This window comes from Spongiimicrobium sp. 3-5, from assembly GCF_046557915.1.
Lineage (GTDB): Bacteria > Bacteroidota > Bacteroidia > Flavobacteriales > Flavobacteriaceae > JBHEBG01.
In genome coordinates this window covers 1-230,686 of record NZ_JBHEBG010000004.1, presented here as the reverse complement: position 1 = coordinate 230,686, position 230,686 = coordinate 1, and the positions used below count along the sequence as shown (strand labels likewise).

Annotated in this window: 216 protein-coding genes and 2 tRNA genes (1 of these 218 cut by a window edge); 103 read left to right on the top strand and 115 right to left on the bottom strand. The window is 40.0% G+C overall.

Annotated features, from left to right (window positions below; all coding sequences use genetic code 11):
- Positions 1 to 70 carry the final stretch of a tRNA-(ms[2]io[6]A)-hydroxylase gene (locus ACEQ81_RS15360; protein ID WP_411031798.1) on the top strand. 512 nt of this gene lie to the left of the window's left edge, so only the last 70 of its 582 coding nucleotides appear in the window; its start codon lies beyond the left edge, outside the window; it ends in the stop codon at positions 68 to 70.
- A gap of 11 nt (positions 71 to 81) precedes the next feature.
- On the opposite strand, the gene ACEQ81_RS15355 is transcribed toward ACEQ81_RS15360, so the two are convergent.
- The 9 genes from ACEQ81_RS15355 to rpsA form a co-directional block, all read right to left on the bottom strand.
- A complete protein-coding gene (locus tag ACEQ81_RS15355; protein WP_411031797.1) occupies positions 82 to 990 on the bottom strand; it encodes a Ppx/GppA phosphatase family protein in 909 nt (302 codons plus the stop codon).
- Positions 983 to 3,058, bottom strand: coding sequence for a polyphosphate kinase 1 (gene ppk1 / locus ACEQ81_RS15350; protein WP_411031796.1), 2,076 nt, complete (start codon positions 3,056 to 3,058; stop codon positions 983 to 985). The genes ACEQ81_RS15355 and ppk1 overlap by 8 nt, the downstream gene beginning before the upstream one ends.
- Positions 3,058 to 3,543 (bottom strand): SixA phosphatase family protein, encoded by a 486-nt coding sequence (locus ACEQ81_RS15345; protein ID WP_411031795.1) that lies wholly within the window; start codon positions 3,541 to 3,543, stop codon positions 3,058 to 3,060. Before ACEQ81_RS15345 ends, ppk1 begins: the two co-directional genes overlap by 1 nt.
- A 10-nt stretch (positions 3,544 to 3,553) precedes the next feature.
- A complete protein-coding gene (gene pdxH, locus ACEQ81_RS15340; RefSeq protein ID WP_411031794.1) occupies positions 3,554 to 4,201 on the bottom strand; it encodes a pyridoxamine 5'-phosphate oxidase in 648 nt (215 codons plus the stop codon).
- A 123-nt stretch (positions 4,202 to 4,324) separates the two neighbouring features.
- A complete protein-coding gene (locus ACEQ81_RS15335) occupies positions 4,325 to 5,230 on the bottom strand; it encodes a ribonuclease Z (protein ID WP_411031793.1) in 906 nt (301 codons plus the stop codon).
- Between the two features lie 16 nt (positions 5,231 to 5,246).
- Positions 5,247 to 5,579, bottom strand: a complete 333-nt coding sequence (locus ACEQ81_RS15330) for a ribonuclease Z (protein WP_411031792.1) — start codon at positions 5,577 to 5,579, stop codon at positions 5,247 to 5,249.
- Positions 5,580 to 5,585: 6 nt separating this feature from the next.
- On the bottom strand, positions 5,586 to 6,512 hold the full coding sequence (locus tag ACEQ81_RS15325; protein WP_411031791.1) for an aspartate carbamoyltransferase catalytic subunit: 927 nt from the start codon (positions 6,510 to 6,512) through the stop codon (positions 5,586 to 5,588).
- 4 nt (positions 6,513 to 6,516) lie between these two features.
- Complete coding sequence (pyrR, locus tag ACEQ81_RS15320; protein ID WP_411031790.1) at positions 6,517 to 7,056, bottom strand: bifunctional pyr operon transcriptional regulator/uracil phosphoribosyltransferase PyrR; 540 nt, start codon at positions 7,054 to 7,056, stop codon at positions 6,517 to 6,519.
- A 194-nt stretch (positions 7,057 to 7,250) separates the two neighbouring features.
- Positions 7,251 to 9,089, bottom strand: a complete 1,839-nt coding sequence (rpsA, locus tag ACEQ81_RS15315) for a 30S ribosomal protein S1 (RefSeq protein WP_411031789.1) — start codon at positions 9,087 to 9,089, stop codon at positions 7,251 to 7,253.
- Positions 9,090 to 9,345: 256 nt separating this feature from the next.
- Here rpsA and ACEQ81_RS15310 point away from each other — a divergent pair, with 256 nt between their 5' ends.
- The gene (locus ACEQ81_RS15310; protein ID WP_411031788.1) at positions 9,346 to 9,726 is read left to right on the top strand and encodes a LysM peptidoglycan-binding domain-containing protein; all 381 of its coding nucleotides are present in this window, start codon (positions 9,346 to 9,348) and stop codon (positions 9,724 to 9,726) included.
- A gap of 89 nt (positions 9,727 to 9,815) precedes the next feature.
- Here ACEQ81_RS15310 and cmk read toward each other — a convergent pair whose 3' ends face one another.
- Together cmk and lon are read right to left on the bottom strand one after the other, a co-directional pair.
- Entirely contained in the window at positions 9,816 to 10,517 is a 702-nt protein-coding gene (gene cmk, locus ACEQ81_RS15305; protein ID WP_411032031.1) for a (d)CMP kinase, read from the bottom strand.
- Positions 10,518 to 10,629: 112 nt separating this feature from the next.
- A complete protein-coding gene (gene lon, locus ACEQ81_RS15300; RefSeq protein WP_411031787.1) occupies positions 10,630 to 13,080 on the bottom strand; it encodes an endopeptidase La in 2,451 nt (816 codons plus the stop codon).
- Between the two features lie 216 nt (positions 13,081 to 13,296).
- Between lon and ACEQ81_RS15295 the strand changes: the two genes are divergently transcribed.
- From ACEQ81_RS15295 to ACEQ81_RS15280, 4 genes are read left to right on the top strand one after another with little or no spacing between them, the layout of a single operon-like run.
- Positions 13,297 to 13,854: an RNA polymerase sigma factor gene (locus ACEQ81_RS15295; protein WP_411031786.1), complete on the top strand. Its 558-nt coding sequence runs from the start codon at positions 13,297 to 13,299 to the stop codon at positions 13,852 to 13,854.
- A complete protein-coding gene (locus ACEQ81_RS15290; RefSeq protein ID WP_411031785.1) occupies positions 13,851 to 14,411 on the top strand; it encodes a hypothetical protein in 561 nt (186 codons plus the stop codon). The genes ACEQ81_RS15295 and ACEQ81_RS15290 overlap by 4 nt, the downstream gene beginning before the upstream one ends.
- Entirely contained in the window at positions 14,392 to 15,483 is a 1,092-nt protein-coding gene (locus ACEQ81_RS15285; protein ID WP_411032030.1) for a hypothetical protein, read from the top strand. The genes ACEQ81_RS15290 and ACEQ81_RS15285 overlap by 20 nt, the downstream gene beginning before the upstream one ends.
- 21 nt (positions 15,484 to 15,504) lie before the next feature.
- The gene (locus ACEQ81_RS15280) at positions 15,505 to 16,236 is read left to right on the top strand and encodes a head GIN domain-containing protein (RefSeq protein WP_411031784.1); all 732 of its coding nucleotides are present in this window, start codon (positions 15,505 to 15,507) and stop codon (positions 16,234 to 16,236) included.
- Between the two features lie 52 nt (positions 16,237 to 16,288).
- Here ACEQ81_RS15280 and ACEQ81_RS15275 read toward each other — a convergent pair whose 3' ends face one another.
- The 6 genes from ACEQ81_RS15275 to ACEQ81_RS15250 all read right to left on the bottom strand — a co-directional run bounded on the left by ACEQ81_RS15275 (position 16,289) and on the right by ACEQ81_RS15250 (position 26,517).
- Positions 16,289 to 17,623 carry an MFS transporter gene (locus ACEQ81_RS15275; RefSeq protein ID WP_411031783.1) on the bottom strand — a complete coding sequence of 445 codons (1,335 nt, stop codon included), beginning with the start codon at positions 17,621 to 17,623 and terminating at the stop codon, positions 16,289 to 16,291.
- Positions 17,624 to 17,690: 67 nt separating this feature from the next.
- Complete coding sequence (locus ACEQ81_RS15270; RefSeq protein WP_411031782.1) at positions 17,691 to 18,500, bottom strand: M48 family metallopeptidase; 810 nt, start codon at positions 18,498 to 18,500, stop codon at positions 17,691 to 17,693.
- 36 nt (positions 18,501 to 18,536) lie between these two features.
- Positions 18,537 to 20,936, bottom strand: coding sequence for a glycoside hydrolase family 31 protein (locus ACEQ81_RS15265; RefSeq protein ID WP_411031781.1), 2,400 nt, complete (start codon positions 20,934 to 20,936; stop codon positions 18,537 to 18,539).
- A 98-nt stretch (positions 20,937 to 21,034) separates the two neighbouring features.
- Positions 21,035 to 22,930, bottom strand: coding sequence for a 1,4-alpha-glucan branching protein GlgB (gene glgB / locus ACEQ81_RS15260; protein ID WP_411031780.1), 1,896 nt, complete (start codon positions 22,928 to 22,930; stop codon positions 21,035 to 21,037).
- A 12-nt stretch (positions 22,931 to 22,942) separates the two neighbouring features.
- The gene (locus ACEQ81_RS15255; protein ID WP_411031779.1) at positions 22,943 to 24,577 is read right to left on the bottom strand and encodes a trehalose synthase; all 1,635 of its coding nucleotides are present in this window, start codon (positions 24,575 to 24,577) and stop codon (positions 22,943 to 22,945) included.
- Between the two features lie 2 nt (positions 24,578 to 24,579).
- On the bottom strand, positions 24,580 to 26,517 hold the full coding sequence (locus tag ACEQ81_RS15250; RefSeq protein ID WP_411031778.1) for an alpha-1,4-glucan--maltose-1-phosphate maltosyltransferase: 1,938 nt from the start codon (positions 26,515 to 26,517) through the stop codon (positions 24,580 to 24,582).
- Positions 26,518 to 26,726: 209 nt separating this feature from the next.
- Here ACEQ81_RS15250 and ACEQ81_RS15245 point away from each other — a divergent pair, with 209 nt between their 5' ends.
- From ACEQ81_RS15245 to ACEQ81_RS15225, 5 genes are all read left to right on the top strand, one after another.
- Complete coding sequence (locus tag ACEQ81_RS15245; protein ID WP_411031777.1) at positions 26,727 to 27,305, top strand: collagen-like protein; 579 nt, start codon at positions 26,727 to 26,729, stop codon at positions 27,303 to 27,305.
- A 151-nt stretch (positions 27,306 to 27,456) separates the two neighbouring features.
- Positions 27,457 to 27,963, top strand: coding sequence for a peptide-methionine (R)-S-oxide reductase MsrB (gene msrB, locus ACEQ81_RS15240; protein ID WP_411031776.1), 507 nt, complete (start codon positions 27,457 to 27,459; stop codon positions 27,961 to 27,963).
- Positions 27,950 to 28,363 (top strand): peptide-methionine (R)-S-oxide reductase MsrB, encoded by a 414-nt coding sequence (msrB, locus tag ACEQ81_RS15235; RefSeq protein ID WP_411031775.1) that lies wholly within the window; start codon positions 27,950 to 27,952, stop codon positions 28,361 to 28,363. Before msrB (ACEQ81_RS15240) ends, msrB (ACEQ81_RS15235) begins: the two co-directional genes overlap by 14 nt.
- Before the next feature lie 181 nt (positions 28,364 to 28,544).
- A complete protein-coding gene (gene lpdA / locus ACEQ81_RS15230; protein ID WP_411031774.1) occupies positions 28,545 to 29,936 on the top strand; it encodes a dihydrolipoyl dehydrogenase in 1,392 nt (463 codons plus the stop codon).
- A 67-nt stretch (positions 29,937 to 30,003) separates the two neighbouring features.
- Entirely contained in the window at positions 30,004 to 30,288 is a 285-nt protein-coding gene (locus ACEQ81_RS15225) for a DUF3817 domain-containing protein (RefSeq protein WP_411031773.1), read from the top strand.
- A 15-nt stretch (positions 30,289 to 30,303) separates the two neighbouring features.
- Here ACEQ81_RS15225 and ACEQ81_RS15220 read toward each other — a convergent pair whose 3' ends face one another.
- From ACEQ81_RS15220 to ACEQ81_RS15210, 3 genes are all read right to left on the bottom strand, one after another.
- Positions 30,304 to 31,479, bottom strand: coding sequence for a PQQ-dependent sugar dehydrogenase (locus ACEQ81_RS15220; RefSeq protein ID WP_411031772.1), 1,176 nt, complete (start codon positions 31,477 to 31,479; stop codon positions 30,304 to 30,306).
- 93 nt (positions 31,480 to 31,572) lie between these two features.
- Entirely contained in the window at positions 31,573 to 31,986 is a 414-nt protein-coding gene (gene aroQ, locus ACEQ81_RS15215; protein WP_411031771.1) for a type II 3-dehydroquinate dehydratase, read from the bottom strand.
- 78 nt (positions 31,987 to 32,064) lie between these two features.
- Positions 32,065 to 32,526: a hypothetical protein gene (locus ACEQ81_RS15210; protein WP_411031770.1), complete on the bottom strand. Its 462-nt coding sequence runs from the start codon at positions 32,524 to 32,526 to the stop codon at positions 32,065 to 32,067.
- A 188-nt stretch (positions 32,527 to 32,714) separates the two neighbouring features.
- Between ACEQ81_RS15210 and ACEQ81_RS15205 the strand changes: the two genes are divergently transcribed.
- Positions 32,715 to 33,611, top strand: coding sequence for a site-specific tyrosine recombinase (locus ACEQ81_RS15205; RefSeq protein WP_411031769.1), 897 nt, complete (start codon positions 32,715 to 32,717; stop codon positions 33,609 to 33,611).
- A 31-nt stretch (positions 33,612 to 33,642) separates the two neighbouring features.
- Here ACEQ81_RS15205 and ACEQ81_RS15200 read toward each other — a convergent pair whose 3' ends face one another.
- Positions 33,643 to 34,143 carry a hypothetical protein gene (locus tag ACEQ81_RS15200; protein WP_411031768.1) on the bottom strand — a complete coding sequence of 167 codons (501 nt, stop codon included), beginning with the start codon at positions 34,141 to 34,143 and terminating at the stop codon, positions 33,643 to 33,645.
- A 264-nt stretch (positions 34,144 to 34,407) separates the two neighbouring features.
- Here ACEQ81_RS15200 and ACEQ81_RS15195 point away from each other — a divergent pair, with 264 nt between their 5' ends.
- From ACEQ81_RS15195 to ACEQ81_RS15180, 4 genes are all read left to right on the top strand, one after another.
- Positions 34,408 to 36,108, top strand: coding sequence for a glycoside hydrolase family 13 protein (locus tag ACEQ81_RS15195; RefSeq protein WP_411031767.1), 1,701 nt, complete (start codon positions 34,408 to 34,410; stop codon positions 36,106 to 36,108).
- 45 nt (positions 36,109 to 36,153) lie between these two features.
- Positions 36,154 to 37,581: an amidohydrolase gene (locus ACEQ81_RS15190; protein ID WP_411031766.1), complete on the top strand. Its 1,428-nt coding sequence runs from the start codon at positions 36,154 to 36,156 to the stop codon at positions 37,579 to 37,581.
- Positions 37,582 to 37,785: 204 nt separating this feature from the next.
- Positions 37,786 to 38,280, top strand: coding sequence for an RNA polymerase sigma factor (locus tag ACEQ81_RS15185; RefSeq protein WP_411031765.1), 495 nt, complete (start codon positions 37,786 to 37,788; stop codon positions 38,278 to 38,280).
- 4 nt (positions 38,281 to 38,284) lie between these two features.
- Complete coding sequence (locus ACEQ81_RS15180) at positions 38,285 to 38,932, top strand: hypothetical protein (protein ID WP_411031764.1); 648 nt, start codon at positions 38,285 to 38,287, stop codon at positions 38,930 to 38,932.
- 31 nt (positions 38,933 to 38,963) lie between these two features.
- Here ACEQ81_RS15180 and ACEQ81_RS15175 read toward each other — a convergent pair whose 3' ends face one another.
- Complete coding sequence (locus tag ACEQ81_RS15175; RefSeq protein ID WP_411031763.1) at positions 38,964 to 39,767, bottom strand: lysophospholipid acyltransferase family protein; 804 nt, start codon at positions 39,765 to 39,767, stop codon at positions 38,964 to 38,966.
- A gap of 39 nt (positions 39,768 to 39,806) precedes the next feature.
- Positions 39,807 to 40,451, bottom strand: a complete 645-nt coding sequence (locus ACEQ81_RS15170; RefSeq protein ID WP_411031762.1) for an NUDIX hydrolase — start codon at positions 40,449 to 40,451, stop codon at positions 39,807 to 39,809.
- Positions 40,452 to 40,536: 85 nt separating this feature from the next.
- Between ACEQ81_RS15170 and ACEQ81_RS15165 the strand changes: the two genes are divergently transcribed.
- The gene (locus tag ACEQ81_RS15165) at positions 40,537 to 41,253 is read left to right on the top strand and encodes a peptidylprolyl isomerase (protein ID WP_411031761.1); all 717 of its coding nucleotides are present in this window, start codon (positions 40,537 to 40,539) and stop codon (positions 41,251 to 41,253) included.
- Positions 41,254 to 41,259: 6 nt separating this feature from the next.
- On the opposite strand, the gene ACEQ81_RS15160 is transcribed toward ACEQ81_RS15165, so the two are convergent.
- On the bottom strand, positions 41,260 to 41,871 hold the full coding sequence (locus ACEQ81_RS15160; protein WP_411031760.1) for a trimeric intracellular cation channel family protein: 612 nt from the start codon (positions 41,869 to 41,871) through the stop codon (positions 41,260 to 41,262).
- A gap of 3 nt (positions 41,872 to 41,874) precedes the next feature.
- A complete protein-coding gene (locus tag ACEQ81_RS15155) occupies positions 41,875 to 42,600 on the bottom strand; it encodes an RDD family protein (protein ID WP_411031759.1) in 726 nt (241 codons plus the stop codon).
- A gap of 36 nt (positions 42,601 to 42,636) precedes the next feature.
- Here ACEQ81_RS15155 and ACEQ81_RS15150 point away from each other — a divergent pair, with 36 nt between their 5' ends.
- The 7 genes from ACEQ81_RS15150 to ACEQ81_RS15120 all read left to right on the top strand — a co-directional run bounded on the left by ACEQ81_RS15150 (position 42,637) and on the right by ACEQ81_RS15120 (position 51,010).
- On the top strand, positions 42,637 to 43,608 hold the full coding sequence (locus ACEQ81_RS15150; RefSeq protein ID WP_411031758.1) for a stage II sporulation protein M: 972 nt from the start codon (positions 42,637 to 42,639) through the stop codon (positions 43,606 to 43,608).
- Complete coding sequence (locus tag ACEQ81_RS15145; RefSeq protein ID WP_411031757.1) at positions 43,586 to 44,539, top strand: hypothetical protein; 954 nt, start codon at positions 43,586 to 43,588, stop codon at positions 44,537 to 44,539. Before ACEQ81_RS15150 ends, ACEQ81_RS15145 begins: the two co-directional genes overlap by 23 nt.
- Complete coding sequence (locus tag ACEQ81_RS15140) at positions 44,532 to 45,254, top strand: hypothetical protein (RefSeq protein ID WP_411031756.1); 723 nt, start codon at positions 44,532 to 44,534, stop codon at positions 45,252 to 45,254. Before ACEQ81_RS15145 ends, ACEQ81_RS15140 begins: the two co-directional genes overlap by 8 nt.
- A gap of 1 nt (position 45,255) precedes the next feature.
- Positions 45,256 to 46,476 (top strand): DUF4350 domain-containing protein, encoded by a 1,221-nt coding sequence (locus ACEQ81_RS15135; protein ID WP_411031755.1) that lies wholly within the window; start codon positions 45,256 to 45,258, stop codon positions 46,474 to 46,476.
- Positions 46,477 to 46,478: 2 nt separating this feature from the next.
- Positions 46,479 to 47,483, top strand: a complete 1,005-nt coding sequence (locus ACEQ81_RS15130) for an AAA family ATPase (RefSeq protein ID WP_411031754.1) — start codon at positions 46,479 to 46,481, stop codon at positions 47,481 to 47,483.
- Positions 47,484 to 47,529: 46 nt separating this feature from the next.
- Positions 47,530 to 48,864: a DUF58 domain-containing protein gene (locus tag ACEQ81_RS15125; protein ID WP_411031753.1), complete on the top strand. Its 1,335-nt coding sequence runs from the start codon at positions 47,530 to 47,532 to the stop codon at positions 48,862 to 48,864.
- A 115-nt stretch (positions 48,865 to 48,979) separates the two neighbouring features.
- Positions 48,980 to 51,010 carry a six-hairpin glycosidase-like protein gene (locus ACEQ81_RS15120; RefSeq protein WP_411031752.1) on the top strand — a complete coding sequence of 677 codons (2,031 nt, stop codon included), beginning with the start codon at positions 48,980 to 48,982 and terminating at the stop codon, positions 51,008 to 51,010.
- Positions 51,011 to 51,023: 13 nt separating this feature from the next.
- On the opposite strand, the gene ACEQ81_RS15115 is transcribed toward ACEQ81_RS15120, so the two are convergent.
- Positions 51,024 to 51,377 (bottom strand): hypothetical protein, encoded by a 354-nt coding sequence (locus ACEQ81_RS15115; protein ID WP_411031751.1) that lies wholly within the window; start codon positions 51,375 to 51,377, stop codon positions 51,024 to 51,026.
- Positions 51,378 to 51,520: 143 nt separating this feature from the next.
- On the opposite strand from ACEQ81_RS15115, the gene ACEQ81_RS15110 reads away from it, so the two are divergent.
- The 5 genes from ACEQ81_RS15110 (at position 51,521) to ACEQ81_RS15090 (ending at position 54,454) form a co-directional block, all read left to right on the top strand.
- Positions 51,521 to 52,249, top strand: a complete 729-nt coding sequence (locus ACEQ81_RS15110) for a hypothetical protein (RefSeq protein WP_411031750.1) — start codon at positions 51,521 to 51,523, stop codon at positions 52,247 to 52,249.
- Positions 52,250 to 52,331: 82 nt separating this feature from the next.
- Positions 52,332 to 52,913: a DinB family protein gene (locus tag ACEQ81_RS15105; protein WP_411031749.1), complete on the top strand. Its 582-nt coding sequence runs from the start codon at positions 52,332 to 52,334 to the stop codon at positions 52,911 to 52,913.
- 16 nt (positions 52,914 to 52,929) lie between these two features.
- On the top strand, positions 52,930 to 53,343 hold the full coding sequence (locus tag ACEQ81_RS15100; protein WP_411031748.1) for a hypothetical protein: 414 nt from the start codon (positions 52,930 to 52,932) through the stop codon (positions 53,341 to 53,343).
- Positions 53,344 to 53,470: 127 nt separating this feature from the next.
- Positions 53,471 to 53,773 (top strand): ArsR/SmtB family transcription factor, encoded by a 303-nt coding sequence (locus tag ACEQ81_RS15095; protein ID WP_411031747.1) that lies wholly within the window; start codon positions 53,471 to 53,473, stop codon positions 53,771 to 53,773.
- 81 nt (positions 53,774 to 53,854) lie between these two features.
- Positions 53,855 to 54,454 carry a short chain dehydrogenase gene (locus ACEQ81_RS15090; protein ID WP_411031746.1) on the top strand — a complete coding sequence of 200 codons (600 nt, stop codon included), beginning with the start codon at positions 53,855 to 53,857 and terminating at the stop codon, positions 54,452 to 54,454.
- Positions 54,455 to 54,501: 47 nt separating this feature from the next.
- Here the strand turns inward: ACEQ81_RS15090 and ACEQ81_RS15085 are convergent, their stop codons facing one another.
- A complete protein-coding gene (locus ACEQ81_RS15085) occupies positions 54,502 to 54,921 on the bottom strand; it encodes a hypothetical protein (protein ID WP_411031745.1) in 420 nt (139 codons plus the stop codon).
- A gap of 296 nt (positions 54,922 to 55,217) precedes the next feature.
- Here ACEQ81_RS15085 and ACEQ81_RS15080 point away from each other — a divergent pair, with 296 nt between their 5' ends.
- Both ACEQ81_RS15080 and ACEQ81_RS15075 read left to right on the top strand, forming a co-directional pair.
- Positions 55,218 to 55,697, top strand: coding sequence for an RNA polymerase sigma factor (locus ACEQ81_RS15080; protein ID WP_411031744.1), 480 nt, complete (start codon positions 55,218 to 55,220; stop codon positions 55,695 to 55,697).
- A gap of 11 nt (positions 55,698 to 55,708) precedes the next feature.
- Entirely contained in the window at positions 55,709 to 56,365 is a 657-nt protein-coding gene (locus tag ACEQ81_RS15075) for a hypothetical protein (protein ID WP_411031743.1), read from the top strand.
- Between the two features lie 55 nt (positions 56,366 to 56,420).
- On the opposite strand, the gene ACEQ81_RS15070 is transcribed toward ACEQ81_RS15075, so the two are convergent.
- On the bottom strand, positions 56,421 to 57,326 hold the full coding sequence (locus tag ACEQ81_RS15070) for an AraC family transcriptional regulator (RefSeq protein WP_411031742.1): 906 nt from the start codon (positions 57,324 to 57,326) through the stop codon (positions 56,421 to 56,423).
- Positions 57,327 to 57,427: 101 nt separating this feature from the next.
- Here ACEQ81_RS15070 and ACEQ81_RS15065 point away from each other — a divergent pair, with 101 nt between their 5' ends.
- The 5 genes from ACEQ81_RS15065 (at position 57,428) to ACEQ81_RS15045 (ending at position 62,541) form a co-directional block, all read left to right on the top strand.
- Complete coding sequence (locus ACEQ81_RS15065) at positions 57,428 to 57,892, top strand: YHS domain-containing (seleno)protein (protein WP_411031741.1); 465 nt, start codon at positions 57,428 to 57,430, stop codon at positions 57,890 to 57,892.
- Between the two features lie 145 nt (positions 57,893 to 58,037).
- Positions 58,038 to 58,508, top strand: a complete 471-nt coding sequence (locus tag ACEQ81_RS15060; protein WP_411031740.1) for a nuclear transport factor 2 family protein — start codon at positions 58,038 to 58,040, stop codon at positions 58,506 to 58,508.
- A gap of 556 nt (positions 58,509 to 59,064) precedes the next feature.
- On the top strand, positions 59,065 to 60,795 hold the full coding sequence (locus ACEQ81_RS15055) for a hypothetical protein (RefSeq protein ID WP_411031739.1): 1,731 nt from the start codon (positions 59,065 to 59,067) through the stop codon (positions 60,793 to 60,795).
- Positions 60,796 to 60,817: 22 nt separating this feature from the next.
- Positions 60,818 to 61,477 carry an SCO family protein gene (locus tag ACEQ81_RS15050; protein WP_411031738.1) on the top strand — a complete coding sequence of 220 codons (660 nt, stop codon included), beginning with the start codon at positions 60,818 to 60,820 and terminating at the stop codon, positions 61,475 to 61,477.
- Positions 61,478 to 61,494: 17 nt separating this feature from the next.
- Positions 61,495 to 62,541 carry an SMP-30/gluconolactonase/LRE family protein gene (locus ACEQ81_RS15045; RefSeq protein ID WP_411031737.1) on the top strand — a complete coding sequence of 349 codons (1,047 nt, stop codon included), beginning with the start codon at positions 61,495 to 61,497 and terminating at the stop codon, positions 62,539 to 62,541.
- 80 nt (positions 62,542 to 62,621) lie between these two features.
- Here the strand turns inward: ACEQ81_RS15045 and ACEQ81_RS15040 are convergent, their stop codons facing one another.
- Entirely contained in the window at positions 62,622 to 63,563 is a 942-nt protein-coding gene (locus ACEQ81_RS15040; RefSeq protein ID WP_411031736.1) for an NAD(P)H-dependent flavin oxidoreductase, read from the bottom strand.
- Positions 63,564 to 63,686: 123 nt separating this feature from the next.
- A complete protein-coding gene (gene mnmA, locus ACEQ81_RS15035) occupies positions 63,687 to 64,877 on the bottom strand; it encodes a tRNA 2-thiouridine(34) synthase MnmA (protein WP_411032029.1) in 1,191 nt (396 codons plus the stop codon).
- A gap of 333 nt (positions 64,878 to 65,210) precedes the next feature.
- On the opposite strand from mnmA, the gene ACEQ81_RS15030 reads away from it, so the two are divergent.
- On the top strand, positions 65,211 to 66,608 hold the full coding sequence (locus ACEQ81_RS15030) for a fasciclin domain-containing protein (protein ID WP_411031735.1): 1,398 nt from the start codon (positions 65,211 to 65,213) through the stop codon (positions 66,606 to 66,608).
- A gap of 432 nt (positions 66,609 to 67,040) precedes the next feature.
- Here ACEQ81_RS15030 and ACEQ81_RS15025 read toward each other — a convergent pair whose 3' ends face one another.
- From ACEQ81_RS15025 to ACEQ81_RS15010, 4 genes are all read right to left on the bottom strand, one after another.
- On the bottom strand, positions 67,041 to 67,592 hold the full coding sequence (locus tag ACEQ81_RS15025) for a DUF6515 family protein (RefSeq protein ID WP_411031734.1): 552 nt from the start codon (positions 67,590 to 67,592) through the stop codon (positions 67,041 to 67,043).
- A gap of 126 nt (positions 67,593 to 67,718) precedes the next feature.
- Positions 67,719 to 69,578: a membrane protein insertase YidC gene (gene yidC / locus ACEQ81_RS15020; protein ID WP_411031733.1), complete on the bottom strand. Its 1,860-nt coding sequence runs from the start codon at positions 69,576 to 69,578 to the stop codon at positions 67,719 to 67,721.
- 74 nt (positions 69,579 to 69,652) lie between these two features.
- Positions 69,653 to 71,290, bottom strand: coding sequence for a CTP synthase (locus tag ACEQ81_RS15015; RefSeq protein WP_411031732.1), 1,638 nt, complete (start codon positions 71,288 to 71,290; stop codon positions 69,653 to 69,655).
- Positions 71,291 to 71,340: 50 nt separating this feature from the next.
- A complete protein-coding gene (locus tag ACEQ81_RS15010) occupies positions 71,341 to 71,583 on the bottom strand; it encodes a DUF3820 family protein (RefSeq protein ID WP_411031731.1) in 243 nt (80 codons plus the stop codon).
- Positions 71,584 to 71,632: 49 nt separating this feature from the next.
- Between ACEQ81_RS15010 and ACEQ81_RS15005 the strand changes: the two genes are divergently transcribed.
- Complete coding sequence (locus ACEQ81_RS15005) at positions 71,633 to 72,499, top strand: hydroxypyruvate isomerase family protein (protein WP_411031730.1); 867 nt, start codon at positions 71,633 to 71,635, stop codon at positions 72,497 to 72,499.
- Between the two features lie 24 nt (positions 72,500 to 72,523).
- Here ACEQ81_RS15005 and ACEQ81_RS15000 read toward each other — a convergent pair whose 3' ends face one another.
- Together ACEQ81_RS15000 and ACEQ81_RS14995 are read right to left on the bottom strand one after the other, a co-directional pair.
- Positions 72,524 to 73,270, bottom strand: coding sequence for a LytR/AlgR family response regulator transcription factor (locus ACEQ81_RS15000; RefSeq protein ID WP_411031729.1), 747 nt, complete (start codon positions 73,268 to 73,270; stop codon positions 72,524 to 72,526).
- A gap of 9 nt (positions 73,271 to 73,279) precedes the next feature.
- Positions 73,280 to 75,097 carry a tetratricopeptide repeat protein gene (locus ACEQ81_RS14995; RefSeq protein WP_411031728.1) on the bottom strand — a complete coding sequence of 606 codons (1,818 nt, stop codon included), beginning with the start codon at positions 75,095 to 75,097 and terminating at the stop codon, positions 73,280 to 73,282.
- A 216-nt stretch (positions 75,098 to 75,313) separates the two neighbouring features.
- On the opposite strand from ACEQ81_RS14995, the gene ACEQ81_RS14990 reads away from it, so the two are divergent.
- Genes ACEQ81_RS14990 through ACEQ81_RS14970 form a run of 5 tightly spaced genes read left to right on the top strand, consistent with a single transcriptional unit; the run spans position 75,314 to position 80,187 of the window.
- Complete coding sequence (locus tag ACEQ81_RS14990) at positions 75,314 to 75,838, top strand: hypothetical protein (RefSeq protein ID WP_411031727.1); 525 nt, start codon at positions 75,314 to 75,316, stop codon at positions 75,836 to 75,838.
- Positions 75,839 to 75,882: 44 nt separating this feature from the next.
- On the top strand, positions 75,883 to 76,935 hold the full coding sequence (locus ACEQ81_RS14985) for a hypothetical protein (RefSeq protein ID WP_411031726.1): 1,053 nt from the start codon (positions 75,883 to 75,885) through the stop codon (positions 76,933 to 76,935).
- Positions 76,936 to 76,948: 13 nt separating this feature from the next.
- Positions 76,949 to 78,049 carry a hypothetical protein gene (locus ACEQ81_RS14980; RefSeq protein WP_411031725.1) on the top strand — a complete coding sequence of 367 codons (1,101 nt, stop codon included), beginning with the start codon at positions 76,949 to 76,951 and terminating at the stop codon, positions 78,047 to 78,049.
- Between the two features lie 21 nt (positions 78,050 to 78,070).
- On the top strand, positions 78,071 to 79,060 hold the full coding sequence (locus ACEQ81_RS14975; protein ID WP_411031724.1) for a hypothetical protein: 990 nt from the start codon (positions 78,071 to 78,073) through the stop codon (positions 79,058 to 79,060).
- A 32-nt stretch (positions 79,061 to 79,092) separates the two neighbouring features.
- On the top strand, positions 79,093 to 80,187 hold the full coding sequence (locus ACEQ81_RS14970) for a hypothetical protein (protein WP_411031723.1): 1,095 nt from the start codon (positions 79,093 to 79,095) through the stop codon (positions 80,185 to 80,187).
- A gap of 74 nt (positions 80,188 to 80,261) precedes the next feature.
- On the opposite strand, the gene ACEQ81_RS14965 is transcribed toward ACEQ81_RS14970, so the two are convergent.
- From ACEQ81_RS14965 to guaA, 4 genes are read right to left on the bottom strand one after another with little or no spacing between them, the layout of a single operon-like run.
- Positions 80,262 to 80,789 carry a DUF922 domain-containing protein gene (locus ACEQ81_RS14965; RefSeq protein WP_411031722.1) on the bottom strand — a complete coding sequence of 176 codons (528 nt, stop codon included), beginning with the start codon at positions 80,787 to 80,789 and terminating at the stop codon, positions 80,262 to 80,264.
- Positions 80,777 to 81,181 carry an OsmC family protein gene (locus tag ACEQ81_RS14960; protein ID WP_411031721.1) on the bottom strand — a complete coding sequence of 135 codons (405 nt, stop codon included), beginning with the start codon at positions 81,179 to 81,181 and terminating at the stop codon, positions 80,777 to 80,779. The genes ACEQ81_RS14965 and ACEQ81_RS14960 overlap by 13 nt, the downstream gene beginning before the upstream one ends.
- Before the next feature lie 8 nt (positions 81,182 to 81,189).
- Positions 81,190 to 83,352, bottom strand: coding sequence for a LysM peptidoglycan-binding domain-containing protein (locus ACEQ81_RS14955; RefSeq protein WP_411031720.1), 2,163 nt, complete (start codon positions 83,350 to 83,352; stop codon positions 81,190 to 81,192).
- A 2-nt stretch (positions 83,353 to 83,354) separates the two neighbouring features.
- Positions 83,355 to 84,890 carry a glutamine-hydrolyzing GMP synthase gene (gene guaA / locus ACEQ81_RS14950; protein ID WP_411031719.1) on the bottom strand — a complete coding sequence of 512 codons (1,536 nt, stop codon included), beginning with the start codon at positions 84,888 to 84,890 and terminating at the stop codon, positions 83,355 to 83,357.
- A 368-nt stretch (positions 84,891 to 85,258) separates the two neighbouring features.
- Between guaA and ACEQ81_RS14945 the strand changes: the two genes are divergently transcribed.
- Positions 85,259 to 85,804 (top strand): pyridoxamine 5'-phosphate oxidase family protein, encoded by a 546-nt coding sequence (locus ACEQ81_RS14945; RefSeq protein WP_411031718.1) that lies wholly within the window; start codon positions 85,259 to 85,261, stop codon positions 85,802 to 85,804.
- On the opposite strand, the gene bshC is transcribed toward ACEQ81_RS14945, so the two are convergent.
- Complete coding sequence (bshC, locus tag ACEQ81_RS14940) at positions 85,793 to 87,394, bottom strand: bacillithiol biosynthesis cysteine-adding enzyme BshC (protein ID WP_411031717.1); 1,602 nt, start codon at positions 87,392 to 87,394, stop codon at positions 85,793 to 85,795. The genes ACEQ81_RS14945 and bshC overlap by 12 nt on opposite strands.
- A gap of 207 nt (positions 87,395 to 87,601) precedes the next feature.
- Here bshC and ACEQ81_RS14935 point away from each other — a divergent pair, with 207 nt between their 5' ends.
- From ACEQ81_RS14935 to ACEQ81_RS14895, 9 genes are all read left to right on the top strand, one after another.
- On the top strand, positions 87,602 to 90,049 hold the full coding sequence (locus ACEQ81_RS14935; protein WP_411031716.1) for a M14 family metallopeptidase: 2,448 nt from the start codon (positions 87,602 to 87,604) through the stop codon (positions 90,047 to 90,049).
- A gap of 37 nt (positions 90,050 to 90,086) precedes the next feature.
- Positions 90,087 to 91,031: a hypothetical protein gene (locus tag ACEQ81_RS14930; RefSeq protein WP_411031715.1), complete on the top strand. Its 945-nt coding sequence runs from the start codon at positions 90,087 to 90,089 to the stop codon at positions 91,029 to 91,031.
- A 67-nt stretch (positions 91,032 to 91,098) separates the two neighbouring features.
- Complete coding sequence (locus ACEQ81_RS14925; RefSeq protein WP_411031714.1) at positions 91,099 to 94,095, top strand: glycoside hydrolase family 2 TIM barrel-domain containing protein; 2,997 nt, start codon at positions 91,099 to 91,101, stop codon at positions 94,093 to 94,095.
- A 17-nt stretch (positions 94,096 to 94,112) separates the two neighbouring features.
- Positions 94,113 to 95,684 (top strand): sodium:solute symporter, encoded by a 1,572-nt coding sequence (locus ACEQ81_RS14920; RefSeq protein ID WP_411031713.1) that lies wholly within the window; start codon positions 94,113 to 94,115, stop codon positions 95,682 to 95,684.
- A gap of 58 nt (positions 95,685 to 95,742) precedes the next feature.
- Positions 95,743 to 96,474: a 23S rRNA pseudouridine(2604) synthase RluF gene (gene rluF / locus ACEQ81_RS14915; RefSeq protein WP_411031712.1), complete on the top strand. Its 732-nt coding sequence runs from the start codon at positions 95,743 to 95,745 to the stop codon at positions 96,472 to 96,474.
- Between the two features lie 126 nt (positions 96,475 to 96,600).
- Positions 96,601 to 97,932 carry a carboxypeptidase-like regulatory domain-containing protein gene (locus ACEQ81_RS14910; RefSeq protein WP_411031711.1) on the top strand — a complete coding sequence of 444 codons (1,332 nt, stop codon included), beginning with the start codon at positions 96,601 to 96,603 and terminating at the stop codon, positions 97,930 to 97,932.
- Between the two features lie 776 nt (positions 97,933 to 98,708).
- Complete coding sequence (locus tag ACEQ81_RS14905; RefSeq protein WP_411031710.1) at positions 98,709 to 100,928, top strand: NADP-dependent isocitrate dehydrogenase; 2,220 nt, start codon at positions 98,709 to 98,711, stop codon at positions 100,926 to 100,928.
- Between the two features lie 311 nt (positions 100,929 to 101,239).
- A complete protein-coding gene (locus ACEQ81_RS14900) occupies positions 101,240 to 103,639 on the top strand; it encodes a TonB-dependent receptor (protein WP_411031709.1) in 2,400 nt (799 codons plus the stop codon).
- A 4-nt stretch (positions 103,640 to 103,643) separates the two neighbouring features.
- Positions 103,644 to 104,507, top strand: coding sequence for a hypothetical protein (locus tag ACEQ81_RS14895; RefSeq protein WP_411031708.1), 864 nt, complete (start codon positions 103,644 to 103,646; stop codon positions 104,505 to 104,507).
- Positions 104,508 to 104,532: 25 nt separating this feature from the next.
- Here ACEQ81_RS14895 and ACEQ81_RS14890 read toward each other — a convergent pair whose 3' ends face one another.
- Positions 104,533 to 105,882, bottom strand: a complete 1,350-nt coding sequence (locus tag ACEQ81_RS14890) for a GntP family permease (protein ID WP_411031707.1) — start codon at positions 105,880 to 105,882, stop codon at positions 104,533 to 104,535.
- 178 nt (positions 105,883 to 106,060) lie between these two features.
- On the opposite strand from ACEQ81_RS14890, the gene ACEQ81_RS14885 reads away from it, so the two are divergent.
- From ACEQ81_RS14885 to rplT, 5 genes are all read left to right on the top strand, one after another.
- Positions 106,061 to 106,309, top strand: a complete 249-nt coding sequence (locus tag ACEQ81_RS14885) for a DUF6095 family protein (protein WP_411031706.1) — start codon at positions 106,061 to 106,063, stop codon at positions 106,307 to 106,309.
- Positions 106,310 to 106,394: 85 nt separating this feature from the next.
- On the top strand, positions 106,395 to 108,335 hold the full coding sequence (thrS, locus tag ACEQ81_RS14880; protein ID WP_411031705.1) for a threonine--tRNA ligase: 1,941 nt from the start codon (positions 106,395 to 106,397) through the stop codon (positions 108,333 to 108,335).
- Between the two features lie 29 nt (positions 108,336 to 108,364).
- Positions 108,365 to 108,919, top strand: a complete 555-nt coding sequence (gene infC / locus ACEQ81_RS14875) for a translation initiation factor IF-3 (protein WP_411032028.1) — start codon at positions 108,365 to 108,367, stop codon at positions 108,917 to 108,919.
- Positions 108,920 to 108,951: 32 nt separating this feature from the next.
- Entirely contained in the window at positions 108,952 to 109,149 is a 198-nt protein-coding gene (rpmI, locus tag ACEQ81_RS14870; RefSeq protein ID WP_411031704.1) for a 50S ribosomal protein L35, read from the top strand.
- A gap of 84 nt (positions 109,150 to 109,233) precedes the next feature.
- A complete protein-coding gene (gene rplT / locus ACEQ81_RS14865) occupies positions 109,234 to 109,578 on the top strand; it encodes a 50S ribosomal protein L20 (protein ID WP_411031703.1) in 345 nt (114 codons plus the stop codon).
- A 50-nt stretch (positions 109,579 to 109,628) separates the two neighbouring features.
- Here rplT and ACEQ81_RS14860 read toward each other — a convergent pair whose 3' ends face one another.
- Both ACEQ81_RS14860 and ACEQ81_RS14855 read right to left on the bottom strand, forming a co-directional pair.
- On the bottom strand, positions 109,629 to 110,705 hold the full coding sequence (locus ACEQ81_RS14860; protein ID WP_411031702.1) for an adenylate/guanylate cyclase domain-containing protein: 1,077 nt from the start codon (positions 110,703 to 110,705) through the stop codon (positions 109,629 to 109,631).
- 59 nt (positions 110,706 to 110,764) lie between these two features.
- Positions 110,765 to 111,187, bottom strand: a complete 423-nt coding sequence (locus ACEQ81_RS14855) for a secondary thiamine-phosphate synthase enzyme YjbQ (protein ID WP_411031701.1) — start codon at positions 111,185 to 111,187, stop codon at positions 110,765 to 110,767.
- 109 nt (positions 111,188 to 111,296) lie between these two features.
- On the opposite strand from ACEQ81_RS14855, the gene ACEQ81_RS14850 reads away from it, so the two are divergent.
- Positions 111,297 to 112,100 carry an HAD family hydrolase gene (locus ACEQ81_RS14850; RefSeq protein WP_411031700.1) on the top strand — a complete coding sequence of 268 codons (804 nt, stop codon included), beginning with the start codon at positions 111,297 to 111,299 and terminating at the stop codon, positions 112,098 to 112,100.
- Here ACEQ81_RS14850 and ACEQ81_RS14845 read toward each other — a convergent pair.
- From ACEQ81_RS14845 to tgt, 6 genes are all read right to left on the bottom strand, one after another.
- On the bottom strand, positions 112,097 to 113,311 hold the full coding sequence (locus ACEQ81_RS14845) for an asparagine synthetase B (protein ID WP_411031699.1): 1,215 nt from the start codon (positions 113,309 to 113,311) through the stop codon (positions 112,097 to 112,099). The genes ACEQ81_RS14850 and ACEQ81_RS14845 overlap by 4 nt on opposite strands.
- 91 nt (positions 113,312 to 113,402) lie before the next feature.
- Positions 113,403 to 114,953, bottom strand: coding sequence for a replicative DNA helicase (gene dnaB, locus ACEQ81_RS14840; RefSeq protein WP_411031698.1), 1,551 nt, complete (start codon positions 114,951 to 114,953; stop codon positions 113,403 to 113,405).
- Between the two features lie 168 nt (positions 114,954 to 115,121).
- The gene (locus ACEQ81_RS14835) at positions 115,122 to 116,075 is read right to left on the bottom strand and encodes an acetyl-CoA carboxylase carboxyltransferase subunit alpha (RefSeq protein ID WP_411031697.1); all 954 of its coding nucleotides are present in this window, start codon (positions 116,073 to 116,075) and stop codon (positions 115,122 to 115,124) included.
- A gap of 67 nt (positions 116,076 to 116,142) precedes the next feature.
- The gene (locus ACEQ81_RS14830; protein WP_411031696.1) at positions 116,143 to 117,027 is read right to left on the bottom strand and encodes a DMT family transporter; all 885 of its coding nucleotides are present in this window, start codon (positions 117,025 to 117,027) and stop codon (positions 116,143 to 116,145) included.
- On the bottom strand, positions 117,014 to 118,093 hold the full coding sequence (locus tag ACEQ81_RS14825; RefSeq protein ID WP_411031695.1) for an LptF/LptG family permease: 1,080 nt from the start codon (positions 118,091 to 118,093) through the stop codon (positions 117,014 to 117,016). The genes ACEQ81_RS14830 and ACEQ81_RS14825 overlap by 14 nt, the downstream gene beginning before the upstream one ends.
- A gap of 2 nt (positions 118,094 to 118,095) precedes the next feature.
- Positions 118,096 to 119,226: a tRNA guanosine(34) transglycosylase Tgt gene (tgt, locus tag ACEQ81_RS14820; RefSeq protein ID WP_411031694.1), complete on the bottom strand. Its 1,131-nt coding sequence runs from the start codon at positions 119,224 to 119,226 to the stop codon at positions 118,096 to 118,098.
- A gap of 163 nt (positions 119,227 to 119,389) precedes the next feature.
- Here tgt and ACEQ81_RS14815 point away from each other — a divergent pair, with 163 nt between their 5' ends.
- The 3 genes from ACEQ81_RS14815 to ACEQ81_RS14805 are packed head-to-tail and all read left to right on the top strand — an operon-like array spanning position 119,390 to position 121,855.
- Positions 119,390 to 120,226 carry a transketolase gene (locus ACEQ81_RS14815; RefSeq protein ID WP_411031693.1) on the top strand — a complete coding sequence of 279 codons (837 nt, stop codon included), beginning with the start codon at positions 119,390 to 119,392 and terminating at the stop codon, positions 120,224 to 120,226.
- 12 nt (positions 120,227 to 120,238) lie between these two features.
- Positions 120,239 to 121,192, top strand: a complete 954-nt coding sequence (locus ACEQ81_RS14810) for a transketolase family protein (protein ID WP_411031692.1) — start codon at positions 120,239 to 120,241, stop codon at positions 121,190 to 121,192.
- A 48-nt stretch (positions 121,193 to 121,240) separates the two neighbouring features.
- Positions 121,241 to 121,855, top strand: a complete 615-nt coding sequence (locus ACEQ81_RS14805) for an outer membrane beta-barrel protein (RefSeq protein WP_411031691.1) — start codon at positions 121,241 to 121,243, stop codon at positions 121,853 to 121,855.
- A 75-nt stretch (positions 121,856 to 121,930) separates the two neighbouring features.
- On the opposite strand, the gene ACEQ81_RS14800 is transcribed toward ACEQ81_RS14805, so the two are convergent.
- Positions 121,931 to 122,890: an FKBP-type peptidyl-prolyl cis-trans isomerase gene (locus ACEQ81_RS14800; RefSeq protein ID WP_411031690.1), complete on the bottom strand. Its 960-nt coding sequence runs from the start codon at positions 122,888 to 122,890 to the stop codon at positions 121,931 to 121,933.
- Between the two features lie 77 nt (positions 122,891 to 122,967).
- Here ACEQ81_RS14800 and ACEQ81_RS14795 point away from each other — a divergent pair, with 77 nt between their 5' ends.
- Together ACEQ81_RS14795 and ACEQ81_RS14790 are read left to right on the top strand one after the other, a co-directional pair.
- The gene (locus ACEQ81_RS14795) at positions 122,968 to 123,342 is read left to right on the top strand and encodes an RNA-binding S4 domain-containing protein (protein ID WP_411031689.1); all 375 of its coding nucleotides are present in this window, start codon (positions 122,968 to 122,970) and stop codon (positions 123,340 to 123,342) included.
- Positions 123,343 to 123,489: 147 nt separating this feature from the next.
- Positions 123,490 to 123,987 carry a phosphoribosyltransferase family protein gene (locus ACEQ81_RS14790; RefSeq protein WP_411031688.1) on the top strand — a complete coding sequence of 166 codons (498 nt, stop codon included), beginning with the start codon at positions 123,490 to 123,492 and terminating at the stop codon, positions 123,985 to 123,987.
- Here ACEQ81_RS14790 and ACEQ81_RS14785 read toward each other — a convergent pair.
- Entirely contained in the window at positions 123,979 to 124,494 is a 516-nt protein-coding gene (locus ACEQ81_RS14785) for a shikimate kinase (protein ID WP_411031687.1), read from the bottom strand. The genes ACEQ81_RS14790 and ACEQ81_RS14785 overlap by 9 nt on opposite strands.
- A gap of 163 nt (positions 124,495 to 124,657) precedes the next feature.
- Here ACEQ81_RS14785 and ACEQ81_RS14780 point away from each other — a divergent pair.
- Positions 124,658 to 124,730, top strand: a tRNA-Lys gene (locus ACEQ81_RS14780).
- 79 nt (positions 124,731 to 124,809) lie between these two features.
- Here ACEQ81_RS14780 and ACEQ81_RS14775 read toward each other — a convergent pair.
- Positions 124,810 to 125,811, bottom strand: coding sequence for a hypothetical protein (locus ACEQ81_RS14775; protein WP_411031686.1), 1,002 nt, complete (start codon positions 125,809 to 125,811; stop codon positions 124,810 to 124,812).
- Between the two features lie 246 nt (positions 125,812 to 126,057).
- Here ACEQ81_RS14775 and ACEQ81_RS14770 point away from each other — a divergent pair, with 246 nt between their 5' ends.
- From ACEQ81_RS14770 to ACEQ81_RS14755, 4 genes are all read left to right on the top strand, one after another.
- The gene (locus tag ACEQ81_RS14770) at positions 126,058 to 127,686 is read left to right on the top strand and encodes an aminotransferase class V-fold PLP-dependent enzyme (RefSeq protein ID WP_411031685.1); all 1,629 of its coding nucleotides are present in this window, start codon (positions 126,058 to 126,060) and stop codon (positions 127,684 to 127,686) included.
- A 30-nt stretch (positions 127,687 to 127,716) separates the two neighbouring features.
- A complete protein-coding gene (locus ACEQ81_RS14765; protein ID WP_411031684.1) occupies positions 127,717 to 128,973 on the top strand; it encodes an amidohydrolase/deacetylase family metallohydrolase in 1,257 nt (418 codons plus the stop codon).
- Between the two features lie 43 nt (positions 128,974 to 129,016).
- Positions 129,017 to 130,279: an amidohydrolase/deacetylase family metallohydrolase gene (locus ACEQ81_RS14760; RefSeq protein ID WP_411031683.1), complete on the top strand. Its 1,263-nt coding sequence runs from the start codon at positions 129,017 to 129,019 to the stop codon at positions 130,277 to 130,279.
- Between the two features lie 63 nt (positions 130,280 to 130,342).
- On the top strand, positions 130,343 to 132,118 hold the full coding sequence (locus ACEQ81_RS14755; protein ID WP_411031682.1) for a c-type cytochrome: 1,776 nt from the start codon (positions 130,343 to 130,345) through the stop codon (positions 132,116 to 132,118).
- A 70-nt stretch (positions 132,119 to 132,188) separates the two neighbouring features.
- Here the strand turns inward: ACEQ81_RS14755 and ACEQ81_RS14750 are convergent, their stop codons facing one another.
- From ACEQ81_RS14750 to ACEQ81_RS14690, 13 genes are all read right to left on the bottom strand, one after another.
- Positions 132,189 to 133,610 (bottom strand): MBL fold metallo-hydrolase, encoded by a 1,422-nt coding sequence (locus tag ACEQ81_RS14750; RefSeq protein WP_411031681.1) that lies wholly within the window; start codon positions 133,608 to 133,610, stop codon positions 132,189 to 132,191.
- A gap of 134 nt (positions 133,611 to 133,744) precedes the next feature.
- Positions 133,745 to 135,007, bottom strand: a complete 1,263-nt coding sequence (locus tag ACEQ81_RS14745) for an Nramp family divalent metal transporter (protein WP_411031680.1) — start codon at positions 135,005 to 135,007, stop codon at positions 133,745 to 133,747.
- Positions 135,004 to 135,672 carry a bifunctional 4-hydroxy-2-oxoglutarate aldolase/2-dehydro-3-deoxy-phosphogluconate aldolase gene (locus ACEQ81_RS14740; RefSeq protein WP_411031679.1) on the bottom strand — a complete coding sequence of 223 codons (669 nt, stop codon included), beginning with the start codon at positions 135,670 to 135,672 and terminating at the stop codon, positions 135,004 to 135,006. Before ACEQ81_RS14740 ends, ACEQ81_RS14745 begins: the two co-directional genes overlap by 4 nt.
- A gap of 11 nt (positions 135,673 to 135,683) precedes the next feature.
- Complete coding sequence (locus ACEQ81_RS14735) at positions 135,684 to 136,724, bottom strand: PfkB family carbohydrate kinase (protein WP_411031678.1); 1,041 nt, start codon at positions 136,722 to 136,724, stop codon at positions 135,684 to 135,686.
- Between the two features lie 94 nt (positions 136,725 to 136,818).
- Positions 136,819 to 137,580, bottom strand: a complete 762-nt coding sequence (locus ACEQ81_RS14730) for an SDR family NAD(P)-dependent oxidoreductase (protein ID WP_411031677.1) — start codon at positions 137,578 to 137,580, stop codon at positions 136,819 to 136,821.
- Positions 137,581 to 137,613: 33 nt separating this feature from the next.
- A complete protein-coding gene (locus tag ACEQ81_RS14725; protein ID WP_411031676.1) occupies positions 137,614 to 138,876 on the bottom strand; it encodes an MFS transporter in 1,263 nt (420 codons plus the stop codon).
- A gap of 237 nt (positions 138,877 to 139,113) precedes the next feature.
- On the bottom strand, positions 139,114 to 139,815 hold the full coding sequence (locus ACEQ81_RS14720; protein WP_411031675.1) for a FadR/GntR family transcriptional regulator: 702 nt from the start codon (positions 139,813 to 139,815) through the stop codon (positions 139,114 to 139,116).
- A gap of 319 nt (positions 139,816 to 140,134) precedes the next feature.
- Entirely contained in the window at positions 140,135 to 141,460 is a 1,326-nt protein-coding gene (locus ACEQ81_RS14715) for a RagB/SusD family nutrient uptake outer membrane protein (RefSeq protein WP_411031674.1), read from the bottom strand.
- 10 nt (positions 141,461 to 141,470) lie between these two features.
- Positions 141,471 to 144,647: a SusC/RagA family TonB-linked outer membrane protein gene (locus tag ACEQ81_RS14710; protein ID WP_411031673.1), complete on the bottom strand. Its 3,177-nt coding sequence runs from the start codon at positions 144,645 to 144,647 to the stop codon at positions 141,471 to 141,473.
- Between the two features lie 470 nt (positions 144,648 to 145,117).
- A complete protein-coding gene (locus tag ACEQ81_RS14705; RefSeq protein WP_411031672.1) occupies positions 145,118 to 145,870 on the bottom strand; it encodes an SDR family NAD(P)-dependent oxidoreductase in 753 nt (250 codons plus the stop codon).
- Between the two features lie 6 nt (positions 145,871 to 145,876).
- Positions 145,877 to 146,227, bottom strand: a complete 351-nt coding sequence (locus tag ACEQ81_RS14700) for a cupin domain-containing protein (protein ID WP_411031671.1) — start codon at positions 146,225 to 146,227, stop codon at positions 145,877 to 145,879.
- A 9-nt stretch (positions 146,228 to 146,236) separates the two neighbouring features.
- Positions 146,237 to 148,501 carry an alginate lyase family protein gene (locus tag ACEQ81_RS14695; protein WP_411031670.1) on the bottom strand — a complete coding sequence of 755 codons (2,265 nt, stop codon included), beginning with the start codon at positions 148,499 to 148,501 and terminating at the stop codon, positions 146,237 to 146,239.
- A 6-nt stretch (positions 148,502 to 148,507) separates the two neighbouring features.
- Complete coding sequence (locus tag ACEQ81_RS14690; RefSeq protein ID WP_411031669.1) at positions 148,508 to 150,838, bottom strand: chondroitinase-B domain-containing protein; 2,331 nt, start codon at positions 150,836 to 150,838, stop codon at positions 148,508 to 148,510.
- Positions 150,839 to 150,957: 119 nt separating this feature from the next.
- On the opposite strand from ACEQ81_RS14690, the gene ACEQ81_RS14685 reads away from it, so the two are divergent.
- From ACEQ81_RS14685 to ACEQ81_RS14665, 5 genes are all read left to right on the top strand, one after another.
- Positions 150,958 to 151,662 carry a ribonuclease activity regulator RraA gene (locus ACEQ81_RS14685; RefSeq protein ID WP_411031668.1) on the top strand — a complete coding sequence of 235 codons (705 nt, stop codon included), beginning with the start codon at positions 150,958 to 150,960 and terminating at the stop codon, positions 151,660 to 151,662.
- 120 nt (positions 151,663 to 151,782) lie between these two features.
- Positions 151,783 to 151,866: transfer RNA gene (locus tag ACEQ81_RS14680), tRNA-Leu, on the top strand.
- Between the two features lie 494 nt (positions 151,867 to 152,360).
- Positions 152,361 to 153,647 carry a hypothetical protein gene (locus ACEQ81_RS14675; RefSeq protein WP_411031667.1) on the top strand — a complete coding sequence of 429 codons (1,287 nt, stop codon included), beginning with the start codon at positions 152,361 to 152,363 and terminating at the stop codon, positions 153,645 to 153,647.
- Between the two features lie 4 nt (positions 153,648 to 153,651).
- On the top strand, positions 153,652 to 154,212 hold the full coding sequence (locus ACEQ81_RS14670) for a hypothetical protein (protein ID WP_411031666.1): 561 nt from the start codon (positions 153,652 to 153,654) through the stop codon (positions 154,210 to 154,212).
- Positions 154,213 to 154,421: 209 nt separating this feature from the next.
- On the top strand, positions 154,422 to 154,637 hold the full coding sequence (locus ACEQ81_RS14665; protein ID WP_411031665.1) for a hypothetical protein: 216 nt from the start codon (positions 154,422 to 154,424) through the stop codon (positions 154,635 to 154,637).
- A gap of 18 nt (positions 154,638 to 154,655) precedes the next feature.
- On the opposite strand, the gene ACEQ81_RS14660 is transcribed toward ACEQ81_RS14665, so the two are convergent.
- A complete protein-coding gene (locus ACEQ81_RS14660) occupies positions 154,656 to 154,883 on the bottom strand; it encodes a hypothetical protein (protein WP_411031664.1) in 228 nt (75 codons plus the stop codon).
- A 621-nt stretch (positions 154,884 to 155,504) separates the two neighbouring features.
- Between ACEQ81_RS14660 and ACEQ81_RS14655 the strand changes: the two genes are divergently transcribed.
- Positions 155,505 to 156,755 (top strand): NAD(P)/FAD-dependent oxidoreductase, encoded by a 1,251-nt coding sequence (locus ACEQ81_RS14655; protein ID WP_411031663.1) that lies wholly within the window; start codon positions 155,505 to 155,507, stop codon positions 156,753 to 156,755.
- 1 nt (position 156,756) lies between these two features.
- On the opposite strand, the gene ACEQ81_RS14650 is transcribed toward ACEQ81_RS14655, so the two are convergent.
- Complete coding sequence (locus tag ACEQ81_RS14650; RefSeq protein WP_411031662.1) at positions 156,757 to 157,470, bottom strand: DUF1080 domain-containing protein; 714 nt, start codon at positions 157,468 to 157,470, stop codon at positions 156,757 to 156,759.
- A 10-nt stretch (positions 157,471 to 157,480) separates the two neighbouring features.
- Positions 157,481 to 157,780, bottom strand: a complete 300-nt coding sequence (locus ACEQ81_RS14645) for a hypothetical protein (protein WP_411031661.1) — start codon at positions 157,778 to 157,780, stop codon at positions 157,481 to 157,483.
- 298 nt (positions 157,781 to 158,078) lie between these two features.
- Between ACEQ81_RS14645 and ACEQ81_RS14640 the strand changes: the two genes are divergently transcribed.
- From ACEQ81_RS14640 to ACEQ81_RS14625, 4 genes are read left to right on the top strand one after another with little or no spacing between them, the layout of a single operon-like run.
- The gene (locus ACEQ81_RS14640; protein ID WP_411031660.1) at positions 158,079 to 158,978 is read left to right on the top strand and encodes a MerR family transcriptional regulator; all 900 of its coding nucleotides are present in this window, start codon (positions 158,079 to 158,081) and stop codon (positions 158,976 to 158,978) included.
- A 29-nt stretch (positions 158,979 to 159,007) separates the two neighbouring features.
- Positions 159,008 to 160,471 (top strand): phytoene desaturase family protein, encoded by a 1,464-nt coding sequence (locus ACEQ81_RS14635; RefSeq protein ID WP_411031659.1) that lies wholly within the window; start codon positions 159,008 to 159,010, stop codon positions 160,469 to 160,471.
- Positions 160,472 to 160,474: 3 nt separating this feature from the next.
- Entirely contained in the window at positions 160,475 to 161,314 is an 840-nt protein-coding gene (locus ACEQ81_RS14630) for a phytoene/squalene synthase family protein (protein ID WP_411031658.1), read from the top strand.
- A gap of 1 nt (position 161,315) precedes the next feature.
- Positions 161,316 to 161,765, top strand: a complete 450-nt coding sequence (locus tag ACEQ81_RS14625; protein ID WP_411031657.1) for a beta-carotene hydroxylase — start codon at positions 161,316 to 161,318, stop codon at positions 161,763 to 161,765.
- A 5-nt stretch (positions 161,766 to 161,770) separates the two neighbouring features.
- Here the strand turns inward: ACEQ81_RS14625 and ACEQ81_RS14620 are convergent, their stop codons facing one another.
- From ACEQ81_RS14620 to ACEQ81_RS14595, 6 genes are all read right to left on the bottom strand, one after another.
- Positions 161,771 to 162,331, bottom strand: a complete 561-nt coding sequence (locus ACEQ81_RS14620) for a TlpA family protein disulfide reductase (RefSeq protein ID WP_411031656.1) — start codon at positions 162,329 to 162,331, stop codon at positions 161,771 to 161,773.
- Positions 162,332 to 162,334: 3 nt separating this feature from the next.
- Positions 162,335 to 162,898 carry a TlpA family protein disulfide reductase gene (locus tag ACEQ81_RS14615; protein WP_411031655.1) on the bottom strand — a complete coding sequence of 188 codons (564 nt, stop codon included), beginning with the start codon at positions 162,896 to 162,898 and terminating at the stop codon, positions 162,335 to 162,337.
- Positions 162,899 to 162,973: 75 nt separating this feature from the next.
- Positions 162,974 to 165,241, bottom strand: a complete 2,268-nt coding sequence (locus ACEQ81_RS14610) for an aconitate hydratase (RefSeq protein WP_411031654.1) — start codon at positions 165,239 to 165,241, stop codon at positions 162,974 to 162,976.
- A 189-nt stretch (positions 165,242 to 165,430) separates the two neighbouring features.
- Entirely contained in the window at positions 165,431 to 166,384 is a 954-nt protein-coding gene (locus ACEQ81_RS14605) for an AAA family ATPase (RefSeq protein WP_411031653.1), read from the bottom strand.
- A gap of 4 nt (positions 166,385 to 166,388) precedes the next feature.
- Positions 166,389 to 167,873, bottom strand: a complete 1,485-nt coding sequence (locus ACEQ81_RS14600) for a peptidylprolyl isomerase (RefSeq protein WP_411031652.1) — start codon at positions 167,871 to 167,873, stop codon at positions 166,389 to 166,391.
- On the bottom strand, positions 167,824 to 168,717 hold the full coding sequence (locus ACEQ81_RS14595) for a peptidyl-prolyl cis-trans isomerase (protein WP_411031651.1): 894 nt from the start codon (positions 168,715 to 168,717) through the stop codon (positions 167,824 to 167,826). Before ACEQ81_RS14595 ends, ACEQ81_RS14600 begins: the two co-directional genes overlap by 50 nt.
- A 117-nt stretch (positions 168,718 to 168,834) precedes the next feature.
- On the opposite strand from ACEQ81_RS14595, the gene ACEQ81_RS14590 reads away from it, so the two are divergent.
- From ACEQ81_RS14590 to ACEQ81_RS14560, 7 genes are all read left to right on the top strand, one after another.
- Positions 168,835 to 169,290, top strand: coding sequence for an SRPBCC family protein (locus ACEQ81_RS14590; RefSeq protein WP_411031650.1), 456 nt, complete (start codon positions 168,835 to 168,837; stop codon positions 169,288 to 169,290).
- Positions 169,291 to 169,337: 47 nt separating this feature from the next.
- Complete coding sequence (locus ACEQ81_RS14585; RefSeq protein WP_411031649.1) at positions 169,338 to 169,577, top strand: hypothetical protein; 240 nt, start codon at positions 169,338 to 169,340, stop codon at positions 169,575 to 169,577.
- Between the two features lie 45 nt (positions 169,578 to 169,622).
- Positions 169,623 to 170,762 (top strand): serine hydrolase, encoded by a 1,140-nt coding sequence (locus ACEQ81_RS14580; RefSeq protein ID WP_411031648.1) that lies wholly within the window; start codon positions 169,623 to 169,625, stop codon positions 170,760 to 170,762.
- A 3-nt stretch (positions 170,763 to 170,765) separates the two neighbouring features.
- Positions 170,766 to 171,281 carry an SRPBCC family protein gene (locus ACEQ81_RS14575; protein WP_411031647.1) on the top strand — a complete coding sequence of 172 codons (516 nt, stop codon included), beginning with the start codon at positions 170,766 to 170,768 and terminating at the stop codon, positions 171,279 to 171,281.
- A 36-nt stretch (positions 171,282 to 171,317) separates the two neighbouring features.
- Positions 171,318 to 172,598: an RNA polymerase sigma factor gene (locus tag ACEQ81_RS14570; protein WP_411031646.1), complete on the top strand. Its 1,281-nt coding sequence runs from the start codon at positions 171,318 to 171,320 to the stop codon at positions 172,596 to 172,598.
- Between the two features lie 135 nt (positions 172,599 to 172,733).
- Positions 172,734 to 173,090, top strand: a complete 357-nt coding sequence (locus ACEQ81_RS14565; protein WP_411031645.1) for a YciI family protein — start codon at positions 172,734 to 172,736, stop codon at positions 173,088 to 173,090.
- Positions 173,091 to 173,105: 15 nt separating this feature from the next.
- On the top strand, positions 173,106 to 173,309 hold the full coding sequence (locus ACEQ81_RS14560) for a hypothetical protein (protein WP_411031644.1): 204 nt from the start codon (positions 173,106 to 173,108) through the stop codon (positions 173,307 to 173,309).
- Between the two features lie 27 nt (positions 173,310 to 173,336).
- Here the strand turns inward: ACEQ81_RS14560 and rimO are convergent, their stop codons facing one another.
- From rimO to recR, 13 genes are all read right to left on the bottom strand, one after another.
- Complete coding sequence (gene rimO / locus ACEQ81_RS14555; RefSeq protein ID WP_411031643.1) at positions 173,337 to 174,638, bottom strand: 30S ribosomal protein S12 methylthiotransferase RimO; 1,302 nt, start codon at positions 174,636 to 174,638, stop codon at positions 173,337 to 173,339.
- A gap of 143 nt (positions 174,639 to 174,781) precedes the next feature.
- Complete coding sequence (locus tag ACEQ81_RS14550; protein WP_411031642.1) at positions 174,782 to 175,645, bottom strand: DUF2911 domain-containing protein; 864 nt, start codon at positions 175,643 to 175,645, stop codon at positions 174,782 to 174,784.
- Positions 175,642 to 176,604 (bottom strand): signal recognition particle-docking protein FtsY, encoded by a 963-nt coding sequence (ftsY, locus tag ACEQ81_RS14545; RefSeq protein WP_411031641.1) that lies wholly within the window; start codon positions 176,602 to 176,604, stop codon positions 175,642 to 175,644. The genes ACEQ81_RS14550 and ftsY overlap by 4 nt, the downstream gene beginning before the upstream one ends.
- A 166-nt stretch (positions 176,605 to 176,770) precedes the next feature.
- Entirely contained in the window at positions 176,771 to 176,923 is a 153-nt protein-coding gene (locus tag ACEQ81_RS14540; protein ID WP_411031640.1) for a DUF4295 domain-containing protein, read from the bottom strand.
- Between the two features lie 6 nt (positions 176,924 to 176,929).
- Positions 176,930 to 177,112 (bottom strand): 50S ribosomal protein L33, encoded by a 183-nt coding sequence (rpmG, locus tag ACEQ81_RS14535; protein WP_411031639.1) that lies wholly within the window; start codon positions 177,110 to 177,112, stop codon positions 176,930 to 176,932.
- Between the two features lie 20 nt (positions 177,113 to 177,132).
- Positions 177,133 to 177,369, bottom strand: coding sequence for a 50S ribosomal protein L28 (gene rpmB, locus ACEQ81_RS14530; protein ID WP_019670388.1), 237 nt, complete (start codon positions 177,367 to 177,369; stop codon positions 177,133 to 177,135).
- A gap of 73 nt (positions 177,370 to 177,442) precedes the next feature.
- Positions 177,443 to 178,690 carry a competence/damage-inducible protein A gene (locus tag ACEQ81_RS14525; RefSeq protein ID WP_411031638.1) on the bottom strand — a complete coding sequence of 416 codons (1,248 nt, stop codon included), beginning with the start codon at positions 178,688 to 178,690 and terminating at the stop codon, positions 177,443 to 177,445.
- Positions 178,690 to 179,028, bottom strand: coding sequence for an Hpt domain-containing protein (locus tag ACEQ81_RS14520; protein ID WP_411031637.1), 339 nt, complete (start codon positions 179,026 to 179,028; stop codon positions 178,690 to 178,692). The genes ACEQ81_RS14525 and ACEQ81_RS14520 overlap by 1 nt, the downstream gene beginning before the upstream one ends.
- Positions 179,028 to 179,639: a fumarylacetoacetate hydrolase family protein gene (locus ACEQ81_RS14515; RefSeq protein WP_411031636.1), complete on the bottom strand. Its 612-nt coding sequence runs from the start codon at positions 179,637 to 179,639 to the stop codon at positions 179,028 to 179,030. The genes ACEQ81_RS14520 and ACEQ81_RS14515 overlap by 1 nt, the downstream gene beginning before the upstream one ends.
- 61 nt (positions 179,640 to 179,700) lie before the next feature.
- Positions 179,701 to 180,477, bottom strand: a complete 777-nt coding sequence (locus ACEQ81_RS14510) for an exonuclease domain-containing protein (RefSeq protein WP_411031635.1) — start codon at positions 180,475 to 180,477, stop codon at positions 179,701 to 179,703.
- 61 nt (positions 180,478 to 180,538) lie between these two features.
- On the bottom strand, positions 180,539 to 181,321 hold the full coding sequence (locus ACEQ81_RS14505; protein WP_411031634.1) for an alpha/beta hydrolase-fold protein: 783 nt from the start codon (positions 181,319 to 181,321) through the stop codon (positions 180,539 to 180,541).
- A gap of 75 nt (positions 181,322 to 181,396) precedes the next feature.
- Positions 181,397 to 182,755: a dihydrolipoamide acetyltransferase family protein gene (locus ACEQ81_RS14500; protein WP_411031633.1), complete on the bottom strand. Its 1,359-nt coding sequence runs from the start codon at positions 182,753 to 182,755 to the stop codon at positions 181,397 to 181,399.
- Positions 182,756 to 182,851: 96 nt separating this feature from the next.
- Positions 182,852 to 183,472: a recombination mediator RecR gene (gene recR / locus ACEQ81_RS14495; RefSeq protein WP_411031632.1), complete on the bottom strand. Its 621-nt coding sequence runs from the start codon at positions 183,470 to 183,472 to the stop codon at positions 182,852 to 182,854.
- A 57-nt stretch (positions 183,473 to 183,529) separates the two neighbouring features.
- Between recR and ACEQ81_RS14490 the strand changes: the two genes are divergently transcribed.
- Positions 183,530 to 184,990: a sodium:solute symporter gene (locus ACEQ81_RS14490; RefSeq protein WP_411031631.1), complete on the top strand. Its 1,461-nt coding sequence runs from the start codon at positions 183,530 to 183,532 to the stop codon at positions 184,988 to 184,990.
- 2 nt (positions 184,991 to 184,992) lie between these two features.
- Here the strand turns inward: ACEQ81_RS14490 and ACEQ81_RS14485 are convergent, their stop codons facing one another.
- Both ACEQ81_RS14485 and ACEQ81_RS14480 read right to left on the bottom strand, forming a co-directional pair.
- Entirely contained in the window at positions 184,993 to 185,508 is a 516-nt protein-coding gene (locus ACEQ81_RS14485; RefSeq protein ID WP_411031630.1) for a hypothetical protein, read from the bottom strand.
- 7 nt (positions 185,509 to 185,515) lie between these two features.
- Complete coding sequence (locus ACEQ81_RS14480) at positions 185,516 to 185,875, bottom strand: CoA-binding protein (RefSeq protein WP_411031629.1); 360 nt, start codon at positions 185,873 to 185,875, stop codon at positions 185,516 to 185,518.
- Between the two features lie 380 nt (positions 185,876 to 186,255).
- Between ACEQ81_RS14480 and ACEQ81_RS14475 the strand changes: the two genes are divergently transcribed.
- Entirely contained in the window at positions 186,256 to 188,706 is a 2,451-nt protein-coding gene (locus tag ACEQ81_RS14475; protein ID WP_411031628.1) for a TonB-dependent receptor domain-containing protein, read from the top strand.
- A 111-nt stretch (positions 188,707 to 188,817) separates the two neighbouring features.
- On the opposite strand, the gene ACEQ81_RS14470 is transcribed toward ACEQ81_RS14475, so the two are convergent.
- On the bottom strand, positions 188,818 to 189,339 hold the full coding sequence (locus tag ACEQ81_RS14470) for a pyridoxamine 5'-phosphate oxidase family protein (RefSeq protein WP_411031627.1): 522 nt from the start codon (positions 189,337 to 189,339) through the stop codon (positions 188,818 to 188,820).
- 43 nt (positions 189,340 to 189,382) lie between these two features.
- Entirely contained in the window at positions 189,383 to 190,393 is a 1,011-nt protein-coding gene (locus ACEQ81_RS14465) for a 3-oxoacyl-ACP synthase III family protein (protein WP_411031626.1), read from the bottom strand.
- Between the two features lie 518 nt (positions 190,394 to 190,911).
- Here ACEQ81_RS14465 and htpG point away from each other — a divergent pair.
- On the top strand, positions 190,912 to 192,798 hold the full coding sequence (gene htpG, locus ACEQ81_RS14460) for a molecular chaperone HtpG (RefSeq protein ID WP_411031625.1): 1,887 nt from the start codon (positions 190,912 to 190,914) through the stop codon (positions 192,796 to 192,798).
- Between the two features lie 87 nt (positions 192,799 to 192,885).
- Here htpG and ACEQ81_RS14455 read toward each other — a convergent pair whose 3' ends face one another.
- Positions 192,886 to 193,911 carry a LacI family DNA-binding transcriptional regulator gene (locus tag ACEQ81_RS14455; protein ID WP_411031624.1) on the bottom strand — a complete coding sequence of 342 codons (1,026 nt, stop codon included), beginning with the start codon at positions 193,909 to 193,911 and terminating at the stop codon, positions 192,886 to 192,888.
- A gap of 189 nt (positions 193,912 to 194,100) precedes the next feature.
- Between ACEQ81_RS14455 and ACEQ81_RS14450 the strand changes: the two genes are divergently transcribed.
- The 5 genes from ACEQ81_RS14450 (at position 194,101) to ACEQ81_RS14430 (ending at position 201,540) form a co-directional block, all read left to right on the top strand.
- A complete protein-coding gene (locus ACEQ81_RS14450; RefSeq protein WP_411031623.1) occupies positions 194,101 to 196,695 on the top strand; it encodes a TonB-dependent receptor domain-containing protein in 2,595 nt (864 codons plus the stop codon).
- 102 nt (positions 196,696 to 196,797) lie between these two features.
- Positions 196,798 to 198,108, top strand: coding sequence for an MGH1-like glycoside hydrolase domain-containing protein (locus tag ACEQ81_RS14445; protein WP_411031622.1), 1,311 nt, complete (start codon positions 196,798 to 196,800; stop codon positions 198,106 to 198,108).
- Between the two features lie 22 nt (positions 198,109 to 198,130).
- Positions 198,131 to 198,778, top strand: coding sequence for a GNAT family N-acetyltransferase (locus ACEQ81_RS14440; protein WP_411031621.1), 648 nt, complete (start codon positions 198,131 to 198,133; stop codon positions 198,776 to 198,778).
- 5 nt (positions 198,779 to 198,783) lie between these two features.
- Positions 198,784 to 200,388 (top strand): sodium:solute symporter, encoded by a 1,605-nt coding sequence (locus ACEQ81_RS14435; protein ID WP_411031620.1) that lies wholly within the window; start codon positions 198,784 to 198,786, stop codon positions 200,386 to 200,388.
- A gap of 12 nt (positions 200,389 to 200,400) precedes the next feature.
- On the top strand, positions 200,401 to 201,540 hold the full coding sequence (locus tag ACEQ81_RS14430) for a glycerate kinase (RefSeq protein WP_411031619.1): 1,140 nt from the start codon (positions 200,401 to 200,403) through the stop codon (positions 201,538 to 201,540).
- Between the two features lie 25 nt (positions 201,541 to 201,565).
- Here the strand turns inward: ACEQ81_RS14430 and ACEQ81_RS14425 are convergent, their stop codons facing one another.
- Positions 201,566 to 201,988 carry a hypothetical protein gene (locus ACEQ81_RS14425; protein WP_411031618.1) on the bottom strand — a complete coding sequence of 141 codons (423 nt, stop codon included), beginning with the start codon at positions 201,986 to 201,988 and terminating at the stop codon, positions 201,566 to 201,568.
- Positions 201,975 to 202,559, bottom strand: a complete 585-nt coding sequence (locus tag ACEQ81_RS14420; protein ID WP_411031617.1) for an RNA polymerase sigma factor — start codon at positions 202,557 to 202,559, stop codon at positions 201,975 to 201,977. Before ACEQ81_RS14420 ends, ACEQ81_RS14425 begins: the two co-directional genes overlap by 14 nt.
- 132 nt (positions 202,560 to 202,691) lie before the next feature.
- Here ACEQ81_RS14420 and ACEQ81_RS14415 point away from each other — a divergent pair, with 132 nt between their 5' ends.
- A complete protein-coding gene (locus ACEQ81_RS14415; RefSeq protein WP_411031616.1) occupies positions 202,692 to 203,039 on the top strand; it encodes a DUF6249 domain-containing protein in 348 nt (115 codons plus the stop codon).
- A gap of 69 nt (positions 203,040 to 203,108) precedes the next feature.
- Here ACEQ81_RS14415 and ACEQ81_RS14410 read toward each other — a convergent pair whose 3' ends face one another.
- The 12 genes from ACEQ81_RS14410 to ACEQ81_RS14355 form a co-directional block, all read right to left on the bottom strand.
- The gene (locus ACEQ81_RS14410; RefSeq protein WP_411031615.1) at positions 203,109 to 204,002 is read right to left on the bottom strand and encodes a haloalkane dehalogenase; all 894 of its coding nucleotides are present in this window, start codon (positions 204,000 to 204,002) and stop codon (positions 203,109 to 203,111) included.
- Positions 204,003 to 204,019: 17 nt separating this feature from the next.
- Positions 204,020 to 204,484, bottom strand: coding sequence for a MaoC family dehydratase (locus ACEQ81_RS14405; protein ID WP_411031614.1), 465 nt, complete (start codon positions 204,482 to 204,484; stop codon positions 204,020 to 204,022).
- A 6-nt stretch (positions 204,485 to 204,490) separates the two neighbouring features.
- Positions 204,491 to 205,228: a 3-oxoacyl-ACP reductase FabG gene (fabG, locus tag ACEQ81_RS14400; RefSeq protein WP_411031613.1), complete on the bottom strand. Its 738-nt coding sequence runs from the start codon at positions 205,226 to 205,228 to the stop codon at positions 204,491 to 204,493.
- Position 205,229: 1 nt separating this feature from the next.
- Positions 205,230 to 206,213, bottom strand: a complete 984-nt coding sequence (locus ACEQ81_RS14395; protein ID WP_411031612.1) for an NADPH:quinone oxidoreductase family protein — start codon at positions 206,211 to 206,213, stop codon at positions 205,230 to 205,232.
- 16 nt (positions 206,214 to 206,229) lie between these two features.
- On the bottom strand, positions 206,230 to 207,234 hold the full coding sequence (locus ACEQ81_RS14390) for an NADP-dependent oxidoreductase (protein ID WP_411031611.1): 1,005 nt from the start codon (positions 207,232 to 207,234) through the stop codon (positions 206,230 to 206,232).
- 14 nt (positions 207,235 to 207,248) lie between these two features.
- Entirely contained in the window at positions 207,249 to 208,013 is a 765-nt protein-coding gene (locus ACEQ81_RS14385) for an enoyl-CoA hydratase/isomerase family protein (protein ID WP_411031610.1), read from the bottom strand.
- A gap of 4 nt (positions 208,014 to 208,017) precedes the next feature.
- On the bottom strand, positions 208,018 to 208,773 hold the full coding sequence (locus ACEQ81_RS14380; protein WP_411031609.1) for an SDR family NAD(P)-dependent oxidoreductase: 756 nt from the start codon (positions 208,771 to 208,773) through the stop codon (positions 208,018 to 208,020).
- 34 nt (positions 208,774 to 208,807) lie between these two features.
- A complete protein-coding gene (locus tag ACEQ81_RS14375; RefSeq protein ID WP_411031608.1) occupies positions 208,808 to 209,875 on the bottom strand; it encodes a phosphotransferase family protein in 1,068 nt (355 codons plus the stop codon).
- Between the two features lie 3 nt (positions 209,876 to 209,878).
- On the bottom strand, positions 209,879 to 211,102 hold the full coding sequence (locus tag ACEQ81_RS14370) for an acyl-CoA dehydrogenase family protein (protein WP_411031607.1): 1,224 nt from the start codon (positions 211,100 to 211,102) through the stop codon (positions 209,879 to 209,881).
- Positions 211,103 to 211,114: 12 nt separating this feature from the next.
- Positions 211,115 to 211,891, bottom strand: a complete 777-nt coding sequence (locus ACEQ81_RS14365; protein WP_411031606.1) for a glucose 1-dehydrogenase — start codon at positions 211,889 to 211,891, stop codon at positions 211,115 to 211,117.
- A gap of 27 nt (positions 211,892 to 211,918) precedes the next feature.
- Positions 211,919 to 213,733, bottom strand: coding sequence for an acyl-CoA dehydrogenase (locus tag ACEQ81_RS14360; protein ID WP_411031605.1), 1,815 nt, complete (start codon positions 213,731 to 213,733; stop codon positions 211,919 to 211,921).
- Between the two features lie 140 nt (positions 213,734 to 213,873).
- The gene (locus tag ACEQ81_RS14355; protein ID WP_411031604.1) at positions 213,874 to 214,446 is read right to left on the bottom strand and encodes a Crp/Fnr family transcriptional regulator; all 573 of its coding nucleotides are present in this window, start codon (positions 214,444 to 214,446) and stop codon (positions 213,874 to 213,876) included.
- Between the two features lie 233 nt (positions 214,447 to 214,679).
- Between ACEQ81_RS14355 and ACEQ81_RS14350 the strand changes: the two genes are divergently transcribed.
- Positions 214,680 to 215,093 (top strand): hypothetical protein, encoded by a 414-nt coding sequence (locus ACEQ81_RS14350; RefSeq protein WP_411031603.1) that lies wholly within the window; start codon positions 214,680 to 214,682, stop codon positions 215,091 to 215,093.
- 102 nt (positions 215,094 to 215,195) lie between these two features.
- Positions 215,196 to 215,834: an MOSC domain-containing protein gene (locus ACEQ81_RS14345; RefSeq protein ID WP_411031602.1), complete on the top strand. Its 639-nt coding sequence runs from the start codon at positions 215,196 to 215,198 to the stop codon at positions 215,832 to 215,834.
- Positions 215,835 to 215,969: 135 nt separating this feature from the next.
- Here ACEQ81_RS14345 and ACEQ81_RS14340 read toward each other — a convergent pair whose 3' ends face one another.
- On the bottom strand, positions 215,970 to 216,557 hold the full coding sequence (locus tag ACEQ81_RS14340) for a hypothetical protein (protein WP_411031601.1): 588 nt from the start codon (positions 216,555 to 216,557) through the stop codon (positions 215,970 to 215,972).
- A gap of 215 nt (positions 216,558 to 216,772) precedes the next feature.
- Between ACEQ81_RS14340 and ACEQ81_RS14335 the strand changes: the two genes are divergently transcribed.
- Positions 216,773 to 217,645 carry an AraC family transcriptional regulator gene (locus ACEQ81_RS14335; RefSeq protein ID WP_411031600.1) on the top strand — a complete coding sequence of 291 codons (873 nt, stop codon included), beginning with the start codon at positions 216,773 to 216,775 and terminating at the stop codon, positions 217,643 to 217,645.
- A gap of 34 nt (positions 217,646 to 217,679) precedes the next feature.
- On the opposite strand, the gene ACEQ81_RS14330 is transcribed toward ACEQ81_RS14335, so the two are convergent.
- On the bottom strand, positions 217,680 to 218,453 hold the full coding sequence (locus tag ACEQ81_RS14330) for a S1/P1 nuclease (protein ID WP_411031599.1): 774 nt from the start codon (positions 218,451 to 218,453) through the stop codon (positions 217,680 to 217,682).
- Between the two features lie 103 nt (positions 218,454 to 218,556).
- Here ACEQ81_RS14330 and ACEQ81_RS14325 point away from each other — a divergent pair, with 103 nt between their 5' ends.
- The 5 genes from ACEQ81_RS14325 to ACEQ81_RS14305 all read left to right on the top strand — a co-directional run bounded on the left by ACEQ81_RS14325 (position 218,557) and on the right by ACEQ81_RS14305 (position 225,937).
- On the top strand, positions 218,557 to 220,806 hold the full coding sequence (locus ACEQ81_RS14325; RefSeq protein WP_411031598.1) for a transglycosylase domain-containing protein: 2,250 nt from the start codon (positions 218,557 to 218,559) through the stop codon (positions 220,804 to 220,806).
- Between the two features lie 86 nt (positions 220,807 to 220,892).
- Positions 220,893 to 223,088 (top strand): DUF5916 domain-containing protein, encoded by a 2,196-nt coding sequence (locus tag ACEQ81_RS14320; protein WP_411031597.1) that lies wholly within the window; start codon positions 220,893 to 220,895, stop codon positions 223,086 to 223,088.
- Between the two features lies 1 nt (position 223,089).
- Positions 223,090 to 223,890: a Cof-type HAD-IIB family hydrolase gene (locus ACEQ81_RS14315; RefSeq protein WP_411031596.1), complete on the top strand. Its 801-nt coding sequence runs from the start codon at positions 223,090 to 223,092 to the stop codon at positions 223,888 to 223,890.
- Between the two features lie 31 nt (positions 223,891 to 223,921).
- Complete coding sequence (locus tag ACEQ81_RS14310) at positions 223,922 to 225,184, top strand: DUF819 domain-containing protein (RefSeq protein ID WP_411031595.1); 1,263 nt, start codon at positions 223,922 to 223,924, stop codon at positions 225,182 to 225,184.
- A gap of 45 nt (positions 225,185 to 225,229) precedes the next feature.
- The gene (locus ACEQ81_RS14305) at positions 225,230 to 225,937 is read left to right on the top strand and encodes a DUF4369 domain-containing protein (RefSeq protein ID WP_411031594.1); all 708 of its coding nucleotides are present in this window, start codon (positions 225,230 to 225,232) and stop codon (positions 225,935 to 225,937) included.
- A gap of 48 nt (positions 225,938 to 225,985) precedes the next feature.
- On the opposite strand, the gene ACEQ81_RS14300 is transcribed toward ACEQ81_RS14305, so the two are convergent.
- The 6 genes from ACEQ81_RS14300 to ACEQ81_RS14275 all read right to left on the bottom strand — a co-directional run.
- Complete coding sequence (locus ACEQ81_RS14300; protein WP_411031593.1) at positions 225,986 to 226,255, bottom strand: hypothetical protein; 270 nt, start codon at positions 226,253 to 226,255, stop codon at positions 225,986 to 225,988.
- A gap of 31 nt (positions 226,256 to 226,286) precedes the next feature.
- Complete coding sequence (locus ACEQ81_RS14295) at positions 226,287 to 227,255, bottom strand: type I phosphomannose isomerase catalytic subunit (RefSeq protein ID WP_411031592.1); 969 nt, start codon at positions 227,253 to 227,255, stop codon at positions 226,287 to 226,289.
- Positions 227,256 to 227,293: 38 nt separating this feature from the next.
- On the bottom strand, positions 227,294 to 227,704 hold the full coding sequence (locus tag ACEQ81_RS14290) for a 6-pyruvoyl trahydropterin synthase family protein (RefSeq protein WP_411031591.1): 411 nt from the start codon (positions 227,702 to 227,704) through the stop codon (positions 227,294 to 227,296).
- Positions 227,701 to 228,234 (bottom strand): isopentenyl-diphosphate Delta-isomerase, encoded by a 534-nt coding sequence (idi, locus tag ACEQ81_RS14285; RefSeq protein WP_411031590.1) that lies wholly within the window; start codon positions 228,232 to 228,234, stop codon positions 227,701 to 227,703. The genes ACEQ81_RS14290 and idi overlap by 4 nt, the downstream gene beginning before the upstream one ends.
- An 83-nt stretch (positions 228,235 to 228,317) precedes the next feature.
- Positions 228,318 to 229,286, bottom strand: a complete 969-nt coding sequence (locus tag ACEQ81_RS14280; RefSeq protein WP_411031589.1) for a type IX secretion system membrane protein PorP/SprF — start codon at positions 229,284 to 229,286, stop codon at positions 228,318 to 228,320.
- Positions 229,287 to 229,294: 8 nt separating this feature from the next.
- Positions 229,295 to 230,686: gliding motility-associated C-terminal domain-containing protein (locus tag ACEQ81_RS14275; RefSeq protein WP_411031588.1), on the bottom strand; the 1,392-nt coding region annotated here is incomplete at its 5' end.

Below are 230,686 nucleotides of genomic sequence, written 5' to 3'. Positions count from 1 at the left end.
GCAAGCTCTTTTAGATTACGAAGCCGCTATTATGAAAGAGTTGGGAAAGAAAGAAACCGTCCACGGTTAATCCTTAAAAGTTTACTTAGGGCTTTCCTTGTAATAAAGGGTTTTTATAATCCCATCGGAAAGACCAATTTTGGGAACATGTATTTTTTTTGCACCACTCCATTTGGCGGCAAAAAGATAAATTCTGGTAGCCGGAATAATAACATCTGCCCGATCTGGGTTAAGGCCAAGTTCTGAAAGCCTGTCCTCATAACTCATACTTTCCAAAAACCGGTACTGTGCATTTAACCAAATGTAAGACAATGCCTCACCTTCCTTTCTTCCCGAAAGCTTGTGCAATTTATTAATATTTCCGCCAGAACCTATAATGGATATTTTGGGCAGGTCTTTGGTATTTTCCTTTATCCAGACTTCAATTTGGTTCCATATACTCTTGTCTACCATGTCTTTTAGCAAACGTACCGTACCAATCTTAAAGGATTTGGATTTCTTTATTTTGCTATCGGAAAATATGGTAAACTCCGTACTGCCACCGCCCACGTCGATATACAAATAAGATTGATCTTTCTGAATGAGTAACTTTAAATCTGTGGACGCAATGATGGCCGCCTCTCTTTTGCCATCTATCAGTGTTATCTCTATACCGGACTTCTTGCGGATGTTTTCAATAATCTGGTTTCCGTTAGTGGCTTCTCGCATGGCCGATGTAGCACAGGCCATATATTGCTCTACCCCATGAACATCCATGAGTAATTTAAAAGCTTTCATGGTCTTAAGCATTCGAGAGGTATTGGTTTCTGATATTTTTCCCTGGGTAAAGGCATCTTCACCTAAACGCACAGGAATTCTGATAAGGGCACTTTTTTTAAACTTGGTTTCTTTTTCTTGTTCTTCTATTACGTTCTGTATTAAAAGTCGGATAGCATTGGAGCCAATATCGATGGCGGCAAACTTGCGAATCCTTAAAACCCCCTCACTCATTGTTCAGTTTATTCAAATAGTAATCGTAGGTAGCAAACTGTGATCTTGTTTTTACAATGCCACCTTTCCTATAGGCGTTATCTTGCTCACCGGAGAACACTCTGGCTTTCATGGAGTCGTTCCAACAGATATCAAAGGTATCCAGTAATTCTTGTTTAATGTCCTCATCATAGATAGGACAACCAACCTCTACCCTATAGTCTAAGTTTCTGGTCATCCAGTCCGCAGAGGAAATGTAGATTTTTGGCTCATTATCGTTGCAAAAAACAAACAATCGGGTATGTTCCAAAAATTTATCTACAACACTAATTGCCTCAATATTATCGCTCATACCTGGTACCCCCGGAATTAAACAGCACACACCCCTTATAATCAATTGTATCTTTACTCCTGCCCTACTGGCCTCATACAGTTTGTCTATCATTTTATATGAGGTAAAACTGTTCATCTTAATTTTTATGAATGCCTCTTTGCCTACTATGGCGTTGGCTATTTCGTTATCAATGAGCTTTAGAAAAGTACTTTTTGTGTAGTGCGGAGAGACGATGAGATGCTTGTACTTTTTTATTTTATAAGTGGTTACAAAGAAATCAAAAACCTTGTTCAGTTCCTTTAAAATTGGCTCATAGGCGGTAAAAAGGGTATAATCCGTATAAATTTTTGCCGTAGACTCGTTGAAATTTCCGGTACTAACAAAACCATAACGTTTTATGCCATTTTCTTCTTCCCTTTCTATAAGGCATATTTTGCTGTGTACTTTTAGCCCGGGAACCCCAAAAATAAGATTTACCCCTTCGGCCTGCAGCTGTTCTGCATATTCTATATTGGCCTGCTCATCAAACCGGGCCTGGAGTTCTATCTGCACGGTAACCTGTTTTCCATTCTTTACGGCATTAATCAGTGAAGCGGCCACCTGTGAGTTATTCGCCAACCTATATACGGTAATCTTAATGCTTCTTACTTTAGGATCCAAAGCTGCTTCCCTAAGAAATTTAATGATATAGGAAAATGTATGATAGGGTGTATATTGGAGGTAATCTTTCTTTGCTATCCTTTCCAAAAGACTGCCTTCCAAGGCAAACCCCTTTACAGGTAATGCCGTAATCTTATCATACAAGAGGTCCTGTCTTCCCAAACTAGGGAAACTGATATAATCTCGTCTATTATGATAGCGTCCACCGGGAATTACACTATCCGTATCTTCAATGGCCATTTTCTCCTTCAGAAATTGAAGCGTATCCTTTTCAATATTCTTATCGTATACAAAACGTACCGGATCGCTAATTTTACGATGTTCTACGCTTGATGATATTTTTTCGATAAAACTTTTACTAAGATCATTGTCCATATCCAATTCCGCGTCCCTGGTAATTTTAATCATATGGGCCGAAATAAAATCGTAGTCGAACATATTAAAAATAGAGTCCAAGCAGTATCTAATCAGGTCATCCAAAACAATGATATAGCTCTTGCCGTCTTGTTTTGGTAATTCTACAAACCTATCTATTCCTTTTGGGATTTCTATAAGGGCATATCTAATTTCTCTATTCTCCTCTCCTTGTTGTTCTTTTATTACAATTTTTACGGCCAAGTATGCGGCAGTATCCTTTAGGGTAGGGAAATCGGTAAGGTCGTTAAGGATAATGGTCATTAAGACGGGGCTTACTTTTTGTAAAAAGTAGTTCTTAACATATTCCGATTGTGCTTCGGTAATTTCTTTTTCATTGATCAAAAAAATACCTTCCTTTTCTAGCTCTTCCTCTATGTCCCTGAGTATTTCCAGACTTTTTGCCTGTTGATTTATTACCACTTCCGTAATTTCCTCGAGTAAATCCTTAGCCTTTTCTCCACCAAGCACACTTTTTCCTGTCTTACCCGCTTCTACAATACGCTTTACCGTAGCATAACGCACCTTAAAAAATTCGTCTAAATTGTTAGAAAATATGCCCAAAAACCGAAGGCGTTCAATTAAGGGAACGTTCATATCCTCGCTTTCCTGTAACACGCGCTCGTTAAAACGCAACCAACTGATTTCGCGGTTGATGTACTGGTTTTTGATCTTGGTCATTATCTTAGGGTTTTTGGGAACAGCATTTGTTTTGTGGTACCCTTGGCCAGTTTTTTCCAATCAGTTACATCAAAATATAACTGCACTAAACCGCTCGTGGGAACATTGTCAATATACTTATTTCCCAAAGAATTGGCAATATTGGTGAAGGCATAGTTGTGACCAAAAATCATGACAGTATTTAGCGAATTTGGAAGACTGCCCACAAAGTTAAGAACATCTTCCCCAGAAAAATCGTACAGTTCATTGGTTACCCTAAATTTGGTTAGCGGAAAATTGAGTTTTCTTAAGAATATCATACATGTATGAAGTGCCCTATTAGCAGGACTAGAAAAAACCGCGTCCAGTTCAACCTTCTGGGCACCAAAGGTAGAAGCTACCAAATGTCCATCGTTTATTCCGCGTTCTTTTAAGGGCCTATCCCTATCATTCACTTGATAATCCCAAGACGATTTTCCATGGCGAACCAATATAAGCTGTTTCAAACTGTATAATTTAGGGGGCTAATCGTTCAATTGCCCAGTTATAATCTGGTTGTAAAGTATATCTAATCCTATCGTGTAACCTATTTGGTCTACCTTGCCAAAATTCTATGGACGTGGGTTTAACCAAATAACCTCCCCAATCTGCAGGTCTAGGAATTTCTTTGTTCTGATAGTGGTCTTCCAGGGCTGCAAGTTTTTCTTCCAAAACCTCTCTGGAACTAATTACACTGCTTTGGTCAGACACAATAGCTCCAAGCTTGCTACCTTGTGGTCTGGATTCAAAGTATCCATCGGATAAATTTTCCGCGATCTTTTCCGCTTTTCCTTTAATAATTATTTGGCGCTCTAAATTAGCCCAAAAGAAAGAAAGACAAACGTTCGGGTCCTTTGCTATTGCCCTGCCTTTTTCACTTTTATAATTGGTATAGAAAATAAAGCCCTCGAAAGTATATTTTTTAAGTAGCACTACCCTGCTCTTGGGGAAACCATCCAATCCAATAGTAGCTAGTGTCATGGCATTGGGCTCGTCTGCTCCTCCAGAATTCTCTACTTCATAAAACCACTTCTGAAAAAGCTCCATAGGGTTGTCCGAAACAGTGGTTTCCATTAGCTCACTTTTCTGGTAAGATTTCCTATAATTGCTTAGGTCCTTTTGCATTTTAGCCTATTATATTGACAAGATATTCAAAGTTCCGCAAAAAGATATCAAAAAGAAAGGTAGCGGCCCTTTTTATATCATAATTATTACTTCTTGGGAAATAGATACTGTGAGAAAGTGGTGTTAAAGTTCGAACACCTTTCCGTCATCCGCCAAAGCTACCTGGGCAAAGATTTCTTGAGCCTCTTCCTTAAAAAGTTCTATGGACTTGTATCTTGTGGAATAATGCCCTAGAATAAGTTGCCCTACCGACGCATCCGCAGCAATGCGGGCAGCTTCCTTAGCTGTAGAATGCTTGGTTTTAGTAGACAAATGTGCTTCGCTTTCCAAGAAGGTAGACTCATGATACAAGGCATCAACTTCTTTAATTTGCGGTATAATATCGGGTTTATAACCTGTATCACTACAATAGGCATAACTTTTTGGTGAATTGGGATCGAAGGTAAGTTCAGCATTGGGCACTACGGTACCATGATCCAAAGTAACATCTTTTCCGTTTTTGATGTTCTGAAAATAGGCCCTGTCTATCCCCAAGGATTTTACCGCATCTACATTAAGTTTACGCGCTCCCAACTTCTCACGGAAGAGAAAGCCGTTGGTGTAAACCCTATGATCTAGGGGTATCGTTTCAACGGTTACCTTGTTGTCTTCAAAAATCTTCTCCGGATTTTTAGAGGTTAGTTCATGAAAAAGTAAGGGATAGTCCGTCCAAGAATCTCCAAGTTTTAAAAGTAAGGTAAGAGCTTCTTTAATTCCCTTTGGGCCATAGACGTTCAATTCTTTTTTTCGGCCAAGTAATCTAAAGGTGGAAATAAGGCCTGGAAGTCCAAAAAAATGATCGCCATGCAGATGGGAAATAAAAATGTGGTCTATTCGTGAAAATTTTACCTTGAGCTTTCTAAGTTGTACCTGTGTGCCTTCTCCACAGTCTATCAGAAAAAGGTGGTTTTTAATTTCCAATACCTGGGCTGTAGGATTCGTAAGTGTTCTCGGTGTGGCCGCATAGCAACCTAATATTTGTAACTTCACAGACGATTGTTGATTTTCACAGGTCCAAATCCCTTTCTATTTCTTCCATCATTATAATATCCTTTGCTTCCTGTACCGTGGGCACCACCGAAATTTCATCGGGGACCTCTTCATATGACACCTTATTGGTAACCAATACAAAAGACTTTTTTGCACTTCTATGTGTATTGGATATGTGTAAAAATTCGAGAATATCACCTGCCGATAGCTTGGTGAATGAAAAGAGATTCACTATTATATGGTCGTTCTTTAGTTTTGGGTAAGTTTTTTCTAAATTTTCCAAGAATTTTTTTAACGATATATTTTCTTGAAAAACAATAGTTGTATTGCCGTTTTTATCCAAAATCATAACGTATCATTTTATTTTTGAAGCCAATAGATATATTACCGCCATACGAATTGCCACTCCGTTCTCTACCTGATTTAGTATAATAGATTGTTTGGAGTCTGCGACATCGCTTGTAATTTCTACACCGCGGTTTATAGGGCCGGGGTGCATTATCACTATTTCCTTGTCCAAGCTATCGAGTAATTTTTTATTTACCCCGTATTGTTGGCTATATTCCCTGGTGGTAGGGAAATAGCTGATATCCATACGCTCGTTTTGTATTCTTAGCATATTGGCCACATCGCACCAGTTCAAGGCTTTTCGTAAGTTGGTCTCTACTTCTATCCCCAAAGATTCTATATGTTTAGGGATTAATGTTCTTGGGCCACATACCTTTACGTTGGCTCCCTGCAATTTAAGAGCAAAAATATTGGAGAGGGCCACTCTAGAGTGCAAGATATCACCAACGATTACCACATTTTTATTGCTTACGTCCCCCAGTTTTTCCCGAATCGAAAATGAATCGAGGAGGGCTTGGGTAGGATGTTCATGGGCACCATCACCTGCATTGATAATTGATGAGTTTACATGTTTGGACAAAAAAATACCTGCACCCGGATTTGGATGTCGCATTACCACCATATCTACCTTCATAGATAAGATGTTGTTTACCGTATCTATTAGGGTTTCTCCTTTCTTTACCGAGGATTGGGCTGCCGAAAAATTGATAACATCGGCGGATAATCGTTTTTCAGCGAGTTCAAAGGATAATTTGGTGCGTGTGCTGTTTTCAAAGAAAATATTGGCGATGGTAATGTCCCTTAAGGAGGGTACCTTTTTAATTGATCGGTTAATTACCTCCTTAAAATGGTCTGCCGTTTCAAAAATGAGCTGAATATCTTTCTCTTTCAGATATTTTATTCCCAACAAGTGGTTTACGCTCAATTCACCCATTGCACTAATTGTTTACTAAATAAATTACGTCCTTTCCTTCGTTTTCTTCCCACATCACCTTTACTTTTTCTTCATTTATAGCATCTACCTGTCGCCCTCTATAATTGGGCATTATTGGTAAATGACGACTAAAGCGCCTATCTATAAGGGTCAATAATTCTATTTCTTTGGGTCTGCCAAAAGATTGTATGGCCGTAAGTGCGGCCCTAATGCTCCTTCCTGTGTATAGCACATCATCTATAAAGACCACTTTTTTATCATCTACCAAAAAATCGATTTTTGTAGTGTTTGCTTCCAAGGTTTTTTCACCTCGTCTAAAATCGTCCCTATAAAAGGTAATATCCAAAAATCCGAGTTCTATGTTGGTTACCCCATAGTCTTCCTTAAGAATCTTGGTAAGCCTTTCAGCCAAAAAAATACCGCGTGGTTGAATACCTATTAAAACTGTTTCTTTGAAATCTAGATGGTTTTCCAAAAGTTGACAGGCCAATCGATGCAGTATAATGTGAATTTCTTTAGAGGAAAGAAGTACTTTTTGACTCATAGGTTAGGTGACCAACACTTTTGAAGTACAAAAATAGGGATTTCTAGCCAATATTCTCTCAACTGCGCAAATTAGTGATTATTGGTTGTTCGCCAGAAACATTTGGTGGTAAGCTGTCTCCATAAAAAAGCCCCGACATGCACATGTCGGGGCTTTTGATTCCTTCTTATTATGAAGGGAAGTTTTACGGAGGCTTACTTTTTCTTGGAGCCAGCTTCCATTTTATCCTTCAACGCTTGCAGTTGCTCATTGGCATCACCTAATGTAGGTTTGGCCTCATCGGAGCCTGCGGCCTTTTTCTTGGCGGCAGTCCTTACATTGCGTTGTTCCTCTTCTCTAAAGATAGCGGTATGACTTGCAACCACTCTTTTGAATTCTTTGTTGAACTCAATGATCTTAAATTCCGCTTCTTCTCCTTTACCTAGTTTTTTGCCGTCTTCTTTCTCTAGATGACGCTGTGGTACAAAAGCTGTAATATCCTCGTTAAAGTCTATTGTAGCTCCTTTGTCCACGATTTCGGTAATGGCAGATTTATGTACTGTACCCAAGGCAAATTCCTTTTCGTATTTATCCCATGGATTATCGGTTGTTTGTTTGTGCCCTAAACTTAGTTTACGACCTTCAACATCCAATTCCAATACTTCTACTTCCAAAGTATCGCCTACGGTAACAAATTCTGACGGGTGCTTCACCTTCTTGGTCCATGAAAGATCTGATATGTAGATCAATCCATCAATACCTTCCTCAAGTTCTACAAAAACACCGAAATTGGTAAAGTTTCTAACAATTCCTTTATGTCTGGAACCAACCGGGTATTTTGTAGTGATATCTGTCCAAGGATCTGGAGTCAATTGCTTAATGCCCAGAGACATTTTACGATCTTCCCTATCCAAAGTAAGTACAACGGCATCTACTTCGTCACCAACTTTAACAAAGTCTTGTGCGGAACGTAAATGGGTAGACCAGGACATTTCAGAAACGTGGATTAAACCTTCCACACCTTCGGCAACTTCTATGAACGCGCCGTAGTCTGCAATGACCACCACTTTACCTTTAACCTGATCGCCAATTTTTATTTCATCGCTCAAAGCATCCCAAGGATGTTTGGACAATTGTTTTAAACCTAATTGGATTCTAGATTTGTTATCATCAAAGTCCAGAATTACCACGTTAAGTTTTTGATCTAATTCTACTACTTCGTTGGGGTGATTGATCCTACTCCAAGAAAGATCGGTAATATGCACCAGTCCGTCTACTCCTCCAAGGTCTATGAACACACCATAAGAAGTAATGTTTTTCACAATACCTTCGAGTACTTGTCCTTTTTCTAATTGACCAATGATCTCTTTCTTCTGTTCTTCTATATCGGCCTCTATCAAGGCTTTATGTGATACTACCACGTTTTTGAATTCGTGGTTGATCTTAACAACCTTAAATTCCATGGTCTTCCCAACATACTGATCGTAATCGCGAATAGGTTTTACATCGATTTGTGAACCAGGTAAGAACGCTTCAATGCCAAATACATCTACGATCATACCACCTTTGGTCCTACATTTTACAAATCCAGTAACTACTTCTTCCTTATCATGGGCTGCATTTACCCTATCCCAGGCCATAATGGTTCTGGCCTTTCTGTGAGAAAGTACAAGCTGTCCGCTTTTATCTTCTCTAATATCTATTAAGACTTCTACTTTATCGCCAATTTTTAAATCGGGATTGTATCTAAATTCGTTTAGCGAAATTACACCTTCAGATTTAGCGTTGATATCTATGATAGCTTCGCGATCGGTAAGATATACCACGGTACCTTGTACCACTTCTTCATCCGCAGTGTCTACAAAATTTTCGGCTACCAATGTTTCGAACTCCTTTAATTTGGAATCGTCTACACGCTCAATACCTTGCTCATATTTTTCCCAATCAAATTCTTCTAAAAATGCTTTGGGATCCTGTACGGGAGCTTCTACTTTTGTTTCCTTTGTTGCTTCAGCAGTTTCTTCTACCGGAGCTGTTGTTTTTTCTTCAGCCATTTGCTGATTTAAATTTGTATTCCGCAGTGCTACAAGAGTTAAACAATTACTGCGAAAGTTGTTATTTAGTTTTTCATCCCTTTTCCTCTTGATTTTTGTTAAAAAGGAGTGCAAAAATACAATTAAAAAATGGTTTTACAAACGGTATGTATGAGAAGGTTGGGTATGCTGGTACAATTTTGGGGATTGCGGGCCTAAATTCTCGGATAATTTGTATATTCCACCCAATAAATATTAACCATTAAAAAATACATTTATGAGTGTTAAAGCAAAGTATCAAGGTGTTTTAAGTCTTGGCGAGCAATTGGGAATAAAGGATGGCAGCATAACAGAAGAAGGTGGCGTTCTAAAGATAAAAGGTGTGGCCAACACCCCTTATGAAAAAGACCTTTTGTGGGATAAGATTAAAGAACTTGGCGGGGAAAATGCTTCGGACATAAAAGCCAACATATCCGTTGCCGATGACTCTGTATATCATAGACATGTTGTTAAAAGTGGCGAATCACTGAGCAAAATAGCCAAGCATTACTATGGCGATATGATGAAATACAAGCAGATTTTTAGTGCCAACACCAATATACTGAGCAATCCCGATGTTATTCATCCGGATCAGGTTTTGGTAATCCCTAATCCATAGGTTTATCTACTGTACTCATTGTGCGGAGTGTTTTTTAGTGTTAAGTACGCTAAATTTCCTCACTGCGCACAATGAGACAGTTAGTAAAATTAGTTCTTCTTTGGCTTTTCTATTACTCGAAGCGCATAGCCATAAATTCTTTCGAATTGTTCTTTTAGGCCCATATCGCTATTATCGAACTCTATAGCATCTTCGGCCTTCATCAACGGGGAAAATTCTCTATGAGAATCTATGTAATCCCTATCTTGAACATTTTTAAGTACCTCTTTGTAGGTGACTTTTTCTCCCTTTTCCAAAAGTTCTTTATAACGCCTAGTTGCACGTGCCTCTGGGGAAGCTGTCATAAAAATCTTCAATTCCGCCTTGGGAAACACTACGGTACCAATATCCCTTCCGTCCATCACAATGCCGGCTCCTTTGCCTATAGTCTGTTGCATAGCTACCAGTTTTTGCCTAACGGCTTCAATGGCGGCAACTTTGCTCACATATTTTGATACCTCTAGCGTGCGTATTTCTTTTTCTACATTTTTTCCGTTAAGGTGCATTTCAGCATAACCAAGCTCGTCGTTATACACAAATTCCAATTGTACCTTGGCCAATGATTGCACCAAATCTTCATCATTTTCCACCTTGGGGCCTATAAAATTGTTTCGCATTGCAAAAAGGGTCACTGCCCTGTACATGGCCCCGGTATCTACGTAAATATATCCCAAGGCTTTTGCCAGTTGCTTGGCAATTGTGCTCTTCCCCGTGGAGGAATATCCATCTATGGCAATTGTGATTTCTTGCATCATCGTTTAAAAATAACTAGAATCCCTAGCATAAAAAAACAAGTTGAGGATTGTGCATTTGTATCAATCTATACATCCAAAAGGTGAAGGGTTTAATCTTAGGCAATACCGATTAAAGCTTTTTTGCATTTTTCACCTTCTGAGCCGTAACGGCTATATCAATGACCTCGCTCATATCACTCACATAATGAAAGGTTAACCCTTTAAGATAGGCTTCTTTAATTTCAAGGATATCCTTTCTGTTTTCTTCGCTAAGAATTATCTCTTTGATTCTGGCCCGTTTAGCGGCCAAAATCTTTTCCTTTATTCCGCCAACGGGTAACACTTTACCTCTAAGGGTAATCTCACCGGTCATGGCTAAACTCTTTTTCACCTTTCTTTGTGTAAATAAGGAAACAAGAGAGGTAAGCATAGTTATACCGGCACTTGGTCCGTCTTTGGGGGTGGCGCCTTCGGGCACATGTATATGTACGTTGTAGGTTTCAAAAACTTCTGGGTTTAAGCCAAAGGTATCCGCGTTAGATTTTATGTATTCCATGGCAATGGTAGCGGATTCCTTCATAACCTTGCCCAAATTTCCGGTAATACTCAAAGTGCCTTTTCCTTTGGACAGGATGGATTCTATGAACAGAATATCCCCACCAACCCTGGTCCAGGCCAGTCCGGTTACTACACCTGCCACATCGTTATTCTCGTATTTATCCCTTTCCAAGCGTGCAGGACCCAATACTTTTTCTACATCTTCGTTGGTAACTTTTACATTATAGGATTCCTCAATGGCGATGGACTTCGCTGCATTACGTACCATTTTTGCAACCTGTTTTTCTAGTGATCTCACCCCGGACTCCCTGGTATACCCTTCCACAATTTTCTCAAATTGAGGTTTTCCAATTTTAAGGTCCGTAGAAGACATTCCATGCTCCTTTAATTGTTTTGGAAGCAAATGTCTTTTGGCAATCTCTACTTTTTCCTCAATGGTATAACCCGTTACATGAATAATCTCCATTCTATCCAAAAGTGCCGGCTGAATGGTAGAAAGGTTGTTTGCTGTTGCAATGAACATTACTTTGGACAGGTCGTAGCCCATTTCCAAAAAATTATCATGAAACTCCGAATTTTGTTCCGGATCCAGTACCTCCAACATGGCCGATGACGGATCTCCTTGATGGCTATTGGAAAGTTTATCTATTTCGTCCAAAATAAAGACGGGATTGGATTTACCGGCTTTTTTAATACTTTGTACTATTCTTCCTGGCATGGCTCCAATATATGTTTTTCGGTGGCCCCTTATCTCGGCCTCATCGCGTAATCCGCCTAGGGACATACGCACATATTGCCTCCCTAAGGCCTCTGCCACGGATTTCCCTAAAGATGTTTTACCCACACCAGGAGGGCCATATAAACATAGAATGGGAGATTTCATATCATTTCTAAGCTTAAGTACTGCCAAATATTCCACAATTCTTCGCTTTACATCTTCCAGTCCATAATGATCCCTATCCAATATTTTTTGCGCTCTTTTTAGATCAAATTTGTCCTTGGAAAATTCGTTCCATGGAAGGTCCAAAAACAGGTCCAAATAGTTCCTTTGAATGGAATATTCCGCTACTTGGGGGTTCATCCGTTGCATTTTGGCCAATTCCTTATTGAAATGCTCAGCAACGTTTTTGTTCCATTTTTTCTTTTTCGCCTTTACACGCATATCGTCCAATTCTTCGTCGTACGATACCCCGCCCAACTCTTCTTGGATCGTTTTCATTTGTTGATGCAGGAAATACTCGCGTTGCTGTTGGTCCATATCGCTCCTTACCTTGGACTGAATATCGTTTTTCAATTCCAGTTTTTGGAGCTCAACATTCATGTATTTAAGTGTGGCCAAGGCTCTTTGTTGTAAATCACCAATTTCTAGGAGTTCTTGTTTCTCCTTTACATCCAAATTAAGGTTAGAAGACACAAAGTTTATTAAGAAAGAGTTGCTCTGTATATTTTTAATGGCAAAGCTAGCCTCGCTGGGGATGTTGGGATTGTCTTTAATAATTTGCAATGCCAACTCCTTAATAGAATCTATTATGGCCAAAAACTCCTTATCTTCCTTATCTGGCCTATCTTCCCCCGTTTCTCGGATGGTAGCTGTCATATAAGGTTTTTGGGTAAGGACCTCTGCAATTTCGAAACGTTTTTTCCCTTGGATAATAACGGTAGTGTTGCCATCTGGCATTTGAAGCACCCTCAATATTCTTGCAACGGTACCCAACGTATTGATATCCTTTATCCCAGGGTTTTCAGTCTCTTCGTCTTTTTGGGAGACCACCCCTATTACCTTAGAGCCATTATTGGCGTCCTTTATTAATTTTATGGATTTGTCTCGCCCGGCGGTAATCGGAATTACTACCCCAGGAAACAATACCGTATTCCTCAATGGCAATATCGGAATGGTTTCGGGCAAGTTTTCCCGATTCATTTCTTCCTCGTCCTCCGGGGTCATTAACGGAATTAACTCCGAATCCTCATCAATTCCCTGTAAGGACATATTGTCAAAATTTGAAAATTTAGAATCTCCCATAGTCTTATTTCGGTCATTCTGTCATTAAACAACAGAAATCTTCACCTTTTATAAATTTATATTTTGCATCAAAGCCCTGTGTGTATGGTGTTTTACCAAATGCAGTTGCTTTTTTTATAGTATTTGGTCAATTCTTGTGCCAACAAATGGAAAAATTCCTAAAAAAACTGTAACATTTGCTTAAATAAGCTATCTCTAAGACAAACCAATTACTTTTTGAGCCAAAAAATTGAACATACTGACACGCTTTTGCAATTGTGTTTGGAAGGAAAACAAAGTGCACAATTGGAAATATACAACCGCTATTATAAAGCTATGTACAACACAGCTTTACGGATTGTAAAGGACAGTGCCGAAGCCGAGGATATTATGCAAGAATCGTTCTTGAACGCGTTTACGAAGCTGCATACATTTAAGGGAGAGGTTACCTTCGGGTCATGGTTGAAACGTATTGTTATCAATAACAGTATTTATCATTACAGGAAGTTGCAGAAAAAAAATGAAACACCCCTGGATGATATAATGTACAAGGTCGAAGATAACGATGGGGTTGCTTCGGATCATGTGTTTACAGAACTAAAGGCTCAAAAGGTGCTGGAGACCATGAAACAATTAAAGGACAATTACAGAGTTTCTTTGACCTTACATTTGATAGAAGGCTATGATTACGAAGAAATAGGAGCCATTATGAATATGAGTTATGCGAATTGTAGGACTACAATTTCACGGGCAAAGGAGAGTTTGAGAAAAAAAATGATAAATACTTATTCATGAAAAAAGGAAAATTAGAAGATCTATTTAACGACTTACAAGGTTCGTTTGATCTGGAAGAACCAGCAGCAGGGCACCAGCATAGGTTTCTAACAAAGCTGGAAGACTCCAAGGACATGGCAAGTACCATCAAAAAAAGAAATTCTTGGTGGAAACCCCTTTCCATTGCAGCCTCCATAGCCATACTTTTTAGTGTAGGTATTGGAATCTACAATTTGGAACCCACAAAGGATGAACAAGTTGCGGAAATTTCGCCGGAGGTATCGCAAACGCAGTATTACTTTGCCAGCCTTATAGAAGAGCAGGTAAAGCTACTGGAGAGCGAAAGTACCCCCGAAACAAAAAAAATAATTGAGGACACTATGGTACAGCTCAAAAAACTCGAAACCAATTACACAAGATTGGAACAAGACTTACTTAATGGTGGAAATAGTAAACTGATTTTAAGTGCAATGATTACCAATTTCCAGACCAGAATAGATCTTTTGCAAGATGTTCTTAACCAAGTTGATCAAATTAAAACTTTAAAAAACTATAATGATGAAAATATTACTATTTAAATATATAACAACGATGCTCCTGATCTTTCCTGCGGTGGTTCTGGCCAATGACGGGAAACTAAAAGGGCGGCATACCAAAGAGAAGACCATTAAGAAAGAGTATACCGTAAATGCAGATGCCCTCTTAAAACTAAGCAATAGCTACGGAAACCTTAATGTTACGTCTTGGAATGAAAATAGGGTGGTTATAGAAGTACATATTAAGACCAACGGTAACAACGAGGAAAAGGTACAGCGAAAGTTAGATCAGATTACGGTAGACTTCGAGGCCAACAGTAGCATGGTATCTGCCCGCACCATTTTTAACAGGAGCAAAAGCAGCTGGGGTTGGAACTGGGGCCGTAACAACAATGTTAACATGCAGATAAATTATACCGTTAAGGTACCCGTTAAGAACAGCGTACACCTTAGCAATGACTATGGTAACATTTATCTGGATAGGATTGATGGCCATGCCAAAATAAGTTGCGATTACGGAAGATTGGAAATTGGGGAGTTACGAGGAAGAAATAATCAGCTTAGCTTTGATTATACCTCAAAATCTAACATAGGGTACATTAACAGTGGTAAAATATCAGCGGATTACTCTGGGTTTACCATAGAAAAGGCTGGCGATCTGGTCATTAGTGCAGATTATACCGATGCCACCGTTGAGAAAATGGAAAATCTACAGTATTCTAGCGATTATGGAAATTTGGAAATCGGGGAAGCCAATAATATAGAGGGCAACGGAGACTATATTAATGTTAGATTGGGAACCATCCATGGAAATGTTGACATTAGTGCGGATTACGGTTCCATAAAGATTGGAGAAATGGCAGAAGATGCCGGAGATATAGATTTACGTACCGATTATACCGGGATAAAAATAGGTTACAACGCCCAATATTATTTTAACTTTGAGATCACCACCGACTATGCAGGGGTAGATGGTAAAGGTGATTTTGAAATCAACATTAGCAAAGAAAAATCTCACGAACGTTATTATAAGGGCTATTACGGAAAGGAAAATAGTGGAAACACCGTTTCTATTACCTGTGATTACGGAGGAGTATCATTTTACAAAAATTAAAATCATCAAACGAAAACAATCATGAAAAAATTAGTTACACTTAGTTTTATTATTCTGCTTGCCATCCCATGTAACGCACAATGGGGGAAAAGAGTAAAAGGAAATGGAAATGTGGTGACCATAGAAAGGTCCACGGGCGATTACGATGCCGTTGCCGTATCGGGCTGGTTCGACGTTGATCTGATAGCCGGTAACGAAGGTGAAATAACCCTGACAGGTGAAGAAAACCTCTTGGAGTACATAAAAACCGAAGTAAAAAATGGCAAACTGGTGGTAAAAGTAGAAAAAGGAGTTAACCTAAGACCTTCTTCATGGAACAAGGACAAAGCCATTGTGATTACCGTACCTGTAGAGACGGTAAATTCGGTTACCTTATCGGGGTCGGGGGACATTGTTGGTAAAACTGTACTTAAGGCCGATAATTTTCATACCAACATATCTGGTTCCGGGGATATAAGTCTGGAAATAGCGGCCAAATCAGTTTCCGCAAGTATGTCGGGCTCAGGGGATATCAATCTTATGGGCAAGACCAACGATTTTGACGTACAGGTGTCAGGATCGGGCGATATTAAGGCTTATGACCTAGAATCCGAGTTTGTTAATGCCCAGGTATCGGGTTCTGCTGACATTAGGGTTACCGCAAATCAATCCCTAAAAGCCAGAGTTTCTGGTTCTGGAGATATTAGTTATAGGGGAAATCCGAAAAAAGTAGACAGCAAAACCTCCGGGTCTGGTGATATTTCCAAAGGATAGCTTACCGATAAAATTAAGAATTAATAGAAAGCTCCAAGAAATTGGGGCTTTTTTAGTTTCGCACTTTCTGCCCTTTGTTGACCCTAGTCAACAAAAACCCTCCGATTATAAAAAACAGTCCCAGAAAAATAGTGGCATTGCGCATACTGCCCGTAAATTGTGCTACAAAACCGTACATAAAGGTACCTAGTACAATACCTATCTTTTCTGCCACATCATAAAAACTAAAGAAGGAAGCGGTATCCGTAGTTGGTGGAATATATTTGGAATAGGTAGATCTTGAAAGGGCCTGGATACCTCCCATTACAATTCCAACACATCCTGCAGCAATATAGAAATCGTTGGGGGTAACCAAAAAATATGCATAAACGCAGATGAGTACCCACAATGCATTGATTACTATTAGCGTCTTAATGTTTCCAAAACGCTTGGAAGCCCTGGCGGTCATGGTAGCTCCAAAAATGGCCACAAGTTGAATTACCAATATACTGATAATGAGGCCAGTGGTACGTTCGCTATCCGAACCCCATTGTATTTCCTCTTCACCAAAATAAGTGGCTATCAGCATAACCGTTTGTACGGCCATACTGTAAACAAAAAACGCCCCTAAGTATCTTTTTAATTTAATTTGACCTCCCAATTGCAGCCATACTTTTTTTAACTCTTTGAAACCATTTAGAACAATATGATGGCGAGCACCTTCTTTTTTAAAACCCTGGGGCAAATGAAAAAAGGTATATTGACTGAACAAAATCCACCAAATACCTACGGAAACAAAGGAATATTTCATTGCCTTTATTTCTGCCGCTTCACCAGCATCACTTTCAATACCAAAGAAAGCTGGTTGCATTACCATGGCCAGATTAAAGAGCAATAAAATAACACTCCCTATATAACCTAGGGAAAATCCTTTGGCACTAATACCGTCTTGCTGTTCTGGAAAGGCAATATCGGGTAAATACGAGTTGTTTATTGCAAAACTTACCCAAAAGCCCACAAGGCCAAAAAAATAGCAGATAAGACTAAAATAAATGTGTTCCAGGGAAAACCAATATAGTCCTATACATGAAAGTCCACCCAAATAGCAGAAAAATTTCATGAACACTTTTTTGTTCCCCAAATAATCGGCAATCCCTGAGAGTAAAGGTGTAATGATCGCTATAAAAAGAAAGGCTATAGAGGTTACATAACTTATTAAAGGGGCTCTGGCAATCTCGCCGCCAAATACCATTACCTTTTCCACATTGGAAACTCGGAAGAGCGCTCCATAAAAAATAGGAAAAATGGCAGAGGCTATTACCAGACTATATACCGAATTGGCCCAATCATAAAACGCCCAAGCGTTCAATAGTTTTTTACTGCCTTTTATTGCAAGTGCTTTGGTCATACCTAAAAATAAAAGCTGTTCTTTTAGGAACAGCTTCTAATATACAATTATTACCTAGGATTTTATACTATTTAAAGGTTGTAACCCCAAATTTTGCAGCTTCCTGTTTTGCCAATGGTGCCCATTGGGTAAGATTTGCAATTCTGGTATCGTTGGAAGGGTGTGTACTCATAAACTCGGGAGGTGCCTGTCCGCCACTTTTGGCCTTCATTCTTTTCCAAAGTTCTGCCGCCTCATCCGGATTGTACCCCGCAATGGCCATGATCTGAAGTCCTATCCTATCGGCTTCCGTCTCGTGACTTCTGCTAAAGGGGAGCATGACACCCACTGTAGAACCTAATCCATAAGCTTGGTTAAAGGTATTTCTTTTTTGTGGGTCCTTTATAGCTACGTTTCCGGCAACGGCTCCCAGTTGCTGCAACATGCCAGCGCTCATACGTTGCGCCCCATGGTCTGCCAAGGCATGGGCAACCTCGTGCCCCATTACTACGGCAACGCCGGTCTCTGTTTGTGTGATGGGAAGTATTCCTGTATAAAACACAATTTTGCCACCCGGCATACACCAAGCATTGACAGTTTCATCATTTACCAAATTATATTCCCACTTATAATCCTTTAAATATGCAGGGTATCCGTTTGAAGCCAACCATCTTTCCGAAGCTGAGGAAATACGTTGCCCTACTTTGGTGATCATCTGTGCATCCGAAGTACCTTTAACTACCTTGTTCTCTCCAAGGAACTGATTGTACTGGGCAAAGGCCATTGGAAATATTTGGCTATTAGGGTAAAAATTTAAGGTGCTCTTCCCTGTAAATGGATTTGTCTTACAGGCCATAACGACCATAAAGACTGCTAGTATTAAAATTATTTTTTTCATAATGTCAGTGTTTAATATTCGCAAATTATAAAAATATTACTTACCTATAATATGCAGTTCGGTAAAATCCTTCCCAATTACCAAAGTATTGTTCCCGTTCAACTTAACATCTTTAAAGGTTACCGTTTCATTGTCGAGCTCTATACTGTCAATTTTAAAGGGCAATCCATGGAATTTTAACTCAAAAGTACTGTATGGCGTAATAAAACTTCCATTTTTAAATTGCTGTATGATCAGCTCATTTTTCTTACCGATCAGTTTAAAGTTCCTAAGGCTATACCTTCCTTTTTTATAGTCATATCCGTCTTGTCCGTCTTCATAAACTGTGGAATTCTCGGTTCCAAGTTTAAAATAAACATCCAAAATAAGTTCTTTCACCTCTTTTTCCCCCACGTATTGCTGTACGGGGTATTTGGGTATCATGGCTCCTTCTTTGATAAATAACGGAATTTTGTCTATATCCGCTACAACCCATCGTTCTTTTCCGCCTTCTACAACTTCTTCATTCCAATAATTATACCATTTTCCTTTGGGAACGTACATTCGTCTTCCCTGGGCATTGGGTTCTTGTACCGGGCATACTAGAATTTTTTCCCCGCAAATGAATTCATCGGTTCTAAAATGGGTCTGCGTATCTTCCTGATCATAATATACCATGGACTGTAACATAGGTACTCCTTCCGAAATGTATTTCCAGAACGCGGTGTACAGATAGGGCAGTAACTGATACCTAAGTTCAATAAATTTTCTTACGATATCGGTTACTTCCTTGTCAAAGGACCAAGGTTCCTGATCTCCATGATCGCCACTGGAATGTACTCTACAGAAGGGATGGAACACCCCTAATTGAATCCATCTTGCAAAAAGTTCGCCATTGGGTTGTTCCGCAAAACCTCCTATATCCGACCCTACAAAAGACATACCGCTCATGCAAAGGCGTTGCGCCTGTACATTGGCAATCCATAAGTGTTCCCAAGTTGCTACGTTATCCCCTGTCCAAGTAGAGGTGTAACGCTGCGCTCCTGAATATGCCGATCTGGTTATTACAAAAGGGCGTTTTGGATATACATATTTTTTTACCCCTTCATAGGTAGCCCGGGCCATTTGGGTACCATAGATATTATGGGCCTTTCTATGACTGCATGGATGTCCGTCATAGTCGTGTCTAACATCTAGAGGAAAGGTCTTCGTAGGAACTTCCATAACAGCGGGTTCGTTCATATCGTTCCAAACCCCCTTTACGCCTATTTCGGCTATTAGTTCTTTGTATAGGCCTGCCCACCATTCGCGCACTTCCGGATTGGTAAAATCTGGAAAGTTACACTCCCCGGGCCATACCTTACCCCTCATATAAGGGCCATCTCCTCGTTTACAGAAATAGTCATTGTCCTTGGCCTCTTGGTACACCCAATAATCTTTATCTACTTTAATACCTGGGTCAATGATCGCTACGGTCTTAAATCCATCATCATGTAATTCCTTAACCATACGTTTTGGGTCTGGAAAATAGTTTTTGTTCCAAGTGAAACAACGAAACCCTTCCATATAATCTATATCTAGATAAATACCATCGCAAGGTATCTTCAGCTTTCTAAAAGTACTGGCAACTTCCTTTACCCTACTTTCTGGATAATAGCTCCATTTAGATTGATGAAAACCCAGTGTCCAAAGCGGTGGCAATTCTGGAGTACCGGTTAGATCGGTATATGCCTTTACAACGCCCGACATTTTTGGCCCATAGAAAAAATAGTAGTTCATCTCTCCGCCATCGGCCCAAAAACTTGTAGTGTTCCTACGTTCGTGCGAAAAATCAAAATAACTCCTAAAGGTATTATCAAAGAAAATACCGTAGGCATTTCCCCCATGCAACCCTACATAGAAAGGGATGGCTTTATACAATGGCTCTTGGTCTTTGCCAAAGGCATATTGGTCTGTTGCCCAATTATCTACTCGTTTTCCTTTTAAGTTAGAATGGGTGGCCTTATCCCCCATGCCGTAAAAACTCTCGGCAGATTGGGTTATCTTACTCATTTTTACCGTATTACCACCGTATTCATAATTTTCTTCCCAGTGGAATCCCAGCTCGTCCTCGTTAATAATATTTCCTTCTAGATCGGATATTTGGGTCCGTAAGGTTTTCTTATCTACCAAGACTTTTAGCTTGGAAGTTTCAATCAGATATTCAGATTTGGTTTCTGCAACCTCCAAATGATTATACCCGACGCTTGCTCCTTCGCTTATAGCATAGGAAAAATCGGGCTCAAATACATGTTCTGTAGCATACCTAAATCTAATGGCGCTATCCCTAATTACCGTAATCTGAAGAATTACACCATTAGAAGTAGTAAAGTAGAGTTTGTCGGTATCTTTTTGAAAATCTATTATGTTATCTGGATATAGATTTCCTTTGTATTCCAGTTCGGTATTGGTAATCATAGAAGATTATTTTAGACCAACAAAAAAAAGACTTTATGGCCGAAATATAAAAAGATATTACCACCATTTATAAACTATAACGTTATAGTTGACCCATATTATTGCATAATAACCACTCCTAGTGGCGGTATGGTTATTTCAACGGATTTTTTGTGCCCATGCCACGGTGTATTGGTGGTTTTAATTGTAGTATTTGTCATACCGCTACCTCCGTATTTTGCATGATCACTGTTGAAAATTTCTTTTAGTTTGCCTGTTTTGGGAATACCTACTCTATACTTTTCCCTAGGTACCGGTGTAAAGTTACAGGCCACTATGATATCGTTAACGGCATCGTGCCCTTTTCGGATATAGGTCAATACAGAATTCTCGGAATCTCCGTAGTCTATCCATTGGAAACCTTCGGTGCTAAATTGTTTTTCGTACAGTGCCGGATAATCCTGATAAAGCCTGTTCAGGTCCTTTATCAACTGTTGAATTCCGGCATGAAAATCATATTGCAACAAGTGCCAATCCAAACTTTGTTCAAAATTCCATTCGGAAGATTGTCCAAATTCTGCCCCCATAAACAATAAGTTGGTGCCTGGATGCGTAAACATATAACCAAATAGTAATCTTAGGTTGGCAAACCTTTGCCATTCATCTCCCGGCATTCTATACAACAGGGATTGTTTACCGTAGACCACCTCATCATGTGAAAAGGGAAGCATAAAGTTTTCGGTGAAAGTGTACGTCATGCTAAAAGTGAGATCGTTTTGATGGTGTCTTCTATAGATAGGCTCTTTTTTAAAATACTCTAGCGTATCGTGCATCCATCCCATCATCCATTTCATTCCAAAACCGAGACCCCCTATATTTACAGGTCTAGATACCATTGAAAATGAAGTAGATTCCTCCGCAATGGTCTGTACACCGGTAAAACTTTTATACACCTCTTCATTAAGTTCTTTTATGAAGGAAATTGATTCCAGATTCTCTCTACCCCCAAACATATTGGGTTCCCACTCTCCTTCCTCCCGGGAATAATCCAAATACAGCATGGAGGCCACGGCATCTACCCTTAGGGCGTCTGCATGGAAATGATCTAACCAAAAGATGGCGTTACTCACTAGAAACGCCCGCACTTCGTTCCTTCCATAATTGAAGATCAGGCTCTTCCAATCTGGGTGATAGCCTTTACGCCGATCTGGGTGTTCGTACAAATTAGAACCATCAAAAAAGCCCAGACCATGGGCGTCTTCCGGAAAATGTGAGGGTACCCAGTCTAATATTACCCCAATATCGTTTTGATGTAATTTATCTACCAATAACTTAAAATCCTCTGGCTTTCCAAACCGAGACGTCGGCGCAAAATAGCCCGTAAGTTGGTATCCCCATGATGGGTCATAAGGGTATTCCATAATGGGCATAAACTCTACATGTGTAAAATTCATTTCCTTTACGTAGCGTACCAAATCCTCGGCCAAATCCACATAGGACATAAACTCATTGTCATTCTTCCGCTTCCAGGAACCCAGATGTACTTCATATACCGAATACGGCCTATCCAAACCGTTTTTTTCCTCCCGGTAGCCCATCCATTTTTTATCTTTCCATTTGTAATTATCGTCCCATACCAGGGATGCAGTATTTGGTGGGTGCTCGCAATACCGTGCAAAAGGATCTGCCTTCTCCGTTTTTATATCGTTATTATGCGAATGTATTTTGTATTTGTATTTGGTACCCTTGTCCACACCAGGAATAAATCCTTCCCAGATGCCACTTTCGTCCCAGCGTACATTTAGCTTATGATCGCCCTCTAACCAAAAATTAAAATCACCGATCACCGATACCGATTTGGCAGTGGGTGCCCAAACAGCAAAATAAGTGCCTTTTTCGCCGTTTAGTTCGATCATATGGGATCCTAATTTTTCGTACAACCTAAAATGTTTGCCAGATTTGAACAGGTTGATATCGAAATCGGAAAATAAACTGTGAGGGATTACTTTGCCCATGTTTTTGGTTTGTTAGTTGCTTTCATTTATAATGCTCATGATGCCTTCCAGTGGAATAACGGCCCACATTGGTCTAGAATTCATTTCGTAACCTAGCTCATATACTGCTTTTTCTAGCATACAATACTCTAAGATAAAAATTCGCTCTTGGCTATAACCAATATTTAAGTTGTTTTCTTGGATAAGGTCTACGTAAGTGCCTAAAAATACCCCTATGAAATATCTGTACAGAATTTCACCGGCCTTGAACAAATCTTCCTGGGCATATGGGTAATCCTTACCATTGCTGAAAATGGTTGCATATATGGCGTAGTGGAAAGACCTAAACATACCGGCAACATCTTTTAATGGGGGTTGTTTTACCTTTCTGTCCCGAATGGTACTTTCGGGCTCACCTTCAAAATCGAGCAGGTAAAAATCGTCGTCCTTCACCAATACTTGCCCTAGATGATAGTCGCCATGTACCCGTATACGTTCACCTTTCAATTTTGTCCAATCAAAATTTACAAAACGCTTTCTAATTTCGTTCTTACGTTCCAAAAATTCGTTGGCAAGATCCGATGCAAGACCCTCTAAACGATGTAAATTGTTTTCTACTGTATTCAGTCTATTTTGAAACTGGTACAGTAACCTATTTTTTAGCCATACCTCATAGTCACCGTTAAAATGTGTGGGTGTAAAGGAAGTATCCTCAAACTCATCACCGAGGGCTACGTGCATCTCGGCGGTTCTTTTGGCCAATGCCTGAAGCTTTAAAAAAATGCTAAGCCCTACCCAATCAATAATTTCCGGGGGAACGTCCTTGATGGCAAGTCGTTGGAACATTTCGGTCTTTGGCAAATTGTTTACATTGATTTTTTTGTATTCCAGATTACCAAAAACTTTGTGAAGCTCCTTTAGCATATAGTCCCAGGCATCTCCCTGATTGGGCACCAATTCTTGCATTAGGGCAATGGTAATATTCACATTCTCGGAGTCGGTTATACTTAGACTACCCTGATAGGAGGGCGTATTCTTATATCCTTTTCTCTCGGATAGAAATTGGCTCATTTCATAATCCGGATTTTTATTGGCATAAATTCTACGGAAGAATTTGATCACCGAGGTATCGTTAATAATTATGGAGGTATTGCTTTGCTCCAAACCCATAAAACGTGAAGAAACATAGGCGGTTTCCGAAAAATCCGTGCTTTTGTGATAGCTTACCCGGGTGGTATCATTGGGTTCTGCATGTACGATGCGCTCAAAAACAAGTTTTCTAAAAGCCTCTAGATTAACGGCGTCTATAATAAACCCTTCTTGTCCTTTAATGCTCAATGGCAAGATGCGGTCCTTCATGGCAAAACTTTCGTCGGAAACGAAGGCGATAGGCAAAAAGTAATGCTGGTAAAAGGCCTCCTCAAAGTTTACCTCCAACAACAGCCCATAGTATACCTCATCCTTCTGCTGAATCCTAAAATACTCTTGTAGTTCTATATATTTAAGTTTGCTGGCCTTGCCTCCATACCAACGTTGTTTCAGTACATAGTTTTCCAGAACATCCGATAGAAAAACTTTGATGAAGGACTTATCTTCCAACAGCTCCTCCCAAGGCACATCAAAGGCATAGGGAGGCTGCACTATGGATTCTTGCTTTTTCTTTGCCATTGCTATTTTTTTAAATGGAATATATGAAATGGTAAGGCCGGATGTAACTCTACAAAATTCCACTCCTGATTCCAAATATAACCATTGTCTGTTATAACATCTTGTAGATTAAGAGAATGTCCGTTATGTATTCCTAAATCCTGCAAAGGCAACTGTACGGTTCCTTGCTGTGCATAATGTGGATCCAAACTAATGATCATAAGGGTCTCGTCGCTCTTATCGTCGTTCCATTTGTAAAAGGCCAAAAGCTGTTCGTTCTCCATATGACAAAACCGAATATTATTGGTCTGCTGCAGGGATTCGTGTTCTTTACGTGCTTGGTTGATCTTGGTAATTACCCGGGTAACAATGTTTTCCATGGTCCAATCCCAATGTCTTACCTCATATTTCTCCGAATTTAGATATTCTTCTTTCCCGGGCATAGCCGCGGACACCATATATTCAAAAACAGGACCATATATCCCTATATTTCCGCTCATTGTGGCAGCAAGTGCATAGCGTATAAGATGCATGGCCTCATTGGCTCCTTGCAAGTGATATGGGTTTATATCCGGAGTATTTGGCCAAAAATTGGGTCTATAATACTCGCGCATATCTGTTTGGGTAAGTTCTGTCATATACTCTATTAACTCATGTTTTCTTACTCGCCATGTAAAATAGGTGTACGATTGTGAAAACCCTTGTTTAGCCAATTGCTGCATTACTTTGGGCCTAGAGAAAGCTTCGGCCAAAAAGAGCACATCCGGATGTTTCTTTTTTACCTCCGCGATCAGCCAATGCCAAAAATAATAAGGCTTGGTATGTGGGTTATCTACCCTAAATATTCGTATACCCTTATTTACCCAATACATGGCTATACTCAATAATTCTTCCCAAAGTTCCTTGTATTTTTTGGTCTCAAAATAGAAGTTAACGATATCTTGGTATTTTTTGGGTGGATTTTCGGCATACTGCATGGTACCATCCGGTCTTTTTCGAAACCATTCTGGGTTAGAGGTAATGTATGGATGATCTGGTGCTGCCTGAAAAGCCAGATCCATGGCAATTTCTATATCCAAATCCCCAGCTTTTTGTATCAGCTTTTCAAAATCTTTTTCCGTACCCAGTTCAGGATGGATGGATTTATGCCCCCCAAATTTGGATCCAATACCCCAAGGCACTCCGCTATCTCCTTTTTCCGCGTTGGTAGTATTGTTTTTTCCTTTTCTATTTACCTCGCCAATAGGATGCACCGGAGGAAAATAAAGGGTATCAAAACCCATCTCCGCAATTCGTGGCAAGAGGGTTATGCAATCATTAAAAGTACCGTGTTGCCCTTCTTCTTCAGCGGCAGATCTTGGGAAAAACTCGTACCATGTGCTGTAAGCGGCCTTCTTCCGATCTACATAGACTTGCAAAGCCGCACTGGTATTCACCAATACCCGTTCCGGATAGGTTAGAAATAGGTGGTGAAGTTTCTCCGAAACCGCCTGCGCTATAGCGTCTTGGTAGGCGCCTTCATCCTGAAACAGTTGCGACAATTCCTTAAGATATGGTTTTTCCTTGCCAGAAGCCTTTTTAGCTATCTGCTCTAAATATTGCACCCCATCCAAGAGCTCGCTCTTTACATGTTGCCCATCCTTTAATTTGGCTTCTATGCCATGTTGCCAGTTTAATGCATAATCTACCCACCCACGAATTTCATAACTGTAATACCCTTGTTTTTCTACTAGAAAAGAACCCGTGTACACATCGTTTCCAAGATCTAACATACGGATTTCCCGATATTTTTTATCCGATTGGTGTTTAACCCGTATCTCTGCCTGTATTATATCATGGCCATCGGGAAGTACATCCGCAAATACGGTTACCATTTCCCCCACTACTCTTTTGATAAAAAAAGCTCCCCCATGGAGCTGTGGAGTTACATTCTCTATAACCACCCTTTGTTGTCTCAGCATAATTCTAGTTTGATCGGTTATTGTTAAAAATAGCAAAATTATGTAGAAACCGATGAGCGTCTACCCATTAATTTTAGAATCGTTTTTTGAAAGAAGTTATTCCGCAATCATTTTTGGAATGCTTTTTGTTTAGTAGAATTCAAAATGATCGTCCTCAGGAAAAAACCTTTGTCGATCTTCATACAATCGAACGATAAATCTTTAACATTATGAAAAAAATGACAATGGCGCTCGGCGCATTTTTAACGCTGTTTATTATTTCTTGCGATGGCCCCGAAGGCCCTCCTGGCTTTGATGGCCTTAACGGGTTGGATGGATTAGACGGCCAAGACGGTATCCAAGGACAAGTTATCGAGGTAGAAAACGTGAACTTCGATTTTATTGCTGCCAATAATCTATACAGTACCATAATAGCCTTTGAAGATTTTACCAATTTTGAGGTCTTGGCTCAAGATGCAGTACTGGTATATAGGTTTGATGGTACGGTAGAGTTTAACGATGGCGGTACTGCTGATGCCTGGAGCCTAATTCCGCAAAGTTTTTTCCTTCCTGGAGGCACCATACAATATACCGCGGCACATACTTTATTGGATGTTGAAATTCTGATCGACGGTAATTTCGACCTTACCAATCTTGATGCGGAGTTTGTACAAGACCAAATCTTTAGAATTGTTATCCTTCCTTCGGATTTTGCAACCCAGGCAAAAATTGATAAATCCAATTTAGGTGCCGTACTCCAAAGTCTTGGTATGGCCGAAAAAGATATAAAACATATTTCAGTGAACTAGTTTATGCTTAGTTGTTAGATAAAAACCCCACTTCCCAGATGTCGTGGGGTTTTTTAGTTGAAAAGGCCATATATGATCATTAAAAATTAGAGTAAATTTGAAAGGTAGCCACGATCATTGCGTCTAAAACAAAAAATAGAAGTGTTGTATTATGATAAATAAAATAGTTATTGCCCTTTGTATTCTAATAAGCGGTTGTAAGGGTATATCGCAAGAAAAGGAAGTGGCCATGGAAGCGCAGAAAAAACAGGAGAAAACCTTTGCTGTAAGCAAAACGGATGACCAATGGCGGAAGGAACTTTCCGATATGCAATACTATATTCTTCGCAGGGCGGGCACGGAAAATGCCTTTACCAGTGAACTACTGAACAACAAGGAAAGTGGCGTGTATGTATGTGCAGGCTGCGGTACAGAACTTTTTAGAAGTGATCACAAGTTTGATTCTGGCACAGGTTGGCCAAGTTTTGATCGCGAAATTGATGGAAACGTTGCCTTTAGTACAGATCATAAAATTGGGTATGCAAGAACGGAAGAGCATTGTGCCACCTGTGGTGGCCACTTGGGGCATGTTTTTAAAGATGGGCCACGGAATACCACGGGGGAAAGACATTGTATCAATGGCGCTGCCTTAAAATTTATTGCCGATGGAAACAAATAAAAAATATGCCGTTGAGAAGACGGAATCGGAATGGAAAGATCAACTTTCGGAAGAGGAATATAGAATTCTTAGAAACAAAGGTACCGAACGTGCCCATACCGGAGCTTATAACCTGCATTTTGAAAATGGGGACTACCACTGTAAGGCTTGCCATGCAAAACTGTTTGAGAGTGAACATAAGTTTGAAAGCGGATGTGGTTGGCCCTCCTTTGACCAAGCCGTTGAAGGTGCTATAGAATACATTAGGGATACTTCTTTTGGAATGATCCGTACAGAAACCATATGTGCCAATTGTGGAGGACATCTGGGACATGTGTTCGATGATGGTCCAAAAGAAACCACAGGGCAACGATACTGTATAAACTCTGCCAGTATCGATTTTGATTCGGAAACAACATAAGCTTTCCAAGCATCGCTGATGACCTATGGCTTATTTCCACATGGTTTATCGTTGATTGATCATTCTTAACAGCTCACCGCCAACTACTAATTGCTCACGGCTAATTCTCCATTGCACTAGGGGCTTTCATTTTGGTTTCGTAACTTTGCAAATTCAAAATTGGACTTAAAGAATTATATACATGAGCAACTTCGATGTTATTGTTTTAGGTAGTGGCCCAGGGGGCTACGTAACGGCCATCAGGGCGTCACAATTAGGGTTAAAAACAGCCATTATAGAGAAAGAAAGTTTGGGTGGTGTTTGTTTAAATTGGGGATGTATACCCACCAAGGCTTTGTTGAAATCCGCCCAAGTATTCGAATACCTTCAACATGCCGGTGATTATGGTCTAAAGGCAGATGGCGTGGACAAGGATTTTGATGCTGTGGTAAAGCGCAGTAGAGGTGTTGCCGATGGTATGAGCAAAGGTGTTCAATTTTTGATGAAAAAAAATAAAATCGAGGTACTTAATGGTTTTGGAACTCTTAAGCCCGGTAAAAAAGTTAGTGTTAAGGACGCCGACGGAAAAGAATCGGAATACTCCGCTTCGCATATTATTATAGCTACGGGTGCCCGCAGTAGGGAACTCCCTAGCCTTCCACAAGATGGGAAAAAGGTTATTGGTTATAGAGAGGCCATGTCTCTTAAAAAACAACCTAAAAAGATGATCGTTGTTGGTAGCGGTGCCATAGGTATAGAATTTGCCTATTTCTACAATGCCATGGGAACCGAAGTTACCGTAGTAGAATTTTTACCCACTATTGTTCCGGTAGAAGATGAAGATGTATCCAAGCAGTTGGAACGTAGCTTTAAAAAAGCAGGTGTAAAAATTAAAACCTCTACAGAAGTTACCAAAGTAGATACCTCTGGCGATGGCGTAAAGGCCACTATAAAGAATGCCAAGGGCGAGGAGGTCTTGGAGGCCGATATTGTATTATCCGCGGTAGGTATTAAGACCAACATTGAAAATATTGGCTTGGAAGAAGTAGGAATCGCTACAGATCGCGATAAAATTGTGGTAAACGATTACTACCAAACGAATATCCCCGGTTACTATGCCATTGGCGATGTAACACCTGGGCAGGCACTTGCACACGTTGCTTCCGCGGAAGGTATACTTTGTGTGGAAAAAATTGCAGGAATGCATGTGGAACCATTGGATTACGGCAATATTCCAGGTTGTACGTATTGTATGCCAGAAGTGGCCTCTGTAGGACTTACGGAAAAGCAGGCCAGAGAAAAAGGATTGGAAATAAAAGTGGGGAAATTTCCGTTTTCCGCCAGTGGAAAAGCTAAAGCATCTGGTAATTCCGATGGCTTTGTAAAAGTGATTTTTGATGCCAAGTATGGCGAATGGCTTGGTTGTCATATGATAGGCGCCGGAGTTACCGATATGATAGCGGAAGCGGTTGTAGCCAGAAAATTGGAAACCACGGGCCACGAGGTCTTAAAAGCCGTTCACCCGCATCCTACAATGAGTGAAGCCGTAATGGAGGCTGTTGCAGATGCCTATGATGAAGTTATTCATCTTTAAAAAGTAATTGATTGGTGATCGGGTCTTTCCGATCACCAAACCAAGAGCTTATCCTAAAACCTAAAATATGCTGGTAACATTTAGACTCATGGCAATCTTGGAAGGAATATCTTACCTGTTACTTTTTGGCCTTGGTATGCCTTTAAAATATCTGGCCCAAATCCCAGAGCCTAATATCTATATTGGCTATGCACACGGATTCCTTTTTATTGCCTTTGTGGTGCTAGCCGCGGTCTTTTGCTATGAAAAAAAATGGGGGCTACGAAGGTTCGTTATTTTTTTCATCGCTTCCCTACTGCCCTTTGGAACTTTCTATGTAGATCAAAAATATCTGGGTAAGGTTGCTTTGTAATTTGATGCAGGGCATTTAAATTTCTTCAAATTTATAGATAGATCCGTCAAAACTACAGATATATAGCTCATTCTCTTGATCGGTGCCAAAGGAAGCTATATTTAATCCGGAGTTTACTAGCAGTGCATTTACGGGGTTTTGGTTTATGGTAAGAGCCCAAATGCGTCCGGTAACAAAATCTGCATACACGTACAGTCCTTGTAATTGCGGCAGCGCATTGCCCCGATATACATAACCACCAGTAATGGAAACATCTCCATTATCGTGATTGTATTCGAACACGGGAGCCGTTAAACCGTTTTGATCGCAAGTGGCATCTAGAAAACAATCGGTTCCTTCCAAGATGTTCCATCCATAGTTATTACCGCTTTCAATAATATCGATCTCTTCCAACTTATCCTGCCCTACGTCCCCAGCCCATAGTACACCTGTTTGGGTGTCAAAACTTATTCTCCAAGGATTTCGTAACCCATAGGCAAATATTTCTCCCCTAAACTCACTATCCCCAGTAAAAGGGTTATCGGAAGGTATGGCATAATTAAGCCCATCTTCTGTATTATTAACATCTATACGCAAAACAGCTCCCAAAAGATTGGCCCTATTCTGGGCATTCCCCTGAGGATCCCCACCAGAACCGCCATCACCAGAGGCGATATAGAGCATACCGTCCGGACCAAATGCCAATTGCCCCCCGTTATGATTGGTAAAAGGCTGTGGAATCTCTAACAGTACGGTCTCACTGAGAGGGTCACCAATAGCAGCGTCTGCCGACGACACCTGAAAGCGCGAGACTACGGATAAACTTCGGGAAGCGGAATAGCATACATAGAAAAACCCATTAGAATTATAGTCGGGATGAAAAGCTAGACCCAAAAGTCCCATTTCGTCCTCAACGTCAGAGACCAAATCCTGGATATCTAAAAAAACGGATGACTCTGACACGGTATTTGTATTTTCAAAAACTCGGATGGTCCCTTGCTGTTCCACAACAAAAATACGATTTGTACCATCTGCCGGACTCTGAAAATCTACAGGTCTGCTGAACCTAAGCTCTGGAAAGGCATTTACGATACCAAGGGTTCCTTCAGCAGGTGGTGTGGCATTGTTTATTGTTCCGTTATTATCATCAGAATTGCACGATAGCATTATGGCCAGCGAGAGCAACGAGGAAATTTTGATCAACTTTTTCATAGATAGGGCGCTTTAAGAATTCTTTTAAAGAGAACGCTAATATCTTCGAATTAAGTATGTTAAACCTGAAATTTATCAAAATAAAGCTGGGTACTACAGAAAACTTTGGAGTGCTAAATCATAGCTTTGAAGTCCAAAACCAAGAATAACCCCTTTTGCTCCCGAGGAAATATAGGAAACGTGTCTAAAGTCTTCCCGCTTATGGGTATTGGAAATATGTACCTCCACCACTGGGGTCTCAATGGCCTTTACCGCGTCACCGATACCTACCGATGTATGGGTATAGGACGCAGCGTTTAGTATAATACCATCATAGGAGAAACCTGTTTCTTGTAACTTATCAATGATTTCCCCTTCAATATTGGATTGAAAATAATCTATCTGCACCCCGCTGTTCTTAGACTTCATAAGGGAAAGATGGTCCTCAAAGGTTTTGCTTCCATAAACCTCCGGTTCTCGCTTGCCCAAAAGGTTAAGATTGGGTCCATTGATAATCATAATTTTCATAGGGTTAAAAGTAATAAAATACCGAGCATAAAAAAAGGCGATAGAAAACTACCGCCTTTTATATTAAAATAGTTATGCTTAAAAAGTATATCGAGCTCCCAAACCAAATCTAGCGGCTTCAAAACTGTCGTTGCTATCACCAAAGAATATCCAAGGTCTCCAATCGAAAGAGAACGCCAAGGGTACATCCCTAATTTTAAAATCCAGTCCAACAACAGGTCTTAGAAAAAAATCCGAACTGCCATCAAAAAAGGCTATGGACGGCCCTGCACCTGCAAACCATGTTAGTCCACTCGCATTTGGGAATTGACCATGATACTGGTACAAAATGGTTAGGAAAGTAACATTGTCCCCAAAGGTAACTTCTCCCATTCCGGCGTGTTCTTCAGTAAAAAAATGTTTTACACTAGGCCCAACAAGGGTTTGTCCGTCACCAAAATCTATTCCAAGCCCTAGAGCTGTAGTATAGTTAGATTGGGCGTTAGACGTTACAATTCCGAATAACAAAACAGCGATAGTAAGCGTTAATAACTTTCTCATTTGTAAAATTTAAAGGGTTAAAATGATTGTCAAATTTATTCTGTTTGCTAGTAAATACGAAATCTTTGGGTAAAAAGGATGTCTTGCCCCCTCGATTGTAATGTTTATATATCGCCAACCAACATCTAAAACGGCTTAGCAGAGGTGCATTGGCGAAAAGTTTGGGCGTATTAAAGTATCTTTGGATCGTGAATTGGAAAGAGGCCATACAAGACTACGAACATTATTTAAAAATTGAGCGTGGGTTATCTCAAAACTCCGTGATGAACTACATATTGGATGTGGAAAAACTCATCGCTTTTTTGCAATCCAATTCATTATCCAATGGCCCTATTGATATTTCCAAGGAGATTGTACAGCAATTTGTTTACGAAATTGCGAAGGTAGTTAACCCTCGCTCGCAAGCCCGCATCATTTCTGGCCTAAAGAGTTTTTTTACCTATTTGGTCTTTGAAGACTACCGAAAGGACAATCCTACGGACCTTATAGAATCTCCCAAGATTGGACGTAAATTGCCCGATACACTCTCCGAGACCGAAATCGATACATTAATTAAGGCCATAGACCTATCCAAACCGCAAGGGGAACGTAACAGGGCCATACTAGAAACTCTTTACGGGTGCGGATTAAGGGTCTCCGAACTTATCAATCTCAAAATATCGGACCTTTTTTTCGAAGAGGATTTTATAAAAGTGACCGGAAAAGGGGACAAACAACGTTTTGTACCCATCGGAAACATAAACAAAAAATACATCAATATCTACAAAAACGAAATTAGGGTGCATCTTCCCATTCAAAAGGGCTTTGAAGACATTCTCTTTCTAAACCGACGGGGCAGACAATTAACTAGGGCCATGATTTTTACGATTATTAAACAACTGGCCAAAGCCATACATTTGGAAAAAAATATAAGCCCACACACATTTCGTCATTCTTTTGCCACGCACCTTTTGGAAGGGGGGGCAGACCTTAGGGCCATACAACAGATGTTGGGTCATGAGAGCATAACAACAACCGAAGTATATATGCACCTAGACCGTACTTATTTGGCCGAGGTAATGCAGAAATACCATCCTAGAAAATAGCAATGGCACTTGCCATGCATCACATAAAAAATCAAAATTTATACTTACCGCTAAAAGAGAATAATTTGGGAGCGGCATAATTGCCCAGATTTGTTTTATTAAACTGAAGATCGTGATTGGCCTCTAGTGAAAAATTCTTGTCGATATCATAACCCACCCCATTTTTAAATTTTAGTCTGGGCGGTGCAGGTTTTCGCCCGTATTTGTCCAAGTCGGCCTCAAACTCAAAGCCCGAAAAGAAATACAGCTTGTCGTTTACATAATACTTTGTAATAAGAGGTACTCTAAAAACATCACCTAACAAATAGGTATCATAGTAGCCCTGTAATTCAACCAAAAAACCGGTATCTACCTCATAAATAACGGCGAAATTGGAATGCATTTCGTCATTTAAAAAGACGGGATAGGAAAATGCCTCAGTAGTAATTTTAGCATCCTGGTTGTTTACACCTTTAAAACTGGGGGTAACTTCTTGTCCTTGTATTGCGGTTAGTCCTGCACAGATACAAAGTAGGGATAAAATTTTGGTCATGTTTACTACTTAGGACGGTTCTTTGCTTAAAACTATAAAAACCAAACTTAATGACCCTCTTTTTGGCAAATGCTTACAATAACTTTAACGAATTGCTCCATGCTGCAAATAGCGATTGCGAAGAAATTTATTCCCCAAAAATAACTCTTAATCGTTTGTAATCCTGCAAAATAGACTTACGAAAACGTTGTAATTCACTTAATATGCTTTGCGCTGTTTTTCGTCAACCATAAAATAATATATTTACGCTTCAAAAAAATAAATATGAAAAAGTCCTTGGAAAGACAATGGTGGAAAGAAGGTATTGTCTATCAAATTTATCCTCGTAGTTTTCAGGATACTACCGGAGATGGCGTTGGCGATATTCGGGGTATTATACAGCGCTTAGATTATATTAAAAATCTCGGGGTAGATATCATTTGGTTGAATCCTATTTATAAGTCCCCTAATGACGACAATGGTTACGATATAAGCGATTATCAGAATATCATGGAAGAATTTGGGACTATGGAAGATTTTGATCTGATGTTGTCCGAGATGAAGAAACTAGGGTTGCGGATGGTGATGGACCTGGTTGTAAATCATTGCAGCGATGAACACCAATGGTTCGTTGAATCCAAAAAATCCCGGGAAAACCCATATCGCGATTACTTTCATTGGTGGCCAGCTGAAAATGGAACCCCTCCAGAGCGGTGGAGCTTTTTTGATGTTGCCAGCAATGCATGGAAATATGAAAAAGAAACCGACGCCTATTACTTGCACTACTTTTCTCAAAAACAGCCCGATCTTAAATGGGAAAACCCCAAGGTGAGGCAAGAAATTTATGATATGATGACGTTTTGGTTCGATAAGGGTATCGACGGTTTCCGTATGGACGTTATTCCTTTTATTTCCAAGGACATCTCCTTTCCGGAACTGCCTAAAGAATATAATGGGGAGTTTATACCCTACTATGCCAATGGTCCAAAATTACATGAGTACCTGCGCGAAATGAACCAAAAGGTATTAAGTAAATACGATATTATGACGGTTGGTGAAGCTATTGGAGTTTCGGTAGATAGGGCCCTGGATTTTGTAGATGACGATCGCAAGGAACTAAACATGTTCTTTCATTTTGACCTTTTGGCATTGGACCGCGAAGAAGGAGAAACTTTTAAAATGCGAAGCGATCAATGGAAACTTACTGAATTTAAGGAAATCCATTCTAAATGGGATGCCGTGTTTGCCGAAAAAGGTTGGGGCAGTATGTTCTTGAACAATCATGACTTTCCTAGAAGTGTTAGCCGTTGGGGTAACGATTCTACAGCTCATTGGTATAATTCTGCCACTATGCTGCATACCTTTTTATTATCTATGAAGGGAACTCCCTATTTTTATTATGGGGAGGAGATTGGAATGACCAACGTTCGGTTCAATAATATTGAGGACTATAAGGACATCAATACAATAAACAGGTACAAAAGTATTGTAGATAACGGCGGGGATGTTAAGGCTTTTATAGAAAATGAAAAAGACGCCAGCAGGGATAACGCAAGAACCCCCATGCAATGGAGTGTTGCAGCAAATGCGGGCTTTACAACGGGGAAACCATGGATAAAGGTCAATGAAAACTATAAAGAAGGCATCAATGTAGATTCGCAGATCAGTGACAAGTCTTCCGTGCTTAACTATTTTAGAAGAATGGTAGACGTTAGAAAGCAAAACTTGGTTTTAATATATGGCGACTACCAATTGCTCCTAAAAGACAACGAAGAAATATATGCCTATACCAGAACCTTGGACGAGGATCGTTGTTTGGTACTCCTAAGTTTTTCTACTAAAAAAATATCCATTACTTTGGATGAATTAAACTTTGAAACCGCCAAACTATTAATCTCTAATGATGAAGACCATGCGGTAAGGGTTAAAAAAGATGCTGTTTTTTCCATAAAGCCTTATCAGGCAATGATTTATAAATTAAGTTGATTAAACCTTTTTGTTCTTTTATACGAAAACCTAACAAGACCGATTATGAAAAATTTTCTTAGCTATTGTTTCCTTGTAACAATTTTGCTCAGCACAATGCAAGCGCAAAAAAATGTAGATGATGTTATGAAAAATTTGGATGGAAAGAGCGAAGCATATGGGGCTATTGCCCAAAATATATGGGAGTTGGCGGAAATGGGTTATTTAGAGGAAAAGAGTTCCGCATTGTTGCAAAATACATTGAGTTCGGAAGGTTTTACGGTCAAAAAAGGAGTTGCAGGCATACCAACAGCATTTATAGCAGAATATGGCAGTGGTGGCCCTGTAATTGCCATTTTGGGCGAATATGATGCCCTTCCGGGGTTATCGCAACAAGCGGTGGCGGAGAAGAAGTCGGCCAATAAAGCTGCAGGGCATGCATGCGGGCATCATCTCTTTGGGACAGCATCAGCCGCTGCGGCCATAGCGGTAAAGGATTGGTTAAAAGCCAATAATGCCAAAGGTAGGGTACGTTTTTACGGATGCCCAGCTGAGGAAGGCGGTTCTGGAAAGGTATATATGGTAAGAGAAGGGCTATTTAATGATGTGGATGTAGCTTTGCACTGGCATCCCGGAGCAGAAAACGAAGCTAGCGCAGGAGCGGCCCTTGCCAATAAATCAGCCAAGTTTAGGTTTCATGGAATTTCAGCGCATGCGGCCGGCTCCCCGGAAAAAGGTAGATCTGCCCTGGACGCTGTAGAGGCCATGAATGTTATGGTGAACATGATGCGGGAACATATTCCGGAACAATCTAGAATACATTACGTGATTACCGATGGCGGAAAAGCGCCCAATGTGGTTCCAGATTTTGCAGAAGTCTACTACTATGCCCGCCATAATAGGCGCGATGTTGTAATCGATATCTTTGATCGTATTATTAAAGCGGCAGAAGGTGCGGCCTTGGGCACCGGTACCACGATGGACTTTGAAATGATAGGAGGTACGCACGAACTACTCCCAAACCTCACCCTACAAAAATTGATGCACAGCAACCTGACCAAAGTTGGTGGGGTAAGTTATACGGAGCAAGAAACTGTTTTCGCCAACAAAATAGCCAAAAGCCTCGGTTACGACAAGGTAAATATAGACCGGGCTACTGGTGTTCAACCGTATGAGACCGAGGCAAAAGCCTATGGTTCTACCGATGTGGGCGATGTAAGTTTTACCGTTCCTACAGTAGGTATGGGTACGGCGACCTGGGTACCCGGAACCCCAGCTCACAGTTGGCAAGCCGTGGCAGCGGGCGGAACAAGTATCGGAAAAAAAGGAATGATGGTTGCTGCAAAAACACTGACACTCACAGCAATTGACCTTTTTAAGAACAATGACCTTATAGAAAAAGCCAAAGTAGAGCTTTTGGAACGCCGTGGAGCCAATTTTGAATATATTCCTCTATTGGGAGATAGGGCACCCGCTTTGGATTACAGAAAATAGGCTGCCACTGGTTATCCACTAGCACCAGGTACCAAGGTTTTACTTAGAATAAGGTTTCCAAAATTTTATAAAACAGTTGGGGTCTTGTACTTGTAGCAAGTAAATTTTCTCCAAAGACCCTCGGGTCAACCATAAACTTTTATGGTTCTATTGTAACAAAAGATGTTGTATTTGTACTAATCTCTTAGAAGCAACCAACCCAAAGTGAATAAAGAACTAGAACATCGTTTTGTAACGGAACTTCAGGACAATCAGAATATTGTTCACAAAGTCTGTAGTTTGTATACAAATGATAGGGATTCCCACAAAGATCTTTTTCAAGAAATAACGATACAATTATGGAAGGCATATCCAAAATTTCGGGGAGAATCAAAATTCAGTACCTGGATGTACAGAGTGGCCCTAAATACAGCAATAACCTTATACAGAAAATCTAAAAAACAAATACGTACGCAAGACTACGACTCCGTTATATTTAAAATTCAGGCCAATGAATATGATGAAACACAAGAGCAGCAGTTAAAATTAATGTATAATGCGGTTAAGCAACTGGGAGATATAGACAAAGCGTTAGTTTTCTTGTATTTAGAGGACAAAGACTATAACGAAATAGCGGAGACATTGGGTATCACCGAGGTAAATGCCAGAGTGAAGATGAACAGAATAAAAACAAAATTAAGAACCATACTTAACCCTTGAGGATATGATGGACGAACTGGAATTTTTAAAAAAAGATTGGCAAAAAAAGGAAGCCCAGCTCCCTAAATTGTCGTACGAGGATATCTATAAAATGATATTGAAGAAGTCCTCTTCTATTGTAAAGTGGATTTTTTATATCAGTGTCATAGAATTTATATTACCACATTTACTTTATTTATTGCCCTCTGCAAGGGGTAGTATGGAAATCTATCAAAAATTGGGGCTACAAGGTTTTCTGGTTGCGCTTTCCATTTTTCAGTATACCGTTGTTTTCTTTTTCATATATCAGTTTTATAAAAGGTATAAGGAAATTTCGGTTTTGGACAATGCCAAAAACCTAATGCACAAAATTATAAAGACAAGGAGAACGGTAAAGCATTATATCATTTTTTCGTTGTCGCTTATCCTGATCTCTTTTGCCTTATTCGTTGTTGGTATTTACTTAAGTGATGACCTTAATGCCAGTTTGGGAATATCCTTTGAAATAATAGAGCAGATACCACCCCAAAAATTAAAAATGATGCTTATGCTGATTATGAGTGTTTCGGGAGTGATCATTACAGCTCTTGTCGGTGGTATTTATTTTCTTCTCTACGGATTGTTGCTAAGAAAACTGAATGATAACTACAACGAACTTAAAAGATTGGAATAGAAGTTACCCGGCGATTTTGATTAAATCAAAATCAGGTTCGCCATTTTCTTTTTTTGTTTTCCTCCTCTAAGGCCAGTAATTCTGACTGTGGTATAACTTTAAGAAACGACGGGTGCTGCTCAATGGCGTATTCTAACTTTTCCATGATGGAATCTACCGCTTCGTTTTCATAATCTATATCTAAAGGTTCTTTAATTACAATAGATTGCAAGATTCCCTTTTTCTTTACCCTTAGACCTTTTTTGTCGAACGATCTTCTAAACCCATCAATGACCACTGGCACAACCACGGGTTTGTATTTTTTAATAATAAATGCGGTTCCTTTTCGGAGAGGCCTCCAAGGTTTGGTGGTCCCCTGTGGAAATGTTATTACCCAACCATCGTTTAATGCGGTACCTATGTTAGAGATATCACTCATTTTCACTTGGCGGTTCACTTCCTTCCCATCTGCACGCCAGGTACGGTCTATACTTATAGAACCGGCATAAGCCAAAACTTTGGTGAGTAGACTTTTCTTCATGGTTTCGGCCGCTGCTACATAATACATATTCAATTTGGGTTTCCAGATATACCCAATATTTTTAATGCTATCCTCCCTACCGCTTAAGCTTGCGTTAAATACATGGAACATGGCTACCACATCCGCGAAATAGGTTTGATGATTACTTACGAACAATACATTCTTATCTGGGAGTGCCCTTATAATGTTAGAGCCCTCAATTTCAAGTTTGTTAAAACTCTTATATCGCTGATGTGTGATAATTGCTAAAATGCGGATAAGCCATTTTTTTAAAAATAGATTATGCCCAAAAGGATTTCGCTTAAACAAGCCCATATTTTAAAGGATAGTTAGCTAAAATACGAAATATGATATTTATAATACCTGTCTAAAAAGCTCTTTGATTTCACTTAGCATCATTGCGGTAGCACCCCAGACGGTATAACCATTTAATATAAAGGCAGGTACAGGGATTTTCTCATCGCTATAAGAAGTTGTTAATCTTTGATTTATAATCTTTTTATCGTCCATAAAATCAGTAAGTGACACTTCTACCAAGGCCTCTACCTCCGTTTCCTGAACAGAAAACGGTCTAACATTTTTATACAAACCAATATACGGTTGCACGTCAAAATTGCTGGGTGGGATATATAACTGGGTCAAAGATCGGATTACTTCTACGTGTTGTGGGTCTACCCCAACCTCTTCATGGGTCTCCCGTAAGGCAGTTGCCAGAATATCAGCATCCTGAAGCTCTACTTTTCCGCCTGGAAATCCGATCTGATTGGAATGAACACCCTTGTACGTTTTTCGTAATATGAGCAATAAGTGGGTAAAATGGTCTGTATTTGGGTAAAAAAGGGCCATTACGCCAGCTTTTTTTGCGTTTTTTCTATATTTCTTCATGCGCTCCAACTCATCCACCCTATTCATTGGTGCCATTTTATAATGCGCCGATTGTCCTGGAAGAGGTAGATTTTTTATTTTTGAAAGTCGTTCTGAAAAATCATCAAATTTCATGAAGGAAATACTGGTATACTTAAAATAGGTTTAAAAATTCTAATAGCATAAGTTTCATCCCGCAATAAAAAAATATATTTACACCATGAAACCAAAAGCCCGTTGTTCTGCAATAATAATACTATTTTTTTTAGCTGCCTGCAAAGACGCACCACCAAAAAAAACAATTGTTGACACTCCCAATGAAACGATTAAGGATACTGTAGTAACGGACAGCATCGTTGCAAAAGAAGAACCAGAAGAGGAACTGTTTGTACTTAATGAGGACAATGCTATCGATTTCTTTTTCAATTATAGTAAAACACTAACGGAGAACAAAGTAAAACTCACTACCAGCTTGGGCAGTTTTACTATTGCCCTATTTGATAATGTACCTTACCATAAAGCTAATTTTGTTTTCTTAACCAAGAAAGGGTATTTCAACAATACCTATTTCCATAGGGTAGTAAAAAATTTTATAATTCAGGGCGGAAATGCGGACAATAAGGAAACTTCAAGAAAAAGAAGGGAAATTGGCCGGTACTTACTACCACCGGACACCAGAAAAGGACATAGACATCATCGTGGAACGGTCTCCATGCCCAGTAGTGAAATAAACAATCCGCACATGCTGGCCTCTCCTTACGAGTTTTTTATTGTAGTAACCAAACCGGGTTCTTATCATTTGGATGGTGAATATACTCCTTTTGGGAAAGTAATAGAAGGTATGGATGTGGTAGATAAGATCAATGCCCAACCTGTAGATGATGGCGACTGGCCATCACATAATATCTATATCCATAAAGCGGAAATAGTTAATTAACGCAAATTATTTGGCCTTGCGATAGATATTTGGCAATGCTATTTTGAATTTTACAGCCAACAACCGCATACTGATCACAATGAGGATAGCAGCCATATAGGAATAGGCATCCTCAAAGGGCAACTTCCGTAATAAAAAGTAACTAGATCCTCCAAGAATACAGGCCGTGGCATATATCTCTTTTCTAAAGATCACCGGAATTTCGTTGCACAATATATCGCGGATAACTCCCCCAAAACTTGCAGTAATAGTTCCAAGGGCTACGCACATCACCGGAGAAAGCCCTGCTTCCAACCCTTTTTCGATACCTACCAAAGTATATAGTCCTATACCAATGGTATCGAATAAAAACAAAGATGTTCTAAGGTATTTTAGATGTGGCCTAAAAATTATGGTCAGCACCACTGTCCCTAAGATGGTGAATAGGTAAACCGGTTGTAGAAGCCAGTTAACGGGGGTGGAACCAATAAGAAGATCCCTCAAGGAGCCTCCACCAACTGCCGTCACAAAAGCAATAATAAACACCCCAAAGAGGTCTAATTTTTTTTCCATGGCCACGAGTACCCCGGAAACGGCAAAGGCAATGGTACCTAAAATATCTATGGTAAAATAGAACATGGATTAGAGTTGTTGGGTGTAAAAATTATAATCTTTTAGAACGGTATCCAAATATTGCTTGTCGTACAATTCGGAATTGGTCTGCAAGATACTCTCAATTTTGTCGCGCAAGGCCTTCATCGTTTTAAAATCATCGCTCCGCCTTGCAATGTGATAGGTATCTTTTATTAGTCGTACGTCTTTGTCCGTTAACAGGGTAACATTGGTAAATTTGGGCTCATAAGTCTCTGCCACCTCTTCCAATATGGTATGGGACACCTTGGTCTTGTTCTTGGTACTAATGACCACAGTACCGGCAGCTGCATCTCCCAGTCGCTGACGTCTTTCCGAAAAAATTATGGACAACAATCCTACCGCTCCAAAAAAGATCCATATATCTACCAAGCGCAACATCCATCTAACAAGAAAATTAGACCAATGTACCGGAGTACCATCAACCCTTACCACACGCATTTTCATTAACATTTTTCCAACGGTTCTGCCATTGAAGAGGGTATGCATCCAAATACTGTACCCCATAGCAGGAAGAAAAATTAGACTTACCAATCCACGTTGGGTCCAACGGTCTTCATAAACATAGCCAATGGCATCTCCTATTACGTTTACCAGAACTGCATAGAGATAAAGAATAAAACCATCTATAAAAAAGGCAACAATACGTTCACCAATACTTACAATTTTGTAATCTAAGTTTACATTTTGCGTTGTATTGATTTGAAGGTTGGACATATTAATACTATTTTTATCTTTTAAGTAAACTTACCTATGCGCGAGGCCGCTTTTGTGAAGCAAAATAAGGAAAAATGGGTGGCATTTGAAAAGGCTATCAGCTTTAACACCACCATTGACCCCGATGAACTTGCCAATGGTTATATTCAACTCACCAATGACTTGGCCTATGCACAGACCTATTACGCAGAAAGTAAGACTTTATTGTATTTAAACTCGCTGGCCTCCCAAGCACATCAAAAAATTTATAGGAACAAGAAAGAAGGACGTAATAGAATTATTGCCTTTTGGGGAACAGAGTTCCCCCTCTTTTTTAAACAATATCATAAGACTTTGGGTGTTGCATTTCTAATTTTTCTGGTAGCGGCCGGTATAGGAAGTATTTCTGCCTTAAAAGATGCCACATTCGTAAGATTGATCCTTGGGGATGCCTACGTAAACGAGACGCTTAACAATATTGCATCTGGGGATCCCACGGCAATTTATAAAGGAGGTAGTGAAATAGGCACGTTCCTAGGCATTACCATTAACAATATTAGAGTAGCTTTTTTGGCCTTTGCCTTTGGCGTTATAGCTAGTTTTGGCACAGCCTATATTCTATTTAGCAATGGGGTAATGCTTGGGGCTTTCATTACCTTTTTCTATACCAAAGGGGTGTTTTTTGAGGCCAACAAACAAATTTGGTTACACGGTACCATAGAAATCTCAGTAATTATCATTGCAGGTTGCGCAGGGCTCATTATGGGCAATAGTATCCTATTTCCAAAAACATTCTCTAGAAGAGTCTCCTTTATGAAAGGTGCAAAGGATGGTCTTAAAGTAGTTGTTAGCACCATACCATTTTTTATTATCGCCGGATTCATAGAAGGCTTTATAACGCGTTATTCCCAAATGCCCAATTGGCTGGCCATAATGATCATAGGAACCTCCTTGGCCCTTATTTTATATTATTATATCGTATACCCCATACAATTAAACCGTATAGATGCAAAACAAACCATTCAATAAGTACATAGAACTTAAGATCAATCGCGATTTCGGTGACATCATCACCACTTACTTCGATTTTATAAAACAAAATCTAAAAAAATTCACCAATATTTTTTTAAGCTACAACGGTATATTTTTAATCGGATTATTGATTGTCAGTTATTTACTGGTATCGGGGTTCATTGGTATGATAACTGCACAAAGCAATTCGCTTTATGTGGATACCTCCGGTTCTGAAGAGACATATCTTATCTACATGGGTATAGGCGGTTTACTTTTTCTAGTGATTTTTATTATGGTCGCTATTTTAAACTATAGCTTGGCGGCCTCCTATATGATAAAATATGAATCCGAAAAAGGCAATCGATTTGATAAAAAACAGGTTTGGGATCTCTTTAAGGAAAAACTGGGTAGTATTTTTGTCTTTATCCTGTTGTTAATACTGGCCTTTATAGGTTACTTCATTGTAAGTTTCATACTGATTTTTATTCCCTTGCTGGGCATGTTGGTGCAATACCTGTTACAATTCTTTATACTGGCGTGGTTTGGAGTGTCTTTCTTTTGTTTGTTACAAGAAAACAAAGGCGTTGTTGAAGCTTTTGGCGAAGGGTGGTCTTTGGTAAAAAGCAATTTTTGGAAATCCGTGGGAGTCAATTTTATCCTAGGCCTTTTAAATGGTGTTTTGCTCATGGTAGTTTTAACCATCCCGGGTATTCTTATAGGGTTTTACACGTTTCATGTTGTTCAGAACGAAGTTGATTTAGGAGCTTCCATTATCCCCACCATTATCTACACCTTAGGAACTTGTGTTGTGCTTATCATTATGGTATATGGGCAATGCCTGTCGCAATTCATAAACGGAATTCTGTACTACGCACTACACGAGAAGACATATAACACCAATACCCGAAGTAAAATTGAACAAATCGGAAATCTAGACAGTGATTAGACGCTACATCCATGTATTATTTTTGTTGATACCCTTCCTTGGAATTTGGGGGCAGGTAAGCGATAGCTTGGTATTACCGCAAGACAATACCTCTGTATTGGAGCAACGGCTGTTAAATGAAGACCTTCAACAAAAGTATTCGGGGGAAGAGTTTAATTATGATATCAAGGATGGGGAGGCGCAAAATCTTATTGTACGGTTTCTCAATTGGTTTTTTGGAACCCTACAGGAAAAATTCGGCATTAATATAGATCCAAGGATATTTACGGTATTAGAGTACCTCATCTATGCGCTTATGGGCGCACTGGCCATTTATTTGCTCGTAAAATTCCTTATTGGGGAAAACTTATCCTCGGTATTTACCAAAAAATCGACCTCCCTTACAGACATCAACCTGTCCGAAGAACATATTGAAAATGTAGATTTGGACGCCCTCATAAAGGACGCTTTAAAACAAAAGGATTTCAGATTGGCGATTCGCTATCAATTTTTAAGGATCTTAAAAACGCTATCGCAAAAAAGCCTTATAGATTGGCATTTTGAAAAAACGAATCTCGACTATCAAAATGAAATTAGCGCCCCACAAATAAAAGACCATTTTAAAGAGGTTTCATACCTATATGATTACATCTGGTATGGAGAACAATATATAGATGAAAATGGATATAAGGCCGCCAAACACAAATTTGTGGCACTAAGAAACACTTTGGAGTAAATTGGATAAACGTTCTAAAATAATCATCGGGATTTTCGTAGCTGTACTTTTGGCTATTGTGGTGTTAGAAATTACGCGCCCCAAACCCCTGAATTGGAGACCTTCATATACTGCTAGTTCAAAGATTCCGTTTGGTTGTTTTGTTCTTTTCAATGAGCTTCCCCAGCTTTTTCCGGATAATCCGTTAGAGAGTTTTAGCATAGGTCCATTTGAGGTTTTATCCGAAAGTGACAGCTTGGGAAGGTCTAACTACCTCTTTATAAACAATGGTATAAACTTGGACGCCCAAGAGACCAATCAGCTATTAAAATTTGTAGATCGCGGAAACGATGTGTTTATGGCATCTACCTATTTTGGACAATTTCTTTCGGACACTTTAAATCTAAACATCGGGTACAACTATACCGTATTGGAGGACACGGTAACCGTAAGCCTTACCAATAGGGCTTTTTCCGATAAGGCGTTTTATTACACACGGGGGATGAACAAGTCGCATTTTACCAGTGTAGATAGTACCAAGACTACAATTCTAGGACATATACGCTTTAATCCGGAAGTTAATTTCCTAAGCGAGGAGATTATTGATTCAACCACCGAAACCAAAGCGGTGAATTATATTAAAGTGGCTTTTGGCGCAGGTAATTTTTATCTGAATACCACTCCCGAAGCCTATAGCAATTACTACATGCTAAAAGGGAACAAGGATTATGTGGCCCATTCCCTTTCGTACCTTAAGGACAAACCCGTATTTTGGGATAATTATAAAAAAAGTGGCAGGGTGGTGATAGACTCGCCCATGCGTTTTGTGCTAAATCAGGTCCCATTGAGGTGGGCATACTATGTTACGGTACTGGGTATTTTACTGTTCCTGATTTTTAAGGGCAAACGAGAACAGCGGATTATCCCGGTCATTGAACCCCTTCAAAACTCTTCCATAGCGTTTGCACAAACTGTTGGAAGCCTTTACTACCAGCACAAAGATTACACGGATATTATTGGTAAGAAACTAAATTATTTTATGGAATTTCTACGAAGTCATTACTACATGGATACCAATAAGATAAGTGATAATACGGCCCGGGAACTCTCGGACAAATCGGGAAAACCGCTGGCACAGACAAAAGAACTTATAGATTTTATAGCATACCTCAAAAACAAAGAAATACATTCAGAAAAAGACGTCATTGAGTTGAACAAAAAAATAACATCTTTTAAGCAGTAAACATGGAGGAACAAAACAAAGAACAGGCACAAGATCCCTTAAAATTCAACAACCGGGTAGATTTGGAAAAGTTACAGCAGTCCGTTAGCCAGATAAAAACAGAATTGGCCAAGGTAATTATTGGTCAGCAAGATATGATAGAACTGCTTATCATTTCCATTTTGGCCGATGGGCATGCGCTGATAGAAGGCGTTCCGGGAGTGGCGAAGACGGTTACGGCCAAGTTATTGGCAAAGACCATGAACGTAGATTTTAGTCGAATACAATTTACGCCAGATCTAATGCCCAGTGATATCTTGGGAACTTCCATCTTTAACGTAAAGACTTCGGAATTCGAGTTTAAAAAAGGGCCTTTGTTTTCCAATATCATTTTGATCGATGAAATAAATCGTGCTCCGGCAAAAACCCAGGCCGCCCTTTTTGAGGCCATGGCAGAACGTCAAATAACCATAGATGGTACCGAGTATGCCATGAAACCGCCTTTTTTGGTGTTTGCCACGCAAAACCCCATAGAGCAAGAAGGTACCTATAGACTGCCCGAAGCACAATTAGACCGCTTTTTGTTTAAGATCGATGTGGGTTACCCTTCATTAGAGGAAGAAATACAGATTTTAGAAAGCAAACACCAACAAAAAAGAAAAGATGTGGAAAGCATGGTGACCTCTATCCTTTCGGCCAAGCAGATTGCAACCTATCAAGATACCATAACGGAAATCATCATAGAGGATAATTTAATGAAGTATATCGCAGCTATAGTGAACAACACGCGTACCAACGCCAACCTATATCTAGGGGCCTCCCCAAGAGCATCGATAGCCATTATGGACGCTTCCAAGGCCTTGGCTGCAATAAATGGACGAGATTTTGTAACTCCGGACGATATTAAGAAAGTGTGCAAGCCCATTCTTTCGCACCGAATAATCCTAACACCAGAACGCGAAATGGAAGGGTTTACACCAGAAAAAGTTGTGACACAAATTGTTGAAACCATTGAAATACCACGATGATACTTTTAGCTAAAACGCGGCAACAAGGTAACTGCAATTGGTAAGGATGAAAAAAATATTCAAAAACATATATTTGGAAAAACGGTTCTTCAGGGTCTTGGTGAGCCTAATTCTTGGTTTTCTCATCTCATATATATATCCTGATGTTTTTGGAGTTATAAAACTGCTATTTTATATTTTCATTACCGCTTTGGTGGTAGATATTATTTTACTTTTTGGTTCCAAAGGAAGTATCCATGGAGAGCGTCTCTTGCCCGACAAGCTTTCTAACGGGGATGAAAACCCTATTAAGCTAAGGTTGATCAACACTTTTCTCTTTACAGCTAAGACAAAAATAATTGACGAAATACCACATCAATTTCAAAAACGTGATTTTGAGATCAACGCGGTCATTGCAAAGGGTGAGAACATGTTTTTTAATTATTCTTTGCGTCCGTTGACCCGTGGGGTTTATTCCTTCGGTAACCTTAACATCTTTGCCCGTTCTCCCCTAGGGCTTGTAGCTCGGCGCTATACCTATAACAAGGCTCAGGAAGTTCCTGTATATCCATCTTTCTTACAATTGCGGAAGTACGACCTTATCGCATTTACGAACCGACTGTTTGAATACGGCTTAAAAAAAATACGTAGGATAGGACATACCATGGAATTTGAACAAATCAAGGAATATATACAAGGAGACGATATTAGGAACATCAATTGGAAGGCAACGGCCAAGAAAAACCAACTGATGGTAAACCAATATCAGGACGAAAAATCACAACCTATCTATTCCGTAATCGATAAGGGAAGGGTAATGAAAATGCCATTCGAAGGACTTAGCCTTTTGGATTATGCCATTAACGCCACTTTGGTAATCAGCAACATCGCCCTAAAGAAACAAGACAAGGCCGGAATGTTCGCATTCAGTAATAAAACTGAAAATCGGGTTGTGGCCCAGCGCCGTAGTGCCCAAATGAACCTTATCTTGGAAACCCTATACAATCTGCGCACCAATTTTGTGGAAAGCGATTATGGCCGTTTGTACGCGGACATAAAGCGTAACCTAAATCAGCGCAGTCTGCTGCTACTTTATACCAATTTTGAGACTCTAGACGCTCTACACAGGCAACTACCCTATCTTCAGGCCATTGCCAAACATCATCTGTTGGTGCTTATCTTTTTCGAAAACACCGAACTTGGCAAATTCGCCGAAAAGAAAGCTGAGAACACCCATCAAATATTTGAGCAAACCATTGCCGAAAAATTCATTTACGAGAAAAAACTTATTGTAAACGAGTTGCGAAAGCACGGCATACAAACGGTACTTACCAAACCAGAAAACCTCACCATAAATACAATCAATAAATACCTCGAAATAAAAGCCAGGGGGCTTTTGTAAGCCTTTGCGCTGCCTTGCAAGGATAGAGCAAATGGCCTATGTATTGGCTACATTCTTAACAAAAGTTATCTATATTTGATAACACCAATTTCATCCGATATTTAAATACGCCAACGTGAAAAATAAATACCAGCCCCCTGTTGTAATCCTATTTATCTTCATAGTTTCCCTTACATCTGCCCAAAACAGTTATAAGGAACATTGGAAAATAGCTTCCCCCACTTCCATCGTCTGGGATTTAGAAGCTGATCAGAACCTTCCGCATAAAGACAATATTGAAATGGCAGGTACTAAGGTGGCCGGCATCATTACTTATAACATAGATACAACGGGGCAGCTGTCTCTGAAAAGACAAATATTCTTTCCGCAACTACATCCCTTTATAAAAGATAACGATCCTGGTTGGTTTATCTATAGAGCCTATTTAAAAGATACTTATTCGGATGCCATTTTACCAAAACTCTTCATTGGCAACAAACAATTTGAGCCCGGTAAGGTTAAATCTGTCCAAATTAACGGTATGCTGCATTTTCAGCACCATACATCCAAATCCGGGATTGCGCTAACGAGAAAATTGTTCCCGTCTATGGACGAAAGGTTGTTCATAGAAAATTGGACACTTTACAATACTTCTGACCAAGCTATTACCATATCTGTAGGAAACACAAACTTACGTTACGAGGATCAAGGAAAAGACGGCAAATTTTCTAGGGCCGTCAGTTCTTGTTTTCCCGAGGAAATCTATCTTGCTCCTGGACAGTCCTTTTCTGGTGATATCCATATGAAAGCCAAAAAAGAAGGGGAAGATTTTACCGATTGTACCAACGACGTGCAATTAACATCTAGACAAGATTTTTTGTCCAAAATATCAGGCTCGCTTAACCTGGAAACACCAGAGCCCATTTTAAATACCCTTTTTGAATTTTCAAAAATAAGGGCTTCTGAAAGTATTTACGACTCCAAATTAGGATTGATCCATTCTCCGGGAGGTGGCCGTTACTATGTAGGTATTTGGGCAAATGACCAAGCAGAATATGTAAATCCTTTCTTCCCTTTTTTAGGTTATGAGGTAGGCAACATTTCAGCAATGAATACCTATAGGGCCTTTGCCGGGAAGATGAATGCAGCCTATGAGGCTTTGCCCTATGCCTTTGAGGTAGAGGAATACGAGCCTCCTTCCCCATTGGATAGAGGAGATGCCGCCATGATTGCCTATGGCGCTAGCCAGTATGCCCTTGCCCTTGGTGACAAGGCCATCGCCCAAGAATTATGGCCGTTAATACAATGGTGTTTAGAATACAACCATAGCAAATTGAACAAGGAAGGTGTAGTGTTATCCCAATCAGATGAAATGGAAGGCCGTATAGAAACCGGTAGGGCCAATCTTTCTACTTCATCCCTGTATTATGGTGCCTTAAGGCATGCTACAGATCTTGCTGAATCCTTGGGCATCCCCAGTAGTACATACAAAAAGCGCGGTAAAAGATTAAAAACGGCCATTGAACGTTATTTTGGTTCCGAAGTCGAAGGCCTACATACCTATAAATATTATAAAGAACATAAGTTCTTAAGACATTGGATATGTCTGCCCCTTGTTGTGGGCATCCATGAACGAAAAGAAGGTACCATAGCGGCACTTTTTGAGCGTTTATGGACGGAAAACGGTGTTCATGTAGAAAAGAACAATGCAGACCCAAAAGTATCCGAGGTGTTTTGGGATAGAGGTACCTTATATGCATTACGAGGAACTTTTTTGGCAGGTGCTACGGAAGTTTCCACAGAAAAATTGATCGCGTTTTCCAAGCAGCGTTTGCTTGGGAAACGTGTTCCCTATGTGGTGGAAGCCTTTCCGGAAGGTAATATGGCGCACCTTTCCGCAGAAAGCGGATTGTATTGCAGGGTACTGACCGAGGGTCTTTTTGGAATAACCCCAACAGGCTTAGCCAGTTTTACCGTGATACCAAGGTTACCGGATGGTTGGAACACCATGGCCCTTCGAAATGTTAAAGCTTTTGGACAGGATTTCGATATTGAAGTGATGAGAGAAGGAGACAACACCGTGGTTCGGCTTTTGGACAATCGAAAAAGCAAAGTAGTGTCCGAGAAACCTTTTAAAAAAGATATCCCGGTGCAATTTAATTTCTAAACCAATACCATGATTATTTTAGGTGTGCTATATTACGAGCCTTTCTGCGCTTTTTTGCCGTAAAAATATCAATGGTTACCCCTACAGTAATCCCCCCTAAGACAGTGGCGGCAAGATCTCCGTTATCCCAGGCATTATTGTCGCGCTGATCAATGGCTTCCTTTGCCAAACCGGCCAAAAGACTTGCACCAACAGAACCGGCGAAAGTCCAACCCCTATTTCCATCAGAAAGTTCGTGTGCGACCAAGGCTCCAAGAGCCCCACTCAACGCACCGGCACCAAAGTGAAGAACTTTGTCGCTTTCCAATTGGGCCTTAGCACTATGGGTACCCACCATTAAAAACAGAACCAAAATTATTTTTTTCATAATCGTGGCTCAATTTAGGAAAAGAAATGGTTAAATACCAAAGTAAGACCACTTCCATAAATTAACGGCAATACATCGAAAAAAACCGTACTTTAAACTCCAAAAAGCCATCGGAAGTATATAGATGACTTAAATCAAATCCTATGAAAACAAAACACTTTATAGTACTGGGTTTTATAGCTCTTTGGTGTTGCAAAAGAACCGTTAAAGAACCCGAAAGGCAAATTGGTAATGGCACTCCGGAAACTGTCCAGAGTAGATATGTGCAAGATAATATGCTGATTTCTAATGAACTACCAGAAATTACCATTAAAGTGCACGAAACATTTGAGTATATAGGAAATTTCGATTTTGAAATTGTGGCAAACTCGGATGAATATGAGAAGGATATACAAGGAAAGCCCATCGCCTCTGGAGAACGATTTGTATTTGCGGTGAACGAAGACAGTGTAATAGAAAAATTGTTTATCGTTCAGTTTGAAGGTTTTTTACCCAGCGTGGATTTTACATATAACTATAATTTTGATAAGGCAGAAACCATAGGAAAAAACAAGTACCGGCAGAACACTTGGTATTATGACAGTAAAAAGTTGGCCGAGGAAAACCCTGCCAATGAGGGGGCTCTGACCCGATCCTTTCTTAAGAAAAAAGGTTATATGGTTGAGGATGAATACATGATGTCCAGGTTTGTGGGGCTTGCTAGTCCCGACCGAAAATACGAGATTATAATTTATTATCTGGAAATGTTGAGAAAAACCACGGGTCATTCTCTAAACGCGTGGGAAAACAAACTATCTGCCAATCAAAAGAAGACCATAGATAGTGCCTTGGTTTCACGTTCCAGAAAAAGTTTTTCCATAGAAAAAGGGTAACTATATACCCGTCTGTTTGTATCTTAGCTTTACAAACACAATAGAGATAAAACGACCTATGAAATCAATAATGTACTTTTTTATGTTTACGATATTATTTTCTGCCAACGCCCAACAGTCCAAGGAAAATGTACTGCCCTACCATTCCATTCCGGACTATCCGGCAGACTACACCCCCGGGAATGTGGTTTCTAGGCTTATAGACGGACTCGGATATCGCTATTATTGGGTTACGGAAGGGCTTAGAGAGGAAGATTTGCAGTTTGCACCCTCTGAAGAAGTGCGTACTACTTTTGAAACCTTGCAGCATATCTATAGCTTGTCGGAAACTATTGTAAATGCTCCTCAAAGTATTCCAAACATCCGTCCACAAGATATTTCCGGTATGTCTTTTGAAGAGTTAAGGGCAGGTACTTTAAACAATATTAAGAAAGCCAGCGAATTGTTTTTGGGAAAAACAAGTGCGGAAATCGATAATATGAAAGTAATCTTTCAGGGTAAGGAAAGGGTAAGTGAATATCCTTTTTGGAATATGATCAATGGGCCCATTGCAGATGCCATATATCATGCAGGACAGGTTGTATCTTTCCGAAGGTCGTCTGGCAATCCCCTACATCCGGGAGTAAGTGTTTTTAGGGGAAAAACAAGGGAGCAAGAAGATTAATCGCAATTGAAAGAAAATGCAGGATCATTTTAGCCTTAGTGATGAGGAATTTGAAACCCAGTTTGCAAACCGCACGCTAAACCCCAAGTTCTTTAGTCATGAAGCACATTTGAGACTCGCATGGATACATATCAAGAAGTATGGGTTAGAAACTTCAATAACGCATTTGTGTACCCAAATACCTGCGTATGCCGAGAGCCTTGGCGCCGGGGATAAATTCAACAAAACGGTTACAGTGGCGGCCACAAAGGCGGTTTATCATTTTATGCAAAAGACAAATGCAGGGAATTTTAGTGATTTTATCGTTCAATTTCCTCGTCTGCAATACAACTTTAAAGAACTTATGGATGCGCATTATGGGATCAACATATTTGCCCTAGAACAAGCAAAACATATGTTTTTAGAACCCGATCGGCTGCCGTTTGATTGATTTATGGTCCTCGATTGCCCACGCATAACTATTGTACCACTACCCTACTGCTTACAAATTTTCTTAATTTTCAACTAAAATTACATCTACATATCGATAATTATCGATGTTTAATTATCTTTGTGATATGGATATTATAAAAATCAACAAAGCGCTTTCTAACCAAACACGCCTCAATATATTTGGATGGCTTAAGGATCCGGACAAGCACTTTCCTCCCCATAAGGAGTTGGGTCATTTTGATTTTGGTGTGTGCGTACTTTATATTCAAGAAAAGGCGCAACTTTCGCAATCCACAATATCCCATTACCTGTCCCTAATGCAACAAGCAGAGTTGGTTATTCCAACAAGAATAGGCAAATGGACCTATTACAAACGCAATGAGGACACTGTAAAGAAATATGCCAAGTTAATCCTGGAAAAAATATGAAGGCTTTTATATTGATACATCTATAAATCTAGAATTATCGAATTGAAAATAAAAATTTAGAAGATACTATAATAAAAAATTATGAAAATACTTATCATTGGAGGTACCGGTACAATCGGCAAAAAAGTAGTTGCCCATTTCTCAGAACAACATGAGGTACTCGTTGCCGGCAGAACAACCGATCTTAACGTTGATATTGCTGCATCGGATTCTATCGAAGAACTTTTTAAAAAAGTAGGCGCTGTAGATGCCATTATCTGTGCTGCCGGAGATGCAAAGTGGGCCAAATTTCAGCATTTGTCCGAATCCGATTTCTTTATAGGGCTCCGCAGTAAATTAATGGGGCAGGTAAACCTGGTAAGGATTGGCAGACAGTATCTTAGCCCAGGAGGTTCTATAACGCTCACAACAGGAATACTGGCAGATGACCCTGTAGCTCTCACCACAAGTGCAGCCATGGTAAATGGTGCTATCCACAGTTTTGTTAAGGCGGTACAATTGGAAATTGAAAACGGAATTAGGATAAACGTGGTCTCAAGCGGTATGGTAGAAGATGCTGCGGAAAAGTATGGTACTTACTTCCCAGGGCACAATCCCATACCCATGGACAAAGTAGTAAACGGATACGTAAGAAGTGTATTGGGAAAAGGGAGTGGAGAAGTAATCCGGATATACGATTAACCCAATATAAACCTATTTTAATGTACAATAAAAGTTATTGACCAAGATTAGTCGTCTGTACGGACGAATGCTTTTTCAAAAACATCATCGCAACAACTGCTATTGCTTAAAATTAGGGAGTCGTTTGCACCAGACAACCGGTACAACACCACCTCTTGCCCATACTTAAGGGTATCGGCAGAAAAGTAAAACGGGTACATTTCGTTATCTACACCGTTAACGTAAATTTTAACGTCCTTGTCCACAAAGTTATAGGTTACCGACATGTTCATGGATTGTGGGGTTACATTATATGTTTCTCCCTTTTCTTTTCCTTTTGTATAGACCCAGTCCCATTTTCCTTGTATCAACTCCATATCTGATTGGTTTTGAGCAGGAATACCAAAGCCTAGGGTTAGTGCTAAAAAGCCCAATAGCGATACATAGTAAAAACGGCAAAAAGGTGTTTTGAGGTTTTTCTCTTTCATAAGGATTGGTTTAAAACATTGTTAACCGCAAACACTTATGTATCAGCGATTTGATTAAAAGAAAGATATAAATTTTTAATGAAAATTAAGCTGGTAGTACGTTAAACCTATGTGAACGCCATTGGGAAGAGTGTTAAAAAAGTATCAAAGATATTCTGATAGCCATTGTCCACGGTTAGTCAAATTGAGTTTCTTTTATCCGGTTAATAACAGCAAAACTATTTGGGGCCAAACCGAAAGAAAATTTGCAGCCCTGTAATAATCTGTAATTTGAGCCACTAAATAAAAAAACAATCGTGAGTACCGATTTTTATACCAAGTCTATTTTACCGTATGCGGCAATAATCATTAAAATATGCCGGGCTTATACCAGCACCCAGCAAGATTATGAAGACTATTATCAGGAAGTTTGCCTTCAAATATGGCGTAGCAGCGGAAAATTTAAAGGACAATCCGCGTGGTCTACATGGATTTATAGGGTCTCATTGAACGTATGTCTCACCTTATTGAAAAAAAAGAAAAACAATGTTCAACATACCCCTTCCGATGCTGTACCCTTAGAAGCTTTGGAAGAGAGTAAGGCATTTACTGACGAATCACTCAATCAATTGTATGCTGCAATTAGGCTGTTATCCGAGGTAGACCGTGCAGTTATCTTGCTTTACTTAGAAGAAAAGAGTTATAAAGAAATAGCGGAGATAATGGGTACAAACCCAAATAGTATTGGGGTCAGGATCAATAGAATAAAGGATCGATTGCGAAAAAAACTCACTTAAAACATATGCAAATGGAGAAATCATTGGAGATAATTTGGAAAGAAGGTTTTTTAAAACACGATGCCCTAATAGCACCAAGAATAAACAACCTGTACCAGCAAAAATCGAGACATATTTTAGACAAGTTTAAAAAAATGTTCAAAATAAACCTCGTTGCCATAGTAGTAGGATCTTTTGTTGTATTGTTGGCATCCTTCTTTTTTGGTATTCCGGTTACGGGAATACTGCTTTTTTTAATATTGAATACGATAGTCGCAGTGAACAGAAAGCTTCTTAAAGGGTTGCTCAAAATTGATAAAAGTGACAACAGCTATAATTACCTAAAGTCTTTTAGTGATTGGATGCAACAACAACTTTTGGTAAACGCCCAAATGGCCAGCTTTTACTACCCTTTAATCTTCTTGGCCATTTTATTGGGGTTTTGGTTTTTTAATATGGATGGTACGCCCATGGGAGAAGCTTTGGTACAAAAATTTATTATGCACTATCCGGATAGTTATTTAATTTTCGGTATTCCTGTAATTGGGATAATAGGCGTAGTGTTAATCATGATTCTGCTGGCCTTTTTTGGTAGAAAAATCTATAAATGGGATGTAAATCTGATTTATGGCCGAGTTTTCAAAAAATTGAATGAACTCCTTGCTGATATGGAAGAGTTAAGGGCGTAAAAAAGTGTTTGCATTTTTACGGATTTTACTCACATAGGACTGATTATGCTTCGCACTACCGGCGTTCCATTCTAAATTTTAGAGGTGTTAAAACCATTCGTTTTTTAAAAACACGGTTAAAAGCTGCTTCCGATCTATACCCTACTTCCAGAGCAATTTCACCCACAGGCTTAGCACTTTGTAACAAGAGCTCCCTAGCACATAACATCCGCCACTGGGTAACGTAGTTCAGCGGAGTATCCCCTATTAGGCTTTTAAAACGGTTACAAAAACTGGTCCGAGACATTCCCGCAATCTGGGCCAAACCCTGTAATTTCCACTCAAACGCCGGGTTTAAATGTATTGCTGTTAGCGCCTTGGCCATGCGCGGATCCAACAAGGCCGCTAAAAAGCCTTGTTGCCGTTTTTGTTGCAACATATGGGCGCGCAATACATGCATAAAAAGAATTTCTCCCAATTTATTAACTATCACATGACTTCCTACCTGGCCCGCGGCAGATTCGTGTTTTATTAATTCAACAATCTGGGCGAGCCATTGATAGTCCTTTTTTTCGGTCTTGGTAATATGTATCAAGTTTGGCAGTTCACTAATAACCGGATGATCAAAGGATCTATCAAACTCAAAATGTCCACAGACCAAAGTCGTATGTAGTTGGGTTCCCTGAAACAAAGACTCCCCTTGCTGTATGGCCGTGAGTACCTCTTGCCCAGACGCCCGTTTGCTGGTTTTAGCATCTGCCAACCAATGATGGGAACCTAAAGGAAAAACCACAATATCGCCTTCAAAAAGCTCAATAAACTCTTCTTGAAAATGTAAGAGGCATTTTCCATGAGCAACCAAATGGAACTGTGAAAATGGTCCTTTAGGCACTTCCATACCCCAAGGGGCAGGGAAATCCGATTTAAAATACACAGCACTGGAAAGTTTTATTTTCTCCAACACTTTACTCAATACGTCCATTTGCTTTTTTGTACGATTAAGCAAATATAATGGATTAAATATAATCAATGATACAAGTTCTACGTTTAGATTTGCTTTATTAATATCTAAATCCATAAACAATGAAAAACGTATTTCTTTCTTTTAGCTTTATTTTTCTCTTTAGTATTGCCGCCAGAACGCAATCCGTGAGTACTGATGAAAACCAACTGGCGCTAAGAGGTTATGACGTGGTAAACTATTTTACCACCAATACTGCAGCGAGGGGCAGTGTGGAATTTTCTGCAGAACACAAGGGAGCAACCTACTATTTTTCCAGTGCCAAAAACAGGGCTTCCTTTATGGCCAACCCCACTGCATATCTTCCGAAGTATGGTGGTTATTGTGCCTTTGCGGTGGCTAAAATGAACAAAAAAGTACCGGTAGACCCCGAAACCTTTAGAATAGATAACGGTAAGCTTTATCTTTTCTTCAATGACTATTATGAAGGCAAGCCCTTTAATACCATTATCCCGTGGTTAGGTAATGAGGGCGAGATGGAAAAATTGGCCAATGCAAATTGGAAGACTCTCAAAACCATCAAGTAGTTCTAGTAGCGGCCAACATATATCTGTTGGCCGTTCTTTATTCCCTACTTCTGTTCTTGCCAAATGTAAAATTTTTGTTTTTTTCAGTTATTAAAGGCATCTTTATAAGCGTATTTTGAACATTTTAATTTTATCGATCTGCGTTATGAAAAAAACAATAACTATTTGTTGCCTGTTGGTAGCTTTTTCCTCCAAAGCCCAAAATACCACCGAAACTGAGGTAAAAGGTGTAGTAGAGGCTTTTTTTAATGCTTTTCACCAAGGGGATACCATTAAATTAAAGCAGACCATGGGTGACAACGTTACTTTTCAGACGGCCTTTAGAAATAAAGAAGGGCAGGATATCTTAAAGCAGGACGATGTGGCAGGTTTTATAAAAGTGATAGGAAGCAAACGCCCGGTACTGGAGAAATGGGAGGAAAGAATTAGCTCCTATAATGTTCAGGTAGATGGCAATATGGCCAATGCCTGGACTACCTATGAGTTTTGGCTTGATGGAAAGTTTAGCCATTGTGGCGTAAATTCATTTCAGTTGTTTCATGATAATGGTATCTGGAAGATTATCTACCTAATAGATACGAGAAGAAGAGCAGGTTGTACATCGTACAAAGGATAAACCCGCATATCCGATCAGTTCTCTTGGTGACCCCATTTAAGCGTACATTAACACCGTATTTGGGAATGCCATTCGTACAGGAATATTGGCAGAATGCACGGATTGCACTTCATATCACACACATTCGTTAGCTTTTTATCCCTTCTTGTGTAAATTCGTTACCTTTAAGCTGCACCAAGTTTAATACTTTATTCCCCCACGCTGTAGCCATACATGTGCCTTAGGTACATCAATTAACACGAGAATGAAGTATCAATACGCCCTTTTATTGTCACTTTTAATTTGTTACACCCTATTTTTATATAGTTGTCTATGCGAATGGGAAAAACCTATGTCTATATTGACCATGGTTGCACTTTCCTGTAGTAAACCCTTATTGTGGAGCAATCCGGTGATTTCCAAATTTTATGGTAAAAGGTGTATTTTTTCTTCTCCGAAAATTTTACCAAACATCCAAAAATGCCCCCCCTTTTGTTTTTGGCTAGACGCAAAATCCAATTTTTATATTAAAAACGAACACTGATTGTATAACCAGAACATTTTAAATTTTAAACCCATGAAAACAAAAACAGGTCTGCTGTTATTAGCAGTTGTATTTTTGTCCCTAATCTATTATTTTACTCCTAGTGCTTCAGAGAAGCTACCAGATCGTTCGCAGCAGGCTTCATTTAATTTTATAAAGTGCACCGTTGCCAAGTATCTGCTTAGCGATGTGGACACTACCCAACAGATTTCCCCTTTGTTCGAAAACCTGGGAGACCTACACTTTCCCATTACCATCAAAACAGAAAGGGCGCAAACTTTTTTTGATCAAGGTCTAAAGTTAACGTATGCGTTTAACCATGCGGAAGCACATCGTTCCTATCTGGAAGCTTCTCGTTTAGACCCAGGTTCTGCCATGACCTATTGGGGCCAGGCCTATGCCTTAGGTCCTAATATCAACGATCCCTTACCGGATGATGAGCGAAAGAACAAATACAATGAGGCGCTCGCCATGGCACAAGGTCTTGCATCTAAAGCAACACCAAAAGAGCAAGCACTTATACAGGCGCTGGCATCTAGATATAGTAAAGATCTAACCACGGAAGTAGAAGTACTGAACCTTGCCTATATGCACGCTATGGAAAAGGTAGTAAAGCAATTTCCCGAGGATGCCAACATCCAAACTTTGTATGCTGCCGCGGTGATGAATACAGTACCGTGGAATTATTGGGACGCCGAAGGAAACCCTTCGCCCAACATCGCGGAAGCCAAACTGGCTTTGGAGAAAGCCATGAAGCTAGACCCCAATAACCCTGGGGCACACCATTACTATATTCATATGGTAGAATTACCTAAACCAGATCTTGCCGTTCCAAGTGCGGATAAGTTAGGTAGCCTTATGCCTGCGGCCGGGCATATTGTGCATATGCCATCACACATATATATTAGGGTAGGGCGTTATAAGGATGCTGTAACAGCCAATCAGGCCGCAATTTTGGCAGATGAGGACTATATCTCGCAATGTTATTCGCAAGGACTTTACCCACTGGGATATTATCCACATAACATTCATTTTTTATGGTCGGCCGCGAGTTTATTGGGAGATAGTAAAATTGCCATAGATGCCGCCAAGAAAACAGCAGAAAAAGTACCTACTGGAGAATTGAATACATTACCCTTTTTACAAGATTTTGCAGCTACCCCCTTACTGGCCTATACGCGTTTCGGGAAATGGAATGACATCCTTACCATTCCTGCTCCAAACCCTGAAATTAAACACCTGAGCCTTATACGGCATTACGCGCGTGGCATAGCATTCATAAGGAAAAACAACGCCAAGGAGGCCATGGAGGAACTGGAAGCTATCAAAACCTTAAGGGAAGACCCGGATTTGAAAGACCTGGTAGCTGCTGCCAATAATACCTCTGTTAACATTGCCAATGTTGCTTATGAAGTAGTGGCCGGAGAATTGGCCGCCTTGCAAGGAGATCTTGCCAAAGCACAGGAACACTTGGAAAAGGCTGTGATAGCCGAGGATAACTTGGTTTACACAGAACCATCTGCCTGGCATATCCCCACAAGGCAAAACCTGGGGGCCATACTCCTAAAAGCCAACAAGTTTGAAGAAGCGGAAAAGGTTTATAAAGAAGATTTAAAGGTATTAAGACAAAATGGATGGTCGCTAATGGGGCTTCATAAAAGCCTTAAAGAGCAAGGCAAAACGGAAGAGGCAGCAGCCATTAAGCAAGAATATGACACGGCCTGGAAACACGCCGACATAACTTTGGACAATTCGGTCTTATAAACTTTATTAATATCCAGCATACATGGGTTTGTTGAAAAAAATGCCAGTTCCCTTGGAACTGATTTTGTTCCTTTCGCTGATAGCGGCAGTAATATTGCACAAGGTGATTACAGCAAAGGATGAACTTCCCATATATAATCCTTCGGACCTAAATCCCCAATTGGTGGACCGTAGCAAGCAGGGAGAAAGTACCGGACATACGGTGGCAGATTTTCAACTGGTAAATCAAAACGGAAAGGTTATAACCCAAGCGGATTATTCCGGGAAAATTTATGTTGCCGATTTCTTTTTTACTCGCTGTCCAACTATATGCCCTATCATGACCAGTAACATGGCCAAATTACAAGAGCAATTTAAGGGCAATGATATGATTAGGTTATTATCCCTCTCCGTAACTCCCGAAATGGATAGCGTGGCCGTTTTAAGAAACTATGCGGACAGGCACGGCGCCTTGGATGGCATATGGAACATTACTACGGGCGATAAGAAACATATATATGATTTAGCCAGAAAAAGTTACTTTGCGGTTGTTGATGAAGGAGACGGAGGGCTTCAAGATTTCATCCATACTCCAAATTTTGTTTTGGTAGATAAAGAAAAACGCATCAGGGGTATCTACGATGGCACCAAAGAAGAAGAAATTAAGCGGTTAATTGTTGATATAAAGCGCTTATTGAACTAAAATTAATACGAAAATAGGTGAAGACAAGCTTGCTTTTACTCCTAACCTTGGCAGTCTTATCTTGCAGAGACCAAAAAAAGGCAATTGCGGCACCTGAGGCTATGCCAAAACAACATCCGTACCCCTTGTTAAAGGAAGGTAGTTTGGAAGCATTGGACAATTCGTTTTGGTCTATAATCCCAAAGGAAGCCAAAATAGAAATTCTTGCCGAAGGACACCAATGGACCGAGGGACCATTATGGTTGGCCTCCAAAAATATGTTACTCTATTCCGATATTCCCAAAAACGCGGTGTTCAGTTGGACAGAGGAAGAAGGTTCAAATCTTTACCTGAGGCCATCGGGATATCTGGGAAAGGATTTTGAAGGTTCGGAACCTGGGTCCAATGGATTGTTGTTGGATAAGAAAGGTAATTTAGTACTTTGTCAGCATGGGGAACGGCGGATAGTTAAAATGGAAGGTTTTATTGACGATCCCCAACCCATTTTCACCCCAATAGCCACAAGATATGGAGCAGCCAGATTTAACAGTCCTAACGACGCTGTATACAAGAGCAATGGTGATCTCTATTTTACAGATCCCCCTTATGGGCTGCCAGCATTGATGGAAACTGTGGAAAAAGAGTTGCCTTACCAGGGAGTGTTCAAAGTTACCAAGTCTGGAGTTGTTGAATTATTGACCAATGAGCTGACCCGACCTAATGGTATTGCCTTTTCACCCGATGAGAAAAAAATGTATCTCTCCAATTCCGATCCGGAATATGCGATTTGGAAAGTGTACGACGTAGACCAAGATGGGCTTCTTAAAAATGGCAAAATTTTCTTTGATGCAACCAGTATGGTACCACATGAAAAGGGATTACCCGATGGATTAAAGGTTGATGATGAAGGCAATCTATTTGCTACCGGACCAGGTGGTGTTTTTTTGTTTTCCCCAGAGGGAAAATTATTAGGTAAAATCCGAACCGGGCAAGCAACCTCTAATTGTAGTTTTAATCAGGACAAATCTACTTTATATATTACAGCGGATAGTTATGTACTTAGAATAGAACTCTCCGGAACGTAGCATATTAATTCTTTAAATTGGAAAGACGCGAAACATTAGCTGGGCATTTTACTAAAAACCGTATTTTCAAACAGCCGCTGTTATAGGCTGGTCGCCTCCTTTTTGGCAGTTTCAAACTCTTCTACCATATCGCTCACTATTTTTGCTGCAGGTTTTATATCGTGGATTAAAGCAGCGACCTGGCCTATTTCCAATTCGCCTTCTTCCATATCGCCTTCAAACATGCCTCTTTTGGCTCTGGCCCGTCCCAAAAGTTCTGTCAATTGATCTTTGGAAGCACCCTCGGCATACGCCTGCATAACGTCTTCAAAAAATTTATTTTTTAATAGTCTGACTGGTGTTAGCTCTTTTAGGGTAAGTTGCGTGTCTCCCTCTCCTGCGTCAACTACCATTTGTTTAAAAAGTTCATGTGAAGATGCCTCATAACTGGCAACAAACCTACTACCTACCTGCACGCCATCTGCACCCAATATCATTGCCGCCAACATTGATCTACCGCTGGCTATACCCCCAGCTGCTATCAGCGGAATGCTTATCTTTTCCTTAACGGCTGGAATTAAAGCCATTGTGGTAGTTTCTTCGCGTCCATTATGCCCTCCGGCTTCGAAACCTTCAGCGACTACAGCATCCACACCGGCATCCTGCGCCTTCATTGCAAATTTTACACTACTGACCACATGAACCACCGATATCCCATTTTCTTTAAGGTAAGGCGTCCAAATTTTGGGATTGCCTGCTGAAGTAAATACAATCTTTACCTCTTGCTGCACCAAGATCTCCATTATTTCTTCAAGATTTGGATAGAGCATAGGAACATTTACGGCAAATGGTTTGTTGCAAGCTTGCTTGCATTTTTGGATATGCTCTCGTAGCACATCAGGATACATAGAGCCTGCCCCAATAATACCCAAACCTCCCGCATTTGATACCGCAGAGGCCAAGCGCCATCCACTGGCCCAAACCATTCCGGCCTGTATTATTGGATACTGAATGTTAAAAAGATGGGTAATTCTATTCTGCATGGAAGTAGGCACATTTGGCTTTATTACGGTAAACTTAAGGGAATTTTGGTAATAACCCCAAGCGTTTTCTACACTTTTTGCAGATAAAAAATGGTCGGTTGCTAGGGTCGAAAAAGCGTTTTTTTAAGAAATTACTCCAGACCCCACCAATTCGTCACCAATATACCAAGCAACGAACTGTCCTTCCGTAATGGCGGTTTGTTTATCTACAAAATCCACATAAAGTCCCCCATCAATTTTAAACAAGGTTGCTTCCTGCAAGGGTTGCCTATATCTTATGCGGGCCATAACCTTCATAGAACCATCTATTTCCAAGACCAAATCTTGGCGCACCCAATGCAATTCTTCGTTGCTTACAAACAAGGTCCTGCGGTACAGTCCGGGGTGTTCTTTGCCCTGACCTGTATAAATTACATTTTGGTCTACATCGGTTTCTATTACGAACAGGGGTTCCTTTGTACCGCCAACTGCCAAGCCCTTCCGTTGTCCTTTTGTAAAGTAGTGGGCTCCTTGGTGCTCCCCCACTATGTTCCCATCTTTAACCTCATAAACAGGTTTCTCGGCAAAATAGGCAAGTTCCTCGGTTTTTGTTGTAAATGTGGGCACCGATGTTTGGTACTGATCCGCATCAATAGGTACCTCAACGATAATCCCTTTTTTAGGTTTTAGCTTTTGTTGTAAAAAATCGGGTAAGCGAACTTTTCCTATAAAACAAAGGCCTTGAGAATCTTTCTTTTCGGCAGTAATCAAACCATTTTCAGCGGCTATTTGACGTACTTGTGGTTTGGTAAGTTCGCCTATGGGAAACAACGTTTTTGAGAGTTGCTCTTGGGACAACTGACAAAGAAAATAAGACTGGTCTTTATTTCCATCTACTCCCGCCAACAACTGGTATGTTTCTGTACCATCTGCATTGTTAAGGGTACCTTTGCGGCAATAATGACCTGTAGCAACAAAATCTGCTCCCAGCTGAAGGGCAATCTTCAAAAAAACATCGAATTTTATTTCCCGGTTGCATAAAACATCCGGATTTGGCGTACGTCCTCTTTCATATTCGTTGAACATATAGTCAACGATACGATCCTTGTATTCTTCACTCAAGTCTATCGTCTGAAAAGGGATTCCCAATTTTTCTGCAACAATAAGCGCGTCGTTACTATCTTCTACCCAAGGACATTCTTCCGAAATAAGAACGGACTCATCATGCCAGTTTTTCATAAACAAAGCAATTACCTCATAACCCTGTTGTTTTAAAAGGTAAGCCGTAACACTAGAATCAACTCCACCGGAAAGTCCGACTACTACTTTTTTCATCATTCAAATTTCGATTGCAAAAATACAAAAATTAGGGAGCAGAAAATAATTGCAGAAAGGGCCATTTTTTTTGATTTTGAAAGTCGTACAAATCGAAATTACGTTCCCAATACATGTTTTAGCATCTGAAAGAGTGTTTTATTTTATAATAGTTTTGTTAAACTTTTACTAATAATTATTAAACAAAAGCAACCATTTCTATTTTTGTCATCATAGAAAAGTATAATTTATATATAATACATATAACATTCAATGTAAAACTGAATCTAAAAAAGTGTTTACTATTAAAAATTTTTAATTAAACAATTAATGTAATTTTAAAACCTCTTAAAAATGAAAACATTCTCCAAAATTCTCCAATTTTCAGCGCTGGCTCTTTTACTTGCATTTACCGCTTCCTGCTCTGACGACGACGATGGTGCCAACCCCATCCCCACACCTGCCACGAATATTGTGGACCTTGCTTTGGCAACGGATGACTTAAGTAGCTTGGTTGCCGCACTACAGCGTGCAGATCTGGTTGGTGCCTTAGAGGCAGACGGACCTTTTACCGTTTTTGCACCTACGAATGCTGCTTTTACGGCTTTTCTAAGCGATAATAATTTTGCCTCTTTGGAAGACGTTCCTGTAGATGTCCTTACACAGGTACTACTAAACCATGTTGTTAACGGCGAAAATGTATCTACCGCCTTAAGCACGGGATATATCTCTTCGCTATCCACGGCAGGCCCTGAAGATAGTAACCTAAGCTTGTTCATTGATACTTCCGATGGTGTGTCCATCAACGGGGTTTCTGATGTTGCCACCCCAGACATTGATGCATCTAACGGCGTAATACACATTGTGAACGGGGTGATAGGACTACCCAATATTGTAGATCATGCACTGGCCAATGGCGATCTATCAGAATTGGTGGGTGCCCTTACAACCGGTGGCGATACCACTTTTACCGATCTGCTTTCGGGTACAACAACCGATTTCACCGTTTTTGCGCCAGTCAATGCCGCATTTACAGCATTTACCAATCCTAATGGCAATGCGCTGGCCAACATATTATCTAACCACGTAATCGTGGGGGCGGCAGCTTTTTCAACAGCATTGTCCAACTCCTATCAGACAACGGCCGCAACAAATGCAGATGGGGATAACTTAAGTTTATATATAAATACGGATAGTGGTGTTACCCTTAACGGAACAAGTACTGTGGCCGCGGCAGATATTGTTGCCACCAACGGAGTAATACATGCTGTGGATGCCGTTATAGATATCCCAACCGTAGTTTCTTTTGCAGCTGCGGACCCTAATTTTTCTACGCTATTGAGTGCCTTAACAGATTTAACCCCCGGCACCGATTTTGGTGCAATTCTCTCTAGAACGGAAACAGGGAATGCAGATAACTTAGATCCCGACTTTACCGTTTTTGCCCCTACCAATGATGCCTTTGCAGCCTTGGCGGCAATTCCTGAGGAAGCGGTTTTGACCCAGGTATTACTGCACCATGTTTTGGCCGGAGCCAATGTACGCTCTGGTGATTTAACAGACGGCATTTCCCCCGCTACTTTGGAAGGAGATAACATAATTATTAATCTCCCCGGTACAGGCGACAATATTGCCGATGTAACTGATGGTGCCGGAAATACCGGTATTGGAATTATAGCTGTAGACGTACAAGCAGGGAATGGTGTTATCCATGTACTGAACTCTGTACTCCTACCCGATACAATGAATTAAGAGGTTTGGTCAATATCTCACGTTGAAGGAGAAGGGCTTCCCGCTAGGGAGGTCCTTCTTTGTTATAACACACAATAAACCAATTCTAATCGGTAATTTTTAGCCCCCACTAGTAGGTCAGAACAAAAAGTTTCAAAAAAAACTGGCAAGCGCTAAAACTACTAACATTTAGATGTTATCCCAGAGAGCTAATCTTGCAATATTGGACTACTTTTAGTGTACTCCAACAAAGCAGACATCACAAAGGAAACGGTTAGCATACAAAAATCACTGCTTTGCAACTATTCTTTTTATTACTACCTATTATGTGGCATCTTTGAAATCCCAAATCTTACCAAACTAAAATCACCTATTGCTAAAAGCTCCCGAGAAATCCTCGGGAGCTTTTTATTTTCCATAGCAAAAATTACAACGTATCATAAAAGCGTTGTACTAGTCTTCCAAAATATTGATTACTTCATAACCATCTTCCATTGACCTATATAAAGCATTGTTCAATTCGTAGGTAGGAATGCCATCGAAGTCTATTTCTTCCGCATCTTGGGGAAGTTCTTTTATGATGGCCCCTATGGGAGGGTCCACGACTTCGTATTCATCATTGATCTGCTTATAAAAGGTACCCTCGGCGTAAGCGTAGGCAATACCCCTCACCATAAGCCTTGTAAACATTCCGGGAACAACCCTTACGCGGAAACCACGAGGCGGAAAAGCTCTTTCGTACAATCCGTTTCTAGGAATAAAATACATGCCTCGTATTGGGTAATAAGCGACTTTCCTAAAAACTACCGCACCCGTATTGGCAGGCAATCGTCTAAGGGTTCTTCGTCTTACTCTACGTTTTTTTCTTCGAATCTTACGCTTGTCCTTATTGCTGACATGTATGACCTTAACACCTCTTCTGTATACCACTTGGGCATCTGCTGGCAAGCTTGGCAAAAGGAATAGGAATAGAAAAAGGAAAATCAAATATTTAAAATGTCTCATGGTAGTGGTTTAGTAAATTACTACCCCTAAGACATTTTTATGAGGAAAAGGTTTAATCCCCAAATTTTATATTAATGTATAGTCATAGAATTGCTACCAGAGAGAGCCACCAAAAGAATGACCCCATTATCTTTTGCCAGCCTTTTTTTGCTCTTCTGCCTGCTCCATCATCTGTCGCATTTTCTTTTGAAACTTGTTTTCCTTTTTAGGTTTCTTTTTATTCTCCTGAATCTGCGCATGTATTTTATCTTCATCCAGAATAAATTTCTTTATGGCCAGCATAATGAAAATTGTAATTAGGTTGGAAACAAAATAATACAAACTAAGACCACTGGCATAGTTGTTAAAGAAGAACAACATTAATAGTGGAGATAGGTACATAATGAATTTCATGTTTGGCATTCCCGGCTGCGTTTGCATATTCTGTCCGGTAGTCATCATCATATAGAAAAAGATGGCGACAGAGGCCAATATGGGAAACAAACTTACGTGATCACCATAAAAAGGTATACTGAAGGGCAAATTGAAAATGGTATCATAAGAGGATAGATCCTCTGCCCAAAGAAAAGACTTTTGTCTTAAGGCAAAAGAGGTAGGGAAAAACATGAACAACGCGTAGAAAATGGGCAACTGCAATACAGCGGGTATACATCCGCTCATTGGACTTACCCCTGCCTTGTTATAGAGCTTCATGGTCTCTTGTTGCTTTTTCATGGCATTGTCCTTATACTTCTCACCAAGTTCCGTAATCTCTGGCTTTAGAACCTTCATTTTTGCCTGCGAGAGGTATGACTTGTAGGTAACTGGCGACATGGCCAAACGCACCAATATCGTCATTACAACAATAGCGATCCCAAAAGGAAGAAAGGAACTTAAAAAAGTGTAAAAGGGTGTAAAAATATATCGGTTGATCCATCCAAAGATTCCCCAACCGTATGGGATAGAATCTGCAAGGCCCATTTCTTTGTACTCGGACAATACCTTAATATCCGTTGGCCCATAGTACCAATGCATATTATAGGACAATTCTCCACCGTTGATTTCCAAAGGAGCAACAGAACTGTATTCCTTGGTAAAGCCAGCGGCCTTATCTTCTTCTTCCACTAGATTTTTAGATACAAGCTCTGCGGTCTTAAACGGCGTTTCGGTAGCCAATATGGAACTAAAAAAGTGTTGCCTATAAGACAACCATTTTACACCTTCCTCGTTTTCCTCATCGTCACTGGTCTCAGAGAGTTTACTTATCTTATCTTCCTCATGTTTGTACGTTAGCCGGGTATACCGATTTTCGTATTGGATACTTTTATTATGACGGATCCCTCTTAATTTCCATTCCAGATTAGTGGGAGCATTGGAATTGATTACACCATTTAGGCCCTGAGAACGCACGTTGAAATCTACGAGATACTCCTGGGGCTTCATTTCATATCGATACTCCAAGAACTGGTTTGGAGATACCTTAGCTTTCATGGAAAGCACCTGGTTTCCGTTTTCGTTGGTTAACGAGGGTTCAAAAAACAGATCTTGGGAATTAAGTACTCTATTGTCCGTAGTAGAAAAATTAAGGCCGAACGACGCGTTTCCCTCGTGTACCAAATACACCGGAACGGAATCGTAGGTAACAAAGTCTTTCATTTTTGCTTCTACGATCTGCCCACCTTTGTTACTCACTTTAAGATATAACACCTCGTTCTCCAAAACGGTTTGTCCATCGGAAGCGGCTGTATAACCAAAAGCTCCAATAGCACTTTTATAATCGGCCACCGCAGTAGAATCTTGCAGGTTTATCGGCTTTTGTTCTACTATGGGGCTTTGCTGATTTTGTTGTTCTACCGCTTTCTCTTGGGCTTCAACCTGTTCTTGCTGTGCCTTTTGTGCTTCTAGTTCTTCGGGGGTAGGCTGATTTTGATAAAACATAAAAATCAGTATTCCAAAAATCAGCACAAAGCCAATAATAGAATTTATATCTAGTTTCTTTTCTTCCATCAGGATGTGCTGGTTAATATACTATAGCGTAGTTTAATTTTTAAAACAAGCAAATATATGGCCAAATGCTCAGTTTATGCCAAACTGGCATTAGTTTGTTGTTTTTTATAGGCCAGTACCGCTTTTACAAAACCTACAAAAACCGGATGCGGGCTGGCCACGGTACTTTTATATTCGGGGTGGTATTGTACCCCTACAAACCAAGGATGGGAAGGAATTTCCACAATTTCTACCAATCCGGTCTCCCTATTTATCCCTGAAGCTATGAGCCCAGCTTTCTCAAATTGTTCCTTATAGTCGTTATTAAATTCGTAACGATGGCGATGTCTCTCTGAAATTGAGGATTCTCCCCGGTATACTTCTTTAACAAGACTACCATCTACAAGCTCACAATCCCAAGCTCCTAATCGCATTGTACCTCCTTTATTGGTAATGGATTTCTGTTCCTCCATAAGGTTAATGACAGGAGAAGCCGCATTGGCCTTCATCTCGGTAGAATTGGCATCGGACAATCCCAACACATTTCTTGCAAACTCTATAACAGCCATCTGCATTCCCAGACAGATGCCCAAAAAAGGAACTCTGTTTTCCCTGGCATACCTAACGGCCTTTATCTTACCTTCTATTCCTCGTTTGCCAAAACCGGGAGCCACCAGAATACCGTCTAACCCTTTCATTTTCTTTTCAAAATCGCCTCTAGTAATATGTTCTGAATGGATAAATCTTACATTTACCTTAACCTCGTTCATGGCACCTGCATGGATAAAAGACTCCAAAATAGATTTATAAGAATCTTGAAGCTCCACGTATTTGCCAATAAGGCCAATGGTTACCTCATTTTTAGGGTGTTTATGACGATCCAAAAATTCCTTCCACTGTTCAAGATCTGGTCGCTTATCATCAGGAAGCGCCAATTTTTGAAGCGCCACTTTGTCCAGACCTTCTTCTTGCATCATTAGGGGAACGTCATAGATAGTAGAGGCATCAATGGATTGTATTACCGCTTCCCTTTTTACATTACAGAACAAGGCCAATTTCTGTTTCTTTTCATCGGATATATCATGCTCTGTTCGGCACACTAAGATATCGGCTTTAATACCGCTTTCCATGAGCGTTTTTACGGAGTGTTGGGTAGGTTTGGTCTTTAATTCACCTGCTGCAGATAGATAAGGCACCAAAGTAAGGTGGATTACAATTCCATTGTTATCCCCCAGCTCCCAGAGCAATTGCCTCACAGCTTCAATATAGGGAAGCGACTCTATATCACCTACCGTACCTCCTATTTCCGTAACTACGATATCATATTCCCCACTATTGCCCAAAAGCTGAACGCGCTCCTTAATTTCGTTGGTTATATGCGGAACTACTTGTACGGTCTTTCCCAAGAATTCTCCCCTACGCTCTTTTTCGATAACGCTTTGGTAAATTCTTCCAGTGGTAACATTGTTCGCCTGTGAAGTGCGTACGTTTAAAAAACGCTCGTAATGTCCAAGGTCCAAATCGGTTTCCGCACCATCATCGGTAACATAACATTCCCCGTGCTCATAAGGGTTTAATGTACCGGGATCTACGTTAATATAGGGGTCTAATTTTTGAATGGTAGTCCTATAACCGCGGGCTTGTAAGAGCTTAGCCAGCGAAGCGGCAATAATTCCTTTTCCTAAGGAAGAAGTTACACCTCCCGTAACGAAAATATACTTGGTCTGCGACATGATCGAATTCTGTGTTACGGGGCGTAAAGTTACAAATTTTGTGTAACTAATCAGTGTCTGTCCGGTGGAAAATCGTTACGGATTTTGCGAATAAGAGATTCTAACCCATTCGTTTTAATCTCCAGGGTACTTCTTAAGAGATTCCCCAGTTTGCCTTGGGGAAAACCTTTTCGTTGAAACCAAACCAGATACGCTTCGGGCAAATCTATCAAATACTTACCTTTAAACTTACCATAGGGCATTTTGTAGTGGACCAATTCTAGTAATCTATCGTTATCTGGTTTTATATCCATTTTTAAATCTAAAAAAAATTATCTTTAAGCGGCATAAAAATGATAAAAGATGAAACGCAGAACATTTATAGGTACTTCGGTAGCAGCCTCCATGGGTGTAGTGGCAGGCAATAGGGCCATGGCTGCAGAAAAAAAGGAAGAAATGGGGTTTAAGCTTAAAAACAATATCAAACACAGCGTTTGTCAGTGGTGTTTTGCGGACATTCCGTTAGAGCAATTCCTAAATACGTTGAATGAACTGGGTATTAAGGCAATAGACCTTATTGGTCCTAAAGATTGGCCGTTGCTAAAGAAATACGATATTCATTGTTCTATGTGCAACGGTGCCGAAATTAGCCTAACAGAGGGTTGGAACGATCCGCAATATCATGCTATTCTGATAAAAAACTATACCGAAATAATTCCACAGGTAGCCGAAGCTGGGTATACCAACCTAATTTGTTTTAGTGGAAACCGAAGGGGTATGGATGATGCCGTAGGACTAGACAATTGTGTGGCTGGACTAAAAAAGATTATGCCCCTAGCGGAAAAACATGGTGTTGTAATCCAAATGGAGCTGTTTAACCAAATAGACCATCCGGATTATATGTGCGATAGCTCGGCTTGGGGGGTTGACCTATGCAAAAAACTTGGCTCCGAGAATTTTAAACTGTTGTATGATATTTACCATATGCAAATACAGGAGGGCGATATTATCCGTACCATACGGGACAATCATCAATATTTTGGGCATTACCATACCGCCGGCGTGCCTGGCAGGCACGAAATCGGAGAAGATCAGGAACTCCGTTATCCTGCTATTGTAAGAGCCATAATTGCTACCGGATTTAAAGGACATTTGGCGCAGGAGTTTATTCCTACTTCGGATGATAAAATTGAAGCCTTAAAAACAGCCTTTTTGATCTGCGATGTCTAATAGGCGGTAAATCGGATTTAACCGCTATTCTTTTAGTTTTTTAAGGAACTCTTCTTTTCGCCTTACAGCCACCTCAATATGTGAGCCATCGGCCATAAGCACGTAGCCGCCTTTGCCCTTCAGGTATTTTTCTACAAAAGCCATATTGATAAAATGGGATTTATGGATTCTAAAAAAATAATCCTCCCCAAGGAGTTCTTCAAAATGTTTCAGTGTTTTGGTCGCGGTTATTTTTTTATCGCCTACATGGAAAATATTGGTATAATTGCCATCGGACTGGCACCTTATTATATCATTAGTGGTAAGAAGTATAAGTCCATCCAAGGTTGGAACAATAATTTTCTTTGATCTCTTGACTTTATGTTCAAAATTATGGAAGAGGGCTTCAATTTTTTTTGTTGTATCCTTTAGCCCTGTTTTCTCCCTAATGCGGGTTATGGTTTCTTCAAATTCTATGGCATCTACGGGTTTTAACAAGTAGTCGAGCGCTGAAAACCGAAAAGCTTCAACTGCATATTTGTCATAGGCCGTGGTGAATACAATTTCAAAATCAATGCTTATTAGTTTACGGAGTAGATCAAATCCTGTCTCATCGTTCAAATGTACATCCAGAAAAACCACATCGGGTCTTTCAGAATTAATAAGCTTCAAGGCTTCGGACACCGTATTACCACTACCCGCAAGGGTAAGAGTTTCCTGATACCCGCTAAGCAATTGCATTATGCGGTCTATACAATGCTGTTCATCATCTACAATAATGGCCTTCAACATAGTTTTTTCTTAAAAGCGTAATTCCAAAGGTAATTTAAGTTCCACACGCAATCCCTGTTTTTTATCGAACATGGCTACACTTCCCTTTGCCTTTTTTAGCTGGTTTATAATATCCAACCTATTTTCGGTGATTTTAATTCCCATTGAGGAATGATTTGGTTTAACGTCTAACTTTCTTTTGCGACCTACCCCATCATCATCTACTGTACATACCACCATATCATCTTCTTTTTTAATAGTAATATCTATATGCCCCATATTATCCTTTTTGGCAATGCCGTGCCAAATACTATTTTCGATGAATGGCTGTAACAACATAGGAGGTACCAAAGTATTTTCCACATCGATATCTTTGGCAACCGTAATCGTATGCGATAGTTTATTGGTTAAACGTAGGGTCTCGATTTGAATATACAATTCTGTCAATTCCAAATCTTCCTTAAGATTGATCCACTTCTTCTCCGAATTTTCCAATATGGCCCTGGTGAGCTTAGAAAATTTCAGCAAATATGCATTGGCGGTGGTCACATCATTTTTGGCCATATAATCACTAATGGAATTTAGGGCATTAAAAATAAAGTGTGGATTCATTTGCGATCGTAAAGCCTTCAATTCCGTTTCCGCTACTTTGGCATGGAATTCCGCAATCTTTTTTTGATCCAAGGCATCCCTACGTCTTTTGTAAAAAACATACCCAACAATAGAAATCAACAATAAGGCAATACCGCCAATTATGGCACCATTTTTAATAAGTCGTTGTTGTTTTATCTCTGCATTTGCCTCGGTCTCTTGTTTCTCTAGTTTAAATTGCATTTCCTTACGGATAAGCGCTGCCTTTTTCTCTTCGCCCAAAACACTATCCCTGAATTGTATATGATTTTTATATGCCCTAAGGGCCGCATCGGTATTGCCAAGTTGCTCGTTAGAAGTACTTAGTACCTGCCATGCATCTGCCTGCCATTCCACTGCATCCATTTCCTTTGCCAATTTTAGGGCTTCATTACCTTTTTCCCGGGCCACTTCATAATTCTCCAATAAAATGTTCACTTTTCCGATACTGTTCAGGGCCGAAGCTTCTATATACTTGTTTTCAATCGATCTCGCCAGATCGGCCGCCTGCTGATAATACGATAGGGAAGTTTCATATTCCTTTTTGTCCTTATATGCGATACCTATATTGTTGATAATGGCCGCTATAAAATAATTGTTTTTTTCCTCCTTGGCAATGTCCAGGGCTTTCTGCAAGTGGAGTATTCCTTTGTCGTATCGGCCCATATCATTGTAAACAACACCAATATTGGTCAATGCCCTAACCTGATCGGGTTTTTGATCTAATTCTTCAGCAGTGGAGAGGTACGCATTATAATTTTCCAGGGCCTTTTCATTTTGTTTCATATCCGCATGGATATTGCCCAGATTTCCATAAAGGCTCGCCTCAAGTATTTTCTCGTCTGCCGCTTGTGCTATCTTTAAACCTTCCTGAAAAGCATCCATGGCGCCCAAGTTATTGGCCATTACGTAATGTAAATTTCCTTTTTGCCTTAATGCGCTTGCCATTCCCTTGGGCCAGGTCAGATCAGAAGAAATAACCAAGGCCTCATCTACATATACAAAAGCTCCCTCTGGGTCGGTATGGGTCATATTCCATGCTGTATTGACCAAAAGGCCCACCCGTACCGAGTCCCTTTTGGTATGTACATTTAACTGCTCTAAAAGCGAATCCAAGACACGTTCTTGGGAAAACACTGTTAGTGAGGATAATAGGAAAAGAATTAGGAATGTGGCGTTCTTGGCTTGGTTTGGCATAAAGGGCTGATTAAATCTCAAATTTAATAGTTTTTAGTGCTCATGCCCCATTATATGGAGGAAATAAAAAAAACAGCAGCATGTGAAGACAACCATCAAGCCTTTTTTAAAAACACTTATGTAACAATACCCTACAGGAAAATATAAAAACAATACGTTCAATAAATAGCCATGGTACGGACCAATGATTAGACTTACCTTTCTTTTTTAAGAAAAATAAGTACTAAAACAGTTAAAATGAAAACCCTAAGGAAATATACTTTGCTTTTGACACTTCTTACTTTTTGCACAGTGAATGCACAGCAAAAAAAAACGGAAGAGCCAAAAGTCATTAAGGAGGTAGACCAAGTAGATAAAAAAGCCGAAGAGGTCAATGAAACAACCAACAATACAAACACTGCCATTAAAAATACCGTTGAAAACTCTAAGGAAACCCTAAAGACTATAGGTTCGTTATTTGGGTCGGGTAAAGGGAAGGCAAATAAAAAATCTAAAGGCGCTATCAAAATAGACATTAAAGAGGTTACCTATGACGATGAGCGCTTAAACAACCTCTATACCCATATTTCCAATGCAAAAGGCGTAAAAAAAGCCTCGAAAAATTTTAGCAATGGCAAAGCCTCGATCAATGTGGTCTGCAAAGAAAATGCCGACACACTGTGGGATGGGGTTCCTAAAAATGTTAGAAATGCTTTTAAGATGCTACAGATAGATGATAAGAGCATGGTGTTAGAACTTGCAGCGGCGCAACTAGCGGATTAAATTTATACAAAACAGGCTTCCCTTTTATAAAAAAACAAATTACAATGCTCAGCAAACTCATAAAAGTGTCATTTGCACTACTACTTCATTTCCTATTTGGCACCAGTGCTTTTGCCCAGGATGGTACAGATCCCATTGAATTGGATAATAGCGATATCATTATCTACAAAGCCCCAGCCACATCTTTCGAGGATATCCATATTCAAAGTCATAAAGGGTTGCCACGCTTTGGAGAAATTGATAGATATCTACAAGTATCACCGGCCGTAAAAAGTAAATATGGTAGAAGACCGTATTCAAAAAAAGTAAGGCAAGACCCCGCTACAAGGAAAAAGGTGCAGCTTTTATATAAAGGATATGGAAACATGACAGAATTGATCCGAATGAAATATATGAAATCCCTATATGACGATATGGACAAAGATCGGATCAGCAAGCCCGACTATCAAAATAAAGAGGGAAAAGACATGCGTTCATATGTAGCACAAACCCATCTTAGAAAATTGGTCCACAAACTGTGCTCTACCGAAGTGTTCGATGCTGCTTACGGAGGTGCCAATGAATTTGAACGACAAAGAGGCTACCAAAATTTTGTGAAGGAACATCTACAACAACTAAGAACTTGGAGCAAGACTTTTTTTACGGAGAATAGTATAGAGGGCTATTTGGTTACTGTAACGCACTTGGGGTCGTATGATTTTGACAAGCAGGGGCATTGGATCAACATACAGCCTACAATGGGTCCAAAATTCGGTACTCAACATTTTGCCACACTTGAGGCGAAAAGTCCGGTTGAACATAATATCTTGAATCTTACGAAGACTAAACACCCAGGAAGCGTAAAATCCTTGTCCGCATTTTTGAAGATTCCTCCAGCCAAGGCCGAGCAACTTTTGGAACAGAATACAAAAAGAGTATATGTTGTAAGAAAAATAAAAACGATATACCAGGATATTGTAGATACCCAAGGCAGGGATCCGGTATTAAAATTTAATTTCCATCACCTAAACAATATCATGGAAATCTATGAAGATGCAGGTCTTATCAAGAAATTGGATGAAATTTCCCTGAATCAGCTAAGCATCCCACCTAATTGATAAAAAACATCATATGAGTTTTGAAAAGTATTCCGAGGTATTGAAAATTAGAAATCTAAAATTGGTTTTTATTGTTATTCTTCTTACGTCATGGTTCCTTAATGCGCAAACTGATGATATAACAACCTTGAATGCCAACAGCTACAAAGCCATTAAGACCTTTACGCCACCATCGGACAAGTTTATTTCGATAAAATTACAGACCTATAAGGGGCTTTTGCGGTTCGGTGAACAGGACAATTATTACAAATTGCCAGATGGTAGCTACGTAAATCACAAATCGAAAACGGCCTATGAACAAGCCGATAAAAAGAATTGGGAAATTGCGTTGGGGCGCCACGCTCTCTTAGAACTTTTAAGATTTAAATATATGTCCCCTATTTATGAAGATATGGACAAAACCTTGCTTACCAAACGTTCCAACAGCATGTACCAAAAAGAAAAAAATTCCTTTACCGCACAAAGCAATTTACTGAGACTGGCCAGTGCGGTGACCAGTGCAAAAGATATGCCCCGTTTCTTTTGTAATCCCAAAGCAAAAGATTGTACTTATGACCCTGGCAGGGATTTATATTTTCACCGAAATGTGGGCAGCGGAGAATACTGGGGTGGGCAAGGCGCAAGTGAATTTAAACAACTGGGAGCGTTCACTTCCTATGTAAATGAAAATTTTGAAGAATTGCAAGAATGGAAAACCAATTTTTTTCCCAATGATGTGGAAGAGGGTTATTTTGTTATTGGGGCACACTTGGGCATTTACGATTTTGAGAATAAGGGGTACTGGATTAGATCCCAGACGTTTCGGAACAATGGGAAATTATTTCGATTCATGGATTTGCAGGCGGCCAATTCCAACGAACGAAAACTGGTACATCCACAAGGGGTGGAAATCCTTTACAAAATATCCCCCGAGGAAGCAGAAAAACATACTGAAGAAACCAAAAACCTATTTCTGGTATTTAAGGTGAAGGTCCAAATAAAGGGCATGGAGTATAATAATGAGAATGTACATGCCACTTATAGTCTGCAAAGTCCCATAATTGAATTATATAAAGATGATAGTCTCACCCATAAATTTGGAGAAATCTCCATAGAAACCATGACCACTAAATAACCCCAACAAAAACGGAACAAAATGATCTCAAAAAAAAAGTCGACCTCAATCTTCCTCTTTTCCATGCTGCTTCTTTGGCAATCTATTGCGCTTAGGGCACAAACTGGGGAAGAAAACACAATTACCTTTAAATCTCCTTCTAAAAAGTTCGTAGATATAACCCTGCAGTCCCACAATGGATTGATACGCTTTGGCGACCTGTATTATCATAGGGGTGTAACCCCACCCACCAACACGCAAGCATTCAATGAATTGGTAAACATGAAATATCTAACGGAGGCCTATGCGGATATGGATAAGACCAAAATTTCGAAAAAGAGTTATAACGGTCCCACCGATAAAAAAACCGAAAATTCCCTGATTGCACAACATCAGCTAAAATTATTGGCCGGGCTTGTTTGTACGGAGGAGACATTGAAAAAGTATTTTTGCCCCGATAAGGGCACCCAACCTTGTAAGTTTATAGATCAATACGGAGAACGAAGGCATTTGGGCTACTGGGGTGACGCTCGTGACAACGAATTTGCACAACTGAGGAGTTATACTTCATTTACCAAGGATAATCTAGAAGACCTGCAATCTTGGAGCAGCACTTTCTTTACCAACGATACCGAAATAGCATACGTAGTAACTAGGGCCTCCGTTACTGGCCCCTATGATTTTCAGAAGAAGGGATATTGGCTGGGTGCTAAATTAGGAGGCAGATCGCAATTGATCAATAATCTAACATTTGTTCCCTACAATGAGAATGAAAGAACCTTGACCCAAGGTCGTAAGGTATTGGTTACCGTGGCTCCCGCCCAAGCCAAAAAGTTGGCCCTTCAGAATAGAGCGCCTCTTTTTATTGTAGCAAAAGCAAAGATTTACCCAAATAAAAAAATACCCATAACCGGCTCTCGTGTACCTTTTGCCTATGAACTGGAAAATCAGACTTTGGAAATCTATAAGGACATTAAGTTAAAGGAGAAAATAGGGGAAATCTCCGTGGAAAACCTAATTTCCAAATATTGATTTAACCCTGATAAACCTCAAAATTAATAATTATGTCATATAAAAAAAACATTGCCCTATTGCTAATAATGGCTGTTATACCCTTTATTTATTTTGATAACCTAATGGCCCAATCGGAGGCGGAAGGTATGGATATGAACGACGTTTACGTAATTGAATCCCCTTCTCCCAAGTTCAAATCCATATACCTTCAATCCCACAAAGGATTGCCAAGGTTTGGCGCACAAAACGTGTACCATATCAAAAACGCACGGGGCGGGGTTATAGGAGTGGACAAACCCAAGAATAGTTTATTGACCCAAGGTTACCAAAATTATTTCAACTTACTAGAAATGAAGCAGCTATCTGCGTATTACGACGATATGGATCGAGAATATCCCACCGAAATGACACGTCAAAATAAGGACAACAAGAAAGACGTTCATTCTTTTGTGGCACAGAAAAGGTTTTTGTCCCTTGCCTATGGCATAAGTTCCGACGATCAGATACATAACTATTTTTGCGATCCTAAAGACCCAAACTGTAGATTTCGAAGAAACTGGGGAGGTTCTAGGGACGATTTTGTGATGCAAGAAAACTATGCAGCTTATGTAAAGGCCAACCTAGATGAATTAAGGGCTTGGAGCAAAAAACTTTTCAAGGACAATTCGGAGACGGCCTTTTTGGTACACAAATATGAGTTTAATCCCTACGGCAATCCTGTGATATCCTATGATTTTGATAAAAATGGATTTTGGGTGGATATAGTTCCCAGTGGAAGAAACCACCATCATAAAGGGTTTCAATTCCAAAGGGATGAGGCCTTCTTCTTGGAATTCTTACCCGAGACCACCTATGGGAACGCGCATTTTAACAGGATGCAAGATCCAAACAGTTATTGGCCAAAAATGCTCTTGAAAATTGCTCCTTCCGAGGCGGAAGCACTGATCAATAGAAAATCCAAAAATTTATTCGCCACCATAAAAGTGAAAATTATATACAAGGAGCTAGACACATCACAACCTTCCTCTCCCTATCTAAAGTATACTTATCACTTGGCCGATCCCATAATAGTATTTTACGAAGATGTTGAATTGACACAAAAAATTGGGCAGATTTCCTTGGAAGATCCTATCTATAAGCAATAACCTCCCGGTTCGGATGCAATTTTCTTCTGAATAAGGAATATTACTGGTTACTTTTTATGAAAATACGGGTACCGTTAACGGGCCAGTGCCTCTTCTATTCTTTTGTTCCAGATACGTTGTTGGTCGGCGTTTCTAGAAAAATTGGTTTCTGCATCATATTTTTTTTGATAGGCGTCCAATGCCTTAATAATATCTCTATAAATGGCCCCTACTTCGGCTTTCACATTTTTAGTGAATTTGGTTTCCCTTAATATCCGTCTCATTTTACGGGCATACAGTTCGGAAATATCAAAATGATGTTGCTCATGGGCCAAAATAAAAGCATCGCAAAGTTCTGGATGATACCAAGACTTCCTTGGATAAAAATGCGTACTTACGGTGAAATCTATCTCTACCTTGTCCTTACCTAAAAGCGACGAAAACTTATAAGTAATGCCACTTGCGGTTACAGCGGCTATTCTTCCTCTTTGTTGGGGCTTGGCCTTAAAATCTGACCATTTTAATTTTTTGTCGGCATGCCATGAAATGGTTTCGTACTCTTGAGCATGTCCCAGACTTACCCCTAGAAGTATAAAAACAAATATGGTCCTTATAGCGTCCAATTAAAAACGATTATTCTTTCGATTTCCGGGTGTAGGCTTTGATTTACCGGACAGGTATGTGCTGTACGTTCCAATATTACCCTATGCTTATCTATTACCCTGGCAGGTAAGCTAAGAACTACTTCAATTTTGGAAATTCTTCGTGGATCCGATGCCATATGCTTGGTAACCTCCCCTGTGGAGTTTGTTAAATCTACCTCTAAGCCTCTTGCCTTTATTCCCATAACGGTAAGCATACAACTCGCCAATCCGGTAGCAACAGTATCTGTAGGTGAAAATGCCTCGCCCAATCCATTGTTGTCTATGGGGGCGTCGGTGATAAAACTATTACCAGACCTTAAATGTACACTCGTTGTACGTAACGATCCGGTATAGGTAACTTTTGAAGTCATATAAATAGTTATGGATTAATTTCCTTGATCTGCATTTCGCTATAGGTCATGATATAAGAGGCCGTATTGAAGTACCCTGAAGTAATGTCCTTGTTATAGTCGAACTTATTACCGGTATATTCCATTTCACCAATAAATTTTGATGCCTCAAAGAGATTGTCCTTATAGGCCAATTTCAATAAGAGGTCAAAGGTCATATCAAACCCTCTGGTTGCATATCTATCGGGAACTGCTCCAAATCGCTTACGATATAACTTAACAAAATTACCGTTCCCTGCTTCCCTATCTACCGAGGGGTAACAAAAATTAAGTTTTGAAAGATGAGAACTGGAAATAACGTCGTTCTCAAAAGCTTTGTTTTTATTGGTAGTGAACATTTTAATTTTAATATCCTCTGTAATGGACGAGTTTAATATTGAACTTACACTAGATACAATCTTAAAATTATCTGTTTCCACAAACACCCAATTCTCGTTCTCTTCGGATAGCATAGCAGTAAATACGTCTAGATCAATGGCGATATTTTTTTCCTCTTCTTTCATAACAACTGTTTTGGCCAAGGGAAATTTTTCCAGGATACGTGCTTCTACGGGTTTATGATTTTTATCGGCTATGATAATTATATTTTCCTTTTCATATTTTTCTTCAATGAAAGAAAGTATACGTTCCCTTAAAATCTCATCGGAGGGTATGGAAAAAAACACATTGTTGAGGCTAATGTCACTTTTGGCGGCTATCGGCGCAAGTACAGGGACATTATAGTTGGCGGCTTGTACAGCAACTTCGTTCAATAAGTTTGGGTCCAAAGGTCCTATAATGGCACTTACATCATGTAAATTTTCCTTCTGCAATACTTCTCTCACCCTATCCTGACTTCTCTGGGTATCAAAGGTTTTGACATCTGCCGAAATACCAAGTTTAGCAATGGAATCTAACGCTACCAATGCACCCGAATACAACCCAAGACTATATTTTATATCATTTCTTTTTTCGATGGTATTTTGAGTGCTTTCCCTGTTCCTAAGATTAAGCCGATCTAATCGGAAAGGAAGCATAAAAATCAATTTAGGCTTATTTTCAGTGCTTATGCTGTCCAGTAAATTAATTTTATCCAAAATCAGCGCATTCTTAACCTCAAACTCGCCTGCCCTGTCTTTGGGAAGTTTCAGTACCATCCCAGCTTTAAGGCCATCTGTAAGGCTAGGGTTCAGCGATACCAAATCGGTATAGGATATCTTTAGGTTTTGCGTTAATCTAAACACATTCTGACCCGGTTTTACTTCATAAAAGATAAAATTCTCGGTATTTACTTCACCACTATCCGCATTTTTCTTGGGGAGACGAATAAGCATTCCCTCTTTGAGTCCTCCTCGTTCCAATATTTCCGAATTCAGGGCTATGATCTCTTGTGAACTAATATTGTACTCCTTACCCAAACTGTATAACGTTTGCTTGGGGGGTACGGTATAGGAAGTATATAGCTCTACTTCTTGTGCTTCTACACTGCTACCGGGTAATTTTGGCAGCTTTAATATTTGACCCTCTGCAAGGTAACTCGTTGTTTTAGGCAACTCAGGGTTTAGTACTAACATGCTGTCTATGGTAATGCCATACTTGTGGGCAATACTCCATCTGGTTTCTTTGGGTTGCACGGTATACTGTTCAAAATCTAGAGAGTCTACTACCACTTCTTCCAATCTTACTCTCCTATATTTTGGTATTTTTAACCGCATTCCTTTCTTTAGTTGGGCAGAATATAGGTCGCGATTGTATCGTTTTATATCATTTTCCGTTATATGATATCGGTTAGCGATACCGTATAAAGTCTCTTTTCTTTTAACCCTATGATTGGTGAACCCAATTGGTTCTTCTTGTTCTGGAACCTCTTGTACGTCTTGTTGGGTAATTTGAACCGTAACGTTGCTATTTTCAGTCGTTTTCGAATCGGTAGGAATTACCAAAATTGTATTGGGCCGCAAGACATCTCCTTGTTTTATCTCCTTATTGTATTTAAGAATATTGAACGGAGTTACCCTATATTGTTTGGCAATACTGGTTAGTGTCTCACCTTTTTTAACAGCATGCGTGGTAAATTGCTGGGCAGCCAAGTTGAGGCTAAAAAGCATTATTAACAAGCTAGTTGCGATGTATTTAATAGGTAAGATCTTCATTTTTATTCCCATTCTATAGTGGCAGGTGGCTTTGAACTGATATCATATACTACTCTATTAACGCCTTTTACCTTATTTATTATATCATTTGATGTTTTTTGTAAAAACTCGTAGGGCAGATTTACCCAATCTGCGGTCATCCCATCGGTGCTTTCCACTGCTCGTAGTGCAACACATTTTTCATACGTTCTTTCATCACCCATTACGCCTACACTATCTACGGGTAAAAGCATGGCTCCGGCCTGCCAAACCTTATCATATAGACCCCATTCTTTTAGTCCGGTAATAAAAATGGCATCTACTTCTTGTAAAATAGAAACTTTATCGGCCGTTATATCTCCCAAGATCCTAATAGCAAGTCCAGGGCCGGGAAATGGATGTCTTCCTAAAATGTTGGTATCTATCCCCATACTTGCACCTACCCTACGTACCTCGTCCTTAAACAGCATCTTTAAAGGTTCTACCACGTTTAGTTTCATAAAATCGGGTAGACCACCTACGTTATGGTGACTTTTTATAGTTGCCGATGGACCTCCCGTTACTGAAACAGACTCTATCACATCGGGGTATATGGTACCTTGCGCCAACCATTTGGCATCTTCTACCAAATGTGCTTCATCATCAAAAACCTCTATAAACACCCTTCCTATTATTTTACGTTTTTTCTCGGGATCACCCTCCCCAGCCAAATTATCCAAAAAGCGTGCCGAAGCGTCCACACCCTTTACATTAAGGCCCATATGCTTATATTGGTCTAGTACTGCATCAAACTCATTTTTACGTAAAAGCCCGTTGTTTACAAAAATGCAATGTAGGTGTTTTCCAATGGCCCTATGCAACAATACAGCCGCAACCGAAGAATCTACACCTCCGGAAAGTCCCAATATAACCTTATCGTCCCCTATTTTTTCCTTAAGCTCTGCCACTGTGGTTTCTACAAAGGCATCGGGTGTCCAGGTTTGGGCAATACCGGCGATATGTACCAAAAAGTTTTCCAGCAGTTGTTTGCCATCTGTAGTATGATATACCTCTGGGTGAAATTGTATTCCATAGGTATCTTCACCTTCAAATTTGTAGGCCGCCATTTCAACATCGTGTGTACTTGCCAAACAAATGGTATTTGGCGGAAGTTCTTTGATAGAATCTGAATGGCTCATCCATACCTGACTACCCGTAGACAGTGCTTTAAAAAAAGGTTCCTCATTTTTGATATAGGAAAGTTTGGCCCTACCATATTCACGGGTGTCGGACGCAGCTACCTTACCACCGTTAAAATGTGCCAAATATTGCGCTCCGTAACAAACACCCAATAAAGGCACTTTTCCTTTTATTTGGGATAGGTCGGGGTGTAATACGTCATCACCGCGAACGGAGAATGGAGATCCCGATAGGATTACCGCTTTATAGGACGACAAATCCTCTGGTAAATGGTTAAACGGTTTAATTTCACAGAAAATATTCAGTTCCCTTACTCTACGAGCTATGAGTTGTGTATACTGGGAACCAAAATCTAAAATAAGGACGTTGTTTTGTTGCATGGGCAAAAATAGTAATTTGAATTGTTTGAAAAAGGTTCTTTTAAGTATATTTATGATCATACCTTAAAAAAAATGGTGATTGAAAATTACAGGGCTATGTAGCTACAAAAAAATGACCAAAAAATAAAAAGCCCTGACAAGGACGTCAGGGCTTTTCTTAATCAAAAACCAACCTAAACACATGAATTTATGACACTTATTTCTTTTTCTAAATTGCAGCTCGAAAAAGTGTATCGAATGTATTGATGGCACTCAAAAAAACGATACCTAAATCTTTTTCACAGCAATCTTTGTATATATAACAACGTAATCCCAAAATACCCTACTTTAATTTGTAACTTTTTTTGTTTCGCCCATAAAACCTAAGCATGATAGATACTTTTTTTCAGGAAATAAACAAGGAACTACAATCCGCTCTTACCACAAAGGGACACCCCTTTAAATATTTTACACTGGCAACTACGGGCGAAGAAAATAATGCCCGATTGCGTACTGTGGTCTTAAGGAATGTTTCTTCCGACTTAGTTTTAACCTTCTATACCGATGGGCGCTCTAAAAAAGTAGGGCATATTTTGGACCATAACCAGGTGAGCCTACTATTTTATGACCCAACTAAGTTACTACAGCTTACCATAGAAGGGGTTGCCAGAATAAATACAGACCAAAAAATAAAACAGGAACTTTGGAAAGATGTGCCTACAAAATCGCATAAGGCATATACTACCACGGATGCTCCGGGCAGTGGTATACAAAACCCGGATGACATAGAGTATTTAAAAGACAAGGACTTTTTTACCGTCATTCATGTTGAAGCAAGAAAAGTAGAATATTTGAAACTGAACGAACCGCACCATTTAAGGGTAGCGTTTCAAAAAGAAGATGGCATGTGGATTGGCCAGTATTTAGTGCCTTAGTACGAAGAATTCTGTTTTCAAAGGTTTTAAGGCAGTTATCAGCATAGGAATAAGATCTTCTCCCCATTCCATATAAAGTTCGGAAAAATTAAGGTTTCGTTCTTGCAAGGATCCATTGGGAAACAGAATATTCTGTATTTCCGTCATTCTAATAACCTGATCTTTCAATTTTCGTTTTTGGGCTTTCAACAAACGTTTTTCCAAACGATCTAAACCCTTATGTTGTTTTTTTTCTTGCGCCTTTACAGCGCCTATAAAAGATTCGTCGGTCTGTTTGGCCAATTCGTACAAGGCTTGGAACTGCGTGGTTAAACTTTCTTTTTGAGGAGTAAAATCAATATCAATATTAGAAATCTCCCTTATCTTTTTATTTATAAAGGTATTCTGCTTTAAAAACAGGTCGGCCACTTCTAAATTAAGCTTCCCCACTTTTGCATATTGTTTTTCTGTGATAAGCAGTGCCGAATTACGGAGTAAGAGCATTGGAAAAGTAACTTTTACTGCCTCAAAAGCACTTTTCAGTTCTAACCAATAGGCCAACTCTCCTCCCCCCCCAATGTAACAAAGGTTGGGCAAAATTACCTCTTGGTACAAAGGCCTTGTAATTACATTAGGCGAAAACCGCTCTGGAAACTGGTTTATTTCGGTAATCAGCTGTTCTTTGGTAAATTCAATTTTAGTATCGTTTACCACGAAAACCCCTTTCTTTTCAATGATCCTTTCCCGAATGCCATCGGCCAAATAAAAATAATTGATTTCCCTAGGATTAACTTGAATCTTGTATGTATCGGAGGTAGCCCTCAACTGGGTAGCGGTCTTCGTTACCTTGTCAAAACTTACGTTTTCCAATACTTCTTTCTCAACATAGGGTGTCAAAAGGGATTTAAGTGTTTTATCGTCCCCATCTAAGATTACAAGCCCATAGGCCCCAAAAAGTTCATTGGCCAAAAATCGGGTAGCTTCTGTTAAACTCTTGTGTTTAAGGTACGCACTGGAGAACAAAGTCCTTAAAAAATTGGCATTTTTACTATCACCCAAGGCATTGGAAAAAACTTCATAAACGGCTTCCAAACCTTCGGTATCCAATTTTCCAACAGCTCCCGACGCCTCTCTGTTCCACTGTATTTTTTTTCCCGCATAATTAAAATAATTGATCTCTTCAAAATCGTGATCTTCCGTCGCCATCCAATATACCGGGACAAAGTACTGATCAGGATATTTTTTCTTCAATTCTTCCGTAAGGTTAATTGTGGAGATAATTTTGTAGAGAAAGTAGAGCGGGCCCGTAAATAGATTGAGTTGATGACCGGTAACAACGGTAAACGTATTGTCTTTCTGTAACTTATCTATATTTGTCTGGGTCTTTTTGTGTATTTGTACGCCTTCGTATTGATTTTTAAGTGCCTTGTTAAGTATCCCTCTATGGGTTTTGGGGTAATTGGCTCTCTTTTCCTCAATTTGTTCCTTAAAGTTGTCCAAATTGGGAAATCTATGGTAGAAATTCTTTAGGGTATCGGCTTCTTCAAGATAATCGCATATCAAATTTGAGAAATAACCAGTCTGTTTAAAGGGTATACAATCGGTGTCCATATAAAGCCTAAAAAATACGGGTAAAGATAAAACTCTAACGCTTTTCAGTTCCTAAAAATACGTTAAGAAGTTGGGGCATGCGACAAAAGAATGGAAAAACTGGGTTACGGGGAACAACTTAAGCAATGAAAGAGATTCTATTATTCCTAAGACTTAATTTACATATTTATTGCTAGATTTGGGGCCTTACAAACCAATTCATTGTTTATGAAGCATTTCCTTTTTGCTCTTGCACTGCTACTTAGCATGTCTTCAGTTGCCCAGAAGTTACAATCTCCATCGGCCTTTTTAGGATACCCGGTGGGAACACAATTTACAAGACATTATGAGGTCGTTGCCTATTATAAACATGTTGCGGAGACTATGCCATCTCGGGTACAACTAATAGAGTATGGCCAAACCAATGAAAGGCGGCCCTTAATATTGGCCTACATTTCTTCTGAGGAAAACATGCGCAACTTGGAACACATAAGACAAGAGCATCTTAAAAGTACCTTAGGTGATGTAAATGGCTCCAAGGCAATTGTTTGGCTTAGCTATAATGTACATGGCAACGAAAGTGCAAGTACGGAAGCCTCCATGCTTACTCTTTACGAATTGCTTACCGCTAAGAGCAGTTATTTGGAAAATACCATCGTAATTATGGATCCTTGTATAAATCCGGATGGGCGCGATCGTTATTCCAACTGGTACAATCAATATAAGAATACACCCTATACCGTTGATCCAAATAGCAAGGAACACCACGAAGGTTGGTGGAGCGGACGTTCTAATCATTATATGTTCGACCTTAACCGAGATTGGGCCTGGTTAACACAGATAGAGAGCAGACAACGTCTTAAAAAATATAATCAATGGTTACCACATGTACATGCCGATTTTCATGAGCAAGGTGTAGACGACCCCTATTTTTTTGCGCCTGCCGCGGAGCCTTTTCATGAGGTAATCACCGATTTTCAACGTAAATTTCAGGTCACCATTGGAAAAAACCACGCACGCTATTTTGATGCCAAGGGCTGGTTTTATTTTACCAAGGAAGTTTATGATTTGTTCTATCCAAGTTACGGAGATACCTATCCTTCCTATAATGGGGCAATAGGAATGACCTATGAGCAAGGAGGTAGTGGCCATGCCGGACTGGCTGTTATAAACAACCTTGGCGATACCCTTACCCTTAAAGATAGAATAGCGCACCATTACACAACTGGGCTGTCTACCGTAGAAGTTGCCTCTAAAAACTTCTCTGAACTAACCGAGGAATTTAAAAATTTCTATAAGAACAAAAATTACAAGTACAAAAGTTATGTGCTATATGGCAATACCGACAATATGGACGCCTTAACCACTTTATTAGATCAGCACGAAATACAATATGGCGCTACCAACAGTTCAACGGCAAAAGGATATCACTATTCTAGGGCAAAAAATGGAAGTTATAGAATCCCGAAAGAGAACTTGGTAATTTCCACAAATCAGTCCAAAGCTACACTCGTAAAAGTCTTGTTTGAGCCAAACGCCAAACTCAGCGATTCCATAACTTATGATATAACGGCGTGGTCCTTGCCCTTTGCCTACGGTTTGGAGGCAATTGCATCGGAAAGTTTAGTATCTACAGAAGCATACAGAAAAGCACCAGCCGAGCAAATAGCTTATAGTGAAAATGCCTATGCCTTCATTTCTGATTGGAATAGTATGAAAGATGCGCGTTTTCTCTCTCGATTGCTTCAAAAAGGCATTCGAGTGCGTTATGCAAAAAAACCTTTTACCCTGGATGGAAAAAGTTATGATAGCGGTAGTTTAATAATTACCAAAGCCGATAACGCTAAACATCAGGATTTCTTGGCAACTCTTAAAACAGTTAGCGAAGATCACAACAAAAGCCTGACCATTGCCAATACCGGTTTCGTAGACGAAGGAAAAGACTTTGGGTCGCAATACGTAGAGATGGTTCCTAATAGCAAGGTAGCCGTACTCTCTGGAGAGCCTACCTCAACTTTGCGCTTCGGAGAGGTTTGGCATTTTTTTGAACAACAATTAAACTACCCTGTTACTGTTATCGATAGCGATTATATAAGGCAAGTAGACCTTTCCACATATGATGTGCTTATCTTACCAAGTGGCACTTATGGGGATAGGTTTAAGGAACGTTATTTGGATAAACTTAAGGTATGGGTAAACAACGGAGGTAAACTGATAGCAATGGGAGGCGCTATCAAAGGAATTACAGGAGAAAATGGTTTTGGGTTGGCAGCCAAGGAAATTGAAAAGGATTCTGCTGCCCAGGTATCTATTTATGACCAAACAAGGAGGGAACAAATAAAAAACTCCATTACCGGAGCAATTTTTAAAACCAATGTAGACAATACACATCCCCTCGCTTTTGGTTATTCGGATACCTATTTTTCTCTTAAACTTGGAAACAGTGCCTATGCCTTTATAGACGAAGGTACCGTATCTTATATCGGTGATAGTACGGAACCTGTTGCCGGATTTGCTGGTAGTGAGGCCCAAAAGCGAATAAAGAACACAACGGTTTTTGCCATGGAACAACACGGAAAAGGAAAGCTCGTCTATATGGTAGATAATCCCCTGTTCAGAGGTTTTTGGGAAAGTGGCAAACTCTTCTTTGTCAATGCATTGTTTATGGCGAATTAGCTTTTAACCCGGTTCCAATTTAGAAAATACAATTGTTATGGTAGTAAGGTTAAGGGCAAAACTGTATTTTATAATCCTGGCGCCACTAATTTTTGGTATGGCCTGTAAAAACAGGGACCAGAAGTCTAATGTACCCAATGCCAACGCTGATCAGAAAATATCCCTCCCTCATAACCAAAGGGATTCGCTAGGGCGTCCAAGCATTGTTTCCACTACCGATTGGTTAATGGAAGCGGGCCTTCAACAGGTAGAAAGTGTTCTTTATGACACCCAAAACAAAGCCCTTTACGCCTCCAACGGAAAGGATTATAAAGTGGGGAACGACGGGTTTATTTCAAAAATATCGGCAAATGGAGATCTCTTGCAATTAAAATGGGTGGTAGACCTAAATAGGCCAACCGGGATGGCCCTGTTTGAGAACATGTTATATATAGCCGACGTAAACCAACTTGTGGTAATCGATACCCAAACTGGCAACGTACTAAAAAAAATGAAATCTCCAATAGAAAATGCAGGTCTAAACGATGTAGCAATTACCGAAAAAGGTGATGTTTATGTGACAGCCTCTTTTGTTCATGCCGTATTTAAAGTGGTTGATGGCGCACTGAAAACTTTTGTTAAAGACGAGGAAAGCCTACAATGGGCCAACGGAATAATTGCGAAAGATGGTCTGCTCTGGATTGCTGGCCTAAACCTATGTACCGTAGTAATTGAAACAAAAGAAATTAAAACTGTAAAATTAACACCGGAAGTAGAGGATTTTGATGGCATATGTTCCGATGGGGGGCAAGGTTTTTTTCTTACCACAGTTTCCAATAGGGCTCTTTGGCATCTAAACGGTAGTTTGCAAATGTCCAATTTAAAGGATGGGAAGGCATACTTTGGGGATTTGGATTATGTACAAAGCCATAAGTCCCTTTATATTCCACGAGGCATTGGGGAAAGTGGCAAATTCTACATCTCTAAATATCTATTGGACTAGACATCGGTGTCCCGTGCAGGCCTTTCTTGGTCTAAAAAATAAAGGTATATTGATCATCATATAGATTATGCATAAAAGTATCTCCATAAAAAGTCCAAAGTATACTTGGTTATCGGACCCCTCGGTTTTCAATATTGGTCAAGAATCCCCTGCAGCCTTTAGACATATACCGAGAACAGCGGATAATGTCTTGCTTTTAAATGGTGAATGGCATTTTTTATGGGGAGAAAACATTACGGATCTTCCCAAAGACTTTTTAAATTTAGATCTCGGGGACACTGCCTGGAAAAGCATCCAAGTCCCTTCAAATTGGGAACTTAACGGTTATGGTATTCCCATTTATGTAAATGACCGCTACCCTTTTCCAAAAAACCCGCCTTTTGTACCCAAAAACAACCCTACGGGAGTATACAAGAAGCGATTTTCGGTACCGGAAAGTTGGGACGGTAAACAAGTGTTCCTCGTTGTTGGCGCTATTAAATCTGCGGCTTACTTTTGGATAAATGGAGCGTTTTTGGGTTACAACCAAGATAGTAAAACCGAGGTTGTATTAGATATCACGGCATACGCCAAAGATGAGGTGGAAATTGTAATCCAGGCATTTAGATGGTGCGATGGCAGTTATCTGGAATGTCAGGATTTCTGGCGGCTCAGCGGTATAGAAAGGAGTGTTTACCTAGTAGCCCACAACCCTGTTTATATCCAAGACCATAAACTTACCGCTTCGTTGATCAACAATTATAAAGACGGTGTCCTAACCGTAAAAACATCCATTATCAACAAATTTATCCGTGGTGCTACCGGCACCATAGAAGTAACACTTACAGATGGTCGGTCCGGACCAACAACGGCTTCGGCCAATTACGGTTGCGATCCGGGTAAATCCGTAGAATCGGAGATTACCTTAAATCTGCCGGATGTAAAGCCTTGGACAGGTGAAACCCCCTATTTATACGATTTAAGTATCACGCTTATTGAAAATGAAAAACGGGTCGATCAGATACATACAAAAGTGGGGTTCAGAAACATTGAGATTATCAAAAATCAACTTCATATTAACGGCCTTCCACTTACGATTAAAGGTGTAAACCGTCATGAGCACGACCAGGATACGGGCCATGTAATTACCCGTCAGAGTATGGTTAACGATATTTTGATGATGAAGCGTTTTAATATTAACGCCGTAAGAAACTGCCATTATCCAAACGCACCGGAATGGTACCGGCTCTGTGATGAATTTGGGCTCTATGTGGTAGATGAGGCCAATATAGAGAGTCATGGTATGGGTTTTGGCACAGAGAGCCTTGCAAAAAGAGAAACCTGGCAAGCAGCACATTTAGATCGTGTGGAACGAATGTACCATAGGAGTAAAAACCACTGCTCTGTAATTGTTTGGTCTATGGGTAACGAAGCCGGGGACGGTATAAATTTTGAAGCTGCCTACAAATGGTTAAAGCAACAAGACACTACCCGACCCATACAATACGAACAAGCTGAAGAGCGAGCCCATACCGATATTATTTGCCCCATGTACCCTACCCTGGCACAGGTGGAAACCTATGCCAAAGAACGTGGTGACCGTCCGTATATCATGTGCGAATACTCCCATGCCATGGGCAATAGTAATGGGAGTCTTAAGGATTATTGGGATCTAACCCATCAATATGATTGCCTGCAGGGTGGTTTTATTTGGGACTGGTTAGACCAAGGGTTACGCACCGTAAAAAATAAAAAAGAGTTCTGGGCCTTTGGTGGGGATTTTGGGCCCTCGGGTATTCCTAGCGATGGTAACTTTTGCATTAATGGGCTGCTCTGGCCCAACGCTAAGCCCAAACCGGCCATTTGGGAAATGAAGAAAGTATACCAGCCTATACAATTTTATATGGTAAACACGGCCATAGGATCATTTAGGTTGCAAAACCAATGGTTGTTTACGGAGGTTACCAACTATCTGCTACAATGGACCATTATTTCGGAAATGGGTACAGATCAACATGGTGAATTACCGCTCACCATCGCATCCAACTCGGAGGAACTTATCACCATTCCATATTCGTTTTCTAAATTAGATGGTCTTTTTGACCATTATTTAAACCTTCAAGTGGTTGCCAAAGAAGCCAATACTTGGGCCGAAAAAGGGCATATCTTAGCAACGGAACAATTCTTACTTAAAAAGGCCAAAACCATTCCGGAGTTAAGCCCTGATAACTTTACCGATGCGGTTAGCGATTTAAACAACCACTTGGTACTATCCGGTCCCGATATCGGCGTTGCCGTAGATGTAACGTCCGGATTAATTACTTCTTTTACAATTTCCGATAAGGAGTTTCTATTAGCTCCCATAAGGCCTATATTCTGGAGACCACCTACGGATAATGACTTTGGATGGGAAATGCCTTTAAAATACGATTATTGGAAAAAAGCGCATGACCAATTTAGGCTGGTATCCATGCGTCATGACTCCTCTATGATCCAATGTACTTTCGATTTAGGAAATAACAGGGCACAATTGCATTTAACCTATGTAATGACGGATAAGAACCAATTACTGATACAAGGTACCCTCACCATAGAAGATAATTTACCAACATTGCCCAGACTGGGTCTGCACCTTACATTAATAGATGAACTCCATGATATCCAATGGTTTGGTAGAGGTCCACACGAAAACTATGTGGATAGAAAATTTGCGGCACATATAAACGTACACACTTCCACAGTAAGTGAGCAATATGTACCGTATTTATCACTACAAGAGAACGGTGCTAAACAAGACTGTGCCTGGATAAAATTATCGGACACTAGTAGACAATATGGTATAAAAGTTTTAGGAAAGGATCCCTTCTCCTTTAGTGCTTTAGATTATAGTTTGGCACAGTTATCCAGAAAAGAACGCAACACAGGTAGGAGTCATGAACTATCTAGAAAGGGTGGCATCCATCTTTGTATTGACCATAAACATATGGGGGTGGGCGGAATAGATTCCTGGCTATCGCCTCCCGAAGACGAATACCTCCTTAAAGAAAAGAGCTATACTTTTAATATCTTTATCGAAACCACATAACCAAACAACCAAAAATTATGGAAAGTTCTATCTCTAATATAGACATTGGTATTGTCATTTTCTATTTCCTCCTTGTTCTCTTTATTGGTCTTTGGATTTCTAGAAAGACCAAAACCGGAGAAGATCTTTTCCTTGGTGGGCGCACCTTTGGTTGGGGAGTTATCGGATTATCATTGTTTGCCTCCAACATCTCTGGTTCTACTATTGTAGGCCTTGCCGGGGCAGCCTATACCACAGGGATAGTAAATTCGGTCTACGAATGGATGTCGGGCCTTCCATTGATAATTGCGGCACTCATTTTTATTCCGCTTTACTTACGAAGTAAGATAACGACCATTCCCGAATTTTTACAATTGAGATATGACCGAAGATCACAGTTATTTTTCTCGGCTATAACCGTTTTCAGTACCATTCTGATAGAAACAGCAGGAGCACTGTATGCTGGTAGTTTGGTGTTGCAGACTTTTTTTCCAGGGCTTATTATGTGGCAAACGTCTCTTGTTTTGGCCGTTGTAGCAGGTATTTATACGGCGGGTGGCGGACTTAAGGCAGTGGTTTATACCGATGCCATACAGGCAGTAATTCTAATTGTAGGGTGTGGTATAATCTCTTGGATACTTTTTGGACAATTGGATTATGATTGGGACAAGGTAGTTGCATCGGCCCCAGAAGGCCATTTTTCAGTAGTACAACCTATTGATGATCCCGGATTACCATGGCCAGGACTGCTTATGGGAGTACCTTTTCTCGGGTTTTGGTATTGGTCTACCAACCAATATATTTTTCAAAGGGTATTGGGAGCAAAAGATATGAAGCAAGCCAGATGGGGCGTTGTTTTTGCAGGCTTTCTAAAAATAATTCCACTTTTTATAATGGTTATTCCCGGTGCTATGGCCATTAGCCTATTTCCGGATATTGCCAACGGGGATGCCGTATTCCCTACTTTGGTGACCAAAGTTCTCCCCGTAGGTCTTGTAGGTCTAGTGTTGGCTGGTGTTATTTCGGCGATTATGTCTAGTGTAGATTCTGCCCTAAATTCATCCTCTACCCTATTGGTCATCGATTTTATAAAACCAAAAAGACCAAACATAACAGAAAAGGAAATTGTTAAATATGGGCGGATCACTACCTTGGTGTTAATGATTGTTGCCGCACTGTGGGCCCCGCAAATACAGAACTTCACAGGTCTGTGGGACTACTTGCAACAAATGTTCTCCATTATTGTGCCCCCCATAGCCGTTATTTTTCTTGTGGGTGTATTCTTTAGAAGAGGAAATGGCGATGGTGCTTTCTGGACATTAATCCTAGGTACGCTAGCAGGTGTCTTATTATTTGTGTTGGAACAGTTTGATCTTTGGCACCTTCATTATACCATGAATGTGGGTCTAATGGTTATTTTATCAACAGCAATATTCGTTGTTGTAAGTAAACTGACCCCGGCTCCGGATGCCGAGAAAATAAAAAAACTTACTTATAGGAAAGCACTTATTATGGATAGTTTTGAAGATGTACCGTGGTACAAAAACTATATCTATCAAACCATTTTACTTGCACTCACCATTTTTGGAATACTTATTTGGTTATGGTAAAAGAACTTTACAGCCATGATGGTTACCTTTGTATTTCCATAAAAGTGATATCGTTAAAATGAAGGAAACATCCGTTCGGATAAACAAATACCTTAGCGAAGTTGGTTATTGCTCTAGAAGGGCGGCGGACAAACTTATAGATCAGGGAAGGGTTACCATCAACGGCCTTGTACCCGAAATGGGTACAAAGATTACCCCTAAAGATGAGGTAAGGGTAGATGGTGAGCTTATCGCCGAACCAAAGGAAAAACCGGTTTATTTGGCCTTTAATAAACCCGTAGGTATTGTTTGTACCACAGATACGGGGGTAGAAAAGGACAATATAATAGACTACATAAACTATCCGAAACGTATTTTTCCTATCGGTCGCTTGGACAAACCCAGCGAGGGACTCATTTTTCTAACCAATGATGGAGATATAGTGAACAAGATTTTGAGAGCAAGAAACCATCATGAAAAAGAATACTTGGTTACGGTCAATAAGCTAATTACCGGTTCTTTCATCAAAAGAATGGCGAACGGGGTACCTATATTGGATACGGTTACCAGAAAGTGCAAGGTGGAGCAAATCAGTAAGTTCCAGTTCAAAATTATATTAACCCAAGGCCTCAACCGCCAAATTCGTAGGATGTGCGAATATTTGGATTACAGGGTGGTAAAACTTAAACGGGTAAGGATAATGAACATAAACTTAGATGTTTCGGTAGGTAAATGGAGGTACATCACCGATGCAGAATTAGAGGAGATCCATCGTCTTGTGGCTCCTTCCTCCAAAACCCATGACGGTTAAAAGACCCGGTTACGCTTGGGCGATATTTAATAACAAAACTGATTTTCGTCATACATATATCATTAAAAATCATTATCTTAGAGTATATTTTCTTTTCCAAAACAAAGACTTTTTAATATTTAAGGCATGAATAAAATTGTTGTGAAATTTTTAAAAAAATCTTCTATTGCGGCCATTGCAATGTTGCTGCTCGTAGGAGTGCCAGATTCCCTAATGGCGGCTACCTTCTTCCAAGTGGAAAGTAAGCAAACGGTAGATTTTAATCAATATAGGGGTAAGATAATGGACAGTCAAACGAAGAAACCATTGGTTTTTGCTTCGTTGGCCCTAGAAGATTCCAACATTTCCACGGTTACCAATACCGAAGGACAATTTCTTCTAAAAATACCCAAGACAATCACCTCTGGTAACATTTTAGTTTCGTTTCTGGGTTATAAGACCAAACTGGTGCCTTTGGCGCAAATGAAAGAGAATAAGAACCGTATTCTATTGGACGTGTCCATCACCGAGTTGGCGGAAGTAAATTTGAGCGTTCCAAAAAATGCGGAAAAACTGGTGCGGGAAACGCTGGCAAAGAAAGGGGAGAATTATTTTAACGACCCCACCTTAATGACGGCCTTTTATAGGGAGACCATTAAGAAAAGAAGACGGAACGTATCCCTTTCAGAAGCCGTTGTAAACATTTACAAAACACCTTATACCTCTGTTAAAAAGGATGCGGTGAAATTGTATAAGGCAAGAAAAAGTACGGATTACAGCAAATTGGATACCATTGCGTTAAAATTACAGGGAGGCCCTTTCAATGCATTGTTTGTTGACTTAATGAAATACCCCGAATATATTTTCACTGACGCATCGATTTCGGAATATACATTCAGCTTTGATCGCTCTACGCGAATAAACGACAGGTTAATATATGTAGTCAACTTTACGCAGCATGCCTATATAGATGATCCGTTGTATACCGGAAAATTGTACATAGACGCGGAAAATAAAATTTTGACAAGCGCAATTTATTCGCTCAACATAACCAATAAAGATAAGGCAAGTAAGATGTTTGTCCGTAGAAAGCCAAGAAATGCCAAGGTATATCCAACAGAAGTTGCCTACCGGGTAGATTATAGAGAAAAAAATGGTAGATGGTACTACGGATATAGTAATGTGTTGTTAGAATTTAAAGTAAACTGGAATAAAAAACTGTTTAATTCCGTGTACAGCATGACCTGTGAAATGGCCGTAACCGATTGGGAAAAAAATCTCACTGAGGAAGCACCAAAATATAAGGACAGAATCAAATCTTCCATTATTCTTAGTGACACTGCCATTGGCTTTTCGGATCCCGATTTCTGGGGAGAATACAATATTATAGAACCCGAGAAGTCCATAGAATCGGCCATCAAAAAAATACAGCGCCAACTAAAAAGGGTTAATGCCAAAGGAGGTACTTCGGCTCCCTAAATGAGGGCCAATAATATTTTAAAGAAAATCGGCTTTTAGGCCGATTTTTTTTATGTTCATAACAGAAGACCCAAACCCAACATTCAAATGCATTTATGAACAATTGTTTATAACCATAGTTCATATTATGTTGATTTTTAATCCTTTATAAAATTTGCAAATGATTAAAAAAAAGCTACTTTTATTTCGTGGTCAAGAGGAAATATCAGCAATGGTCAGGACCTTAAGATTACTATAAAGTTGACGTTCTTTATATTGTTGTAGTGTTTTGGAAGACCAGGAATGTATTTATACAGGAAAGGTTTAAAAGAGCAAGCATAAGGTTAAAACGCCTAGCGATTTAAAGCTTATGTAGACGCTTACGGATTGATGACAGAACCTCGGTTCTGTGGTAAAAAGGTAAGATGTTTAAACAACGAGAAGAGGCATAGAGTAGTTGCTTGGTTTAACAATTAGGGACGAAAAATGTTTTAAACGTTGAAAGAGCGACGCAAATGCAATCAATGGTTGCGGTTTTGTAGAAATATGGAGCAATCCATAAGGATACAGGACAAAAAGTTTGTAAGCTATTTCTAAAAAGCCATATCAGTGTACTTTGTACCATGATATGGCTTTTGTCTTTTAGCCCCAAAACACAAAGGCCAAAAACCATGGAACAAGGCCAAAACAAACACTTCACCACCTAATGTTCTTTCTGAAATTTTTGACATAGTGCCACTTCTTTCGCAGCTATAAAGTTGTATATTTGCTGCTCTTAAAGAAAATCACTAGTTCACATGCCTAAAATAATTTATACAAAAACCGATGAGGCTCCTGCCTTGGCGACTCAATCTTTCCTACCAATTGTTAAAGCATTTACAAAAACTTCCGGAATCGATATTGAAACCAAGGACATTTCATTGGCTGGAAGAATCATTTCTGCCTTCCCCGATTTTTTGGAAGAAGAACAGAAAATAACAGATGATCTAGCCATTTTAGGGCAACTTGCCAAGACACCGGAGGCCAATATTATCAAATTACCCAACATAAGTGCCTCTATCCCGCAACTAAAGGAGGCGTTGAGTGAATTACAGGGAAAAGGGTATGATCTTCCTGATTATCCGGATGAACCTAAAAGTGATATAGAAAAAGAGATTAAATCTAGATACGATAAAATTAAAGGGAGTGCCGTAAATCCGGTATTGCGTGAAGGAAATTCGGATAGAAGAGCTCCAAAACCTATAAAGAACTACGCTAAAAAGAACCCTCATACCATGGGCCCTTGGAGTCCAGATTCCAAAACGCATGTGGCTACCATGGAGCAAGGGGATTTTAAGTCGAACGAAAAATCACTTACCGTAAGCAATGCAACCGATGTTCGGATTGAACTACAGCAAAACGACGGAACCATAAATACCCTAAAAGCGAAGGTTTCGCTTTTGGCAGGCGAAATCATTGATGCCACGGTAATGAGTAAAAAGGCCCTTTTGGCCTTCTTACAGGAAGAGGTTGCCGATGCAAAGGCCAAAGGTGTTCTATTTTCCTTGCACATGAAGGCAACAATGATGAAAGTATCCGATCCTATCATCTTTGGGCACGCATTGGAAGTATATTTTGCCGATGTATTCCAAAAACATGATGCCGTTTTTGAAACCCTTGGAATAAGTGCCAACGATGGGTTGGAAAATATGCTTCACAAATTGCAAGAACTCCCCAAAGACAAACAAGAAGAAATTGAAAAAGATATTGAGGCCGCCATTGCAAACGGTCCCGATCTTGCAATGGTTAATTCCGATAAAGGAATCACCAACCTTCATGTACCCAGCGATATCATAATAGATGCCTCTATGCCCGCAATGATCCGTAATTCTGGTCAGATGTGGAATTCCGAGGGCAAATCCCAAGATACAAAAGCTGTTATCCCAGATAGTAGTTATGCAGGCATATATGAGGCCACCATTGACTTCTGCAAAAAGAACGGTGCCTTTGACCCAAGAACAATGGGTACAGTCCCCAATGTGGGTCTAATGGCCCAAAAGGCTGAAGAATATGGCTCGCACGACAAAACTTTCGAAATTGAGAGCGACGGAAAGGTAAATGTTGTGGATAACAATACAGGCGATATACTAATATCGCATGACGTGGCGCAAGGAGATATCTGGAGAATGTGCCAGGTAAAAGATGCTCCAATACAAGATTGGGTAAAACTTGCCATTTCCAGAGCTAGGGCTTCCAATACACCCGCCGTGTTTTGGTTGGATGAGAACAGGGCCCATGACGCCGAACTGATAAAAAAGGTAAATGCCTATTTACCACAAAATGATACCTCAGGCCTGGATATCAGAACATTATCTCCGGCAGAGGCTACATTATTTACCTTGGAGCGCTTAAAGGACGGAAAAGATACCATTTCCGTATCTGGTAATGTGTTACGCGATTATCTTACAGATTTGTTCCCCATCCTTGAGGTTGGCACAAGCGCAAAAATGCTTTCCATTGTTCCGTTAATGAACGGTGGTGGTCTTTTTGAGACCGGGGCCGGAGGTTCTGCGCCAAAACATGTTGAACAATTTTTGGAAGAAGGGCATCTACGTTGGGATTCGTTAGGGGAGTTTATGGCCTTAGGGGTCTCTTTGGAACACTACAGCGAAAAAAATAACAACCAAAAAGCCATGGTTTTGGCAGACGCCTTGGATATGGCAACGGAGAAATTTCTGGATAACGATAAATCCCCATCACGAAAAGTTTACGAACTGGATAGCCGTGGTAGTCATTTTTATTTATCCCTATACTGGGCACAAGCCTTGGCCGAACAGGACAAGGATCAACAGCTTAAATCTGTTTTTGGGGAAATAGCCACCGCCATGACCCAAAACGAATCTAAAATTGTTGAAGAGCTTAATAACGCTCAAGGCTCACCACAAGATATTGGGGGTTACTATAAACCCGATGATGAAAAGCGTGCCGAAGCCATGAGGCCAAGCAAGACGCTCAATGCCATTTTGGAGCGACTATAACACATACAATCAAAAACTATTACCTTTAATTGCAGCAACCGATCCCTCAAAGTTTGGTTGCTGTTTTTTCATTACGAAATTGTTAAGCCCAAAAACATGTGCTTACCTTCGGTATTTTTTATAGACAAACCCGCGAAACCTTATGCTATTTCGTCACAGAATTTGATACTGCCATTTCCTACCAAACTAAAAACACGCTAGCATCATCATATTCATAATGGGCAATCAGAATGGGGTTTAAATAACAATAAATAGAATCGACCTTTTGTAACCTCACACTTTCTGTCTACATTTAAAAAAAAAATGCTTTGATGATAAAATCTGGTAAACCAGTACTGCTCATTTTTCTTTTCTTTTCCCTAACCCTTTTTTCGCAGCAAAAGTATACACTTAGTGGAACAATCACCGAAGCTTCCAGTAATGAAACGCTTATTGGTGTTACTATAGCAATTCCTGAATTGCGAACTGGCGTTACCACCAACGAATATGGGTTTTATTCCATTACATTGCCTGCCGGAGAATACAACCTCCAAATAAGTTACATAGGTTTTCAAACCATCACGCAAAAGATATCACTAACCAAAAACGAAAGATATAATCTCTCCCTATTTCCTAAAGCCGAACAGTTAGAGGAAGTTGTAGTTACGGAGGATGCCGAAAAAGTAAACATTAAAGCCCCGCAAATGAGTGTGGTTACCCTGGGTACAAGTACAATTAAGAAAATTCCTGTTGTCCTAGGCGAGGCAGATGTTATCAAATCCATATTACTGTTACCCGGGGTAACCAATGCAGGGGAAGCTGCTTCGGGCTTTAATGTCCGAGGCGGTGCAGCCGATCAGAACCTCATTCTTTTGGACGAGGCTACCATTTTCAATTCATCGCACCTCTTTGGTCTATTCTCTGTCTTTAACCCAGATGCTATTAAGGACGTTAAACTCTTTAAGGGAGGAATACCCTCTCGGTATGGTGGCCGATTGTCATCGGTCTTGGAAATATTTCAGAAAGAAGGAAATAGTAAAACATTTAAAATGAACGGTGGTATTGGTGCAGTAGCAAGTAGGCTCTTGGCCGAAGGGCCCATCGTAAAAGATAAATCGGCCTTCTTAATTGGAGGAAGGGCATCATATGCACATTTGTTCCTCCCTCTTTTTAATGTAAACAATAAGGCTTATTTCTATGATCTAAACACTAAATTAAACTATAAAATAAATGATAGGAACAACGTCTTTCTGTCTGCTTATTTTGGGCGTGACCTGTTTAGTATCAACGATAGTTTTGTGAACACTTATGGTAATGCGGTGGTTAATTTTAGATGGAACCACCTTTTCTCCGACAAATTATTTTCCAACTTATCCTTAATATATTCTGACTATTTCTATGGATTGGAGTTAGATTTTGTAGGTTTTGAATGGGATTCGGGTATTCTAAATTTAAATGCAAAATATGATCTAAAACATTATATAAACGATAAGCTACAGATTAACTATGGATTAAACAATATCTATTACGAGTTTAATCCCGGAAAAATAGTTCCGAGCAATGAAGACTCCGGTATTGTAGAAGACCAGTTGACCAAAAAATTTGCCAACGAATTTGCTGCATACATAGATGTACAACAAAAAATAACGGAAAAGCTTAACCTAGGTCTGGGATTGCGATTTAGTCATTTTATTCGTCTTGGCCAGGACGAATTAAATGTATATGAAAATGATAATCCGGTTATCTTCGACCCTTTTCTTTTGATTTATGAAGAGGCCACTCCCTTAGAAACCATAGATCCGGGCCGAGGGGGAAAACTCGCTTCTTTCTCCAATCTAGAACCAAGGGTTACGGTAGCTTATGAAATAAACCCAAATACTTCAGTAAAGGCCAGCTATACCAGATTGGCCCAGTATCTTCACCTGTTATCCAATACAAGTTCTCCTACCCCCTTGGATGTTTGGGCCCCTAGTGGTCCCTTTATTAAACCCCAACTATTGGATCAATATGCACTGGGTTACTTTAGGAATTTTAAACAGGGCGCATACTCCCTGGAAACCGAGGTTTTTTATAAGGATATTGAAAACAGAATAGATTATATAGACGGTGCCAACCTTATTGCCAATAACGCCATAGAGCAGGTTATTTTAAATGGAGAGGCCCGGGCCTATGGTTGGGAAGTACTGCTCCGAAAAAATGAAGGTAAATTTAAGGGATGGTTGGCATACACTTTATCAAAATCCGAACAACGAACACCCGGAAGAATCCCTGTGATAGACGATGGTAGGTCTAATAGGGAAACTGGGATAAATCTTGGACAATGGTACAACACCCCATATGATAAAACCCACGATGTTTCCGTTTTCGCCAGTTACGAACTCAATAAAAAATGGAGTTTCAACTCCAATTTCGTTTTCCAGACCGGTCAGCCTACCAACTTTCCCATAGGACAATTTGAATTTCAAGGGTTAACGGTGCCGTTCTTTGGACAAAGAAATATAGAGCGCCTACCTAACTATCATAGAATAGATCTATCTGCAACCCTGGTCCCCAAAAAAAATATTGGTCGAAAATGGCAATCAGAATGGGTATTCAGCGTATATAACTTGTACAACAGGCGCAATGCGGCCTCAATCAATTTTAGACGAAATCAGGACACTGGCGTAAATGAAGCTGTAAGGACCTCCATTTTTGGTATAGTTCCTGCTGTCACTTATAATTTTAAGTTTTAAGAACATGAAAAAAATACTATTTCTCGTATTTATCATTCTAATTTTTACACGATGTGAAGATGTGGTGGAAATAGACGTACCCGAGGAAGAGCCAAGATTGATTGTAGATGCGCTGATTAGGGTAGATGAAAGTTTGCCTATTGTTAATGCAGTGATAAAAGTTTCCCTTACCAGTCCTTTTTTTGGTACAATTCCACCAGCCAACCTTAGGCAAATTTCCATAACAAACTTGGCCCTACCCACTACACCTAACCCAAACTTTATCATTCTAGAGGAGAATGAACCCGGTACGGGTATTTATGAAGTGCTGACTACCATAGACTTTTTTCAAGATGGAGAACTTCTTTTGCAGATAGACTACGAGGATCAAATATTTTTGGCAAGTACAAGGTATGTAAAAACGGTTCCGATAGATAATTTGGAACAAGGCAATGGAACTTTGTTCGAAGATGATGAAACCGAAATTATTATCACCTATACCGATGATGGCAGTCGGGAAGATTTTTATATTTTCGATTTTGATTTCGATGAATTTTTGGTGACGGAAGACACTTTCTTTCAAGGTCAGCAATTTCAGTTCTCCTATTTCTATGATCAGGACCTGCAACCTGGACAAGAAGTGGAAATCAGCATTCTTGGAGCAGATTTATCATTTTACAATTACATGAATCAGCTTATAGAACAAAGTGGTGATGATTTTAACCCTTTTGCAACCCCTGTAGCAACCGTAAGGGGCAATATCTCCAACTTTACCGATCTGGACAATATCGAATTCTTTGACAATGTTGATCTTCCCAACAACTTTGCGCTAGGTTATTTTGCTGTAGTTCAAGAATTTAAACAGACCATTACTATTGAAGAAAGGTAATATTCCACACTCGTAGACCAAATCATCAGCCACTTATTGCCTGAATGATCAAAATTATGATCAACGCGGTAATTCCCTGCAAAAAGGTTGCTGTTGTAAAACTCCTAAGTGCCGTCTTTACATTCATTTTTGAAAATTGGGTTACCACCCAAAAATAACTATCGTTTATGTGGGAGACCGTCATTGCACCGGCTCCTATGGCCAATACCGTAAGAGTTTTACCCATTGCAGAGTCTAGCCCCAAAGAGACGAGTAGAGGCGCCATAATGGCTGCCGTTGTAATGATAGATACCGTTGATGATCCTTGTGCGGTTTTAAGTATGGCGGCAATGCCAAACGCAACTAAAATTCCGCCCTGTACCATCTGGGCATCCAAGTTTATTAAACCGGCAATATCTGCTTGCCGCAATACATTACCGAAAGCACCGCCGGCACCGGTAATCAAGATAATAGATCCGGCATCCTTAAGAGCCGTTATCACCCATTTGGATCGCTCGTCCAAAGAAGCTTTTCTCCCTATATTAAATGCCAGCAAAGCTCCTATTAGCAAGGAAATTGTAGGGTCGCCCACAAAGTTTAAAATGCTATAGATGGTACCTTCACCAAAAGGATGGGTAGGATAATTAACAATAGATTTAAGAGCAATAAAGGTAATGGGAATCACAAGGGGTAAAAAAGCGGATATGGTAGTTACCTTATAGCCTGGTGTTTTTGGTGGTGGTGTTTCCTTACCCGGTAACTCATCAAAATCATCCTCTTCAATATGATGCGCTATGGACTTTCCTGCGAACCGTGCCCACAAATATCCTACAAGCGACACCGGGATGGCGACTAACATTCCAAAGAGAAATACCAACCCCAAATCTGCCTCCAAAACAGCAGCAGCTGCCAGAGGTCCGGGTGTTGGGGGAATAAAAACATGGGCGGTATACAGTCCGGTGGCCAAAGAAACCGCAAAAAGAAGCACAGGTAAACCCGTTTTCTTGCTCAGTGCCTTGTTTAGGGAAGAAAGAATTATGAAGCCCGAATCGCAAAATACAGGTATGGAGATTACAAAGCCGGTAATATTCATGGCCAAGGGCGAGCGCTTAAGGCCAATCCATTTTAATACGGAATCGGCTATAACTTTTGTGCCTCCTGTCCTTTCCAAAAATGCTCCGATAACCGTTCCAAAAGCTATAATCAAACCAATTGCCGAAAGCGTTTTACCAAAACCTTCCGTAATGGCACCTACTATAATACCAGATTCTTTTCCTAAAAGGCCGCCCGTAATCAATGCTGCAATGACCAAAGAAAATACAGGATGTACCTTAAACTTTACCGTTGCAATGATTATAAACAGAATTACGAAAAACAGAATCAGGAAAATTTCCATAGTACAAATTGAGTTGGCGGTGATTTTGGTTAAAACTCAAAACAGAGCATTCTGGTCTATGTTGCAGATTAACCAATACGATTTGCATAAATATATGCCATTATTCCTATTTTTGGAATTTGCACCCACAAATTCTAGACTCTATATCCTAAGGGTTCCAAAAAATAGTCAATAGCTCATGAAAACAGACAAAGTCTTATTGGTAAAAGGACTAAAATTTATCGCCTATACGGTAGCACTTATGTTTACGGCCCCATTTGCGCTATACCAAGCCTTCAAAAATCAGGGGCATCCATTGTATATCCCTGTACTTATTCTAGGGTTGATATTGGCCATAGCCGCCATGGGAATGGGGTTTTATAGTATTAAAATTCTGATGGACGCCATTTTCGGAAAAAAGAACAAGAACCGCAAAGCTTCGCAATAAACATCCATCCAAAATCCTTACGCATTATATTGCCCGCATCAGCGCAAGGTATTATCTTTGCAAGCTTATTGATGTTAAGATACATATGATAAAAATTACACTACCCGACGGAACAATAAAGGAGTACGCTGCTGGAAGCACACCTATGGATGTGGCCCAAAGTATTAGTGAAGGTTTGGCAAGAAACGTTATTTCGGCCATGTTCAATGACACAGTTGTTGAGACCGTTACCCCATTGACCCAAGACGGGAGTTTAGTTTTATATACTTGGAATAACGAAGAAGGAAAAAAAGCATTTTGGCATTCTACATCACATATCGTTGCCCAGGCATTAGAGAATTTGTATCCTGGAATAAAACTAACTATTGGTCCGGCTATTGAAAACGGTTTCTACTATGATGTGGATTTTGGGGAACATGCCGTTTCCGAAAAGGATTTTCCGGAAATAGAGAAAAGAGCCCTGGAAATAGCCCGTGGAAAGCATAGTTATAAAATGCGCGCCGTGTCCAAGGCCGATGCACTGGAATTCTATAAAGAGCAAGGCAATGAATACAAAATTGAGCTCATAGAGAACCTAGAGGATGGTACTATTACCTTCTGCGATCATGATACCTTTACCGATTTGTGTAGAGGTGGTCACATACCCAATACGGGAATTGTGAAGGCCATTAAAATATTGAGTGTTGCCGGGGCGTATTGGCGAGGCGATGAAAAAAATAAACAACTTACCCGTATCTATGGTATTTCCTTTCCTAAACAAAAAGAACTTACAGAATATCTTGCACTGTTAGAAGAGGCAAAAAAAAGAGACCACAGAAAGCTGGGCAAGGAACTGGGGCTTTTCACATTCTCCCAAAAAGTAGGTCTGGGACTTCCATTATGGCTCCCTAAGGGCGCTGCTTTAAGGGATCGGTTAGAGCAGTTTCTGAAAAAAGCGCAGAAAAAAGCTGGCTACGAAATGGTGGTAACACCTCATATCGGGCAAAAGGAATTGTACGTTACCTCTGGTCATTATGAAAAATATGGGGAAGATAGTTTTCAACCTATAAAAACCCCTAAGGCAGAAGAGGAATTTTTACTTAAACCGATGAACTGTCCGCATCATTGCGAAATATTCAACGCTCGGCCTTTTAGCTATAGAGAGCTACCCAAGCGCTATGCAGAATTCGGTACGGTATATCGCTATGAACAAAGTGGTGAGTTACACGGTCTAACAAGGGTAAGAGGGTTCACACAAGACGATGCCCATATTTTTTGTACCCCGGATCAACTAGATCAGGAATTTAAAAATGTAATAGACCTTTCGTTGTATGTTTTAAACTCATTGGGGTTCGAAAACTTTACCGCACAAGTCTCTATCCGCGATTTGGATAAGCCCGAAAAATACCTCGGGTCGGTAGAAAACTGGGAAAAAGCAGAAAATGCCATTATAAATGCAGCTACGGAGAAAGGGCTCGATTATAAAATTGAAACGGGTGAAGCTGCATTTTATGGGCCAAAGCTAGATTTTATGGTGAAAGATGCCTTGGGAAGAAACTGGCAATTGGGTACCATTCAGGTAGATTATAACTTGCCCGAACGCTTTGATCTCACTTATAAAGGTAGTGATAATGAGCTACATAGACCCATAATGATACATAGGGCGCCATTTGGAAGTATGGAGCGTTTTATCGCCCTTTTATTGGAACATACCGGTGGAAATTTCCCTTTATGGCTCATACCAGAGCAAGCTATCTTATTACCAATCAGCGAGAAGTATGAAAAATATGCTGAAAAAGTTTTAAATTCACTGGAAAATGACGAAATTCGCGCCCTCGTTGACAAGAGAAACGAGACCGTAGGGAAGAAAATACGTGAAGCTGAAATGAACAAGTTACCCTATATGCTGATCGTTGGTGAGAATGAGGAAAAAAACGGTACAATTTCGGTCCGAAAACACGGTGGTGAGGATTTGGGTTCCATATCAGTAAAAGATTTTGCCGAGTTGGTATCTAAAGAAATAAATAGTACCTTAAAGTCGTTTTAAAAAATAATTTTAATTAAAAAAATTAAGCCATAGCAATAAGAAGAAGATTTAGGCCCCAACCTAGAAGGGAAAATAAAAACCCGCACAATATCAATGCAAAAATTACATCTCCCAATGTTAGATTGGTAGGTGATAATGTAGAAGTGGGTGTATATTCCTTACAGGATGCAATAGCAAAATCTGATGAATTAGGACTTGACTTGGTTGAAATATCACCAAAGGCAGATCCACCCGTTTGCAAAATTATTGATTACAAAAAATTCCTTTACGAACAAAAGAAGCGAGAAAAAGCCATGAAGGCCAAAGCCTCTAAAGTAGTCGTTAAGGAAATTAGGTTTGGTCCCCAGACGGATGACCACGATTATGAGTTTAAAAAGAAACATGCAGAGAAGTTCTTAAAAGATGGGGCCAAATTAAAAGCCTATGTTTTCTTTAAAGGACGTTCTATAGTATACAAAGATCAAGGAGAAATATTATTGCTGAGGCTTGCCCAGGAATTGGAAGAATATGGAAAGGTAGAACAAATGCCCAAGCTTGAAGGCAAGCGAATGACCATGTTCATTGCTCCCAAAACAAAAAAGTAAATAAGCGAGATAAACCATAAACTAGGAAGAAAATGCCTAAGATGAAAACAAAATCCAGTGCCAAAAAGCGTTTTAAGCTTACCGGTACCGGTAAAATCAAAAGAAAGCACGCTTTTAAGAGCCACATTCTTACGAAGAAATCTAAGAAGCGTAAGCTAAAGTTAACACACGATACCTTGGTACACCAAGCTGATGTTAACAGTATTAAAGAACAATTACGTTTAAAGTAATTGTTTACAGGTAATTATTAACCATGGAGTTAGGCCTTTAAAGAACCATTAATTTGGACGCCTACTACAAAAAAAATTAAAATTATGCCAAGATCAGTAAATTCAGTTGCTTCTAGAGCCCGAAGAAAAAAGGTGATGAAGCAAGCCAAAGGTTACTTTGGAAGACGTAAAAACGTTTGGACAGTAGCCAAAAATGCGGTTGAAAAAGCAATGACATATGCTTATAGAGACCGTAGAAACAAAAAAAGAAGTTTTCGTGCCCTATGGATTACGCGTATAAACGCTGGTGCCAGATTACACGGAATGTCCTATTCCCAGTTTATGGGGAGGGTAAAAGCCAATAACATAGAGCTTAACCGAAAGGTTTTAGCAGATTTGGCCATGAACCACCCAGAGGCTTTTAAGGCCATTGTGGACAAAGTAAAATAATAATAGATTTATCTCGCCTAAAAATCCTGCCTCAAAAAGGCGGGATTTTTTTATGCCCTTTTAATAGCGGAAATGGAAAGACTTACACTCTTCCCCTTCAGCATTAAGTCACCAATTATTTTATGTGTAAAACTTGGGGAAAGGCTTAGTTTTTGAAGAAGTTGCTGGGATACTAGCAACTTTTCATTGTAAACGTTGCACTGATCCTGTATGCGGGCAGCCGTATTTATAACATCTCCATGGTAAGCCAACTCTTTTTTTATGCTACCCACTTCAACCACAATTAATTTTCCGCCATGAACCCCTGCCTTAAATTCTGGAACGGTATCGTATTTTTTTAGATAATACCCACTTCTTTTCTGTATTCTATCCTGAAAAGCAAAGAACAGTGCTATGCAATTATTGTTTTTTATGGCTTTCTTAAAATCCCAACTTACTACAGCTTCGTCCCCTACATATTGATATACCTCAGCAAAATGCCGGTTCAGAGTACTATTAAGGTCCAAAAAACAGTCTTGTATCAATTGGCTATATTTAAAATGACCCAAAGTTTCAGCAATGGTCGTGGAAGATCTCAGATCTAAAAACATAAATACCTTATCTTCTTCCCTAGGCTTTCTATACCGTCCAATCAATAATTTAAAGAAAACACCTTTGCCAAATTTTTCATTTACAATTTTTAGAAATGAAAACACCAAAGAGAATATTCCAAAATAAAGTACTGTTAACCAAAAGACCTTATTGGTACGCCACCATCCCTTTTCATTGGGTAAATCTAGGTCCATACGCACCTCGGCCACATCCATAATCATGGTTAAAGATGCAATGAGTACTATTAAATAAATGATGGTTCTAATAATTATGGAAAGCCCCAAATAAAGTTTTTTTATGAGGTACTTATCGAATAGGAATTCTATGAGAGCATAGAAGAAACCTATAAAAATGCCCAGGAAGACCCCAAAATCTAACCATTGGGTAATGGAAACATCAAAATCCCGATCGAGGATAAGCCCCTGTTCCTGATTTATAGCATAATATCTAATTAGAATAAAAAAACAGAAGACGAAAGACCAAAATACGATGGCCGCGAATAGTAATCTAAGAAACTCTTTTAAGTTTTCTTTCAAGGTATTGTAGGTTTAGATTGGTTCAAAACAAAGTTACAGCAATATTTTTGTAGTCTTTGTTAATGTCCAAAACAGCTGATTACCAAACTTCTGCCCGAAGCGTTATTTCTGTGCTCACAAAGATAAATACCTTGCCATGTCCCCAAGTTTAGTCTTCCTTGGGTTACTGGTACCTGAACTGAGGAACCCATTAAGGAGGCCTTTATATGGGCCGGCATATCATCTGGACCCTCATAGGTATGTATGTAATACGGTGCATCTTCCGGCACCATAACGTTTATGTGACTTTCAAAATCTGTTCGTACCGTTGGGTCTGCATTCTCATTAATGGTAAGGCTGGCAGAGGTGTGCTTTATAAATACAGTTAACATCCCAGTAGACACTTGTTTTATCTGTGGCATTGCCTTAAGTACGGTATCCGTAATTAAATGAAACCCCCTCACAAAAGAGGGTAGTCGCACTTCTTCTTGAAAAAAAATCATTATGTTCCCTTTTTACCTATAGATTTCACTAAAATAATACAAAGTTTACCCACCAACCCTATAAAATCAACCTATATAAAATACCTTTGCCATCTTAAAACCGACGTAGATGGATTTATCAAATATAAAAATGGTGGTTACCGATATGGATGGTACGCTTCTAAATTCTAGCCATGAAGTAAGTCCGCTCTTTTTTGAGCTTTTTGAAGAATTAAGAAAAAGGGACATTCTTTTTGTTGCAGCAAGCGGAAGGCAACACAGCAGTATTGTAAACAAATTGCACCCCATTAAGGACGATATTGTGGTAATCGCTGAGAACGGTGGTTTTATGATGCAGCGAGAACAGGAATTATTGGCTACACCCTTGGATCGCGATACCTTATCCAAACTACTGAAGATCGTATCACAAATTGAGGGCGCTTACCCCGTATTTTGTGGTAAGAACGATGCCTTTCTAAAAGGTGATTCCGAGCATTTTATAGAAATGTTGAAACAGTACTACAGCGAATTTACCTTGGTGGAGGATCTTATGGATTACCACGGGGAAATTCTGAAAATTGCAGTCTATCATTTTATAAATTCTGAGCAACACATTTATCCTGCTGTGATGCATCTAGAGGATGAACTTAAAGTAAAGGTATCTGGTGAGAACTGGGTAGATCTTTCACATAAAAATGCCAATAAAGGCTTTGCGGTTAAAAAACTACAAGAAGAAAACAATATACATCCTAATGAAACCCTAGTATTTGGTGATTACAACAACGATTTGGAAATGTTGGGCAGGGCACATTTTAGCTTTGCCATGGCCAATGCCCACCCAAATGTATTGAAGGCTGCCAACTATAGAACATTAAGTAATGATGAGTTTGGTGTAGAAAAGGTATTGGAACAACTGTTGTCCCATAAATCTTAAGTCTTCTGTTTCTTTTTACGCGCTGCCGGAAACAATACGTTATTCAAAATAAGGCGATATCCGGGCGAGGTGGGATGCAATTCCAATTCCGTCTTTGGATCCCCTACCCTATGCTGGTAATCTTCCGGATCGTGGCCCCCGTAAAAAGTAAAAAAACCTTTTCCTTTTATCCCATGAATGTAGCGGGCCTCACCGTTTATCCTATTTTCGCCTAGCACCATAACCGTTGGCTTTATTTGCTCTCTTGTAAAAGAGGTTGTCTGTCCCATAAAGCCTTTTACGAGCGCCGTGTGGTTTTGACAAAGCATAGTAGGTACAGGATCCCACTTTGCGGAAAAATCCATTAGGGAAAAATAGTCGGATTCCTTGGGTACGTTTCTACGTTTGTTGGTCATGTCGATAGAAGAAAATTCGTATCGTGACGGGTTACGTTCCAAAATAAAATTGGTAAAGGCAAATGTTTTGTCATAATCCAATCTCGACTGGTAGTTGGGGTCCGAGGCGTCGCCATCGAACATTGGTTCGCAAATATCTACTCCATCGGCAGCAAGGGCAATATCAAAACTATCGGTTGCAGAACACATAGCGAACATAAACCCACCTCCAATGACGTAGTTACGTATTTTTTGGGCAACCGCCCCTTTTTCCTCTGAAACTTTGGAGAACCCCAATTTGGAGGCCAAGGCCTCTGCTTGCTGTTTCCCCTCCAAATACCAAGGTGCCGCTCTATAGGCACCATAGAATTTGCCATACTGTCCGGTAAAATCTTCGTGGTGTAAATGTAACCAATCGTACAACGCCAATTTATTGTCCAATACTTCTTCATCGTAAACCGTTACATACGGAATTTCAGCATAAGAAAGTACCATGGTAACTGCATCATCCCAAGGCTGGTTTCCTTTAGGGGAATAAACGGCTATTTTAGGGGCTTTCTCCAGTACAACAGCTTCCTGATTTTTAGAAGGACTGCTAATGGTTTCTAAAATCTTTTGGGCCTCACTATCCGACAAAATTTCAAAAGATACCCCTCTTATTTGGCATTCTTTCCTAATGTTATCGCCATCGGGCAATAAAAAAGAACCTCCTCTATAGTTAAGTAACCACTGTACTTTCTGCTGTTTGGTCAGTACCCAATACGTTATTCCGTAAGCCTTAAGATGGTTTATCTGACTTTCGTCATCCATGGGAATAAGGATACTAGATGCATACATATTGTATGCACTAACAAAGAGAAAAAGAAAAGTTAGGCTAAACTTGCAAAAGCCACAAGTCCTTGTAGCACGGCTTAATTTTTTTATATAGTTAAAAAGGTACGTCATTATTATCATTGGGGTCTAGGCCTTCGTTCATAGAACTTCCAAAAGCTTGTCCCGGATCGGGAAGGTTTTTGGTTATGAACGGATTCTCCTCATCGGCATTCATCTTTGACTGAAACTCAAATGGAGAATCAAAGTCATCTAAATTATCGAATTTACCTAGTTGTCCAATGAACTTTAACCTAATATTATCTAAACCGCCATTTCTATGCTTGGCGACAATAAACTCTGCTTGCCCTTGTGTGGGAGTACGTTCCTCATCGTCCCACTCGTCAATCTTATAGTATTCTGGTCTATAAATAAAGGATACGATATCTGCATCTTGCTCAATGGCTCCGGATTCCCTTAAATCCGATAGTATGGGTCTTTTGCTACCACCACGGGTCTCCACGGCCCTAGATAATTGGGATAGTGCTATGACGGGGACATTCAGTTCCTTAGCCAGTGCTTTTAAATTTCTCGAAATTGTAGAAATCTCCTGCTCGCGATTTCCGCCTTTTTGGCTACCACCGGCGGTCATCAACTGCAAATAATCTATAACTACCAATCGTATACCGTGTTGGGAGGCCAACCTTCTTGCCTTTGCCCTAAGGTCAAAAATAGATAAGGACGGGGTATCATCTATAAATAAGGGAGCTTTTTCCAACGCTTTTACCTTAACGTTTAACTGCTCCCATTCATGTTTTTCCAATCTTCCCGTTCTCAACTTTTCCGATGACAATCCTGTTTCAGAAGAGATAAGTCGGGTAATTAATTGCACAGAGGACATTTCCAGGGAAAAGAAAGCTACAGGAATATCGGAGTTTACCGCCATATTCCTTGCCATGGAAAGGGTAAGCGCCGTTTTTCCCATACCAGGACGGGCAGCAATTATCACCAAATCACTGGGTTGCCATCCGGAAGTTAATTTATCTACCTTATCAAAACCAGATGGTATGCCACTTAAACCTTCTTTATTTGCAATTTCCTCAATACGCTTCTTTGCCTGTATTACCAGATTTTGGGCCGTCTCTGCGGAGCGCTTCAGGTTACCTTGTGTTACATCATATAATTTAGATTCGGCATTGTCCAATAAATCAAAAACATCTGTACCATCATCATAGGCATCCTCTATAATTTCGTTGGAAATTTTAATCAAACTTCGCTGTATGTATTTTTGAAGAATTATACGAGCATGAAACTCAATATGTGCGGATGAGGCCACTTTTTGGGTAAGTTTTATCAAGTAAAAATCCCCGCCTACGGCCTCTAACCGCCCGTCTTGCTTTAATTGGGAAGAAACGGTTAATAAATCCACTGGTTCGGAGGTTTCGAAGAGTTTAAAGATGGCTTCGTAGATATGGCGATGGGCATCTTTATAAAATACATCTGGATGTAGGATATCTATTACTTCATCCACTCCTTTTTTATCTATCATCATAGCGCCCAACACAACTTCCTCTAAATCAACAGATTGAGGGGGTATTTTACCCCGTTCCAAGCTAATTAAAGTGGATTTGTCTATTTTACGACCAACAATTGGGCTAGATTTTTCCATGGGTGCTAAAGTATGCAATTAACCTTAAGTTAACATGTATGGCAATACTTACGATATCAACCGGTGGTTAACAATTTACTTGTTGATAAGTTACGAAATTGTGTTCATAACCAAAAAAATCCGGTAAGTTGATTTCCCGGATTTTTTTAAAGTTGTGAAAAACACGGACTACCCGTTAAATACACCCATATTGGCATACTTATCCATCCGTGATTTTACTAAATCTTTTGGTGATAACTTTTTTAGTTCTTCGTATCGGGTAGAAATTTTGTTCTTTACAATTTCAAAAGTCTTATCTCTATTGGAGTGGGCACCTCCTACAGGTTCCCTAACAATTTCATCGATAAGTTTTAATTTTTTCATGTCCGTGGCGGTAAGCTTCAATGCATCGGCTGCCTGTTCCTTGTACTCCCAGCTTCTCCATAAAATTGAAGAGCAAGACTCGGGGGATATAACCGAGTACCACGTATTTTCCAACATAAGTACCTTATCTCCTACCCCAATACCCAGAGCGCCACCAGACGCACCTTCACCTATAATAACCACAATGATGGGTACTTTTAAGCGGGTCATCTCAAGAATGTTTCTGGCAATTGCCTCTCCCTGACCACGTTCCTCGGCTTCAATTCCCGGGTATGCTCCCGGGGTGTCTATTAAACAGACTACCGGTAACCCAAACTTCTCAGCAGATTTCATTAAACGCAATGCCTTTCTGTACCCTTCCGGATTGGCCATACCAAAATTACGGTACTGCCTGGTTTTAGTATTATACCCTTTTTGTTGACCAACGAACATATAACTTTGATCACCAATTTTACCCAAACCGCCAATCATGGCTTTATCGTCCTTTACGTTTCTATCGCCGTGTAATTCTAAAAAAGTGTCCCCACAAATTGCATTTATATAATCTAATGTATATGGCCTATTTGGGTGTCTAGAGAGTTGCACCCTTTGCCATGCAGTAAGGTTTTTGTAAATGTCCTTTCGGGTCTCTTGCAGCTTTTTTTCTATTTGTTTACAGGTCTCGGTAACATCAACATCGCTCTCTTCGCCAATTACCATGCATTTATCAAGCTGTTCTTCCAGTTCTTTTATTGGAAGTTCGAAATCCAAATATTCCATGAATGTTCAGGTTTAGTTTATATCAACGGACAAATATAAATCTTTTAAACGAACCCTAATAGTCCCGTTATTTTTTAATTCGCCTTCTATTTTTTAAAACTCCATTTGCCAATACCGTAGCTAAAATGATTAGTGCCCCTAAATAAAACAAGGCATTCATACGCTCCGTATCGCCAAAAAGCAACAGTGCCAATACAATTCCGTAAATGGGTTCCAAGCTTGTGGTAAGCATTACCGTGTACGGACTTATATATCGCATCACTTTTACCGAAACTATAAAGGCATAAGCCGTGCAAATGGAACCCAACAAGAATAGGAAAAACCAATCGTTGTATGAAAGTTGAAAAAAACCTGGGGTAAACCCATTTAAGAATCCCAAATACAAGGTTATGAGCAGTACACCTGTTCCCATCTCATAAAATGAGATTAAAGAGGGCCTTTCCGATTTTATCAATTTACCATTAATCAGCGAAAAAATAGAGGCCAACAGAGCAGATACGGCTCCTAAAACTATCCCTTCAAGATATTGGGCTTCTACATTGAAAATGATATAAAGGCCCAATACCACCAAAAAACCAAAAACAATTTCGTACCAAATAATCTTTCTGGTATACCAAAGTGGTTCTAAAAGTGCCGTAAAAAAAGGGCCCGAAGATACTGCCGCCAAGGCAATGGAAACATTGGAAACTTTTATAGACCTAAAAAAAGTAATCCAATGCAAAGCAAGGACCACCCCTGCAATGAGCAACATAAGAAGTGTTTTCGGTGGCACCTTAATTTTGTACTTTTTAACTACCATAAAAACAGCAATAATTATTAGTGCTATCAGCATTCTATACCATACTAGTGGAAGTGCCTCTATGGTAATGAGCTTTCCCAAGATGGCTGTAAAGCCCCAAATAAATACAATGAAGTGAAGATGTAAATAACTCTTTAACCTAGCGTTTGGCATGTTGTAGTAGGTAAAGCCCCAAAAGACCAAATGCCAAATTGGGAATGAGGATGGCCATTAGGGGTGGAAAGCCAGATTGTTCTGCCAGTGTGCCAAAAACTTTATCGAAAAAAATATAGATAAATGCAACCCCAATACCAAAGGCAAGGTTAATGCCCATTCCACCTCGGCGTTTTACCGAAGAAACTGCCACGGCTATTATGGTGAGGATAAAAGCCGTAACCGGGAGTGCCCAACGCTTATACTTCACCATAATATATGTATTGATATTGGATGCTCCTTTTCTTTTTTGGGTTTCGATAAAGGAATTAAGTTCTACCAGGTTTTTAGTTTCCGCAATGTAGGATACCGGTGTTAGGTCTTCAATCTTAAAGGTAAAAATAGTATCTAACCTTCTTTTTGTTTCCACCACTTCGGACTTTTCGCCGATAGAACGTTTTACGTAAGAAGTAAGTCGGTATATCGTATCATTTGGAAGCCATCTAATATTGGCAGCAGATATCTTATAATCCAAGGTATTCTCTTCGTTAAAATGTTCAAAAGTAAAGTTATAACCTATCTGCCGAGCCGGATCAAAACTACTAACATAGATAAAATCGTTCTCGTTCAACTGGTTAAAAATATTACTGGTAACCCTGTCTTGTTTACCTTTTTTGAGGTACTTGTATTTAAATTCATTAAATCCTTTGCTGGCATTGGGAACAATGAACATCCCCATAAAAAACATGATTACCGCAATAATAGAGGCTCCTATTAAATAGGGGCGTAAAAATCTTCCGTAAGAAACCCCAGAACTTAATATTGCCACAATTTCGGTATTGTTGGCCAACTTTGAGGTAAAGAAAATTACGGAAAGGAACAAAAAAATAGGAAACAGCAGGCTGCCGATGTAAATGGTAAAATTAAGGTAGTAGAACAGAATTTCATTCAGCGGTGCCTCATTATCTATCATTTTTCCTATCTGCTCTGCCAAATTGGCCATAATGCCAATAGGTATAAAGAGCAGAAGCATCACTGTAAAAGTGGCCAAATAGCGTTTTAGTATGTATTTGTCTAGAATGGTCAAGATTACAGCCTTTTATCCATTTGTTTTACCATGGTATCTTTCCATGCACGGAAATCCCCTGCTAAAATATGCTTTCTTGCCTCGCGAACCAACCACATGTAGAACCCAAGGTTATGGATCGTAGCAATTTGTTTGCCCAAATATTCGTTTGCAGCAAAGAGATGCCTTAAATATGCCTTGGTATATTCCCGGTCTACAAAGGTCGTTCCCATATCGTCCAAAGGCGAAAAATCATCTTCCCATTTCTTGTTTTTGATATTGATAGTACCATGGGCAGTAAACAACATACCGTTTCTGGCGTTTCTTGTGGGCATTACACAATCGAACATATCTATACCCAATGCTATATTTTCCAATATATTTATAGGTGTTCCAACACCCATTAAATATCGAGGCTTGTCTTCCGGAAGTATATCGCAGACCACTTCTGTCATTGCATACATTTCCTCCGCCGGTTCACCCACAGAGAGTCCCCCAATGGCATTTCCTTCTGCACCAGCATTTGCAATGTATTCTGCCGATTGCTTACGAAGATCGGTATAGGTAGAACCCTGTACAATAGGGAAAAAGGCCTGAGAATAACCGTACTTATAAGGTACCTTTTCCAGATGGGAAATGCATCGATCTAACCATCTATGGGTCATATGCATAGACCGCTTCGCATAATTATAATCGCATGGGTAGGGCGTGCATTCGTCAAAAGCCATTATAATATCGGCACCTATAACACGCTGAATTTCCATGACATTCTCTGGTGTAAACACATGGTAAGACCCGTCTATGTGCGATTTAAACCGTACACCCTCTTCCTTGATTTTTCTGTTGTCCGACAAAGAGTATACCTGATACCCCCCACTGTCCGTAAGAATATTGCGATCCCAACCCATAAATTTATGAAGTCCGCCCGCTTGTTCCAAAATATGTGTTTTGGGCCTAAGGAACAGGTGATACGTGTTTCCCAGAATAATATCGGGGTCTATTTCTTCCCTAAGTTCCCGTTGATGCACTCCTTTGACGGAAGCTACTGTACCGACCGGCATAAAAATGGGCGTTTCTATGGTTCCGTGATCCGTTACAACCTCCGCTGCACGTGCTTTACTTTTAGGGTCTGTATGCTGTAAGGTGAATTTCAAATAATATTATTAAAGCAGCAAATATAGCAACTCATCCGCATTACTTCCTTAACAAAAAAATAAAGTTCGTAAAACTTTGGGTCCGTTAATAAAATGTAATAACTCAGCTTGTATAGCCAAAAGTTTGCAACTACTTTTGGGGACAATTAAATAAAGACGAAACATGCAAGAATTACAAGATCTGGTTGTACAGACCCGCAGGGACATTCTGCGAATGGTGCATAAGGTAAATTCTGGACACCCCGGTGGATCTCTAGGTTGTACCGAATTTTTTATTGCGCTGTATCACAAAATCATGAACCTTAAGGATGGGTTTGATATGGATGGAAAGGATGAAGACCTCTTTTTTCTCTCCAATGGGCATATTTCCCCAATTTTCTATAGCACCTTGGCACGAAAAGGATATTTTCCCGTAGAGGAAATGAACACCTTTAGATTGATAGATTCTCGTCTTCAAGGACATCCCACAACACATGAGGGCCTACCGGGTGTCCGTACTTCTTCCGGATCTTTGGGACAAGGCATGTCCGTTGCCATTGGAGCGGCTTTAGCCAAAAAATTGAATAACGACCCACATTTAATCTATAGTCTTCATGGTGACGGTGAACTCCAAGAAGGTCAGAACTGGGAAGCTATCATGTATGCTGCCGGCTACAAGGTAGACAATCTTATTTCTACCATAGATTTGAACGGCCAACAGATCGACGGTTCTACAGATACCGTTTTACCCATGGGAGATCTCAAAGCAAAATTTGAAGCCTTTGGATGGGATGTACTGGAAATAAAAGCCGGTAACGACCTAGATGCCATTATAAAGGGAATGACGGAAGCCAAATCTAGAACGGGCAAGGGCAAACCAGTATGTGTATTATTACATACCGTAATGGGCCATGGTGTAGATTTTATGATGTATACCCATGCCTGGCATGGAAAAGCTCCTAATGACGAACAGTTAGCAGTGGCGTTGGAACAAAATCCGGAAACTTTAGGGGACTATTAATCAAGAGAAGACATGAAAAAATATACAGACTCGGGTAAAAACGATACAAGAAGTGGTTTTGGTGCCGGACTGGCAGAATTGGGAAGATCAAATCCTAATGTGGTAGCCCTATGTGCCGATTTAATAGGTTCCCTGAAAATGGAAAAGTTTATCGAGGAAAACCCTGAGCGATTCTTCCAAATAGGAATTGCTGAGGCCAATATGATGGGCATTGCCTCTGGCCTAACCATTGGTGGAAAAATACCTTTTACGGGTACTTTTGCCAACTTTTCTACCGGAAGGGTCTATGATCAGATTAGACAGTCCATAGCATACTCTGGTAAAAATGTAAAAATTTGTGCTTCGCACGCCGGACTTACCTTAGGGGAAGATGGGGCAACGCATCAAATTTTGGAAGATATCGGTTTAATGAAAATGTTACCGGGAATGACCGTAATTAACCCCTGTGATTATAACCAGACCAAAGCTGCAACCATTGCCATTGCAGATCATGAAGGCCCTGTTTATCTAAGATTTGGAAGACCCAAAGTGGCCAACTTTACTGCCGCCGATCAGAAATTTGAAATTGGGAAAGCTATCTTGTTAAACGAAGGTACGGATGTAACAATCGTAGCCACTGGTCATTTGGTATGGGAAGCTCTAATTGCTGCGGAAACTTTGGAAGGTCAGGGAATCTCGGCCGAAGTCATTAATATCCATACCATAAAACCTTTGGATGAAGAGGCGGTGTTAAAATCTGTTAAAAAAACCGGCTGTATCGTTACCGCAGAGGAACATAATTATCTTGGAGGTTTAGGCGAAAGTATAGCCAGAACCCTTGCGGTACAGCTTCCTACGCCACAAGAATTTGTTGCTACCCAAGATACTTTTGGAGAAAGTGGCACACCAGAGCAGTTGATGGACAAATACGGATTAAACAATAAAGCCATAACCAAGGCCGTTTTGAAAGTGTTGACAAGAAAGTAAGTGATACCGTTATTTGGTATTCACTTACCAAAAAACAAGACACTTATTATGAAAAAAACACTTCTAGTGGTGGTTTGCGCTTTTATAAGCGTTGCCACTTTTGCACAAAATGATTCGGGATTTGGTATTAAAGCCGGACTTAACTACAATCAGAATGGCGATCTAAGCTTTAGGCAGGTACAAACTGCCGGCGAGGATGTAATTGCCGGTTCCGATGGTAAAGTAGGTTTTCATGTGGGTTTCTTTGGTAAACTGGATTTACCAAAGATCTATCTAAAACCAGAATTGGTCTACACCAAGACCAAAAGTAGTTATGATGTGGACGGCGCCACCAATGACTACGATATTTCCAAGTTAGATCTCCCTGTACTATTAGGTTACAAAATTATTGGGCCCTTAAGTATTTTTGCAGGACCCGCCTTTCAGTATACATTGAACAACGACCTTGATGGATTGGAAGTAGATGATGTAAAAAACGATTTTACTGTAGGGCTTAACGTTGGAGTTGCCGTAAGTGTAGGCAATATTGGGGTTGATGTGCGCTATGAAAGAGGATTCTCCGAAAATGAAGCCAATTTTATTGGAAACAACGTAACGGATATCGCTGGAAGGGTAGACTCTAGACCTTCTCAAATTATCTTCGGATTATCCGTAAAACTGTAAGTCTTTATCAAAAAATGAAAACTAAAAAGCCCTAACTGTTGTTAGGGCTTTTTTTATGTCTTATTCCTTCTTCTTTTAAAAATTATCGGGATCCAAATAATCTGGAGTACCATCGCCATCCGTATCCGGAAAGGTCAGCGTACCGTCATCATTTATTATAATTTCCTCACGAGTCCTAGTACCATCACCATCATCGTCCGGGTCACCAAAATTGGGGAAACGCTGAAAATCTTCACCGTCTATATCCGTATTGTCATTGTAAAGGTAACCATCACCATCCAAATCCTCCAAAATTGAGGGTATTCCATCACCATCATGATCTGTATCATTGACCGTATATAGGTCTACCGTAAAAATCATCGGACTGTAAGCAGGTATTGACCCTGACCCACTTGAATTGAAAAAGCCTAGTCCAGAAGGAAATATCATCATCCCTATCCCATAGTCCTCAACACTGAATGTACCATCCGGGTTTACGGTAGGAGGTCCTCCCGCCTTAAACATATGTGTACCCTCGGCAAAACCGCGAGCTCCCTGTAGCGGGCCTTGCAGGGTTGCCAAATCGAACCAAATAGGCACATTTAACGATCCATCGAACACATTGCCATTTAAAAGACTTCCTTGATACCGAACAAAGGAAGAATCTGCAACGGTAAGGCCTTCTCCGATTCCTTCCCGTGCTTCCAAATAATACATGGTATGTGTTACGGTTTCCTCCTCTGATAAACCAAACTCGCTAGAGGATACGGAAATTTCTAAATCCTCTACCTGCTGACGTAATGGAATTTTTCCTGCATTATCCCCTGCAATTGTATCTATTTTAATTCTAAAATCGAAATCGGCAGGAGGACTTGCAAACTCTTCATAATTATAAAAATGGGTGTCCAAAAACGCAATTATTTCCGCCGCGTCCTCTGCTTCAACTTCTGCCAATGTTCTTGGGGGAACAACTTCTATACCCGGGTCATCGTCCTTTTTACAAGACCCAAATATTACAATCATAGTTAGAAAAAAAACTACTTTATTCTTCTTCATCTTTTTCTTTTAAGCGCTGCAAGATACAATTTTCCCCTATTTTTGTATAAGCCGTTAACAAAGATTTTCGATTGTACATGCGTATAGACAAATACTTGTGGAGCACACGATACGTTAAGACCCGTAATATGGGCACGGAGGCCTGTAAAAAAGGTCATGTTAAGGTTAACGGCCAAACTGTTAAACCGTCTCGCGAGGTTTTTCCGATGGACAATATTGTGCTTAGAAAGAACCAGATAAATTATGAGTTTACCGTTTTAGACGTTCCAAAAAGCAGGGTCGGAGCAAAATTGGTCGATATCTATAGAAAAGATACCACCCCTAAAGAGGCCTTTGCCGCCAACGAACTTTTAAAGTTATCCAAGGACCATTACCGAAGTAAAGGTAGCGGGAGACCTACAAAAAAAGACCGCAGGGATATGGATGATTATTTAGATGATGAAAGTGAGTAACACTCTTCTGGGTGGCGTACGTAACAAGTGATGCTTCATTCAGCATCTATTTTTATGCCAATGGCCCTAGAAACCTTTCGGAATTCCATAAAACTAACGACAGCGTAAGGAACTGTTTTTTATATTTGACAAGAAATCTGGTCTATAATGCACAATAAAATACTCTCACATCAGGAAATACAACATAAAATACGGCGTATTGCCTATCAGATTTATGAAGCCAATGTTGAAGAGAAGCAGATCATAATAGCCGGTATTGATGGTGGTGGATTGCAATTTGCAAAAAAAATAGGTGCTGTCTTAAAAAAAATTACCGAAGCGGATATTGTTCTTTGTAAGGTAAGTATGAACAAAACAGATCCGCTGAAAAGTGGCGTTTCTACCTCAATTGCCGAAGATGGATATACCAATAAATCAGTTGTATTGGTAGATGATGTACTAAACTCGGGCACTACTCTGATCTATGGGGTGCACCATTTTCTAAAAACTCCGCTAAAACGTCTTAAGACTGCGGTCTTAGTAAATCGGAACCACAAAAAATATCCGGTAAAGGCAGATTATAAGGGCATTTCCTTATCTACCTCTCTGCACGAAAACGTAAAGGTTGTATTTAAAACCAGAAACGACTCCGTATACCTAGACTAGGGAGGTCTTTATTTCTTCCACGATATCTTCAGGCGTTTTATTGTCGGAACTTATGACATTTGTTGCTTTGGAGTAAAACGGACTTCTCTCGAACAAGTGTTTGCCAAAAAACTCAGGAAGATCATTAGTGCCTATGTCTTTTATTAGGGGTCTATGATCCTTTTCGGCGCCTAACCTTTTAACAAGTTCCATAATAGATACCTTTAAATAAAACACGTTCGGGGTGTTTTCCAGAATGGCATCCATATTACCACTGTAACAAGGAGTACCCCCGCCAGTAGATAAAACAAAATTCTTGGATTCCGTTAGCACTTCCTTTAAATAAAAATGCTCCTTTTTACGGAAAAAAAGCTCCCCTTTGGTTTCAAACATCTCGGAAACGGACATGCCCATGGCGTCCTCCATATACGAATCCAAATCTAGGAAGGTGTACTTCAATTCATTGGCCAACAGCTGGCCCACGGTAGTTTTTCCACTACCCATATATCCTACCAAAACAACTTGCATATGCAAAAAAATTATCTAAAGTTGAGTGATTTTCAGGGGATAACAAAGAAAACACAAATTTCTCTAAAAATCGTCTTGTAAAATAGATAATTGATATTATATTTGCACCCTCTTAAGGCACACCTTAGGTATATTTTAACAGTACTGTTGAATTTGACAAATTGACCTGGTAGCTCAGTTGGTAGAGCATCTCCCTTTTAAGGAGAGGGTCCTGGGTTCGAGCCCCAGCCAGGTCACGGAATAAGCAAAAAGCCCATCTTTGAGATGGGCTTTTTTGATTTTTAGGTTTCACCATTAAACTGGGTAGTACCTTACTTATTGAAAATATACCAGTAAATGGCTAACTTCTTCCACATCGGGTATTTCACCTGCACCAAAAGTATTTCCGTTGATATGGTAAACAACCGGAATCACAAGAGCTACCTCTTGGGTCAATATGCACGAAGGGTGTAAAATGGTAGCATTAATGGTACCATCTCCTCCTGCAATCAACACATTGTCCGCTCCATTGGAAGCTCCTATCGGTGGACTTATCGTATTTACCAAATCGGTGGCCCCTACTATTGGTTCACCAATTTTTTTTGTTTTGTTGAGAAACGCCAGCCAAACAGAATAAGTACCATTAGGGATCATTCCTTCCAATGCAATCTCCACAGTAGAAGAAGCACCGTTGCAGTTAACTGTAAAGATTCCTCTGGCGGCTTGCCACTCGGATAAATTAACATGGTGACCGTCAGGAGCTTTTATCGCTGTCAAAAGACCAATAGGAGGTTGAAAGAAGTTTGCTGCATATAATAATTCACTAGAACTGAGAGGCGCATTCCCATCTTGACCCCTGATTTCATCAAAAATATCCACATTTGCAATATTCAAATGCGCTTCCGCAGGTTGTGCTCTAATTACAAAATCGACCATTGTTGTCTGGTTGGACATTACATTTACGGTCGTCGGATTGACCGAAATAGGCTCGGTGGACAAAGGCAATTCCATTGCAACATCGTATGAACCTAAGCCCATTGTGTTCATAGTAAAAACGCCATCTGTGTTCGTTTCCTTAGTATTATTTTCTGTACCCTTACTAAGGGTAATTAAGGTACTTGGATAAGGGTTGCCATTTTCATCCTTTACCGTCCCTTGCACCTTTCCCGTTTCTATGAGATCCGGATTGCCATTTTGGTCAGGACCGTCACTGCTACAGCCAGCGTGTAGCATGGTCAAAAAAAGAATTGATAAGATAAGTGATACAAATGATTTAACATTTGCAGGATAAGCATCCCCAGAAGGTGCTTCACATTTTAAAAGTTCTGTCGTTCTCATAACGCTATTTTTATATTGTTAATTGCTTTTTAAAATCTTGTTTGCAGATACTCCAAAATTAGAATCATGGCTTTTGGTAGACTAACAAAAGGGTTCCATTTGCTAACATCATGATACCAAAACCAAAAAAGAGCAACGATTTGCATAGAATATGTTGTGTTCTCTTCAACAATTTTGAAGCCTTGGAAGATTTCACTACATTTAGATAAGCCATAAAACACTTTTATCTTACCCTAATCCTTTGATATGAATCGTAGAGAAATAATAAAACAGCTGGGGGTTTTCCCAATAGCCGGAAGTCTTCTTGCCAGCGAATCTATATTTGGCAATACCCTTAAAGAGTTTGCTCCTATTTTTCCTGGCCCATTTTCAGGAGATAAAACCATTTACGATTCCATTGGAGTTGTTCCCATCATCAACTGCAGGGGTACCTTTACTATCCTTGGCGGATCTACCGAGAGACCAGAAGTCTTAAAAGCCATTGAAGCTGCTTCTGGGTATTTTGTACAATACGATGAATTGGCCTACGGAATAGGCCAACGTCTTGCGGAATTGACAAAGGCGGAATGGGGGATGGTATCTGCCGGTTGTGCGGCAGGACTAAAACATGTTACCGCAGCCTGTGTATCTGGTGGAAATCCCGAAAAACTACTTAGAATTCCTGATTTAACAGGATTGGAAAAAACGGAGGTTATATCTCCTCGATATTCCCGTAACGTATACGACCACGGTATTCGCAATATTGGCGTAACCATGATCGATGTTGATTCTGCCGAAGAACTGGAACGTGCCATAAATCCACGTACGGCAATGATCTATGTTAACTCTAGTAAACATTCAGCTACTGGCGAGCCACTTTCTTTGGAGGTGATCCACAAAATAGCCAAACCAAAAAATATACCCATATTGGTAGACGCCGCAGCAGAAAATTTAACCATTCCATGTGTGCACTTGGAACGAGGAGCCACAGTTGTGGCATATAGCGGCGGGAAAGCTATTTGCGGCCCTCAGTGCGCAGGTCTACTGCTTGGAGATAAAGATCTCCTTATGTCCGCATGGCAGGCAAGTTCTCCCCATCATGGCCCAGGCAGGGACAATAAAGTTGGTAAGGAAGAAATGTTGGGAATGTTGGCAGCAGTGGAAGCCTGGACAACAAGGGATCATGAAGCAGAATGGCAAACATGGCTGTCATGGCTAGATGAAATCTCTGTGGAAGTACTTAAAATAAAGGGGATAACCACTGAAGTAGAACAGCCAAAGGGGCTTTCCAATCTTGCACCTCGACTGGTCATAAAATGGGATCCCGAAAAATTGAATATCACAGGAGAAGAAATCGCGGAGGAAGTAGCCAGGAATAAACCAAGGATAGCCATTGGGGCCAGAAGTAAAGATGGTATGACATCCATTAATATTACCCCCAGCCAAATGCGCCCGGGAAACGCAAAAACAGTGGCGGACAGACTCCATGGGATTTTCTCGCAAAAGCGCAGCCCTAGCTCTGATAAAATGACTCCCGCCAAATTTAACGTTAGCGGCCACTGGGAGGTGGAAATGGAATTTTTCACCAGTAAGAGTACACATATTATGTTTCTAGAACAGGACGGCAATTGGATTAAGGGAACACATAAAAGTGATTTTTCTACCCAGGAGATAGCAGGAATGATCGAAGGAGACGAGTTAAAGCTTCGAAGCGATTACCGAATTCCGGGAGATTCGATCAATTATTGGTTTTCAGCGAAGGTTTCCGATGATACTCTTAGCGGTTCTGTATTTCTTGGGGAATACCTTACCGCCAAATTCACTGCCAAAAGATCAAAATACAAAGAAGAACATAAACGAATTGTGATTCCGGGCGGACCACCATTGGCTACCTAACCAAATAAATTTGTTTTAATCATTTACATCATGCCAAACCAAAAAGGATTACAATCAAAGTTACTTATCTTCCTTTTCCTTATCCCTTTGCTGAATCTGCAAGCACAAAAACTGGATATACTGCTTAAAGGGGGGCACCTCATCGATTCAAAAAACAATATTGATGCCCCTATGGATATTGGCATCCTAGATGGCAAAATAGCCGAAGTATCAGAGAATATTTCGGAAGAAAGGGCCGAGAAAGTCATTAATGTTACAGGATTATATGTTACACCGGGCCTTGTGGATATGCATGTACACGTGTTCATGGGAAATGAACCCGATGTTTATATTGCCAATGGAGCAACCAGTGTTATGCCAGACGGCTTTACTTTTAGGGCCGGAGTTACCACCGTTGTGGATGCCGGTTCTTCGGGATGGCGAAATTTCCCTCTTTTCAAAAAACAGACGATAGATAAGTCCAAAACCAGAGTATTGGCACTACTCAATATCGTGGGCACCGGAATGCGGAGTAGGTTTGAAGAGCAAGATGTATCTGACATGAATCCGGTAATGACCGCCCACAGTATAAAGAAATTGTATCCGGATATCCTTGTAGGCATTAAGGCCGCACATTATTGGGGAGACTTTACACAGGTAGATTTAGCAGTAGAGGCCGGTAAGAAGGCTAGTGTTCCGGTAATGGTAGATTTTGGGGAGCACGACCCTCCAAATTCAATCGAATCCCTTTTTATGGAGCACCTTCGCCCTGGAGACATTTTTACGCATACCTATTCTCATGGTCCCACCCAAAGAGAAACCATTGTTGACGAGGAAGGAAAGGTAAAACCCTTTGTATTTAAGGCACAGCAACGGGGTATTATTTTTGATCTGGGACATGGTGGTGGTGCCTTTACTTGGCGACAAGCGGTACCCGCCAGCGAACAAGGGTTTAAGGCAGATGTTGTTAGTACCGATCTCCATACGCAAAGTATGAATGCCGGAATGAAGGACCTAAGCAATGTACTATCAAAATTCATGGCTATGGGCATTTCATTATCAGATGCCATTTCTAGAGCTACTTGGGCACCGGCACAAGTAATCAATAGGCCAGATTTGGGACATCTGAGTGTAGGTGCAGAGGCCGATGTTGCTGTTTTTAATTTACGGGAAGGTGATTTCGGTTTTCTAGATGTTCGTCGTCAAAGAATAAAAGGAAACAAAAAATTGGAAACCGAACTTACAATTAGGGCCGGAAAAGTAGTCTGGGACCTAAATGGCCTAGCGGCTGAGGATTTCAAAAAATAGTTACTTATCCCGGTTATTTTTACTGGGTACTAAACACAATCAAATGGTTTTAAGTAGAAAGATTAAAAATACGATTAGCTTCCTATTGTATTTTGCAATGATCGTAGCGCAAGGGCAAGAGATAGATCTTTTAATAAAAAACGGGCATGTTTTTGATCCTAAAAACAATATTGATACCATCATGGACATTTCCGTTGGAAATGGTAAAATACTAGCAGTGGCTCCCAATATTAGCGCGGAAAAGGCTAAAAAAGTTGTTGATGCCACTGGCCTTTATGTATCCCCAGGCCTTATTGACATCCATACCCATGTTTTTGTAGGCCCAAGGGCAAATAAGTTTGCAAATGGTAATAATAGCCTATCTCCCGATGATTTTAGTTTTAAAGCAGGTATCACTACGGTGGTAGATGCGGGCACTTCGGGCTGGCAAAATTTTCCGCTGTTTAAGACTCAAGTAATCGACCATTCCAAAACACGAATATTGGCCTTTTTGAATATTGCGGCCCATGGGATAAGTGGCACCGAAATTGCCCTTACCAAAATTGAGGCCGCTAAACACGATATCAATGAAATGGATGTCTCAAAAACCACGGAAATGATCGAAACCTACCCCGATATCATTGTGGGTGTCAAAATTGGCCACTTCGATGGAGAGAGTTGGGCCCCGTTCGATAGGGCCGTGGAAACTGCCTCAAACACCGGACGGCCTCTTTTTGTGGAGTGCCACTTGCCAATGTATCCTTTGCAAGATCAATTAGATCGTATGCGCCCTGGGGATATTATTACCCATTCTTTCGAGAATATCACGGAAAGGGAACCCGTGGTAGACAAGGAAGGAAAGGTCTTACCTTTTGTTCTTGAAGCAAAGGAAAGGGGAGTTTTGTTTGACGTGGGGCACGGAGGTGCAGGGTTTTGGTTCAATCAGGCGGTCCCCGCCATGGAGCAGGGTCTTTGGCCCAATACCTTTGGTACAGACCTGCATCGGTTTAGTATGAATGCCGGTATGAAAGATATGTTGAACTTAATGTCCAAATACTTAAATATGGGTATGCCTTTAAAGGAGGTACTTCTTAGAGGAAGTTGGAACGCAGCTAAAGCTATTAAACGAGAAGATTTAGGACATTTAAGCGTGGGTGCCGAAGCCGATATTGCAGTGCTGGGGTTAAAATTAGGCAAATTTGGTTTTGTGGACGCTCGAAATAATAGAATAACCGGCGATAAAAAATTTGAAGCGGAACTCACCATTAGAGCCGGAAAAGTAGTATGGGATCTCAACGGTATTTCGGCAAATGCATACGAACGGTAATAATTTAAAATTGAAGTCCTTAGGTTCTGCACAATCAGTGCATAAAAATTAATTTGATCTTTTATGAAAATTAGTTCACGAAACGCGGTATGTTTTTTAAAAAAAATTGCACTTGTAATCCTTCTCTTAAGCCTAAACAACTGCAATACCGAAAGAAATCTACCTGCGAGCGATCCGCATAACGGAGGATTGTTCCTTCCAGAAAATTTTGAGGCCCTTGTGGTTGTGGATAGCGTTGGACGTACCAGGCATATTGCCGTTAATGACAACGGGGATATTTATGCACAATTAATCCGCACCAAGGACGGTAAAGGAACCATTGCTTTGCGCGATTTGGACATGGACGGTAAGGTAGATAGTATTGTCCGCTTTGGAAATTACCCCGATAAAGGGCGTTCTGCCACTGGGGTAACCATCCACAATGGCTATCTCTACACCAGCACTAGAAAAATGGTGTATAGGAACAAACTAAAATCAGGAGAATTGGTGCCCACCAGTGAAACGGAGGTGGTATTCACCGATACGGAAAAAAATATTGAAACAAATTGGCATACCACAAAACCTCTGGCTTTTGATAACAAAGGCAATATGTATATCCCTTTTGGCGCTCCTTCAGATGCATGTCAGGATATGGAAAAATACGGTCCGGTAGGAATTCCGGAAGGCAAAGGGTTAGACCCTTGTCCGGAACTAGAAACACAAGCAGGAATTTGGCGATTTGATGCCGACAAAATTGGTTTGACCCAAGCTGATGGTGATAAATTTGCGACCGGTATTAGAAGTGTGGTTGGTATGGAATGGAATCCTAGGGACGAAAGCCTATATGCCGTAGGAAACGGTATAGATAATTTTCATACCATATTCCCCGACCTGTATTCTTCCTGGCAGGCGGCTATGTTGCCTTCGGAAACCTTAATGAAAGTAACCGAAGGGTCTAACTTTGGATGGCCCTATGCCTACTACGACCAATTGCAGAAAAAAAATGTCTTACAACCGGGATACGGAGGAGATGGCAATATCGTAGGAAGGGCCAGCGAATTTGATGATCCCGTAATTGGGTTTCCAGGGCATTGGGCCCCAATGGATGTATTGTTTTATCATGGCGATCAATTCCCCGAGCGCTATAAACATGGTGCTTTTGTTGCTTTTCATGGTTCCACAGACCGGCCTCCCTACCCACAATCTGGTTTTATAGTATGTTTTGCCCCTTTCGATGAAGAAGGAAAATCCACGGGAACATGGGAAGTTTTTGCCGATGGCTTTACAGGTGTGGATAATGTAATAAATACCAGCGATGCCGTTTACCGGCCCATGGGTTTATCTACCGGTACTGATGGTTCACTTTATATCAGCGAATCAAACAAAGGAAAAATTTGGCGTGTTATGTACAAGGGAGATCGAAATAAGTTTGGAGAAGCCGAATTGGCATCTATGGAAAAAAGGAAATCCAAAGATTATATAAGAACGCCTATTGAAGGAGAAGATATCCGAAAAGAAGGCGATACCTATAGTGGAAGAATATTGTACAACACCTACTGCGCTGCATGCCATCAAAGAAATGGCCAAGGAGATAACAACCGCTTTCCCCCGCTAGAAGACTCCGATTGGGTAAGTGGGGATGAAGATCGGTTGATTGATGTTGTTTTAAATGGAATGCAAGGAGAAATTGAAGTAAACGGAAGGTCTTACAATGGTCTAATGCCACAGAATAGGCATTTGGATGATTTTGCCATATCTTCCATTTTAACCTATATCCGAAAAACATTTGGAAACGAAGCTCCGCCCGTAAGTGTTGAGAAAGTTAGCCAAATCCGAAGTGATACCGAGAATCAAAAATAACAAGACAAGGGTATCCAATTTAGAAAAAAAGCTTTTACAAACCAGATACCCTTGTTTTTTTGGTATGGGGTTAAAGCATGGTCGTTGGGGCCACGTATTCCGAAATGCTAAATTTCCCCGTCTCTTTAATAGCTTCCAAACCACCTTTTATATCAATTAAATTTCTGTAACCCTTAGATTTTAAGATTGATACGAACACCATAGATCTATATCCACTTTTGCAATGCACATAGTAGGTCTTGTTTTTATCAACTTTTGTTATGCTATCATCCAGATAATCTAGAGGGGTATTTATTGCGTTTTCCACATGTTCGCTGTTATATTCACTTGCCCTACGAACATCCAAAATATTCAGTTCTTCCCTAATTTTGAGTTGAGCCATTTCGTCTGCCGTGATTGTAGAAATGGTCTCTATTTCCCTTCCGGCGGCTTTCCATGCTGCAATACCACCTTTTAGAAACCCCAGGGTATTATCGAAACCGATACGGGCCAAGCGCGTTACCACTTCTTCTTCCTTTCCTTCTTCAGCCACTATAAGTATTGGTCGTTTTACATCCACTACGGTTGTTCCTACCCAATTGGCAAAGCTACCATCCAATCCAATATTGTATGCATTTGGGATAAAGCCACATGCAAAGCTCTGGGCACCCCTAGTATCTAGAACAAGGGCACCATGCTCGTCTAACAACGCCTCGAAGGCCTGCACACTTAAAGGCGTGGTTCCTTTTTCTACAATTTTATCGATACTTTCATATCCCGAAATATTTAGCATTACATTTTGTGGAAAATAGCCAGGAGGAGGAGTCAATCCGGTTAAAATGGCGTCTATAAAATCCGCTTTGCCCATGTCTGCCCTTAGAGCATAATTAGACTCTTTTTGATGCCCTAGGGTATCCGTGGTTTCATCGCTCATCATTTTACCACAAGCACTTCCTGCCCCATGTCCGGGATAGACTATAATATCATCGTGCAAAGGCATTATTTTGTTTCTCAGTGAATCAAAGAGATGTCCGGCCAGTTTCTCTTGGGTAAGTTCAGCAATTACCTTTTGTGCTAGATCGGGGCGACCCACATCGCCAATAAACAAGGTATCTCCTGAAAACAACGCGATTTCCTTACCATTTTCATCAATGAGCAGATAACAACTGCTTTCCATGGTATGTCCGGGGGTGTGGATAAGCCGTATTACTGCATTCCCCAATTTAAATTCCTGACCGTCTTCGCCTACAACAAAATCAAAACCTGTTTTCATTGTGGTAGGGCCATATACAATAGCCGCGCCGGTCTTCCTGGCCAGGTCCACATGTCCGGAAACAAAATCGGCATGAAAATGTGTCTCAAAAATAAATTTTATAGTGGCATTCCTGTCCTTTGCCATTTGGATATAGGGCGATACCTCTCGTAGAGGGTCTATGATAGCCGCCTCCCCATTGCTTTCAATATAATAGGCCCCTTGGGCCAAACAACCTGTATAAATTTGTTCTACTTTCATTATCGTCTTTTTTATTAGAATAATTAAAGGTATATCACCTTAAAAACCTGTACGGTAACTTAAGTTACAAACCTCCAAAATACCCATGTAAAAAGACTGATAATTATCAGTAGTATGGTTGGTGCAAAAGCTTACTAAAAAGCCAATATGGCCACTACACCATTGTAAGAAATTAAACAAGAAAAGAACAGAGACGCCAATAACCCCGCATTAACCAGGATTCCTGCACGATGTTCCCCCATAATTTTTTTAGTATTGATCAAAATTATGATACCAACAATAACTAAGGGCAAGACAAAAACATTGAGCACTTGCGACAATATTTGCATCTCTATGGGATTGGCCCCAAATATGGGTACTATAAGTGCAAAAAGACAGGCAAATGCAGTAATAATTCTAAACTGTAGGGAATTGGTGTCGAGCTTTCCCGATTGATAATCCGACAAGAGAATAGGTGCAATCAGCAAACAAGGAAATATAGACGACAGGCCGGCACTCAAGGTTCCAAAAAAGAACAGAGTAAGCGCAAATTTTCCGGCTACTGGTTCTAAGATGTTTACCATATCCAACACTTGGGTTACAGATTTTCCCTGATGAAATAGAGCCCCGCTAGCCACTGCCATTATGGACCCACTGATAACAAAGACCAGAATAGCCGCCGTTATAGCATCTTTTCGTTGCTGTCCCAAGTTTCTTATATCCCATCCCTTTCCCTTTACGAAGAGGGGCCTAGATAGAAAGGTTGCCGCCGCCATAGTAGTACCCACAAAGGCCGCCACCATCATTTTACCTCCTTTTACCTCAGGTATACTGGGTACAAGTCCTTTTACGACCTCCATGGGTAATGGATAAACCATAAAAAGGGAAATTAAAAAGGAAAGTCCCATTATGGTAACAAAAATTACTAGAATTTTTTCAAAAAATGTATACTTGCCCACAAGCAAAAGGCAGTACATAATGACTATGACTGCAATGGCGATTAGCAACACCGTTTCATATTGGAACTCTTTTAATTGGGGAAAGTAAATAACAAAAATTTCAAAAATAATATTGGCCGATATTCCTAAGATCCCCATAAGCGAATTCCATTGCCCAAATGAAATTCCAAGGATTATCAGGATTGCGATTAACTTTCCGCCTTTTATATGTTTTTTAAAGGCATATAAGGCGGTCTCTCCAGATACCAAGGCATAATTTCCATAGGTGTACATAAGAAGTCCCGAAAAAATACAACTTAATAGCAGTACCCAAAGCAATTGCATTCCGTAGGTGCTCCCAGCAACTATCATAGAGGTGACGCTACCTGTACCGATAGTATAACCTATGGCGAAAATCCCAGGCCCAAAACCCAAGATTATGGCAAGGATTTTTTTAAATATGGATTTGGACGGCATCATTTGCGAAGTTGACTTATCAAATCCAAGGTCTGCTTCACACTTTTTTGTAGTTGCTTAAAGTTTTGCTTTTCCATAATATCCTTGGAAATAAGCTTAGACCCCATACCTACGCAAGTAACCCCTGCCTGAAACCATGCTTTCAGGTTCTCCGCTTCTGTACTTACACCTCCAGTGGGCATAATGCTGGTCCATGGTTGTGGACCTTTTATCGCTTTTACAAAACCAGGGCCGTAAGTAGCACCAGGAAATAGTTTTACCACTTCGCAACCAAGCTCCTCCGCCCTATTTATTTCGGTGAGCGAACCACAACCTGGCGACCATAATACCTTTCTTCGATTACAGACCAATGCAATATCCTCTCTCAAGGTAGGTGTAACAATGAAATTGGCCCCAAGGGACATATACATTGAGGCAGCGGCAGCATCGGTTATGGAACCTACCCCCATTGCCATCCCTGGGAGTTCGGTCAGCGCATATTTGTTAAGCTCGGAGAAAACTTCAAAAGCAAAATCGCCTCGTGCAGTAAACTCCATTAAGCGTGCCCCACCATCATAGCAGGCTTTTAGCACTTTCTTTCCGAGGACTATGTCTGGATGATAGAACAACGGCACCATGCCTGTTGTCTCCATAAGCCTAGCCACTTCTATCCTTGCATATTTTGCCATACCCTTTTTCTTTACCTAGAGACCCTTCCTGAAGCATCTCCTCCCATTAGTTTTTGGACTTCGTCCACGGTTACAAGGTTGGCATCGCCTTTTATGGTATGTTTTAAACAAGACGCAGCTACTGCAAAATCAAGTGCATTTTGATCATCTTCAGGATATTTCAGTAATCCATAAATTAAACCTCCCATAAAAGAATCGCCTCCACCAACTCGATCTACAATATCGGTTATCTGGTATTGTCTTGTTTCGTACATCCTGGAACCGTCCCATAGCACTCCTGCCCAAGTATTGTGGGATGCGGAAATGGAACCTCTTAACGTAGTTATCACTTTTTTGGCTTTAGGGAATTTTTTCATCATCTGTTTACAAACCGAAAGAAAAGCTTCCGCCTTTACATCGTGCCCATCTTTATGAACGTCTAAACCTTCCGGGTGGATTCCAAAATGCTTTTCCGCATCCTCTTCATTGCCCAATATTATGTCGCAGTACGAGGTTAGTTCGGTCATTATAGCTTCACGATCACCGCCATAATTCCAGAGCTTTGATCGGTAATTCAAATCTGTAGAAATCGTTATGCCTTTTTTATCGGCCGCCTTCATGGCTTCCAAACAAACATCGGCGGCACCTTGAGAGATGGCCGGAGTAATACCCGTCCAGTGAAACCATTCCACCCCCTCAAAAACAGTATCCCAATCAATCATACCCGATTCTATTTCGGCGATTGCAGAATGGGCACGGTCATACACTACCTTCGATCCACGAGATACAGCACCTGTTTCAAGGAAATAAATTCCAAGTCGGTCTCCACCGTAGACAATCTTATCCGTGCCTACACCTCTTTTGCGCATTTCCATGAGCGCGCAATGTCCTATATCGTTATCGGGTAAACGGGTCACAAAATCTACAGGAACCCCATAGTTTGCCAGCGATACTGCCACATTAGATTCACCACCGCCATAGACAACATCAAAATTATTGGCTTGTGAAAATCTCAAAAATCCTGAAGGAGCTAAGCGCAGCATAATTTCTCCAAAGGTTACTACTTTCTTCATTGTTATTTAATTTATTTCATTCTCTTGAACCTACCTATGAGTAGGTAAGGGAATCTATTTTTATACTGATTTAATAAATAAAGTTGACTTGGTTTTAAATTCCTAAACCTTGTCCGCCACCAATTTGGATAGTTTCCGCCGTCATAAAAGAAGCGTCATCACTCACCAAGAAGGAAATGACGGATGCTACATCTTCTGGTTGCCCTAACCTACCTAGTAAGATATTGTTCTTCCATGAAGCGAATACTTCTGGTTTTGTGGATTTGATTTGTGCATGAAAAGGTGTATCAATAGTACCCGGAGATACCGCATTTACCCGAATGCCATATTCCGCAAGGTCTTTGGCCAAAGCTCTCGTAATAGCATGAACTCCTGCTTTGGATGTTCCGTAAATTCCGGCACCTGGTCCTCCTGCATTCCATCCCGCAATTGAGGTATAATTGATTATGGAAGGATTCTCTGCTTTCTTAAGAAAAGGTATAGCCGCTCTTGAAGCGAAAAATGTTGAGTCTAGGTTTAATGCCATTACGAATCTATAAAATTCCGTAGTCATCTCTTCAAACCTAGAGCGTCCACCCAGACCACCTGCGTTGTTTACAAGAACGTCTATTTTTCCATACTTATCTCCTATTGCTTTGATATTTGAGGTCACCGCTTCTTCTTTGGTAACGTCAAAACCGTAATACTCAGCGTTGATTCCTTCCGTAGCAAGCTCTTTTGCTCTCTTGGCCCCTAGGTCGTCCTCTATGCCGTTTAGCACCACTGTATATCCATCTTGGCCTAATCTTTTTGCTACTTCAAAACCGATACCACCGGTAGCTCCAGTAATTACCGCTACTTTTCCTTCTAATTTCATTTTATAAAATTTACTTTTTATTATTCTTTTTTGTTAAATGTCAACGGGTTTGATTTCTTTAATGAGTATATAAATAGATAACACCGCCAACGGTGCCAAAATCGCTAGAATGATAAACGCAGGTGCATAAGACTCCGTTGTAATTATGGGTATCAACCAGTTCATTATAATAACAGAAACGGCACCAATGCTTCCACCTAGACCTGCTAGGGTGCCGACAGATTTACCACTTAAAAGATCACTTGGAATGGTTTGGATGTTACTAATTGAAAATTGGAAACCAAAAAGTACAACGAAAACGAAGGACACAAATTTCAGGGGAGTGTCGGCAAAGAAGATAGCCCCTAAAATGGAAACTACGATAACAGCTGCACCAATGGCAATTGTTCTTTTTCTGCTAAAATCAAGACTATTTGTTTTAAGTAATTTCTGTGCATACCAACCACCTGCCAAACTACCCAACATGGCACCTACATATGGGAACCAGGCATAGTAACCTATCTCTTTGACATTGAAATTGAATTCTTTAAATAGATAAATAGGCATCCAGAAAACAAAAAGCCACCAGATGGGTTCTATAAAAAAACGAGCTGCAATTACTCCCCAAGATTCTTTTTTGGATAATATTTCGCCAACACTCAATCCCTTTACCGAATCGTCATCTTTTCGACTCTCATGCCGACCGGAAATAATATGTTCTTTTTCTTCATTTGTAATCCATGGATGTAACTTAGGTTTTTTCTTGTTCATTATTAACCAAGGGATAATCCATAGAAATCCCATCACACCAATAATAACGAATGTTGCTTTCCAACCATAAGCGCCAAATAATTCAGCGACGGTTGGTGCGGCAACAATAGAACCAATTCCTGCCCCGGCATTAAATATACCTTGGGCCATTGCTCGTTCTTGAATTGGAAACCATTCGGCATTGTTCTTTACTGCCCCTGGCCAATTACCTGCTTCGGCAACTCCCAAAAGTCCTCTAAATATGCCAAGTGAAGCTGCCCCTTTTGCAAAAAAATGAAGCACTGATGCCAGTGACCAAAAGAAAATGGACAATACAAATCCAATTTTTGTTCCTACTTTATCATAGACCTTTCCTGAAATGAATTTACCGGCCGCATAGGTTATGGTAAAGATATTGATAACCCAAGCATAATCGGTTTCCGTTAATCCCAAATCCTTGCTCATTTCGGGCCACATGATACCCAACGCGGAGCGATCTATGTAATTGATAATTGTTGCCAAACAGACAAGCCCTATAATCCACCATCTTAATCCTTTGACCTTCATTATTTTATTGTTTGGTTGTTTATTATTTTTTTTCTCCCTTGTTTAATATTGACAATATGAGGTAAGCAAGCGATATGCCTGTTTAAATACTTATGGTTTAGCTAAAACATTTCTGAAAGTAGATGCAACGGACGTTCAACTACTGCGGAATTTGAATAGTTAGGCTTAAGTATTAGTTCCCTTCATATGTTTTAATTAGAAAGACAAAGGCGTGCAATTTCATCTTTCCGATTTATTCTAAATATTATAGCAATACTGGTACAATGTTTTGAAATGAATCTTCATTTTTTCCTTTGCCAACTTTGTATTTTGTTCCTTGATTGCATCGAAAATATCTCGATGCTCTTTAATTCCTCTAAACGCCATGTCCTTGTCACAAACATGGTACTTTTCAAAGTTGGTTATAATCTCGGGCGTAATAATCAACATAAAAGTATTCATGGTGCTGTTACCGCTTGCCTTTGCTATAGCCAAATGAAATAGTAAATCTTCTTGAACTGCATCTTCTCCGTTGTTGACCTTTTTACTATAAGCATCCAAGGCCATCTTCATCTGTATTAAATCGTCTTCGGTCCTTCTTTGAGCGGCTAGGCGAACAGTTTTTAATTCGAGTAAAATTCTAGTCTCAACCAAAGATTTGAAATCGGGCTCCTCCAATCTAAGAATATCCTCAATCATCCCATTCATGGCAACCTGACCAATATCGGCGACAAAAGTGCCACTTTGAGGTTTTGAAATCAATAAACCATAGAACTCCAACTTTTGAAAAGCTTCTCGAACATTACTTCTACTAACTCCAAATTTTTCGGAAAGCATCCTCTCCGACGGGAGTTTGTCACCCGGTTCGAGGTTCTTATAATTTATTAAATCCCGGATTTTGGATATTATTCCTTTTTGGATTTCTTGATTTTCAGTTCTTGTAAGAATTTCTATTTTCATAGGTTATTATAGCATTATCTAAAATTGGTTAACCAGATTGGTTTGTTAAATTTATGAAAATATAACAACCAAAAAAAGTATTCATCAATTTAAAATTCCCCGTATTCATTGTCTTTTATTGAGCTTTGATAAAATTTACTGGCCTGAAAACAGACCAGTAAATCCATTTTAAAAAACTAACTCAAAAAACTCTCATATTAATATATTATCATCTTTACATACTATGCCAAGTGCACTTCTAACCTGTAAAACTTCACTTTTGTAGAGCTCCTTCATCTCTAGCTTCAAAATAAGTGCTGGCATTTATAATTAAACCCATTTAGTACCCCGGGTTTTGAGTAATAACTCCATCACTTGCAAGCACTTCAGAGATTGGAATTGGAGCCACAAGATAATTAGGATCAATCGTTTCTCCCAGTTCAGCGTCAGCAGTTCCTGTTCTAACCAAATCAAACCATCTTTGCCCTTCAAAGGCCAACTCTAGTCTTCTTTCATCTTGAATGGCCTGTCTTACCAAAGCCTGCGTATTTATAGTTGCCGGGTTCAAAGCGGGTAATCCTGCTCTAGTTCTAATACCGTCTAAAACGCCTAAAGCTTCCGTTGCTGATGAACCATTTTCATTCAATGTTTCTGCATATAATAGAATAACATCTGCTAATCTCAGTTCTATCCAATCATGCTCAGGACCTCCTGTTTGAGGAAATTTTGGAGATGACATAGTTGTTTCATCTATAGTTACGGCTCTTCTTAAATCGGTATCTCCGCCAGCTTCGCTAGCATCAAAAGCAGCAATTAAAGATGCATCTAACGGCAACAGAGATTTAGTGTCGAGTCCGCCAGACCATGACCAAAACTCGGAGAACTCATATTCATCTACTACCGAACTAGATACTTGGGTTGCAAATATGATTTCTGGATTTAGATCATTTAACTCACCAAAAATGTCGGCAAAGTTGGCTTGTAAACTAATCCCTGCTGCTGCAGCTCCGTTTACGACGGCGGCAAGATGTGGTTCAGCACTGCCAAAATCACCCCTGGTAACGTATACTTTACCTAACAAGCCCTGAGCTGCGTATCTAGACGCTTTTCCATTTACTATTTCAGTATCTAAAGCCGCTACTGCATCTGTTAAATCAGGAATAATTACGTTATTATAAACATCTGCAACCGGTTGTCTTACCAAAATAGATGTATCCGTAATACTTGGTTCAGCAGATAAATTTATAACCACATCACCAAATACCTGCACTAGTTTAAAGTAAGACAAAGCTCTTAAAAACTTAGCTTCACCAACATCCGTAGCATCTGAAGAATTTTCAATAATGGTATTTGCACTTAATATTGACTTGTATAAAGCCGTATAAAAAGGTCCGAAGAATTGATCTTCCATATCGGTTAAATCACTATTGAATCTATCAAACGCAGGAAATGGTTCTTCATCCATTAGCGCATTGTCTGCCCTAAAGTCTCCCATCACTGCCATTGGCGTAACAGACCCGAGTTGGTAGAAATATGCCGCATTTAAAACCCCATCAAAATCTGTTAAAGAATCTGTACTGGCAATATTTGGTGGAATTTGGTCCAAATCATTATCACATGCTGTTATCAACAGCAACGATCCCAATAATAAATATATATTTTTCATTTTTTTCTATTTAAAAATTAACGTTTAAACCAAGCGTAAAGGTTCTGACAATAGGACTTGCACCTACTTGCACCCCATATGTTGTAGGCCCTAAATAACCACTATTCGTAGTCTCTACGCCCTCGGGATTAAAAGAGGTGTAATCATCTCCCCATAAATACAACAAGTTAGTGGCCGCAACATATACCCTTGCAGAACTTATACCTACTTTGCTTGTCAAATCCTGATTAATCGTATAACCTACGGTAAGGTTTCTCAACGCTACGTAAGACGCATCTTGTACCGCAGAGGATGTTTGATCTCTTGCCCGCGTATAATGACGTCCACTACCATCAGCAATGTTATCATCATTGGCATCAAAACTATCGCGTAATCTTCCTCCAAATTGGGATTGCCAGTAAAGCGGGTCAATGTTGAAAACTTCCGCTCCGTGTGATCCTTGCAACTGGAACGACATGTCAAAATCCTTATATCTCATTTGACTATTCATACCCCAATAAAACTCTGGTGTATTTTGTCCTATTTTAACTAAATCTCCACCTTCTTCAACTGTTCTGGTTGCATCAATTGTACCATCGCCATTTTGGTCTTTAACATAAACTTCACCGCTATCCGCACCCAACGTTCTCGTTGGGTCTGCTATATGTATTTCTTCAACCAATCCTTCGCTTTCCAATCCCCACATTTCTCCAATTTCTCCGCCTACATAGTTTCTAAACACAGGGCCTCTACCACTCTGACCGTAAATTACTTGGGGCAATTCGTCTAAGCCTCCCAAATCCGTAATTTCTGTATCAACCGTAGAAAAGTTGGCACCAATATTCCAAGTGAAGTCTTGTTTTTGTACAAGAGCTGCGGATAGCTCAAATTCCAAACCAGAACTTCTCACGTCACCGGAATTAAGTACTATGGAACTAGTACCCAATACCTCTGATACGCTTTGATTAATTAAGATGTCTTCAATATCCGATGTATAGTAGTCCACGCTTAATCTAATACGATTGCTAATCAGACCTAAATCAATTCCATAGTTCGTCTCTGTATTGGTTTGCCAGGTTAAATCGGGATTTGCTATGTTATCCGGGATTAGAAATCCTGTACCTAAGGCCGTTGCCGCTGGGTTTAAAAGACTTAATGCATCGTAAGACCCTAAAAAAGAGGTGGTTCCTAAAGATCCCGTACTAAACCTTGGTTTTAATAAACTCACTAGTTCTGAGTTGTACCAAGATTCATTATGTACATTCCATCCTAAGGAAAGTGCTGGGAATACTTCGAACTGATTATTAGCCCCAAAGCGAGAATCACCGTCTCTTCTCAGCGATGCCGAGAGCAAATAACGGTCGTCATACGCATAGTTTATTCTTCCAAAAACACTCCTTCTAGTCCGGGTCTCGTCTCTTTCCGTTACGGCAATATCTTCGGGGTCTAACAAGTTATAATTAATAATATCCCCAAATGGTACATTTGTGCCTTGTAAAGCGGTAGCCCTTATATAGGTATTTTGAAATTCAAGTCCAGCTACCGCAGCTATGTCATGCTTACCAAATACTTTTGCATAATTCAATGTAGTTTCACTTAATACTGTAGATATTTTAGTATCTGTTTGATCCAAATCGGTCTGATTACTCCGTGCCCTAGAATCTGACTCAAGCCCTCGATAATAATAATCTTGGGTGTCCAAAATATCTGCCCCTAGCACGGTTTTTATATTTAACCCATCTATGATGCCGAATTGTAAATATGTACTAGCGTTAGCGAAGTATGTTTTTTGAGTTCGTTCTTGGTTGTTAAGCTTTGTTGCAGGACCAGCGTCTCCAGATCCTCCAATACCATTACCCGATCTTCCATAATGCCAGTCTTGTGCCGTATCACCAGGTTGTAAGGTGAAAATACTATTATTAAAAGGCGCATCACCGCCCCTGTAACCATCGTCAAATGCCGCAAGTCCTAAAGCCAGCGCTTCAGAATTCAATTGTTGAACGAATGCTATGGACTCTTCTGTGTGGAAAACAGGGTGAACACCATATGCTCTCAAGAGATCTCTCTGGTCATGGGCAAGTATAGCTCTATCGGATGTAAATCCATTGAAACTTAATCCGGTCTTGAACCTGTCGCCTAATTTAGTGTCGATATTCAAACGTGCATTAATTCTTTCAAACTCTTGGGTAATTGCAATACCCTCGGTTTTTAAATATCCAATTGAAGCAAAGTAATTTGTATTTTCAGTACCTCCGCTCATGCTGAAGTCATGGTTAATGGTATTACCTGTTTGAAAAAGCCATTCTTCCGGACTTATGGCACCAGGTGAGTTTCTATAGGCATTTATCCTATAATCCAATAAGGCCGGGTCTACCTCAGAAACATCCCAACTACCATTGGCTATGTTAGTTTCTATGGTATTGGCCCATTCTCCGGCATTTAAAAGTAAATTGTCCTTTTGGTACTTATTTGAGATACTCACGTACGAATTATAACTAAAGCTAGCTTTACCCTGTTTTCCTTTTTTGGTTGTAACCAAAATAACACCGTTTGCTCCCCTAGAACCATAAATAGCGGCTGAAGCAGCATCTTTTAACACCTCTAAACTTTGAATATCATTTGGATTAACAGTTGCCAAACTACCAGAAATGGGATACCCATCCACAACAATTAGCGGATTGGAATCACCTGAAATGGACGAAGCTGCCCTAATTTGAATCTTTGGATCCGCACCTGGCTCTCCACTTTGATTTTGAATCAATACACCAGCTAATTTACCTGCAAGTGCATCATCAACACGAGCTGCTTGTATAGCCGCTACTTCGGCTCCCCCTACTTTGGCAACAGCACCTGTGAGTTGTGATCTTTTTCGATTACCATAACCAACCACTACTACTTCATCCAATAGCGCAGAGTCTTCTACAAGGGTTACATTTAAGGTTTCTTGTCCGTTAACCGTTATTGACTGTGAAGAAAATCCTAAAGAAGAAAATTCCAAGACATCACCATTGCTTACTTCGATGGAATAGTTGCCATCAAAATCCGCAACCGTTCCTTTGGTACTGTTGACAATTACAACAGTAGCGCCAGGAACCGGAAGGTTGTTTTCGTCCGTTATGGTTCCTGATAAGTTGTAGGCATCTTGTGCAAACAATTGAACGTTGACAAGCAACATTGCAATCATAAAAAGTTTTAATTTAAATTTCATTTGTGTTTAATTAAGTTAGTACTATTGAATTAGTTGATGCCATATTGGAATCAACGCATGAATGTGATTTTATGACCACATTAAAATCTTCAACTTACTAAAGCACGCAATACATTAAAGTCAATGAATTTTCTTATTTTTGATGCAAGCGTGTAATTAGTAATATTTACATGTTTGAGTATTACTTCCCTTCGAAATGAAGTAATCAGTTCTAAAAAGGATGGGCGTGCACCCGTCCTTTTTTTATGAGGTAATATTACGGTTTCATTGTTCTTTTGTTTGAGTTAGTATTCGTTAGTTTATTTGCTCTTAATTGGTTTTCCATATTGGTTAACCAATTTGGTTTACCAAATGTATGTTATTATTTTGTTAAATAAAAATTAATTTGACATTTTATGATATCGTTTTTTAGAAGTTTATCTATAAAGGGACCTTTGGGTCAATAAATTCATAATTTAAAGCTGTTGGTCCTATGAAAATGCCAGTCCCCCATTGATATCAATATTAGTACCTGTAATGAAAGATGTTTCCGAGGAAGCCAAAAAAGCAGCCGCATTCGCAATTTCCTCCGCCGTACCTTCTCGGCGCAAAGGTGTTATGCCCGCAACTTTTTCACGAATTTCATCTGTGGTGAACGTATCATGAAAAGATGTAGCTATCATTCCCGGACATAAAGAATTTACCCTAATGTTTTTTGGTCCTACTTCTTTTGCAAGACCTCTGGTAAAGGTGGTAATAGCCCCTTTTGAAGTTGCATAAGCTATAGACCCACCACCACCGCCATCGCGTGCGGCCAAAGAAGATAAGTTTATTATGGACGCACCCGAATTCATATGTGGCAATACCGCTTTACAAACCAAAAAAGTAGAGTTTAAGTTAAGTTGTATCACCTTGTTGAAAAAGGTCTCATCCATTTCGGCAATGGTTTTTCGGGCAACCAATCCTCCTGCATTGTTAACCAATATATCAATAGCCTGGCCATAGGCGGTTGTAGCTTCTTTAACCAACTTGGCCACATCTGCACTTTGTGTCATATCGCCTTTAACAATAATCCCTTCACCTCCCGAAGCCTTAATGGCACTCAGGGTATCATTGGCATTAGCTTCATTATGGTAATAATTGACCACAACCTTGGCCCCTTCTTTGGCCAATTTTATTGAAATGGCTTTTCCTATATCTCTAGTTCCACCTGTTACGATAGCTACTTTTCCTTTTAAATTCATAGTTTCTTATTTAGTCATAAAATCCTCCCGAATGGGACTGAAAACATCGATCAATACTCCGGCTTCTTTGCAGATGGCCCCATGCATTACATGGGGAGGAATGTAAAAGGAATCCCCGCCTTTCATAAGTCTTGTTTCGGCACCTATGGTGAGTTCAAACTCGCCACTAACCACGTAGGTTACCTGCGAGTGGTAATGTTTGTGCATTTCACCAATTCCACCTTTGTCAAATTTCACATTTACCAACATAATTTTGTCATCGTACCCCATAATTTGACGTTGTACTCCCTGGCCCACGGTTTCCCATGCAATATCTTCGCCTTTAATAAACTCCTTACTTGATCCAAAACTTTCCATATTTTTTGTTTAGTTAATTTGATTGAAATAATAAGGTCCTTCCCATTTGTATGCCTTGTCACCTACGTTTAGCACATGCCCTTTTAAAGTTGACGTTTCTTGGTTGGAGACAATCAATAGGTTAGAATTTCCGTTATGAAGGTCTATTACCACTGCAGTATAATCCGCATCGTTATACAGTACAGCTACTTTGGCAACATTACTATTTGCCCCTACCGCAAATTCCGAAACGGGGCTGTAATGCCCATGTGGTTCAATTACCGTTACAAACAAGGTATTCTGTGTATCCTTTCTTCTTAGCATTAATGCGGCATCCCTTCGTAAATTAAAATCAGGGTCGTTGGCACCTAATCTGGTGAAAAACAACTCATCACTTAATTCTGTAATTGTGGTTATCGTATAGAACTTTTTGGAATGTAGCCATGATAGTTTTGTATTCTCCATTATTGGGGCTCCCTTGCCTTCAACCCAAAGATGCTGATAACCATTGTCATCTCCTAAAGTGGTCAGTACCTGGGGCATCTCATACTCAAAATTTGTTTCCATTAGCTGTCCCATAAAATAAAAGGGCAGATCATACTTGTTTTTTTTATTTGATGACAATCTAATTATATCCAAAACGTATGGTTTTTCTAGACTTTTGTCCTTAATCATGGCCATGGTTCTGTGCATTTCCGTATTGGGATATGCATTGGTCTCCTTAGCGCTCACCAATTGTACTTTGTTATCGGAGGCGTCAAAAAAAAGTAGTTCCGAATGGTTTTTGCTACCTATTTCATAAGAGCCTTTAAAATGCGATGTCTCATTTTGTGTAACTGTATTGTGCGCAATAGTTTGCTTTGCCCAACTGGCATTCTCTTTTAAATAGTTGCCTCCACCCTTTTGTTCAATATTGACAAATCTTGCCAGACCATAATCTTGGATTACCTCTTCACCTTTTTCGTAAAGGGAAAAGGACAGTTTGTCGTAATGTCCATGACTTAAACCTTGAGCTCCGTATTTGAACACCAAAGTAAGTTCCTCTTCTCCATACCGAAGAACACCAACTCCTCCTTGCTTACCTTTAGGCCCATCATTAAACTTAACCGATTTCTTTTGAAAAGGTTGTGCCTTTCCATCCCTTATTGCTAGGGCAACTGACATCCCCGTATCGTCTAAAACAACTCTATCCTGTTTTTCAGCAATGCTCAATAATTGAGGGTTGTTGCCTCCAAAATGATATGCTATATCTACCGCGGTAACTAATTCCCTTGCGTGATAGGACATCCCTTTTTGGCCATCATTTAAAGGAAAAAACTCTCCATCGGCGTCTGTTAGGTTCAGTAATGTATTAACCGATCTCAGTAATACGCTATCCTTTCTTTCAAAAATTTTTAGTTCCGGTTTTACGTTGTGCAATGCTTGGGCAAAAATTAAGAATGGATACATGGCATATCGCTGGTAATAAGGCCCTTCCGTATAATAACCATCGGGAGAAAAGGGTTCGTCCAAATTGGCCAAAAAGCCCGTTTTTTGACCTTCAACTTTTATAAACCCACCGTCATCGTCCTTTGCCCCTATTGCTAAATTATCTTCTTTTAATCCGTTCAACGCCCTTTCTAAAAGTTCATCATCATTCATTGCCAAAGCAATCATACCCACAGCGGCATTGCCCCAGGTACTGTGGTTATGTACCCTATTATAAAACTGTGGATTACCTCGTGAAATAAAATCTGCAAAAGGCCTAAAAAGGTTTTCTTCCAGCTTTAGCCTTTCTTCAGGCTCTAGCCATTCATAAATGCAATCATACGCCTGACTTACATAGACCAGCCAATTGGAATCGTTGAGGCATTGCCAAAATATTTTCCCTCTGGCATAGGATCTTTCTTGTGGGTGAACCGGCAAGTCTAGGTACATTTCTTCATACGCAAATAGCATATCCCGAATATAAATGGCATATTTTTCCTCCTTCAGTATCTGGAACAATACTCCTGCTTTTTGCATTACAAGAAAATTTCTCTTGTGCCTTTCATGGGTATACCCTCCAGAAAAATCTTTGGGCAATGGTACCTTGATTCCTATAGCTATTTCCTTATCTATTTCTTTTTTGGCCTCTGATAAGGTAGCATCAAAAACTGGTGCATTGCCCAAATGACCCCTTATCTCTTCTACACCGATCTTGGTAAGAATAAGACTTGGGTGTTCTTGGGCTACTAATACATTGATAAATGCCAAATACATAAGAAATAGTCCAAAAACAAAACTTCTCAATGTCTCATGTCTTAGTAAATTCATGCTGTGCTATTGTTTAAGAAGTCCCAAATCCAATCCATCAGTGCCTTTTCCTTTTAAGGACGAAGACCCCTTCAGTCCATAGTTGTTTTCCTCGGAAAAACCGGGATCTAATGACCAAAGGTTTTCAATTCTGTACTTTTGATCGCCGGTGACAGTCAATTTTTCGGTATTGAAAAAGTTGTTATTCAGTACATTCACTATAGGTTCTCCCACAACTAAATGCATGTTTATACCCTTGCTTTCCTTAAAAATGTTATTCTTAATGTTTGTTTCCTGAACTCCGTATAAGGAAATGGCAGCCTTGTATTTGTTTCGGGTTCCGTGTCCCACATTATTGAACACGCAATGATCTATTTGCAAAAACGGACCAAAAGTACTTTCATCCTTGCCTCCGCGATACAATCGCAGTGCCGCTCCTTCGATATTGGTATAACTGTTATTGTTTAGCAACACATATTCTGCATTGTAAATACCTATATCATCGGTCTCCTGATCCAAGGCAACAACAGATCCTGTAATGTTTTCAAATTTGGAATTCTTTATACTCAATGTATCTGCAAAGGTATTTTTATAAACTCGGATCGCATCATAGGAGTGATTGACATCCAAGTTGGTAAAATCGCAATTGTCTATAAACAACTTATAATTGTTAATCATAGAATATTTGCTTGTTGTAATTACAGAATTCCCTGTTCGGTCTGGGGATAGTTTTCCATCAAACTTAAGGCCTTTGAGCGCTAAACTGCCTCCATTCCTAATTTCAAAGAGCGATTTCTTCTCGAACAAAACGATAGGTTTCTCTGTCTGCTTGGTGGTAAATGTAAGTGCATGGTCTACTGAAATTGTTTTGGTAAGCTCATAGGGGCCTGGGGACACCAACTCTATGATATCTCCTGGCTCAGAGTTTACCGCAGCTTCAAACAACGTATTGAGCCCAGCCACCACCGAAATTGTCTTTCCCGAAGACAAAGTTGCTTCCCTGTCTACTTTAGGATACCAGAGAACACCCGTGTTTTCTTTGGTAGCCAAATCGTTGCTTAATTTGGCGCCAATTTCCATATTATCTGGAACCAAAAGTCCCATCTGGTTTTTTTTAAGGTCCAAAGTTGCCCTGGTAAAACCCGTTTCCGAAATAGGGGTACTATTGGGCCCTATAATGTTTCCGTCGAACTTTATACCTTTTATATCATCATAGACGGTAAAAACATTATCCTTTTTCTCATTATAGAAGATGTTCTCCGAAATCACTGAATTTATAGGTGTGGCACTACGTTCTCCATCGCTTCCCGCGCATAACTGGATATGATCGCAATTTATAAAGGTATTGTTGGAAATATTGGCATCCTCTACCTGAAAGTATCTGTTTATGGGAGAATTTGGTACGCCGTTCATTACTACAAGAGCTCCTCTAAACCTATAACCCGTAAGCCCAATGCCGTAATTGTTGATAACGGTTTGTTGGCCATTGATTACTCTTATTCCACCAGTACTGGGCTTGTTGTTTCCAATAAATACATTGCCGTCTACCAGAGTTTCATTTCCATGCCTCATAGTTAGTGTACCCGTACATTCATAAAAAACATTATTCTTATAGGTATTCTGGCAAGATTTATTCGATATAATTTCGTGCTCACCATTGCACCGGTCAAAATAATTGGCCTCGACCATGGTTCTGGAATTGGTTAGCGAAAAATGACTTGTTCCAATCCTTAATGTTTCACCCCCATTAGATCCTAGATTGGGCCGTGGGCCAAAATAATTATGATCTATTTGATGCATGTTCTCCTGGCTTTCCAAGGAGTTTAATCTAACGATCATGGTTACCCCTCTGTTCCGCTTACCTTCTAGGTGATTGTGGTCTACCCTATTGTTTTTCCCATATATTGCTACCCAAGTATCAGGTTCATGCCGTTCCGGATTGGTGTAATTATCAATTACACATTCGGTAAGTCTAGAATTATTTGCCAAGGTAGAATTATCTTTCTTAAAGGAGATTACCTCCGTGGTAGGAGTATATCCATTTTTAAAAACAAGACCTTCCACCACCAAAAAATCCCCTGCAATCCTCAGATTGGATTGGCCCTCCAAACTAACCTTACCTTTTTCTTCAACGCTCAGGGTAATAGGCATTTCAGCGGTGCCTTTTCCTTCAAAGAGCAACTCGGTATCTTGCCACACTCCGTTGGCGAGCCTAATGACATCCCCAGGGCCGGCCTTAGCCACCATAGCATTAAACTCATCCACATTGCGGACAAGATTTTCAGCTTGCTCCTTGGAGGTGCACGAACTGAAAATGATAAAAAAAAGTAAGATGTTTAAGATCGATGAAAATTTCATGAATATAATTGGTTTACCAGATTGGTTTACCAAATATATGTATATTTGTCGAACCAGCAAAAGTTTAACACAAAAACTTATAAATCCGCAAAAAGATAATATTCATTTAAAACATTAATATGGAAATTTCCACCACAGAAAAACTAAAGCAAATAAGTACGGCTACAGTAGCCACTTGCTTATTTAAGAGAGGTCTTAGGCACCAGTACATCCAAAATGTACATCGTTTGCAAAAAAGGGGATATACCATGGTAGGGAAAGCCTTTACCCTTAGGTATATACCAGCAAGGGAAGATCTTAATCCCATAGAAGTATTTAAAGATCCAAAGCATTTGCAACGTGTGGCCATAGAAACTTGCCCGCAGGGTGCCGTTCTTGTTATAGACAGCAGAAAGGATGCCAGAGCCGCTTCCGCTGGGGCTATTCTTATTTCTAGATTAATGACACGTGGTGCGGCCGGGATTGTAACGGACGGGAGTTTTCGGGATAGCAGGGAAATCTCGGAATTGGACTTTCCGGCCTATCATCAACGTGCGGCTTCACCCACCAATCTAACGCTACATCAGGCAATAGCTATTAACGATCCTATAGGCTGCGGAGATGTATCGGTTTTTCCAAACGATATAATCATAGGTGATGATGACGGCGTTATGGTAATCCCGGCAAATATCGCCGATGATGTGGCCAATGAGTGTTGGGAAATGACCCTTTACGAGCAGTTTGTGATGGAACAGGTTCGCAACGGAAAATCGATTATTGGGCTTTATCCATTAACGGATAAGAAAATCAAAATCAAGTTCGAAAAGTGGAATCAAAGAAAATAACCTCCATCGAAGGATTCTCTTTCCTATTGCGTCTTAACACAAACTTTAAAGGAGTGAAGTAAAAATGTGTTGAAAATCTTCTTTATATTTGCGCTCGCGAGCAAAAAAGGCTTTTCCGATGCCCACGTGGCGGAATTGGTAGACGCGCTACCTTGAGGGGGTAGTGTTCGCAAGGACGTGCTGGTTCGACTCCAGTCGTGGGCACAACTAGGTAGATTTTATAGGCCCTACCAAGGTATGGGGGAAAGATTGGGGGAAATTTTGTTCCTTTTCTTTCCCTTTTTTATGGTCAATTCAAAACTTCACCTCCATATCGTCGAGGTACTTTTGAAGCCGTTTTCCGGTTACGAAAGGTGAGAGAAAAAGGCCCTCCCCGCTAACGGGTTCCTCTATGATCTCCACAAAGAAATTTTCCATTGTATAAAGGGAATAGAAGCATTCGACACTCTTGAAGTGGCTCAACTTCTTGCCGTGTTCCAAAAACGCGTCCCACTGTTCGGTAAGGTCCGGCCACCTGTGACAAGGTGGTTTTTTAAATGTTGGCGAAGGAAAAATTTGCATCAGCTGATCACGTTTTGCAGAAACACATAAAAACCTTAAAGATTATGAGGTTTTTATATATTTAACTTTCAGGGAAAGTTCTTATTATTGGCACTAATAATCTACTTACTTATTAACTATTTATTCCAACCATTATCATGAAAAAACAGTCTTTCCTAAAATTTACGTTTTCAGCTTTTCTTTTTCTACTCTTTCTTTCTTGTGAAACAGAATCATTGCAATTGGATAAGGTTCAGGAGACGGGACGATCCAATGTTCTTGTTGAACAAGTAGATTTTAGTGCAGTCCCCGAATTGTCCCAAGTCTTAAGTGATGCGTCGGGAAAATCGAATATAGCAAGGTCCTATTCGAAGAAAGGGGATTCCAAGTTTTGGTTAGATGAGCAGGACGTGTTGAAATTAAGGGATTCCGTTAACAATGAGAGTTATACAATAGTCATCCATACCGACGAACCTTCGCCTACCACCTTCTACAATCTTGTAGTAACCAAAAGAGCGGACGGAAATCCTATAGTTCCCTTTGTCGTGGAATATAATTTTAATAATGGAAATATATCAAGTTTTGCTGAGGATGATAACAAAGAGTTCGATGGTACGGTCAACATCTATTCCTTTACGGAGTTTTCCCAAGCTACTGGATTGAATTCAAAAAGTGGTAATCCCGTGGCATGCTTTCAAGATGTCGGCAAGAAAAACAATACCGTTGTAGGCAATAATAGTTCGGGTACATCTACCGGGTCTAGCGGTGGTTCCTCAACTACCGGGTCTTCCAATACATCTGGAACGGTGAGTGTGACACGTCCCCATATATCAGTAAGTAGAACTAGAACTAGGGGATCGGTTACCGCAGGGGTCGGGAGATTCCATATGCCACCATTGACCTCTAACAAACAGACCCAAAAAACGGGAATTGTTGGGAAAGAAGAGACAAATGTCTGTCCAGAGGGATGGGTTAGTATTCCCATTAATGAGATAAAGGATATTCCGCCTAGCTGTAAAAGTTTTGATTTTAGAAGTACAGGGGCTAACTGGCAGGAATCTTCCGTAATAGGTATTAGATTCAACATTTTCGTTTTACAGATAATAGGAGGTGTTCGGGTCAGAAAAAAACACACTATTCTCTTCACTCAGCCTGTCAAATTTGGATTGCCAAGAAAATTTGCCAATGGAACAACTATTCCTTCCGGTTTAGCGGCAGAAATAGGAGCAAAAGCTATAAACCATGCAATCGATGATGTAATTTCAAAATACCATAATATAGTCGTAAATTCCACCAGTGTTCTTCGTTCAGATTTCCAATCAAAGTTAAAAAAAGAGTTTCGAGAATTTTCAAATGGGGGAAGAGTGAACTTTAATGATATGACATCGGCAACAAGAGCGACACAATATAGGACTTACGGTGTGATTCCTGATAATTGCTATTAGCTATATGATCGAAAAAGAGCTGATATTGATTGCCTATGACCATTACCCACGAAATGTTGACAGCATTTCCGATAAAGACTCTTATATCTTATCAAAACAGCATAGAAAACTATTAGACAAAATTGAAAGACATAACAAACCTTATTCCAAGAACATTGTTGGATTGATTGAAGAATTGAAACTTTTGGGAGCTAAGGAATTTGATTTTAATGATGCCACATATTTTGACTGGCAAGACAGATGCTTTACTTTTGAGTTCATAAAGAATATTGGAGATAAGGTTTTAATTTTGAAGTTTTATAAAAGTATAATTGCTCCATATTTTTCTATACAATATTTTCAATCCAAAGAAGTCGACAATTCGAATAGGTATCTAATGATTTCAAAAGTTGAATTTGATCAAGCAGATTTTGTTAATGGAATATGTAAAATTGCCAATAAGCATGAGTTGAAGAAATTGCCATTGGATTTAATCAGGAAAAAGGTTCCAGATATTAACTTTGATGATATTCGTATGGGTAAATTCACATATTTCAACGTTCTTTTTAATAGTCAAACATTTTAATTATGAATCTAAAAATCAACATTTTATTGTTTTGTGTTTTGCTTATTGCCCTTTTATATGGAGATAGGTCATTTTCTATTGGATTCCATGCTAATCATTATGTTTTTAGTTTAATTGACATCATCATAGTTTTGCTAACGGTGATGACAGGAATATATTTAGTATTTAATGTTACAAAAGCAGTCAAGCATATGCATAATCAATGAAGTATGATCAAATTTTGTCCTATAAAAAAGTTAATGATGATTATTGCCGTAATTTCTTTGGCTCTTTGGTCTATTGCATTGTTCAAGGGTGATTTTTTGATAGACCTTCATGTAAAGGATGTATATCTAATATTTGAATACCATCTATTGCCTGTTTTAATGACAATTTTGTTACTTGCCATAGGTTTGTTTCATTTTTCCAAAAGGTTGAAAAGATGATGAAAATAACTCAATAAGCTACCTTAGATAACCGTTCCTTTTAAGTTTACGTTTTTCCCTATCGGAAAGTAATTTTAAAGGGATGCAGTCCTTACCAGAAAAAGCATTAATGGATTTCTGATTGTTGGTAGGGTCCAAAGTGATCGTGATACTATCGGATTTTTTGATCTTATCGATTTGGATCTCGTTCTTTATTTCATTTTTGATGCTCTCCTTGTCGATGGCCCTTTCGATCGTAGGGGTCAACTATGCCACGACCTGTTTGTTCGCCTCCTTTGATGCCATATAGCCTATTAATCCTCCCACCAATGCGGAAACGATTACTATTATTAGATTTTCCGATAAATTTTTAAAGCTCATGGTTTAATGATTAATGGTCTTTCATCGGTGTTCATATACCCCGCATGTGTCCATGTCAAAGTATCCTCAAAATCCTCCAAGGTGTTTATCTTCTTTAGCTTGCCTTGCCTTATAAGGTCATGCACAAACGCGAAAAACTCCCTATGCTTACCGTTTACAGGCTCCAGGTCGAATGTGTTTCCATGCTTATGGGCGGAGAACTCTCGGACCCGTCCTCATCGTCGGACGGTCTAAGGCCGCGTGAATCGAGCCCAAGGGCAAGTCGATTTATATAGACCCCTGACCCATGTTTGGCAAACCATTCGTCACGGATAAAAATCCAGATTACGAAGACAATCTCCGTCCAACCTACGCCAACAATCGATTTCCCTTAAGGCAGCAAGTGGGCACAAAACCGCTGAAAACCTAAACTTTTAGGAACAGCGGTTTTTTTGTTTTCCAATATTTACTTTATCATTAACTTCGAATGATTAATTGCAACAAAAGAACAGGCGCTAGTTGAAATAAATGGGTAAAAAAACTATTATTATCGGCGGAGGAATTGTAGGTCTAAGTTGTGCCTACTATTTATCGGAACTGGGTTACGAAGTAACCGTAATAGACAAATCTGAAATGGACGGGGGTGCTTCCTACGTTAACGCAGGTTATCTTACTCCAAGTCATATCATCCCTTTAGCATCACCTGGTATGATGGCCAAGGGCATTAAGTGGATGTTTAAAAGTGCCAGTCCGTTTTATATGCAACCACGATTGGATATGGATTTCCTTAAGTGGGCCTGGTATTTTAGTCGCTCCTCTACTTCTTCACATGTAGAAAAAGCCATTCCATTGATAAAGGACATAAACCTCCTTAGTATGGACTTATATGGAGATATGCATGCCTCCGGTAATCTGGGTAACTTTCAATTGGAGAAAAAAGGCCTTTTAATGCTTTACAAAACGACCAAGGAGGGAAATCATGAAAAAGAGGTAGCCTTACGCGCTAAGGACGAAGGTTTGGAAGTACGCGAACTTACGAAAGACCAACTCAATACCTTGCAGCCTAACTTAAGTGATGAGATAGATGGTGCCGTACATTACCTGTGCGATGCGCATACTTCGCCAAATGAAATTATGCAAAATCTAAAACGATATCTTTCGGAAAATGGGGTAGATTTTAAATTGAGGGAAGAAGCGATCGATTTTACCTTTCAAAACAAAAAGATTTCGAAGGTGATCACCAACAAGGGGAGCTACGAAGCGGATGATGTTATTATCGCCGCTGGTTCATGGAGCCAGAACTTGGCAAAAAAACTTCGGCTCAAAATTAATTTGCAAGCCGGTAAAGGGTATCGCATCAATGTTAAGAGACCTACGGATGTTATACTTCCTGCCATATTAATGGAAGCCAAAGTGGCCGTAACCCCCATGAAAGAATTTACAAGATTTGCAGGTACTATGGAACTGTCAGGGATAAACCATAAAATAAAGACCAACAGGGTAAGGGCCATTGCCCACGCGGCAGGCAGCTATTATAATGGACTCGAAATTTCAGAAACTGAAATAAGTGCCGCCAAATGTGGATTGCGACCAGTTTCACCAGATGGATTGCCCTACATTGGAAAAACTTCGAAATTTGACAACTTAACGATAGCCACCGGCCACGCAATGATGGGGTGGAGTTTGGGGCCCGCCACTGGAAAATTGATTTCTGAGATTATATCCGATAGTAAACTATCCATGGATATATCCGGGTTTCATCCAGAACGAAAGTTTTAATTTATAACCTCCGTACCTTCACATTTCTAAACCATACACCAGCACCATGGTCTTGCAGACCAAGATACCCGTTCTCTACGTTACCGTAATCTGGATAATCGTTCCATTTGCCACTATTGCGTTTGGCCTTCCAATCATCCGAAAATTTATCGAACTCCACTACCTTTTCTCCATTTAGCCAATGCTCTACCTTCCCTTTGTTAAAAATTACCCGGGTACTATTCCATTCGCCAACAGGTTTTAGCACCTTATTGGAATTGGTAGGATGCATGGCATAATTAGATCCTGCCGTCTGCCAATCCTCTAAGGGGTCCGGAAAACCCTCATCATCCAAAATCTGATATTCCGGCCCTGTCTGATAGGGTGAATGGTAAATGGTATCCTCCACAACATGGTAAAAAATACCACTATTTCCTCCCTTGCTTATTTTCCATTCCAAGCTAAATTCAAAATTATCATATTGTTCGGTGCTTATGATATCTCCGCCTACATCCCCTGCTGTCCCAAAACACTCAATAATATCGTCTTTGATCACCCAGTTTCCTGGTAGGGAATCTTGATTGTAGCCGCGCCACTGATCTGCGCCCATTAGCGAAATCCATTCATTTTCTATCGTTTCGGGCGTAGATTTTTCAACAACTTGTGATTCTTTTTTGTTTTGTTTGCATGCCACAACCATAGACAACATACAAACCAACACTAGTATTCTTCGCATAACCATTAATTTATATTTTTTTCATGTTTACCGGGTCCCACCTTATAGCGGAATCCTCAAAATAACTATCATTACAAGCTAACGCAGGTGCAGCGGCCCCATAGCCAAATACCGCATCTTCCGCCACACTTTTTCCACCCCGTATTGCTGTAAACCAATTGGCAAAATGGTCATAGTGCGCCTCTTTATACCCTTTTTCCGCTTCATAAACGATCTCTTCCTGTGGTAGCATGTTTTTACGGCCCATGCCCCAAGCACCGATCAATGCTATTTGAACCATATCGTTGGCCGTGTATTTTGGTCTGGGCATGTAAATGCCCTTTGGCCCCGAGTTAGCCGTAATAATGGAGGGTGCGCCGGCAATGGCCACTGTATCCGCCCCCTAAGGTTTTTAAAAACTGTTTTCTTGTTTGTATGGCTTTTTTAGACATTTTCTTGTAGCACTTATGTGTTACACATAAATATATTAATTAATAGTATAACTACGGAATTTTAGGCTAAGCCATTAAAATATTATCATTTATGGATTATTTTGTTAAACTTTAACTTTCGGTTTTTCACCTTATCAGGTTTTATTTGTAGGTTTGTTTAACAGTTTTATAAAAAACATGAACAACGTTAAAAAATCGTTTAGCATTCGGGATTTGGAAAACCTATCGGGCATAAAGGCTCATACCATTAGAATTTGGGAAAAAAGATACGACCTCTTGTCACCGGAACGCACCAGTACCAACATCAGAACCTACAGTTTAAGTAGCCTGCAGAAATTATTGAACATTACCATGCTTTACAGTAATGGTTATAAGATATCCAAGATTGCCCGCATACCGGAAAAGGATATTCCTGTGCTTGTAAGGGAAATTGTCTCTAAAAACAGCGTTGAAGATCATGCCCTGAACGCTTTTAAACTTTCTATGATCAATTTTGACCAAAGTTTGTTTTTCAATACCTACAACGGTCTTTTGTCGGAGTTTTCTTTTCGGGATATTTTTAAACAGGTTTTTATACCCCTGTTGAACGAACTGGGGCTACTATGGCAAACAGATACCATAAGTCCGGCCCATGAGCATTTTATTACCAGTCTTATAAAGCAGAAGATAATTATCAATACCGAAAAGCTACAAATCTTGGCACCTACGAAAAGGGACAAGACTTTTGTGCTGTTTTTGCCAGAAAATGAAATTCATGAAATTGGCCTGTTATTTATTAACTATGAAATTGTACTTAGAGGCTACAAGGCCATCTATCTAGGGCAGACAGTTCCCATAGACAGCTTGCAAGATCTTCTTAAGTATTACGACGATCTTAATTTTGTGTCTTACTTTACCGTTGAACCGTCCAAAGACAAAATAAATAAATATCTGCAGCAGTTTGGTAAAGGAATTAATCAAAAAGGAAATTATAAACTTTGGATACTTGGCCACCAGGTGCAACATATTACCCCTGAGCATCTGCCCAAGTCCATAGAGGTGTTCAACTCCATTGAACAACTTGTCAACGGATTATAAGATGTATTGGGGAAGTAATCTACCAGGATATGAGTAAAAAGGTTATTGTTATTGGCTCTGGTTTTTCTTCGCTCTCCGCATCTTGCTACCTCGCAAAGCAGGGTTTTGTTGTAGAGGTATACGAAAAGAACAACGCCACAGGAGGACGAGCTGGACAATTGGTCAGGAACGGATTTACATTCGACACCGGACCAAGTTGGTATTGGATGCCCGATATCTTTGATAAGTTCTTCGGGGATTTCGGAAAGAAAACATCGGATTACTACTCCTTGGATAAGCTAAGCCCAGCCTACAAAATCTTTTTTACGGACGATGTAGTTACCATTGGAGATACCATGGACAAGATCTGTACAGAATTTGAACGTATAGAACCTGGCAGTTCCGAACATCTTCGCAAATTTATAGCCAGCGCCCAGAAAAATTACGACATTGCCATCAACAAAGTTGTGCTAAGGCCCGGGCTTTCTCCGTTGGAATTAGTTACCAAGGAAACTGTTTTAAGGGTAGATCACTTTTTTAAAACCATTAGTTCCGAAGTACGGAAGCGTTTCAAAAACCCAAAATTAATATCGACTCTAGAATTCCCTGTTCTTTTTTTAGGGGCAAAACCGAGTGATACCCCCGCCTTTTATAGTTTTATGAACTTCGCAGATTTTGGGCTTGGCACTTGGCATCCCAAAGGAGGAATGTATCAGATTATTAGAGCTATGCAAACCCTTGCCGAGGAACTAGATGTAAAAATCCACACCAATAGCCAGGTTGATGGCATTAGGGTTAAGAAAGGGAAAGCCGTAGGGATCTTGTGCAAGGGGCAAGAAATTGACGCCGATTTGGTTTTAAGTGGCGCAGATTATCATCATTCCGAAACCCTTTTAAACCCGGAAGATCGGCAGTACTCAGAAAACTATTGGGGCAAAAAGACCTTTGCACCCTCGTCCTTGCTCTTTTATATCGGATTTAATCGAAAATTGGAAAATGTGGAGCATCATAATCTTTTTTTCGATACAGATTTCGAGCACCACTCCAAAGAGATTTATGACACGCCTAAATGGCCAAAAGACCCTTTGTTTTATGCAAACTTCCCTTCCGTAACAGATCCTTCCATGGCACCAAAGGATTGTGAGACCGGCTTTTTTTTAATTCCAATAGCACCTGGCTTGGAAGATACCCCGCAGTTACGGAATCAATATTTTGATATTATTATGACCCGATTTAGCGAAAGGACCGGTTGTAATATTGAGAATAATATTATTTTTAAAGAGTCCTTTTGCGTAAACGATTTTATTGAAAAGTACAACTCCTACAAGGGAAATGCCTATGGTATGGCCAATACGTTATCCCAGACCGCATTTCTTAGGCCCAAATTAATGAGTAAAAAAGTGAAGAACCTTTTCTTCACTGGTCAACTTACAGTACCTGGTCCCGGAGTTCCCCCATCATTGATTTCCGGAAAATTAGTGTCGGAACTAATTTCTAAAAACATTAATAATTAAGTAATGAAGACCATTTTTGATACTGTATCATATAACTGTAGTAAGCTTGTAACCGAGTCCTATAGTACTTCCTTTGCCTTGGCTACAAAAATGTTGGATACCTCCATTAGGGCAGATATTTACAACATTTATGGATTTGTACGCTTTGCCGACGAAATAGTGGATACTTTTCATGATTACAACAAAAAAGAACTCTTTGATAAGTTTGAAACTGATCTGGAAAAAGCATTGGAAGACAGAATTAGTTTAAACCCTATATTGAATGCTTTTCAGCATACTTATCATAAGTATGGGATTCCCCACCATTTAGTAAGTTCGTTTATGGAGAGTATGCGCATGGATCTGGTAAAAAAGGTATACCTAACCCAGGAAGAGTACCAAGCGTACATTTACGGATCTGCCGATGTAGTTGGCCTTATGTGCCTTAGGGTATTTGTTAAGGGAGACGATCAACAATACTTGGAACTAAAAGATAGTGCCATGGCCTTGGGTTCGGCCTTCCAAAAAGTGAATTTTCTTAGGGATCTTAAGACGGACTACGAAGACCTGAACAGAACCTATTTTCCCAACACAAACCTTAACGAGCTGGACGAAGTTTCCAAAAATAGAATAGTCAATGAAATTAAGGCCGATTTTAAACTAGGCTACTCTGGCATTATAAAACTACCCCATGAGGCCAAATTTGGGGTATATACGGCATATAAGTATTATTCCAAACTGCTACAAAAATTGCAGAAAACACCACCTTTGGAAATAAAGAACTCCCGTATACGAGTTCCCAATTATCAAAAATTTGGTCTACTCGCAAAATCATATGTAGACTATAAATTACAATTGGTATAACATGAAGACGTTCATTTGGATCCTTATATTTTTAGCTACTTTTTCCATAATGGAATTCATGGCGTGGTTTACCCATAAATATATCATGCATGGGTTTCTTTGGAGCCTTCACAAGGATCATCATAAAAAGGACCATGGTTCTTGGTTTGAACGTAATGATGCCTTCTTTATTTTTTATGCCGTCGTAAGTATGAGTTTCTTTTATGCAGGGGCCAATACTAATTTTTGGTATGGCTGGCCCCTAGGTTTCGGAATTATGGCATATGGCGCAGCCTACTTTACCGTACACGATATCTTTATTCATCAGCGTTTCAAATTTTTTCGAAAGGCCAACAACTGGTATGCCCGCGGAGTACGAAGAGCTCACAAAATGCATCATAAACATTTGGGTAAGGAAGATGGGGAATGCTTCGGAATGTTGGTGGTACCATTCAAGTATTTTAAGAAATAAACGGTTTATTGTTTTATCAGCTGGTCCAAAAGTGCAAAGACCTTTTCCGAGGCCCAATCTGCCGCACCAACTTCTTTAACTACAATTTTACCGTTCTTGTCAATGATATATGTGGTTGGGATACTCCCATGTTCCAACACTTCGGGAGTTTCGGAACCCGAATAATATACCGGAATGGTATATCCTTTTTTATCTAAAAATTGGTTTACTTTTTCTTTCTTATCGTTTGCCAAAAAAACAAATTTCACCTCTTCTCCATACTTATTATACAGCTTCTGGAAGGAAGGCATTTCGGCAACGCAAGGTGGACACCACGTTGCCCAAAAACTTACAAGTACTATCTTACCCTTTACTTCTTTAAAATTAGTTCTATTTCCTTCTGTGTCCACTAAGTACCAATCGTAACTACGCATCTGTAGCACGTGGTCGGTATCCAAGGTTGACGGACTAAAGGCCAACAAGCGATTTACCTGTACCTTCATGTAAAAACCTACCGGTGTAAATAGTATTACCCCCAATAGCAGTATAAATAAGGCATTGACAAGGTTTTTAGTAGTAATTTTCATGACTTATTGGCCCAATAAGCGATCTACCAAACTGTAAATACTAGAATTATCCCAATCCGCTATGCCTTTTTCCTTGTGGATTATGATATTACCCTCCTTATCGATTAAATAAGAAGAGGGTACTTCGCTGACATCTACAGGAGCTTTTCCTCCAATGATCAAATAAGTAACCGGGAAGGTAAAATTATTTTCCTCCATAAAGGTATGCACAGGAGGCCGCTCTTCATTTGTGATAATGTAAAAATCTACCTTGTCCCCATATCTATTATAGAACTTTTGAATACTCTGTAATTCTGCACTACAGGGTAGACGCCAAGATGCCCAAAAATTGATAAACACCACCTTTCCCTTAGATTGCTCAAAACTGAAAAAATCCCAATTCTCATCCTTAAGGGTCCAATCGTAATCGGTGATGCGGGTTCTATTATCCTCTTCGGTAAGCGAAGGACTAAACGAAAATATTTTGTTTAGCATTACCTTACCATAATATCCCATCGGAGTAACAAAAAAGGAAATTATAAAAGCAAAGAGTAAAAGGTTAAGGACTGTTTTTTTGCTAATCTTCATAGGGATTTGGCTTTCTCAAAACTAAAAACTCCCAAGTAATATAGGGAGTTTTCATTAACTATTTCAGTGCAATTGTTAAACTGCATTTTCTTCCTTGATCACATTTAGTGCAGAACCTTTATGAAACCATTCTATTTGCGATTGATTGTATGTATGATTTGCTTTTATTAAGTCCTTGCTACCATCCGCATGTACCAATTCTATGGTCAACGGTGTATTGGGTGCAAAATCTTGAATATCCACAAAGTTGAAAGTGTCATCTTCTTGGATTAGATCATAATCGCTCTCATTGGCGAAAGTTAACCCCAGCATACCTTGTTTTTTAAGGTTGGTTTCGTGTATCCTTGCAAAAGACTTAACCAATACTGCGGCAACGCCTAAATGCCGTGGTTGCATGGCAGCATGCTCACGAGAAGACCCTTCCCCATAGTTATGATCCCCTACCACTATAGTCTTAATCCCAGCCGCTTTGTAAGCGCGTTGTGTATCCGGAACCCCGCCATATTCGTTGGTAAGCTGATTTTTTACAAAGTTGGTTTTTTTGTTATAAGCGTTAACAGCTCCAATCAGTGTGTTATTTGCAATATTATCTAAATGCCCCCTAAACCTCAACCATGGTCCGGCCATGGAAATGTGATCGGTGGTACATTTGCCAAAAGCTTTGATCAACAACTTCATTCCCTGTAGGGATTCTGAGGTAATTGGAACAAAAGGTTCTAAAAGCTGAAGGCGCTCCGATGTTGGGCTAACCTTTACCTCAACACTACTCCCATCTTCAATGGGAGCCAAATAACCGGCATCTTCAACTTCAAATCCCAAGGGAGGAAGTTCTATACCTCTCGGTTCCTCCAATTTTACTTGTTCTCCTTCCTCATTAAGTAAGGTATCGTTCATTGGGTCAAAATCCAACCTCCCGGAAATTGCAATGGCAGCTACCATCTCTGGTGAGCCTACAAAAGCGTGGGTATTTGGGTTTCCATCGGCTCTTTTGGAAAAATTTCGATTAAAGGAATGTACAATGGTATTTTTTTCCTCGCCTTTAAGATCGCTTCTATCCCACTGACCTATACATGGCCCGCATGCATTTGTGAATACGGTTGCTCCCAAATTTTCGAATATTTGAAGTAGCCCATCGCGCTCGGCAGTATATCTAATTTGTTCGGACCCTGGGTTAATTCCAAAATCCGATTTGGGTCTAATCTTTTTTTCAACCGCCTGTTGTGCTATAGAAGCCGCTCGTGTTAAATCCTCATAGGAAGAATTGGTACAAGAACCTATAAGTCCCCAATCTACTTTAACCGGCCAGTCATTTTCCTTGGCTTTTGGCCCCAACTCCCCAACAGGGGTAGCCAAATCTGGTGTAAACGGACCATTAAGATGCGGTCTAAGCTCATCCAAATTTATTTCTATCAATTCATCAAAATACTGTGCTGGATTTGCATAGACTTCTGGGTCGGCCGTCAAATAGTCCTTCACCGAATTGGCGGCATCGGCCACATCGTTCCTATCCGTTCCCCTTAAATACCGTTCCATAGAGGCATCATAGCCAAAAGTAGAAGTAGTAGCCCCAATTTCAGCACCCATATTACATATTGTGCCTTTTCCTGTACATGATAGGTTTTTGGCTCCATCGCCAAAATACTCTACAATAGCTCCTGTACCCCCCTTAACGGTTAGGATACCCGCTACTTTAAGTATAACATCCTTCGCAGAGGTCCAACCCGAAATATTACCGGTTAGTTTAACACCTATCAGTTTAGGAAATTTTAGCTCCCAGGCCATACCGGCCATTACGTCTACTGCATCTGCACCACCTACTCCAATGGCCAACATCCCCAATCCACCAGCATTTACAGTATGGGAATCCGTTCCGATCATCATTCCTCCGGGAAAAGCGTAATTTTCCAAAACAACTTGATGTATAATTCCCGCTCCGGGTTTCCAGAAGCCTATTCCATATTTATTGGAAACGGACTCAAGAAAATCAAATACCTCCGCACTGGTACTGTTTGCCATCTTTAAATCAGCCGCTGCTCCGCTTTTTGCCTGTATTAAATGATCGCAATGCACTGTAGTGGGCACGGCCACTTTAGATTTACCTGCTTGCATAAACTGCAGTAACGCCATTTGTGCAGTGGCATCCTGACATGCTATACGATCTGGTGCAAAATCTACATAATCTTTTCCCCTTCCATAAGCGGTTGTTGGATTTCCCTCCCATAAATGGGAATAAAGAATTTTTTCTGAAAGTGTTAAAGGTTTACCTACTATTTCCCGAGCCTTATCAACCCGTTCCGCCATAGTGGCGTAAACCTCTTTGATCATGTCGATATCAAATGCCATTATCTTTTTTTTTAACAGTTATGCAATTCTTCAAAATTAGTGAAATCCGTAGCGCAAATAAAATTTTTGATATACGATTACCACAATTTTAGTCGATTGACAAAAAAGCTTGGGTTTGCTTGCAAAAAAACAGTTATTCCGGCAAGTATTACCTTTACTAAACCATTAGTAGGTTTAGCGGACAGAAGTTTACAGTAGTTTTAAGATAATGTCTTCTTCGCTTATCCCTTCGGCCTCTGCTTTGTAGTTTTTTATGATCCGATGTCTTAGGATGCCGTTGGTTACCGCCTGTACATCTTCAATGTCTGGTGAAAACTTACCGTTTATGGCAGCATGAGCCTTGGCGGCCAAAATTAAATTTTGAGATGCCCTAGGGCCGGCGCCCCAATCAATGTATTGTTTTACAAAATCCGAGCTAGACTCCAATCCGGGTCTAGTGTTGTTAACCAGTCTTACAGCATATTCCACAACATTCTCTGGCACCGGTATTCTTCTGACCAAATGTTGTACTTCCAAAATTTCAGCAGCACTCAACAATGCGTTCACCTCAATGGATTCATCAGAAGTAGTAGCTTTTACCACTTGCATTTCTTCCTCTAGAGAGGGGTATTTTAATTCAATGGCAAACATAAATCTATCCAATTGCGCTTCGGGCAAAGGATAGGTCCCTTCTTGTTCTATGGGATTTTGGGTTGCAAGTACAAAATAGGGCAAATCCAATTTATGTTGTTGCCCTGCAATGGTCACCGCCCTTTCTTGCATGGCTTCCAAAAGGGCCGCCTGCGTTTTGGGAGGTGTTCTGTTTATTTCGTCCGCAAGAATGATATTGGAAAATACAGGGCCTTTGATGAACTTAAAATTGCGGTTTTGATCTAAAACTTCGCTCCCCAAAATATCACTGGGCATTAAATCCGGGGTAAACTGTATCCGTTTAAAGTCTAGTCCCAAGGTCTGCGCAATTGTATTTACCATTAGGGTTTTGGCAAGCCCAGGTACACCTATAAGCAAAGAATGTCCACCGGTATATATAGATATCAGAATTTGGTCTATAACCTTTTCCTGACCAATGATTACCTTAGCAATCTCTTTTTTTAACGCGTTATGTTTCTCTACAAGGCCGTTAATGGCGACAACGTCTGACATGCAATTATTCCTTTACCCAATCATTTGCAAAATTGCAACTTCTATTACCCTCATTAACACTTACGTAGGTGTCTTTAATATGTTCATCCATCCATTCCCTAATGGCGTTGAATTGCTTTTCCCTTAGTGCAAGTTCTTGGATTTTTATATAGTCTTTTGCAAAATCGGCCACATGTTCATCAAACCTGTTGGTGATTTTCAATATTTTGTACTTAGGTCCTCCCCCCCTGGGGTCTTCTTCCAAAAGTGGGCGCGAAATCTCATTGTCCTTTAAATCCCTAACCTGATTGTAAAGGGTAGGATCCATTTTTGTTAACTCAAAACGAGAATCAAAATTTGTGGGGTTACGCAATAGACCTCCGTCAAACTTGGTTTCTTTTTGATCGGAGAAATTAAATGCTGCTTCCGCAAAAGTCATTTGCCCATCAATTACTTTTTTACGAATACTGTCTAGTTCTCGTTGTGCTTCCTCAATAGCTTCCTTCGGAATTTCGGGTGAAATAAGGATATGTCTTAAATCTAGTTCTTGTCCCCGTATTTTTTCAATGTAGATGATATGAAACCCAAATACCGTTTCGAAGGGTTCGGAAATTTCACCCTCTTGCAACGTAAAAGCCACATCCTTAAATTCTTTTACAAAACCCGTTTCACGTGTCATACTATAAAAACCGCCCTTGGATTTAGATCCGGGGTCTTGGGAATACAATATCGCTTTAACGCTAAAGCTTGCACCGTTTTCCTCTACATCGGCCTTTATCGTATTCAATTTGTCTATGACCTTTTGTTTTTCAACTTCGGTGGCCTTCGGTTCCTTTACAATTTGGGCAATCTCCAATTCAGCTCCAAATACAGGTCTTTCGCTCTCGGGTATCTTATTGAAGAACTGTCGTACTTCTTCGGGTGTAATCTCTATCTCTCCAACTATTTTTTGTTGCATTTTTTCGGAGAGCATTCTCAATTTGTTTATATCGAAAAGCTCTTCTCTAAAACTTACCTCGTCCTCTTTTTTATAAAATTTCAATACCTTCTCCATAGAACCTACTTGGGATACCAGAGACTGTATTTGTCTTTCGCTAGTGGCATTTACCTCATCGTCCGAGACCAAAATACTATCCTGTACGGCCTGATGCGCATATAGGCGATCTTCCATTAACTTGCCCAAAAGTCCACAACGGGTAATATCGGCTGTTGATGCTCCCTGACTTTTAAGATCTATCAATGTCTTTTCAATGTCCGAATCCAAGATTACATAATCCCCTACCACAGCGGAAATACCATCAAGCTTTATTTTTTTAAAACTTTCTGTAGAATCTTTTTGTACTTCGTTAGAAGCCTCCAAGAGTACTTCATCCGGTGCTGTCTGAGTAGCTGTTACGGCATCCACTTCCTGCGCATAACCTAGACCAGAGCATACCAACAAACAAAGGGTATAGCCCAGTTTACTTATCTTCTCCATAAACTTCAAATTCTCTTTCTTTAATTGCCTCATCTATAATTTCGGTTTCCAATTTTCTTATGTAGTTTAACTTTCGTCTATTTAAGAGTACTTGTTTTATAGTAGGTTCTATAAATTGCAATGGTGCTATATCATTGACCTCTAAAAGATTGGTAACCTTCGCCAAATATACCCCTAATGAATCCTCCATTTCAAAAAATTGTGATTTTTTTAAGTATCTACCTTGGTTTTCGTGGGTCAACGGAGGAATTTCCGATATTACCCTAGAGGCTTTTACCCAAATGGAGTCATTAAAATTTAGTTTTCTAAATTGAACCCCAATAGAGTCCAAGTACGTCTGATCTTTTTTATTAAAGCGTTTTAAGCTGCTGACCACCGTTTTTTTATTCAAAAATTGTTTGGGCAGCTCAATAAACCTAATTTTCACCAACGCTTCCTTAAGTTTAAAGTTCTCCTTTTCCCGTTCGTAAAAGCTTTGCAGCTGGGAGGTACTAATAGCGGTATCTAGCGTTTGTTGCACCAAGGCCTCCTTATAGGCCCTTGTATACAAATCGGTACGATAGTTATCTACCAACCGTTCAAATTCGGTCAGTTTGTCCTCAGGGAGATTTATCTTTGCCTTGGAAAGTAATAACTGCTTGGATGCCCATGTGTTAATATAGTTGGTTACAAAAGACGCACTGTCTTGTTTGGAAATGGAACTGCTCAACAGTGCGGCCACGTCTTCTCGATACAAATAAGTATCCCCAACTCTGGCAAGGGGTTTCTTCTCCTCTTTTTCACGTAAAAGGGAATTACAGGATCCTAACGACAATATTAGAAATAGAATGCCGATAAGCGCGGTAGACCTTAAATCTTGTATATCCAAAAAACGCATTCAGCAAAAATAGCAAATACATCAGCTTAGACAAGATTTATGTATGTTCATTAACACATTTTTAGTAGCCATCGAAGCTCATAATTTGTTACATTAGTATAACAATCCCATAGGCAAATGCGATATACAGTAGAAATTGAGGTGAAATTACCAAGAGAAGAATTTATTAAAAAGTTGGATAATGCAGATAATATGGTGCATTGGCAGCAAGGGTTGGTAAATTACGAGTTTCTATCCGGACAGCCTGGCCAGGAAGGGGCAAAAATGGAATTGAACTATAAATTTGGAAAGCGCAAAATGACTTTGGTTGAGACCATTATTAAAAGAGCGCTACCCGAAGAACTACATGCCACCTACGATACCAAAGGTGTACATAACATTCAGAAAAACTACTTTAAGCAGATGGACGACCATACCACCAAATGGGTCTCGGAGACAGAATTCCAATTTTCCGGATTTATGATGAAGGCCATGGGGTTTTTAATGCCAGGGGTCTTTAAAAAACAGTCCCTAAAGTACCTTCAAGATTTTAAGGCCTTTGCAGAGGACGAGGTCTCTGTAGGCGAAAACTAATCTTTAATTTTTCTTCCAATTTTCCGGAAGTATCAAAAAATAAACCATTGGGAAAAAAAATAAAATTGATTTGGGATTTTAGGGGTCCAGATTCGTTAAAAATAGCTGAACATCATGAGAAGCATTTGAAGGAATATATTTTGATGGAAGGGCTAGATTGTAACGATACGGGGTTTAAATCATTGAGTGAGCTGCACAGTATTGCCTTTATGACCGTAGATGAAAGCTATATGATCTCCGTAAGAGATGCCCTTTTACCTCATAGAGGTGAAATCGCTGAAGAATGAAGCCCAGACAGTTTTACGCCAAACCTTAGATAAAACAAAACCGTCTTGAAAAAAAAGTTTTTCCTTTTCCTTGCAGTACTTCCCTTGTTGAATGCTTGCGAAACCGCTGAAGCACCATCCAATCCATTGCTATTAGCGCTAAAATCGCAAGACCCCAACATTAAACGTGTCATGGATAGCTTGGCACAACACGAATTGCAGATCCGTTATACAAGAATAGACAGAACTGCAGATAGCACCCAACTCACGGACTATGATTTTCAGGTAGACAAGGATGCCTATTTTTATCCGGCAAGTACGGTCAAATTTCCTATTGCCGTGCTAACGCTGGAAAAACTAAACACTTTGGATATTCTTACCATGAATACCAAGTTTTATGTGGAAGGAGATTCCGTTGAGACTACCTTCGCCAAAGAAATCTCAAAGATTTTTGCCGTAAGTGATAATGAGGCCTATAATAGACTTTTGGAGTTCTTGGGACAAGATTATATCAACAAATCATTGGAAGAGAAGGCTATTGCCCCTGTGCGCATCTCACATAGGCTATCTACCACAAATGCAGATGATGTAACCACAAAACCCCTGGTGATATACCTCAATGACAGTACTACGCATCTTTTGGAGCATAGCATAAACCGACCTCCTAAAACCTTACATTTAAAAGGGGTTACCAAGGGTTTGGGCTACTATTCCGATGACATACTGGTGGAAGAACCTTTTGACTTTAGCCTTAAAAATTATTATCCGATAGCGGCACAACACGGGGTACTTAAACGTACGCTGTTCCCTAAAGAGTTTACAGCATCCCAACAATTTAAAATTAACGATGCCCAGCGACAATTTTTACTACAGGCCATGCACAGCTTACCCAATACACTGGGCTACGATCCCGAGCGGTATTATGATAGTTATGTAAAATTTTTTATGTTCGGAGATACCACCGAAGATATACCGGAACATTTTAAAATCTATAATAAGGTAGGATACGCTTACGGAACCCTTACGGATTGCGCTTATATTATAGACTCAAAAAATAATGTAGAATTTATGTTAACAGCTACCCTATTGGTAAACAAAGATGGTATCTTTAATGATGACGCCTATGAATATGACGATATAGGCATACCCTTTCTGGCAGCTTTAGGGAGGAAGATTTATGATATTGAATTAAACCGAAAAAAATGAATCATGAGCAAACTTACGTTCGATGCCTTTACCAAAAAAATCTATATAAAGGCTTCTAAAGAAAAATTGTACTGGTGCTGGGGCACCGCTGCGGGTATTACCTCTTGGTTTTTAAGAAGTGCTACGTACCATAACTCAAAAGGAAATGTCAGAGACCCCGAAGAACCTATACAAGCTGGGGATGACTATACCTGGGAATGGCACAATTGGGACGAAAAAGAGCACAATAAGGTTTTGGAGGCCAATGGTAATGACACCCTTGAGTTTTCTTTTGCCGGTTCTTGTAGGGTTACCGTACATTTAGAGGCACACGGCTCCAATACCCTGGTTACACTTCGTCAGTACGGAATTCCGACAGATGAAGAGAACAAACTGAACATTCATTACGGATGCAGCAACGGCTGGACCTTTTGGTTAGCCAATCTGAAGGCCTATTTGGAACACGGTATTTTATTGAACGAGACCGAATATGACCTGCGCAACATTCCTTTGGCCGGTTTTGAGTTTGTAAATATGTAACGCTAAATCCATTGTACGCGGTGTAATTATTGAAGCGTGATAAAAAAGAAATTGGACATAGCGGCCGAAATAGATCATTTGTACAGATACGAGTATGGTAAATTGGTTGCTGTGCTTACCAAAACCTTCGGTACAAACAATATGCAACTTGCGGAGGACGTGGTGCAAGAAGCCATGTTAGAAGCTTTAAAACAATGGACCTATAAAGGTGTTCCGGACAATTCGGTAGGATGGATATACCAAGTTGCCAAATACAAAGCGGTAAACCTTGTTAATAGGGAAAAGCATAAGAGGAAGTATGCATCGGAAGTAGTACATCATTTACAGTCCGAATGGACCGTAGAGCCTGCACTAAGCCATCTTTTCTCGGATCAGGAAATTGCGGACGACCAGTTACGTATGATATTCACATGCTGTCACCCTAGTATTTCCAGAGACTCACAAGTTGCTCTAACACTTAAAACATTATGTGGGTTCAGCATACCAGAAATTGCAAAGGCATTTGTAACCACAGAAGGAAACATCAATAAAAGATTGGTAAGGGCCAGAAAAATGATAAGGGATGCCGATATTCCCTTTGAGGTGCCTTCAGGAGAAAACCTTAAGAATAGGTTGTCTAGTGTTCTAGAAACCCTGTATTTGTTGTTTAATGAAGGGTACAACGCTTCTTCGGGCGACCATCTAATTCGTTTTGAACTATGTTCTGAGGCTATACGACTTGCTGAAATCATTAGTACCAATCCCCATACCAACTCCTCCACGGATACCTATGCCCTCTTGTCGTTAATGTCATTGAACGCCTCCAGATTCCGGGCAAGGATGGACAAAACCGATAATATGCTAGATCTAGAGCACCAAGACCGTAGGTTGTGGGATAGGTCTCTCATTCAGAAAGGACTTGGTTACCTAAGTTTTGCAACGCGAAACAAAGAAGTATCCCTGTATCATATTTTAGCCACCATCTCAGCGCATCATTGTACCGCTAAAACTTTTGGGGATACGGATTGGGAAAGCATTTTAACACTTTACGATAGTTTAATACAAATTGATGCCTCTCCAATAATACAACTCAATAGGGCGGTAGTGCGATCTAAACTTACAAACCCGGAACAAGCCATTAAAGAAATAGATCTAATATCAGAAATACCCGCACTACAATCTTACCTACCCTACTATACGGTTAAGGCGGAACTTCATTTCCAGAATTCCGAACCTAAAAAAGCAGTACTTCTACTGGAATATGCGTTGAGCTTGGCGGAGAACCAAAAGGTAAAGTTGCATATTTTGAACAAATTGGAAGAATATAGCAAAGGGTAATTCATTGATTATCAACACTTAATAAAAATAAGCCCCTCCCATTGTATTTTTTTTCATCATTTATGTCACTTTTTACTTTTACAGATTGACTTAGGGATATAAACAATTTATCAATAGCTATAAATACTAAAAGTTATGCAAGAATTTATGTTATTCATTCGGACAAATGGGGATCATTTGGCTTCCCTATCCCCGGAACAACAGCAAGCCCACGTAAAAAAAATTGGTGGTTACATTGGCGGACTCATGGAAAAAGGTAAACTCAAAGGAGCACAACCCTTAGAATTGGGAGGAGCCAGGGTACAAGGAAATAAGGGAGCGGTAAAGGACGGGCCCTTTAACGAATCCAAGGAAGTAATTACCGGCTATTTTCATATTCTGGCGGAAAATCTTGAGGAAGCCACGGAGATTGCCAAGGCCAATCCTGTTTTTGAGGAAGAGGATGCCATTATAGAGATTAGGCCTGTAAAAAGTATGGCAGGCATTAACTAGCAAACCAACGTTAGGATGGAAAATAGCACTACAAACGCGGCCTATGGAGGTCAATGTGCCTTCGCCGTAAGTACCGGAAAAACAGATGTACCTGGTGGAAAGCACCGTCTCGTTATAGATAATAAAACTTATCTGTTCTCTAATGGCATTGCCAAATTACTTTTTAAAATACTGCCAAATCGCATTAAAAAAGCAGACGAAAACTGGAGCAACAGGTAATCGATGTACTACTAAACCAATATTAACCTATACGGGTGTCCCGAAAAGATCAAAATCGGAGGCACCTGTAATTTTTAGGTCAACAAAATCGCCCTGTTTTACGTAGTGAGCGCTAGCATCTACCAATACCTCATTGTCTACATCGGGTGAGTCAAATTCAGTACGCCCAATAAAATTATTTCCTTCTTTACGGTCTATAATACATCGAAAGGTCTTGCCAATTTTTTCTTGGTTAAGTTCCCACGAAATTTGGGATTGTAGCTCCATAATCTCATTGGCCCTTTGTTGTTTTACAATTTCGGGCACATCATCTTCCAAATTAAAAGCATGGGTATTTTCTTCATGACTATAGGTAAAACATCCCAATCTTTCAAAGCGCATTTGCGCTACCCAATTTTTTAAGGTTTGGAAGTCCTCTTCCGTTTCTCCCGGATATCCAACAATAAGTGTAGTCCGTATCGTAATTCCTGGAACCATCTTCCTAAAATCTTGCAATAATTTTGTGGTCTTGAGCTCTGTGGTTCCCCTACGCATACTCTTTAGTACTGAGTCCGAGATGTGTTGTAATGGAATATCTATATAATTACAAATCTTGGGCTCTGTATTCATTAACTGAAGCACATCCATCGGAAAACCCGTGGGAAAGGCATAGTGAAGTCTAATCCATTCAATACCCTCTACCACTACAAGGGCCGACAGCAATTCGGCAAGGTTTCTCTTTTTATACAGGTCCAATCCGTAATAGGTAAGGTCTTGGGCAATAAGAATTAATTCTTTTACCCCCTTAGCAGCCAATTTGTTGGCTTCCGTAACCAACTCCTCAATGGGTTTGCTCTTGTGTTTACCTCGCATTAGGGGAATAGCACAAAACGAACATGGTCTATCGCATCCTTCTGCTATTTTTAGATAGGCATAATTTTTAGGTGTAGTGGTTAAACGCTCACCTATCAATTCGTGTTTATAATCGGCCCCTAAAGCCTTTAAAAGGTTAGGCAACTCACTAGTACCGAAATAGGCGTCCACATCTGGAATTTCTTTTTGCAAATCTGGTTTGTATCGCTCACTAAGACAACCGGTTACAAAAACCTTGTCCACAACACCTGCTTCCTTCTTTTGTACATATTCTAAAATGGTATTTACACTCTCTTCTTTGGCATTTGCTATAAAACCGCATGTATTGATTACTACCACATTCCCCTCCTCCTCATGCACTACGTCCTTGTCATTGGCGCGTAGCTGTCCCATGAGTACCTCGGAATCGTACACATTCTTGGAACAACCCAAGGTTACCACATTGATTTTATTTTTTTTGATCGATTTTGTCCGCATGCTTTTATTTATGGAGTGCAAAAATACAACTTGGGCACCTAACAAGATGGTTTTGACAAGATTTCTTCCACTTTAAGGTGGCTTGGAAAGGAAAGTTTTCGTTTTTAAGACCAGAAACTCTTCTTTAGCAAGCGTTCGGCAGGTTAGTGTTTAGACTCTTGTAGCTCCTTGGTCCAATGATTAATGTTCTTGGCGTTCATTCTCACAAATTCGTCCTTTCCTTGTTTTTGTGCAAGTTCTAGGGAATGTTGTGCAGATTTTATCGCGCTATGGTAATCTTGCATATCGGCTTCCACCAAAGATTTAACCCTATGGAAATAGTAAGTATCACCGCCAAGGGTTATGGCTTTGTTTAAATATCCAAGTGCTTTTTTAGGCTCTATTCCCTGTTCTTGAAAATAGCGAGCCGCCTCGTAATAAGTCTGGGCGGTTGGGTTATTCTTTAATGCAGTGTTAATTTCCCGAAGCATTAAGTCATCTGTGGGAACCGTAATGGGTATAGCAATTTTGGTATTCTCCCATATCCACTGCATCGTTGCCTCGTTGTGGGTAATAGCATCGAAGGTAATCAGGAAATTTTCTTGGAAGTGTTCTATTTTTTGAGGTATTATGGTAACTCTAAAAATGTCTTCTTCCGGGCTATAGGCTTTTCTTCCATCTCCCCAGTGTTCAGTATTACCATGAAAAACTACCTCCCATGATGTCTCTTTTGGAAAGGCGTAAAGGGCATACGTACCTTTAGGTAAGTTATTGCCAAGTATGGTAACATCGGTGTCTACCGTAATTTTTGTGGAGGCATTGGCCCCTACCCGCCAAATGCGTCCATAGGGCACTAAATCCCCAAAGATTGTACGCCCCCTAACTGCCGGCCGGGAATATTTGACCGTAATTTTTGAAAGCCCCACCTCTTGTTCAATCTTTGTAAAAGGGCTGGCTTTGGGATGATTTAATTGCGCATTGACCAATGGCCCTAAGAACAATATTATTATGTAGAATTGTTTTTTCAATCGCCAAGGTTAAAAAAGGAGTCTACAAATGCAATTTTATCAAAGGCTTGTAAATCCTCTATGCCTTCACCTACACCTATATATTTAACCGGAATCTGAAACTGATCGGATATACCAATAACCACGCCTCCTTTTGCTGTACCATCCAATTTGGTTACCGCCAAAGCGGTAACTTCTGTTGCTTTGGTAAATTCTTTGGCTTGTTCAAAGGCATTTTGACCCGTGGACCCATCAAGCACTAAGAGCACCTCATGCGGCGTATCTTCTACCACTTTTTGCATTACCCTTTTTATCTTGGTGAGCTCGTTCATGAGATTAATTTTGTTGTGTAACCTGCCCGCAGTATCTATGATCACCACATCGGCGTCTTGTGAACGCGCAGAACTTAGTGTATCAAAAGCCACGGAAGCCGGATCGCTGCCCATGTCTTGTTTAATTATAGGAACATCCACTCTGTCTGCCCAAACCTGCAATTGGTCAATAGCAGCCGCCCTAAACGTATCCGCGGCCCCTAAAACAACTTTTAACCCTTGTTTTTTAAACTGATAGGCCAGTTTACCTATTGTAGTGGTCTTTCCTACGCCATTTACACCCACTACCATAATTACATAGGGTTTTTTATCCTTGGGCACAGTGAACTCTTGTTCTTCTTCGATATGGGTCTCCGCCAATAATCCGGCGATTTCGTCCCTTAAAAGGGAATTTAACTCTTCCATACCTACATACTTGTCCTTGGCTACCCGTGCTTCTATACGTTCTATGACCTTTAAAGTGGTAGAAACACCAACATCGGACGTAACCAATACTTCTTCCAAATTATCGAGTACATCATCATCTACCTTGGACTTTCCGGCCACGGCCTTGCCCAATTTGGAAAAAAAACTTGTTTTTGTCTTCTCCAATCCTTTGTCCAATGCCTCCTTTTTCTGTGGAGAAAATATTTTTTTGAATAAACTCATTTGCTCTAAAAAATGCTTACTTCAAAGATATGAAAGTAATACCTATTCCACCATGCTATTTATAAGCCTTGTAACAGCTACCTACCAAGGGGTTATACAACGTTAAATAAAAAGGCCACTTTCTGAAGAAAGTGGCCTTAAAACTATTTTGGTGAGTTTGTTAGTCTTATTTCTTTGCCAACCACTCATTAACCATTTCTGGTGGCATAACCGACTCCACAAAGGTATAAGCACCGGATTTAGGCGACTTTACCATTTTTATGGCTTTGGTCAATCTTTTTGAACTTGTTTGCAATGATGCAACGGTCTTTTTTGCCATGACGTATTATTTTATTTCTTTATGGACTGTCATTCTTTTTAGGATCGGATTAAATTTCTTAATCTCCATCCTATCCGGAGTGTTCTTTTTGTTCTTTGTAGTAATATATCTTGATGTACCTGGCTTACCTGAATCCTTATGCTCTGTACATTCCAAAATAACCTGAACTCTGTTACCTTTTTTTGCCATCGTTATTTAATTTTTCAGGATTACTTAATCAATCCCTTTGCCCTTGCCTCTTTTAAAACGGCAGAAATTCCTTTCTTGTTAATACTCTTTAAGGCCCTTGTAGATACCTTTAGGGTAATCCAACGGTCTTCTTCGGGTATATAGAAGCGTTTTTTAGAAAGATTTACATCAAACCTTCTTCTGGTCTTATTGATGGAAAATGATACATTATTTCCAAACATCGCTCTCTTTCCAGTAAGTTCACAAACTTTTGACATTCCGCTACTTTTTGTGTGATTTTAAACAGGGTGCAAATTTATATCATTTTTGTGGGACGGACAAAATTCTTCTTCAGAATTTTAAAATTTCTTTTTGCAAAAGTTCAAACGCTTTGTTGGTGGCCTTTTGCACAATTTTTTCCCGATGATTTCCCATCATAAATTGTGCTACAATCACATCATTTGGGGTAGCTATGGCAATATATACCGTTCCAACCTCGGCATCGGAATCTCCTTTTGTAGGGCCGGCATTTCCGGTGGTGGCAATCCCAAAATCAGTTTTCATAAGCTTTCGCACATTTTTTGCCATGGAAACTGCCACCTCTGAACTTACTACAGAATGGGCATCGACCAAGTCTTTGGGAACCCCGAGCACTTCAATCTTGGCTTCTGTGGCATAGCTTACCACACTTCCCTTGAAGTAAACGGAAGCCCCGGGAATAGCTGTTATCTGCTGGGCAATTTTACCTCCCGTGAAGCTTTCGGCGGTACTTAAGGTCAGTTTTTTTGCAGTAAACAATTTGGCCACTACATTTTCAATCGCCTGATCGTCCTCCAAACCATGTATAATGTCGCCAATAATTGCATAAAGTTTTTTGGACTCTTCCTCTACTGTTTTGGCTAGCAAATCCTTGTCTTCACCCTTGGCACTCAATCGCAATCTTACCTTACCCAGATTTGGCAAGTAGGCCAATTTTACAAATGGTGGCAGGCCGTCTTCCCAATCCGCTATTTTAGCAGCTATGGCACTTTCACCTACACCATAGGTAATAAAGGTCTTGTGCAGTATGTATGGCCTCTTAAAAGTCTCGGCAATCTTCGGTATTACCGCATTGATCATCAAATTCCTCATCTCAAAAGGTACTCCTGGCATGGAAACATAAGCTGTGCCTGCTTCCAATATCCACATGCCCGGTGCGGTACCGTAGGCATTGTGCAGTACAGTAGCTTTTGAGGGTACCAACGCCTGTCTGCGGTTAACCTCTGAAATGGGAGTGGAAATGTATTGCTTAAAAAGTTTTTCCACGTTATGCAACACCTCCTTGCTCTCTACCATGGTATCGTTAAAATATTCGCATAAGGTACGTTTGGTGATATCGTCTTTGGTAGGACCCAAACCGCCAGTCATTATTACAATTTGGGCTCTGGACCTTGCTTCTTCCAAGGCTTGGAGAATATGCACTTTTTCGTCTTGGACAGAGGTAATTTGATAGACCGATATGCCAATTTTATTAAGCTCTTTGGCAATGAAGACCGAGTTTGTGTCTACGATCTGTCCTATCAGGATTTCATCCCCAATAGTGATGATTTCTGCAAACATTAAAGTTTAAAATCCTTTTTTAGTTCTGCTATTACCTGATGGATATCCTTTTTAAGAAGGGGAAATTTAAGTTCTATTTCCGCGCCATTGCCCGGACTTTTACCTAAAGTTTCTATTTCCAAGGCAGTAGCCCTAGACTGTTCCATCCCCAATAAATCCACGTTTGGTTTAATCTTATGGGCTAGCTTGTATACGCTTTCGAAGTCTTTTCCAGAAATGGCCGTTTCCAGTGCTTCCAAATCATGGGGTACTTCTTCTAAAAAGACCGAAATGACCGAGTTGATAAAATCCTCATCACCCTCTGCCATTTCATTAATTTTATCTAGATTATAGATCATTATTTTATGTTTAGAGAAAATAGTTCTTTACCTTCAAGAACGCCCGAAAGATAATCATTTGTTGTTATTTTACCAACCCCGGCCGGCGTACCCGTAAAAATAATGTCGCCTTTTTTCAACATAAAATATTTGGACACATAAGAAATAAGTTCATCTATCTTCCAAAGCATATGTCCGGTATTTCCTTGCTGAACAATTTCACCATTCTTTATTAGCGAAAAGTTTAAATCATTAATATCTCGAAAGTCAGATTTAGGCACCCACTCACCTATTACGGCAGCTCCGTCGAAACCCTTAGCTTTTTCCCATGGCAGCCCCTTTTGCTTTAGTTGTGATTGTACATCCCTAGCCGTAAAATCTATACCCAAGCCTACCTCATCATAATAGTTGGACGCAAACTTCTTTTCAATATGCTTGCCTACTTTTTTAATTTTTACCAGTACTTCTACCTCATAGTGTACATCTTGCGAAAATTCGGGAATATAAAAATCTTGTTCTTTCGGAAGTACGGCAGAATCTGGTTTTATAAAGACCACAGGGTCTATTGGTCTTTCATTGGCCAACTCTTTAATATGTTCGGTATAATTGCGCCCAATGCAGATTATCTTCATATTACATCTTTTTTGTTCGCCACAACCTATTTACCGATGGCGGGCTTTTGGTTTTAAGCAACTAGCCTAATTTATTGTTCAGTTTGCTAAGTTTAATTTGTGTAAGCACTTTTTTGGTGTACAGGGGAAAATCGGCATTTAATATCCATCCAAAATAGCCCGGTTCTTTTTCCAATACTTCGTGCACTTTTTTACCCTTGTGTTTTCCGAAGGAAAAAATGGCCTCCCCGTTCTCATCCAATATTATAAAACCTGCAAAATCTACCGACTGCCTTCTTGTGGAGAATTCCGATAATTTTTTAACATTATTTTCCAACTCTGGGTAACGCTCCAATTGGGACAATAACACCTCATAGGTTGCCTGGGTATCTGCCTCTGCACTATGGGCATCTGTAAGGTCCTTATTGCAGTAGAATTTATATGCGGCCCCCAGGGTTCGTTTTTCCATTTTATGAAAAATGGTCTGTACATCTACGGAAATCATATTTTTAAGATCAAAATCTACATCTGCACGTAGCATTTCTTCCGCTAGCAAGGGAATATCGAAACGGTCAGAATTAAACCCGGCCAGATCACTGTCTTTGATCATGCTGTAAATCTCTTTGGAAAGTTCTTTGAAAGTGGGTTCATTAGCTACTTTTTCGTTAGAAATTCCGTGTACGGCAACAACCTCCTCCGGTATGTTCATTTCCGGGTTTACCAACCAAGTTTTACTCTCTTTGTTTCCATTTGGGAAAATCTTTAAAATGGAAATTTCCACGATTCTATCCTTGGCCACATTGACTCCGGTCGTTTCTAAATCAAAAAAGCAAATGGGTTTAGTTAGCTTTAACTGCATGCGTGTAGTAATTTATACAAAGATAGCTCTTAGATAGCTATGCAAAAACGGAACCGCCGCATTATTTTTTGACATTTGCAAATAACCACGGTAGCAATTCTGGTTCTGCAAACGCATTGTCCCAACTGTTATGGCCAACTCCAGGGTATAAGGAAAATTTAACCTTACCCCCTTCATCTTTAAGGGCATCGACCATTTTTTGGGAATAGCTATAATTTACCGTGTTATCCGCTTCTCCATGAAACACCCACCAATTTACCTTAGTTAGCATTGGGGCGATCTCTGGGTTTGCTCCACCGCAGATGGGAAAGGCGGCTGCAAAAGTCTTAGGATTCCTCCTTACAATTTCAAAGGTACCCATACCTCCCATGGAGAGTCCGCCGACATAAATACGGTCTTTATCCACGCTTAGGGTCCGCCTTAGGTTTTTAAGCAATTTTTGAACCGTGGCCATAGCCAACGTGGGTTTCCCCTTTTTATGAAAATTAAACCTGTATATCTTGTCCCCAGCCCTGTCTTGATTACTCCAGAAACTTTCTTTGGGACATTGGGGGAAAACTACAATGGCAGGAAACTTTTCTCTTACTTCTTTTTGGGGAAATAGCTTGGCCCCATGGATTAGTTGTGCTTCGTTATCTTGTCCGCGTTCTCCCGATCCATGTAAAAACAATAACAAGGGGTAGGTTTTGTCCTGATCGTAGTTATCGGGAAACAAAATACGGTATGGCATGGTATATTTCCCTTGCTTAAAAACCCGTTTTTCGTAGGCCGCAAGGTCTTGGGCATGTAGTTGGGAAATTGAACCCGAAAAGATAAGGAATCCCAAAAGTATGGTAGTTCTCATGATAAAACTTTTGTGTAAAATCTTAAAGATAAAAAAAGCCCCAAGAAGAATGGGGCTTTTTCGTTAAATTGGTTTTTATATCTCCCTATCTATATCCCATGCCTCTAGATAATCTGCGACCGCTTTGGCGAACATACCGCCCAAAGCACCGTTAACTACCCTATGGTCATAACTATGGGAGAGGAACATTTTGCTTCGTATTCCTATAAAATCGCCTTCATCGGTCTCTATTACAGACGGCAGTTTTCGTATTGCACCAAGGGCCAATATACCCACTTGGGGCTGGTTAATAATGGGAGTGCCAAAAACACTGCCAAACGAGCCTACATTGGTTACCGTGTACGTACCGTCTTTTACTTCATCGGGTTTTAAGGCATTGGTCCTTGCCCTACTTGCCAAATCGTTGACCACCTTGGCCATACCTACCAAGTTTAGTTGGTCGGCATTCTTTATAACGGGTACAATTAAATTACCGTCGGGCAACGCCGCGGCCATTCCTATATTGATGTTCTTTTTCTTAATCACATTATCGCCTTCCACCGAAATATTTATCATTGGGAAGTTTTTAAGGGCCTTGGCCACAGCTTCCATAAATATTGGTGTAAACGTCAGTTTTTCTCCTTCGCGAGCTTCAAATGCTTTTTTTACCTTATCTCTCCATTTTACCACCTTGGTAACATCAACCTCTATAAAGCTTTGTACGTGGGCAGATGTAGAAACACTGGCTACCATGTGCTGGGCAATAAGTTTGCCCATTCTTGTCATGGGTATCGTTTCGTTATCGCCGTGCGAAGTAACGGTTGCCGGTTGTGGTGTTTCCACAACAGCTTTTTGTTGCTTTTGTGGTACCGGTGTATCCACCGCTTGTTGTTTTGGTTCCTCAGCGGCGGCTTCAGATGCACCGTCCGACCTTGTTTGCAGGTAATCCAATATATCATTCTTGGTAACCCTTCCTTCTTTTCCGGTACCTGCTATGCCCTCTAGTTCTTCTATTGAGATGCCCTCTTTTTTGGCAATGTTCTTTACAAGGGGCGAATAAAAGCGTTCTGAACCTGTATAATCCGGGCTTGGTGCTGTTATGGTCTCTTTGGCAATTACGACATTGTCTTCCAGGGCCGTTACGGTTTCTTCCGGGACCACTTCGGTATGCTCCGTTACCTCTCCGTTACTCTCGGAAGTATTCTCCAAAGTTCCGTTGAGTTCTATGACGGCAACGGTCTGGCCAACAGTTATCACATCGTCCACATCAAAAAGACGTTCTACCAAGACTCCTTCCACTTCACTGGGTACTTCTGAATCTACCTTATCCGTTGCAATCTCAAAAACGGCTTCATCCATCTCAATAGTGTCTCCAACTTCCTTTAACCATGAAGTGAGGGTTGCTTCGGCAACACTCTCTCCCATCTGCGGTAATTTTAATTCAAACTTTGACATATTGTTATCTAATGTGCGATTTTCGAATATTTTTTTGCAAAAATACTAAAAAAAAGGCCTTATAATTATGTTTAATGCATCTTTTTCCTTCCGACTCTAAGATGCTTTTATGGAATTTTCGAATGGAATCCTATTTAAGATACTTCTTCCCAAGGTAACCTCATCAGCATATTCCAATTCGTCTCCCACGGCTATACCCCTTGCTATGGTGGAGGTCTTAACAGCCGATCCTTCGAGCTGTTTGTAAATATAAAAATTGGTAGTATCGCCTTCCATAGTTGAGCTTAGGGCAAATATAAGCTCCGCGATCTTTCCTTGTTTTACCTTTGTTACCAAGGATGTAATGGTCAAATCTTGGGGGCCAATACCTTCCATAGGAGAAATTTTGCCGCCCAAAACGTGGTATAGGCCCTTGTACTGGCCTGTATTTTCAATTGCCATTACATCTCTTATATCTTCTACAACACAAACCAAGCTCTCATCCCTTTTGGGGTTTGAGCAGATTTCACAGACCGCTACATCGGAAATACTATGACAACTGGTGCAAAACTTAATCTCTTGCCGAAGTTTAAACAGCGCTTGGGAAAGATTGGATGTCTGCTCTTGTGGCTGCCTTAGCAAGTGCAAAACCAACCGAAGGGCAGTACGTTTCCCTATACCCGGTAACTGGGACATCTCGTACACCGCATTTTCCAAAAGCTTAGAAGAAAATTCCATAACGACAAAATTACATAATGTTTTAAGTTTTTGTACTTTGCAATTGAAATAATTTCTATGAGTGCTTCACATATTCTGCTGCTTATCGGCGGCTATTTTTTAGTCCTGTTACTAATTTCTTATCTCACCGGAAAAAACGACTCCAACAACGACTTTTTTAAAGCGGGAAAACAATCGCCCTGGTATCTGGTTGCGTTTGGAATGATAGGCACCTCCCTATCCGGAGTAACCTTTATTTCCGTACCAGGTTGGGTAGAAGCTTCGGAGTTTGGGTATATGCAAGTGGTTTTTGGCTATTTGGCCGGGTACTTCGTAATTGCCTATGTATTGCTCCCCATTTATTATAGGTTAAACGTAACTTCTATCTACGAATATTTGGAACAACGGTTTGGAACGGTAAGTTATAAGACCGGGGCTTTTTTCTTTTTCATCTCCAGAGTGTTGGGAGCATCGTTCCGCTTGTTCTTAGTGGCCATTGTATTACAAAAGTTTGTTTTTGATGCTTGGAACGTTCCTTTTGAACTTACGGTCTTCCTTTCCATATTACTTATTTGGATATATACTTTTAGGGGCGGTATAAAGACCATTGTATGGACAGATACCCTACAGACCTTGTTTATGCTATTATCCGTGGGCTTGTCTATCTATTTTATAAATCAAAAGTTAGACTGGGATTTTGCGCAATTTTTGGCTTCCGATGAGTTAAAAGCATATAACCAGATTTTATTTACGGATAATTTTTTTGCACGTGATCATTTTATTAAGTCGTTCTTGGGCGGAATGTTCATTACCATTTGTATGACCGGCCTCGATCAGGATATGATGCAAAAAAACCTCACCTGCAAAACACTAAAGGATGCCCAGAAAAATATGGTTTCCTTTAGCTTAGTTTTGGTGGTGGTAAATTTTGCATTTTTGTTGCTCGGTGCACTTTTATTCATTTATGCCAACACTTTTGATATTGCCAAACCATTAATGGACGGCACACCAAAATCTGATCTGCTCTTTCCGGAAATTGCCCTCAATAGTGGCCTGGGAATTACCGTTTTAGTTACTTTTTTATTGGGACTTATTGCTGCGGCCTACAGCAGCGCGGATAGTGCCCTTACCTCGTTGACCACTTCTTTTTGTGTAGATTTTCTTCGCATTGAAAAAAGACCAAAAACCGACCAAAAAAGACTGAGAAAACAGATCCACATAGCGATGAGTCTACTTCTTATTGTTGTAATAATACTGTTTAAATATGTTTTGGACAGAAATGTAATAGATGGTCTGCTTACCGTGGCTACTTATACTTATGGACCACTTTTGGGGTTATTTGCCTTTGGTATATTTACGCAATATCGGATTAAGGACCGCTATGCTTGGGTAGTTGCTTTAGTGTCTGTCTTACTTATAGTGGGTCTGGCCAACATTCCTTCCGAAAATCTAGGTGGGTATACGGTTGGTTATGAACTACTGCCGATCAACGGAATGCTTACCTTTATTGGGCTTTTCCTAATACGGAAGAAAGATTAGCGCTACTCTACGTCTTGGAGCAATTCTCTTAGCACTTTGTACTCATCCAAAATAGAAATCCCGGCAGCATCAAGATAGGTTTGCGAAACTGTTTGCACTTCTCCATAATTGTCTTTTTGCAGCAGTAGCTTTTCTCCTTGGAAAAAACTCTCAGAGGTTTCTTGCGCCACAATCATGTGCTGGGAAAGCTCTTCCTTATAGTACTTAAGCTGTTCGGAGTTATAAATAAGTTTTTCATTCCTAATATAAAAACTATTTACAATTTCGGTGTTGGTATTTTGGCCTGCCAATGTTATTTTAATCGGTTTGTTATCCTTAAGATAAAAGGAAAGTAGTGCTTCCTTTACGGTAAAGTTGGTAACCTTAATTTCCTTTAGGTTATCCCAACTTTTAAGGGAGTCAATCGTTTGCACGTAATCTTTAATGTCCATGATTACGGACAGCTCTTCCGGGCTTTGCCCAAAGGTCAGTTGGCAAAAGCATAAAACTACAATGTATCCGTGGGTTATGTTATACATTTTAATTTCAGTATTGGTTGGTAGAGAGTAAAACCAAGGTACAGGCCGCTTCTACTTCAATTCCTGCATCTTGCAACAATTTGTAAAACTCCGGATTTTCAGTTCCGGGATTAAAAATAACGCGTTGTGGATTTAGGGCTATAATGGTTTGGTAATATTCCTTTTGCCTGGAGGCGTTAATATAAAGGGTAATAGTATGGATGTCCGTAAAATTCTTGGGGTCTGTTACTACCGTTACTCCGGCCACTTCTCCTTCTTTAAGACCAAAAGCTACGGTTTCAATTTTATTGGCCACAAGTTTTTTAACAGCAAGGTTGCTATATCGATTTGGTTTTAAGGAAACTCCAAAAGCAAGTGTTTTAGTCATATGTTAATTTGCGTGTTAAACTGTGTTAAGGATTGTAACTATTATAAAAAAAATTCGTCTATTGGTAGGTTAAAAACTTAGTCATTGATAACGCTGTATTTTTATAGTTAATGGTTAGTGTTTAGTATAGCATATCAATGAAAGAAACCCGGTGCTTTTGCTCCGGGTTTTGTTTTCTTAAAAACTTACCTTAAATCATTGGTCCAACATTTCTTCTGAACCCAAAGATAAATATTTAAGATCACTGCTAAAGTCCTGACAATGAAGTTATGGCCGGTTTTACGAAGGGCTATCTATGTTAAAAATATGTTAAACGGTAACATTCCCTACCATTTGTCGTCTAGTAGGTAACATCAATCAATCAGTTAAAGCGAACACAAATGAACAAGTTAATTTTACTATTTGCGCTGCTACTCAGTAGTGCAATTTCAGCCAGAAACATCAATACAAACCCCGAATTAAAAATTGGAACTATAACTGGCAAGGTCATTGATCGTACCTTAGGGCAACCGGTTGCCTATGCGGCCATTGTAATTAAGCCTGCGGACGGATCTAGTACGCTTACCGGAGGTATAACCAAGGAAGATGGTACTTTTGAAGTAAAGGGGCTACCAGAGGGCAATCTTATATTTGAAGTACAATTTATTGGGTACAAAACATACAGCCAGCCTATTACAATTTCTAAATCTAAACGAAAGTTGGATATGGGTACCATTAGCCTGGACGAGGAAACTGAAGAACTTACCGGGGTAGATGTGGTGGCCGAACGCACCACCATAGAACAAAGAATAGATAGGAAGGTAATCAACGTAGGAAAAGATCTTACAACTGCAGGGGCCACGGCTTCCGACATAATGAACAACATACCCTCGGTAAACATAGACCAGCAAACAGGAGAACTTACACTAAGGGGCAACTCTAACGTACGGGTTATGGTAGATGGCAAGTTGTCTAACGTACCTGTAGCACAATTGTTACGACAAATACCCTCTACGTCCATTAAATCCATAGAACTTATTACCAATCCCTCGGCCAAATACAACCCGGAAGGAATGAGTGGTATCATCAACATTGTATTGCACAAAAATGCCAATATCGGATTTAACGGTAATGTTAACCTTGGACTTACCGTTGGCATAGAAGCTAAATTCAATAGCTCCATAGACTTAAACTACAGAAATGGAAAGTTTAATTTATATGGCAACTATGGTAATAACATTGGAAAATACGTAAACAATGGTTTCATCAATAGGGTTGAAGAAAATTCAGAACAAATATTCGATTTCTTCAACAATAACAAATCACATCTGTTCAAAGTTGGATTCGATTTTTTCCTCAACGAAAAAAACACGATTTCCTTTTTTACCAATCAGAACATTTATGATGAAAAAGCGAGCGGTATAACCGATGTTATTTACAATGATGATTTGGCCAGAAACACCACGCAGTTCTTCAACAATGTAGGCGATAACAGTAGTGAGCAATATAATTTTGATTATAAGGCCGATTTTAAAAAAGAAGGACATAATATAGAATTGGAGGTAGACTATAATCGATTTAAGAACGATGAGGATGCCAATTTTAGAACCACTGGCGCCTCTCTCTTTCCCGATTACATGGACTTTGTGGATACCGAAAGAACACAGACCATTGCTAATTTGGACTACGTTAACCCATTAGATTCCATTACTAAATTAGAAGTTGGGGTGGAAGCAAGAATCTTTGAGACCAATGTAGACTATACCTCTACTGGCTTATCCTTCAATTCTGGCGGAAATCTGATTCCAACACCCAGCACAGATTTTATTTACGATATGGATATTTATTCTGCCTATGTAACTTTTGGGCAGACCTATGACAAATGGTCTTATCAGGTAGGTGCGCGGATAGAGGACGTGGAGGTGAAGGCCGATACCAATAGGGTGCGTGCATTTACGGACGAGTATACCCAGATCTATCCTTCTGCCTTCCTTACGTATTCTCCTTCCGATAAAAACCAGCTTCAGTTGAGTTTTAGCAGGCGTGTGGATAGGCCAGGGCTAGACCAGGTTAACCCCATACGGGAATGGGCCACACCATTAATTTCCTCCTTTGGAAACCCAAGTCTTATTCCCCAGTTCACCAACTCCTATGAAACGAACTACACGCGAAGATTTGAGAAGGGTAGTATAACAATGGGCGTTTTTTATAGAACTATTAAAGATGAAATTAATAGAGCGGTATTCGTAGACCGATTGGACCTGAACAAACTTATACTTACGTATGATAATTTTGACAATACCTCTGCGTACGGTATAGAAGTATCTACCAATTATAAACCTGCCAAATGGTGGAGCATAAATGGAAGTTTCGACCTTTTCTCGCAAACCCAACGTGGGATAACGGAGCGCTTGTTAACGAGCAATTCTACCGCTACTGAAGACGATATTGTTGTGGAAAAGGTAGAGGTTGACAATACAGCCTGGAACCTTAGAATGAACAACAGCTTTACAGTTACAAAAAAGCTGACACTACAACTTTTCGGATTTTACCGTGGGTCCAATAGGACCATACAATTTGAGGCAAAGCCTATGTATTTCATAAACACAGGTGCCAGATACAGTTTTGCAGATGGCAAAGCAACCTTTAGTATTAACTTCAACGATGTGTTCAACACCATGCGTTTTGGTTTTGATGGCCAGGAACCTTTTGTACAAACAGGAGAGTTTAACTGGGAAAGTCAAAATTTATATGCTGGTCTGTCCTATAGGTTTGGAAGTGGCAAAAATAGGGCCTCACAAAGAAAACGAAGGGATAGCAACACCAAACAAGGTAGTGGAGGCATTTTATAACCCTATAAAATTGGTATACCTGTTATTAGAAGGGTTGGTTGGTTTTCTTTAACGGTGTATCAGTAAAAAACCCGGAGCAATAGCTCCGGGTTTTTAATTTTATGTATCTGTTCATTCTAAAATACCGGTAGGATATCCGTCCAGACTTTCGGCATTTTTATTTTTCATATAATCGATGAGTTCCTCGCTACTCTTATCTCGGGCCCATGCTCTTAGTTGTTCCCTATCTTGCTTGTAATCCATTAGGGGAACCCCCGTTCCACAGGAAGTCTGCACAAGGTCTACCTCCATTTTTATCAATTGTCTTGATCCTTCCATTTTGGGAAATAGGTCAATATGTTCTTCCCAAAAAGAATCTCTACGGTGATAGGCGTTGGCATAACCATATAAGCGCAGTATCATAGGCCTACCTTCAAAAGCACAGAACATTATTGTCATCCTATTATTTTGAAGTAAATGGGCGGCCGTTTCATTACCGCTGCCTATTAGGTTTAGCCAAAGTACTGTGTTTTCATTGATCACCCTAAAAGAATCCATGCCTTTAGGGGATACATTTATCCTACCTTCCTGCATAGCGGTACCTACAAAAAATAGCTTTTGTTCTTTAATAAATCTAATTATAGACGGGGACATTTTTTTTAATCGCTTTCCCATAGTCCAACCTCTTTTTAATTGCTTACCATCTTATTATGGCACTACCCCAGGTAAATCCACTACCAAAGGCCGCCAAAACTACCAAATCCCCTTCCTTTATCTTTTCTTTCTCCCAGGCTTCGGTTAAAGCAATGGGAATGGACGCAGCCGTGGTGTTACCATAACTCATAATATTATTGAATACCTGATCATCGGTAAGGCCAAATTTTCGTTGTACAAATTGCGAGATGCGCAAATTGGCTTGGTGGGGAATCAACATATCAATATCCGTAGCGGATAATCCATTGGTTTGCAGCCCTTCCACGATTACTTCACTAAAACGTACCACGGCATTCTTAAACACAAATTGGCCGTTCATATACGGGTAATAAGACTCATCATCGGGATTATTGTCCGCAATAATGTCATTTACCCAACGCTTTCCCATTCCAGGAGCTATCAAGGAGAGTTCTTCGGCATGTTGCCCTTCGGAATGTAGATGTGTAGATAAGATTCCCTTGGTGTTGTCCTCTTCCCGGGTTAACACCGCCGCTCCTGCCCCATCTCCAAAAATTACCGACACCGCCCTACCGCGGGTGGTCATGTCCAAACCATGCGAATGCAGCTCGGAGCCTATAACCAAAATATTTTTGTACATGCCGCTTTTAATGTATTGATCTGCAACGGAAATGCCATACACAAAACCAGAACATTGGTTACGAACATCGAGGGCGCCTACAGTCTTTATATCTAGGTCCCTTTGCACCAAAACGCCGGGGCCTGGAAAATAATAATCCGGACTCAGGGTGGCAAAAACTATAAAATCTATATCGTCTTTATCAATTTCGGCACGTTCAATAGCAATTTTGGCTGCTTTCACACCCATTGTGGTAGTGGTCTCCCCACTTCCTTTTACTACATGTCTACGCTCCTTAATTCCCGTACGCTCCTGGATCCATGCGTCATCTGTATCCATAAGCTTGGATAAGTCATCATTGGTTACCACATTTTCGGGTACGTAATATCCTAATCCCTTAATTTTTGAATTGTACATGCGCTATGGAAGTTGTATTAATGTTGGTTATAAAGAAACTAATATAGGTAAAAATAGTTAGATGTTTTTAACCCAATATTATGGCCGGTAGGAAGACTGTCAGCTATTTTGTCCGAAATCTTTATTAAAGCAAATTCCTTCCTTTTTTTGCCATTTGACCGTATTAACATCAAACATAATTTTTGTTCATCATTATCACATCTTTTACAAACATAAGTAATGTTTTATATACTGGAAACAAAAAATGTGCCCACCTTGGAATGGGCACATTTTTAACAATCTAACCAATAAATAAACAAACTCGTTACAAAACTTAATTTTTCACAGCAATTCTTTTCGCAAGCTTACAACAAAGATAACGAATGTTTAATAATTAATAAAATATATTAAACAAAAAATAATGTTAAAATATGTAAGAATGTCAATTGTGCTTTGCAAGGTGCCAGTTTGTCATAAATGGGAGTTATGGTATTTTTTTTGACAATAAGGGTATTAAACAACAAAAAACGATTTAGAATATGGCAACAGGTAAAATCAACGTTTCTGTTGAGAATATTTTTCCTCTCATAAAAAAATTCTTGTACAGTGATCATGAAATCTTTTTGAGAGAGCTCATTTCCAATGCTACCGATGCTACCCTTAAGTTAAAACACATTACAGCTATTGGTGAGGCCAAGGTTGAGTATGGTGAGCCAATAATTGAAGTTAAAGTAGATAAAGAGGGTAAAAAGATCCACATTATTGACCAAGGTATTGGAATGACCGAGGAAGAAGTAAAAAAGTATATTAATGAAGTAGCTTTTTCCGGTGCTGAGGAATTTCTTAACAAATATGACGATACAGCCAAGGATACGGGCATTATTGGTCATTTTGGTCTTGGTTTCTATTCCGCATTTATGGTGGCCGAAAAGGTAGAGATTATTACCAAGAGCTATCAGGATGAACCCTCAGTGCACTGGTCTTGCGATGGATCTCCAAAATTTACCCTAAAAAAGGGAAAGAAAGAAGATAGAGGTACCGAAATAATCCTCCATATAGCCGAGGACTCCACTGAATTTTTGGAAGAAAACAAAATTGGAGATCTACTTGGGAAGTACAATAAGTTTATGCCGATCCCAATTAAATTTGGCACAAAAACCGAAACACTACCCAAGCCAGAGGGCGCCAAAGAAGATGATGAGGCACCAACACAAGAAGTAGATAACATCATCAATAACCCTACTCCTGCCTGGACAAAACAACCCGCAGATCTTGAAGATACGAACTACAAGGAATTTTATCGGGAATTGTATCCAATGCAGTTTGAAGAGCCCTTGTTTCACATCCACCTTAATGTAGACTACCCTTTTAACCTAACCGGTATTCTCTATTTCCCAAAACTGACCAACGATCTAAACATTCAAAAAGATCGCATACAACTATATCAGAACCAAGTATTTGTTACGGATAATGTAGAAGGGATAGTTCCAGAATTTCTTACCATGTTACGAGGAGTAATTGATTCGCCAGACATTCCTTTGAATGTTTCGCGTTCTTATTTGCAGGCAGATGGCGCGGTAAAGAAAATTTCTTCCTATATAACCCGTAAGGTTGCCGATAAACTGTCATCACTATTCAAAAATAACCGAGAAGATTTTGAGGCCAAATGGAATGATATCAAACTCGTAATAGAATACGGAATGCTATCAGAAGACAAATTCTTCGAAAAAGCAGATAAGTTTGCGCTCTACCCAACCGTAGATGGAAACTTCTATACCTTTGAAGAACTCAATGAGAAAATTAAGGACAACCAAACGGATAAGGACGATAAGCTGGTTGTTTTATATGCATCCGACAAAGAGGCACAACATAGTTATATTGAAGCGGCCAAGGCCAAGGGTTATGAGGTACTCCTCTTGGATTCTCCTATTGTATCGCACCTTATGCAAAAACTGGAAACCTCCAAGGAAAAACTTTCCTTTGCAAGGGTAGATGCGGACCATTTGGACAACCTTATTAAAAAAGAGGATACCCAAATATCCAAACTCTCCGATGAGGAAAAGGAAAATTTAAAGACCAATTTAGATGAGGCCATAAAAGACAAAGGCTTTACGGTACAGTTAGAGGCCATGGATAGCAATGCCTCCCCTTTCACCATTACGGAGCCCGAATTTATGCGTAGAATGAAGGAAATGCAACAGACCGGTGGCGGTGGCATGTTCGGGATGGGCGGTATGCCAGAAATGTACAACCTAATTGTAAACACCAATCATGAATTGGTGAGTGAAATCCTGAATACCAAAACAGCGAAGAAACGGGAAAGATTAATTAATCAGTCCTTAGATTTGGCACGTTTGTCAAAAGGATTGTTAAAAGGCGAGGAACTTACCAATTTTATCAAAAGAAGTTACGAAATGATAAAGTAATAGGTTTTAACCGTTTCGCGAATATAAAGGTCCCTGTTACGGCGGGGACCTTTTTGTTTTTAAGAAATATATAACCAGATATATCCTTTACGCCTTAAAAGATGAATCTCGTACAATTAAGTTGGTCTTTACCGTAATGGTTTTGGTAACAATATCTTTCTTGGGATTCTCAATTTCCTCTATCAAATATTTCACGGCCGTTCTACCAATCTTACTGCCTGGTTGGTCTACCGTAGTGAGAGCGGGCTGAATAATTGTAGACCCCAAAGAATTGCTAAAACCTACCACTGCTATTTCTTCCGGAACTTTTACTTTAAACTTATTCAAGGCCTTAATGGCTCCAATTCCTGCATTGTCTGTGATGGCAAAAATGGCGTCGGGTCTTTTTTTCATGCTCAATAACAAGTTTGTTAGCCTTCTACCGTTAGTGAGGGAAATATCTTCGGTACTAAGTATTATCTTATCGTCAATGGGCATGTTGTGCTCTTTTAGCGCTCTTAAATATCCTAAAAATCGTTTCTCGGAATTAAAGGAATTCTCTGTTTCCTTAATGATGGCTATTCGCTTCTTCCCAATATTGATAAGATGCTCAACGGCGTTGAAGGCTGCTTCCTCATCATCTATGATTACCTGAGTGCACGGTATCTTATCAGAAACCTTATCAAACATCACCAAAGGCAGGCGCTTAAGTATTTGAAGGACATCGTTTATGGATGACGTTTTTCTTGCAAGGGCAATGAGTATTCCATCTACCCCAAACTGGGTCATGGTCTTCAGCATCTCCGTTTGTTTGGTCTCATTGTTTTTGGATTCAGAAATAATAACTCTGTAACCACTGGTTTCTGCCTCATCTAGGATACCCTTTAAAATTGTAGAGGTAAAATAATGCGATATGTTGGGAACAATAACCCCTAGGATATGTGTACTATGCGATCTAAAACCCTTGGCAAAAAGGTTGGGAGAATAGTCCAAAGCCTTGGCCAGTTTTTGAACCCTATCCTTCGTGGACCTGCTAATGTCCGGATGATCATTAAGTGCCCTGGAAACCGTTGAAATAGATAATTCCAACTTCTGGGATAATTCTTTTAAGGTTACTGTGGGTTTTTTTTGCACGGCCCATTACATTTTACAAGTTTAAATATAAGAGAATAAAACAACACATACCGCAAACGTTTGCGACAACGTTTGCATAAGTTTTTGGTAAAAAAACGGTAAATAATTGCATATGATACATATATATTAGCCAATAACTACGAAATAACCAATAACAGTATTAAAAAGTTAACGATTAAATCAACTCAAATGAAGAATATTATTTTTGCGATTATTTGTTTTTTTGGACTGACCTCAGTTTTTGCACAGACCGATATTTCTGGAAATGTAAAAGACCTATCAGGAGTACCCGTTGCGGGTGCCAATGTAATTATTGTTGGAAGTACCTCGGGTACAATCACAGATTTTGATGGTAACTACTCCTTTACTACGGACTTGGAAGGTAGCCAAACTATTAGTATTTCCTTTCTGGGATACGCTACTTTCGACCAAAATATAACCTTGGACGGTTCGCCGGTAATAATAGATGCCATACTAGAGGAAAGTGGACAACAATTGGATGAAGTACTACTAACGGCCACATCCACTACCAGATCCCAGAAAGAAACTCCTCTATCCGTTACCTCCCTTGGCGCAAAACAATTGGCCAAGGTAAACACCAGTAGCCAGGCAGATATTCTAAGGAGTGTCCCAGGGATTACCACTGAAGGCGGTGGTGGTGAGGTAGCTTCCAATGTATTTGTAAGAGGGCTTCCTTCTGGGGGTCAATTCCAATTTAACCCGCTTCAAATCGACGGGATGCCGGTACTCAGCACTTTTGGGCTAAACTCTTCCGCCCATGACGTTTACTTCAGAAATGACATCGGCATAAAAAGTTTGGAATTTGTACGTGGTGGATCGTCCATTTTATATGGTGTTGGTTCTGTAGCAGGTATTATTAACTATACCAGTATTACAGGAACACAGGTACAAAAAACGACAATACGAACAGAGGTGGCCTCTAACGCACGATACAAGGCCGATTTTGCTACCAGTGGACCCCTTGGTGGGGAAGATTCCAAAACCTTCTACGCACTTTCCGGGTTTTACAGGTACGATCAAGGACCACTAATTACCGGCTTGCCTACTGAAGGGTTTCAGCTCAGGGGCAATATAAAACACCTTACGGAAAAAGGGTCTATTACATTTTATGGTCAGGTCATAGATGACCAAGTACAATTTTTCTTGCCCTATCCATTAGAAGGCGGAACACGCAACAGACCTACAGGAAACGATGGAAATGAAATTTTTACCCTACAGACATCAGCAGCCGCTGACATATCTTATGCCACTCCTGACGGAATTTATAGTTCTCCCATTGAGGACGGCGTATCTACAAGGGGTACTTATTTTATGACGGACTTTAAACATAGATTCACCGAGGACATAAAATTGAACGCAAAATTGCGCTATTCAAAATATGAACATCAATTTAACCTCTTTTTGGACGGAAGTGGTGTAAGTGGCGCGAAAGCAGTAGAAACCCAACAAGAATATTTGGATGCCCGTGGTCTTACAGGAGGGGATTTTTCATACCTCAACGGGGAGGCCCTGGCTGCAGATGCCCTCCTTTTTGAGAATCGCATCTTAGATCGCGACCGACCTTTAAGGGAACTGGTTGCAGACATTAAACTAACGAAAACCGCAGGTGCCCACAATATTACCTTAGGAACCTTTATTTCTAGATCGGAAGCAGGTGATTTTAACGTAATTACCAATTATTTGGGCGAATACAATAATCGTCCACGCCTTGTAGAATTGTCGGATTATTCCATAAATGGAGTTACCAACAGAGGTACGGCTTACACAAACAGAAACATTTCGAGTAACAAAATTGCAGTGTTCTTAACCGATGAAATACAATTGGACAGATGGAATCTCGACTTTGGTGTCCGCGTAGAAAGGGCCTCGGGAGATATTGAAAATGAGGGAACGGAATCTTTCCTTGTAAGTAACACGGGAATAGCAAATTTGGATAACGTTACATGGGGTAACGGTAGTTTTACCAGAGGGCATGTCTCCGCAACAGATGCAGCGGTTGCCCTTGCAGCACTTTACAAGGTTAGTGATGACCTTAGTGTCTACGGAAACTTTTCCAGAGGTTACTTTTTCCCGGAATTAAGAGGCACTCAATTTGATGCCTTGGGCAATCCTTCGTCTTACGAAACAGAAAAAATCCTTCAAGGGGAATTAGGGATAAAATACGGGAAAAACAATTTTTCGGGTACAGCCGCACTCTATTCGGTTGGACTAAACGATAGAAGATCGATAAGTTTTGTAAACGCTCCCGGAGGAGGTTTTACAGAAGAAGTAGATACCCAAAGTACCAATACCTTTGGTTTTGAGGGAACATGGAACTGGAGGTTTTTAGACGACTTTGCCTTCAACGGTTCCTTAACCTATCAGGAGCATGAAATTACTAAGTCCGAAAATGACCCAACCTTAGAAGGAAATCAGCTAAGAAGGCAACCCAAGCTATTGAGCACCTTTGGCCTAGACTATGATAATGCTAAATTTGATGCAGGGTTCACCTTCAATTATACCGGTAAAAAGTTTTCCAACGATTCTAACTCCATTGAGCTAGATGCCATTGGTATTGGTAATTTGAATGTAGGATACACTTTTGACCTTAGTGAGGATGGGGAAACCCTTCGTTTAGGTACACAGGTGTTCAACCTGTTCAATTCGGATGGAATCACAGAAGGTTCGCCAAGGCTTGGTAATAATCAGACCGAAGAAGAATTCTTTGTGGGTAGGCCAATTTTGCCCACACGTGTCTTCTTTAACGCAACCTTCAGTTTTTAAAGATAGTTTAGTTTAAGTTTTGTTCGTTTAAGTTAGTTTATTTAAGTCTTTAAAACACATTGGTAGTTACATTTTGCCAATGTGTTTTTATATTACGTTTTTATGAAAGAAAAATTGATCAACAAGGCAATGGAAGTGCTAGATGCAAACTTTCAGAATGGGGGATTTACAATCCCTTGTAAAGGTCTTTACCCATTTCAATGGAATTGGGATTCCGGTTTTATTGCCATTGGACTGGCCTATTATAATATGGAAAACGCACAATTGGAAATCAAGACCCTATTAGACGCCCAATGGGACAACGGTTTTATTCCACATATAGTTTTCCACAACGAGAGCGATTCCTATTTTCCAGGCGCGGATTTTCATAAGTCCGATCTGCATCCCAAAGCCTCAAAAAAATTTAGATCAACCGGGATGACCCAGCCACCCGTATTGGGTTTTGTATTGCACGAAATGTACCGCATTGCCCAGGATAAGCAAGATATGCTTGGGTTTATCACAAGGAACCTGGATAAGGTCTATGACAATCATCTTTACTTCTACAATAACAGGGATTTGCACAATGAAGGGTTGATGTATATTTATCACAACTGGGAATCGGGCACCGACAACTCCCCTATTTGGGACGATATTTGGACCACCATAGACCCACCAGAATATACCTTTGAAAGAAGGGATACCACGCATGTGGATGCTTCCCAAAGACCTTCCAAGAGAGAATACGACTATTACCTTCATATAATCGATATCGCCAAGGAAAATCAGTACAATGATGCCAAAATTGCCGAACTATCGCCCTTCTTGGTCCAAGATCCCCTGTTTAATGCAATGCTAATTAAATCCAATGAGGCCTTAATTGATTTATACACACTTATAGGAGGCAATGAAAGTAAAATAGACCAATTAAAATCATGGCAAGCAAAAAGTATTTCGAGTTTCAATAAAAAACTCTTCAATAAAAAACTGGGCGCTTACGTACACTACGACCTTAGAAATGAAAAACAAATAGAACTGCTGTCTTCCTCATCATTTTCTCCACTTTATGCCTGTATACCCGATAAGGAACGTGCAGAACAAGTAGTTAATACAATGATCGATAAGTTTGGTGGGGACAATAGGTATCTATGTGCCTCCTTTGACCCGGCCAGTGACAGATTTAATCCTATAAAATATTGGCGCGGACCGGTTTGGATAAACCTCAACTGGCTTCTATATTACGGCTTAAAGAATTATGGCTACGATAGCATTGCGCAAAGGGTAAAGGAAGATTCCATAGCGTTGATTCAACAACACGGATTTTACGAGTATTTCGATTCAAGAAAGGAAAAGCACAACACCAATGTAGGGGGGTATGGAGGCAATGATTTTTCTTGGAGCGCGGCTTTGTTGATAGACCTTTTAAATAACTGATAATGTAAAAAACAAAAAGTAAATGTTGATTTTTGACTTTAACAAGGAATATGTTTTGGAAGATGACTTTGTAAAACTAAGTCCGCTAAGAATGGAACATATTGCGTCTTTGCTAGAAATCTCTGAGGAACCTAATCTATGGACCTATTTTCTGGAAAAAGGTAATGGTCTTCAGAACCTTACCAAATATGTGGCAGACACCATAGATAAAAGAAAACGAGGCACAGAATACCCTTTTATTGTTTTTGACAAAACAACCAATCAGTATGCCGGAAGTACACGCTTTTATGATTTTATTCCAGAATTGGATGTGCTAAAATTAGGGCATACCTGGTATGGCAATAATTTTAGAGGAACAGGTCTTAACAAACGATGCAAATATTTGTTGTTCCAATTTGTATTTGAAAAAATAGGAGCCGAAAGATTAGGCTTTGGGGCACATGCGGAAAATAAGGTCAGTATTGCGGCCATGGAAAGTGTAGGCTGTAAAAAAGAGGGAGTGCTAAGGGGATTTCTACCCGCTATGGATACAACGGCAAGAATAGATGTGGTACTCATGAGTATTCTTAAAAGTGATTGGCAGCTACATGCAAAAACCGGGCTTAAAAATAAAATTGAAACCAACACTGCCAGTAACAAAAATAAAACACCAAACCAACATTTAAATTAATCGGTATGAACTACTTAGACTACATTATCATCATAGTATACCTAATTGCATTTTTGGGAATCGGTTTTTTCTTTAAAGAGAATAAGAGTTCAGGAGATTATTTTTTGGGAGGAAGAAGTATGTCTTGGTTACCATTAAGCCTATCCACAATGGCCACCCAACTATCGGCGATAAGTTTTATATCCGCCCCAGCCTTTGTAGGTTTAAAAGATGGTGGGGGCATGCAATGGCTTACCTATGAATTTGGAGTACCATTAGCAATGGCCTTTTTGCTAATAGCCGTAATTCCATCGCTTTATAAATCCGGAATTGTAAGTGTATACGAATACTTGGAAAAGCGTTTCGACGCCTCATCAAGACTATTAATAAGTTTGGTGTTTCAAATAAGTAGATCCGTGGCCACCGGAGTAATGGTCTATACCATGGCATTAATTCTGCAAGCTACCATTCAGGTAGATTTTTGGATTTCCGTGCTGATCATTGGGGTAATAACACTAATTTATTCTTTCCAAGGTGGAATGAAAGCGGTTATCTGGGGCGATGTAATACAGATGGTCATTTTATTCTTGGGAATTATTATTTGCTTGGCATATGGGATAAGCGAATTGGGAGGTTTTGAGAACTTCCTCACCCATGTAGATAAAGATCGCATTACCGCAGTAGATTTTAATAAATGGGGATTTAACAATGCGGACAACAATGATGAATTTGGTTTTTGGCCTATGGTCATCGGTGGTTTTTTTCTCTACGCTTCTTATTATGGTACAGATCAGACCCAATCTCAAAGATTACTATCCGCCAAAAGTATGCCTACCATAAAAAAGCTGTTGTTGGCAAACGGAATTATTAGATTTCCGCTTACCCTGACCTATTGCATTATGGGATTGGTGCTAGGAACACTTTTATTTCAAGACGCCGAATTCCAAGATTTGATGAATACGGTGTATCAAAATAACATCGGTTCCCTAGAAGGTAAAAAGGCAGACCTTATGGTCCCGGTTTTTATAATAAAATATTTGCCCAATGGTATCATCGGAATTCTTATTGTGGCTATTATGTCGGCGGCAATGTCGTCCTTAAGCTCTACGGTAAATTCGCTTTCCGCGGTGACAATGGAAGATTTTATAAAACGCTTTAAACCAAAGATGGCAGACAAACAATACGTAAGATATTCACGGCTTTTGTCCATTTTTTGGGGATTGGTATGTTTGTTTTTTGCTTTTTTTGCAGGTAATATAGAGGGTACCGTAATTGAGGTAATCAATAAAATAAGTTCGGTTTTCTATGGCCCTATTCTGGCTGCTTTCATACTGGCCATACTTACAAAAAAGACACATGCATTAGGAGCCAATTTGGGTATTATAGCCGGAGTATTTTTTAATATTTACCTATGGCTCTATGTACCACAAATATTTTGGTTTTGGTGGAACGCCTTAGGATGTATGGTAACCATTGTAGTGGCTTTGGGAACAAGTTATATTGTTAAACAACAGGTGAATGAAGGGTTAGAAGTTGTATATTACTCTGGAAAAAAGGAAGTCCTAACATTGGCCGGATACTTTTTGGCCATTGTATTATTCAGTCTCTATCTTCCATATTGGCTTGGTTAATTGTTTTAAAACATGAAATTTGTACTAGCTCCAGATAAATTTAAAGGCTCGCTAACGGGGTTCCAATTCTGCAATGCCGTTGAAGAGGGGCTTAAACTGGTGTTCAAAAATTCGGAAGTACTGAAAATGCCGCTGGCAGACGGAGGTGATGGCACCATGGAGGTTGTAAAGCACTATTTAAAAGCGAAAAAAATTACACTTACCGTAAAGGATCCCTTGTTTAGGCCAATAGCTGCGTCCTATCTGTATTCTGAAAAAGACAAGACAGCATACATTGAAATGGCAGAGGCTTCCGGACTAAACCTGTTGAAGGAAACCGAACAAAACTGTATGTATACAACCTCTTTTGGTACCGGGGAACTTATTGAAGATGCCATGAATAGAGGTGCACGCAATATCTTGTTGGGTATTGGTGGGAGTGCTACCAATGATGGAGGTATAGGCATGGCAAGTGCATTAGGGTTTAGTTTTCTCGATAAACACAAGGAAACCGTAAAACCTATTGGAGCCGCTCTTGGGCAAATCGTTAAAATAGACTCCTCACAAGTACACCCGAAACTGACAGGCGTAACCGTAAAAGTTGCTTGCGATGTTACCAATCCGCTCCACGGAGAAAATGGAGCTGCCAAAATATATGCTCCACAAAAGGGGGCCTCGCAAAAAGAAATTGAAATTTTGGACCGAGGTCTTAAGAACTACGCCCAGATTATCAAGGAACAATTTAAAGTAGATGTTCAGAAAACGGCGGGAGCCGGTGCCGCGGGTGGTATGGGAGCAGGAGCTCTTATTTTTTTGAATGGTACGCTTGCTTCAGGAATTGAATTGATAAAAAAAATGGCAGAATTCGATAAGTCTATCCAAGACACCGATTGGGTAATTACCGGTGAAGGAAAATTGGACCATCAGACTTTGTCCGGAAAAACCATGGCAGGAGTCTTAAAATCGGCCATAAAATTTAAAATACCAGTCGCTGCCCTTTGTGGGTCGGTAGATATTTCCGAAAGCGTACAGGAAAGCTTAGGTCTTACCTATGTTACTTCTACGGTAAGGGGTGTTTCAGATTGGGAAGAAATAAAAAAAAGCAGTTACGAAGATTTGCGTTTTGCTGCCTTCAATTTTGCAAAAACCTTGAAAAATTCCCAAGATAGCTAATGAAATAGGGCTTAAAGCTTCCCAACTAGTGAAATGACAAAAATCGCTTGTCCAGATAGCGCTTCAATATCAATACTTGCACGCCCACAAAGAATGTAAGACCCAACACCCCATAAACAAAGGTATTTGATACTTCTACTGTTCCAATTAATTCAAAAAATCGTGAAGGTACCAGTTTATCAATATCTAGGGAAAGGCTCCCTATTTCAATGTTTTTATAATCTCCAAAAAAGAAATAGGTAAAGAGTCCAAAAACGGCCAAAGCAAAAACGGCCCAATAGGTTTTTGAAATTAAAGGGCGATAAGTCGTAACCCTGGCCGATGTGTTTGCCTTAATGATCTTGCGCATTACAGCGGCTGAAAGCTCCTGAGGCGGTTGTTCCAACCCTGCCTCCTTAACCGCAGTTTTTAGAAATTCATCGAACTTTATATCTTTATTTTCTTCCATAACTATGTATCGTTTCGGGTGCCAATCGTTCACTTAAAATTTTTGCCAATCTATTTCTTGCACGAAACAAACGTACTTTGATCGTATTGGTACTTTCGTTCATTACCGAAGCAATTTCTGTCAAAGAAAGCTCCTCATAATAATGCAAGGTAATTAAAAACCCATCTTTTTCGGGTAGTTGCAATAGGGCTTGGCCAATTATCACCTTTCTATCTTGCCTTCCCAACCTTTCTGTAATGTCTTCCACGGATCCCATAAATTGTTCGGCATTAACATCCAAGGCATAGGTTTCCAACTTCTTAGAGCGTTTCTTTATATAATCCAAACTCTTATTGTACGTAATTTTATAAACCCACGTAGAGAATTTTGAAGTTCCTTTAAAACCCTTCAGACCTTTATACACCTTTAAAAAAGTATCCTGGGCAATCTCTTCGGCCTCTTCTTTGTTTCTCACTGTCCGTAAAGCCAAGGTATATACCATGTGTTTATACCGATCCATTAGGGTGGCAAAGGCATTGAGGTCACCATTAATGGCTAGATCAATATAGTGTTGGTCTTTATAAAGGCTCATCTGCAGTATAAGACTATTAAAAATGGGTTATGGTTACAGTTTTTATAAAAAAAAGGCGAAAAGATGTAACCAAAACAGAAAATGGATGGTCTTACCCTATGAACACATTCATTAATCATTTAAAAATCAGATATGGTAGGAGCAGTATTTATCAGTTTATTTATAATCATTTTTGGAATATTCTATCTCTTTTTTTCGAGCAGAAACAAAGAACGTTTGGCACTCATTGAAAAAGGTGCAGACGCCAACATTTTTGTGCGTGAAAGGCGTACGAACGCCACACCGGTTTGGAAGATCTTGCTCCTAAATTTAGCCCTTCTGTTGATTGGTATTGGACTGGCAATATTTATGGCTTCCCTAATGGTAAACAACTTTGGACTGTATGAAGAAGTTGCCTATCCTGGAACCATATTCCTTATGGCCGGAATTGGATTGTTGACAGGTTTTACATTAACAAAAAAGTTGGACAAAGAGGCTTAGATCGTTTTCTTTTATAGCAAAAAGGCCAGCGCAGTTGCGGTGGCCTTTTTTGTTGAGAGCTAATATATCCTACAAGGAATTTATAAATTTTACCAATGCGGCCGCAAGTTCCTCGCCTTTTTCTTCTTGGATGAAATGGCCGGCATCTTTAATTATTTGATGGTTTTGTTCTTTAGCGCCCGGTACTACCTTTTGAAAAAATCGTTCTGCACCTTTCATAATAGGGTCCGAGTCACCAAATAAAGTCAAAAATGGTTTGTTGAATGCCTCTAAAACCTTCCAAGCGGCATCGCAGTTTGGGATTTCATTGTAGGGATCCTCTCCATCAAAGGGCACCAATTTAGGAAACACCCTAGCTCCGGCCTTATACGAATCATCCGGAAATGGAGCATCATATGCCGCCATAACCTCATCGGACAAGGTTGAAAACGTACCCAACTGTAAAATACGGCCCGCTGAAAAGTGAGGTGTTTTTTGAGAGAAATCGCGCCACTGTTTAAAGGCTTCGTTTGCATAAATACCTGTTCTTGGCAACATGGTGTTAGAAGCCGTGATACTGGCGAAGAGATGTTGCTGTTCACCAACGATCCTTAGTCCTGTTAACCCGCCCCAATCCTGGCAAAACAAGTGGATATCCGTTAACTGCAGTTTTGAAATCAATGCGGACAACCACTCCAAATGTTTTTTAAAACTATAATCTTCCGGTTGATCGGGTTTATCCGATTTACCAAAACCAATCAGATCCGGAGCTATGGTACGGAATCCGGCTTTGGTCAAAATTGGTATCATTTTTCTATAAAGGTAAGACCAGCTGGGTTCGCCATGCAATAGTAATATCAATGGTCCGGCTCCCTCATCAACATAATGCATTTTTAATTCAGGGGCTACTTCGCAATAGTTTGGTTCAAAAGGATAATCCATTAAACCTTCAAAATTTGAAGGCGGGGTTGTCAGTATATTCATAGTGTTACATTTTATTCTTATTCGAACATTAGGGAAACAAATTCGGCCACACACGCGGGTTTATCAGATCCCTCAACTTGTACAGTGCAATCCCAGGTAATCTTAAGACCGTTATCGCTATAATTCTCCAAAGCGGCTATTCTTCCGGCTAAGCGCAATTTGCTGTTCACCACAACCGGATGTGGAAAACGAACTTTGTTCAATCCATAATTAACACCCATTTGCACACTTTTCACTTCAACAATATCGCCCAACATCTTGGACAGTAGGGACACGGACATAAAACCATGGGCCACGGGAGTCTTAAAGGGAGAAAATTGTTTTGCTTTTTCCACATCCACATGTATCCATTGATAATCCAATGTGGCATCCGCAAATGCATTGATCATCTCCTGTGTAATGCTGATCCATTCACCCTTGGGCAGTGCTTTGCCTTCGTACCTGCGGAATTCGTTTAAATCTTTACAAATCAACTTTTCCATATATTTTTATCTTGAAATTCCGCCATCAATGGTTAAACAAATTCCAGAAACGTATCGAGCCTCATCTGAGGCCAGATATAAATAGCCATAGGCAATGTCTATCGGCTGCGCCGCTGTTTGCAGGGGAATCTGTTTTTTTATGGTCTCCATATGCTCCACAGGTATTTTCTCTACCATCTCTGTCAAGGTAAATCCGGGGGCCAAAGCGTTCGCCGTAATGCCATATTTACCCAATTCCATGGTCCAGGTCTTGGCCATAGCTATGACGCCGGCCTTGGTTGCCGAATAATTGGTCTGACCAAAGTTACCTCGCAATCCCACATTGGAGGCTGCGGAAACAATTCTTCCATAACCGGCCTCTTTCATATAAGGAACCACCGCTTGCGTACACAAGAAAACACCTTTTAAGTTTACATCAATAACCGCATCCCATTCGTCCAAACTCATTTTTTGAAGCGTTTTATCCCTCGTTATTCCAGCATTATTGATCAGGATATCAATTTTTCCGTAGCGGGTATGAATATCCCCTACGGCAGCATGGATAGCCTCCTTATCGGTTACCGATATGGAGTGAAATTCAGCCACACCTCCCTTGGTATTTATGCCGTTGGCCGTAGTAGAGCCCTCTTCGAGAAGGTCCCATATAATAACTACCGCACCTTCCTGGGCAAATAGTTCGGACACCGCCCTTCCTATGCCTCTGGCACCTCCGGTAACAATGGCCACTTTGTCTTTAAGTCTCATTTTATTTTGCTTTAATTCCAATTATTACTTTTCCCATTACCTTGCGTTGCATCATTTCCTCCAAAGCCCTCGGGGCTTCTTTAAGCGGGTAGACACCATAAATATGGGGTTTTAATTTACCTTCTGCATACCACTGCATCAGCTCTTTGGTGTTTTGCATGTTTTCTTTGGGCATTTTCATGGCAAAATTGCCCCAAAAGACCCCAACAATGGCACATCCCTTCAAAAGCGGTAAATTCAATGGAATCTTGGGTATCTCACCCGCGGCAAAACCAACCACCAAATACTTGCCACCCCATGCCATACCACGCAGGGCAGATTCTGTATAATTGCCTCCAACCGGGTCATAGATTACATCAACACCGCATCCGTTGGTAAGTGTTTTTATACGCTCTTTCAGATTTTCGTTTACATAATCGATAACCTCATCGGCTCCATATTGTTCACAAAGTTTTAGTTTTTCCGGTGAAGACGCGGCAGCAATAACTTTGGCACCCATTAATTTTCCCAATTCAACGGCGGCCAGCCCTACGCCTCCAGATGCGCCAAGAACCAATAGGGTTTCTCCCTCTTTAAGGTTTCCACGATCTTTTAGTGCATGGTAAGAGGTACCGTAGGCCATCATAAACGATGCCGCTATGGAAAAGTCCATTTGGTCTGGTTTTGGAAAACAGGCTGTGGCAGGCACTACAACCTCTTCAGCAAATCCGCCATTAAGCACAAAACCAAATACGGCATCTCCAGGACGTACATGAGTTACCCCTGCGCCAACTTCCTTTACAACACCTGCAACATCACTACCGGGTATAAAGGGTAGCTCTGGTTTAAATTGATATAGGCCCTGAATGATCAAAGTATCGGGAAAGTTGACCCCACAGGCTTCAACCGTTACCAAAACTTCATTCTCTTTTGGTTCTAAATTGCCAATCTCCCTGTATTTTAAGTTTGATGGCGGACCAAATTGCTCGCAAACAATTGCTTTCAAAACCTCTTTTTTAAAATTAATCTTCAATAACTTTCAAAACCAATTTTCCCAATTTGGCGCCGGTAAATAAACGTTCAAAAGTCTCAGGAAAATTCTCGATTCCTTCATAGATATCTTCCTTGCTCTTTAACTTTCCCGAAGCGATCCAAGTACCCATTTCCTGGGCAGCTTTGCCATAATCGTTGGCATAGTCAAAAACAATCATCCCTTTCATACTAGCCCTGTTGACGAGTAAGGAAAGGTAATTTTTTGGCCCTTTTACATTCTCCCGGTTGTTATATTGGGAAATGGCGCCACAAATGATCACCCTAGCATTCATTCTAAGCTTTGTTAAAGCAGCATCCAAAATTTCACCACCTACGTTGTCAAAATAGACATCGATTCCTTTTGGGCATTCTCTTTTCAAAGCGGTGGCTATATTTTCCGATTTATAGTCTATAGCTCCATCAAAACCAAGCTCATCAACAATATATTTACATTTATCGGCCCCACCGGCTATGCCTATAACCGTGCAGCCCTTTATTTTAGCTATCTGTCCCACGAGGCTTCCCACGGCTCCTGCCGCTCCTGAAACCAGCACAATATCACCCGCTTTGATCTTACCTTCCTGAAGGATTCCAAAATAGGCTGTCATCCCAGGCATTCCCAATGTTCCTATGTACATGGGCAAGGGTGCAATTCTTTCGTCTACTTTGTACCAATTTTCCCCATCGGTAACGGCATACTGTTGCACACCGCCCCATCCGCTCACAAAATCGCCTTCATTAAATTTAGGATGATTGTTGGTTTTAACTACTTTACCTACCGATCCGGCCCGCATCACTTCCCCAATCTGAATTGGGGGGATATAGGACTTGGCATCGTTCATCCAGCCGCGCATGGCCGGATCTAACGATATATAATGCTGTTGTACCACCACTTCGCCTTCCTTGGGTTCTGGGATAGGGTGTGTCTCTAAAGACCAGGTATCCGATTTTGGCATACCCACGGGTCTTTTTTTGAATATAAGTTGTTTGTTCATATACTTTGCTTTAGTTATTTCTTTTGTAGGTTATCTACAAAAGCCTTCATTTTTGCCCTTATTGGGGGAGACCACCATAATGTTATGGCCTGGCCTAAATCTTTGGCGCCATCTGTTTCTAGGTTGGACAACCAGGTGTTTCGCAACTTTTGTTTGGTGTTTTTAAAAATGGTTTCATCGGCTTGTAAGTAATGTCGCATTTTTTCCTCTGCTCTAACAAGCACCTCTTCCAAAGGAAGTACCGCATCTACCAAGCCGCATGTCAAGGCCTCTTCCACGTGTAGTAACTTACCTTCCAATACATATTTATGCGCAAGCCCGGTCCCGATCCAAAAGGCATATGCATTTACAAGGTTGTTGGATATTTGGATGTTTACCGCAACCTCGTTTAGACCAATGGTATATTTATCCCCAGCGGCCATAATACGGTAATCTGCTGCTACGGCAAGCACACAACCCCCGGCGGGTGCGTACCCCGTTATTGCACATACCAAAGGTTTGGGAAAAGTAGCCAATTGCACATGCAGGGTGCCAAAATCAGCAAAAAAGGCCGCTATTTCCTTTTCGTTATAACCATAGAGTTCGATTACATCCAGACCAGCGGAGAAAAAATGGGGTATCCCGGTAAGGATTACCCCTTTTACCGTGTCATTATGTTGAAGATCATTAAAAGTTGCGGTAAGCTCAGTAACCATTTGATGGTTTATGGCGTTTACCTTACCCCTGTTTAATCTTACAATAGCATAATTTTCTTTTTTTTCTATTTCAATGGTTTCCATAGTCCTATAATGAAGTTCCACCGTCCAAGGTAATTGTTTGGCCAGTAATAAATTTAGTGTTGTCAGATGCCAGCCATACGATGGCTTCAGCTATTTCTTCCACGTTACCATATCGGTTCATGGGTATAACCCGCTTTAACATCTCGTCCATATCCGGTCTTGCGTTCAAGAGTTTGCTCAAAAGATCAGATTCTGTATAGCCCGGACAAACGGCATTTATACGGATATTTTTTGAGGCGTATTCCAACGCCGCCGATTTTGTCATTCCAACCACGGCAAACTTGCTTGCACTGTAAGACAAGTTGTTAAGTGATGCCTTAAGGCCGGCCAGTGAAGCTATATTCACAATATTCCCATTACCCTGTTCCAACATTTGCCGTAGGGCCAATTTCATACAATAAAACACTCCGGTTTGGTTAACCGCAATGACGTTATCCCAATCTGAAAGTGTATGGTCCGCGGTTTTATAAAGGTGTTCGGGCCCTATACCTGCATTGTTTACCATAACATCCAACCGTCCAAATTGGCCTACAGTATCCTTTATCAAGGATTTTACCTCTTTATAATCAGCTACATCCGCAGATATGGCGATAGCCTCCCCACCTGCATTTTTTATCTCTTCGGAAACGGCTTTTGCCTTCTCTTCCTTGATGTCCGAAACCACAACTTTGGCCCCATGCCGTCCAAAATGTTTGGCGGCGGCGGCACCAATGCCCGAACCGCTTCCCGTGACGATAACTATTTTATTTTGTACTTGCATTTTCTTAACTATTTACAATACATTCACTTTCACTTCAATCAATTTTTTGTGTTTGAATCGATTTCCACGCCAAATTACAACAGAGTTCAGAAGCTTTGTTCAAATAAGCAAAACGAGGGTCTTTGGTGAAGCCATGTTTAAACCTATAATAGATCTGCTGGGCAATGACCGCTATTTTAAAGAGCCCGAATGCGTAATAAAAAACAAGATGATCAACCTTGTTATCACTTTTTAAGGTATACTTTTCTACAAGTTCGGTTCTACTGGGGTTACCCTCAAAAATGGTTGGGGACGGAATCCCTTGCTTTACTGCATCCTGATCACCTGTCATGGTCCAATAGGCCAAGGAGGTTCCCAAGTCCATCATAGGGTCTCCCAAAGTGGCCATCTCCCAATCCAGCACGGCTACAATTTCGGTCCATGAATCATCCTTAAAAACCACGTTATCGTATTTATAATCATTGTGTATTAGGCTGTGTTGATATTTTTTAGGTTGATTTTCTTCCATCCACTCCATGACCTTTCCTGCAACGGCTACATCATCGGTGGCTGCTTTGATATATTGCTTGCTCCAGTTGGTAACCTGCCTCGAAACGTAGCCTTCCGGTTTTCCAAGATCGTCTAATCCAATGGCTTTGTAATCTACTTGATGCAGGGCCACAAAAGTATTTAACCATGTATCTGCAATAATGGGGTAATCCGTTTTTGGAATATTACGTCTTTTTGCTTCCCCATAAGTCAGAATAATACCCTTTACCTGTTCCATGAGGTAAAACGAGGAACCTATAATAGATTCATCCGAAGTAAATGCATACATCTTTGGAACTTTGGAAAAACCTGTAGCCAAGGCCTTTTGCACTTTATATTCCCTTCCCATATCGTGTCCACGTTTTATGGCACCAAAGGGAGGGCGTCTTAAAACAAATGACCTGTCCTCTATTTGTAGTAAATAGGTTAGATTGGAATATCCGTGGGTAAACTGGTTTACTATCAATTCCGAACCATCACTTTTAATCAGTTCTTGGTCTAGAAGGAATGCTTTCAGCTTGGAACCATCCAATTCTTCTCCCTTACGCACTGATTTTATTTGCTCGCTAATCATTAACTATTTTTGTGCTTTTACATGTTTGGCAATTACACTTTTTCCAAGCTGATACATATGTACCTCATCGGGGCCATCGGCCAATCGTAACATTCTGGCCGCTACAAAATAATGGGCCAGGGGCGTATCTGGCCCAACACCTTTGCCCCCATGGATCTGGATGGCCCTATCTATTACCTTTAAGGCCATTTTTGGTGCCACGATCTTTATCATCGCTATAAGATCTTTGGCTTCCTTATTCCCCGCCTTATCCATTTTATCCGCAGCAGAAAGTGTAAGTAATCGGGCTTGTTCTATTTCGCATTGCGATTTTGCAATCTCCTGACGGATACTACTGTAATCTTTAAAAGTTTTTCCAAAAGCGATGCGCTCCGAAGCTCTTTGAGACATTAATTCCAGAGCACGCTGCGCCATACCTATCAACCGCATACAATGATGTATCCGTCCAGGACCTAATCTGCCCTGGGCAATTTCAAAACCCCTACCCTCTCCCAAAATCAGGTTCTCCTTGGGTACCCGAACATTATCCAATACAATTTCGGCATGTCCTTCGGGCGAATCATAGTAGCCAAAAACCGATAGCGGCCTTTTAATTTTTAGTCCTTTGGAGTCCATAGGTACCAATACCATGCTCTGTTGCTGATGTCTCTGCGCTTTTGGGTCGGTCTTTCCCATAACAATGGCTATTTTGCAATGTGGGTCCATACCTCCCGATGACCACCACTTTCTTCCATTGATGACATACGCATCGCCTTCTGCAATAATCGATGTTTCTATATTGGTAGCATCGGATGAGGCAACCTGTGGCTCTGTCATTAAAAATGCCGACCTTATCTTACCTTCCATTAAGGGTTTCAACCATGTTTCTTTTTGTGCTTGCGTTCCGTATTTGGCCAAAACTTCCATGTTTCCCGTATCTGGAGCACTGCAGTTGAAGACTTCCGAAGACCAAATAATGCGCCCCATGATTTCTGCAAGTGGGGCATACTCCAAATTGGTGAGTCCTGGACTAAGCGCTCCATAATTCTTTGGCAAGAAGATATTCCACAAACCGGCCTCTTTTGCCTTTTCTTTTAAAGCATCTAACCCAGGCCAGCGTTTCCAATAATTTTTAGGATTTAGATTAAAGGCATAAACTTCGTGTTCTATAGGAAGAATATGTTGTGTTACGAAAGCGTTTAGCTTTTCTTGCAATTCCTTGGATCTGTCCGTGTATTCAAAATTCATAGTTCTTAAACTTTAACCGGCTATCATATACCCGCCATCGGCGGTATACACGCCCCCGGTCATATATGCCCCGGCGTCGGAGGCCAATAAACAGGCTATCCCTACCATTTCTTGGGGCATTCCCATTCTCCCACTTGGTAAGGCCCGTTCTACTTTTTGCAATAGTTGCTCATTTTGCCATAAGGCGGCGCTAAATTTTGTTTTTATAAGTCCCGGGCACAACGCATTGGCCCTAATACCATATTTGCCCCATTCCTTGGCCTGATTTTTCGTAAGCATCAACAGGGCCGCTTTACTGGTACTGTAAAGTCCAAGTCCCATTCCTGGGGTAAGGGCCTCTACTGAGGCTATATTTATAATGCTTCCGCCTTTGCGCTCCTGCATACTGGGCAGAACTAGATTGGAAAGCATCCATGGTGCCTTCACATTTACATCCATAATCTTATCAAAAATACCTTCCTCTGCTTCTTCCAAAGGGCCGAATATGGGGTTTATGGCTGCATTATTTACCAAAACATCAATCCCGCCAAAATCTTTGATGGTTTGTTCTACCAGGGCTTTTCGCTGTTCTTCTTTGCCTATATGACAAGATATGGCCGTGGCACTCAACCCTTCTTCCTTAAATTCTGAAACCACGGATTCGCAAACTTCCTGGTCCCTGCTACTAACTATTACATGGGCGCTGTTTTCTGCTAGCCCCTTTGCTATTGCCTTACCGATTCCTTTACTAGATCCGGTAACGATAACTACCTTGCCCTTAAGGTTAAATTGTTTCTCTACGTTGGTCATACCCATATGGATTTACTCCTTTCCCGGTTAAATGAATACCTCTGTTTCTGTTTTTATTGTCAATGGATCACCATCCATCAAGGTCTCTGCCAAGCCCATTGTCTTAGGTAACTCATACTTAAAATAGAATTTCATGGTATGGATTTTACTTTCGTAAAATTCCTTTGAATAAGAAGTTTCTTTGCCTCCCAAGCGCTCTTTTGCGTTCACAGCGATATCTAACCACAGCCAACTTACCAAGATTATGCTCAAAAATTCCATAAATAAATTGGCATCGGCCAAATACCGTTCATGATCCCCTTTTTTTGCAAAGGGCACTAAATATCCTAATACCTGTTGTGTTAGTTTTAATTTATCACCCAACTTGGAAGCTTGGGAGGCCAATTCTTCGTGTTTAAGAGCAGCCGTGATAGTTTTCATTATCTCCTCGCTCAACAGCGCTAGCGCCTTGCCATTTTCCAAAGGTACTTTTCTTCCCAAAAGATCTTGCGATTGTATCCCCGTTGTACCTTCATAAATGGCCGATATGCGTATATCCCTATAATACTGCTGAAGAATAAAGTCCGAACAATATCCATAGCCTCCCAAGACCTGTAGCCCGTTATTCACTGCCTCTGCCCCTGCTTCTGACGGAAATGTCTTTACAATGGGGATTATCATTTCTAGCAGCAAATCGTATTTTTGTTTTTCTCCCTTGTCCTGGGTAGATTGCTTAATATCATAATATTTCGCTGCCAAAAGTACAAGACTAAGGGAACCCTCTACGATTGATTTTTGCAACAACAACATACGACGCACGTCCGGGTGCTCAATAATCAAACTTTGGTCCTCATCGGGATTCTTTTTACCTGTACTGGTAAGTTTTCTTCCCTGAGGCCTTTCGTTTGCATACTCCAAAGATGCCATATATGCCGCCATGGCAATTGCTGCAGCGCCCCTGCCCACGCCTATCCGTGCTCCATTCATCATTAGGAACATATATTTAAGCCCGGAATGGGGCTCTCCTACAAGCCATCCCCGGCAATTGTCCGTATCTCCAAATCCCAAATGGGTTGTGCAATAACCCCGCTGTCCCATTTTTTGAAAATCGGCCACTGTCATTACATCATTCTTAACCAAAGTGCCGTCTTCGTTTGGTCTATTTTTGGGTACCACAAAAAGGGAAATTCCCTTAGTACCCGAAGGTGCTCCTTCTATACGTGCCAAAACAAGGTGTACAATGTTCTCCGCAAACTGATTGTCGCCTCCGGAAATAAAGATTTTTTGTCCACTTATTTTATAGTATCCGTCTTCTGTGGGTGTTGCCTTTGTTGTAATATCAGATAAAGAACTTCCCGCCTGGGGTTCCGTAAGGCACATGGTACCTCCCCAATCCCCGGAAAGCATTTTGGGAACGTATGCCTTGTTCAACTCTTCGTTTCCGAAATGAACGATCAGCTCTGCCGCGCCGAGCGTTAAGCCAGCATAACCTGGCATATGATTGTTTGCCGCATCTTGGATATAAGTAGATGCAGTTTGTACAATGAGTGGTATCTGCAAACCGCCGACCTCATAATCAAAAGGGGCGGCAATCAAACCCATTTCCCCGCCTTTTTTCATCATCACCTCAACTTGTTTATGCACCATTACGGTGCCGTCTTTGTGGTAGGCCGGGTTTTCGTCCATCTCACGAAAATAAGGGAACAACTCTCTATCCGAAAACTCTTTTACCGAATCCAAGAAAAGGTTTAAAGAAGCGATGTCGTGGTCTTCAAAGCGCTCATAGGACAACAGTCCTTTAAGGTCATGAACATCATAAAGAAGATATTTTAAGGTATCCAGGTCAATATACCGCTGTGCCATAATTGAAGTACATTTTGATTATTAAACAAGTAGCACCCTAAGATAAAGTATAATTCGGCCAATCTTGTTAAACAGGTTTAATAAATAAATTTGATATCAGCTAAAACAATTTGTTGAGTGTGGGCACAGAAAATAGCGCTTTAAGAACTCTTAATTCTTTTTCTGATCTTGGAAAGCCCTACCGGTGTAAGCCCCAAATAAGAAGCTATCAAATACTGAGGCACACGCTGAAAAAGCGAAGGTCTCTTTTCTAAAAGTCGCAAATACCGCTTTTGATTGGATAGGTTTTTGAGCTGATTATTTCTGCGGAACATTTCCACAAAGGACACCTGCATGGAGAGTCTGCCAAAACGTTCCAAATCGTGCGAATGGTCAAAGGATTTTTGCACATCTTCCTTTAAAATTGCATAAACCACACAGTTTTCGGTTGCGCGCAAATAGGTGGTGGCGGGTATCTCCTCGATGTAAGCATACAAATCGGTGAAAAAGTCGTCCTCGGTAAAAAACTCCATTACCTTAATACCGTCATCGTCCTCGGTATAGTAGCTAATGCATCCTTTGTCCAGATAGTAAAACCATTTTACGTACTGCCCCGGACTAATTAAGGCCTCCCCTTTTTTGTAAGTCAATTTTTGGTAGAACTGCAGCGAGTAATTTAAATCGGCGTCCGAAACTTCTGCGTATGACCGTATTTTATGCTTTAGTTTTTCCAAAATACTTTGTTTGACATAAAATCAAAAATAGTTACCTAAATGAAGAATACCAATAATTTTGGCCATATCCCTATCATTATTCGTAAGACATAGCAACTCGTATTACTTAGAACTTAGCGAAAATCAAAACTTTTTATCGTTGTAATAAATAGGATTTATTTAACACTTATAAATCTGATTATCCGATGATTACACACTAATTTTGTAAGCTTTTTTGAAATAAAAAATGATGTATGAAATGTGTTGAATTAAATCCCAAAGGGAATTTTGACCCTTGGGAATCTTCCAAGGTACAAGAATTAAAGGAACAACAGGTGAGTAAATCCCTTGGACAAAAATTACTTTTTGAGAATGAAAATATGCTGGTTTGGGAAGTAGTGCTCTTTCCGCAAGAACGTCTCCCTTTTAGAAAACAGAGCACAAACTATTGTTGGGTATCGCATACCAACGGATTGGTAATATCCAGAAGAGGGGATGGTAAAATTAATATGATCCATCTCAAAAAAGGGGATTCACAATTTTTTAAGGCCGAGGATACAAATTATATAAGCGACCTAGAAAATATTGGGGAAAACTTAATCTTTATAAATATTATGGAGTTTAAGCCATTGATCAAAAAAACGGAAACAATCTCCAAAGCAAGATAGTAGTTTTCTAATTCTATTATTTGCCATAGTCTCCTTAATTTCCAATAAATATTTTTAACTATATGCGTGGCAACCTATAGGAGGGTTCTTTATCTTTATACCATGAAGGTAATTGCTACAAATATTGGAAAAGCTACCACCGTTGTTTGGAACGGTGAAACGTTACAAACAGGGATTTTTAAGTATCCCACAAAAAAGGGGATTACGCTTAATTTGGAAACAGTAATGGACGATACCATTGCAAACCGCAAGGTGCACGGTGGTGTCCATAAGGCATGTTATTTGTTTTCCAAGGACCAGTACCCTTACTGGCAGTCCAAGTACCCAAATTTGAAATGGGATTGGGGCATGTTCGGAGAAAATTTAACGGTTGAAGGCTTGGACGAATCTGAGCTTCGAATAGGCAATATATACAGAATAGGTTCTGCCCTGGTGCAAATTTCGCAACCTAGAGAGCCCTGCTTTAAACTAGGGATACGTTTTGGTGATCAGCGAGTTTTAAAGCAATTTATAGACCATGGATGTCCTGGAAGCTACGTGCGCATATTGGAGCAGGGGACGGTGAACGCTGGTGATGAACTGGTATTGGAAACGGAATCTGAGAATACACTTTCCATAGCGCAATTTTATAAATTGCTTTATGATAGAAAAAAGGATGCAGATTTGGTACAATTGGCGGTTGACAATAGCGCCTTGCCCCAGTATAAGAGGGATCGTTTTGCAAAATTCTTGCTTAAATAGCAATATTTGAAGTACGAAAGTTTCTATATCAGAAAAAACAGTATTCGGCTTCGATAAATTATTCCAAAATAAAAAGGGGCCTTGTCAGGCCCCTTTTTGCATGAATTAATAATTAACTAAACATAAAATAACCAACTATTCTATTGATACTTGTTCGTAATACGTATTCTTGCCGTCCTTAACAACTACGGTATAGCTGTCTTCAAAAGCTTTTTGAAAATTAAAGGCCTTTCCCACTACTAAATCACCTTCCATAACTTCCTTATAAATTAAGCGATCTTCACTATCGTATACCTTAAGTACCACTGCTTTAAGATCTCGGTTTAGGAAATTAACATAAACCATATTTCCTTTTCTCCGAAAGGTGGGTTTTACATTCTCCTTTTTATCCACTATTTCCATAGATGTCTTGTCTATAGCGATAGTATAGGTAAGAACCTTATGAAGATCCTCTGTCTCCAGATAATATACACCGTCCTTAAGGTTGCTTAGATCAAATTTTTTGGAATAAACCGATTCATCTGAAATTTTCTCTGAATAAATAAGATGATCATCCATATCCATAAACTTGAGCAAAGTTTCTTTGGATTGATTGTCCAATTTAAAAACCAAACTTTTGGCATCTTCGTTAGCTACTAAATAAAGTTTAGGTTCATTTGCCATACCTGTTACCGTAACAAATAATAAGGCAATCACTACTGTAAATTTTAGAACTGTTTTCATAACATTTTAGGTTTTAGATTACTAAATAATTTACACTACAAACTTAGACAAGTAATTACGTGTTCACTACAGCACCTTTTTCCAATTTATATGCTATTTTAACTGTAAACAAAACGTTAAATTTTATATAGGTTAATATACCATATATTTTAGTTAATTTTGTGGAGATATATAGATGTTTGGTTGTCTAATTTTATACTATAGATTAGAAAAAAATGCTAAAACAAAAACCGGCTTTTGAAGCTATTGCGCCAGATTTTGGACACTCTTTTACCTACCAGAGGTTTAAGGACTACAAAGACTACAAATACAACGCTTGGCACTATCATCCGGAGATAGAACTTGTTTTTGTAAATGGCGGCACCGGTAAACGTCAAATAGGGAGTCATGTATCCTATTATACAGATGGGGATCTTATACTTATTGGGTCCAATTTGCCCCACTGCGGTTTTACGGATAAATTAACGGGCAATAAAAGTGAAACCGTTGTGCATATGAAGCAGGATTTTTTGGGGAACGACTTTTTCGATATTCCGGAAATGAAAAAAATCCAATCGCTCTTTGAAACAGCCAAAGGCGGTATTGCTTTTCATGGAAACACCAAAAGAAAAATTGGGGATAGTATAGAAACTATGGAACATCAGACAGATTTTCAGCAGTTATTGTCCATTCTCAGTATCCTCAACGAATTAGGAAACTCCTTAGAATTTAAATTATTGAATGCCGAGGGATTTTCTATGGAGGCAGAGGTGAAGGACAATGATCGCATAAATGTTGTGTTCAATTATGTGAAAAGCAATTTTACCGAAGAGATAAGCCTAGAGAAAATGGCAGATATGGTAAGTATGACCGTACCCTCTTTCTGTCGCTACTTTAAAAAGATTACTAATAAAACGTTTACAAAATTTGTGAATGAGTATCGCCTTGTGCACGCATCCAAGTTATTGGCGGAGAAACCCATGAGCATCACCGAGGTCTGTTTTGAGAGCGGATTTAATAACTTTTCCCATTTCAACAAATCGTTTAAGTCCTTTACAGGGCAAAATCCATCAGAGTACAGAAAACAGCTGAAAATTGTATTGAAGTAATTTGTTGTGTTAGAAGGCACTGATTGTTACTGTCTTATCTAAACAGGTCGTTCAGTACTTTCGCCAAACGTAATCCTCCTTTTTGCAGTTGCCGATGTACGGTTTCGGTATACTTGTAACTGTATTTGTAGGCGACTTTCTCTCCTACTTCCACAGAATCATAGACTTCATTTGCCAATTCTTGAGATTCTTCTACCCAGCTGTATACATCGCCTTCTTGTATCGCCTTTTTTTGTTTTTTGGTAAGCTCGGGTAAATTGGCGGCAAGCTCGGAATAGCTCATTCCATATGCTACTATCAGATCCCGATCCCAAAGCCTATGAAGATTGGTTCCTTCTCCAAACCATTGAATTTGGATATCATTGCCTCCCTTGTCCTCCAAGCGTCCCACATGCATGGGTTGATGCAAATCACCTACCAAATGTACCAGCATCTTTAAGTAAAACACCTTGTCCGCTTCCGAACTCTTTTCATCCTTTATTATAGCAATGCATTTCTGAATACCCATAACAACATCGCCATATTGACTGGGCTCCTGATCTGTATACTTCTTATCTGCCGGAAAGTTTACATAATGCCAAGCGCTAAATTTAGAAAAGCTTCTATCGGCCTTAATTTCATCCGCATAATTGGATACCATAGCCAAACCCTGTCCTTTCAGCAATTTGTCAATGGCCCGTTTGGCCTTACCGCTAAGGTGCTGCTGGGCCACTTCCCCAATTACCCTATGTCCCGTCTTGGACCAAAACATATCATTTCCAAAAGCTATTTGGGTAGCAAACATGATAAGGATGAAAAGTCTGTTCATTTTATAAGATTTGTCCAAAATTAGAAAAATGAAGTTTAATCTATTGTTAAGACTTGTCCTATTTTAGATATTTAAACGCATATTGCACTTTTAAAACATCGTATTGCTACTTAAACGTATAAAATCCCCGATACTTAGATATCTGGTCATAGGGTTGATGACCGGTGTGGCCTGTTTGTTCGTTTTTATCGCTAGTGTCTATTTAGGCGCTTGGGGCAAACTTCCCAATAAAACCGAACTTTCAAATTTTGAATATCAAAGAGCTTCGGAGGTATTTACTGCAGATAGTGTACTTATTGGCAAGTATTATTTGTACGACAGACAGCCTATTGCTTATAACGATCTACCAAAAACCCTGTTAGAAGGCCTTATAGCCATTGAGGACGAACGTTTTTACGAACATTCTGGGGTAGACTATAAAAGCTTGCTACGGGTAGCTTTTAAAACAATTTTGCTTCAAGACAAGTCTGCGGGAGGCGGAAGTACATTGACCCAACAGTTGGCTAAAAACCTGTATCCCAGGGAAAATAGAATTAAGGCCACCTTATCCGTAAACAAAATAAAAGAAATTATCATTGCATCTCGATTGGAAAAGATTTATTCCAAAGAAGAATTGCTTACCCTATATATAAACACGGTTTCGTTTGGGGGCAACACTTTTGGTATAGAGAGTGCGGCCTTAAAATTCTTCAACAAACGCGCCAAACACCTTAACACCCAGGAGGCGGCAACGCTAGTAGGTATGCTTAAAGCCACCTATGGCTATAATCCCAGAATATTTCCCGAACAAAGCCTTAAACGACGTAATCTGGTACTGCAGTCCATGTACAATAACGAATATCTTTCCAAAACTCAAAAAGATAGTATTGTTAAACTACCACTGGAATTGAACTATAAGGAATTTGATCATAATACCGGATTGGCACCTTATTTTAGGGAAGAAGTACGAAAACAAATTCAGCACTGGATTAAAGTACAGAACAAAGCGGGCAAATCCTATAACATTTATACTTCTGGTTTAAAAATTTACACCACCTTGGACTATAAGATGCAACTGTTAGCCGAAAAAGCAATGGCAAAACATATGGCTTCCCTGCAAAAAAGCTTTGAAAAAAGTTACGGTAAAAGCGCGCCATGGATTTCAAATAAGCGATTTATTAAAAAATTGACAAAGGCATCTGCCCCCTACAAACAGCTAATAAGGCTTGGGGTAAATGAAGACGCCGCTTGGGACTCTTTGCAGCAGAAAAAACTTATGGTACTTACCGATTGGAATGGAGATAAAAATGTAACGGCAAGCACTATAGATAGTCTGCAACACTATATTAAATTCCTCAATACGGGTTCTTTGGCAATGGTGCCCAGGACTGGGGCAGTAAAGACATGGATCGGAGGTATCAATTATAAATATTTTAAATACGATCATATATCCCAAGCTAAAAGACAGGTTGGATCTACCTTTAAACCTATTGTTTATACAGCGGCCATTGAAAAAGGCATTGATCCGTGTACCTACTTTTCAGCGCAAGAGGTAGAATATAAAAATATGGAGGGATGGAGTCCAAGCAATGCCGGCGATAAGGACGAGACCTACTTAAACTATTCTATGGAGCAAGCCTTAAGCAATTCCGTAAATACCGTAGCGGTTAAGGTTCTTGAAAAAACAGGTATACCCGTGGTGATCGATCAGGCAAAAAAAATGGGTATCTCGGCAACATTACCAAATAAGCCTTCGCTAGCCCTGGGCACCGGTGAAATAACAATCGAAGAACTTGCCGGGGCCTATGCCAGCTATCTCAATAAAGGAAGGCCTGTTAAACCGTTTTTAATAACTGGGATAACCGATAGTAAAAATGCTACACTGGCCTCTTTTGAGCCAACCTTATCGAACGAACCTGCATTTTCAGAAGAAACTGGCCTACTAATGCTCGAAATGCTAAAGGAAACAGTAGATACTGGCACAGCATCAAGAATACGATCAAAATATGGCCTAGGTAACGATATTGCCGGTAAAACAGGAACTACCCAGAACAATAAAGATGCTTGGTTTGTTGGCATCACTCCAAACCTTATCCATGTAACTTGGGTTGGACTCAACAATTATGAAATTGGTTTTAAAAGTACAAGTCTAGGACAAGGTGCCAGTGCGGCCTTACCCATCTTCGCCTTATGGTACCAGCAACTAAACCAGGATAGGTCTTTCAATTATCTGACTAAAGCAAAGTTTCAAGAACCAAACACCTCCCTAACTGCAAAATTAGATTGTAGACCAATAAAAAAAGATGGGTTTTTTAAGCGTTTATTCAAAAATCCAAAAAAGAAGAAAACGAAAAAATTCAAAAACTCGCGTTAACAAAACTTGAAGTTTATTTGGCTAAACTTTGGGATTTTTTTAACTATTTAAACGTTTAAATTTGATGGCCAGCTAATTCTTAATTAATGACGCGATTTTTTTGCTCTCTTGCATTTCTTCTTCCGTTAGTACTTCTTCATAGTCAAAACAACAAACAATTTACAGTAAAATATATCACCGAAACCATCAGTTTGGACGGAGTTTTGGATGAATCCGTATGGGAAACGGCAGAAAGTGCCAACGATTTTCAACAGTATTTTCCTTCGGATTCCGTATTGGCCTCCCAACCTTCTATCGTTAAAATGGTATACGATGCCACTACCCTATATATTGGGGCTACGATCCGTACTGATGGCAATGATTATGTAATCTCTTCATTGGAAAGAGATTATAGAGCTGGCGGTATAGATAATATTAGTTTCCTCTTCGATACTTTCAATGACGGAACCAATGCTTTCCTTTTTGGAATGAACCCTTATGGCGTGCGCAGAGAAGCCTTAATTTTTAACGGAGGGTCAGATTTTGAAGGGTTTACAACTTCTTGGGACGTTAAATGGAAAGGGGAATCAAAAATATATGACAACCATTATATCGTTGAAATGGCCATACCTTTAACCTCTTTTAAATTTAAGGAAGGTGAGACCAAATGGCGGTTTAATAGTTACCGTTTTGATACAAAGACCAACGAATGGAGTACTTGGGCCAAAATTCCTCAAAATCAACTTATTTTTAATCTCGCCTTCATGGGAGATATGGTTTTTGAAAAACCCCTGGGTAAATCCAGGACACCTTTGGCCCTTATCCCCTATATGAATACCAGTGTCCAAAAGGATTTTGAAACCGACGAGAGCCCCAACAAATTTAGTGTGGGGGGAGACGTAAAAGTAGCCATTGGCAATGGTATGAACCTTGATATAACGGTAAACCCCGATTTTTCTAATGTGGAGGTAGATAATATCATTACCAATCTTACTCGCTTTGAAATTTCCCTACCAGAAAGAAGACAATTTTTTATTGATAATAATGATCTCTTTGGCACCTTTGGAAATAGCCGGGACTCCAACCCTTTTTTTTCCAGAAGGATAGGTATAGCGGAAAATTTGGAAGATGAGACCATAGAAAATGGCATCATTGGTGGTGTTAGGTTAAGTGGAAAGTTGAATGAGGACTGGCGTCTAGGATTTTTAAACATTCAGACCGAAGAAGATCTCGGTAATGAAATTCCCAGTAATAACAATACTGTTTTTGCGCTGCAGAAGAAAATGTTTGCAAGATCTAACCTCAGCTTTATTTTGGTAAACAGGGAAACTTTTAAAGACTATGACTTCTTGGCCGATGAAGACCGGTACAACAGAGTACTAGGACTCGATTATAACTTGGCATCAAAGGATAATACCTGGGTGGGCAAATTTTTTGGCCATAAGTCGTTCGCACATGATATTGGCAATGATGATAGCGCTGCGGGCTTAGAACTGTTTTACAACTCTAGAAGACTAAATTGGGGACTACGTGGAAATTATGTGGGGAACGACTTTAGGTCCGATCTAGGTTTTATTAGAAGAAACGACATTATTGCGGCCAGACCCTTCATAGAATATACTTTTTGGCCAAAAAAAGGAAAAATAAACAGTCATGGTTTCAACTTTAATCCAAATGCGATTTGGAGGCCAACGCTGGACTATAAGAATACCGATTATCTACTTTTTTCCTCATGGAGCGCCCAATTTAGGAACCAAACCGAAATTGAGGTTAAAATGTTTAACAGATTTACGTATTTAACCGAAGAATTTGATCCTACCGATACGGACGGGGCCATTGCATTACCGGCCAATGAAGGGTTTTACTATACCAGCTTTGAAGTGGAATACCAATCGGACAGTAGAAAAGTGTTTTCATATTCCCTAGAACCAAATATTGGAAGGTTTTACAATGGGGAAAGATTCTCCATGGAAGCCGAAATGCGCCTTAGGCTACAACCAAAAGTTTTTCTCTCCCTGGCACTTAATTACGATAGCATTAATTTGCCTAATCCCTTCCCCAGCGCAGATCTATGGCTAATAAGTCCAAGAATCAATCTTACATTTAGTAAGTCTGTTTTTTGGTCAACCCTGGTTCAATATAGTAACCAGCAAGATAACCTGGGTTTTAATTCCCGTCTACAGTGGCGTTTTGCCCCACTATCGGATCTTTTCATTGTTTACAACGATAATTATTTTGTAAACAGTTTTCAGCCCAGAAATAGATCTATAAACCTTAAATTTACCTACTGGCTAAACATATAAGATGAAATATTCGGTATTGTGTTCCGATTTGGACGGGACTTTATTGTCATCCAAGGATGATGTTTCGGATTTTACCATTTCGGAAATCTCCAAAATAAAAGACAAAATAGATATTGTTTTGGTCTCCGCCAGAATGCCCAAGTCCATAACCTATCTTCAGAAGAGGTTGCAGATAGAAGATCAACCCATAATCTGTTACAATGGTGCACTAATTTTAAATGGTTCCCAAGAAATTTCCTCTACAACCATTGCAGTAAACCATCTGGCCAATATACATCGGATGTGCGATGAACTTGGTATAAAACTTGGATTGTACCATAAGGATGATTGGTATGTGGAAGAGATTTCCGAACGGGTAGGGAAAGAAATTAAATATACCCACGCCATGCCCGTATTTGAAAATACTTCGGAAACACTTAAGAGATGGGAGGACAGTGGTATTGGTGCCCACAAAATAATGCTAATGGCAACAAAATCTTCCGCTGACAGCATTATGCCAAGGCTCTTAGAAAAGTTTAATGCTTACTTACATCTCTATCGTTCTAACAACACTTTAATAGAAATTACCCCCAAACCGGTTTCTAAACTTTCTGCAATACAGACACTGCTTAAAAATAAGTCTTTGGCAGATGTTGTTGCCTTTGGGGATAACTATAATGATATAGATATGTTGCAATATGCGGGTTGCGGCGTAGCGGTGGGTAATGCCCGAGATGAAGTTAAGGCCATTGCAGACCATACAACCCTAAAAAATACGCAAGACGGAGTTGCTTACTTTATCCAACAGCATATCCTAATTTGATTATATTTGGCAAGAGCTTAATCTTGCTTCTATGAATCAACCTGTTTTTACCGACGATACTGTGGTTTTTGGGCTACTTGCCTTATGCCTCGGTTTCATTTTCTACACTTCTTCCATAAAAAGTGGTTTCTGGAAAAAGTTTTATTCCATTGTGCCAGCGGTACTTATGTGTTATCTGTTACCCGCTATTTTAGCCAGTGTGGGATTAATTTCCGATGAAACCAGTAATGTGTACTTCGTTGCCAGTAGGTATTTATTACCCGCCGCCTTGGTATTGATGACATTAAGTATTGATTTAAAGGCCATAGCCAACTTGGGGTCCAAGGCTCTGATTATGTTTCTAACAGGTAGTGTGGGCATAATTATAGGAGGCCCACTGGCCATTTTAATTGTATCGATATTTTCTCCGGAAACCGTTGGCGGAAATGATTTTGATGCCATTTGGCGGGGGTTGTCCACAATTGCCGGAAGTTGGATAGGCGGTGGGGCAAACCAAGCGGCCATGCTCGAAATATTTAAATACAATCCCGAAAAATATGGAGGTATGGTTCTCATAGACATTGTAGTCGCTAATATATGGATGGCCATTATTCTTTTGGGAGTTGGGAAAACCAAACGTATAGACCGTTGGCTAAAGTCCGATACAACGGCCATTGAAACCTTAAAAATAAAAGTAACGGAGTTTTCAGAAAGAATCACAAGAGTGCCAACACTGAACGACTATATGATGATGCTCTTTTTTGCCTTTGCGGCTGTTGGCATATCCCATTTGTTTGGAGGTCATATCAGTAGCTTTTTAACCGATAATTTCGAAGCTGTACAGGACAAAAAAAGCTTCCTTTCATTTCTTGGTTCTGGCTTTTTTTGGATGGTAGTTATAGCCACCCTAATAGGTATTCTCTTATCGTTTACGAGGGCCAAGAATTATGAGGGCGCCGGTGCCAGTAAAATAGGCGGCATGTTCATTTACATTCTGGTTGCCACCATTGGTATGAAAATGGATTTGGGCAAAGTATTGGAAAATCCGGGGTTAATCGCCATAGGCCTTATTTGGATTACAATACATGCCGGTCTCCTTATCATCGTAGCAAAATTGATTAAAGCCCCCTATTTTTTCCTAGCGGTTGGTAGTCAGGCCAATGTGGGAGGGGCGGCTTCAGCGCCCGTGGTTGCGGCAGAATTCCACCCATCCTTAACCTCGGTGGGCGTGCTTTTGGCAGTTTTTGGTTATGTAGTAGGTACCGGTGGCGCTTTGTTATGCGCCTACTTAATGGAAATTGCCTCAAAAGTTTAGTTTTCTTCCCAAGTTTGATGATATTTGTGCCGATAAATTTCTAGAATGAAAAAAATTATACTGCTTCTTGTTCTTAGTATTGCAATAATTTCTTGTGGAGGTGATACGGAAAATACCATGACTGTAACGGGCACGGTAAAAGGATTAAAAAAAGGAGCGCTCTACCTTCAGAAAATTGAAGACTCTACGTTGACCATTATAGACTCTCTGGAAATTGAAGGTGATGGAAAATTTTTGTTTAAAACAGAACTAGAAAGCCCAGAAATTTTTTATTTATACCTTAAAAAAGAGGATAACAACGATCTTAACGATCGTATTACCTTTTTTGGGGAACCTGGAATTATTTCCATTAACACGGCGTGGAATACCTTTGATGTCAATGCGGAAATAGAAGGATCCGAGAGCCATAAAAAATTAGAGGAATATCAGCAGGTGATGTCCAAATTCAATACGAAGAACCTCGAAATTGTACAAACAGCGTTTGATCCAGAAGTGCAAAAAGATTCCTTGGCCATGGATTCCATCCAGCAACTTAGTGATAAAAATGTACTACGTGGTTACCTCTATGCCCTAAACTTTGCACTAAACAACAAGGATTCCTATATAGCTCCGTATATAGCACTGACCGAAGTTGCAGATGCCAATCCAAAATACTTGGATTCCATTAGTAATTCATTACCGGAAAATGTTGCAAATTCTAAGTACGGTAAAGCCTTGAGAACTTATCTTGATGAGCTAAAATCCGCGAAATAAAAAAAGCATCCACTTTGTGGATGCTCTCAATATTATCTAGGCAATATGTTATCCCAGCTTATTTAGTTTTTCAACTAAGGCAGTAGCTTCTTTTTCCAAGTTTGCCCTTACGCCTGCCAAATGCTTTTTTCTGTTTTCAACATCCTTCTTGTTCACTTGTGCAATTAAGCTATCAAAAGTAGCGATAGCACCATCTATTATAGCACTTCCTTCCTTCGAATTTTGCTTATCCGTAGTAGCCTCCGCAAGGTATACAGCTTCTATGATATCTCCTAAAACGTAATTAATGTCTTTTTTTAAATCCCTAATACTTGCCATTGTAATTATTTTTTTGCAAAAATACGCTTTTTCAAATAGTAACCTCTAAAAGTTTGGCATTATCGGTATGTATATTAATGGTATTGCTGCTGGCAGGTACCAGTGCCGTTTCTCCTTTTTTTATCACCACACTTCCATTATCATTTTCAATTGTTGCGGCACCGGCGGTACACATGTAAATGGTAAAAGAATCCCTTTTGGTAACATCTTGTTTTAAATCAGCAGATAGGTTAAGGAAATTGGTTTTAAAATAAGGGCAATCTACCATATTGTTCACTTTATCCATCTCTTGCGAATAATGAACCTTAAAATCATCTTTCTTAGAATAATCTATGGCATCCAGGGCCAAATCGGTATGCAATTCCCTTAGATTGCCATTTTTATCCTTTCTATTAAAATCGAATACACGATAGGTAATATCCGATGTTTGTTGTATCTCGGCAAGCAATACCCCAGCTCCAATCGCATGTATCTTGCCCGTATTTATAAAAAAAGTGTCACCCTCTTTTACAGCTTCATAATTCAATAAATCTAGTAATGTATCGTCCTCAAGGCTTCGGGCGTACTCTTCCTGTGTTACTTCTTTGTTAAACCCTACAATAAGGTTTGCTTGCTCATCCGCGTCCATTACATACCACATTTCGGTCTTGCCAAAAGAATTGTGCCGTTCTTTGGCCAAGGCATCGTTTGGATGCAGTTGTATAGATAAATCTTGTTTGGCATCTATAAACTTGATCAATATGGGGAATTCCCTACCAAAACGCTGAGCAACGCTTTTTCCCAATAGATCCGAACCGTATTTGTCTATTAATTCTTGGAGCGAAGCACCTGCAATTTGTCCGTTGGCTACTACAGACACATCTCCTTCTACCGCAGACAATTCCCAACTCTCCCCGGTAATATCGTTGGTAATTGGTTTTCCTAGTACATCTCCAAGTTTTGTCCCTCCCCAAAGGCGTTCCTTTAATATCGGTTGGAACTTAAACGGATATAAATGCATAAATATTTGTTTTGTTTATTATTTACAGATTATTGCTTTTACTTTCCAGTGTAGCTGACAAAATTTCTAGGAGTCTCATATAGTACTACCTCCAGATCCTTTTTCTTGTCTATGTACGGTCTTAGTTTATCCCATATTACTACAGCTATGTTTTCCGCCGTGGGATTCAACGTTTTAAATTCCGCAACTTCAACATTTAAATTTTTATGATCCAAAAGGTCCTCTATTTTTTCTTTGATTAAATCTTTTAAGACTTTCATATCCATCACAAAGCCCGTCTCTTTATCGATCTCACCGGTGACACTTACAATCAGCTCATAATTATGTCCATGGAAATTGGGATTGCTACATTTACCAAAAGTAGCCTCGTTCTTTTCAGCATTCCAGTCTTTTCTATACAGTCGATGCGCAGCATTAAAATGTGCTCTTCTGCTAACTTTTACCTTCATGTTATTGATTTTTTTTGTTCAAAATGATCGTAAAACTTATCAAAAATAATTTTAAACCAAGCTGTATATCTATCAGGGTTTTTTGTGATATCCCGTTTAATGTCCATGGGTTTCATCCACTTCCAGTCCATTACCTCTTCCCTATTTATAGTTGGTTCCTGATTATAGTACCCAAGCATCACGTGATCCAATTCGTGTTCGGTAAGACCGTTATCAAAGGGCGCTTTATAAATAAAAGAAAAGAGTTCTTTAAGTTCCGTTTCAAAACCCATTTCCTCCTTCAACCTTCTTTTTCCGGCCGTAATATTGGTTTCTCCCACTCTTTGGTGACTACAGCAGGTGTTTGTCCATAACAAAGGTGAATGGTACTTATGGGCCGCACGTTGTTGTAACATTGTTTCGCCTTTCTCATTCATAATAAACACTGAAAAGGCCCTGTGGAGTACCGCTTTTTCATGTGCTTCCATTTTTGGCATAGTACCAATTTGTTCATCAAACTGATTTACCAATATTACATTCTCTTCTTGCATATTGCAAAAATAAGACCTTTAACCCTATATTTTGGTTTAAGCCAGATATAAAATGAAACCGAAAAGAAAACTTGGAAGATGTGCTAAAAGAAGCGAGGCGATTTTACATTACCCTTGGTCTTCATAAAATCATACCTAAGAATCACCTCAAAAGAACCATCGTTAAAAACTGCCCTACCAAGGTCCGTAGTCTCGCGGTCATAGGCAATTCCTATTAAAAACTCGTTCGAAATTTGAAAACCAGCCATGGCACTTACGGCTGCATCCCATCTATAGGCCGCTCCTAGGATAAACTTATCGTTAAGCATAAAATTTGCCGACGCATCAACCTGTAAAGGAGCTCCTTGTACCAATTTGGTAAGAACGGTAGGCTTAAATTTTAGAAACGGATTTACTTCAAATACATACCCGGTGATAAAATAAAAATTCATTTGTTCCGCCGCTGTCGATAAAGAAGATTCCTCAAAATGCGTAGTCTCCAAAAATCTGGGTACGGATAGGCCAATGTAAAATTTATCTGTATGATAGTAAACCCCTGCCCCAATATTGGGTGAAAATTTATTATCTACATCTTGTTGCAAAGTAGGGTCCGGACCTCCTGGGTTGGTAATATCTTGATTCAATTCTGAAAAACGGATATCCAATAAGTGTCCACTCGCTTTTAACCCAAAACTCAATCTAGCGTTAAGTGAAGTCTGTATGGTATAGGAAATATCCACATCCAAATACGTCTCGGAAGTGGGTCCTATTTGATCGTTCACAATAGATATTCCGCCACCAGCACCCCTATATCCAATAGGTGAATGTACGTTTAGGGTTTGCGTTTTTGGTGCCCCATCCAAGCCTACCCATTGCGACCTGTGAAGCGCGGCTACGCTAAGATGGCCTCTAGATCCGGCATATCCGGGATTAACGCTTACCGTATTATACATATACTGTGTATACTGGGCATCTTGTTGGCCATGGATTAGGTTCGTGACCAACATGGACATAAGACATGCGAAAAAAGCAAGTGTTTTAAATTGGTCTATATGGGGTTTTCGATTTAACATCTATTCTTTTATCTATTTATATATATGTATCCGGAAAGTGATTTCATTTCACCTACTTCATTCTCATAATCCAAAATGTAGAAATAGGTACCTACCGGCAATTTGTTATCTTGATCTACAGTAATACGCCCTTCTGAAGTACCGTCGAATACATTACCCTCGGTGTTGTATGCTTTGGTTATGTAAACTTGTACACCCCATCGGTTGTAAATCTTTATGGTATTGTTAGGGAAATTCTCTAGTCCTCTAATAGTAAGCACATCGTGAATTCCATCTCCATTGGGGGTAACCACATTGAAAACTTCAACCTCTTCTTCGTTTACAATTAGATCTGAATCAAGATAGTTTGGAATGCCATTGCCATCAACGTCATCATTTGCGTAATCGCCATCACCATTGGTATCTTCATCAATAGTTTCAATACCATCATCATCATCATCCGTGTCTCGATAGTCCGATTCATCATCGTTATCTGTATTTGGCAGATCATTCAATGGATCATTAATTTCATCATTAATATCGATATCGATTGCCGTATTGCCTTCGTATCCATCATCTAAACCATCGTTGTCCTTGTCCGAACCTATCAGGACTACGTCTGGTAAACCATCGGTATCATAATCATTACCCTCAATATTATCCGGTACATTATCATTATCGCTATCGTTATCCAGATAATCTGGGAGACTATCGCCATCTGTATCTATTGGGAACAGACCCAAGGCTCCGCCACTTTCATAGACGTCATCCAAACCGTTTCCATTGGTATCGTTATTACTTGTTGGAATATAGTCCAAAGTAGTCTGTGCCTCAACATTATCTGGAATACCATCATTGTCACTATCAATATCTAGGTAATCTGGGAAGGTATCTCCGTCTGAATCCGTAGGATTGGTCGAAGGATCTGCATCCAAATCCAAATCTAGATCTTCAAAACTGTCAATTATACCATCATCGTCCGCATCTATGTCCACAATTGGTCCATCGTTGTCCAATATTGTACCAATGGCAGTATCTGTTATATTTCCTGCAGTCCCCGAATCCACTGAGCTTATACTTATGGTGAAATCTTCGGTCAGTTCTGGTATCATATCGTTCGTTGTAGGCACTGCTACTGTAGCGGTGCTACTACCTGCTGGTATTGTTATTTGTACATCCGTTGTTGTGTAATCCGTATTATCCGCTGTTCCATTTGTTAATGCCAAGGTGAGGGTTAAATCTTCGTTGCATTTGGCCCTACTGAGCGTTATTGGGAAATTAATATCTGTTCCTTCAATGGCCGATGCATCACCAATGGTAATATCGGGATTCACACCCTGAACCGTTATGGCCTGGGTAACGGTGATGCTGTTGCCCGCCTCGTCCGTTACGCTATAGGTACGTGTAATGGTCCCCGGGTT

Excerpts from the sequence above, each read along its gene's own strand:
- ACEQ81_RS14720 (WP_411031675.1), bottom strand. The coding sequence starts at position 139,815 with ATGAAAATAGAAATTCTTACAAGAACTGAAAATCAAGAAATCCAAAAA.
- ACEQ81_RS15000 (WP_411031729.1), bottom strand. The coding sequence starts at position 73,270 with ATGTTGAAGGCCATTATTGTAGATGATGAACAGCATTGTATAGACCGC.
- ACEQ81_RS14465 (WP_411031626.1), bottom strand. The coding sequence starts at position 190,393 with ATGTACAATTCAAAAATTAAGGGATTAGGATATTACGTACCCGAAAAT.
- ACEQ81_RS15095 (WP_411031747.1), top strand. The coding sequence starts at position 53,471 with ATGGATATTATAAAAATCAACAAAGCGCTTTCTAACCAAACACGCCTC.
- ACEQ81_RS14610 (WP_411031654.1), bottom strand. The coding sequence starts at position 165,241 with ATGGCATTTGATATCGACATGATCAAAGAGGTTTACGCCACTATGGCG.
- msrB (WP_411031775.1), top strand. The coding sequence starts at position 27,950 with ATGGAAACAAATAAAAAATATGCCGTTGAGAAGACGGAATCGGAATGG.
- ACEQ81_RS15010 (WP_411031731.1), bottom strand. The coding sequence starts at position 71,583 with ATGGATATAAAACCAGATAACGATAGATTACTAGAATTGGTCCACTAC.
- ACEQ81_RS15310 (WP_411031788.1), top strand. The coding sequence starts at position 9,346 with ATGAGTGTTAAAGCAAAGTATCAAGGTGTTTTAAGTCTTGGCGAGCAA.
- ACEQ81_RS14945 (WP_411031718.1), top strand. The coding sequence starts at position 85,259 with ATGATAGATACTTTTTTTCAGGAAATAAACAAGGAACTACAATCCGCT.
- ACEQ81_RS15110 (WP_411031750.1), top strand. The coding sequence starts at position 51,521 with ATGAAAACAAAACACTTTATAGTACTGGGTTTTATAGCTCTTTGGTGT.
- ACEQ81_RS14895 (WP_411031708.1), top strand. The coding sequence starts at position 103,644 with ATGAAAAAAATACTATTTCTCGTATTTATCATTCTAATTTTTACACGA.
- ACEQ81_RS14835 (WP_411031697.1), bottom strand. The coding sequence starts at position 116,075 with ATGGAATATTTGGATTTCGAACTTCCAATAAAAGAACTGGAAGAACAG.
- ACEQ81_RS15220 (WP_411031772.1), bottom strand. The coding sequence starts at position 31,479 with ATGAAAAAGTTGATCAAAATTTCCTCGTTGCTCTCGCTGGCCATAATG.
- rpmB (WP_019670388.1), bottom strand. The coding sequence starts at position 177,369 with ATGTCAAAAGTTTGTGAACTTACTGGAAAGAGAGCGATGTTTGGAAAT.
- yidC (WP_411031733.1), bottom strand. The coding sequence starts at position 69,578 with ATGGAAGAAAAGAAACTAGATATAAATTCTATTATTGGCTTTGTGCTG.
- ACEQ81_RS14805 (WP_411031691.1), top strand. The coding sequence starts at position 121,241 with ATGAAAAAAACACTTCTAGTGGTGGTTTGCGCTTTTATAAGCGTTGCC.
- ACEQ81_RS14520 (WP_411031637.1), bottom strand. The coding sequence starts at position 179,028 with ATGATCTATAATCTAGATAAAATTAATGAAATGGCAGAGGGTGATGAG.
- ACEQ81_RS15065 (WP_411031741.1), top strand. The coding sequence starts at position 57,428 with ATGAAAAACGTATTTCTTTCTTTTAGCTTTATTTTTCTCTTTAGTATT.
- rpmI (WP_411031704.1), top strand. The coding sequence starts at position 108,952 with ATGCCTAAGATGAAAACAAAATCCAGTGCCAAAAAGCGTTTTAAGCTT.
- ACEQ81_RS15025 (WP_411031734.1), bottom strand. The coding sequence starts at position 67,592 with ATGAGACATTTTAAATATTTGATTTTCCTTTTTCTATTCCTATTCCTT.
- ACEQ81_RS14855 (WP_411031701.1), bottom strand. The coding sequence starts at position 111,187 with ATGATTTTTTTTCAAGAAGAAGTGCGACTACCCTCTTTTGTGAGGGGG.
- ACEQ81_RS15245 (WP_411031777.1), top strand. The coding sequence starts at position 26,727 with ATGAAAAAAATGACAATGGCGCTCGGCGCATTTTTAACGCTGTTTATT.
- ACEQ81_RS14560 (WP_411031644.1), top strand. The coding sequence starts at position 173,106 with ATGGAAAATAGCACTACAAACGCGGCCTATGGAGGTCAATGTGCCTTC.
- ACEQ81_RS15290 (WP_411031785.1), top strand. The coding sequence starts at position 13,851 with ATGAAAAAAGGAAAATTAGAAGATCTATTTAACGACTTACAAGGTTCG.
- ACEQ81_RS14955 (WP_411031720.1), bottom strand. The coding sequence starts at position 83,352 with ATGAAGATCTTACCTATTAAATACATCGCAACTAGCTTGTTAATAATG.
- ACEQ81_RS14295 (WP_411031592.1), bottom strand. The coding sequence starts at position 227,255 with ATGCATTTATATCCGTTTAAGTTCCAACCGATATTAAAGGAACGCCTT.
- ACEQ81_RS15275 (WP_411031783.1), bottom strand. The coding sequence starts at position 17,623 with ATGACCAAAGCACTTGCAATAAAAGGCAGTAAAAAACTATTGAACGCT.
- ACEQ81_RS14795 (WP_411031689.1), top strand. The coding sequence starts at position 122,968 with ATGCGTATAGACAAATACTTGTGGAGCACACGATACGTTAAGACCCGT.
- ACEQ81_RS14595 (WP_411031651.1), bottom strand. The coding sequence starts at position 168,717 with ATGCGTTTTTTGGATATACAAGATTTAAGGTCTACCGCGCTTATCGGC.
- ACEQ81_RS14695 (WP_411031670.1), bottom strand. The coding sequence starts at position 148,501 with ATGAATTTACTAAGACATGAGACATTGAGAAGTTTTGTTTTTGGACTA.
- ACEQ81_RS14755 (WP_411031682.1), top strand. The coding sequence starts at position 130,343 with ATGAAAATTAGTTCACGAAACGCGGTATGTTTTTTAAAAAAAATTGCA.
- ACEQ81_RS14485 (WP_411031630.1), bottom strand. The coding sequence starts at position 185,508 with ATGTATAACATAACCCACGGATACATTGTAGTTTTATGCTTTTGCCAA.
- ACEQ81_RS14750 (WP_411031681.1), bottom strand. The coding sequence starts at position 133,610 with ATGAAAGTAGAACAAATTTATACAGGTTGTTTGGCCCAAGGGGCCTAT.
- ACEQ81_RS14500 (WP_411031633.1), bottom strand. The coding sequence starts at position 182,755 with ATGTCAAAGTTTGAATTAAAATTACCGCAGATGGGAGAGAGTGTTGCC.
- ACEQ81_RS14960 (WP_411031721.1), bottom strand. The coding sequence starts at position 81,181 with ATGACTTCAAAAGTTACCTATACCGGATCGTTACGTACAACGAGTGTA.
- ACEQ81_RS14425 (WP_411031618.1), bottom strand. The coding sequence starts at position 201,988 with ATGGAAGAAAATAAAGATATAAAGTTCGATGAATTTCTAAAAACTGCG.
- ACEQ81_RS14930 (WP_411031715.1), top strand. The coding sequence starts at position 90,087 with ATGGTAGTAAGGTTAAGGGCAAAACTGTATTTTATAATCCTGGCGCCA.
- ACEQ81_RS14565 (WP_411031645.1), top strand. The coding sequence starts at position 172,734 with ATGCAAGAATTTATGTTATTCATTCGGACAAATGGGGATCATTTGGCT.
- ACEQ81_RS14335 (WP_411031600.1), top strand. The coding sequence starts at position 216,773 with ATGCTAAAACAAAAACCGGCTTTTGAAGCTATTGCGCCAGATTTTGGA.
- bshC (WP_411031717.1), bottom strand. The coding sequence starts at position 87,394 with ATGGACACCGATTGTATACCCTTTAAACAGACTGGTTATTTCTCAAAT.
- ACEQ81_RS14480 (WP_411031629.1), bottom strand. The coding sequence starts at position 185,875 with ATGACTAAAACACTTGCTTTTGGAGTTTCCTTAAAACCAAATCGATAT.
- ACEQ81_RS14310 (WP_411031595.1), top strand. The coding sequence starts at position 223,922 with ATGAATCAACCTGTTTTTACCGACGATACTGTGGTTTTTGGGCTACTT.
- ACEQ81_RS14345 (WP_411031602.1), top strand. The coding sequence starts at position 215,196 with ATGAAGGTAATTGCTACAAATATTGGAAAAGCTACCACCGTTGTTTGG.
- ACEQ81_RS15060 (WP_411031740.1), top strand. The coding sequence starts at position 58,038 with ATGAAAAAAACAATAACTATTTGTTGCCTGTTGGTAGCTTTTTCCTCC.
- ACEQ81_RS15210 (WP_411031770.1), bottom strand. The coding sequence starts at position 32,526 with ATGAGAAAGTTATTAACGCTTACTATCGCTGTTTTGTTATTCGGAATT.
- ACEQ81_RS15050 (WP_411031738.1), top strand. The coding sequence starts at position 60,818 with ATGGGTTTGTTGAAAAAAATGCCAGTTCCCTTGGAACTGATTTTGTTC.
- ACEQ81_RS14630 (WP_411031658.1), top strand. The coding sequence starts at position 160,475 with ATGAAGACCATTTTTGATACTGTATCATATAACTGTAGTAAGCTTGTA.
- ACEQ81_RS15145 (WP_411031757.1), top strand. The coding sequence starts at position 43,586 with ATGCAAAACAAACCATTCAATAAGTACATAGAACTTAAGATCAATCGC.
- rimO (WP_411031643.1), bottom strand. The coding sequence starts at position 174,638 with ATGCGGACAAAATCGATCAAAAAAAATAAAATCAATGTGGTAACCTTG.
- glgB (WP_411031780.1), bottom strand. The coding sequence starts at position 22,930 with ATGGGCAAAGTAATCCCTCACAGTTTATTTTCCGATTTCGATATCAAC.
- ACEQ81_RS14790 (WP_411031688.1), top strand. The coding sequence starts at position 123,490 with ATGCACAATAAAATACTCTCACATCAGGAAATACAACATAAAATACGG.
- ACEQ81_RS14315 (WP_411031596.1), top strand. The coding sequence starts at position 223,090 with ATGAAATATTCGGTATTGTGTTCCGATTTGGACGGGACTTTATTGTCA.
- ACEQ81_RS15070 (WP_411031742.1), bottom strand. The coding sequence starts at position 57,326 with ATGGACGTATTGAGTAAAGTGTTGGAGAAAATAAAACTTTCCAGTGCT.
- ACEQ81_RS14320 (WP_411031597.1), top strand. The coding sequence starts at position 220,893 with ATGACGCGATTTTTTTGCTCTCTTGCATTTCTTCTTCCGTTAGTACTT.
- ACEQ81_RS15180 (WP_411031764.1), top strand. The coding sequence starts at position 38,285 with ATGATGGACGAACTGGAATTTTTAAAAAAAGATTGGCAAAAAAAGGAA.
- ACEQ81_RS14625 (WP_411031657.1), top strand. The coding sequence starts at position 161,316 with ATGAAGACGTTCATTTGGATCCTTATATTTTTAGCTACTTTTTCCATA.
- ACEQ81_RS14645 (WP_411031661.1), bottom strand. The coding sequence starts at position 157,780 with ATGCCCAGACCAAAATACACGGCCAACGATATGGTTCAAATAGCATTG.
- ACEQ81_RS14655 (WP_411031663.1), top strand. The coding sequence starts at position 155,505 with ATGGGTAAAAAAACTATTATTATCGGCGGAGGAATTGTAGGTCTAAGT.
- ACEQ81_RS15090 (WP_411031746.1), top strand. The coding sequence starts at position 53,855 with ATGAAAATACTTATCATTGGAGGTACCGGTACAATCGGCAAAAAAGTA.
- ppk1 (WP_411031796.1), bottom strand. The coding sequence starts at position 3,058 with ATGACCAAGATCAAAAACCAGTACATCAACCGCGAAATCAGTTGGTTG.
- htpG (WP_411031625.1), top strand. The coding sequence starts at position 190,912 with ATGGCAACAGGTAAAATCAACGTTTCTGTTGAGAATATTTTTCCTCTC.
- ACEQ81_RS14390 (WP_411031611.1), bottom strand. The coding sequence starts at position 207,234 with ATGAACAAACAACTTATATTCAAAAAAAGACCCGTGGGTATGCCAAAA.
- ACEQ81_RS15200 (WP_411031768.1), bottom strand. The coding sequence starts at position 34,143 with ATGACCAAAATTTTATCCCTACTTTGTATCTGTGCAGGACTAACCGCA.
- ACEQ81_RS14340 (WP_411031601.1), bottom strand. The coding sequence starts at position 216,557 with ATGAAAACAGTTCTAAAATTTACAGTAGTGATTGCCTTATTATTTGTT.
- rplT (WP_411031703.1), top strand. The coding sequence starts at position 109,234 with ATGCCAAGATCAGTAAATTCAGTTGCTTCTAGAGCCCGAAGAAAAAAG.
- ACEQ81_RS15005 (WP_411031730.1), top strand. The coding sequence starts at position 71,633 with ATGAAACGCAGAACATTTATAGGTACTTCGGTAGCAGCCTCCATGGGT.
- ACEQ81_RS15100 (WP_411031748.1), top strand. The coding sequence starts at position 52,930 with ATGCAGGATCATTTTAGCCTTAGTGATGAGGAATTTGAAACCCAGTTT.
- ACEQ81_RS15015 (WP_411031732.1), bottom strand. The coding sequence starts at position 71,290 with ATGTCGCAGACCAAGTATATTTTCGTTACGGGAGGTGTAACTTCTTCC.
- ACEQ81_RS14305 (WP_411031594.1), top strand. The coding sequence starts at position 225,230 with ATGAAAAAAATTATACTGCTTCTTGTTCTTAGTATTGCAATAATTTCT.
- ACEQ81_RS14525 (WP_411031638.1), bottom strand. The coding sequence starts at position 178,690 with ATGTTTGCAGAAATCATCACTATTGGGGATGAAATCCTGATAGGACAG.
- ACEQ81_RS15160 (WP_411031760.1), bottom strand. The coding sequence starts at position 41,871 with ATGTTCTATTTTACCATAGATATTTTAGGTACCATTGCCTTTGCCGTT.
- ACEQ81_RS15105 (WP_411031749.1), top strand. The coding sequence starts at position 52,332 with ATGTTTACGATATTATTTTCTGCCAACGCCCAACAGTCCAAGGAAAAT.
- recR (WP_411031632.1), bottom strand. The coding sequence starts at position 183,472 with ATGGAATTTTCTTCTAAGCTTTTGGAAAATGCGGTGTACGAGATGTCC.
- ACEQ81_RS14845 (WP_411031699.1), bottom strand. The coding sequence starts at position 113,311 with ATGTATGCATCTAGTATCCTTATTCCCATGGATGACGAAAGTCAGATA.
- rluF (WP_411031712.1), top strand. The coding sequence starts at position 95,743 with ATGAAGGAAACATCCGTTCGGATAAACAAATACCTTAGCGAAGTTGGT.
- ACEQ81_RS14715 (WP_411031674.1), bottom strand. The coding sequence starts at position 141,460 with ATGAAAAATATATATTTATTATTGGGATCGTTGCTGTTGATAACAGCA.
- ACEQ81_RS14435 (WP_411031620.1), top strand. The coding sequence starts at position 198,784 with ATGAACTACTTAGACTACATTATCATCATAGTATACCTAATTGCATTT.
- ACEQ81_RS15175 (WP_411031763.1), bottom strand. The coding sequence starts at position 39,767 with ATGGGCTTGTTTAAGCGAAATCCTTTTGGGCATAATCTATTTTTAAAA.
- ACEQ81_RS14800 (WP_411031690.1), bottom strand. The coding sequence starts at position 122,890 with ATGAAGAAGAATAAAGTAGTTTTTTTTCTAACTATGATTGTAATATTT.
- ACEQ81_RS15280 (WP_411031784.1), top strand. The coding sequence starts at position 15,505 with ATGAAAAAATTAGTTACACTTAGTTTTATTATTCTGCTTGCCATCCCA.
- ACEQ81_RS14475 (WP_411031628.1), top strand. The coding sequence starts at position 186,256 with ATGAACAAGTTAATTTTACTATTTGCGCTGCTACTCAGTAGTGCAATT.
- msrB (WP_411031776.1), top strand. The coding sequence starts at position 27,457 with ATGATAAATAAAATAGTTATTGCCCTTTGTATTCTAATAAGCGGTTGT.
- ACEQ81_RS14985 (WP_411031726.1), top strand. The coding sequence starts at position 75,883 with ATGCTCAGCAAACTCATAAAAGTGTCATTTGCACTACTACTTCATTTC.
- ACEQ81_RS14810 (WP_411031692.1), top strand. The coding sequence starts at position 120,239 with ATGAAAAAATATACAGACTCGGGTAAAAACGATACAAGAAGTGGTTTT.
- ACEQ81_RS14300 (WP_411031593.1), bottom strand. The coding sequence starts at position 226,255 with ATGGCAAGTATTAGGGATTTAAAAAAAGACATTAATTACGTTTTAGGA.
- rpsA (WP_411031789.1), bottom strand. The coding sequence starts at position 9,089 with ATGGCTGAAGAAAAAACAACAGCTCCGGTAGAAGAAACTGCTGAAGCA.
- ACEQ81_RS14815 (WP_411031693.1), top strand. The coding sequence starts at position 119,390 with ATGCAAGAATTACAAGATCTGGTTGTACAGACCCGCAGGGACATTCTG.
- ACEQ81_RS14785 (WP_411031687.1), bottom strand. The coding sequence starts at position 124,494 with ATGCAAGTTGTTTTGGTAGGATATATGGGTAGTGGAAAAACTACCGTG.
- ACEQ81_RS14770 (WP_411031685.1), top strand. The coding sequence starts at position 126,058 with ATGAATCGTAGAGAAATAATAAAACAGCTGGGGGTTTTCCCAATAGCC.
- ACEQ81_RS14765 (WP_411031684.1), top strand. The coding sequence starts at position 127,717 with ATGCCAAACCAAAAAGGATTACAATCAAAGTTACTTATCTTCCTTTTC.
- ACEQ81_RS14575 (WP_411031647.1), top strand. The coding sequence starts at position 170,766 with ATGAGCAAACTTACGTTCGATGCCTTTACCAAAAAAATCTATATAAAG.
- ACEQ81_RS14975 (WP_411031724.1), top strand. The coding sequence starts at position 78,071 with ATGATCTCAAAAAAAAAGTCGACCTCAATCTTCCTCTTTTCCATGCTG.
- ACEQ81_RS15285 (WP_411032030.1), top strand. The coding sequence starts at position 14,392 with ATGAAAATATTACTATTTAAATATATAACAACGATGCTCCTGATCTTT.
- ACEQ81_RS14710 (WP_411031673.1), bottom strand. The coding sequence starts at position 144,647 with ATGAAATTTAAATTAAAACTTTTTATGATTGCAATGTTGCTTGTCAAC.
- ACEQ81_RS14410 (WP_411031615.1), bottom strand. The coding sequence starts at position 204,002 with ATGAATATACTGACAACCCCGCCTTCAAATTTTGAAGGTTTAATGGAT.
- ACEQ81_RS14360 (WP_411031605.1), bottom strand. The coding sequence starts at position 213,733 with ATGGCACAGCGGTATATTGACCTGGATACCTTAAAATATCTTCTTTAT.
- ACEQ81_RS15040 (WP_411031736.1), bottom strand. The coding sequence starts at position 63,563 with ATGCAGAATAGAATTACCCATCTTTTTAACATTCAGTATCCAATAATA.
- ACEQ81_RS14730 (WP_411031677.1), bottom strand. The coding sequence starts at position 137,580 with ATGAAATTAGAAGGAAAAGTAGCGGTAATTACTGGAGCTACCGGTGGT.
- rpmG (WP_411031639.1), bottom strand. The coding sequence starts at position 177,112 with ATGGCAAAAAAAGGTAACAGAGTTCAGGTTATTTTGGAATGTACAGAG.
- ACEQ81_RS14290 (WP_411031591.1), bottom strand. The coding sequence starts at position 227,704 with ATGAAGGTAAAAGTTAGCAGAAGAGCACATTTTAATGCTGCGCATCGA.
- aroQ (WP_411031771.1), bottom strand. The coding sequence starts at position 31,986 with ATGAAAATTATGATTATCAATGGACCCAATCTTAACCTTTTGGGCAAG.
- ACEQ81_RS14740 (WP_411031679.1), bottom strand. The coding sequence starts at position 135,672 with ATGGCAAAATATGCAAGGATAGAAGTGGCTAGGCTTATGGAGACAACA.
- ACEQ81_RS14380 (WP_411031609.1), bottom strand. The coding sequence starts at position 208,773 with ATGCAAGTACAAAATAAAATAGTTATCGTCACGGGAAGCGGTTCGGGC.
- ACEQ81_RS14365 (WP_411031606.1), bottom strand. The coding sequence starts at position 211,891 with ATGACCAACGTAGAGAAACAATTTAACCTTAAGGGCAAGGTAGTTATC.
- ACEQ81_RS14980 (WP_411031725.1), top strand. The coding sequence starts at position 76,949 with ATGAGTTTTGAAAAGTATTCCGAGGTATTGAAAATTAGAAATCTAAAA.
- mnmA (WP_411032029.1), bottom strand. The coding sequence starts at position 64,877 with ATGAAAAAAGTAGTAGTCGGACTTTCCGGTGGAGTTGATTCTAGTGTT.
- ACEQ81_RS14590 (WP_411031650.1), top strand. The coding sequence starts at position 168,835 with ATGCGATATACAGTAGAAATTGAGGTGAAATTACCAAGAGAAGAATTT.
- ACEQ81_RS14905 (WP_411031710.1), top strand. The coding sequence starts at position 98,709 with ATGCCTAAAATAATTTATACAAAAACCGATGAGGCTCCTGCCTTGGCG.
- ACEQ81_RS14760 (WP_411031683.1), top strand. The coding sequence starts at position 129,017 with ATGGTTTTAAGTAGAAAGATTAAAAATACGATTAGCTTCCTATTGTAT.
- ACEQ81_RS14775 (WP_411031686.1), bottom strand. The coding sequence starts at position 125,811 with ATGAGAACGACAGAACTTTTAAAATGTGAAGCACCTTCTGGGGATGCT.
- ACEQ81_RS14605 (WP_411031653.1), bottom strand. The coding sequence starts at position 166,384 with ATGTCAGACGTTGTCGCCATTAACGGCCTTGTAGAGAAACATAACGCG.
- ACEQ81_RS14490 (WP_411031631.1), top strand. The coding sequence starts at position 183,530 with ATGAGTGCTTCACATATTCTGCTGCTTATCGGCGGCTATTTTTTAGTC.
- ACEQ81_RS15165 (WP_411031761.1), top strand. The coding sequence starts at position 40,537 with ATGAAACCAAAAGCCCGTTGTTCTGCAATAATAATACTATTTTTTTTA.
- ACEQ81_RS14330 (WP_411031599.1), bottom strand. The coding sequence starts at position 218,453 with ATGAACAGACTTTTCATCCTTATCATGTTTGCTACCCAAATAGCTTTT.
- ACEQ81_RS15055 (WP_411031739.1), top strand. The coding sequence starts at position 59,065 with ATGAAAACAAAAACAGGTCTGCTGTTATTAGCAGTTGTATTTTTGTCC.
- ACEQ81_RS14735 (WP_411031678.1), bottom strand. The coding sequence starts at position 136,724 with ATGAAGAAAGTAGTAACCTTTGGAGAAATTATGCTGCGCTTAGCTCCT.
- ACEQ81_RS14540 (WP_411031640.1), bottom strand. The coding sequence starts at position 176,923 with ATGGCAAAAAAGACCGTTGCATCATTGCAAACAAGTTCAAAAAGATTG.
- ACEQ81_RS14430 (WP_411031619.1), top strand. The coding sequence starts at position 200,401 with ATGAAATTTGTACTAGCTCCAGATAAATTTAAAGGCTCGCTAACGGGG.
- ACEQ81_RS14415 (WP_411031616.1), top strand. The coding sequence starts at position 202,692 with ATGGTAGGAGCAGTATTTATCAGTTTATTTATAATCATTTTTGGAATA.
- ACEQ81_RS14925 (WP_411031714.1), top strand. The coding sequence starts at position 91,099 with ATGCATAAAAGTATCTCCATAAAAAGTCCAAAGTATACTTGGTTATCG.
- ACEQ81_RS14510 (WP_411031635.1), bottom strand. The coding sequence starts at position 180,477 with ATGCAGTTAAAGCTAACTAAACCCATTTGCTTTTTTGATTTAGAAACG.
- ACEQ81_RS14350 (WP_411031603.1), top strand. The coding sequence starts at position 214,680 with ATGAAATGTGTTGAATTAAATCCCAAAGGGAATTTTGACCCTTGGGAA.
- ACEQ81_RS15085 (WP_411031745.1), bottom strand. The coding sequence starts at position 54,921 with ATGAAAGAGAAAAACCTCAAAACACCTTTTTGCCGTTTTTACTATGTA.
- ACEQ81_RS15150 (WP_411031758.1), top strand. The coding sequence starts at position 42,637 with ATGCGCGAGGCCGCTTTTGTGAAGCAAAATAAGGAAAAATGGGTGGCA.
- fabG (WP_411031613.1), bottom strand. The coding sequence starts at position 205,228 with ATGAGACTTAAAGACAAAGTGGCCATTGTTACCGGAGGTGCCAGAGGC.
- idi (WP_411031590.1), bottom strand. The coding sequence starts at position 228,234 with ATGCAAGAAGAGAATGTAATATTGGTAAATCAGTTTGATGAACAAATT.
- ACEQ81_RS15075 (WP_411031743.1), top strand. The coding sequence starts at position 55,709 with ATGGAGAAATCATTGGAGATAATTTGGAAAGAAGGTTTTTTAAAACAC.
- guaA (WP_411031719.1), bottom strand. The coding sequence starts at position 84,890 with ATGCAACAAAACAACGTCCTTATTTTAGATTTTGGTTCCCAGTATACA.
- ACEQ81_RS14705 (WP_411031672.1), bottom strand. The coding sequence starts at position 145,870 with ATGAATTTAAAAGGAAAAGTAGCTATCGTAACAGGTGGAACTAGAGAT.
- ACEQ81_RS14830 (WP_411031696.1), bottom strand. The coding sequence starts at position 117,027 with ATGCCAAACGCTAGGTTAAAGAGTTATTTACATCTTCACTTCATTGTA.
- ACEQ81_RS15130 (WP_411031754.1), top strand. The coding sequence starts at position 46,479 with ATGGAGGAACAAAACAAAGAACAGGCACAAGATCCCTTAAAATTCAAC.
- ACEQ81_RS14690 (WP_411031669.1), bottom strand. The coding sequence starts at position 150,838 with ATGAAATTTTCATCGATCTTAAACATCTTACTTTTTTTTATCATTTTC.
- ACEQ81_RS14670 (WP_411031666.1), top strand. The coding sequence starts at position 153,652 with ATGATCGAAAAAGAGCTGATATTGATTGCCTATGACCATTACCCACGA.
- ACEQ81_RS14885 (WP_411031706.1), top strand. The coding sequence starts at position 106,061 with ATGAAAACAGACAAAGTCTTATTGGTAAAAGGACTAAAATTTATCGCC.
- ACEQ81_RS15225 (WP_411031773.1), top strand. The coding sequence starts at position 30,004 with ATGCTGGTAACATTTAGACTCATGGCAATCTTGGAAGGAATATCTTAC.
- ACEQ81_RS14685 (WP_411031668.1), top strand. The coding sequence starts at position 150,958 with ATGGAAATTTCCACCACAGAAAAACTAAAGCAAATAAGTACGGCTACA.
- ACEQ81_RS14900 (WP_411031709.1), top strand. The coding sequence starts at position 101,240 with ATGATAAAATCTGGTAAACCAGTACTGCTCATTTTTCTTTTCTTTTCC.
- ACEQ81_RS14920 (WP_411031713.1), top strand. The coding sequence starts at position 94,113 with ATGGAAAGTTCTATCTCTAATATAGACATTGGTATTGTCATTTTCTAT.
- ACEQ81_RS14375 (WP_411031608.1), bottom strand. The coding sequence starts at position 209,875 with ATGATTAGCGAGCAAATAAAATCAGTGCGTAAGGGAGAAGAATTGGAT.
- lpdA (WP_411031774.1), top strand. The coding sequence starts at position 28,545 with ATGAGCAACTTCGATGTTATTGTTTTAGGTAGTGGCCCAGGGGGCTAC.
- ACEQ81_RS14385 (WP_411031610.1), bottom strand. The coding sequence starts at position 208,013 with ATGGAAACCATTGAAATAGAAAAAAAAGAAAATTATGCTATTGTAAGA.
- ACEQ81_RS14640 (WP_411031660.1), top strand. The coding sequence starts at position 158,079 with ATGAACAACGTTAAAAAATCGTTTAGCATTCGGGATTTGGAAAACCTA.
- ACEQ81_RS14970 (WP_411031723.1), top strand. The coding sequence starts at position 79,093 with ATGTCATATAAAAAAAACATTGCCCTATTGCTAATAATGGCTGTTATA.
- ACEQ81_RS14745 (WP_411031680.1), bottom strand. The coding sequence starts at position 135,007 with ATGATGCCGTCCAAATCCATATTTAAAAAAATCCTTGCCATAATCTTG.
- ACEQ81_RS14620 (WP_411031656.1), bottom strand. The coding sequence starts at position 162,331 with ATGAAAATTACTACTAAAAACCTTGTCAATGCCTTATTTATACTGCTA.
- ACEQ81_RS15330 (WP_411031792.1), bottom strand. The coding sequence starts at position 5,579 with ATGATTTTGGATAAAAACGGCAATACAACTATTGTTTTTCAAGAAAAT.
- ACEQ81_RS14910 (WP_411031711.1), top strand. The coding sequence starts at position 96,601 with ATGAATAAAATTGTTGTGAAATTTTTAAAAAAATCTTCTATTGCGGCC.
- ACEQ81_RS15250 (WP_411031778.1), bottom strand. The coding sequence starts at position 26,517 with ATGCTGAGACAACAAAGGGTGGTTATAGAGAATGTAACTCCACAGCTC.
- cmk (WP_411032031.1), bottom strand. The coding sequence starts at position 10,517 with ATGCAAGAAATCACAATTGCCATAGATGGATATTCCTCCACGGGGAAG.
- ACEQ81_RS15355 (WP_411031797.1), bottom strand. The coding sequence starts at position 990 with ATGAGTGAGGGGGTTTTAAGGATTCGCAAGTTTGCCGCCATCGATATT.
- ACEQ81_RS15270 (WP_411031782.1), bottom strand. The coding sequence starts at position 18,500 with ATGAAAAAAATAATTTTAATACTAGCAGTCTTTATGGTCGTTATGGCC.
- ACEQ81_RS14665 (WP_411031665.1), top strand. The coding sequence starts at position 154,422 with ATGATCAAATTTTGTCCTATAAAAAAGTTAATGATGATTATTGCCGTA.
- ACEQ81_RS14725 (WP_411031676.1), bottom strand. The coding sequence starts at position 138,876 with ATGAAGGTCAAAGGATTAAGATGGTGGATTATAGGGCTTGTCTGTTTG.
- ACEQ81_RS15170 (WP_411031762.1), bottom strand. The coding sequence starts at position 40,451 with ATGAAATTTGATGATTTTTCAGAACGACTTTCAAAAATAAAAAATCTA.
- ACEQ81_RS14280 (WP_411031589.1), bottom strand. The coding sequence starts at position 229,286 with ATGTTAAATCGAAAACCCCATATAGACCAATTTAAAACACTTGCTTTT.
- ACEQ81_RS14445 (WP_411031622.1), top strand. The coding sequence starts at position 196,798 with ATGAAAGAAAAATTGATCAACAAGGCAATGGAAGTGCTAGATGCAAAC.
- ACEQ81_RS14935 (WP_411031716.1), top strand. The coding sequence starts at position 87,602 with ATGAAGCATTTCCTTTTTGCTCTTGCACTGCTACTTAGCATGTCTTCA.
- ACEQ81_RS14635 (WP_411031659.1), top strand. The coding sequence starts at position 159,008 with ATGAGTAAAAAGGTTATTGTTATTGGCTCTGGTTTTTCTTCGCTCTCC.
- ACEQ81_RS15190 (WP_411031766.1), top strand. The coding sequence starts at position 36,154 with ATGAAAAATTTTCTTAGCTATTGTTTCCTTGTAACAATTTTGCTCAGC.
- ACEQ81_RS15255 (WP_411031779.1), bottom strand. The coding sequence starts at position 24,577 with ATGGCAAAGAAAAAGCAAGAATCCATAGTGCAGCCTCCCTATGCCTTT.
- dnaB (WP_411031698.1), bottom strand. The coding sequence starts at position 114,953 with ATGGAAAAATCTAGCCCAATTGTTGGTCGTAAAATAGACAAATCCACT.
- ACEQ81_RS14370 (WP_411031607.1), bottom strand. The coding sequence starts at position 211,102 with ATGAATTTTGAATACACGGACAGATCCAAGGAATTGCAAGAAAAGCTA.
- ACEQ81_RS14420 (WP_411031617.1), bottom strand. The coding sequence starts at position 202,559 with ATGAGCCTTTATAAAGACCAACACTATATTGATCTAGCCATTAATGGT.
- ACEQ81_RS15155 (WP_411031759.1), bottom strand. The coding sequence starts at position 42,600 with ATGTCCAACCTTCAAATCAATACAACGCAAAATGTAAACTTAGATTAC.
- ACEQ81_RS14675 (WP_411031667.1), top strand. The coding sequence starts at position 152,361 with ATGAAAAAACAGTCTTTCCTAAAATTTACGTTTTCAGCTTTTCTTTTT.
- pdxH (WP_411031794.1), bottom strand. The coding sequence starts at position 4,201 with ATGCAAAAGGACCTAAGCAATTATAGGAAATCTTACCAGAAAAGTGAG.
- ftsY (WP_411031641.1), bottom strand. The coding sequence starts at position 176,604 with ATGAGTTTATTCAAAAAAATATTTTCTCCACAGAAAAAGGAGGCATTG.
- pyrR (WP_411031790.1), bottom strand. The coding sequence starts at position 7,056 with ATGAGTCAAAAAGTACTTCTTTCCTCTAAAGAAATTCACATTATACTG.
- ACEQ81_RS14700 (WP_411031671.1), bottom strand. The coding sequence starts at position 146,227 with ATGGAAAGTTTTGGATCAAGTAAGGAGTTTATTAAAGGCGAAGATATT.
- ACEQ81_RS15265 (WP_411031781.1), bottom strand. The coding sequence starts at position 20,936 with ATGATTACCAATACCGAACTGGAATACAAAGGAAATCTATATCCAGAT.
- ACEQ81_RS14450 (WP_411031623.1), top strand. The coding sequence starts at position 194,101 with ATGAAGAATATTATTTTTGCGATTATTTGTTTTTTTGGACTGACCTCA.
- ACEQ81_RS14440 (WP_411031621.1), top strand. The coding sequence starts at position 198,131 with ATGTTGATTTTTGACTTTAACAAGGAATATGTTTTGGAAGATGACTTT.
- ACEQ81_RS15325 (WP_411031791.1), bottom strand. The coding sequence starts at position 6,512 with ATGGGTGAATTGAGCGTAAACCACTTGTTGGGAATAAAATATCTGAAA.
- ACEQ81_RS14650 (WP_411031662.1), bottom strand. The coding sequence starts at position 157,470 with ATGCGAAGAATACTAGTGTTGGTTTGTATGTTGTCTATGGTTGTGGCA.
- ACEQ81_RS15115 (WP_411031751.1), bottom strand. The coding sequence starts at position 51,377 with ATGAAAAAAATAATTTTGGTTCTGTTTTTAATGGTGGGTACCCATAGT.
- thrS (WP_411031705.1), top strand. The coding sequence starts at position 106,395 with ATGATAAAAATTACACTACCCGACGGAACAATAAAGGAGTACGCTGCT.
- ACEQ81_RS15195 (WP_411031767.1), top strand. The coding sequence starts at position 34,408 with ATGAAAAAGTCCTTGGAAAGACAATGGTGGAAAGAAGGTATTGTCTAT.
- ACEQ81_RS14515 (WP_411031636.1), bottom strand. The coding sequence starts at position 179,639 with ATGAAGATAATCTGCATTGGGCGCAATTATACCGAACATATTAAAGAG.
- ACEQ81_RS14890 (WP_411031707.1), bottom strand. The coding sequence starts at position 105,882 with ATGGAAATTTTCCTGATTCTGTTTTTCGTAATTCTGTTTATAATCATT.
- ACEQ81_RS14405 (WP_411031614.1), bottom strand. The coding sequence starts at position 204,484 with ATGGAAAAGTTGATTTGTAAAGATTTAAACGAATTCCGCAGGTACGAA.
- lon (WP_411031787.1), bottom strand. The coding sequence starts at position 13,080 with ATGGGAGATTCTAAATTTTCAAATTTTGACAATATGTCCTTACAGGGA.
- ACEQ81_RS14470 (WP_411031627.1), bottom strand. The coding sequence starts at position 189,339 with ATGTCCCCGTCTATAATTAGATTTATTAAAGAACAAAAGCTATTTTTT.
- ACEQ81_RS14850 (WP_411031700.1), top strand. The coding sequence starts at position 111,297 with ATGGATTTATCAAATATAAAAATGGTGGTTACCGATATGGATGGTACG.
- ACEQ81_RS14615 (WP_411031655.1), bottom strand. The coding sequence starts at position 162,898 with ATGAAGATTAGCAAAAAAACAGTCCTTAACCTTTTACTCTTTGCTTTT.
- ACEQ81_RS14600 (WP_411031652.1), bottom strand. The coding sequence starts at position 167,873 with ATGAGGCAATTAAAGAAAGAGAATTTGAAGTTTATGGAGAAGATAAGT.
- ACEQ81_RS14990 (WP_411031727.1), top strand. The coding sequence starts at position 75,314 with ATGAAAACCCTAAGGAAATATACTTTGCTTTTGACACTTCTTACTTTT.
- ACEQ81_RS14505 (WP_411031634.1), bottom strand. The coding sequence starts at position 181,321 with ATGAGAACTACCATACTTTTGGGATTCCTTATCTTTTCGGGTTCAATT.
- ACEQ81_RS15125 (WP_411031753.1), top strand. The coding sequence starts at position 47,530 with ATGAAAAAAATATTCAAAAACATATATTTGGAAAAACGGTTCTTCAGG.
- ACEQ81_RS15030 (WP_411031735.1), top strand. The coding sequence starts at position 65,211 with ATGAAAACATTCTCCAAAATTCTCCAATTTTCAGCGCTGGCTCTTTTA.